Below are 224,345 nucleotides of genomic sequence, written 5' to 3'. Positions count from 1 at the left end.
CTGCGTGCCGGCTGGACGGTGCAGGGCCTGGCCCGGCTGCCGCTGGGCCAATACCGCCAGCCCGTGCTGTGCTTTGCGCCCGAGGGCTGGAGCGCCGAGCGTTATGCCGCCGCCGCGGTGGCGGCCCCGCGAGCCACCCAGGGGCCGGCCGCTGTCACCACCGCGGCCGAGCCTGTACGCGAAACCAGCGCCGCCCCCGAGGCTGTTGAGGCCTGAACCTGGTGCCCGGGCTGCGGCCCGGTGCACGCCCGCGCTGACCGGGCCATGAAGAAAGGGCGCGTTGCACGCGCCCTTTTGTCGTTGGGGAGGGGGGCACGCCGGTGGCGTGCCGGGCTTGCCCTCAGGGCCGCCAGAAGCCCAGGTCGTGGTGGTTGCGGTCCTGGCTGTCCAGGAAGGCCAGGATCTCGTCGGTGGCCAGCAGGCGGCGCGGATCGCGCAGGAAGATCTTGCGCGGGAACTGGTCCAGCACCGCGCGCAGGCGCTCGCGGCTGTGCTCGGGCTTGTCGATGCGCCACAGCTCCAGGATGCCGGCCTTCACCGAGGGCCAGAAGCTGTCGGGCAGGGCACAGGCGATCTTCTCGTCAAAGCCCTGCGTGTCCGATTTATAGAACAGCGGCAGGCCCGACTGATGCCAGGTCAGGCACTCGGTGGCCACCGCGCGGGTCTGCACGCGCGCTACCTTGAACTGCTGCTCGGGCGGCATGGCCGCGCTGTTGAGCGAGTAGTTGCCGCAGTTGTCCTGCTCTTCGTAGAAATCGGCCTGGCCCTCGCTGTCGGACAGCGCCACGCGGTGCGCCTGCACCTTGGGGCTGAATGCCAGGTTGTGCAGCAGCAGGGCGTGGTTGTCGGGGTTGGGCTCGTAGGCCCACACCTGCGCCAGGTTCGGAAACTGCACCAGGAACTGGCGACTGAACAGGCCCATGTTGGCGCCCACGTCCACCAGCGCAAAGGGGCTGTCGGCCGGCATCACGGCCTTGGCGAAGTTCAGTTCTTCCACCTGCCAGGCATGGTCGCGCAGCACCTGGCGTGCGATCACCTTGTCGCAATGCAGGCGCATGGCGGCCGGCGTGGCGCCGGCGGGCAGCGCCAGCGGCGTGCCGGCACGCGGCACCAGGTCGAACTGGCGCACGCCGCAGAAGTCGCGCAGCAGGCTCAGCGTGACGGGAAGGTTGGCATGGAAACCATGCACCAGTTCGGCCATTTCGATCATGTCGGTCCTTGTTGGGGGGCGGTGCCGTGGCTCAGCGGCCCAGCTGGCGTTGGAAGATCTGCAGGTGCTGCTCGGCGAAATAGGCCTCGCTGTAGCGCTCGACGGTGCGCCGCAGCTGCAGGCGGCGCGCCAGCAGGCGATCGAGCAGCTGGCGCAGCGCCGCCAGGTCGTTGTAGGGATACAGGTGCACGCCGGGTGCATCGCGGAAGTCGGAGACCATGCCCACGTCGGTGGAGATCACCTCCACGCCGCTGGCCAGGGCTTCCTGGAAGCACAGCGGCCCGCCCTCGTGTTTCGAGGCGATCAGGATGTAGTCCATGTCGCCGATGAAGGCCGGGATCTCGTCGTCGCGCAGCGTGCCATTGGTCAGCCGCAGGTCGACGAAGTCCAGCCCGCGCAGGAAGCCGAAGATCTCCGAGCCCTTGCGGCCGCTGGGGTACTCGCGGCCGACGAAGCCGATGCGCAGGCGCGGCCGGAAGGCCTGCAGGTCGATGCCGTGGTAGACCAGGTGCGTGGCGGCGTTGAAGGGCAGGCACTCGGCCACCGAGGCGCGCGACGGCGCCACGCAGAAACCGGCATGGCGCGCCGCCATGTCGAAGACGGCGTCCGGCGGCTCCTTGTGCGGCATGAAGCAGCCGCGCACCGGCGCATGGCTCTGGCCGAACAGGCCGTAGTGCATGAAGTACGCGATGTCGGTGTCGGCCTGCGCGCGCGAGGCATGGGGCGAGCCATAGGCGCCCGGAATGCGCTCGATCAGGATGCGCGCCAGGCGGTCCAGCACCCAGCCATCGCCGGGGTGAATGATCTCTACCTTCATCGTGCGGGGGCTGGCCGGGAGGCTGGGGCGTTCAGCCGTAGAACGCCGCAATCTCGCCGCAGATGCGGTCGATCTGCGCATCCGTGAGCTGGATCATCGAGGGCAGCCACAGGCCGTCGCGGCCGATGTGCTCGGCCACCGGGTGGTCGCCCGGCAGGTCGTAGGCCTTCTGGCGGTGGATGGGCGGGTACATGGTGCGCGTGCCAATGCCGCGCGCCTTCAGGTGCGCGGCCAGTTCGTCGCGGCGCTCGGCCACGCCGTCGATGAACCAGGGCGTGCACAGCGCCAGATCGTGATCGAACAGGCGGTAGCCGCTCACGCCGGCCAGGCGCTCGGCATAGCGGCGCCAGATGGCCTTCTTGCGCACCACGCGGTCGGGCAGCTGGCGCATCTGGGCCAGGCCCACGCAGGCCTGCAGCTCGGTGAACTTGAAGTTCCAGCCGATGCTGTCGTGCACGTCGTTGCCACCGCCCGAGCGGCCGAAATCCTTGAGCTTGCGCAGGCGCGCGGCCAGGGCGTCGTCGTCGGTGATCAGGGCGCCGCCCTGGCCGGTGGAGATGATCTTGGGTGCCGAGAACGAAAAGCTGCCGATGCGGCCGGCGCGGCCGACATGACGTCCATCGGCATACCAGGAGCCCAGCGACTGCGCGGCGTCCTCGATCAGCGCGATGCCGGTGCGCTGCGACAGCGCCTCGAAGGTGGCGATGCCGGCGCGCGGCGCGCGGCCGTTGGCCGACACCAGCATGATGGCCTTGGTGCGCGGCGTGATGGCGCGCTCGGCCAGTGCCACGTCCATCACCAGGGTGTCGGGCTCCACGTCCACGAACACCGGCTTGGCGCCCAGCATCTGCACCGAGTTGGGCGTGGCGATCATGGTGTAGTCGGGACAGATCACCTCGTCGCCCGGGCCGATGCCCAGCGCCGCGGCGGCCAGGGTGAGCGACACGGTGCCGTTGTTCACCACCACGCAGTGGCGCGCGCCGGTGTAGCGGGCGATCTCGGCCTCGAAGGCCTCGGTGCGCTTGAACTCGGTGAAGAAGCCGTCCTCGTCGAGGTAGCTCAGCAGCTCGGCACGCTCGTCGGCGCCGAACAGCGGGCGCATCTGGGGGATGAAATCGGTGTCGCTCATGGGGTGTCCGGCCAGGCCGGGGTCAGTCAGCGGGGCGGGTGAATTCCATGTTCAGCGAGACCAGCAGGCCGGTCTCCTTGCTCATGTGCGGAAAGTAGGCCTGCGAGTGGTCGTCGATGTGGGCGTGCTCGGTGGCGCGCCAGTCCCAGCGCCGCGGCGCCGTGAAGCCGGCCTCGGCCAGCAGGGCGCTGAGCGAGCGCTCGTCGTAGGTGGTGCGGTGGTACAGCCACTGCTCGCCCTGCGGCGTGGGGATGGCCATGCGGCCGTACAGCGGGCCCAGCACGCGGGCCAGGTCGCCGGTGCGCTGGTAGACCTGGATCAGCGCCTCGAAGTCGGGCACGGCCAGGCGCAGCGTGCCGCCGGGGGCCAGCACGCGGCGCCATTCGGCCAATACGCCCAGGGCCTGCTGGCGATCGAAGTACTCCAGCGCATGGCTGCAGTAGACCAGCTGCGCCGCGCCGTCGGCGATGAAGGGCAGCTGGTCGATGGACGAGCGGTGGTCGATGTGCGGCATGTCGCACAGGTCCACATGCACCCAGCCGGGGATGTGGCGGTGCCAGCAGCCCAGGTGCAGCTTCAGGCCGGTGGCCGCGGCAGGGGTGATCACAGCCGCCTCCGGTCGACATCGGCGCCCACATAGGGGCCGTTCTTGATCTCCAGCACCTGGGTGCCGTCCTCGAGAATGCGGTAGCCATGGCCGCCGCGCAGCAGCACCAGCAGGTCGCCGGCGCCGGCTTCCAGCTCGGCCACTTTCTGGTCGGCCGTGTCGTACACCTCGGCCAGCACGCGGCCGGCGCGGATGTAGAGCACCTCCTGCGTCCAGGCCACGCTGCGTGCCACCTCGTTGTGGCTGTGCGCCAGCAAGGTCTTGCCGGCGCCATAGCCCCAGGTGCCCACCTGCTGGTAGTCGCCATCGGGCGAGAAGAACTTCAGGCCCTTGCCCCAGGCGTCGGCGGCGGGGATGTGGCGCGCCAGCACCAGCGCGCCTTCCTTGATTTCGGTGATGGCCATGCGTGGCGCTCCGTCGTGTTCAGCTGGCCTGGGCCAGGGATTGCAGGTACCAGGCCACGGTTTCGCGCACGCCGGCCTCGAAGCTGCGCGTCGGGCGCCAGCCCAGCAGCGCGGCGCCGCGCGTGCCGTCCACGGTCTTGTGGGGCGCACCATCGGGCTTGCTGGGGTCGAGCACCAGGCGGCCGCGGTAGCCCACCACATCGCGGATCAGCTCGGCCATGGCCAGGATGCTGACGCCGTGGGCCACACCCACGTTCACCGGCTCGGCGGTGGCCGGGGCGTCGAGGCCGCGGATCAGCGCCTCGGCGCCGTCGTCCACATGCAGCCACTCGCGCACCGGCGTGCCGCTGCCCCACACCACCACCTCGGGCAGGCCTTGCTGGTGGGCGCGCACGACTTTCATCACCAGCGCGCCCAGCGCATGCGAGCGTTCTTCCTCGAAGTGATCGCCGGGGCCGTACATGTTCGAGAGGATCAGGTTCAGCGTGTCCAGCCCGTGTTGCTGGCGCCAGGCCCAGCTGGCCACCCACGAGGCCTTGCGCACGAAGCCGTACACCAGCACCGATTCATGCAGCGGGCCGTCCCAGAACGCGTCTTCCTGGAACAGCGTGGCCTGGGCCGGGTAGGCGCAGTTCGAGATCGGGTTGACGATGCGCTGCACGCCGCTGGCCTGTGCGGCCTCGCACAGCGACAGCGTCATCTGCAGGTTGTGCTGGAAGATCTCCACCGGCCGTTTGGCGCCCCACTGGATGCCGCCCACATGGGCCGCGCAGTGGATCACCTGGGTGGGCTTCAGCGCGCGGAAGAAGGCCGTGGTGGCTGCGGCATCGCGCAGGTCCAGCCCCAGCGAGCGGCTGGTGGGCGTGTGGGCCAGGCCGCGTGCGGCCAGCTGGCGGCACACGCGGCTGCCGACAAAGCCGGTGGCGCCGGTGACCAGGATCATTCTTCGTCGCTCCAGCCGTAGTCGTCGTGGCGCAGGTCGTACTCGACCATGATGCGCACCAGGTCCTTGATCGGCGTCTTGACCTGCCAGCCCAGCTTCTCGCGTGCCTTGGCCGGGTCGCCCCACAGCAGATCCACCTCGGCCGGCCGGAAGTAGCGCGGGTCCACCGTGACGCGGGTCTTGCCGGTGACGCGGCACACGCCGCGCTCGTTGACGCCTTCGCCCACCCAGTCGAGCGCCACGCCGGTGACGGCGAAGGCCATCTCGACGAACTGGCGCACGCTGTAGGTCTCGCCGGAGGCGATGACGTAGTCGTCGGGGCGCTCCTGCTGCAGCATCAGCCACATGGCTTCCACGTAGTCCTTGGCATAGCCCCAGTCGCGCTTGGCGTCCAGGTTGCCCAGGCTCAGCTGCTGCTGGCGGCCCTGGGCGATGCGTGCCACGGCCTTGGTGACCTTCTTGGTCACGAAGGTCTCGCCGCGGCGCGGCGACTCGTGGTTGAACAGGATGCCGTTGCTGCCGTGCAGGCCGTAGGCCTCGCGGTAGTTCACCGTGGCCCAGTAGGCATAGAGCTTGGCCGCGCCATAGGGCGAGCGCGGGTGGAAGGGCGTGCGCTCGCTTTGCGGCGCGGTCTCGGGCAGGCCGCCGAACATCTCGGAGGTGCTGGCCTGGTAGAAGCGCGGCTTCAGGCCCAGGTCCTTGATGGCGTTGAGCAGGCGGATGGTGCCCAGCGCATCCACCTCGGCGGTGTATTCGGGCACCTCGAACGAGACCGCCACATGCGACTGGGCGCCCAGGTTGTACACCTCGTCGGGCTGCACGCGCGACAGCAGGGTGTGCAGGTTGCTGGAATCGGTGAGGTCGCCGTGGTAGGTCTTGACCCGCTCGTGATCCAGCACATGGTCGATGCGGTTGGTGGTGAACACCGAACTGCGGCGCAGGATGGCGTGCACCTCATAACCCTTGGCGAGCAGGAACTCGGCGAGGTAGGAGCCGTCCTGGCCGGTGACGCCGGTGATGAACGCTTTTTTCATGGGGTGTCCCTGGCTCGAAGTTGGGTGGTGCACCGGCCCGCACCGCACCCGTGGGTGCAGCCGGCAAGCCGCCACTGCAGCACATTGGACACCGGCCAGCGCCGTACTTGAGCGGCAAAAGGCGGGCAAACACGGTGCTGTTCCGGGCCCCGGCGTGGCCCTGCGCGGCTGGGGGCGCCGGGGCGGCGGTGCCGCGCGCCCGGCGACAGGGCGGCAATGCGGGCGCTTTTCCGGCCCTGGCTGGCCTGCGGCGCTGCCGAGAATCGGCGTCCATGAGCGTTCTGCACACCCCTTCCCAGACGCCCGCGCCCGCGGGCCCCGGCACCCGGCTGGTGGTCTACACGGTGCTGATCGGCGCCAAGGAGGCGCTGAACAACCCCTTGTCGCAGTTGCCGCCCGGTGCGGCCAGCGATCTGCAGCTCGACTTCGTGTGCCTGACCGACAACCCCGATCTGCGCTCGCCCGCCTGGCGCTGCGTGCCGATCGACGAATCGCACCTGGCACCCGAGAAGGCCTCGCGCCGCGCCAAGGCCATGCCCGACGCCTACTTCGGCGATTGCGAGCACAGCCTCTACATCGACAACACCGTCACCTTCAAGCGCCTGCCGCAGGCGGCCGACCTGCACACGCGGCAGGTGGATGGCGAGGGCCGGGCCTTCGTGTTCCGCGCCTTCAAGCATTCGCGCCACACCCACCTGCACCAGGAGGCCGGCGCCATCGCGATGCTGGGCTACGACGACGTGGCCACCGTGTGCCGCCAGCTCGATGCCTATGCCCAGCAGAGCCCGCTGGCCGAGATCACGCCGCTGACCACCGGCACCGTGCTGCTGCGCAGCCACCATGCGCCGGTGCTGCGGCAGTTCGGCCGCCTGTGGTGGGAGAGCATCCTGGCCTACAGCAAGCGCGACCAGCTCTCGCTGGACATGGCACGCCAGCGCGCCGGCATCGTGATCGACTACTTTCCCGGCATCACCCGCGACAACGAGTTTCTGCACTGGCAGGGCTCGCTGTCGCCCGAGCGCCTGCGCGCCAGCTTTGACGCCCGGCGCTACGGCTGGCAGCACCGCGACGAGCCCCAGGCCGTGGCCGACCCGCGCCGCCATGCGCTGGCCCATGGCCGCGGCGGCAACCCCGAGTACCAGCGCCGCACCGAGCTGCTGGAATACCTGTGCTGGCAGCATCGCGCCAGCCTGGGCGCGCAGGTGTCGCCGCGGCGCGGCGTGGCCGATGCGCTGGAAGGCCTGTTGCGGCCCTGGCGCCGCGATGGCCTGCGCGCCCTGGTGGTGCGCGTGACCGATGCGTCCGGCGCGCTGGCGTTCGCTGCGCCCGAGCTGGAAGCGGCCTCGATGGCGTTGATGCAGTTTTTCGGCCCTGGCAGCCGCACCGATGTGCTGGACCTGAACATGGCTGACCTGGCCAACGCCGGCCGCGTGTACGCCATGCCGCAGGGCGGCGCCTACGCGGTGCTGGTGGTGCTGGGCTTGCCGCCGGCGCAGTTGCAGACCGCGGCACAGAAACTGGCCCGGCTGATGCCACGCGAGAACGGCCTGTTTGCCGCCGTGCTGGCCGGATCAGCCACGCTGAACGAGGCCCGCGCCAGCGAGGCGCTGCTGGCCGATGTGAGCGGCCAGCCGGTGCGCAGCGCGCTGTGCCCGGCCAGCCACGACAGCCTGGGCGATCCGCTGCCCAATGCGCTGCTGTGCCAGCAGTGGGGCAGCCCCGCGCCGGCCTGACCGGCCCCCCCAGACTTCGCCACACCCGCGCCAAGACAAACGGCGCACCAACCCGGGATCCGGGGTGGTGCGCCGTTTGGCTTTGGGCGCTTGAGGTGGGCGCTTGACGTGGGCGCCTGACGCGGGTGCCTGATCTGCGCGCCTGACGTGCGCCGCCAGGCTGGGGCTGCTGGCGTTGCGGGCGGCGCCGGGGCGCCGCCCGCCCGCTCAGATCAGCGGCGTTTGGTTGCGCATCAGTTCCTCGTCGATCGAGGTCAGCTGCGTGGTCGGCAGCGCGGCGCCGCTGGCCACCGTGGCCGCTGCCGTGCTGTTGGCCGCGACGCTGGCGCCGCCCACCAGATCGGCCGCCGGCTCGGACAGCAGCTCGCCGATCACCGGTGCGCTGCCGTCGGCCGCCTGCTGGGCAAACCACACGTCGGCCATCTGGTGCGTGGCACCGTCGGTCGTGGTGTAGCTGCCCTGCAGGGCCACCAGGTTGCCGTTGTCCACCTCGTCGGACTGGGTGTAGCCCAGATCCAGCGCGGCGATGCCCAGGTCCACCAGGCCCTTCAGCTCACCCAGGTCGGTGGTGCCGTCGGCGTCGGCGTCCACCCACACCTGCAGCTGGCCGAAGGCCTCGTCGGCGGCCGACAGCTGGCCATCGCCGTTGCTGTCGAGGGCGGCCATGGCCACGTAGCCATTGCCCGCGCTGCTGCCGTTGGCCAGCTTGGTGGCGGCGCCGAACAGCTCGCTGCCATCGTTGATGACCCCGTCGCCGTTGACATCGCGCACCAGCAGGCCGTCGCCGCTGCCCACCCAGCCGTACTGGCCCACGTTGCCGGTGGCGGTGAGGTCGAACTGCACCCCTTCGGCCGCCGACAGCGTGCGGATGCCGTTGCCGTCCAGGTCCAGGATCATCGGCGACAAGGCCGTCAGCGCCGCCTGCTGCGAGGCGTTCATCAGGTTGTAGTCGTCGGTCGAGAAGGCCGCGGCCTGGGCCATGGTCATCGCCGAGATGTCGGGCACCTCCAGCGCGCTGATCTGGCCATCGGTCAGGGCCACGATCTGCGCCGTGGTCAGGGACGCGGCCTGGGCCGTGGTCAGGGCCGAGATCTGCTCGTTGCTCAGTGCGCCGATGTCCACGCTGTCCATCTGGCGGATGTGCTGCGTGGTCAGCGCCGCAAACTGCGTGGCGCTCAGCTGCGACAGGTCGTCGCTGGACAGCGCGGCGAACTGCAGCGTGCTCAGCGCGCGGATCTGCGCGGTGGTGAACTCCTGCAGGTCACCGGCCGAGAGCGCGGCGATGTCCGCCGTCTCGATGGCCCGCACCTGCTGCGTGCTCAGGGCGGCCACTTGCTCGGCATTCAGCGCACCGATGCCGGCGGCAGTCATCGCCACGATGTCGGTGGTCTCGATGGCCCGCACCTGGGCCACGCTCAGCAGCGTGAAGTCGCTGGCGTTCAGGTTGTAGATCTGTGAGGTCGACAGGCTGGCGATCTGGGCCGTGGTCAGGGCCTGGAACTGCGCGTCGGTGAGTGAGGCCAGGTCGGTGTTGTCCAGCACCGCAATCTGCGCCGTGGTCATGCCGGCGATCTGCTGCTCCGACAGGCTTTGCAGCTGGTCGGTGCCCAGGCCGCTGATCTGGCCCGCGGTGAGCTGGCCCACCTGGGCGCCGGTCAGGGCGGCCAGCGCATCGTTGCTCAGGCCGATGACGTCGTTGCTGTCCAGCACCCGCATCTGGGCACTCGAAAGGCCGGCCAGCTGTTCGCCGGTGAGGGCACCCAGGTCGGTGCTGTCCAGTGCCGCCAGCTGGGCGGTGGTCATCGAGCGCACCTGGTGCGCCGACAGGGCGTGGATGTCCTCGCTCTGCAGGCTGGCGATCTGGCGCGTGGTCAGACCGGCCATCTGCGACGCCGACAGCGCCTGGAACTGCGTGGCGGTGAAGCTGTTGAGATCGTCGGTGGACAGGCCCACCAACTGCGCCGTAGTCAGGCCGGCCAGCTGGTCGGCGTTGAGCGCCTGCAACTGGTCGTTGCTCATCGCGCCGAGCTGGGCCGTGCTCAGGCCTGCCACCTGGTTGGCGGTGAGGCCGGACAGGGCGCTGACCGAGATGCCGGCGATGTCGGCGCTCTCGATGGCCCGCAGCTGCGTGGTGGTGAAGGCGCCCAGCTGCTCGGCGCTCAGTACGCCGAGGTCGGCCGAGTCCATGCCGGCGATCTGCGCGGTGCGCAGGGCCGCCATCTGGTCACCGCCCAGCGCTGCCAAGTCGGTGGATTCGAGCTTGGACACCTGCACCACGGTCAACCCGGCGATCTGGCCGCCCGACAGGGCCGCGAACTGCGACGCCGTCAGGGTGTTGAGGTCCTCGGTCGACAGCGACGCCAGTTGAGCGGTGGACAGGCCGGCCAGCTGGTCGTTGCTGAGTGCCTGCAGCTGGTCACTGCTGAGCGAGGCGAGCTGGGCGTTCGTCAACTGCGACATCTGCGTGGCGCTCAGGCTGCCCAGCGCGGTCAGGCCGATGGCGGCGATGTCCGTGCTCTCGATCGACCGCAGCTGTGCGCTGCCGAGTGCCGACAGCTGCTCGCCGGTCAGCGACGCGATGTTGTCGCTGGTCAGGCTGGCGATCTGGCTGGTGCGCAGGGCCGCCACCTGGGTTCCGGTCAGCGCCGACAGGTCGGTGCTTTCCAGCTTCTGCAGCTGGCCCGCGGTGAGCGCCGCCACCTGGGCGGTGCTGAGCTGCTGGAACTGGTTGGCGGTCAGCGAGTTCAGGTCATCGGTGCCCAGGTTGGCGATCTGGCTGGTGCCGAGGCCGCGCAGCTGGTCGTCGGTCAGGGCCTGCAGCTGGTCGCTGCTGAGCGAGGCCAGCTGGCCGTCGGTCAGCGCACCCACCAGGCTGCCCGACAGGCCGGCCAGCGCGGTGAGGCCGATGCCCGCGATGTCGGTGCTTTCGATGGCGCGGATCTGTGTGCTGCTCAGCGCACCGAGCTGCTCACCAGTGAGCAGGGCGAGGTCGTCGCTGCCCATCTTGGCCAGCTGGCTGGTGGTGAAGCCGGCCATCTGCGAGGCGCTGAAGGCCTGCAGATCCTCGCTGGTCAGGGCATTGATCTGCTCGGAGCTCAGGGCTGCGATCTGGCGTGTGGTGAAGGCCTGGAACTGCGTGGCCGTCAGCGTGCCCAGATCCTCGGTACCCAGCGAGGTGAGCTGGGCCGTCGACAGGCCGGCAACCTGGCCATCGCTCAGTGCGCGCAGCTGGTCGCTGCTCAGCGAGGCGAGCTGGGCGTTGGTGAGCCCAGACACTTGGACCGCCGTGAGGCCGCCCAGCGCCGACAGCGAGATGTTGTCGATGTCGTCGCTGGCGATGGCGCGCAGCAGCGTGGTGCTCATCGCACCCAGCTGGTCGGCGGTGAGCACGCGGAGGTCGGTACTGTCGAGCCAGCTCACCTGCTCGGTGGTCAGCGAGCTCACCGAGTCGGCGCTCATCGCCACCAGGGCGTCGGTGGCCATGGCATTGAACTGGGCCTGGCTGAGGGCGCGGATCTGGGCCACGCCCAGGTCGTTGATCGACGCACCCAGCGCATTGATGTCGTCGGACTGGATGGCCTGCACCTGGGCGATGCTGAGTGCCGCCATCTGCTCGCCGGTGAGGGTGATCAGGTCGGCACTGTCCATGGCCACTATGTCCTCTGTGCCGAGGGCGCGGATCTGCGCCGTGGTCAGCATGGTCAGGTCGTCGCTGGCGATGGCTCTGACCTGGTCGCTGCTCAGCGCGGCGATCTGCGCGGTCGACAGGCCGGCCCACTGCGAGCCCAGCAGGGTGCCCAGTTGGTCGGAGGTGAGCGCGCCGATCTGGGCGTTGCTCAGGCCGTGCAGCTGGCTGTCGGACAGGGCCTGCAGCTGATCGGACGACAGACCGGCCACCTGGTCGGTTGCCAGCACCGCGATCTGCGTGGAGGTGAGGCCGCGCACGGCACTCACCGCGAGACTGGCGATGTCGCTGCTTTCGATGGCCTTCAACTGGGTCGAGCTCAGGCCCGAGAGCTGCTCGGCCGACAGCACGCCGAGGTCAGTGCTGTCCATCGCGGTGAGGCTGGCGGCGCTCAATGCACGCATCTGGGCCGAGCTCAGCGCGGCCAGGTCGGCGGTTTCGAGCTTGGTCACCTGTTCGGTGCTCAGCGCGGCGATCTGGCGGGTGGTCAGGGCCTGGAACTGGCTGGCCGTGAGCGCGTTCAGGTCTTCGGTGGCCAGCTTGGCCACCTGCGCGGTGGTCAGGCCGGCGAGCTGGGCGTTGCTCAGATCCTGCAGCTGATCGCTGGTCAGCGCGCCCAGCTGGTCGGTGCCCAGCGCGGCGATGTGGCCCGAATGCAGGGCGGCGAAGCCCGAGGCCGACAGCGCGGCGAGGTCAGCGGTCTCCATCGCCCGCACCTGGGCAGTGGTCAGGCCGGCCACCTGGCCGGCACTGAGCAGGTTGGCATCGGCCGTATCGAGGGCGACGATGGCACGGGTGCTCAGGGCCGCCACCTGGGTGGCGCTGAGGGCGGCCAGGTCGGTGCTCTCCAGGTTGGCCACCTGCTCGGTGCCCAGCGCGGCGATCTGCGCCGTGCCCAGGTAGCCGATCTGCGTGGCCGTGAGGGTGTTCAGGTCTTCGGTGGACAGCGAAGCCACTTGCGCTGTGGTCAGGCCGCCGATCTGCTGCTGGCTCAGGTCCTGCAGCTGGTCGGAGCCCATGGCGCCGAGCTGCACGGTGGACAGTGCGGCCACCTGCAGCGAGCTGAGGCCGGACAGGGCCGATTCACCGATGCCGATGATGTCGCCGGACTCGATGGCGCGCACCTGGGCGGTGGTCAGGCTGCTGACGAAGTTGGCGTTCATGGCCGCCCAGTCGGCGCTGTCGAGGGCCACGAGGTCGCGGGTCTCGATGGCGGCCACCTGGGCCGGGCTCAGGGCCAGCAGGTCGGTCGATTCCAGCGTGCTCAGCTGCAGCGAGGTCAGGCCGGCGATCTGCAGCGTGCTCAGCAGCTGGAACTGGCTGGCGGTCAGCGCGTTCAGGTCGTCGCTGCCCAGGCTGCCCAGCTGCACCGTGCTCAGGCCGGCCAGCTGATCGGCGCTGAGGGCGCGGATCTGGTCGCTGCCCATGGCCTCGAGCTGGGCGGTGGACAGCGCGGCAATCTGCAGCGAGCCCAGGCTGGACAGCGCGCTGACACCGATGCCCGAGATGTCACCCGAATCGATGGCGCGCACCTGGGCCGTGCTCAGCGCGGCCAGCTGGGTGCCGGTCAGCGCGGTCACGTCCTCGGAGGCCAGCGCGGCGATGTCGCGGGTCTCGATGGCGCGCACCTGGGCGGTGGTCAGGGCCACCAGGTCGGTGCTGTCGATGGTGGAGAACTGCAGCGTCGTCAGGCCGGCGATCTGCGTCGTGCTCAGCCAGGTGAACTGGTCGGCGGTCAGCGTGTTCAGGTCGGCGCTGTCCAGGCCGGACAGCTGGGCCGTGCTCAGCGCCGAGAGCTGGGTGGCGGTGAGGGACTGCAGCTGGTCGCTGCCCATCGCGCCGAGCTGGCCGGTGGTCAGGGCGGCGATCTGGCTGGTGCCCAGGCCGGCCATGGCATTGACCGTGAGGCCGCCGATGTCGGACGACTCGATGGCCCGCATCTGCGCCGAGGTCAGCGCGCCGACCTGGTCGGCGCTCAGCACAGCCAGGTCGGCCGAGTCGAAGGCGGCGATGTCCTGGGTGGTGATGGCACGAATCTGGTTCGTGCTCAGCGTGGCCAGGTCGTTGGTTTCCAGGTTGGCGTACTGCTGGGTGCCGAGTGCCACCAGCTGCGCGGTGGTGAAGGCCGCGTACTGGTCAGCGGTGAGGCTGCGCAGATCGTCGGTGCTCAGGCTGGCCAGCTGGGCCGTGCTCAGGCCCTGCACCTGTTCGGTGGTGAGCGCGCGCAGTTGGTCGGTGCCGAGTGCTGCCAGCTGGGCGGTGCTGAGAGCGGTGAGCTGCACCGTGGTCAGGCCCGCCAGGGCCTGGGTGGCCAGCACCGTCAGATCCACCGTCTCGAAGGCGCGGATCTGGGCCGTGTTCAGCGCAGCCAGCTGCACCGAGTTCAGCGCCGAGGCGTCCGAGCTGTCGATGGCGGCGATGCCGCGGGTGCTCATGGCAGCCATCTGGCCGGCGGTCAGTGCGGCCAGGTCGGCGCTTTCCATCGCCTGCACCTGGGTCGTGGTCAGGCCGGCGATCTGGGCCGAGCTCAGCGCGGCGAACTGCGTGGTGCTCAGCGAATTCAGGTCATCGGTGCCCAGGCCGGCCACCTGGGCGGTGGTCAGGCCGACCAGCTGGTCGGAGGTGAGCGAGCGGAACTGGTCGCTGCCCAGCGCCGCCAGCTGGCGGGTGCTGAAGGCGGCCATGTTGGCGGCGTTGATGGACGACAGCGCGGCCGTGGTCATGCCCACGATGTCGGCCGACTCGATCGCCGCCAGCTGGGCGCTGCCCAGGGCCATGATGTGGTTGGACGTCATGGCCGCGAAGTCGGTGCTGTCCAGCGCGGCGATGTCGCGGGTTTCCATCGCCCGCACCTGGTCAGAGCCGAGCGCGGCGAGGTCAGCGCTTTCCATCGAGGCGAACTGCGTCGTCGACAGGCTGATGATCTGCTCGTCGTTGAGCACCGACAGCTGCTCGGTGGTGAGGGCGCGCAGGTCATCGGTGGCCAGCGAGGCGATCTGGGCCGTGGTCAGCCCGCGGATCTGGTCGGTGGTCAGCGCGCGCAGCTGGTCGCTGGCCATGCCGCCGAGCTGCTGGGTCGACAGCGAGGCCATCTTGTCGGCGCCGATGGCCACCAGCGATGCGGTGGTCAGCGCCGCCAGGTCGGCGGTCTCCAGCGCCCGCAGCTGGTCGCCGGTGAGGGCGGCCGCCTGGTTGGACGTGAGGGCCGCCAGGTCGGCGCTGTCCAGCGCGGCGATGTCGCGGGTTTCCATCGCGCGGATCTGGTCGGTGCCCAGGCCGGCGATGTCGGCACTGTCGAGCGAGGCCACCTGGGTGGTGCTCAGCGCGGTGATCTGGTCGGCGCTCAGGCCGGCCAGCTGGGCGGTGCTCAGCGCGGCCAGATCTTCGGTGGTGATGTTGGCCACCTGGGCGGTGGTCAGGCCGCGCAGCTGCTGCGTGGTCAGGGCCTTCCACTGGTCGCTGCTCAGCACTGCCAGCTGGGCGGTACTGAAGCCGCTGAGGGCCTCGGTGGGCAGGGTGATGATGGCGGCGGTGACCATCGCGGCCAGGTCGGCCGTCTCGATGGCGCGCAGCTGGTCGGACGACATTGCGGCCACCTGCACCGAGGTCAGCACGGCCAGGTCGGCGCTGTCGAGGGCCGCGACGGCGGCGGTGCTCAGCGCGCGCACCTGGTCAGTGCCAAGGGCGGCCAGGTCTTCGCTGCGCAGTGCATTGATCTGCAGCGTGCTCAGCGAGGCCAGCTGCTCGGTGTTCAGCGCGGCGATCTGCACGGTCTGCAACGCCACGATGTCGTCGGTGGCCAGGCCCACCAGCTGGTCGGTGCCCAGCGCGCGGATCTGCGCGGTGGTCAGGGCCTGCAGCTGGTCACTGCCGAGCGCGCTGATCTGGCGCGTCGAGAAGGCCGCCATGTTGGCCGTGGCCAGCGCGGCGATGCCGGCGGTGGTGATGGCCGCCAGGTCGGCGGTTTCCAGCGCACGCAGCTGGGTCAGCGTGAGTGCGGCCACCTGGGCGCTGTTGAGCGCGGCCAGGTCGGCGCTGTCGAGCGCCACCACCTCGGACGAGGTCAGCGAGCGCAGCTGGGCCGTCGTCAGCGAAGCGATGTCGCCGCTGTCGAGCGAGGCCACCTGGTTGGTGGTCAGCGCCACCAGCTGGTCACTGGTCAGCTTGCTCAGCTGGTCGGTGGTGAGGGCACCGAGATCGTCGGTGGTCAGGTTGGCGATCTGCGTGGCCGTGAGGCTGCGCACCTGCTGCGTGGACAGCGAGCGCCACTGGTCGGAGCTCAACGCGGCCAGCTGGGCCGTGGCAAAGGCCGCCAGGTTGGCGGTGCTCAGCGCGGCCAGCGCATTGGTGTTGAGGGCGCCCAGGTCGGCGGTTTCGAGCGCGCGCAGCTGGTCAGAGCTCAGGCCTGCAGCCTGCTGCGTGGTCAGGCCCGACAGGTCGGACGAGTCCAGCGCCGCGATCTGCTGGGTGCTGAAGCCGCGCAGCTGCGCCGAGCTCAGCGAGGCCACATCGGTGCTGTCGAGCGTGGCGATCTGGGAGGTCGTCAGGCCGCGCAGCTGGTCGGTGGTGAGGCCGCCGAGCTGCTCGGTGGTGAGTGCGGCAAGGTCTTCGGTGCTCAGGCCCGACAGCTGGGCGGTGCTCAAGCCGCGCAGCTGCAGGCTGGACAACGCCTGCCACTGGTCGGAGCCCATGGCGCCCAGCTGGGTGGTGGTGAGCGCGGCCAGGCCGGCGGTGGCGATGGCGGCGATGCCGGCGGTGCTCATCGCCGACAGGTCGGTGCTCTCGATGGCGCGCAGCTGCTCGGTGGTGAGCGCGGCCACCTGGCCGGTGGTGAGTGCGGTGAAGTCGGCGCTGTCCAGGCCGGCGATGTCACGCGTTTCAATGGCCCGCATCTGGGCCGTGGTGAGCGAGGCGATGTCCTCGGTGCCCAGCGTGGCCAGCTGCACCGAGCTCAGCGCCACGATCTGGGCGGTGGTCAGGGCCGACAGCTGGGTGGTCGTCAGCGCGTTCAGGTCTTCGGTGCCGAGGTTGGCGATCTGCTCGGTGCCCAGGCCGCGCAGCTGGGTGCTGGACAGCGAGCGCCACTGGTCGGTGCCCAGCGACAACAGCTGGGCGGTGCCGAAGGCGGCCATCTGGGCGGCGCTGAGGCCGCTCATCGCGTCGGTGGACAGGCCCACCAGGTCGGTGCTGTCCAGGCCGCGGATCTGGGCCGTGCTCAGGCCGGACAGCTGGCTGGAGTTCAGCACGGCCAGATCGGCGCTGTCGAAGGCCGCGAGATCACGGGTCTCGATGGCGCGCAGCTGGCCCGAGCCCAGGGCCGCCAGGTCGGTGCTTTCCAGTGCGGCCAGCTGGGTGCTGGTCAGGCCGCCGATCTGCTGCGTGGTGAGCTGCGAGAACTGGTCGCTGGTGAGCACGCGCAGGTCGTCGGAGCCCAGGCTGGCGAGCTGGCTGGTGGTCAGGCCGCGCAGCTGCACGCTCGACAGCGCCTGCAGGTGGTCGGACGACAGGCCGGCCAGCTGGGCGCTGGTCAGCGCGGTCAGCTGGGTGGTGGTCAGCTCCTGCAACTGGCTGGAGCTGAGTGCGTTGAGGTCTTCGCTGGTCAGATGGGCGATCTGGCGCGAGCTCAGGGCCTTGAGCTGGGCCGAATCGAGCGCCCGCCATTGGTCGCTGCCCAGCGCCGCCAGCTGGGCGGTGCCAAAGCCGCTGATCTGCGAGGCCGCGATGCCGGACAGGGCCGAGGTGCTGAGGCCAGCCAGGTCGGCGCTGTCGAGCGCGGCCAGCTGGGTGGAGCTCATGGCGCCGGTCTGGGCCGAGGTCAGGGCGGCCAGGTCGGCGCTGTCGAGCGCCGCGAGCACGCGGGTCTCGATGGCGCGGACCTGAGCGCTGGTCAGGGCGGCCAGGTCGGTGCTCTCCAGCTTGGACATCTGGGCGCTGCTGAGCGCCGCGATCTGCGTGGTGCTGAGCTGCGAGAACTGGGTCGAGGTGAGCACGTTCAGGTCGTCACTGGCCAGGCCGGCCAGGGCTTGCGTGCCCAGGCCGCGCAGCTGGGCGCTGGTGAGCGAGACCACCTGGTCGGAGCTCAGCGCACCGAACTGGGCGCTGGTCATGGCCGCGAACTGGGCGCTGCCCAGGCCCGACAAGGCCTGTGTGCTCAGGCCCACGACATCCTCGCTGCCGAGGGCGCGCAGCTGTTCGGCGCTCATGTTCACCGTCTGGCCCACGCTGAGGGCGGCCAGGTCGGCGCTGTCCAGGCCGGTCAGTGCCAGGGTGCTGATCGCACGCAGCTGGGCGCTGGTCAGGCCGGCCAGGTCGGCCGACTCCATGCGGCCCAACTGGGCGCTGGTCAAAGCCGCCAGCTGGTGGGTGCCCAGTTGCGACATCTGGGTGGTGGTCAGGGCATTCAGGTCATCCGAGCCCAGGCTGGCCATCTGGCTGGTGCTCAGGCCGCGCAGCTGCGTGCTGCTCAGGCTTTGCCACTGGTCGGTGCCGAGTGCGGCCAGCTGGGTGCTGCCCAGCGCTGCCACCTGGGCGCTGCCCAGGCCCTGCAGGGCGGTGGTGTTCAGCGCGGCCACATCGGCCGTCTCCAGCGCGCGCAGCTGCATCGTGTTCAAGGCGCCGAGCTGCGTGGAGGTGAGGGCGGCGATGTCGGCGGTGTCGAGTGCGGCAAGGCTGCGGGTGTCGATGGCACGCAGCTGGGCCGTGTTCAACAGCGACAGGCTCTCCGACGGCAAGGCCGCCAGCTGCGCACTGGTCAGCGCATTGATCTGCACGGTGGCCAGCGAGGTCAGCTGGGCCGAGGTGAACGCGCCCAGGTCGTCGGTGGCCAGGCTGGCCATCTGGGCGGTGGTCAGGCCGCGCAGCTGGCCGGTGTCCATGGCGCGCCACTGGTCGGTGCCCAGGGCGGCGAGCTGCTGGGTGGCCAGGGTGGCGATCTGCAGGCTGCTCAGGCCGGCCAGCGTGGCGGTGGTCAGGCCGGTCAGGTCGGCGCTGTCGATGGCGCGCAGCTGGCCGCTGGTCAGCGCGGCCAGCTGGCCGCTGCTCAGCGCGGCCAGGTCGGCGCTGTCGAGCGCACCGATGTCGCGGGTCTCGATGGCGCGGATCTGCACGCTGGTCAGGGCGGCCAGGTCTTCGCTCTGCAGCGCGCCGATCTGGCTGCTGCTCAGGAAGGCCATCTGCACCGAGGTCAGGGCCTGGAACTGGCTGCTGGTGAGGGTGTTGAGGTCGTCGGTGGACAGCGACGACAGCTGCAGCGAGCTCAGGCCGCGCAGCTGGGTGTCGGTGAGGCTGCGCAGCTGGTCAGAGCTCAGCGAGGCCAGTTGGGCGGTGGTGAGCGCCGCGATCTGTGCGGTGGCCAGGCCGGCCAGCGAGGTGGTGCTCAGGCCCACCAGGTCGCCGCTGTCGATGGCGGCCAGCTGCGCGGTGCGCATGGCGGCCAGCTGCATCGAGGTCAGGGCGGCCAGGTCGGCGCTGTCGAGTGCGGCCAGGTCGCGGCTGTCGATGGCCACGATCTGGGCGCTGGTCAGCGCGGCCAGGTCGTCGGTGGCCAGTGTGCCGATCTGGCTGCTGCTCAGGCCGGCGATCTGGGCCGTGGTCAGCTGGGCAAACTGGGTGGCGGTCAGCGTGTTGAGGTCGTCGCTGCCCAGGCTGGCGATCTGGCTGGTGCTCAGGCTGCGCACCTGGCCCGAGGTCAGGGCCTGGAGCTGGTCGCTGCTCAGTGCGGCGAGCTGGTTGTTGCTCAGCGCGGCGATGCGGCTGGTGCTCAGGGCCTGGATCTGCGTGGTCGTCAGGGCCAGCAGGTCGTCGGTGGCCAGGGCGGCCAGCTGCGCGGTGGACAGGCCGGCCACCTGCACGCTGCTGAGCGCGCGCATCTGGTCGGAGCCCAGCGCGCCCAGCTGGGCGGTGCTGAAGGCCGAGACCTGCACCGAGCTCAGCGCGGCCATGTCGTCGGTGCCCAGACCGGCCAGGTCGGCGGTTTCAATGGCCCGCACCTGGGCCGAGCCCAGCGCGGCCACCTGGATGGTGCCCAGCGCCTGGAGGTCGGCGCTGTCGAGCGCCGCGATGGCGGTGGTGCTCAGCGCGCGGATCTGCGCCGAGTTGAGGGCGGCCAGGTCGTCGCTCTGCAGCGCTGCGGCCTGGGCGCTGGTGAGCGCGGCGATCTGGCGCGTGCTCAGCGCCGCAAACTGCGCGGCGGTGAGCTCGTTGAGCGCGTCGGTGCCCAGGGCGGCCAGCTGCGCGGTGCCGATGGCGGCCACCTGCACCGAGCTGAGCGCGGCCACCTGGTCGGAGCCCAGCGCGGTGAGCTGGGCCGAGGTCAGCGCGGCGATCTGCGCCGAGCTCAGCGCCTGCAGCGCCTCGCTCGACAGGCCGGCCATGTCGGCGCTGTCGATGGCCTGCAGTTGTGCGGTGCTCAGGCCGGTCACCTGGTCGGCGCCCAGCACGGCGATGTCGGCGCTGTCCAGGGCCCGCAGCATGCTGGTGCCCAGGGCGCGGATCTGGGCGCTGGTGAGGTGCGACAGGTCGTCCGAGGCCAGTGCCGCCACCTGGGCGCTGGACAGGGCGGCGATCTGGCGGGTGCCCAGCAGCGCGTACTGGTCGCTGCTGAGGCTTTGCAGGTCGTCGGTGCCCAGCGTGGCGAGCTGCTGGGTGGTCAGGCCCGCCAGCTGGCTGCTGGTGAGGGCGCGCAGCTGGTCGGACGACAGCGCCGCGAGCTGGGCGCTGCTGAGCGCCGCCACCTGGGCGCCGCTGAGGTCGGTGACATCCAGACCGAGCAGGTCGTCGGTGGCCAGGGCGCGGATCTGCGCCGAGGACAGGGCCAGCACCTGGCCGCTGGTGAGCGCCGCGAGGTCGCTGCTGTCGAAGGCGGCGAGGTCACGGGTCTCGATGGCGCGGATCTGCGCCGAGTTCATCGCGCGCAGGTTGTCGGAGCTCAGCGCGCCCAGCTGGCTGCTGCTCAGCGCGGCGATCTGCACGCTGGCCAGGGCCTCGAACTGGGCGGTGGTCAGCGTGTTGAGGTCGGTGCTGTCCAGGCCGGCGATCTGCGCCGAGCCCAGGCCGCGGATCTGCGCCGTGGTGATGGCCTGCAGCTGCTCGCTGCCCAGTGCCGCCAGCTGCGCGGTGGTGAACTGGCCGAGCTGGGTGGAGCTCAGCAGCGCCAGGGTCTCGGTGTCGAGTCCGACGATGTCGTTGGTCTCGATGGCGCGCAGCTGGGCCGAGCTCAGCGCCCGCATCTGGGCCGAGTTGAGCAGGCCGATGTCGGCGCTGTCGAGCGCGGCGATGTCGGCGGCGCCCAGGCCGCGGATTTGCGAGGTGCTCAGCGACGACAGGTGATCGCTGGCCAGGTTGGCCACCTGGTCGGAGCTCAACGCGGCGATCTGCACGCTGGTCAGCGCGCCGAACTGGTCGGTGGTGAGGGTGTTGACCGTGTCGGTGGCCAGCGCTGCGATCTGGGCCGAGGTCAGGCCGCGGATCTGCAGCGTGCTCAGCGCACGCAGGTCGTCAGACGACAGCGCGTCGAGCTGGTTCGAGGTCAGCGAGGCCACGCGGGCGGTGGTCAGCGACTGCAGCTGCTCGGCCGTCAGCACGTTGAGGTCGTCGCTCGACAGCGAGGCCAGCTGCGAGGCGCTCAGCGCGCGCAGCTGGTGCGTGGTCAGGGCCTGCAGCTGCTCGGAGCTCAGCGCGCCGAGCTGGGCGCTGCTCAGCGCGGCGATCTGGGTGGTGTTCAGCGTGGCCAGCGTGGCGGTGGGCACGCCCACGATGTCGGCGGTCTCGATGGCCCCGATCTGCGCGGTGGTCAGCGCGGCCAGCTGGGCCGTCGACAGCACGGCCATGTCGGCGCTGTCGAGCGCGGCGATGCCGCGGGTGCCCAGCGCGCGCAGCTGCGCCGAGCTCAGCGCGGCCAGGTCGTCGCTGGCCAGCGCACCGATCTGCGCATTGCTCAGGCCGATGATCTGCTTGGTGCTCAGGGCGGCGAACTGGGCGCTGGTCAGCGTGTTCAGGTCGTCGCTGCCCAGCTGGCCCAGCTGGGCGGTGTTCAGGCCCAGGATCTGCGCCGTGGCCAGGGCCTGCAGCTGGTCGCTCGACAAGGCGGCCAGCTGGGCCGAGCTCAGCGCGCCGAGCTGGCCGCTGCTCAGGCCGGCCATGGCCGCCACCGTCAGGCCCGCCAGATCGGAGGAGTCGAGCTTGGCCAGCTGGGCCGAGCTCAGCGCGCCGAGCTGGCTCGAGCTGAAGACGGCAAAGTCGGCGCCGCTCAGCGCGGCCACGTCGTCGGCGTCGATGGCGCGAATCTGGTGCGTGCCCAGCGCGGCCAGCTGCTCGCTGGACAGGGCACCGATCTGCGTGCTGGTCATGCCGGCGATCTGCGCCGTGCCCAGCGCGGCGATCTGCGCCGGCGTGTAGAGGTTCAGGTCATCGGTCGACAGGCCGGCCATCTGCGACGAGCTCAGGCCGCGCAGCTGGGCCGTGCCCAGGGTCTGCAGCTGGTCGGAGCTGAGCGCCGACAGCTGGGCACTGGTGAGCTGGCCGATCTGGGCCGAGCCCAGGCCGGCCAGCGTGGCCGGGTCGATGGCCGAGATGTCGGCGGTCTCGATGGCACGCAGCTGCGCCGAATTGAGCGCGCGCAGCTGTTCGGAGGTGAGGGCGGCCACGTCGTCGCTGTCCAGCGCCGCGATGGCGGCGGCCGAGACGCCGCGCAGCTGGTTGCTGCCGAGCGCGGCCAGGTCTTCGGCTTCGAGCTGGCGCAGCTGGTTGGTCGTCAGCGCGGCCACCTGCAGGCTGGTGAGCGCCTGGAACTGGGTGCTGGTGAGCTGGTTCAGGTCATCGCTGGCCAGGCTGCTGAGCTGGGCGGTGCTCAGCGCGCGCAGCTGCTGGCTGGTCAGCGCCTGCATCTGATCGGACGACAGTGCGCTCAGCTGGGCCGAGCTCAGGCCCGACATCTGGGCCGAGCCCAGCGCGGCGATCGTGCTGGTGCCCAGGCTGGCCAGGTCGGCGCTGTCGAGCGCGCGCACCTGGGTGGTGGTCAGGCCCACGATCTGGTTGGCCGACAGCACCGACAGCTCGGCGCTGTTGAGCGCGGCAATGGCGGCGGTGCTCAGGCCGCGCAGCTGCAGCGCGCTGAGCGCGGCCACGTCTTCGGTCTCGAGCGCGGCCACCTGGGTGGCGCTCAGGCGGCCCATCTGCACGCTGGTGAGGGCCTGGAACTGGGTCGAGGTCAGCGCATTCAGGCCCGACACGCCCAGCGCCGCGAACTGCGCGCTGGTCAATGCCGCCACCTGCGCACCCGACAGCAGTTGCAGCTGGTCGGTGCCGAGTGCCGCCACCTGGTCGGCGCTCAGGGCCGCCACCTGGGTGGCGCTGAGGCGGCCGATGGTGTCGGCGTCCATGCCGGCCACGGTGCCGGTGCCCAGCGCGCGGATCTGCGCCGTGCCGAGGGCGGCCACCTGCGCGGCGCTGAACGAGGCCAGGTCGCTCGATTCGATGCCGGCGGCGGCGGCGGTGCTCAGGCCGCGCAGCTGCGTGGTGCTGAGCCCGGCCAGGTAGGTGGCCTCCAGGCTCGACACCTGGCTGCTGGTCAGCGCGCCGAGCTGGCGGCTGGTGAGGTTGGCAAACTGGTCGGCCGACAGCGAGCGCAGATCGTCACTGGCCAGCGAGACCAGCTGGGAGGTGGTCAGCGAAACCAGCTGCGCACTGCTCAGGCTCTGCATCTGGCCTTCGGTCAGCGCGGCGAGCTGGGCCGTCGACAGCGCGGTGACCTGCAGCGTGCTCAAGCCCGCCAGCGTGCTGCCGGAGATGGCCGCCACCTCGGTGGCGGCGATCGCCCGCACCTGGCCGGTGGTGAGCGACAGCACCTGACTGGGCGTCAGGGCGTCGAAGTCGGCCGCGGTCATCGCCGGCATGGCCGAGGTGGCGATGCCGCGCAGCTGCGCGGTGTTCATCGCCGCGAAGTCGGATGGGTCGAAGGCTCCGACCTGGGTGGCCGTGAGCACGGCGATGCGCTGAACCGGGATCACACCGATCTGCTCCGCCGTGAGCGCCGCGATCTGATCGATGCTGAAGGCAGCCCAGTCGGCCGCCGTCAGGGCAGCGATCTGAACCGTGGTCAGCGCAGCGATCTCCGCAGGCGTCATGTTCGGAATATTGGAGGCCATGGTCTTGGATCCTTCGGCACGTATTTCTGGAGCTGTGAGGCAACCGGGGGAGGGGAGCCGTCCACCGCATCAGCGGGGGGCGGCGGCCGCACCTTCGGCGCGTTCCTCGTCGCCTTATCGGGTAAGCGCTTGGTCAACTTGAGGTTTGGGGTCGTAACCGACGGTGCAGACCCACCAATTCACGCTACTGCCCACTGTCGGCGCTCGCGCCCACTTGCACTGGCTTGAAAACCGGCGCTTTACAGTGGCTTATCGCGCAGTGCGGGGTGGGGGTCGGCGGGCAACATGGCGTCGCCTGATCACTTGGGGGACGTGCGTGTGCGCCGTCCCGCCACCCCATGGCCGACGACCAGAACCGCCAATTACCCGCCTCAGAACGCAAGATCCGCAAGGCCCGTGAAGACGGCCAGGTGGCGCGTTCGCGCGACCTGGCTCATCTGCTCACGGTGGGTGGCGGTGGCGCGCTGCTGGTGGCGCTGATGCCGGCACTCGGTGAGCGCTTATCGGCCATCCTGCGGGTGGGCTTGAGTTTCGATGCGCGACTTCTGTCACGCGACGGCGCCCTGATCGAACGGCTGGCCGAGCTGTCGGTGACCTGGCTGCTGGTGCTGCTGCCGCTGGGGGCGGTGGCCACCGCACTGGCGCTGGGCGCCGGTGTGGCCTCGGGCGGCTGGAACTTCACCTTCAAGCCGCTGTCGCCCAATTTCGGCAAGCTCAACCCGATCAGCGGCCTGGGCCAGATCGTCTCGGGCCGGCGCCTGGGCGACCTGGGCAAGGCCTGCCTGCTGTCGCTGGTGCTGGGCTGCATCGGCGCGGCCTACCTGTGGCTGCGCATGCCGCATTTCCATGACGCGCTGGCCATGCCGCTGCCGCGCGCGCTGGCCCACACCGCCAGCACCCTGCTGTCGGGGCTGACCCTGCTGGTCATCGCGCTGGCGGTGTTTGCCGCCATCGACGTTCCGCTGCAGCGTTTCATGATGGCGCGCCAGCTGCGCATGAGCCACCAGGAAGCCAAGCAGGAGCACAAGGAAAACGAAGGCAACCCCGAGGTCAAGGGCCGCATCCGCCAGCGCATGCGCGAGATGAGCAAGAAGCGCATGCTGCAGGCCGTGCCCACCGCCGACCTGGTGGTGATGAACCCGACCCACTTTGCCGTGGCGCTGAAGTACCAGGACGGCCAGATGGCCGCACCGCGCGTGGTGGCCAAGGGCGCCGACCTGCTGGCCTTCAAGATCCGCGACATCGCCCGCGAGCACAAGGTGCCGGTGCTGCAGGCGCCGCCGCTGGCGCGCGCGCTGTACACCCACACCGAGGTCGACCAGGAGATTCCGGCGCGCCTGTTCACCGCCGTGGCCCAGGTGCTGGCCTATGTCTACCGCCTGCGCAATGCGCTGGCCGGCCGGGGCCCGATGCCGCCCGATCTGGGCGCCATCGAGGTGCCTGCCGATCTCGACCCGATGTCATGAGTCCCCCCGAAGCGCCTTCGGCGCCTCCCCCCAGGGGGCGCCCCCTGCGGCCCGGCGGAGCCGGATCCGCGGCGGCCGCTGGTTTGCGCATGACTCGTGCAACGAGGGTGTCGCTCAGCTTCATGCAGAAATGAGAACAAGCCGATGAATGAGCTGATCGCCCGACTGAACGCCCTGCTGGGCCCCGTGCGCGCCAGCCCGCTGGGGCAGAAGATGGGTCAGGGCATGGGCCGCGTGGCCGGGCTCGACCTGTCGCTGCTGCGCATGCTGGGCGCGCCGGTGTTCATCGTGCTGGTGCTGGCGATGATGGTGCTGCCGCTGCCGGCGCTGGCGCTCGACCTGCTGTTCACCGTCAACATCGCGATGGCCCTGGTGGTGATGCTGGTGGCCGCGCACATGGTGCGGCCGCTGGATTTCGCGGCCTTTCCCACCGTGCTGCTGATCACCACGCTGATGCGCCTGAGCCTGAACGTGGCCTCCACGCGCATGGTGCTGCTGGAAGGCCACACCAGCGCCGCGGCCGCCGGCCACGTGATCGAGAGCTTTGGCAAGGTGCTGGTGGGCGGCAACTTCGCGGTCGGCCTGATCGTCTTCGCGATCCTGGTGGTCATCAACTTCATCGTGGTCACCAAGGGTGCCGAGCGCATCGCCGAGGTTGGCGCGCGCTTCACCCTCGATGCCATGCCCGGCAAGCAGATGGCCATCGACGCCGACCTGTCGGCCGGCCTGATCGACGAGAAGGAGGCCAAGCGCCGCCGCGTCGAGGTGTCCACCGAGGCCGAGTTCTTCGGCTCCATGGACGGTGCCAGCAAGTTCGTGCGCGGCGATGCCGTGGCCGGCCTGCTGATCCTGGTGATCAACATCGTCGGCGGCTTCATCATCGGCGTGGCCAGCCACGGCATGGGCGCCAGCGAGGCGGCCGACCGCTACGTGCTGCTGGCGGTGGGCGATGCGCTGGTGGCGCAGATCCCGGCGCTGCTGATCTCGGTGGCCGCGGCCATGGTGGTCTCGCGCGTGGGCAAGGACGCCGACATCGGCAGCCAGATCGGCGCGCAGGTGTTCTCCAGCGCCAAGTCGCTGGGCATCGCCGGCGCCATCGTGGCCCTGCTGGGCGTCATTCCGGGCATGCCGCACCTGGTGTTCCTGCTGATCGGCGGTGCGCTCGGCGGGCTGGCCTGGTGGCTGGACAAGCAGGCCAAGGCGCGCCAGGACGCGCCGCCACCGGCCCCGCCCGAGGCCCAGGCGGCCAACGCCGAGGCCAGCTGGGACGACCTGCAGCCGGTGGACGCGCTGGGCCTGGAGGTGGGCTACCGCCTGATCGCGCTGGTGGACAAGGCACGCCAGGGCGATCTGCTCAGCCGCATCAAGGGCGTGCGCAAGAAGTTTGCGCAGGAGGTGGGTTTTCTGCCGCCGGCGGTGCACATCCGCGACAACCTCGAGCTCAAGCCCAGCATGTACCGCGTGCTGCTGCGCGGCGCCGTGGTGGGCGAGGGCGAGGCCTTCCCGGGCATGTTTCTGGCCATCAACCCGGGCGGTGCCGGCATCAAGCTGCCCGGCACGCCGACCATCGATCCGGCCTTCGGCCTGCCCGCCACCTGGATCGAGGAGCGCCATCGCGAGATGGCCCAAATGAATGGATTTACGGTGGTTGATTGCTCGACCGTCGTGGCGACCCATCTTTCACACTTGATGCAAGTCTCGGCAGCCCGGCTGCTTGGCCGGGTCGAGACCCAGCAGCTCGTCGAGCACGTGACCAAACTGGCCCCGAAACTGATCGAAGACGTGATTCCCAAGATGATCGGCATCGCATCCCTGCAGAAGGTGCTTCAGCTCTTGCTGGAAGAGGGCGTGCACATCCGCGACATGCGCTCGATCATCGAAGGCATCGCCGAACACGCCGGCGCCGTCACCGACCCCGCCGAGCTGGCCAAGCGCATCCGCGTGCACCTGGCGCCCCTGATCGTGCAACAGATCTACGGGCCGACCAAGGAACTCGACGTGATCGCGCTCGAACCCGAACTGGAACGTCTGGTCACCCAGGCCCTGACCTCGCCGCATGGCGCGGCGCTGGACCCGGGCGTGGCCGACACCCTGGCACGCGAGGCCGCCGAAAGTGCCCGCAAACAGGAAGACCTGGGGCAGCCTGCCTGCCTGCTGGTGCCCGACCCCATCCGCATGCCCATGGCCCGCCTGCTCAAACGCGCGGCGCCCCGGCTCAAGGTGCTGTCGCACAGCGAGATTCCTGAGACCCACACGATCCGCATCGGCTCGATCATCGGAGGAACGGCATGACCCCCCAGGCGCACCTGCGTTCGCTTGTCCCAGGGGCCTCAGGGTCCCCAAGGGCCCCAGGGGCACTCTGTGAAGCCCTTGGCAGGCTGGCCTGCCACGCGCCGGCCTGGCGGGAGGCCGCATGAACATCCGCCGTTTTGTCGCCAAGACCTCCCGTGAGGCCCTGGCCCAGGTGCGCGAGCAGCTCGGCGACGACGCCGTGGTGCTCTCCACCCGGCCGGCCGCCGGTGGCGTGGAGGTGCTGGCCATGGCCCCGGACGGCATGCAGCAGATCGAGTCGGCCGCCGGCCGCGCACCGCTGAGCCCGGCACGCAGTGCCGCGCCCGGCCACCCGCGCAGCGCCGCACCGGCCGATCCACGCACTGCCGCACCGGGCCAGGCCGAACGCCGGCCCAGCCTGGCCGAGCGCATTGCCGCCCGCGCCGACCGCCTGGAACCCAAGATCGAGATGCCGGCCGGTGCCGCCCCCTTCGACGCACCGGCTGCGACCGGTGTCGACGAAGACGTGCAGCGCCTGGGCATGAGCACGCTGTCCTTCCAGGACTATGTGCGCGAACGCATGCTGCGCCGCCGCCAGGGCGAGCTCGAGCGCGAGGCCGGCCACAGCGGCCAGACGCTGGCCGCCAGCCTGGCCGCCAGCCGCTCGGCCGCACACCCGGCGGCCGCGTCACGCGCGCCGGCCGAGCTGGCTGAACCGGCCCAGGGCAACGGCCTGCGCATGGTGGGCTCGACCACTCGCCGCGCCGCGCCCGAGTCCATGCCCGACCTGGCCCCGCCACGCGCGCGCCGCCCGGCACCGCTGCTGCACGACGACCTGCCCATGCACGACGAGCCGCCGGCGCCAATCCGCCCGGCGCGCGGCGTGCGGGCGGCCGCGCCGCTCAGCCTGGCCGGGCAGGACGAAACCCTGGCCGAGCTGCGCTCGGTGCGCAGCCTGATCGAAGAGCGCTTCGGCATGCTGGCCTTCATGGAAAAGCTGCAGCGCAACCCCAAGCAGGTGGCGCTGGCCCAGCGGCTGTTCGACACCGGCCTGTCGCCCGGCCTGGTGCGCAAGCTGGTGCAACAGCTGCCCGCCGGCACCGAGGACGACCTGGCCTGGGCCGCCGAGGTGCTGGAACGCAACCTGATCACCGACGAAGGCCTGCCGGCCATCGAAGACCACGAGGGCGTGCTGGCGCTGATCGGCCCCACCGGCGTGGGCAAGACCACCAGCACGGCCAAGATCGCGGCCGCCTTTGCCACCCGCTATGGCGCGCACAACCTGGGCCTGATCACGCTGGACGCCTACCGCGTGGCGGCGCACGAGCAGTTGCGCACCTACGGCCGCATCCTCGGCGTGCCGGTGCACACCGCGCACGACCGCGCCTCGCTGGAAGACCTGCTCGAGCTGCTGCAGAGCAAGCGCCTGGTGCTGATCGACACCGCCGGCATGGCCCAGCGCGACAGCCGCACCCGCGAGCTGCTGGACATGCTGTCGCATCCCGGCATCCGCAAGCTGCTGGTGCTCAACGCCGCCGCCCAGGGCGAGACGGTGGAAGACGTGATGGTGGGCTACGACGTGGCGCGCTGCCACGGCGTGGTGCTGTCCAAGCTCGACGAGGCCGTCAAGCTGGGCCCGGCGCTGGATGCGCTGATCCGGCACAAGGCCCGCGTGGTGGGCGTGGCCAATGGCCAGCGCGTGCCCGAGGACTGGCACCGCCTGAGCGCCCAGGCCCTGGTGCAGCGTGCGCTGCGCGTCAGCGGCGGCGCCACCTGGCGGCTCGACGCCGACGACGTGAGCCTGCTGTTCGCGGCCACGCCGGGCGGCCATGCCGCCGCCGGCGCCGGCCTGCACGCCTGAACGCCGTGAAACCGCGCACCGCCATCGCCAGACCCCGGCCAGATCCGCACCCGACCACACCCTGCCGCCGCCCGCTGCACAGCGCGCCGCGCCCACGCCCCACCGCCCCGTCACCGACTGCCGTTCGACCGATGACCTCAGCCGCCACCCCCGCCGCCCGCTTGCGCCAGCAGCCCGTCGACCAGGCCCATGGCCTGCGCCAGCTGTTCGCCGGCGCGCGCCAGCGCTTCGTGCCGCTGGTGCACAACCGGCACGTGGGCTTTGGCGGCGTGGTGATGGAGCGCCTGTGCACCGCCTTTGCCGGCGAAGGCCTGCGCACCCTGGTGGTGGACGCCGCCGACACCGCCAGCCCGCCGCACGAGCTGGCGGCGGTGGATCTGGCGGCCTGCATCGAGCGCCTGTCGCCCCAGGTGGGCTACCTGGCCGCCCGCGGCCTGCCGATGCGCTACCTCGACAGCCGTGCCAGCACCGGCGGATTTCTACAGGCGCTGGCCGCCGCCGCGCCGCAGGCCGACATGGTGCTGGTGCATGCCGGCGCGGCCGACCTGCGGCGCCTGTTCACCGGCCGCACGCCGCGCCCGGTGCTGATGGCCGGCCTGCGGCCCGACAGCCTCACCGAGGCCTATGCCGCGATGAAGCTGCTTGACCAGCGCCTGGGCACGCTGACCTACGACACCGTGGTGGTGGGCGACATGTCGCCGCGCCGCGCACGCCAGACCGCTGAACGACTGGCGCAGTGTGCCGACCATTTTCTCGGCGCCGCCATCGGCTGCTGGGCAGTGGTCGACCCCGTGGCCCCGGCACGCGCCGGCGTCTCGGACGACCTGCACCTCCTGGCGCAGGCGCAGTTGCCGCAGGACCGCCCGCTGGGCGATCACCTGCCGGCAGCCGCGCATGGCGCTGTCCTGCATGCCGCTGCGCCGCTTGCGTCGCAGCCTGGCCGATTGAACTGAAATGTCCGTACCGTTCCCCCGGAGCCAGACCATGTACACCGAAAAGGGCCGACTCGACGCGAACGCGCTGCTCAAGCAGTACAGCCCGCTGGTCCGACGGCTGGCGCACCAGATGATCGCCAAGCTGCCCGCCAACGTGGAGCTGGACGACCTCATCCAGGTGGGCATGATCGGCCTGTCGGATGCCTTGTCGCGCTTCGATGCCGGCATGGGGGTGCAGTTCGAGACCTTTGCCACCCAGCGCATCCGCGGCGCCATGCTCGACGAGCTGCGCGGCAACGACTGGATGAGCCGGGGCGAGCGGCGCCAGCAGCGCAGCATCGAGGCGGCGGTGCACAAGCTCGAGCAAAAGCTCGGTCGCGCGCCCAACGAGAGCGAAATCGCCAAGGAGATGGAGCTGTCGCTGACCGAGTACCAGGAGCTGCTGGGCAAGGTGCGCGGCACCCAGCTGGTGTACCTGGAAGACATGACCGGCGAGGACGGCGACAACGACTACCTCGACCGCCATGTGGCCGACGACGACGCCAACCCGCTGGCCATGCTGGAAGACCGCCGCATGCGCGAGGCGCTGGTCGAGGCCATCAAGAACCTGCCCGAGCGCGAGCAGTACGTGATGAGCATGTACTACGAGCACGACATGAATCTCAAGGAGATCGCCGCCGTGCTCAAGGTGACCGAAAGCCGTGTCTGCCAGCTGCACAGCCAGAGCATCGCGCGGCTGCGCAGCCGCCTGCGACCTGGTAGCTGGGGCACCCGGCGCCGCGTGCCGCGGCGCCACCCGCCGGGCGGGTGGGCGGGCCTGCTTGGGAGCGGCCCGGCGCTGGCCCGCTGGAGCACCCGGCACCGCGTGCCGCGGCGCCACCCGCCGGGCGGGTCGGCGGGCCTGCTTGGGAGCGGCCCGGCGCTGGCCCGCCGGGGCACCCGGCACCGCTTGCCGCGGCGCCACCCGCCGGGCGGTGCGTTGAGCTCGGCTCAGGCCGAGCCGGCCCGGGCCGCAGCGGCAGGCGCGGCGGCAGGCGCGGCGGCAGGCGCGGCGGCATCCGGTGCCGGGGCCTGATCACGGCCCGTGTCCAGATCCCGGTCCAGCGCCAATTCACGCACCGCACCCAGCGCCGACACCAGGCGCGCCGGGCCCTGGCCTTGCACCAGCTGCCAGGGCAGGCCGCCTTGGTGCAGCAGCGCGCGGATGCGGCTGTCCACCGGCGCACGCACCTGCGGACCGTCGCGCTGCAGGCCGTCGGCCACCCAGGCGATGTCCAGCGCCATCAGCAACGTGATGTGGCAGCGCGCATGCGCGGCCAGCGCCAGCGCATCCAGGCTGCGGTCCGCGAACACGATGTCGCTGTAGACGGCGGTCATCAGCGCGGTGGTGTCGGCCACCACGATGTCGTGGCGGGCGGCCGCAGCCTCGATGCGTGCCGTCTGCGCCGCGGCAATCGCCTGCTGCTCGTGCGGCTGCGGCGTGCGGCCATGCTGATGGCACCAGTCGCGCAGCCATTCGCCCACCGCCGTGCAGCGCAGGCCGGTCTGCGCGGCCAGGGCGGCGGCCAGTTCGCTGGCCAGGGTGGATTTGCCGGTGCTTTCGGCGCCGACGATGGCGATCACCCGCCCCCGGGGCGGCGCGGCCCGCGCCGGCCCAGGCAACAGATCAGCCGGCGGGTGCGCCGCCGTCATCGGCCGGCGTCCACTGCCGCCGGCCGTGGCACCAGCGCCGCCCAGGCCCGCCAGCCCCACAGCGCCATCAGCGCAAACAGCATGTACAGGCCCACGGTCAGCCACAGGCCCTTGACGGCAAACAGCGCCATGCTCACCAGGTTCACCGCCACCCAGGTGGGCCAGTTGTCCAGCCACTTGCGGGCCAGCAGCCAGGTGCCGGCCAGGCTGCCCACGGTGGGCAGGGCGTCGAGCCAGGGCACGTCGGAGTCGGTGGCGTGGTCCAGCAGCAGGGCCAGCAGCGGCCAGGCGGCCAGCGTGGCCAGTGCCAGTTTCAGGCGCTGGTGCCGGCCCATGCGGCGCACCACCAGCGCGGCGCCATCGCTGCCGGTGCCGCGTTGCCACTGCCACCAGCCCCACAGCGCCGCGGCGATGAACACGCCCTGCAGCGCGGCCTCGCCGTACAGCCGGCTGTGCATGAACAACCAGGCATAGAGCGCCGAGCTGGCCATGGCCAGCGGCCAGCCCAGCGGGTTGACGCGGGCATTGCACACCACCATCCACACCGAGATCACGCAGGCCAGCAGCTCGAGCCCGGTGACCGGGCTGCCGCCCAGCGTGGCCAGCGGCTGCAGCAGGCTCTCGCTCAGGGCGTGGGCGAGCGCCTGGCCTGGCGCGAGCGCAGCCCCGCTCAACGCCGGGCGCTGAGGTACTGCACAAACACCTCGTCAGGCTTGACCATGCCCAGCTCGGCGCGGGCACGTTCTTCCACCATCTCGAGGCCCTGGCGCAGGTCTTCCACCTCGGCCGCCAGGCGCTCGTTGGCCGCGCGCCGTTGCGCGTTGGCGGCGAGCGCCGCATCCAGCTCGCGCTGCTTGGCCGCCACATGGCGCAGGCCACCATCGCCCAGCCACAGGCTGTACTGCACCAGGCCCAGCAGGGCGGCCAGGGCCAGCGTGATCAGGCGCATTGCAGTGGCCTCGGCCGCGCCAGGTCAGCGCAGGTTGTAGAAGGCCGCGCGGCCCGGGTACACGGCCACCTCGCCGAGGTCTTCCTCGATGCGCAGCAGCTGGTTGTACTTGGCCATGCGATCCGAGCGGCTGAGCGAGCCGGTCTTGATCTGGCCGGCGTTCAGGCCCACGGCGATGTCGCTGATGGTGGAGTCTTCGGTCTCGCCCGAGCGGTGGCTGATCACGGCGGTGTAGCCGGCGCGCTTGGCCATCTCGATGGCGGCGAAGGTCTCGGTCAGCGTGCCGATCTGGTTGATCTTGATCAGGATCGAGTTGGCGATGCCCTTGTCGATGCCTTCCTTCAGGATCTTGGTGTTGGTGACGAACAGGTCGTCGCCCACCAGCTGCACCTTCTTGCCCAGGCGCTCGGTGAGCAGCTTCCAGCCCTCCCAGTCGCCCTCGTGCATGCCGTCTTCGATGCTGATGATCGGGTACTTGTCGACCCAGGTGGCCAGCATGTCGGTCCACTGCGCGGCCGTGAGCTGGATGCCGCCTTCGCCTTCCAGCACGTACAGGCCGTCCTTGTAGAACTCGCTGGCGGCGCAGTCCAGGCCGATGGCGATCTGCTCGCCGGCGGTGTAGCCGGCCTTGTCGATGGCCTGCAGGATCAGCTGGATCGCGGCCTCATGGCTCTCGACGCTGGGCGCGAAGCCGCCTTCGTCGCCCACGGCGGTGCTGATGCCCTTGTCGTGCAGGATCTTCTTGAGCGCATGGAACACCTCGGCGCCCCAGCGCAGGGCCTCGCGGAAGCTGGGCGCGCCCACCGGGATGATCATCAGCTCTTGCAGATCGAGGCTGTTGTTGGCGTGGGCGCCGCCGTTGATGACGTTCATCATCGGCACCGGCAGCTGCACGCCGCCCATGCCGCCGAAGTAACGGTACAGCGGCAGGCCCGATTCTTCGGCCGCAGCACGGGCCACGGCCATGCTCACCGCCAGCATCGCGTTGGCGCCCAGGCGGCTCTTGTTCTCGGTGCCGTCCAGGTCGATCAGGGTCTTGTCCAGAAAGGCCTGCTCGGCGGCATCGAGGCCCAGCACGGCCTCGCTGATCTCGGTGTTGATGTGGTTGACGGCCTTCAGCACGCCCTTGCCGAGGTAGCGGCCCTTGTCGCCGTCACGCAGCTCGATGGCTTCGCGGCTGCCGGTGCTGGCGCCCGAGGGCACGGCCGCACGGCCCATGGTGCCGCTTTCCAGCAGCACGTCGCACTCGACGGTGGGATTGCCGCGGCTGTCCAGGATTTCGCGGCCGACGATGTCAACAATGGCGCTCATGATGTGGCGGATCGGTAGTGGAGGAGTCTCGAAAACAAGCGAGAGTCTACGACGCCGGCGTTGTGTGGCGTGATGCAGTTGCCTCGGCGGGATGGCACATCGCCTGCATCCGTTCATCCACCCTGCGTGCTATGCAGCGCGGGAAACAGTTGTTTCTCGCGCTTGTTGTGTCGCAATGCCTCCCGTACCGTTCTTTCGGGAGCCGTGAATACCAGCGAAGCCACGTTCGGGCTCGCTCGCGCGCTCCCGCAACCGAGGGAGATTGAATGAACGTCAGGAAGTTTGCTGCCGCAGCAGGTGCAGCGGTGTCGATGTTGGTGACGCCGGTGGTGGCACATGCGGCAACGGCCACCGTGCAGTTGGGGTCGTTCCATATTCAATTGTTCGACCTGGACCCGCTGGACGGAATCGCGCCGACGCTGACCTGGGTGGGGACACCGTACGCCCGCAGCTTTGCGGTGATGGCTCAACCTGGCTCGATCGGGGCGTCCGAGCACAACGCGGGCCTGATCGGAGAGGCCTTGAGCGCCTCGGCAGTCACGCCCGGTTCTGCCGCCTCGAGCAGCATCACGCCAGGCCAGGTCTTGGCGTTGAATGGCGGCGTGTCGTCCAGCGTGAGCGCGAGTGCCACGGGAGGCGACAGCGGCTACGCTGGCGCGGAGATCGTGGTCGGTGTGTTTTCACTGAGCGCCAAGACCTTGATGGTGGTCAGTGCCACGCCCGGCCTGGTTCAGTCCAGCGCCGTGCTCGGCGAAACTGCCGACGCAATGGCCAGCCTGTCGATCCAGGGTCTGGTGTCCGGCGCGCAGAACAGTCACGCCTCGACCTACGACACCTACCGGACCAGTGGCGACACGCTTCATCACTCGCAATCGCTGCCCCCGGGGCTGACCATGTCGTGGGTCAACCTGTCGTCGGGCTCGGCGTCTGGGGAGATGTCCGCCACGCTGCGGGTCGAGGTGTCGAGCGTGACGGCCGTGCCTGAAGTGTCAGCCGCGGTGCTGATGCTGGTGGGCCTGCTGGGCGTTGGACCTCTGGCCATGCGCCGCCGTCGCTGACGACCGCCCGGGGGCGACATGGCCTCAGGGCGTCGGCCCGCTATGTTGCCCTTGCGCCGAACTGCCAGGCGCCTTGGGGCCGGCGGATGTCAGACGCCGTCGACGACCACCATGCGCATCACGCCGGCGCCTTCGCGCAGCGTGCGGGCATGGGTGTAGGTGTCGGAATGGTAGAAGCGCTTGGCGGCTTCGCGGTCGGCAAACTTCAGCATCACCAGGCGCTGCGGGGCCCAATCACCTTCCAGCGTCTCGCTGGTGCCGCCGCGCACCAGCACCTCGGCGCCATGCTCCTGCATGGCCCGGGTGGACCATTCGCGGTACTTGACCATCTGCTCGGCGTTGGTCACCGTGACGTCGGCAATGATGTAGGCCGCCATCCTGTCAGCCCCTCGTCCGGCGAGTACACCGGGCGATCCCCCGAGGGGATGCGGGCCGGCTTGGGGCGGCCCGGCGCTCGGCCCGCTCGCATTGAACGTGGTTGTGGCGCATGGGTCAGCTGTTGAAGTCGTTTTCCAGCAGCGGCCGGCTCTTGACCACGCGGTCCAGCGCCACCAGCTGCGCCAGCAGCGCGGCCATGTGCTTCAGCGGCACGGCGTTGGGGCCGTCCGACCAGGCCTTGGCCGGCTCGGGGTGGGTTTCCATGAACAGGCCCGCCACGCCGGCGCCCACACCGGCCCGCGCCAGCACCGGCACCATCTCGCGCGCACCCCCGCTGGTGCCGCCCAGGCCGCCGGGCTTTTGCACCGAGTGCGTGACGTCGAACACCACCGGCGCACCCGACTTGCGCATCTCGGCCAGGCTGCTCATGTCGGCCACCAGGTTGTTGTAGCCAAAGCTCACGCCACGTTCGCAGGCCAGGAAGCGGTCTTCGCTCAAGCCCGCCTCGCGCGCGGCGGCACGCGCCTTGTCGATGACGTTCGTCATGTCCCAGGGCGCCAGGAACTGACCCTTCTTGATGTTCACCGGCTTGCCCGACTGGGCCACGGCGCGGATGAAATCGGTCTGGCGGCACAGGAAGGCCGGGGTCTGCAGCACATCCACCACCGCGGCCACCGGCGCCACCTGGGCCTCGTCGTGCACGTCGGTGAGGATGGGCAGGCCGGTCTGGCGCCGCACCTCGTCGAGGATCTTGAGCCCGGCATCGATGCCCACACCGCGCTGGCTGCTGCCCGAGGAGCGGTTGGCCTTGTCGAACGAGCCCTTGTAGATCAAGGGGATGCCCAGCGCCGAGCAGGCATCTTTGAGCGTGCCGGCGACGTCGAGCGACATCTGCAGGCTCTCGATCGAGCAGGTGCCGGCGATCAGGAAGAAGGGCTTGTCCAGGCCGGCTTCAAAGCCGCAGAGTTGCATCGCGCTGCTCCGTCTCGGTCAGGCCGCCACGGCCGGGGTGGCCGCATGGGCCAGGGCCGCCCCGATGTAGCCGATGAACAGCGGGTGGCCGTCCCAGGGCGTGCTCTTGAACTCGGGGTGAAACTGCACGCCCACGAACCACGGGTGCGCGGCGCGCGGCAGCTCGACCATCTCGGTGAGCTTCTCGCGCTGGGTGATGGCGCTGATCACCAGGCCGGCCTGCCGCAGCTGCTCGAGGTACTTCTCGTTGGCCTCGTAGCGGTGGCGGTGGCGCTCGGTGACCACCGCGCCGTAGATCTCGAAGGCGATGGTGCCGGGCTTGACGTCGGAGCTTTGCGCGCCCAGGCGCATGGTGCCGCCCAGATCGCTGCTGGCATCGCGCTTCTGGATGCTGCCGTCGCGGTCTTGCCATTCGTCGATCAGCGCAATCACCGGGTGCGGCGTGGCGGGCTCGAACTCGGTGGAGTTGGCATCGGCCAGGCCGGCCACATGGCGCGCGAACTCGATGGTGGCCACCTGCATGCCCAGGCAGATGCCCAGGTAGGGCAGCTTGTGCTCGCGGGCGTATTGCGCGGCCAGGATCTTGCCCTCGATGCCGCGCTTGCCAAAGCCGCCGGGCACCAGGATGGCGTCAAACTGGGCCAGCGTGTGCACCGTGTCGGGCGTCAGCGATTCGGCGTCCACGTACTCGATCTTCACGCGGGCGTGGTGGTGGATGCCGGCGTGGCGCAGCGCCTCGTTGAGCGACTTGTAGCTGTCCGACAAGTCGGTGTACTTGCCGCACATGGCGATGGTGACCTGGTGCTTGGGGTGCTGCACCTCGTGCACCAGGCGGTCCCAGCGCTGCAGGTTGGCCGGGCGGGTGAGCAACTGCAGCTTCATGCAGATCTGTTCATCCAGGCCCTGCTCGTGCAGCACGCGCGGCACCTTGTAGATGGTGTCCACGTCCCACATGCTGATCACGCCGTGCGTGGGCACGTTGGTGAACAGGCTGATCTTGTCGCGCTCGTCGGCCGGCACTTCGCGGTCGGCGCGGCACAGCAGCACGTCGGGCTGGATGCCGATCTCGCGCAGCTTCTGCACCGTGTGCTGGGTGGGCTTGGTCTTCAGCTCGCCGGCCGCGGCGATGAAGGGCACATAGGTGAGGTGCACGAAGGCCGTGGCATTGGGGCCCGAGCGCAGGCTCATCTGGCGCACCGCTTCCAGGAAGGGCAGCGATTCGATGTCGCCCACGGTGCCGCCGATCTCGACGATGGCCACGTCCACACCCTCGGCGCCGCGCTTGACGAACTCCTGGATCTCGTTGGTGACGTGCGGGATCACCTGCACCGTCTTGCCGAGATAGTCACCGCGGCGCTCTTTTTCGAGCACGCTCTTGTAGACCTGGCCGGCGGTGAAGTTGTTGCTGCGCTTCATCCGCGTGGTGATGAAGCGCTCGTAGTGGCCGAGATCAAGGTCGGTTTCGGCACCGTCGTCGGTGACAAACACCTCGCCGTGCTGGAACGGGCTCATCGTGCCCGGATCGACGTTGAGGTAGGGGTCCAGCTTGATCAGGGTGACCTTCAAGCCGCGCGATTCGAGGATCGCAGCCAGCGAGGCCGACGCGATGCCCTTGCCGAGAGAGGACACCACACCGCCGGTGACGAAGACGTACTTGGTCATGTCGTGACGCATCGATGCGCTGCCGCTGGCTGGCTGCGCGCACGAATGCTCTGGTGGTAAAGCGCGATTATAGGGGGCCGGGCGCCGGGGGCCGGAGGCCGGGAGCCTGCAGTCCCGCGGCGGCCAGCGCCGTGGCCGGCAGCCCGGGCACCGGCAGTCGCACCGTGAACAGGTGGCCGGCCAGTGGCTGCCGGGCCAGTGCGGCTGCGTCCAGATCCTGCCGGGCGGTGGTGATGTAGGCGGTGCGCAGGTCGTCGCCGCCAAAGGCCAGCTTGGTGACATTGGCCACCGGCAGGCGGATCTGCTGCAGCAGCTCGCCCGCGGCCGAGTAGCGGCGCAGGCCCCAGCCGCCCCACACGCCCGTCCACACGGCGCCTTCGCTGTCGACCACCGGGCCGTCGGGCCAGCCTTCGCTCTCGGTGAGCTGCACCAACACGCGCGCGGTGCCCAGCGTGCCGTCGTCATGGATGGGCGCGGCCAGGATGCGGCGGCCGGCGGTGTCGGTGGCGTAGAGCGTGCGGCCGTCGGGCGACACCGCGGGCCCGTTGGTGATGGGCACCGGCGCCAGGCCGGTGTCGTGCAGCTGGCCGTTGCGCAGGCACCAGAAGCGGCCGCTGGCGGCCTGGTGCGCGTCGTCCATGCTGCCGAACCACAGGCGGCCCTGCGCGTCCACCGTGGCGTCGTTCAGGCGGTTGCCGGGCAGCGCGGGCTCGGGCGCGCACAGCAGCCGGAAGCTGCCACACACCGGGTCCACCCGGTGCAGCCCGGTCTGCAGGCCGGCCAGCAGGCTGCCATCGTCCACCGGCCACACCCAGCCGGCCTGGGCCGGCGCGGCAATGCGGCGCAGCCGGCCGCTGGCCGGGTGGTAGTTCAGCAGCTCGTGGCGCTTGATGTCGGTGAACCACAGGCTGGCGCTGGGGGCGTGCCACACCGGGCCTTCGCCCAGCTGGGCGCCCACGGGGCAGGCCACGGTGGCGCTGAAATGGTCGGTCATTGCGAAGGCAGGAAGGAAGGCGGCGGGGTCAGCCGCGGCGGCTGCGCGCGCGGCTTTGCGGCGCGGCGGGGGTCAGCGGCGCGATGCGGCCTTCGGCCACCACGCTGGCCAGGTCGTCGCGGGTTTCGTCCAGCTGCACCAGGGCGGCCTGGTGCGCGGCCAGCGGGTCGTGCGCCTGCAGCGCGGTGAGGATGGCCTTGTGCCGCGGCAGCGACAGCGCATGCGTGTCGGGGTGCAGGCTGCTGAGCTTGATGGATTCGCGCAGCGCCAGCGACAGCATGTTGCCGATGTAGGCCAGCAGGTCGTTGTTGGTGGCCTCGGCGATGCGGCGGTGAAAGGCCACGTCGGGCTCGAGCAGCTCTTCGGGCGTGCGCGCGGTGGCCATGCCCTCATAGGCCTCGGCCACGCTGCGCAGCTGGGCCTCGGTGGCCACCTGGGCGGCCAGGGCGGCGGCGGCGGGCTCGAAGATGCGCCGCACGGTGAGCAGGGTGCTCACGAACTCGGGCCGCGGCTTGCTCTGGATCATCCAGTACAGCACATCGGGGTCGAGCAGGTGCCACTCGTTGCGCGGCCGCACGATGGCGCCGGCGCGCTGCTTGCTCACCACCAGGCCCTTGGCCACCAGCACGCGCACGGCCTCGCGCAGCACCGGGCGGCTGACCTCGTAGGCGGCCATCAGCACCGGCTCGCCGGGCAGGCGTTCGCCGGCCGCGATCTCGCCGGAGACGATGCGCACGCCCAGCTCGCGCACGATGCGGCCGTGCATGCTCTTGCCATCAGGCTTGCGGCCGTAGGCCGAGTGCTCGGTGTGGATCTCGTGGTCCATCGAGAGAAAGCGTCCTGGCTCGTCCATCGGGTCGGGGTCAGCGGCGGAAGCCCGCAGTGTGCCGCATGCCCACCCCCGCCCGGCTGACGCGCGGCGGCCAGCGCCGCGGCCGGTTCATGGCGCTGCGGCCCGGGGGCGCTTGAACTCGGCCACGAAGCCGCCGCGCGGCGCCAGCGTGAGCTGCAGGCTGCGGCTGGCCCGCAGCGGCCGCTGCACCAGCGCGCGCGGCGTGTCGCCGTCGGTGGTGAGCTGGCCGCTGCGCCTGGCCAGAAAGCCCAGATCGAGCGTCAGCCGCGCAGGGGCCTCGTCGGCGTTCAGGCCGGCCAGCCACCACTGGCTGCCGGCTCGGCGGGCGATCACCACCTGGTGCCCGGGCGTGCCGGCGACGAAGCGGGTTTCGTCCCACTGGCGCGGCAGGCGGCGCAGCGTGGCCTGCACCGGCGCGGCCACCGTGGCCATGCCCTCGGGCACCTCGGCATAGTGCTGGATGCCCGAGGTGAACAGCACCGCCTGCGCCAGCTCGAAGCCGTTGCGCGTGACGCGGCGGATGTTGGGGATGTCGCCGAAGACCATCGGCGTGAAGTCCATCGGGTCGAACAGGTTGCGTGCGAAGGGCAGCATGGCCGCATGGGCCGGCACGGCGTCCTGGTCGGCCTGGGTGAAGGTGGTGAACTCGAAGCCCTTCACGCCTTCCATGGTCATCAGATTGGGCCAGGTGCGCTGCCAGCCGCGCGGCAGCGTGCTGCCGTGAAAGTTGACCAGGAGGCCGAACTCGGCCGCGTCGCGCAGGATGTCGAGGTAGTAGCGGATGACGCCGAGGCCGTCGCCGCCGAAGAAGTCGACCTTGACGCCCTTGACGCCGATCTCGCGCAGCCAGGCGAACTCCTGGCGGCGCGTGGTGGCGTCGTGCATCCGGTTGCGCGGGGTCAGCGGCGTGGTGTTCCAGGGGCCGGCCGAGTTGTACCAGAGCACAATGCCCACGCCCTGCGCGGCGGCATCGGCCACCAGCGTGCGCATGCGCTCGCGGCCGATCTTCACGTCCCAGCCGCTGTCGATCAGCAGGTAGTTCCAGCCCATGCGCGCGGCGTAGTCGATGAACTGGCGCTGCACCGGCTCGGTGGTGACGTCGTCCTTCAGCAGCGCCCAGCTCCAGGCGGCATGGCCGGGCTGGATGCGCGCGGCGTCAAAGGCCACCGCCGGCGGCGGCGCCAGGTCGGTGCCCAGCGTCGACTCCATCACCGTGCGCAGCGCACCGATGGCGGCAAAGCGCCAGGGCGTCGCCAGGCGTGGGCCGCCCTCGGCCAGCAGGGCCGTTGACAGGCCGGCCACGCCGGCGGCCTGGGCGCCGTAGGCCATCACCTCGCGGGCGTCGGGCGGGGCCAGGCGGTAGTGGGCGCCACCGGCCCGGTCAGCGGCCGCACCGGCCGCACCGGCCGCACCGGCCGCACCGGCCGCACCGGCCGAGCCGGCCGGGCCAGCGGCCGCATCGCCCGCATCGGCCGAATCCGCCGCCAGGCGCGAGGCGTGCCAGCTGCCATCGAGCCCGCTCTCCGACACCGCCACCCAGTCGGGCCCGCTGCGAAACAGCGCCGGAAACACCCAGCCCGCCGGCAGCGGCGAGGGCGTGCCCACCGGCACGTCGATGCGGTAATGCTCCTCGTAGGCCGGGTTGCTGGCCTCGAAGCCGGTCTTGGCCACCTGCATGGGCTGCAGCCAGGCGCGGGCGCCGCTCGCGAAGCGAAAACCGCCGGTCTCGGTGGCCAGCGCCAGCCGGGCCTGGCCCGGCACCTCGGCGGCCAGGCGCCAGGCCACGCCGTCGTTGGCGGCGCGCAGCGTGACCGTGAGGCGCTGCTGCTGCGCATTGGTGAACAGGGCGCTGGCCTCGCGGGCGCGGTGCAGGTGCTGGCGGCGCTTGGAGACGGCCAGCTCATAGCGCTCGGTGATGGCGCGCACCGGGCTGCGCTCGGCCAGCTGCAGGCCGCGGCTCAGATCGACCGCCTGATCACCGGCGCTGAGCGTGAGCCCCAGCGGGGCCGGCAGCAGCACGGCGCGGCCGTTGCGGCTGGCGCGGTAGAGCAGCGTGCCATCGTGGCCGGCCAGCAGCTCGATGGCCAGGCGCTGGTCGGGGCTGGCCACGCGCAGCAGCGGGGCGGCCGTGGCCGTGTGGCCGGGCGTGGCCGCCAGCGCCGCCTGGGGCGCCGCGCCGATGAGCAGGGCGCCGGCCAGCGCCGCCGCGGCCGTTTCATGGTGCCGATTCGTCATGCCGGGGCCCCGCTGCGAATGCCCCACAGCGACACCCCGGCCGCCGACTGCGCGCTGAAGCACACGCTGAACAGCTGGGTGTTGGGGTTCCACTGCCGCGACAGCACGCCGGCATGGGCCGTGCCGTTGCTGGCGGTGAGCGTGATGCGGTTGCTGCCGTCGTGTGTCCAGCGGCCGTTGAAGCCGCCGCTGGCGGTGCTGCTGGCCGTGCCGTCGGCCGCCAGCGTCAGCAGCGTGCTGGGCTTGATGCTGGCCGAGATGTCCTTGCCATGGTCCACCAGCTTGTAGCTGCCGGGCACCTCGGCCGCGGCCACCGTCTCGCTGAGCGGTGTGGCGCTGAGCGACAGCGGCACATGGCGCAGCGGCGCCATCACCGGCCAGCCCTCGGCATTGAGGTGCAGCGCATGCACGCGCACCTGGTGGCCGTCGCCCTGGCCCGGAAAGCGGCTGTGCATGAACAGCCAGTGCTGCTGCGTGGCGCTGTCGAAGAAGGCCGAATTGTGGCCGGGCGAGACATAGCCCGGTGCCGTGCCGGTCTCGCCCGTGGCCAGCGCGAACTGGTGGTTGCCCAGCAGCTTCTGGCCATAGGGGGCGATGCTGGCATCGTCAAACAATGGCTTGCTGGCGTCGGCCTTGCAGTCGGTCATCACGCGGCCCTGGCCGTCGACATAGGGCCCGTTGGCCTGGCGCGAGCGCGCCACGCGGATGTTGTAGGCGCCGTTGGCATCGAGCCCGCCGAAGGACATAAACAGGTAGTACCAGCCCGACACCGGGCTGTGCAGGATGTAGCCGCCCTCGATGCGCGCATGGTTGCCGCCCACCAGGTGCTGGCCATAGCCCTGGCCGGCCACCGGCTTGCCGCTGGCGGGGTCGAGCTTGAGGATGAACAGGCCGCCCGAGTACGAGCCGTACAGCAGCCACCACTGGCCGGCGGCATCGGCAAAGGTCTGGGGGTCGACGACGTTGGGATGCTTCGTTGCGTCGTAGACCGTGCCGTCTTCGCTGGCCAGGCCCCACATGCCGCTCTTCAGGAAGATGCCCTGGTCCTGGTACGGCCCTTCCACGCTGGCGGCCGTGGCCAGGCCCATGGCCGAGCGCGGTGAGTCGCCCTTGCAGGCGTTGTAGTAGTAGGCAAAGCGGCCATCGGGCAGGCGTGCCACGTCGGCGGCCCACAGCGTGCTGCTCTGGGCCCAGGCAAAGGTCTCGGCCAGCTGGGTGCTGATGTTGCTGAACAGCGGGTTGCTGTTGCTCACGCCGCTGGCCAGCAGCTGCCAGTTCAGCAGATCGGTGCTCTTGGCGGCGGCCAGGTGCGAGCCGAACACGTACCAAGTGCTGCCGACACGGAGCACCGAGGGGTCGTGCACGCTGACCTCGGCAAAGCTGACGGCCGTGGTGGCCGGCGTGCTGCCGCTGCCGGCGCCGCTGCCAGTGGTGCCGGACGCCGGCGTGGCGGCGGGTGTGGCGGCGGGTGTGGCCGCGGTGGCGTTGCCGCCGCCACCGCCGCCGCCGCAGCCGGCCAGCGTGGCGCCGGCGGCCAGCAGCAGGTGGCGGCGTTGCAGGGGAGAGGATCGGCGCATGGTTCAGGGCTCCAGCGTGAACACCTGCACCGAGGCCGGCGGCAGGTTCAGCGTGAGGGTGTTGCCGCGGCGCTGGGCCTGCACCGGGCGCGGGCGCACCACCTCGGGCTGGGCCAGGGTGTTTTCGGCGTCGAGCGCCGGGGCCACCAGCTGCTGGCCCAGGGCGCGGGCCGGCGCACCGGCCGGCAAGGCCACCTGCACGGCATGGGCCTGGCGCGGGTCGGTGTTGACCAGGCCCAGCACCAGGCGGCCGTCGGCCGTGCGCGCCGCCGTGGCGCTGACCGCCGGCACCTTGTGCGCGCCACGCGCCACCTCGGGCACGCCGGGCAGCTGCACCGGCAGCGTGGTGGCGCCCTGGAAGGGCACGTACAGCGCAAACGCATGGTAGGTGGGCGTGAGCACCAGGCGCTCGCCCTCGGTCTGGATCATCGACTGCAGCACATTGGCCATCTGCGCGATGTTGGTCATCTGCACCCGCTCGGCCCGTTCGTGGAACAGGTGAAAGTGCAGTGCCGCCACCAGCGCGTCGCGTTGGGTGTTGTGCTGGGCCAGCAGGCCGCGGTGCTTGAAGTCGGCGTCGTCGTCGTACCAGGTGCCCCATTCGTCGATGTAGAAGGCGATCTTCTTCTCGGGGTCGGCCTGGTTCAGCAGCTTGAGGTTGGCGTCGATGTGGCCGCCCAGCGCCAGCGCATGGGCCAGCGTCGAGACCCATTCGTCCTCGCCAAAGCCGCGCGAGGCGCCCTTGCCGTGGAACTTGCCGCTCGGAAAGGTGTAGTAGTGGTGCGCGATGGCGTCGATGTTGAAGCGGATCTCGCGCGCCAGCACGTCGGTCCACACGGTCTGCGCGTCGTTGCCGCCCGAGGCGATCAGCTTGGGCCGGTTGGGCGCGCGCAGAAAGGTGCTGTACTGGCGGTACTGGGCGGCGTAGGTTTCGGGGCTCATGTGGCCGCCGCAGCCCCAGGCCTCGTTGCCCACCGCGAAGTGGGTCACCGGAAAGGGCTTGTCGCGGCCGTTGCGGCGGCGCTCCTCGGCCAGGGCCGAGCGGCTGTCGCTGGTGAGGTACTCCAGCCAGTCGGCCATCTCCTGCACCGTGCCCGAGCCCAGGTTGCCGTTGACATAGGCCTGCGCGCCGATCAGCTCGACCAGGTCGAAGAACTCGTGCGTGCCCACGGCATTGGGCTCTTCCACGCCGCCCCACAGCTTGTTCAGGCGCACCGGGCGCTGGGCACGCGGGCCGATGCCGTCACGCCAGTGGTATTCGTCGGCAAAGCAGCCGCCGGGCCAGCGCACCAGCGGCACCTGCAGGGCCTTCAGCGCGGCCACCGCGTCGTTGCGCCAGCCGCGGGTGTTGGGGATCTTGGAGTCAGGCCCCACCCACAGGCCGCCGTAGATGCCGGTGCCCAGGTGCTCGGCGAACTGGCCATAGACGTTGCGGTGGATCACCGGGCCGGGGCTGGCGGTGGCAATGGTCAGAAGCAGCGGCGCGGCGGGCGCGGCCTGGCTGGAGTCGGCGGTGCTGAGGCTCATGGTGCAGGCGGCCAGTGCAAGGCTGGCCCATCGGGCGAGAAAGGGGCGGGGGGTCATGCGGGGGTGCGGGTGAGGGTGGAGCGTGCGGCCGGCCGCCGGCGTCGGCCCAGCGCGGCCACGCCCAGTGCGGCGGCCACCAGTGCGGCGCTGCCGGGCTCGGGCACGGCCAGGGTGATGGCCAGGTCGTCGACGGCCCAGTGGCCGTTGGGCGCGCCGGCCAGGCTGTTGGCGATCACCAGCTGGTCGATGCCCTGCCAGTCGAGCTGCAGCTGCAGCGCGGCGCCGGTGCCGATGGCCAGCGGTGCGCTGCTGTAGACCAGCGCGCCGGCCAGCCAGCCTTCCAGCAGCAGCTCCTGCTCCTGCCAGGCAGAGGTGAACCAGCCGCCGGCCACGTGGAACAGGCCGCCGTCGGCGCGGCTGATCTGCATCTCGCCGCCATCCAGGCTGAACGCGGCATTCGGGCCCGACACCGCGGCCACGGCATAGCCCGAGCCCGGCAGCGCCGCGGCGGCGATGCTGGCGGCATTGGCAAAGCGCAGGCCGGCATAGCCATCGGCAACGGGCGTCAGGCCGTCGCCGGACAGGTCATCAAAGCCCAGCGGCGCGGCCTGGGCCGGCAGGCTGGCCAGGGCGGCCGCCAGCAGGGCGGTGCACAGGGTGGACAGGCGCATGGGGGCGATCCTTGTCGGGTGATTGAGGTTGGGGTGGCGTGGCTGGGCTGGGCGGGCTGGGCTGGAATGGCCGTCGCTCAGCGCGTGGCCAGCGCCTGCACCTGCGCGGCGCTGAGTGCGCTGCCGTACAGGCGCAGCTCGTCCAGCGCGCCCTGGTAGGGCGTGTCCCACCAGCTCACGCCCAGCGCGATGGGGCCGTTGGTGCTGGTGAAGACATTCGGGAAGCCAGTGCCGGCAAAGCGCTGCGTGCCGTTGACATACACCCGCACCGCGCCCTGCTGCACCGTGAAGGCCAGGTGGCTCCACTGGCCGGCGGGGATGTTCAGGCCGGTGCCGGCGTCGTACCAGGCGCTGCCCGACCACAGCATGGTGGCGTTGCCCACCCAGCCATGGCCGCGCGGCAGCAGGCTGACCCAGGCATTGCCGTCACGCGCGGCAAAAAACGCCGGCGTGAACTCGGTCAGCCGCTCCGGCTTGACCCACAGCGCCACGCTGTAGCTGTGGCTGCGCAGCAGGCCGTCGGGCAGGCGCACGCCGGTGCTGCCATCCAGCCACAGGGCCTGGCCGGCCACGCCGGCCACGTAGGCGGGATTGCCGCCGGCGGCGTCGATGCGCGCACCCACCGGCCAGCCGCTGGCGCTGCGGCCCGCGGCCTCGGCCAGGCTGCGCTCGAACGGGTAGTGGGCGATCAGGCCATCGGCCGCGCGCGCCGGCACCACCACGGTGAAGTCGCGCGTGAGCACCTGGCTGCCCTTGCGCAGCGTGGCGGTGAGCGTGACGCTGGCCGCGGGCTGGCCGGCGGCCGGCGGGGTGACGGCACCGGCATCGCTGAGCACCGCCGGGTTGGACGAGCGCCAGGCGATCGTGGTGCCGCGCGCGCCGCTGGCCGGCAAGGCCAGCGCCTGGCTCACGGCGCTGGTGTCGCCCAGGCTCAGCTCGGCGGCCACGGCGGCCAGCACCTCGGCCTCGCTGCGCGTGGGCAGGCGGCGGGCGAACACCGGGCTGCCATCGGGCGCCAGGCCGCTGAGGGCCAGCGTGCTGGCCTGCACCGTGTCGTCCCACTGGTTCAGCGCCACGGCCTTGACTTCGCCGAGGCCGCTCAGATTGAGCGTCAGCCGGTGGCCGCCGGTCAGCGACCAGCGGCCGCTGTAGGCGCCCGCCACCGTGCCATCGGCCAGCAGGCTGATCGACTGCGCGGTGTTCACCGTGGCGCTGATGGCCTTGCCGTGCAGCACGATGCGCCAGTCGCCGGCCACGAAGGCGGCGCGCAGCGTGGTGGCGGTTTCGCCGGTGTAGCGGAATGGCGTGATCAGCGGCCAGCCGTCGGCGTTGATCAGCAGCTGGTGGGTGCGCACCTCGTGCTCCTCGCCGCGGCCCGGAAAGCGGGTGTGGAAGACCACGAAGTGCTTGCCGCTGGCGGCATCCACAAAGGCCGAGTTGTGGCCCGGCGAGACATAGCCCGGCTCAGCCGTGCCGGCGCCGCCCAGGCGGCGCTCGCCCAACGCGGCATCGAAGCGGAAGTTGCCGATCAGCTTGACCGCGTGCGGCGCGATCGTGGCGTCGTCAAACAGCGGCAGCGCCGGGTTGGCCTTGACCGTGGCCATGTCGCGGCCGGTGGCATCGAGGTAGGGGCCGTCGGGGTTGCGCGAGCGCGCCACGCGCAGGTGGTAGCCACCGGCGGCATCGAGGCCGCCGAAGCTGGTGAACAGGTAGTAAAACTGGGTTAGCGGGCTGTAGAGCACATAGGCGCCCTCGATGCGCGCATGGTTGCCGCCCATCAGGTGCTTGCCATAGCCCTGGCCCGGCAGCGGCCGGCCGGTGGCCGGATCGAGCCGCAGCACGAAGATGCCGCCGGAGTAGGAGCCGTACACCATCCACAGCCGGCCCGTGGCATCGAAGAACACGTTGGGATCGACCACATTGGGATGGCGGGTGGCGTCGTACACCGTGCCGTCCTCGCTGGGCAGGCCCCACATGCCCGACTTGAGCACGATGCCCTGGTTGACGTAGGGCCCCTCCACACGGCTGGCCACCGCGATGCCCAGCGCCGAGCGCGGCGAGTCGCCCTTGCAGGCGTTGTAGAACATGTAGTAGCGGCCATCGGCCAGGCGCAGCACATCGGGCGCCCACAGCGTGCTGGTCTGGGCCCAGGCAAAGGTCTCGGCCAGCTCGCGCGTGACATCGTTGAACAGCGGATTGCTGGCGGTGGCGCCATCGGCCACGCGGCTCCAGCGCATCAGGTCGGGGCTGCGCGCGGCCGACAGGTGCGAGCCGAACACATAGTGCTGGCCATCGGCGCGGATGATCGACGGATCATGCACGGCGATGTTGGTGAACGTGGGCGGCGTGTAGGCCGCCTGGGCCTGGGCGGCGGTGGCGGGCAGCAGGGTGGCCAGCGCGCAAAGCCAGGCGGCGCGCAACGTGCGCGTGGCCCGGTGCGGCAGGCGCGCGCAGCGGCTGCGGCGCGGGATCGAGACCAGGGCAGACATCGACAACTCCGGCAGACAGGCCAGCCAGCGGCCGCCGCGTGGGGCCGCGGCCGGTGGAGGCGAGGTTCGGGCGTGGCCGCCGCCGGCAGGGCGGCGGCCACCGGGCCGGTGGGCCGGCTTACAGCTTCCAGCGCAGCGACACGCCGATGGTGCGGTCGAAGTAGCGCAGGTCGCGCGGCTGGTTGGGCTGGCCGTGGTAGTCGTGGTACGCGAAGTTGAGCAGGTTGTTGGCGTCCACGCCGATGCTCAGCTTGTCGCTGAAGCGGTAGCCCACCGAGGCGTCCAGCCACTTCTGCGGATCGACGATCAGGTTCAGGCCCTGGTTGCCGCGGTAGTTGATCTCGGCGGTGAGCTTCGAGCGCCAGTTGTAGGCCAGGCGGGCGTACCAGCCGTTCTTCTCGTACAGGCCGACCAGGTTGTAGGCGTTCTTCGACATGCCCGGGAAATCAGGCGTGGTGCCCAGCAAGGGGTCGGTGAGGCCACCGGTCATGTAGGTGTAGTTGGCCTCCAGACCCAGGCCGCCGAACAGGCCCGGCAGCTTGTCGTAGAACTGCCGGTAGGCGATCTCGAAGCCCTTCAGGTGGCCGGTCTGCGCGTTGTACGGGCGGCTCACCATGTAGGTGGTGCCGTCGTAGGTTTCGGGCGCTTCCTTGACCAGCAGGAAGTTCTTGAAGTTGTGGCGGAACACCGTGCCGGTGAGCGAGCCGGTCTTGGCGAAGTACCACTCCAGCGTCACGTCGACGTTGGTCGATTCGATCGGCTTCAGGTCCGGGTTGCCGGCATTGCCCACCGAGCGCGTGGTGTTGCCGTTGGACGGGTACAGGCGCAGGCCGGGATTGAAGTCGGCGAAGTTCGGGCGCTGGATGGCCTTGCCCACCGCCAGGCGGCTGATCAGGTCAGGCCGCCACGAGGCCTTCAGGCTCAGGCTGGGCAGAACGTCGGTGTTGCTGGTCTCGGTGGTGAAGGGCGTGCTCGAGACCACGTTGCCCACCGTGCCGTAGCCGCTGAGGGTCTGGTCGGTGCGCACCATGCGCAGGCCGCCGTGGCCGTCGATCGGGATGCCGGCCACATCGAAGCCCAGGCTGGCCTTGAGGTAGGCCGCGGTGGTGCTCTCCTTGATCTTGTAGAACGACAGCGGATCTTCGGCCTTGGCCGTGCTGCTGCCGGTGGCCAGCGCGCGTGCCTGGCTGATGTTGTCGAGCAGGAAGTTGCGGCAGGGCGTGACGAACTGGCTGAAGCCGTAGCGGCCGCCGGTGTCGGCCGACAGGCAGGCCAGGCCTGGCACGGTGGACACCGGGATGCGCAGCGCATCGGGCGTGGAGGTGAAGCCGTCCTTGTTGTTGATGTGCTGGGCCAGGCGCTCGTTGAAGCGCACGCCGGCGGTCAGGTCTTTCAGCCAGCCCTTGTCGAGCGACCAGGTGAGGTCGCCGCGCAGGTCGTCGGCGTTGCTCTCGTCGTGCTGGTGGTTGTCGAAGAACGCGAAGATGCGGAAGTTGGCCGGGTTGGTGACCCCGCCACCCGGGTAGTTGAGGTAACCGCCGCCATTGCGCACACCGGCCTCGACCGCCTTGGGGGCGAACCAGGTCAGGTCCATGATCGGGTTGGACTGCTTCCAGTTCCAGTTGGTGTGCACGTATTCGCCGCTGGCGCGCAGGTGGGGCGCGATGTCCCAGCGCGCACCCAGCGCGTACTGCTCGCCGCGCGAGTAGTCGCGCCGGGCCTGCGTGGAGCTGAGCGTGAAGTTGTCGGCCGAGGGATGGCTCAGCGTGCCCAGGTTGTTGGTGCCGGGCAGGGTGGTGATGTTGGCGCCGCCGCTGAAGACCGGCAGCGCGCCGACGAAGAAGTCGGACTCGGCGTCGTGATTGATCTCGGTGCGGAAGCCCTCGAACAGGAACTCCATGTCCTTGCGCGGCTTCCACTGCAGCGCAAAGTTCAGCGCCTCGCGCTTGCGGTCACCGGCGGTGAGCACGCGGCCGGCGTCGCTGAAGCCGGTCATCGTGCCGGTGCCGCCCGTCACGCCGTTGACGGTGTGCAGGCTCTTGTCAACAGCGATCGGGGGCGAGACCCAGCCCACCTCGTCCTGGTACTTGCCGCGCTGGTACGACAGGCCCAGCAGGCCGCCAATCTCGCCAAAGGGCGTTTGCAGGCGGTCGGACAGCAAGGCGCTGACGTCCGGGTTCTTGCTCTTGGCCTTCTCGCGGTACTCGCCCTTGAAGGCCAGCGACACCTCGCGGCCCTTGAAGTCGAACGGGCGGTTGGTGCGCACGTCGATCACGCCGGCCGTGCCGCCTTCCACGAAGTCGGGGCCCTGGGTCTTGAAGACGTCGATCTGCTTGAGCATCGTGGCCGGCACGTCGGCCAGAAACAGGCCGCGGCCGACACCGGTGAAGATCTCGCGGCCGTTGAACAGCGTGGCCACGCCACCCAGGCCGCGCACGATCACCTGGCCGGCCTCGCCGGCGCCGCGCTGCACCTGCACGCCGGTGACGCGGCTGAGCAGCTCGGCCACGTTCTTGTCGGGGAACTTGCCGATGTCCTCGGCGACGATGGAGTCAACCACCTGCTCCGATTCACGCTTGATGGTCTGCGCCGTCTCGGCGGCGCGCCGGGCACCGGTGACCACGATGGTGGTCTCGGCGCTGCTGCTGCTGGTCTGGGCCTGGCTCAGCGGTGCCAGGGCGGCCAGGGCGGCGGCCAGGGCAATGCGGTGCGGCACGGCCTGGGGCCGGGCGCGCGACTTGTCGTGTCGGTTCATCTGGGTCTCCTCGTCGTGGTGGGGTTGGAACAGGGCTCGGGGATACGGGCTCAGGGCACAGGCGCCGCTTCAAGGCCGGCGGCGCGTCGGCAGGTGCTGGTTCAGCGTGTAGGGGCCGTCGGCCACCGGCTCGCCAAAGCGCGGCAGGCCGTCGGGGCCGGCCTCGAAGGCCTGCACACGGGTGTGGCGGTTGGGGTCGGACAGCGGGCTGCCCTGCAGCTCGCGGTAGTTGCGGGCGTGGTACACCAGCAGGTCGGTGATGCCGTCGGGCGTGGTGGTGAAGCTGTTGTGGCCGGGCCCGTACTGGCCGTTGGCCGAGGCAAACACCGGCTGCGGGCTCTTGTGCCAGGCGCTGGCGTCCAGCGGGTCGGCGCCGGCGTCGGCCCACAGCAGGCCCATGCAGTAGCGGTGGTCGGTGGCGCTGGCCGAATAGGCGATCACCAGGCGCTCGCCGCGCTGCCACACGGCCGGGCCTTCGTTGACCAGAAAGCCCTCGCATTCCCACGGCAGCTCGGGGCTGCTGAGCAGCACCGGCGCGCTGGCCAGCGTCCAGGCGTTGGCCAGGCGGGCGATGTAGAGGTTGGTGTTGCCGGCAATGGCCGGATCCTTCTGCGCCCACAGCAGGTAGCGCACGCCGCGGTGGGCAAAGCTGGTGGCATCGAGCGCAAAGCTGTCGATCGGCGTGGCGATGCGGCCGCGCTCGATCCATTCGCCCTGCAGCGGATCGGCATGGGCATTGGTCAGCACATGCATGCGCAGCTTCCAGATGTCGTCGCGCTCGCTGGCGGCGAAGTAGATCACCCACTGGCCGTCGATGTGGTGCAGCTCGGGCGCCCACACATGCCAGCTGGCCGGGCCGCTTTCGTGCTTGCGCCACACCACGCTCGGCGGCGCCGTGGCCAGGCCGCCGATGTGGGCGGCGCTGCGCAGCTCGATGGCGTCGTAGCTGGGCACCGAGGCCGTGAACCAGTAGCGGCTGCCGTGCAGGCCGATGTGCGGGTCGGCCCGCTGCGGCACCAGCGGGTGCTGCCAGTCGGCAGCGGCGGCGGCGGTGGCGGTTGCGGCGTCGGTGCTGGGTGCGGTGGTGCAGGCGGTCATCGTGGCGAGCGGCGGAGTCAACAGCGGTGTGAGCGGCAGGCAAAGCGCTGCCCTGACCACCCGGCGTCGTGCAAGGCGCGGGTGGTGGGTCTGGGGGGATTTGGCGGAAGCTGCCGTTCGGGCCCGGCCGGCCACGCTCAGGCGGTGATCGGCGGGGCGCTGCTGGCAGCGCGCCCGGCCGACCGGGTGACGATCACGTTCCACGAGGCCGGCGGCAGCGTGGCGCGCAGGGCCTCGCCGTCGAGCTGCACGCCGTCCAGCGACTGCGGGGCCACGTTGGCCGGGGCGCTGGCGGTGTTGATGGCCTCCAGGTTGGCGTGGTGCAGCGTCAGCGATTCGACCAGCAGCCGATCAGCCCCCAGGCCACGCAGGGCCACCTGCAGGTCCATCGGCTCGCTGAGGTGGCGGTTCAGCACGAACAGCGCCGTGGTGCCGGTCTCGGCATCGTCGACCACGCTGGCCACCAGGTAGGGCAGCTCGCCCAGCGTGGCGTGGGCATAGCCGGGCGAGCGCAGCACCGGCTTGAGCACCGTGCCGCGGCCCCATTTGGCGGCCTGGGCAAAGGGGTGGAAGATGGTCTGGCGCCAGGCGGCGCCGCCGGGCTCGGTCATGATCGGGCCGATCACGTTGACCAGCTGGGCCATGCAGGCGATCTTCACGCGGTCGGCATGGTTGATCAGCGTGGTGAGCACGCCGCCGACCAGCAGCGCGTCTTCCATCGTGTACACCTCTTCCAGCAGGCGCGGCGCCACCGGCCAGCCCGTGGGGCGCAGGTGCTCGCCGTGGCGGGCGCGGTACCACACGTTCCACTCGTCGAACGAGAGGTGGATGCGCTTGGCGCTGTGCTTGCGCGCGGCCACGGCATCGGCCACGGCCACGATCTCCTCGATGAACTGGCCGGTGGTTTCGACCTGGGCCAGGTACTCGCCGGTGCTGCGGTAGTCGGCCGCCTCGGTGGAGGCGCGGGCCATGGCCGCGTGGTTGTTGTACTTGCTGAAGTAGGTGTGCAGCGAGATGTAGTCGGCCACCTCGAAGCAGTGCTCCAGCACGGTTTCTTCCCAGTGGCCGTAGGTGGGCATGTCGTGGGCCGAGCTGCCGCAGGCGGCCAGCTCGATGGTCGGGTCGACCATCTTCATCAGCTTGCCGGTCTCGAGCGCGATGCGGCCGTACTCCTCGGCCGTCTTGCGGCAGATCTGCCAGGGGCCGTCCATCTCATTGCCCAGGCACCACAGCTTCACGTCGTGCGGCTGGGCATAGCCGTGCGCCTGGCGCTGCTGGCTCAGCGTGGTGCCGCCGGGGTGGTTGCAGTACTCGATGTAGTGGCGCGCCTCGTCGGGGCCGCGGGTGCCCAGGTTGACGCCGTACATCGGCGAGATGCCCACCTTGCGGCACCAGTCGACGAACTCGTTGGTGCCGACCTGGTTGGTCTCGGTGCTGAACCAGGCCAGGTCGAGCCGGGTGGGGCGCTGGTCCTTGGGGCCGACGCCGTCTTCCCAGTTGTAGCCCGACATGAAGTTGCCGCCGGGGTAGCGCACGATGGTGGCGCCCAGCTCGCGGGTGAGCTCGATCACGTCCTGCCGGAAGCCCTGCTCGTCGGCGCTGGGGTGGCCGGGCTCGTAGATGCCGGTGTAGACGCAGCGGCCCATGTGCTCGACGAACACGCCGAACACGCGGCGGTCGAGCGGGGCAATGGCGAAGTCGCGGTCGACGGTGAGGGAGGCTTGGAACATCGGTGGTGCTTGGTTGGGGAGCTAATGGGTTGGGTCAGCGTTCTGTCTGGGTCAGCGTCCGGTGCCGGGGCGGCGGGCCGCCGGCTCAGCGCCGCGCCTTGCGCAGCGCCACGTTGACGCGCTTCTCGATGCTGGTGATCACCTGCTCGAGCGGCTTGCCGGCGATGATCAGGTTGGTGATCTCCTCGCCGATCAGGTTTTCGACGGTGCGCTGCACCGGCACCTCGGGCGGCAGGCCCTGGCCGTTGCGGGTGATCGACAGCAGACCGTCGCGAAACGGCAGGCTGGTGAAGGCCGGGCTGGCGGCCTGGGCGCGGCTGGTGGGCAGGTGGCCGGTGCGGGCCCAGGCCACGTCGTTGTCATAGAGAAACTTGAGCAGCTTGAACGCCGCGCGGCGCTGGCGCTCGTCCTGGTTGCCGTGGCGCATCAGCACCCAGGCATGGCCGTCGGCAAACAGCGCCGGCTTGGCATACAGCTGCGGAAAGGGCAGCACGTGGTAGCCCTTGTGCAGCGGCGAGTCGGCCTTCTCGGCCTCGGCCATGAACTGGTCGATGGTCCAGGTGCCCACCACGATGGTGCCGGCCTCGCCATTGAGCCAGGCGCGGTTGGCGCCGCCGTAGTCGGCATTGCGCTTGATGTGGCCTTCGTCGTACAGGCGCTTCATCAGCGCGAAGGCGGTGCGCGCCTCGGGGCCGCTGACCGAGATGCTGCGCCCGTCGGCCCCGAACAGCTGGCCGCCCTGCTGGTAGACGAGGGTGAGAAAGGTGCGCGTGTGGGCCACCGTCTCGTTGGCCACCGCCCACGCGAAGTAGGGCTTGCCGGTGGCCTGTTTGAAGCGCTGGGCCTGGGCCAGCAGCTCGTCGGGGTTGCGCGGCAGCAGCGGCTTGCCGTCGGCCTGCACCAGGCCGGCCTTGCGCATCAGGTTCAGGTTGATGTGCCACAGCCACGACCAGGTGTCGAAGGGCAGCGCATAGGTCTGGCCGGCCACTGTGACGCCGCGGTGGGCGTGCTCGGTGAAGTCGGCCACGTCCACGCCTTCGGCGCGCAGGCCTTCGTCCAGCGGCAGCACCAGCTTGCGGCGCACGTAGTCGCCCAGCAGCGATTCGTGCATCACCGAGAGGGTGGGCGCGTCCTTGGCCACCAGGCGGGCGTTGAGCTGGTCGTAGTAGGGCCCCCATTCGGTGACCTGGGTCTTGACCACGATGCCATCGGGATTGGTGGCGTTGAAGCGGTTGACCAGCGCGGTGACGATGCCGCACTCGCCGCTGGCCTGGCGCGCATCGGTGGTGCGGCCGTACTTGGCCTCGCAGCTGCCGAAAAAGCGCATCAGCGTGATCTCGGTGCCCTTCAGCGAGGGCGCGGCCGGGGCCGGCGTGGCCAGTGCAGTAGGCAGCGAGGCGGCGGCCACCAGGGCGGCGGCGGCCAGCAGGTTGCGGCGGTGGAAGGGGCGCAGGATGTTCATCGTGACGGCCCGCTCAATGCCGGCCCGTGCCGGCCACGGCGGTGACCAGGTACTTCTGGAAGAAGGCGTAGACCAGCAGCACCGGCAGCGCGGCGAACACCGCCTGCGCCATCAGAAAGCCCAGGCCCTCGGATTGCGCGTAGTTCGACTGCATCGAGGCCAGGCCGCGGGTCAGCGTGTATATCTCGGGCTTGGTGGCGATGACCAGCGGCCACACATAGTCGTTCCACGAGCCCAGGAAGGTGAAGATGCCCAGCGTGGCCTGCGCCGGCAGCGTGAGCGGCAGCGTGACCCGCCAGAACACCTTGAAGCGGCTGGCGTTGTCGAGCAGCGCGGCCTCTTCCAGCTCGGTGGGGATGGCGCGGAAGTACTGCGTCATCAGGTACACGCCAAACGGCCCGGCCAGGCCCGGCAGGATCAGGCCGGCATGGGTGTTCTGCAGATCGAGCGCCGACATCAGCCGGTGCAGCGGGATGAAGATGGCCTGGCCGGGCACCGCCAGGCCGATCAGCACCAGCGCATACAGCCAGCGCCGGCCCGGGAACTCGGTGCGCGCAAAGCCGTAGCCGGCCAGGCTGCTGAGCACCAGCACGCCGGCGGTCTGCACCAGCGAGACGATGGCGCTGTTGGCCAGCCAGCGAAACACCAGCGAGGCCTGCAGGATGTCGCCAAAGTTCTCCAGCGTGTAGGGCGGGCCGAGAAACACGTCGGCGCGCGACATCAGCAGCTCGTTGGGCTTGAACGAGAGCGCCAGCACCCACACCATGGGCGCCAGCCACAGCAGGGCCAGGGCCATCACGCCCCACAGCACCAGGCGGTCGGCCAGCGGCCGTTGTTGCAGCGCGGCCATCTCAGCGGCCTCCCTTCGGCGCCCGTTCCAGCCACAGCTGCAGCGAGACGCCGGCCAGCATGGCCACCAGCAGCACCTGGGTGGCGGCCGAGGCATAGCCCAGCGTCAGCGCCACGAAGCCCTGCTCGTAGATGAACTGCACGATCGGCCGGGTGCTGTTGCTGGGCCCGCCGGCGGTGAGCAGCATGACCTGCGGAAACACCTGGATCTGGCGCAGGATCTCGATCACCACCACCAGCACCACGGTGCGGCGCAGGCTGGGCAGGGTGATGCGCCAGAAGGTGCGCCAGCGGCCGGCGTTGTCGAGCGCGGCGGCTTCGTACAGCTCGTGCGGGATCTGCTGCAGCGCCGAGAGAAACAGCATCATCGGCAGGCCGATGACCCACCAGGTGGTCACGAAGGCCAGGCTGGGCATGGCCGTGCCTTGCGTGGTGAGCAGCGCCAGATCGTGGATGCCGATGGCCGCGGCCATCTGCGAGATCAGGCCGCGGTCGGGCATCATCGCCAGCATCCACACCAGTGACACCACGCTCACCGACAGCACCGAGGCGCCGAAGAACAGCGCGCGCAGACCGGTGTAGAGCCGGCCCGGACGGTTGAGCGCCAGCGCCAGGCCCAGGCCCAGCAGCACGCAGGCCGGCACCGTGAAGCCCACGAAGCGCAGGGTGTTGACCAGTACCTGGTGGAAGATGTCGTCGTCGAGCAGGTTGCGGAAGTTCTCCAGCCCGATGAAGTGGCTGTCGTCGGCCAGCAGGTCGTGGTCGTGGAAGCTGATGTAGATGCCGTGCAGCAGCGGCCAGGTGACCAGCAGCACGTGCGCGGCCAGAAAGGGCAGGACAAACAGCGCATTGCTGGCCTGGCTGCGGCGCACGCCGGCCTGCGTGGCGCTGGCCGGGTGCGCGCTGTCGGCGGCAGTGGCGGAGAGGGTGGCGGAGGCGCTCATGGCGTGGCGGGCGGGTCGGGCGGCGCGGCGTCAGGCCAGGCGGGCGCGGGGCAGCGCGATCACCGCGGCGGCGTCGCCCTCGGCGCTGGCCAGCGGCGCGGCGTGGCCGCGGCCCCGGGCGTCAAAGAGCTGCAGCTCGCCCAGCTGCGCGGCCAGGCCCACGGCCTCGCCGCGCTGCGGCTGGGCGCCGGCGGCGGTGGCGATCACCAGGCTGCCATCGGCCAGCGCCACGTGCACCAGGGTGCGCTCGCCGAGAAACTCGACCAGCTCCACGCGGCCGCTGAGCGTGCCGCGCGCGCCGGGCTCGGCCAGCACCAGGTTCTCGGGGCGCACGCCCAGGCACAGGTCCTGCCCGGTTAGCTGGTGGCCGGGCACGCGGGTGGCCAGGCGCTGGCCACCGGCAGCGACCACCTGGCACAGGCCCTGGGCGTCGTCTTCGAGGCGCTGCACGTTCAGCAGGTTCATGCCCGGCGTGCCGATGAAGCTGGCCACGAAGCGCGTGGCCGGGCGGCGGTAGATCTCGGCCGGCGTGCCCACCTGCTCGATGGCGCCCTTGTTCATCACCACGATGCGGGTGGCCAGGGTCATGGCCTCGAGCTGGTCGTGCGTGACGAAGACCATCGTGGCGCCCAGGCGCTGGTGCAGGCGCGCCAGCTCCACCCGGGTGCGGCCGCGCAGCGCGGCGTCCAGGTTGGACAACGGCTCGTCGAACAGGAACAGCGCCGGCTCCTTGACCACCGCGCGGCCGATGGCCACGCGCTGGCGCTGGCCGCCCGAGAGCTGGTCGGGCTTGCGCTGCAGCAGGGCGTCGAGCTCGAGCATGCGCGCGGCCTCGGCCACGCGGCGCGTGATCTCGGCTTCGGCCAGGCCCACGTTGCGCAGGCCGAAGTCGAGGTTGTCGCGCACCGTCATGTGCGGGTACAGCGCGTAGTGCTGGAACACCATCGCCAGCTTGCGCTGGCCGGGGGCGAGGTGGGTCACGTCCTCGCCGCCGATCAGCACGCGGCCGCGGGTCACCGATTCGAGCCCGGCCACCATGCGCAGCAGGCTGGTCTTGCCGCAGCCCGAGGGGCCGAGAAAGACGATGAACTCTCCCTGGCGCACGTCCAGCGACAGGTCGGCGATGACCTCGACCGCGCCGTAGCGCTTGCCGATCTGGTCCAGTTGCAGCGAACTCATGGCGGTTTGACTTCTTGTTCTCGGTGCGGCGTGCCGCTCAAGCCTGGGTGTAGGCGGTCTTCACCGTGGTGTAGAACTCGGCGGCATGGCGGCCCTGCTCGCGCGGGCCGTGGCTGCTGGCCTTGCGGCCGCCGAAGGGCACGTGGTAATCCACCCCCGCGGTGGGCAGGTTCACCATCACCATGCCGGCCTGGGCCTGGCGCTTGAAGTGCGTGGCGTGTTTCAGGCTGGTGGTGGCAATGCCGCTGGCCAGGCCGAAGGGCGTGTCGTTGGCCAGGGCCAGGGCTTCGTCGTAGTTTCTGGCGCGCATCACGCTGACCACCGGGCCGAAGATCTCTTCGCGGTTGATGCGCATGGCCGCCGTGGTGTCGGCAAACAGCGCCGGGCGCAGGTAGTGGCCGGGCGCCCCCGCGCCGCTGCTGGGCAGGGCCTGGCCACCGGCCACCAGGCGCGCGCCTTCGGCCTGGCCGATGGCGATGTACTCGAGGTCTTGCGCCAGCTGGCGCTCGTCGACCACCGGGCCGATGTCGGTGCCGGCCAGGCGCGCGTCGTCGACCTTCAGCGTGGCCATGCGCTCGGCCATGGCGGCCACGAAGCGGTCGTGGATGCCCTCGGTGACGATCACCCGGCTGCTGGCCGTGCAGCGCTGGCCGGTGCTGAAGAAGCCGCTGTTGATGGCGCAGTTGACGGCCACGCCCAGGTCGGCGTCGTCCAGCACCACGAAGGGGTTCTTGCCGCCCATCTCCAGCTGGTAGCGGGCGCCGCGCGCCACGCAGGCCTGGGCCACGCGCGCACCGGTGGCGGTGCTGCCGGTGAAGCTGATGCCGGCGATGCGGGCGTCGTCGAGCAGCACCTGGCCCACCTCCGAGCCGCGGCCCATCACCAGGTTGAACACGCCGGCCGGCACGCCCGCGCGGTGCAGGATCTCGGCCAGTGCCCAGGCGCTGCCGGGCACCAGATCGGCCGGCTTGAAGACCACGCAGTTGCCATGGGCCAGCGCCGGCGCGATCTTCCAGGCGGGAATCGCGATCGGAAAGTTCCAGGGCGTGATCAGGCCGACCACGCCGATGGCCTCGCGCGTGACCTCCACGCCCACGCCGGGGCGCACCGAGGGCATGGTTTCACCGCCCGGGCGCAGCGCCTCGCCGGCAAAGAACTTGAAGATGTTGCCGGCCCGCACCACCTCGCCGATGGCCTCGGGCAGGGTCTTGCCCTCTTCGCGCGCCAGCAGGTCGCCCAGCTCGTTGCGGCGCGCCAGGATCTCGCTGCCGGCGGCGTCCAGGATGTCGAAGCGCTGCTGCGGCGTGGAGAGGCTCCAGGCCGGGAAGGCGGCGCTGGCCGCGGCGATGGCGGCCTCGGTCTGGCTGCGGCTGGCCTGGGCGTATTCACCCACCAGGTCGCGCGTGTCGCTGGGGTTGATGTTGCGGCTGGCGCGCTCGCCGTCCAGCCATTGGCCGCCGATCAGGTTGGGCTTCATCGTCATCTCGTCGTGAAATTGGGCAAGGGCGGCGTGCTCAACGGCTCCAGCGCAGCACCAAGGGGTTCAGCGGCCGGGCCAGCGCCAGCAGCAGCTCGCGGGTGCCCGGGTGCATGGCCGGGAAGGGGTGGCGCGGCGCATCGCAGGCGATCACGCCGCCGGCCAGCATCAGCGCCTTGGCGGTCAGGATGCCGCCCTGGCGGTTCTCGTGGTTGATCAGCGGCAGCCAGCGGCCGTACTGGGCGGCGGCCTCGTCGTGGCGGCCGGCCTGCCAGGCGTCCATGATCTGGCGGATGCCGTCCGGGAAGCCGCCGCCGGTCATCGCGCCGGTGCAGCCGGCGTGCAGGTCTGCCAGCAGGGTGATGGCCTCCTCGCCGTCCCACGGGCCTTCGATGGCCTCGCCGCCGAGGGCGATCAGCTCGCGCAGCTTGTTGGCGGCGCCGGGCACCTCGATCTTGAAGTAGCGCACGTTCTCGGTGTCTTGCGCCAGGCGGGCCAGGAAGGCGGCCGACATCGGCGTGCCGGCCATCGGCGCGTCCTGCACCATGATCGGGATGCGCAGCGCGTCAGACAGGCGGCGATAGAACTCGCCCACCGCGGCCTCGCCCACGCGCAGCGTGGCGCCGTGGTAGGGCGGCATGGCCATCACCATGGCCGCGCCGAGGGCCTGCGCGCGCTGGCTGCGGGCGATGCAGATGTCGGTGCTGAAGTGCGTGGTGGTCACGATCACCGGCACGCGGCCGGCCACGTGCTCCAGCATCACGCGGGCCAGCGTGTCGCGCTCGTCGTCGCTCAGCACGAACTGCTCGCTGAAGTTGGCCAGGATGCACAGGCCGGTGGAGCCGGCGTCGATCATGAAGTCGAGCACGCGCTTCTGGCTGTCCAGATCCAGCGTGCCGTCGGCATGAAAGCTGGTGGGCACCACCGGAAACACGCCGCGGTAGCGGGGGTTGCTGCGGGTTGCGGTCATCTCGGGGTCTTGCGGCAAGGGGTGGACAAGGGGGCTCAGTGCGAGTGGCGCGGCACCGGGGCGCCGCGGCAGCCGACCAGGAAGTCGAAGTCGCAGCCCTGGTCGGCCTGCAGCACATGGCCCACGTACAGGCTGCGGTAGCCGCTGGCATCGGCGGCGTCGGGCTGCTGCTGCGCGGCCCACTCGGCCAGGCGGCGGGCCATCTCCTCGTCAGAGATGTCCAGGTGCAGGCGGCCGGTGTCGGCGTCGAGCTCGATCCAGTCGCCGTCGCGCACCACGGCCAGCGGGCCGCCGGCGCGCGCCTCGGGCGCCACATGCAGCACCACCGTGCCGTAGGCGGTGCCGCTCATGCGGGCGTCGCTGATGCGCACCATGTCGGTCACGCCCTGGGCCAGGATCTTGGGCGGCAGGCCCATGTTGCCCACCTCGGCCATGCCGGGGTAGCCCTTGGGGCCGCAGTTCTTCATCACCAGCACGCTGTCGGGCGTGACCGGCAGCTCGGGGTCGTCGATGCGCTTCTTGTAGTGGTCGAAGTCCTCGAACACCACCGCCGGGCCGCGGTGCCTGAGCAGGTGGGCACTGGCCGCCGAGGGCTTGAGCACCGCGCCGCGTGGCGCCAGGTTGCCGCGCAGGATGCGCAGGCTGCCGTCGGCCACCAGCGGCTTGCTGAGCGGGCGGATCACCTCGTCGTCGTGGATCTCGGCGTCGTGCACGTTCTGCCACACGGTGCGGCCGTTGGCAGTGAGCGCCTGCGGATGCGGCAGCAGGCCGGCCTCGCCCAGGCGGCGCAGCACCGCCGGCAGGCCACCGGCGTAGTAGAACTCCTCCATCAGGAAGCGGCCCGAGGGCTGCAGGTCGACGATGGTGGGCGTGCCGCGGCCCACGCTGGTCCAGTCGTCCAGGCCCAGGTCGACGCCGATGCGTCCGGCAATCGCCTTCAGGTGGATCACCGCGTTGGTGCTGCCGCCGATGGCGGCGATGGCGCGGATGGCGTTCTCGAAGGCCTCGCGGGTGAGCAGCTTGGCCAGCGTGAGGTCTTCGGCCACCATCTCGACGATGCGCATGCCGCTCAGGTGGGCCAGCACCTTGCGGCGCGCGTCCACCGCCGGAATGGCCGCGTTGTGCGGCAGCGAGGTGCCCAGCGCCTCGGCCATGCAGGCCATGGTGCTGGCCGTGCCCATGGTGTTGCAGGTGCCGGCGCTGCGCGACATGCCGGCCTCGGCGGCCATGAACTCGTTCATGCTGATGGTGCCGGCCTTGACCTGCTCATGCAGCTGCCACACCACCGTGCCCGAGCCGATGTCCTTGCCCTTGTGCTTGCCGTTGAGCATGGGCCCGCCGGTCACCACGATGGCCGGCAGGTTGCAGCTGGCCGCGCCCATCAGCAGCGCCGGGGTGGTCTTGTCGCATCCCACCATCAGCACCACGGCGTCGATGGGGTTGCCGCGGATGGCTTCCTCCACGTCCATGCTGGCCAGGTTGCGGGTGAACATGGCGGTGGGCCGCAGATTGCTCTCGCCGTTGCTGAACACCGGAAACTCCACCGGGTAGCCACCGGCCTCGATCACGCCGCGCTTGACGCTCTCGGCCAGCTCGCGGAAGTGGGCGTTGCAGGGCGTCAGCTCGCTCCAGGTGTTGCAGATGCCGATGATGGGCTTGCCCTGGAACACATGGTCGGGGATGCCCTGGTTCTTCATCCAGCTGCGGTACATGAAGCCGTTCTTGTCGGCGGTGCCGAACCAGGCGGCGGAGCGGAGGGGTTTCTTGGGCGGCAGGCTCATGGGCAGGGGATCTCGTGTTGGACTGAATTAAAGTATGACTAATCGATGTTTTGCATGAGGGACTACCCGAATAGTATGACTTCATTGCCTTTAATAGTCAGACTACTTATCATCAGCGCTCGCGGCCAATGCAGCCCGAGAACAGCCCGTACGGAGACATGCGCATGAGTTCAACACCTGCCACGGCCCACGCCAGCGCGGCCGCCCCGCCTGCTGCGGCCTATGCCCGCCACCCCAGCCTGCAGGGCCGCTGCGTGTTCATCAGCGGCGGCGCCACCGGCATTGGCGAGTGCCTGGTCGAGCAGTTCATGGCCCAGGGCGCGCGCGTGGGCTTTTGCGACATCGCGCTCGACGCCGGCCAGGCCCTGGTGCAGCGCCTGGCCGGGCAGGCCGCCCAGCGCGGCGGGGCCGGCCTGAACGGGCCGCTCACCACGCCGCTGTTCGTGCCCTGCGACATCACCGACGTGACCGCGCTGCGCGCCGCCATCGCCCAGGTGCGCGAGGCCTTCGGCCCGGTGCTGGCGCTGCTGAACAACGCCGCCAACGACCGCCGCCACACCATCGACGAGGTCACGCCCGAGTTCTGGGACAGCGCGGTGGCGGTGAACATGCGGCACGCGTTTTTTGCCGCCCAGGCGGTGGCGCCCGACATGCGCGCGGCGCACGCCGGCAGCATCATCAACTTCGGCTCGGTGAGCTGGATGCTGCGCCAGGGCGATCTGGCGGCCTACGCCTCGTCCAAGGCCGCGATGCAGGGCCTGACGCGCACGCTGGCGCGCGACCTGGGCACGCACGGCATCCGCGTCAACACCCTGGTGCCGGGCTGGACCATGACCGACAAGCAGCGCCGCCTGTGGGTGACCGCCGAGACCGAGCACGAGATCCGCCGCAACCAGTGCATCGGCGAGCCGGTGCTGCCCGAGCACATCGCCCACATGGCGCTGTTTCTGGCCGCCGACGACAGCCGCATGTGCACCGCGCAGACCTTCGTCGTCGACGGTGGCTGGGTGTGATGGCTCGCCGCCGAAGCGGCTTCGCCGCCTCGCCCTCGAGGGGGCGCCGCCCACGGCCCGGCAGAGCCGGTTCCGCGGCGGCCGCTGGGTTGGCCGGCACCGAACCACTGAACACGCTGCGATGGTCGTCACCCGCCGCCAGATGATGTCCGCGCCGCTGCTGGGTGCCGGGCTGGGCCTGGCCGCGCCCGCTGCTGCTGCGGCTTCTGCTGCGGCGGCGCCAGGCGGCGGCGCGCGCCTGTTGCCGCTGCAGGCCGTGCGCCTGCAGGGCGGGGTGCTGGGCGAGGCGCAGCAGCGCAACATCGCCTACCTGCTGGCGCTTGATCCGCAGCGGCTGCTGGCGCCGTTTCGGCGCAGCGCCGGCCTGGCCACCGCGGCCGGCTACGGCAGCTGGGAGTCCACCGGCCTGGACGGCCACATGGCCGGCCATGTGCTCAGCGCGCTGGCCCTGTCGTGGGCCGCCACCAGCGACCCGCGCCTGCAGGCGCGGCTGCGCCAGATGCTCGACGGCCTGGCCGAATGCCAGCAGGCGGTGGCCGGCGATGCGCTGATGGCCGGCTACCTGGGCGGCATTCCGGACGGCCGTGCGGCCTGGGCGGCGCTGGCACGTGGCGAGGTGCAGGCCGACAGCTTTCAACTCAATGGCCGCTGGGTGCCCTGGTACAACCTGCACAAGACCCTGGCCGGCCTGCGCGACGCCTGGCTGCAGGCCGGTGAGTCACGCGCCCAGGCCCTGCTGATGCCGCTGGTGGCCTGGGTGGCGCGCATCACCGCGCAGCTCAGCCAGGCGCAGATGCAGGCCATGCTGCGCACCGAGCACGGCGGCATGGCCGAGGTGCTGGCCGACGTGGCCGCCGCCACCGGCGATGCCCGCATCCGCGCGCTGGCCATCGGCTTTGTCGACCGCAGCCTGCTGCTGCCGCTGGCCGCCGGTGAAGACCGGCTCACCGGCCTGCATGCCAACACCCAGCTGCCCAAGGTGCTGGCCTACCAGCGCCTGGGCGAGCTGGGCGCGCTGCCCGAGGGCGAGGCCGCGGCGCGCTTCTTTTGGCAGCGCGTGGTGCGCCACCGCAGCGTGGCCCTGGGCGGCCATGGCGTGCGCGAGCACTTTCACGACAGCGCCGACTTCTCGTCGCTGACCGAGGCGGTGGAAGGCCCCGAGAGCTGCAACAGCGTGAACATGCTGCTGCTCGACGCCATGCTGTGGCAGCGCGCGCCCTCGCGCGAGCCGATGGACCATGTCGAGCGCACGCTGTTCAACCATGTGCTGTCGGCCCAGCATCCGCGCACCGGCGGCCTGGTGTACTTCACGCCGCTGCGCCCGCACCACCACCGCGTGTACTCCACGGTGCACGAGGGCATGTGGTGCTGCGTGGGCACCGGCATCGAGGTGCACGGCCGCCACGGCGAGCTGATCTTCGGCCACGACGCCGACACGCTGTGGGTCAACCTGCAGGCCTCGGCCACGCTGCACGCGCCCGGGCTGGGCCTGCAGCTGCGCCAGCGCAGCGACTTTCCAGACCGCGCCCGCAGCAGCCTCGAGTGGCTGGCGCCCAGCCACCGCGCAGTGGCGCTGCGCTTGCCGGCCTGGGTGGCGCCGGGCGCCTGGTCGGTGCAGCGCAACGGCCGCGACCTGCCGGCCGCCCAGCGCCCGCTGGGGGCCGATGGCTATGTGCGTCTGGCCGGCCCCTGGCGCGCCGGCGACCGCATCACGCTGCAGCTGCGCATGCACACCTGGCTTGAAGGCCTGCCCGACGGCTCGGCCCAGCGCAGCGTGCTGCACGGCCCCATCCTGCTGGCCGCGCGCAGCGCGCCGGCGCTGGCCGGCTTTGCGGCGCTGGGCGGGCCGGCGCGCAGCCATGCGGCCGAGGCTGCGGCTGCGCACACCCCTGCGGCCGAGGCGTCAGCCGCAGGCGGCGACGCTCCCGGCACACCCGGCACACCCGGCACACCCGGCACACCCGGCGCTTCCAGCCCCTCCAGCGCCCCCGCCACGGCGGCCGCCACGGCCGAACCCCGGCACTTTGGCGACGACACCCGCATGGGCCACATCGCCCACGGCCCGCTGAGCCGGCCCGAGGCCACGCTGGTGCTGCGCGATCCGGCCCAGCTGCTGCGCGACATCTACCCGCTGCCCGGCCAGCCGCTGCACTTCACCACCCGTGCGCTGGCGCCGGCCGGGGCGCGGCGGGGCGCCCGGGCGGCGGTCACGCTGGAGCCGTTCTTCCGCCTGCACGAGGCCCGCTACCAGCTGCTGTGGCCGGTGCTCGACAGCGCCGAGCTCGAGCGCCGGCAGGCCGAGCGGCAGCGCCAGGCCGAGGCCCAGGCCGCGCTGGCCGCGCGCACCGTCGATGCCGTGGCCCCTGGCGAGCAGCAGCCCGAGGCCGACCATGCCTATGCCGCCGAGGGCGGCGACACCGGCCTGCACCTGGGCCGGCGCTGGCGCCATGCCAGCGCCTGGTTTGGCTACACGCTGCGCGATCCGCAGCGCCAGGCGCGCACGCTGCAGCTCACCCTGCACACCGGCGACGCCGGGCGCCAGTGGCGGCTTGAGCTCAACGGCCGGCCGCTGCCGCGTCCGCCGCTGCGCCCCGATGCGCCCGAGGCCTTCTACCTGCTGGATGTGCCGCTGCCGCCCGATGCCACCGACGCGCAGGGCCGCCTGGTGCTGCGCGTGATCGCCGAGCCCGGCTCGGTGGCCGGCGGCCTGTACGGCCTGCGCCTGCTGAAGTGAGCGCGCCGCCGCCGCCGCGGCCCGTGCCCCCGCCCACGCTGTGGCGCCTGGCCTGGCCGATCTTCACCGAGCACCTGCTGCATGTCAGCACCGGTGTGGTGGCCACGCTGATGGTGGGCCATCTGTCGGACGGCGCGGTGGGCGGCCTGGGCAGCGCCGGCCAGGTGCTGTGGCTGCTGATGATGGTGTTTGGCGCGCTGGCGGTGGGCGCCTCCACGGTCATCAGCCACCACCTGGGCCGCGGCGACACCGAGGGCGCACGGCGCCTGGCGCGGGGCGCGGTGGCCACCAGCCTGTGGCTGGGTGGCGCCATCGGCCTGGCGCTGCTGCCGGCCGCGCCCTGGCTGCTGCGCCTGGTGCAGCTGCCGCCGGGGCCGATGTCGCATGCCCTGCCGTATCTGCAGTGGATGGCGGCCACGCTGTTTCTCGAGTCGATGAACTTCGGCCTCTCGGCGGCGCTGCGTGCCCACGGCGCCACGCGCACCGTGATGGTGGTGATGGCGCTGCAGAACGCGGTCAATGCCGGCGGCATTGCGCTGGCCCTGCACGGCCCCTGGGCCGACTGGACGGCGCATGCCAGCGGCGTGGCCATCGCCGGTGCCGCCAGCCGCGCGGCGGCCTGCGCGGCGCTGTGGTGGGCGGCCTCGGGGCGCATCGGCCTGCGCCTGCGCTGGGCCGACCTGTGGGCCATCCGCGGCGACGACCTGCGCCGCCTGCTGGCCTTTGGCGTGCCGGCCACGCTGCAGAACGCCAGCTGGTTCGGTGCCTTCATGCTGGTCACCGCGCTCAGCGCGCGCATGGGCGAGGGCCCGCTGGCCACGCAGAACTACGTGATGCAGGTGGCCTCGCTGGTGATCCTGTTCTCGGCCGCGCTGTCACAGGCCAGCGAGCTGCGGGTGGGCCGGCTGGTGGGGGCCGGCCAGCGCCGCGCGGCGCGCGACGAGGTCTTGCGCAACCTGCGCCTGGCGCTGCCGCTGGCCACGCTGGCAGCGCTGGCCGGCGGTGTGCTGGGCCCGCGCGTTTTGGCGGCCTTCACCACCACGCCCGAGGTGCTGCACACCGGTGCGCTGCTGCTGTGGCTGGGCCTGCTGCTCGAGCCCGGCCGGGCCTTCAACCTGGTGCTGGGCGCCTCGCTGCGGGCCGCGGGCGATCTGCGTTATGCGCTGCGCCTGGGCCTGGTGTCGCACTGGCTGGTGATGGCCGGCGGCGGCTGGTTGCTGGGCACCCGCCTGGGCGGCGGGCTGCTGGGCCTGTGGTGCGCCTTCATCGTCGACGAATGGTTGCGCGGCCTGCTGCTGCTGCGCCGCTGGCACGGGCTGGGCTGGGTGCGTGCGGCCAGGCTCAGCGCGCGGCATTAGGCTTGGCACCCGCGCGGCGACCGCGCAGATGTTTCACGCAGGGCCATCACCGACCCTGCCACTTCCGGCGGGCTGCGGCCCGAGGTTTTTTTTGTCCAACTTGCCGATGACTGCCACCACCATCTCCTGCCGCGATGCCGGCACGCTGCCCGACGGCCGTGCCGTGGCGGCCTACACGCTGCAGCGCGGCGCGCTGTCGCTCACCGCCATCACGCTGGGCGGCATCGTCACCCGGCTCGAGGTGCCCGACCGCGCCGGCCGCGTGGCCAACGTGGTGCTGGGCTTTGATGCGCTGCAGGACTACGCCACGCGCAACCCGCACTTCGGCACCCTGACCGGGCGGCTGTGCAACCGCGTGGCCGGCGGCCGCTTCATGCTCGATGGCCAGGCGGTGCAGCTGAGCTGCAACGACGGCCCCAACAGCCTGCACGGCGGCCACCAGGGCTTTGGCCAGCGCCTGTGGCAGGCCGAGGTGGAGACCGGCGCGGCCGACGTGGGCGCCGTGCTGTGCCTGCGCTACCGCAGCCCGGCCGGCGAAGAAGGCTACCCCGGCGCGCTGCTGGCCGAGGTGCGCTACAGCCTGCCCGACGCCCACACCTGGGCGGTGGACTATGCCGCCACCACCGATGCGGCCACCGTGGTCAGCCTCACCCAGCATGCCTACTTCAACCTGGCCGGCGGCGGCAGCGCGCTGGGCCACCGGCTGCGCATCGCGGCCAGCCGCTACGACGCGGTGGACGCCACGCTGATTCCGCAGCAGGTGTGCGCGGTGGCGGGCACGCCCTTCGATCTGCGCCAGGGTGCCATCGTGGCCGATGGCCTGGCCGCCGGCGCCGCCGCGGGCGACGCGCAGATGGCGCTGGCCAGGGGCTACGACCACCACTGGCACCTGGACGCGCCGGCCGCGGCGGGCTCGCCCGAGCCGGTGGCGGCGGCCTGGCTGGCCGATCCGCTGAGCGGGCGCACGATGTGCCTGCTGACCACCGCACCGGGCCTGCAGTTCTACAGCGGCAACTTTCTCGATGGCAGCCTGCCGGCGCCGGGGGGCGGCCGCCATGCGCGCGGCAATGGCCTGTGCCTGGAGCCGCAGCACGCGCCCAATGCCATCAACCGGCCCGACATGCTGCAGCCGTTGCTGCGCCCGGGCCAGGTGTGGCGCAGCCGCACGCTCTACCGCTTTGGCACCGAGCCGGCGGCGGCACCCGGCGTGGCCGCGGCGACCGGCCCGCAGGCGGCCTGATGGCTTTCGCGCCGATCGAACGCCAGCGCCTGATGGTGGCGCGCGGCCTGGGCCCGCGCGTGCTCGAGCGGCTCGAGCAGGTGGGCCTGGATTCCCTCGACAAGCTGCGCGCCGTGGGGGCCGAGCAGGCGGTGGAGCGCATCTGCGCGCAGCAGGCCGGCACCGCCTGGCGCAACCGCCGCCGCGCGCTGGCGCAGGCATTGGCCGGCACGCTCGGGTAGCGGGGCAGCCGGCGCGCCGGCCGGCTGGATCGGCAAGCCGGCGTGCCGGCGCGGGATCAGCGCGTGGGCATGTGCGCGTCGGCGGCGTCCAGCACCGCTTCGGGCGCCTCGCCGTCCAGCGCGGTCTCGTGGCTCAGCTGGTGATCCAGGCGGTCGCTGTCCAGCTCGCCGCACCACTTGGCCACCACCAGCGTGGCCACGCCGTTGCCCACCAGATTGGTCAGCGCGCGGGCCTCGCTCATGAAGCGGTCGATGCCCAGGATCAGCGCCAGGCCGGCCACCGGCACATTGCCCACCGCGCTGAGCGTGGCCGCCAGCACGATGAAGCCCGAGCCGGTGACGCCGGCCGCGCCCTTGCTGGTGAGCAGCAGCACGGCCAGCAGCGTGAGCTGCTGGGTCAGCGTCATCGGCGTGTCGGTGGCCTGGGCGATGAACACCGCGGCCATGGTCAGGTAGATGCTGGTGCCGTCGAGGTTGAAGCTGTAGCCGGTGGGCACCACCAGGCCCACGGTGCTCTTGCCCGCGCCCAGGTTCTCCAGCTTGGCCATCATGCGCGGCAGCACGCTTTCGCTGCTGCTGGTGCCCAGCACGATCAACAGCTCTTCCTTGATGTACTTGATGAAGCGCCAGATCGAAAAGCCGTGCGCGCGGGCGATCAGGCCCAGCACGCCGAACACGAACACCAGGCAGGTGGCGTAGAAGGTGGCCATCAGCTGGCCCAGTTGGGCCAGCGAGCCCACGCCGTACTTGCCGATGGTGAAGGCCATCGCGCCAAAGGCACCGATCGGCGCCACCTTCATGATGAAGCCGACGATGCGAAACAGCACATGCGAGGTCTTCTCGATCAGGTCGAAGACCAGCGTGCCGCGGCCGCCAAAGGCATGCAGCGCAAAGCCGAACAGCACCGAGAACAGCAGCACCTGCAGGATGTCGCCCTTGGCGAAGGCATCGACCACGCTGCTGGGAATGACGTTGAGCAAAAACTCGGTGGTGCCGGTCATCTTGCCCGGCGCGGTGTAGGCGGCGATGGCCTTGGTGTCGAGCGTGGCGGCGTCGATGTGCATGCCGGCGCCCGGCTGCACCAGGTTGACGATCAGCAGGCCGATCACCAGTGCCAGCGTGCTGACGATCTCGAAGTACAGCAGCGCCAGACCGCCGGTCTTGCCCACCTTCTTCATGTCTTCCATGCCGGCGATGCCCACCACCACGGTGCAGAAGATGATCGGCGCGATGATCATCTTGATCAGCTTGATGAAGCCGTCGCCCAGCGGCTTCATCGCGGCGCCGGTGTCGGGCCAGAAGTGGCCCAGCAGCACGCCGGCGGCAATGGCCGCCAGCACCTGGGCATACAGCGAGCGGTAGAAGGGCGTGCGCGGGGCCGCGGCGGCAGGGGTGGGCAGGGGGACGGCGGTCATATAGGGTTTTCCACTACGGGCGCGCATGATGCGCGGCCGAAGAGGCCCTTGGCGTGCGTAGTTCCCACAGGCCGGCGCCGGCGCGGGCCGCTGCGCTCAGGGGCCGGCGCCGCTTTGTGCCGGGCGCTTGACCTGGATCAGACCGCGACCATGCCCGCCAGCAGCGCCAGCACCTGCGCAGCCGTCTCGTCGGGCCGCTCCATCGGGTACAGGTGCGTGCCCTCGATCCAGGCCAGGCGCTCGCCGGCCAGGCGGCGGGCGGTGTCCAGCCCGCCCTGGCGCACCTCGCGCGAGCGCGTGCCGGCCACGAAGCCCAGCGGGCAGCGCAGCGGGTGGCGGCGCAGCAGGGTGCCCAGGTGGTGCGGCAAGGTGTTGTAGATGCGCGTTTCGATCTCGCGCGTGAAGGCCAGGGTGACGCCGCCATCGGCAGCGTCCACCAGGCCCTCGCTCAGGTAGTCGGCCAGCACGCCCGGCGCCCAGCGCGCGAACTTGCGCTTGGCCGCGTAGTGCGCAAACGCCGCCTCGCGGCTGGCCCAGGCGATGCGGCGCGACTGCGAGACCTTGCCGGGCGACACCCGCGGCATCAGCCGGCTGGCCTTGAGCACCTGCACGCTGTGCGCGCGCCAGCCGGTGACCACCGGCGAATCCAGCAGCACCAGGCCACGCACCCGATCGGGGTACTTGCAGGCCACCATCAGGCTCAGCAGCCCGCCCAGCGAGTGGCCCACCAGCCAGGCGCCGGCCGGCGCCTCGTGCAGCATGAAATCGGCCAGCTGGTCGCGCAGCCGGCCCCAGTTGCTGGCCACCGGGTAGGCCGGGTCGTGGCCCAGCAGCGGCGGTGCCACCACGCGCCAGCCGGCAGCGCGCCAGGCCTCGAACAGCTGGCGGTAGCTGCAGGCCGGAAAGCCGTTGGCATGGGCAAACACCAGGGTGGGGGTGTCGTGGGGGGCGTTGGACAGCGGCACGGGCGGGGGCAGGGACATGGCCGCCCATTGTCGCGGCAGGCCGCCGCGGCACTTTGGAGTGCGGCGTCCAGGCGCCCGGCCGGCCGCGGCGCTGCATTGGCTGGCAGATGTGGGATGGGCGTGCGCCGGCCGGCGCGTCAGCATGCGCGCTTCGCACCGGATGGCGCCTTGTGCATGGCGATCAACAACCCGGCGCTGCGGCGACCCGGGCCACCGACCGGCCTGGCCGGGCCGCTGCGGCGCCGTATCGGCCGCCGCAGCGGTGTCCAGATTCTTTCGACCACGGAGACCCCGTCATGACGCTTCAACGCCTGAGCGCGCACCTGGCCCTGTCACTGACCTGCGGCCTGGCCGCCGGCCTGCCGCTGCCGGCGCAGGCCACCTACCAGCTGTATGGCATGGCGCGTGCCCATGCCACCACCACCGCGCCGGTGCCTGGCCTGGGCGGCACCGATGATTTGGACGTGAACCTGCTGAACAAGCCCGGCGCCGGCCAGCTGCAAGCGCTCGACACCCACGCCAGCAACGACCACGGCAGCGCCACGGCCAGGTTCCTGGGCCGCATCGGCCTGCTGAAGGCCTATGCCACGTCCGATTACGCCTATTGCTGCATCGGTGGCACCACGGTGCACGACGGCTATGCCGATGCCACGGTGCAGGGCCGCTTCTACGACGAAGTGCTGGTGCAGGGCGCCGGCCTGGCCGACGGCACGCCGGTGAGCTACCGGCTCGACCTGCGCTTGTCGGGCACGGTGACCCGCCCGAACTTCGAGAGCGGTGGACGCTACAGCGCCGATGCCCTGGCCGAGGCCGGCCTGCGCGACCTGAGCACCGGCGCCGCGGCCAATTTCAGCTGGGATGCGCGCCGGCAGGACACCGGCGTGTTTTCGCTCACGGTGCAAACCGCGGTGGGCCACAGGCTGGCCATCCTGGGCATGCTCTACGCGGGCACCTACGTGGCCGCCGGTGCGCTGGTGGCACGCAGCGCCGAGGTCGACTTCTACCACTCGGCGGGCTACACCTTGGCGCCCTCGGTGGCCGGCCTCAGCACGCTGGGCGAAAGTGGCTACGACTTCAGCGCCGCGGCCGTGCCCGAGCCGGGCACCTGGGCGCTGCTGCTGGCCGGCGGCCTGCTGCTGGCGCTGCGCGCACGGCAGGCCAGGCGCTGAGCGCGCGGCCGGGCAGGCGCCGGGCTTCAGCCCATCATCATGTCGGCGCCGGCGGTGGCCAGCGCGTGGCTGGGCAGGTGGGTCTCGACCCACGCCAGATCGAGCTGCAGGTGTTCCACCAGCGCGGGCTGGGCGGTTTGCAGGCCTTCGCTGGCGCTGAGGCCGCGGTCGCGCGACTCGGTCACCACGCAGGCCAGGCGCAGCACCGCGCCCATGCGGCAGAAGGGGCGTGCGGCCAGCGGATCGGCGGCGGCGTCGAAGGCCAGGGCCAGTGATTCGGGAAACTTCCAGTGCCGCGCCAGGGCCGCCGTGACGGCCGGATGCGCGCGGCCGATGATCGACTGCTCGAAGCCGATGCGGCTGTCCAGCTCGACGGTGTGGCGGGCCACCTCGGCCATCGGCCCGGGGCTCACCATGGCCATCAGCACCTGGCCGGTGCGCAGCATCAGGCCGCCGAGGTAGGCCACATCGGCATCCACCGACAGGGCATGGGCCAGGCCCTGGGCATAGGCGGCATTGGCCAGGTTGTCGCGCCAGAAGGCCAGGCGGTCAAAGCCCGGCAGGGCCGGGAAGGCGCCGGTCATCGAGGCCGACAGCGTCAGGTCGCGCAGCGTGCGCAGGCCCAGGCAGGCGGCCGCGTCGGGCAGGGCGGCGATGGTGCGCGTGGGCGCGTAGCGGGCCGAGTTGGCCAGGCGCAGCACCTTGGCCGAGAGGGTCTGGTCCTGGCCGATCAGGCGGGTGAGCTCACCGATGGCCAGATCGTCGCGGTCGAACGAGTTGAGCAGCTTGCGCGCCACCTCGGGCATTGCCGGCATCGCGGCAGCTTGCTGCAGATAGGGGTCTTGTCGGTCCATGGCGGTCCTTGGCGGGCATTGGGTGCAATGTGCGCCGACCCACTTCAACCAGCTTCAGGCCCGGGCGCTGGTGTTCCTTCGACACCGGAGCGCTGCAGCATGATGGGGGCAAACCCGAAAACTGCGACGCCTTACACGATCCGGTCGCCTGGCTGGGTGATCTTGCGCATCGGCTCGTAGCGGGCACTGCCGCCCATCAGCGGATGGGCGGTGTCGCCGCCGTCCCAGCGCGGGTCGTCGATGGCCTCGAACACCTCGTGCAGGCGCTGGCCCCAGGTGTTGCGGATCATGCGGAAGTAGGCGTTGTGTTCGTCGATGCACACATGCTGGGCGCTGCGGAAGCTGCCTTGCTCGTACACCAGCAGGTCCAGCGGCAGGCCCACGCCCAGGTTCGACTTGAGCGTGGAGTCCATCGACACCAGGGCGCACTTGGCGGCTTCGTCGAGCGGCGTGTCGGGCGTGAGGATGCGGTCGAGGATGGGCTTGCCGTACTTGCTTTCGCCCACCTGGAAGTAACAGGTCTCGCGCGTGGCCTCGATGAAGTTGCCGGCCGAATACACCAGGAACAGGCGCATGGCCTCGCCCTTGATCTGGCCGCCGAAGATGAAGCTGGCGTTGAAGTCGATGCCGGCATTGCGCAGCGAGGTCGCATCCTGCTCGTACACCCGGCGCACCGCGGCGCCCAGCACGCGCACGGCGTCGAACATGCTTTCGGCGTTCCAGATGGTCAGCGGCGGCAGGTCGGGGCCGCGGTCGAGCTTCTCGAGCTGCAGGATCTCGCGCACGCTCTGGCTGATCGACAGGTTGCCGGCCGACAGCAGCACCATGAAGCGGTCGTGGCTGGCGAGCGGCTCGGGCGCGGCCGGGTCTTGTGCCGGGCGCGGCGCGCTTTCATAGACCATCATCTTGCGGAAGGTGCTGATCTGGTCGATGCCGGCGTTGGTGCGGCTGTCGCTGAGGAACACCAGGCCGGCGTTCAGGCGGATGCCGATGCAGTAGGTCATGGCGGGTCAGTCCGGGTGAATGCAGGCTCAGGGCTGCAGGTGCTTGAGACGGTACAGCGCGTCCAGCGCTTCGCGCGGGGTCAGGCTGTCGGGATCGATGGCGGCCAGGGCGGCCTCCACGCGGCTGGGTTCGGGGGCCGCCGCCTCGGGCGGCGCGGCAAACAGGTCGACCTGCGCATCGCCGGCACGGGCCTGGGCTTCCAGCAGCTCGAGCGCATGGCGTGCCTGGCGCAGCAGCGTGGCCGGCATGCCGGCCAGGCGCGCCACCTGCACGCCGTAGCTGCGGCTGGCCGGGCCGGGCTCGATGGCATGCAGAAACACGATGTCGTGCCCGCTTTCCACCGCCGAGACATGCATGTTCTGGGCCTGCGTGTGCCTGGCCGGAAACTCGGTCAGCTCGAAGTAGTGCGTGGCAAACAGCGTGAAGGCGCGGTTGCGGTCGTGCAGGTGGCTGGCGATGGCGCCGGCCAGCGCCAGGCCGTCAAAGGTGCTGGTGCCGCGGCCGATCTCGTCCATCAGCACCAGGCTGTGCTCGGTGGCGGCATGCAGGATGGCGGCGGCCTCGGTCATCTCCAGCATGAAGGTGGATTGCGCGTTGGCCAGGTCGTCGGCGGCGCCGATGCGGGTGTGGATGGCGTCCACCGGGCCCAGCCGGCAGGCCTGCGCTGGCACGTAGCTGCCCATCGCCGCCAGCAGCGCGATCAGCGCCACCTGGCGCATGAAGGTGCTCTTGCCGCCCATGTTGGGGCCGGTGATCACCAGCATGCGGGTGCGCGCGTCCATGCGGCAGTCGTTGGCGATGAAGTCGGGCCCGCCGGTCTCGGCCAGGCGCGCCTGCACCACCGGGTGGCGGCCCCGCGTGATCTCGATGCACGGCTGCGGCACGAACTGCGGGCGGCACCAATCGAGCGTGGCCGCGCGCTCGGCCAGCGCGGCCAGCGCATCCAGCGTGGCCAGCGCGCGGGCCAGCGTGCCCAGCACCGGCAGGTAGGCCTGCAGGCCGTCCAGCAGCTGCTCGAACAGCCACTTCTCACGGGCCAGCGCGCGGTCTTGCGCGCTCAGCGCCTTGTCTTCAAAGGCCTTCAGCTCGGGCGTGATGAAACGCTCGGCGTTTTTCATCGTCTGGCGGCGCTGGTAATCGGCCGGCACCTTGTCGAGCCCGCTGCTGGTGACCTCGATGTAGAAGCCGTGCACGCGGTTGAACTGCACGCGCAGGTTGGTGATGCCGGTGCGCGCGCGCTCGCGCTGCTCGAGGTCGATCAGGAAGGCGTCGCAGTTCTGGCCGATGGCGCGCAGCTCGTCGAGCTCGGCATCGAAGCCGGTGGCGATCACGCCACCATCGCGCAGCAGCACCGCCGGTTCTTCGGCAATCGATGTGGCCAGCAGCGCGGCCAGCGCGGCTTCAGGCGCCAGGCCGGCGTGCACGCTGTCGAGCAGCGGCGCCCCGCGCGGGGCCAGATCGCGCAGCGCCGGCAGCGCCAGCAGCGTGGCGCGCAGGCCCGACAGCTCGCGCGGGCGCACCTGGCGCAGCGCCAGCCGGGCGGTGATGCGCTCCACATCGCTGATCTGGCGCAGCGCCTGGCGCAGCGGGCCGTCGCGGGCCTCGCCGGCGGCGATCAGCACCGCAATCGCCTCGTGCCGCGCGGTGGCCGTCTGGCGCTCGCGCAACGGATGGGTGAGCCAGTGGCGCAGCGCGCGGCTGCCCATGCCGGTGCGGCAGCTGTCCAGCAGCGACAGCAGCGTGGGCGCCTCTTCGCCGCGCAGGGTCTGGGTGAGTTCGAGGTTGCGGTGGGTGGCGGGCGGCAGATCCAGCAGCTCGGTGGCGCGCTCCACGGTCAGCGCGGTCACATGGGCCAGTGCCTGGCCCTGCGTGTGCTCGGCATAGGCCAGCAGCGCGGCGCCGGCGGCCTGGGCCACCGGCAGATCCTGGGCATTGAAGCCCTGCAACGAGGCCACCTTGAGCAGCGCGGTGAGCTTGCGCAGGCCCAGCGCGGTGTCGAACTGCCAGTCGGGCCGCACGGTGCGCGCGGCGCGGTGCTGGGTGATGGCGGCCGGCAGCGTGCCGGGGTTGGCCGCCAGCTCCTGCGGCAGCAGCAGCTCGGCGGGGTCGAGCCGTGCCAGCCAGCCGGCCAGTTCACGCTCGCCGCACTCTGTTGAGCCCAGGTGGCCGCTGGCCAGGCCCAGCCAGGCCAGGCCCCAGGTGGCGCGCTGCCTGGTGATGGCCAGCAGCAAGGTGTCCACCCGGTCGGCCAGCAGCTCGCTGTCGGTCACGGTGCCGGGCGTCACCACGCGCACCACCTTGCGCTCGACCGGGCCCTTGGCGGTGGCCACATCGCCCACCTGCTCGGCAATGGCCACGGCCTCGCCCAGCTTGATCAGGCGCGCCAGGTAGTTCTCGACCGAGTGCACCGGCACGCCGGCCATCACCACCGGCTCGCCGGCGCTCTGGCCGCGGGTGGTGATGGTGATGTCGAGCAGGCGGTTGGCCTTGCGCGCGTCGTCGAAGAACAGCTCGTAGAAATCGCCCATCCGGTAGAAGACGAGCGTGTCGGGAAACTCGGCCTTGATGCGCAGGTACTGCTGCATCATGGGAGTATGTTCCCCCGAGGCCTGGCACGATTTGGCCTGTTTCCCTCGTAGGGCGCTCTGCGAGTCCCTTTCCTCGCCTAGCCCCTGCCCGTCTTCGCCTACACTTTCGGCGTAACTTTTCGGGTCGGCTGGCGCAAAACCTACGCTGCCGGCCGGCGTAGGTTTTTGGGGGTGGGGTGCAATTCGATCCACGTGCGGCGCGGCTGCTCAAAGCTGGCGATCATATGACGGTGGCAGATGCGCCCGGGCTGCGCCTGGTGCGATCGGCTGCGGGCTGGGCCTGGACGTACCGGTTCAAGAGCCCGACGGACGGCAGGATGCGGCAGCTGAAGATCGGCGCCTGGCCGGCGGTGTCGGCGGCGGCGGCCGGCGGTGAGTGGGAGCGCCTGCGGGCGCTGCGCGATGCGGGCCATGATCCGGCGCAGGAGCGGCGCCAGGCTCGGCATGAGCAGCAGGCCCAGGTAGCCGCTGAGCGCGACGAGGCCCGCCACGGCCGCTACACGGTCGGCCGGCTGCTGGCTGAGTTCCACGCCGCCCAGCAGCGCGCGCCCAAGGGCATGGCCGAGCTCAAGCGCACGCTGGACAAGGGCGCGGCCAGCATCGCCGACAGGCTGCCGACCGAGGTGACGCGCTCGGTGGCTTATGACCTGATCGACGCGCAGAGGGCCGCGCCGGTGCAGGCCCGGAGCCTGCGCCGCGAACTGGGTGCCGCCTGGGACTGGGCGCACGACAGCGGTCGGCTGAGCGAGGACGTGCCGAACTGGTGGCGGCTGATCTTGCGCGGCAAGCTGCCCAGCGCGGGCAAGATCGTCGGCGGCCAGCACCAGGGCGTGGTCAAGCGCGCACTGTCGCTGGAGGAGGTGGGGACAGTGGTCCGCTTCCTGCCGCACACCTCGCGCCTGGTGGCGGATCTGCTGACGCTCTACCTGTGGACCGGCTGCCGCGGTGGCGAGCTGGTGCAGATCGAGGCCGGCGAGGTCGCCGAGGAGGCGGATGGCTGGTGGTGGACGCTGCCGAAGGCGAAACAGAAGATGCGGCGCCACGAGCTCGTCACCGATCTGCGGGTGCCGTTGGTGGGCCGTGCGATGGAGGTGGTGCGCACGCGCATGGATGTGCACACCGGCCACCTGTTCCCGTCGGTGTCGGGAGAGGCGGCGCACGTCGATCAGAAGGTGGTGGGTGTGGGCGTCTACTGGCACATGCCGCGTTGCACGATCCGCAAGCAGCAGGTGCGCGCGCGCTGGCCGGTGGTGGACTGGGCGCCGCACGATCTGCGGCGCACGGTGCGCACGCACCTGGCCGCGATGGGCTGCCCTGATGCGGTGGCTGAGGCGGTGCTGGGCCACATTCCGCCCGGCGTGGCCGGGGTCTACAACCGGCACAGCTATGACGCCGAGCGGCGCGAGTGGATCACGCGGCTTGCCGCGCGCTGGGAGTCTGCTGCAGCGCGGTGATCAGGCCGACAAGCGGTCCAGCGGGCTGAGTGCGGCGTGGCTGCCTCGATTGAGAACGTGCGTGTAGACCATTGTGGTGCTCACATCGCTGTGCCCGAGTAGTTCCTGCACGGTGCGGATGTCATAGCCTGCCTCCAGCAGGTGGGTGGCAAAGCTGTGGCGCAGCGTGTGCACGGTGGCGCGCTTCTGGATGCCGGCCAGCTGCACGGCTCGCCGCATGGCGCGCTGCACGTTGACCTCGTGCAGATGATGCCGGCGGATCGCGCCGGTGCGTGGGCATGTGGCGTAGTCGGGCGAGCAGAACACAAACTGCCACGGCCACTGCTGGCCGGCGCGCGGGCTTTTGGCCTCCATGGCATGCGGCAGTTCCACATCGGCCATGCCGCGCGCTCTGTCAATGTCATGCAGCCGGCGCCGATGCTGCAGCACGTCATGCAGGGGCTGAACCAGGGATTCCGGCACCATCGTCGTGCGGTCCTTCCCTCCTTTGCCCTCGCGGACAGTAATGGTGCGGCGCTCCAGATCAAGATCCTTCACGCGCAGGCGCAGTGCCTCCATCATGCGCATGCCGCTGCCGTACAGCAGGGCCAGGATCAGCCGCGGCGTGCCGCTGGTGTGTGCCAGCACGGCCTGCACTTCGCGCACGCTCAGCACCACCGGCAGCCGCGGCTGGCCGCGCGGGCGGGCCAGGTCATTCAGCCAGGGCAGATCGGACCCCAGCACGTGACGATAGAGAAACTGCAGCGCGCATAGAGCCTGCTTGCAGGTACTCGGCGCGCAGCGCTTTTCGACAGCCAAATGGTTCAGGAAGGCCTGCACGTCGTCGGCCCCCAGTTTGGCCGGGTGCACACGGCCATGCCACGCGGCGAGCCGCTTTGCCCAATGCACATAGCTGCGCTCGGTGCTCAGGCTGAAGTGCCGTGCTCGGCAGGCAATGGCGATGCGGTCCCACAAGTTCGGGGCGGACGTAGAGACCGGCCGCGCCGTGTCGTGTATCTGCGCCAGACCTGTCGTGATAACCGGCACGCTGTCGGCTGGTGCTGGGGTGTCCATCGCATTCGATCCTGGATACATGACTTGGTGGGTCATGTGGGTGTCGTAGAAATTGCGTTAGCCGGCCTGCTGCGGGCGAAGATCGGGGTTGTAGTGCGCCGGGATGTCGGCGCGCTTCGCGTCCCACCGATCCATCAGGCTCTTCAGCAGCTCGCGCCCGTCATGGCGGCTGGCGTTGCTCACGTACTGCGCGGCCTGGTCGGCCTGCAGTACCAGCACAAACGCTATGGGCTCGCCGGCCACCTCGTCCAGCACTTCGGCCAGCGACTGTGCAATGTCCTGCAGTCGCACGCTCAGGCGGGCGCTGGCGCTCATCGCTGGCTGGCCTTCGCCAGTTCAGCACGCAATGCGCTGTCGCTCGCCTTCATCCTGCGTTCCAGCTTCTCGGCCCTGGCGCGATCCACTTCAGCATTCCAGGCGGCCACCTCGGGGTCAGCCGGCGCAGCAGGAACGGCGCCGGCCTCAACCTTCTGCATCATGTCCTTGAACAGTGCGGCGCCATCAATAGCGCGGTTCATCATTTCCATGTCATTCCTCGGTTGTGCCGGTTTTCACGGGGCCGGCTAACCCGTCGCTGCACCGGACCCTGCGGGCCGGTGAGCTTTTGCGTTAGGCCACTAAAGCCCATCCAGATTGATCGTCCTCGTCGCAGCCGCAGTTCATCTCGATCTTGGGCGCGCGGTACTTCTCAATCAGGCCGTCGGCGCCCACCTTGAGAATGATGTAGTCGCCGTAGCCGTTGTCACCGTGGCACAGGAAGTCGCCCGGCACATAGAAGCCGGCCCACTTGGCAACGCGCTTGCGCTCGTCGTCCAGCAGCCAATACTCGCCAGCGTCGCACACCTTGTAGTGAATGTCAGCCGTTGTCCCCTGCGGCCAGTCCATCACCAGCCCATCGGCCAGCCGGATCACCGGGCGCCAGCTTTCATTCACGCGCGCAGGTATCAGCGTTCCCTCTGTGTCTTCGGCGCCGTTCACTGTGGCGTCTTCCCAGTAGCGCACCTGGGCGCACACTTCCAAATACGTGGCTTGCATATTTCCTCTCAGTTTTCAACCAGTGGCCTAACACTGCGCTCCAGGCGAGCCCCTACAGCTACGCCTTCGGCTCCGCTTACGGGGGCGCCTGAGCTTGGGCGTTGGGCGTCATTCCTTGACCCGGTCCAGCCAGTCGCGCAGCCGCTGCGGCCCGATTCGTTGCAGCTTGGCTTTTTGCGCATCGGTCAGCCGCACAGGGACAGGCTTCAGCTTTTCTTCGGGGGCCTTTTCAGGCCGCCCGGTCTTCTTGGCGGCCTGCTCGCTCACTTGACTTCGACCGCGACCAACTCGGAGTCGCGGCCCATCGCCGCTTCTGCGGCGGCCTTGCTGTCATAGCCAGCGTCTTTACATGCGGCTTCGATGGCGGCTTCGGCGCTCTCGGCTTCGTACACGCCGAAAGAGTGGGCCGACTTGCTGTTGCTGACTTCGTACTTGCTCATGGTGCTCTCCTTGGGTTGCTGCGGCGTCTTGCTGCAGTGGTGTTACTGTAATACCGAAAGCAGCAGCACACAAGCACTTGTGGTAATACCTAAACGCGGCGTGTGGTCTTTCGCGCTCCGGCTACAGCCGCCCAACAGGCCGCTCAACCGGATCGCCCCTGGCGTGGCTCCCGGTTAGCGCCAGTGTTAGGCCCCAATGCGGCTGTCCAGCACTTCGCGCGCCCGTAGGATGGCCGTTCGTAGTGATGCGCTCGCTGCAATTTCCTCGCCCGTGCGCCGGAGCTGAATCACCCACTGGTCATTGACGTTCTTTGCCCAAAATGTCCCGGCCGGAATGTCTCTCACCGTCGGGTGCTCTGCAAGCTTCGGCCACGTCATCGCAGCCCCACCACATCGCGCAGTCTGCCAATGGCCGCATCAGCCTCCGGGCTCCAGCCGAAGCGGTCTCTGGCGGCCACAGCCTGGCGCGCCACGTCAACGACGCCCCGCAGCCTGGAGACCTCGGAGGCCGCAACATCGAGCGCGGCATCTGCGGCCTCCACCTCGGCTCGGGAATCTTCACGCGCATCCCTTGTGGCCGCTCGTCTTGCCGCGTCAAGGTCTGCTTGCGTGTAAATCATTGCTTCAGCTTGGTTGCTCATCGTCTGTCCTTTCGTCTTCGGTGTTCAGTTCAGCCATCTTGTAAGTCCTTCTTACAGGTTCGCGCCCCGGAAACATGGGGCCTAACTGGTCGCTCAAGGCGACCTCCTACGGGCCTGCGGCCCTACGTCGGCGCCTTAGCTCCAACGTTAGGCCCCGCAATCACCACTAGGGCGTGCGAGCCTAGAAATTCAGAGTACGCGGGCGGTATCGCGTTGTTCGTGTCGCCTGTCTCGCCCCGCTTCCGCGAAGCGCCGCCGCTGCTCGGCATCCAGGGCGTGCCCTGCGCCGCGCGCATCTTGTCTGCCGTGCGGCCTTTGCCGTGCCACGGGTCGTACAGGTCGCGGTGGTCGCAGGGCGGCATCAGCAGCGGAAGTTCAAAGCTAGCCTCAAAGAATCGGTGCTTCGCAATCCGCAGCCCGAACATCGAGCCGCAGAGCATCAGGCTTTCGCGCAGCGGGCTACCGGCCACGTTCTCCATGATCCACAAGCCTCCCCACGCTTGCAGCTTCGCCCGCATCGGCGCCACCAAGTCCTTGTGTGCGGCGCTGTTCTTGTGCATGCGCTGCATCTCGGTGTACGCCTGGCACGGCGGCGAAGCCCACACCAGATCAAACCCCTCTAGGTCTGCGTCCAGCGCGTCACCCTGGCGGAACGTGAAAGGGTAGTAAGGCTGCGGGTGAATGTCCACGCCCACCACTTCAAAGCCGGCGCGGTGCAGGCCCATGCCAGCACCGCCAGCGCCACAAAACAAGTCCAGGCAACGTGGCGCGCGGCGGGGCATAACACGTCGGTCAAGCAGAGCGCCAACGGCGGCACCGCTGGTGGCTTCGTCTTGCATTTGTAGCGCCGTTGTCACCTGCTTACCTCAGCGTTAGATGCTCGCCTCTTTGCTGCGGCGGTTCTCCTAGCCGCGACAGCAAGCGGATGTTGTTCCGCCAAGTGGCAGGCTCGGCAGATCAGCCGAGCCGACTTGGAGTCAACGACGGGGATGCCGTATTCATCCAAGGTTGCAACGAGTCCACGCACGAACAGTGGGGCATCAACCAGCCCGCACCCACTGCAATGGTGTTGGCGGGCGCGCAACTCGTCAGCGGCAGCAAGGTAGGCGGCAGACCCACGCAGTGATGGGTTGGGTCCGCGCTTGTTCGCGGCAGAGCAGATGCGGCAGCAGGTGACCTTCTTGCCCAGTTGGCTGGGCGTCAACATCATCGGCGTCGAGCAAATCAAGCAAGTCACCTCAGTGTTGTACATGTGGCGTATTGCCGCAGCGCACGCTCGACTGCAGGTCGCCGGGTAGGTGAGGTTTCTCCCCTTCACATGGCATGCGTATCGCTCAAACCCAATCCCGCACTCTGCGCAGTCAAGATGCACTTTCCCAGTGGAGGCCGTCAGGGGCCTCGTGGTGCTGGCGTGTCCAGTCATCCCACCAGCTGGTGGGGCTGTGCCGGCGCGGCGTCTGTTGATCCTCTCGGTCGAATTTCTCATTGCTTCCTCTCAAACGCGTCTAACTCTGCGTTGCAGCGCGACCCGCTACGCGGGCCGCTGAACTTCGGTGTTAGGCCCCACGGAACGGCACCACGTTGTCCAGCTCGCGCTGCACCCCGCCGCTGTCCCGGTAGGCTTTCCACATGCCCAGGTGCGCTGCGCAGTAGTGCAGGTCTGGGCCAATATCGTTTGCGTGCGTCTCACACAGCGGGCGGTCGCAGGTCTTGCCTTCGCCAACTGGGTAGTCGCACAGGTACTCACCAACCCAGCCGCATTCGGCGCAGTGGTCGCCCAGGTCGCCGCAAATGAACATGCGGCCATCTGGCTGGTCTTTCATGTAGCAGGGCATCAATGCTTTCTCATTCTTGTGGTCATCACAACCAGCAGCACATCAGGGCGCGCAGTTTTGCAAACGTGCGGGTGCGCCGCGATGCTTTCGCAATATCGCCGCGCAAGCCACCGCACCGCAAACAGCGGCATTAGTTCAGCCCACCATGCAAGCATTTGTTGTCCTCTCAGAAAATACGGCCTAACAGTGCCAATGCAGCGGAGCCGCCCTGGCGGGCGTCCCGCTAATTGCCGGCGTTCGGCTTCAGGTGGTGGCGGGCCATGCCTTGACCTCTGCGCCGTCCAGCTCGCAGCCGCCGGCCGTCGCGTTGATGCCTCCCCACTGCTTGAAGAAGAACGCAACGCCGCAGCGAGCGCACTGCTCGCGCAGTAGGTCAACCCACTCGCGCCGGATCGGCCTGGCCTTCGGGCCGCTCTCGCCGCCGGCAATCACCCAGTCCAGGCCCTCGATCAACTGGTGCGGGCCGTCCTTGGTCATCACCATGTCGAACAGGTCAAGTTCGCCCAGCGCGGGTTCGTAGCTCACCCAGCGCACCGTGGCGTCCAGCCGCGCCAGCTTCGGCAGGTCGCGGCGGGCCTCGTCCTGATTCACGGCGCTAATTCCCTGCCACACGTTCACCGGCAGGCGCTCGCGGCCAATCTCCAGCAGCATCGGCAGCACGTTGCCCACGCGCTTCGTCAGCAGCAGCCAGTCCAGGTGCGGCGTGCGGTCAATCAACGCGAACAGGTCCGCGCGCCACTGGTTCGGCACCTCGTTGTCGAACACGTCCGCCAAGCTGGCACAGAACACACGGCGGCGCCGTCCGTGCGCGGCCTTGAACGCCTCGTGCTGGCTGTTCCAGAATTCGGGCGTCTTCCAGTTCTGCGCGCTGGTGCGGTGGCGCGGCTGGCCAGCGCCCCATACGATGCGCATGCTGCGCGCCGGTGTGCTCACCGATGCATAGCAGTTGTCGCAGCCCGGGCTTACCTTCGTGCACCCGATCCACGGATTGAACGTGCTGTCAGTCCATGCAATGCCTGTCGTCTCTGCCATCGCTGGCCTCCTTCTGTTGCGTCTTCCGCCAGCCGAACTGGCGGTTCAAGCCGAGCCCGCACGGCGGGCCGGCTTAACCTGGTCGTTAGGCTGCCTGCGCACTCGGCGGCGGTAGCAGGTCGCTCACCGGCAGCGCATGAGCGGCCTGGCGCAGCTCGTCCACCAACCACAGTGCGCGGCCGCCCAGCTGCCGCGGCCGCGGCAGCGTGCCTCGGGTCACGTGAGCCTCAAACGTGGAGAGGCCGATGCCCAGCAGCAAGGCGGCATCGTCGCGGCCCACGCCGATGGGCTCGATGCGGACGATGGTGGCGGCAGTCGTGGGGGTCTTGGTGGCCATGGTCAATCCTCATCCGCCGGGCTAAATTCCCACTGCGCCAGCAGCGCCAGCGCCTGCGGCGGCAGAGGGTTCGCCACCAGCTCAGCGCGCACCCGCACCCAGCCGGCGCACAGCTGGCCATTGCGTGGCGCGTGGCACTGAAACGGCTTGCCCTCGGCCGCAGCCTTGAGCAGGTCCATCTGCGTCTGCAGGCATCCGTTCGGCACGGCGCCCAGGCGGCATGCGCAGCTCTTGCACATCTCGTCGCGCAGGCCGGGGCCCTTCACGCCATCCAGGCCCAGCTCGGCCAAGCGCGCGAGGCCCAGATCCGCGAGGCGCGCCGCGCTCTTGCCCATCGCGCGGCCTTGCGGGCTCACGCGGCTGTGGTCGTTGGTGGGGTCGGTCATCAGAACATCTCTTGCTGCACCGGCGCCGGCAGCTTGTTGATCGCGCCGCCGCGGCGCGCCAGCCAGTCGGCCTGCCTCTCGAACACCTGGTGGCCGTTGGCATCACGCACGGCGCGGCCGTCGTCGTGGTAGCGGGCCAAGCGCCAGCGGCTGAACGGCTGGCCCAGTGCGTCCAGGTGGCCGGCGGCGGCGTGGGCGACGAACTCGGCGTGCTGGTGGTCGGGGTCGGGGGCGGGGGCGGGGGCGGGGGCGGGGCTCAGCATGCCCGGCTCCCCGCCGGCATGTCTGCCCACGCGATCACCTGCGTGCCGTCGCGCTCCATGCGGTCGCCGGTGGCCACGCTGTCTTTGCCCGCACCGGCGTGGCCGGTCAGGCCAATCAGGTCGGCGCTCATGCGGCGGCCATCCAGCCCTGCGCCGGCTCATAGCGGGCGCGGCGCCGGTCGGCTGCCAGCGCAACGCTGCCAAAGTGGTAGGTGTGCGGCTCGCCGACGCGCTTCAGCGTGGCGCTGCCGTGGTAGCGCTGGCCGATCTGCAGCGCGCTGAAGGCCTGCTCGCTGCGCCGCGCGGCATCTGCGCCGCGGCCGTGCACCATGTAGGCGATGTGGCTGGTGCCGTCGTCGTCGATCAGGCGCACGCTGAGCTGGTGGATGCCATCCAGGGGAGTGCAATCGGCCTCGACCAGCTGGCCGACGAAGTGGTGCGTGGTAGGCATCAGGCGGCCTCCTGCTGGTGGGTGGCGCTGAGCGTGGCGCCCAGCGGGATGGAGCTGAACGACGGCCAGCGCGGGTCGGCCGGCAGCTGCAAATACTGGTGCCGCGCCGTGTACGGGATGGGTGCGGCGCGGGTGATGTGGGCGCGGCTGGTGTCGGCCTCGCCTTGCAGCCGGGCCGGGCTGATGCTCATGGGCGCGGGCTGAGTGCGGCGCAGCGGATCTTCGGGGTTGAGGCCCCAGCGCACGCAGGCGCTAGCGCGTCCGTTGGCCAGCACAGCGGCATCTACCTGGCGCTGCAGAGCGGACACGGCGGCATCGCTGGGCACGACCTTGCCTGGCCAGCACAAGCGGCGCATCTTGTACACCTGGCACAGCACCAGCCCGTCCTGCTGCAGCGTGGTGAGCGCGGTGTAGACCTGCGTGCTGGTCAGCCTCAGCGCATGCCGCAGCTGAGTGGAAACTGTCCCGACCGCGCCGGCGGCCGCCACGGCCTGGCCCACGCGGTGAATGATGGTGGGCGCAGCCTCGCGGGCCGCACGGGCGGTAGCGCGCTCGGCGGTTCGCTGCGCGCGTGAACGCACCGGTCGGTGCGCCAACGCCGGATTGGCCGCAGCCCATGAGTCGGCCTGCGCCTGCGTGGCAAAGTAGCGCGCATACCGCGGACAGCTGCCCACCACGATGCAGAGCTGCAACGTCACCATCTTGCCAAGGCGCTTGGATGCGGCACCGGCCTTGATCTGCAGCGCCGCTGCCAGATCCTTGCAGATGTAACCTTCGGGCCGGCTGGCCAGCACCGCACGGGCTTCGATCAGCGCTCTCATGCCAGCCAGTCCCGCGCTATGCCCAGAACATCCCCTGCGGCGCGCGCGCCGGTGCACAGGCCCAGCAGAACCGCCAGCGGCGCCAAACGCCACAGCCACGGGTCGCTGTCAGCCTCAGCCAGTGCGGCCTGCTGCGTGGGCGTGAGGCCCGCGCCGGCCGCGACGGCCGGCTGGGCGCCCTCAGGCGCGCAGAACTGGTCGCACAGCGCGGTGGTGAGGGGGGCGTCAAGGGCCATGGCGCCGTGCGCCATGTGTGCGGACACGGCCGCGTCCAGTGTGCTCAGGTTCATCGTGTGCTCCAGGCAGGCAGTTGGGGGAGGTCAGATGCCGGCGGCCTGCAGCGCGCCGACGATCAGGTGGGCCGCCGCCGCGGCCAGCCAGGGCAGGGCGGTGCGCATCAGGCGCACAGCTCGGGCCGTGCCTTGCAGTCGGGCGGGCCGATCTGCTTCTCGGGTTCGGGGTCGCCGCCGCCGCAGGCGGTGAGCGCCATGCAGGTGGCCAGGGTCAGCCGCCGCAATGTCTTGTGCGCAAAATGAGCCACGCCGCCGCGGTGGCGGCGAAAGGAGAGGTCATGAACGACTGGAGATTGCGCGCGGCCCTGGCCGGCTTTGCGCTCGTTGCGCACGCTGGGTGCTCGACCGCGCCACACCAGCTCGCGGAAAAAGGCGAGACAAGGATGGTGGTGGTGGCGGATCAGCCCGAAATCGCGTATCGCAAAGTGGTGCAAGGCATGCGCACCTGCTACTCGCCCTGGGAGATCGTGGCCGACTTCTTCCCGGCCGAGCGGGTGGGGCGCGTCTCCTTCTCCAGCAAAACGTCGCTGAGCATTCAAGCGCTGCTGGTCGTCGACGTCAGTCCAGGCCCCGAGGGGGGGGCGCAGTTGCAGATCGCCCACCTGCGCGGTGTGCCCGCCTTGGCGGATGCAGTTCAGTCCTGGACGCGCGGCGAGGCAGCATGCCCGTTGACCTGATTGCCCAGTGACGGCGCTCATTGGCCCGCCCTCAGCACTGCTGGGCACGCTGGCCATCAGGGCGCGGATGCCGCAGCCGAAGGTGCGGTGCACCTCGCTGCGGCCATGGAATCGCACGCGGTCGATGACGCAGGTGATGCGGCCGCGGTCCATCGGCGACAGCAGCGGCGGGCGCGGCAGGCGATAGCCGCCTGCGCCGTGGCGGTGCGTGCAGCCCTGATCGATGGCGCCGTTGGACATGGCCGCCCAGCGCGTGCCGCCGGTGCCCAGGTTGTGCCGGCGCGCCATCAGGGCCAGGTGCAGGTGGTCGACGCTGATCGTGCGGCCGGCATCCACAGCCGAGGGGATGCCCGGCGCGGGGCTGGATGCCTCTACAGCACAGATCTGAGGGGGTGGCTCGGTTTCTGAGCCAGCGGCGGAAATAGCCTGTAGCGGTTGAAACACCTTGTGCTCCCACGCCGAGCCGTGCGTCGGCGGTGAAGCTATTCAATCATGCTTCAATGAAAAATACAAGCATGGTTGAAGCGAGGTAAGATTTCAGCACACTTGGGGTGGTCGCGTTGCGTTTCTGACACGGGTTGGCGAGTACCGCCCGGCGATACCAGCGGCCGTCGTATCCCACAGCCGAGAGGAACGGATGTCGTCGATTCAGGTGGCCATGGCCACGGCGCGCTACCAGCGCCTGCACTCAGGGGTCTTGCTCGTAAGGGCTGGAGGCGTGGTGACCATGTCAAGCATGTCGAGCATCCACGCGGCAATCATTCAGCGCGAGGGTGCGTGCACCACGGCCGCTGTCGTGGACTACACGGGCGCAGCCGTGTTTGTGACCGGTGGCCAGTTGGCTGTGTGGGCGCGGCAGCTGCCAGAGCCCGCGCAAAGGTTGCCGGTGGCCTTGGTGGCAACGGAATTGCAGGAAGAAGTCTTCCTGCGCTATGCCGGAGAAGTAGCTACGGCCGCAATCAATCGCCAGGTGTTTCGACACCTGGAAGATGGGCTGCGCTGGGCTGCGCGGCACGCTGAGCGTAGGAAATCGACACAGTTGCGCGGTCGCCTGATGGGCCTGTGAAGGCGTCGACGACCACGATGAGCATGTCCAGCTGGTAGCGGTTGAGCGTGCGCATCTTCTCGACGACATATGCCTGGTCTGGATCCAGTGACTGTGGATCCTGGCGCTTGGCGTGGCCAACACCCGTGGCCAACCAATACCCATCCACCCCAAGGAAGCGCGCAGCGCGTGCGCAGTTCTCCGCGGTGAAGGACTTGGTCGTGCCCTTCAGGGCGGCGTAAACGGCCTGTTCAGACGCGCCAAGTTGGCCATCCCCGTTGATGAGCACTCGCGCCAGATCAGCGACCGGCGGTGACCCGGCCAGCGCAATGGCGTCCTTCAAGCGATCGGCGAACTTACTCACACCGATGACGTTAAGTGCGTCGAAGTCAAGCATGGTTGCGATGTGAGTTAAAGCATGGTTCAATAGAAGGGTGCAAAAGCAGACCGCCCTTCGCTTACTTGGTGGCTCGCCCGCCCTTGTGGCGCGTGAAGTCGGTGTTTCGGTTCAGGCCGTAAACCAGTGGCCTGACCCGTTGCCCGCTCGGATCGCAGACCGGGTGTTGGCGGCGCTGGCGCGCAAACACCTGCCCACCAACATTCTGGCCGAACTCGAAAGCATGGTTGATCAGCAATCGACCGGAGGCGGCGCAGCAGGCGCCAGCACTCCCCACGCTATCGGCACCCCGGGTGCCCAACTTGAGGTGGTGCGCGATGCGGCGTGAACATGTCTCCCGCCGCATCGCGTTGGTGGCGCTTGGCGCTATTGCGCTGCGCCAGGCGGCCGACGCAGATGGTCGAGCCCGCCTTGCTGCGACAGGGCTTCCAGCAAGTTCAGCAGGTACAGCGCATCCAGCAGCGGCATCGTGGTCGAGTACCACGTGCCGGCGTCTGGTCCTGGGCCGGTGTATTGCAGCTCGACCTTCAGGCGGCTGGGATCTGATCCCTGGCCGAGCAGTGACACGCCCTCGATTCGTCCAACTTGGGGAAGTGTCTTGACAGTCATGGTCGCCCTCCTGTGGCGTTGGGTGGGTGTGAGAGCCCCCAGCGTACTGCAGGCAGGGCGGCCACCCATCTGCCAGCAGGGCAGCGCCCTCCACGCACTGGTGCCGGCCGATCCGGTGAGCGGCGTCTCCTCGTGCTCGCGTGGTTTCGTGGCCCGGCTGGCCGTGGCTGGCCGGGCCCGCTTCTTCCCGCGAGATCGGACTGGTGTGCGTCATGCCGCCAGTCTCTTTTTTTTGCCTTTCGCAGCACATGCGAACGGCTGCGAAAAATTCGCAAGGGTTCGCAATGCCTGAAATGCAGACACTGACCGAGGTGCTGGTGGAGTGTGTGGCGGCCGCCGGCGGCGCCAAGGTGGTGGGCGCGAAGCTGTTTCCCGATCTGCTGATCGACCAGGCTCAGCGCAAGCTGCTCGACTGCCTGAACGACGACCGTCCGCACAACCTCACGCCCGACAAGGTGCTGCAGGTGGCCTTGTTGGCCCGCCAGGCTGGATGCCATGCCTACATGGAGCACTGCGCCCGCCGGCTGCACTACGCCACGCCGGTGCCGCGTGAGCCGCAGCAAGAGTTGGCAGAGCTGCAGCGCGCGTTCCACGCATCCCTGAGCGAGCAGGCCGCCATGCTGCAGCGCATTGAGGCCTTGATGGGCTCGCTGCCGCCGGGCAGTACCGGCCTGAAGGCGGTGGCCTGACCATGCGCCCACAGTCCGAGATCCGCGTCACCCTGGCCGCCGCGCTGCTGGACGGCCCAGGCACCACCCGGCAGCTGGCGCAGCGCACGGGCTGGAGCATCGGGCTCACGCGCATGGCGCTCGACAACATGTGCAAGGCGGGCGATGCCCGCAAGGGTGCGCCAGTGCGTGTGGCTGGCGTGCGCCGGCCCGTGCCGGTGTACCACCGCGCCATCCGCCGGGCCGATGCGGCCGCGGCCAACGATGCCGCGCCGCTGATCAGCCTGATCGCCGCCTGGGTGCGCCCGGCGGCCATCGCTGCTTGACCGCCATGGAGCAGACGATGGAGGCCGCCATGTAGCCCGCCTGAACTGCGCTGCCTGGGCCGACCGAGGGGCAGCGCGACCGTCACAAGCCAGCGAACTCGGGCACGCAAAGCTGGCAGGGTGGGCTCAGAGCCCAGAGCCCGCGGGACACCGCGGCGGGATGGCTTTTGCCATTCGCGCTGCGGTGCAAGTCTGGGCGACGCGATGCGACGGCACGGCTCCGATGGGCATGCACCTCGCAAAAGCGGTGGCGAACCTGTGGCGCGTGGCCACGGGAAAGGCCCCGCTTTGCTCAAGCACTCACCAATGGGCACAGATCAAGGCAAGGGACAGCAGGATGGCACTACACCAGCTCAGAATTGTGGATTCACAGGCACCAGGCTTCAATCTCGGCACCACCGACCCCGCGCGGCGCGTGTTCGAGCACTGGCTGTTCGTCAACAGCCGCAACCCGCGCCGCTGCAAGATGGGCCCGACGCGGCGCATGGCCATCCAGGCCGCGCTGGCGATGGGGTACGACACCGAAATGCTGATGGCCGCCGTGGAGGGCATGGCGGCCGACCCGCTGGACGCTGTGGGCGGCGAGTCGCAGGCCGCGCGTGACCGCATGCGCGACGCCATGCGCGAGATCGAGTGGCTGATGGCACGCGAGGCGCGCATTGAGCGCTGGGCCGAAAAGGGCGACGCGCTGCGCGCCCTGGTGGCCCTGCCGCCCCCGGCCGCCGAGCCGCTGGCGCCGGCTGTGGATCCGGCGGCGGAAGCCGCGGCGCGCGCCCGGCTGCTGGCGCGCATCCAGGCGCAACGGCAAGGCGGGCGCCATGGCTGAGCTGCGCGTCCCCCCCCACAGCCTCGAGGCCGAGCAGAGCGTGCTGGGCGCGCTGCTGCTGGATGACATGGCTTTCGACAAGGCGGCGGCCGTGCTCAACGCGGCGGCGTTCTACCGGTACGAGCATCAGCTGATCTGGGACGCCATAACGTCGCTGGTGATGGCCAGCAAGCCGGCCGACGTGATCACGGTCTTCGAGGCGCTGCAGCGCACGGGTCGGGCCGATGATGCGGGTGGCCTGGCCTACCTGAACGATCTGGCGCAGAGCGTCGCCAGCGCAACGAACGTGCGCGGCTACGCTGACATCGTGGCTGAGCGTGCGCGTGCGCGGCGCGTGATCGCGCTGGCCGATGAGATGGCGGGCGCGGTGTGGCGTGGCGATGATGCGCTGGTGGCCATCGACTCAGCCATGGTGGCGCTGCTGGCGCTCAGCCAGGGGCGCGGCGAGAACGACCCGCGACCGCTGGATGACCTGCTGCCGGTGTGGGTAGAGGAGTTGCAAGCGCGCGAGGCTGGCGAGCTCGATGCCATCCCGACTGGCCTGGGCGATGTAGACGAACTGCTGGCCGGCGGGCTGCGCCGCGGTGAGCTGATGGTGATCGGCAGCCGGCCCAGCATGGGCAAGACGGCGCTGTGTCACATGCTGGCGCGCAACATGGCGCGCACCGCGCCGGTGCTGGTGCTGAGCATGGAGGACAGCTTGCAGATGCTGGTGAGCCGGCAGGTGGCAGCCGCCGGTCTGGTGAACCTGGCCGATCTGCGCAACCCGGCGCGCGCGCGCGGCCCGCTGTGGGATGGCGTGACGCGTGGCCTGGACGCGCTGCGCGGCCTGCCGATCCACGTGGATGACCAGCCAGCGCTGAGCTTGGAGACGGTGCGGCGCAAGGCCCAGGGGGTGGCTGCACGCCAGGGCGACCTGGGCGTGATGATCGTGGACTACCTGCAGCTGATGGAAGGCAAGGGCAACGACGAAAGCAGGGCCTACGAGCTGAACCGCATCGCACGCGGCCTGAAGCGCCTGGCCAAAGAACTTCGGTGCGCGGTGGTGCTGCTGAGCCAGCTGAGCCGCAAGGCCGACGAAGGCGGAGGCCCGCCACGCATCGACCATCTGGCCGAGAGCGGCGGCATTGAGCAGGCGGCTGACATCATCGGCCTGCTGTGGCGCGCGGGCCGGGCCAGGCCCACACCCGAGAACAAGCACCACGCTCAGCTCGAGCTCGCCAAGAACAAGAATGGCCCGTGCGACACGGTACAGCTGTGGTTCGATGGTGCCACCCAGCGCATGGAGGGCGCGGGCCATGCGTGACGCGACCACGGTGGATGTGATGGAGCAGCGGCTACTGGCCTGGGCTGCGTGGGTGAAGGGTGGGCACACCAGCGCGGGCTACCCGACCAAGAGCGTGCTGCACGAGAGCTGGATGCCACCGACACCAGGGCAGACGCCCACAATGCGCAGCGCTCCCAGCTGCGGCGATGTCCAGCAGCAGCAGACGCATCGCGACATCCTGGCGCTGAGCGTGCGCCTGCAAAACACGCTGGTGGTGGTGTACCTCGACCGGGCCAGGCCCGACGAGCAGGTCTACCGACTCGACTGCCAAGCCAGCACGGTGCGCGCGCGGGTGGTGGAGGCGAAGCGGCTGCTGGCGCGGATGGCTGAGGGCCTCACCTGAGCGACGGGGGTTTTACGAGTTATCGCGAACCCCTACAGTTCAGGCACGCTGGTTTTTCCTGCGCGATTCTGACTCCCTCTTGATCCTGTCCACGCCCACGAAGCCCGCCACCGCAAGGTGCGCGGGCTTTCGTTCGTATGGCCCGCTCCGACTACCACCACCTCTACAAGACAGCCCGCTGGCAGAAACTGCGCAAGCAGCAGCTGCAGCTGCACCCGCTGTGCTGCTTCCACCTGAAGCTTGGGCGCACGGTGGCCGGTGGGGTCGTTGACCACGTGCGGCCGCATCGTGGTGACCTCGAGCTCTTCTTCAGCGACGGCAATCTGCAGACCCTGTGCAAGCCCTGCCACGATGCGCACAAGCAGGCGCAGGAGCACAACGCCGACGGAGTGCTGCGCGGCGCTGGCCTCGACGGCAAGCCGCTGGACGGCGCTCACCCCTGGCACCGCCCCATCACCCAAGGGGGGGCGGGTCAGAAGTCTGGAGGCGATGCCTGCCGGACCGCTCCCCTCCCTCCGTTTGCAGAACCGCGAAATGGATAGGGGGGAGGCGTTCGAGGGTATGGAGGTGCAGGCAGTCGACGACGCCGACCTCTTCGCGGATCTGTCGGAGTTCGACGATCCCGAGCTGAGCGCCAAGCGCGCCGCCCGCCGGGTGATCGCCCGGGCCCAACGCACCCGTACCCGCATCAGCGTGCGCCGCGCCAAGTCGGAAGCCCTGCTGGCCGACCTGCTGCCGCCCTTCGTCGAGGCTGGCGACAGCTGGCACGTGATCAGCGGCGGCGACATCGACAGCCTGTCGTTCGCCAAGCACCTGATGGAGCATGAGACCTTCGACCGCATGCTGGTGTCGACCTGGTGCATGGCCATGGACGATGTGCGCCAGCTGGCCGAGTGGCTTGACACCGGCAGCCTGAAGCACCTGGACGTCTACACCGGCGAGATTTTCCCCAGCCAGTACGCCGATGCCTTCGCCCTGATGTGCCAGGCCGTGCGCCGCCACAGCGGCCGCGTGGCCACGTTCCGCAACCACAGCAAGGTGATGCTGCTGCAGAACCGCGCCTTCCATCGCCATCTGGTGATCGAGAGCAGCGCAAACGTGAACACGAACCCGCGCACCGAACAGACCACCGTGACGGCCGACGCGGGCCTGTTCTGGCACTACGCCGACTTCTTCGACGCCGTGCACTCGTTCAACGACAACTTCACCGGCTGGGCACCCTATGGCCGGTAGACCGCCGCTGCCGTCGAACGTGCACCAGCTGCGGGGCAACCCCGGCAAGCGTGCACGCAACGACAAGGAACCCGAGCCCGACGTGCTGCAGGATCTGGCCGCGCCGGCTCACCTGCCTGCAGCCACAGCCGCCGTGTGGAACCAGCTCGCGCCGCAGCTGAAGAAGGCCGGCGTACTGACCACCATCGACACGCCCGCGCTCGAGATGGCCTGCGATGCCATCGCCACCTTCCGCCTGTGCATGGAGAAGACGGCCGAGGGCCGCCTGCTGCAGAAGAACGCCGAGACCGGCAGCATCAGCCTCAGCCCCTGGGCCATGGTGAAGTCCATGGCCTACAAGCAGGCCCTGGCCGTGCTGCGCGAGTTCGGTGCCACGCCTTCCGCCCGTTCCCGCGTCACCATCGACCCGCAGGGCGAGCTATTCGGAAAAGAGCCGGCCGGCACCGGCACCGACGGCGGGCACTACGACGCATGAACGAAGACCGCGTCACCACCTACGCCCAGCGCGTGCTGGCCGGCGAGATCATCGCCGGGCCGCATGTGCGCGACGCCTGCGCCCGCCACATGCGCGACCTGGTGGAAGGCGAGGCCCGCGACCTCGCCTTCGACGCCGGCACCGCGGCCAAGGCCATCGCCTTCTTCGAGCAAGAGCTCTGCCTGAACGGCGGCGAGTTCGAGGGCAAGCCTTTCATCCTCGATGGCTGGCAGGCCTTCATCGTCGGCAGCATCTACGGGTGGATGCGCTTCGACGAAGAGCACCAGGCGTGGCTGCGCCGCTTCCGCGTGGTGTACGTTGAGACCGGCAAGGGTTCCGGCAAGAGCCCGCTGGCCGCCGGCGTGGGCATGAAGGGCCTAGTGGCCGACCGCGAAAACCGCGCCGAGATCTACGCCGCGGCGACCAAAAAGGACCAGGCCATGGTCCTCTTCCGCGACGCGGTGGCGATGTACCAGCACAGCCCAGGCCTGCAACGCCGGCTCACCACCAGCGGCCGCGGCGAGGCGGTGTGGAACCTGGCGTTTCGCGCGCAAGGCAGCTTCTTCCGCCCCATCAGCGCCGACGAAGGCCAATCTGGCCCGCGGCCCCACGTGGCGCTACTGGACGAAGTGCACGAACACAAGACCGCCCAGATCGTCGAGCTGATGCGCGCCGGTACGAAAAGCCGTCGCCAGGCGCTGATCTTCATGATCACAAACAGCGGCGCCGGCAAGAACACGCCCTGCGGCATTTACCACGACTACGCCGCCGACGTGGCCGCCGGCAGCCGCGTGGATGACGCCTTCTTCGGCTTCGTGTGTGGCCTGGACAAAGGCGACGACCCGATGGTCGACGAATCGTGCTGGGCCAAGGCAAACCCGTCGCTGCAGTTCAACAGCCTGCCGGGCCTGCAATACCTGCGCGAGCAGGTGACCGAGGCGCGCGGCATGCCGGCCAAAGAAGCCATCGTGCGCCGGCTGAACTTCTGCCAGTGGACCGCCGCCATCAATCCGTGGTTGTCGGCCGCCGTGTGGGACCCGTGCCAACGCGCCTTCACCGCCGCCCAGTTCCGCGGCCGCCGCGCCTACGCCGGCCTGGACCTGTCGAGCACCACCGACCTGACTGCCTTCGTGCTGCTGATCGAGCCAGTCGAAGCCGGCGAGCCCTGGGCGATCTTGCCCTGGTGCTGGCTGCCAGAGGGTGGGCCCGACATGGACCTGCGCAAGCGGTCAGAACGCGACCGCGTCGACTACGCCGCGTGGAAGCAGGCTGGCCACCTGGAGACCACGCCCGGCGCCGCCATCAGCAAACGCGCCGTTCTGCAGCGCGTGGCGCTGATCTGCGCCGAGTTCGATGTGCAGAGCATCGCCGCAGACCGCTGGCGCCTCGAAGACTTCCGCCAGATCGCCGACGACGAAGGCATCACGCTGCCGCCGCTGCTGGACTTTGGCCAGGGCTTCAAGGACATGTCGCCGGCCATCGACGAGTTCGAGACCGCCATCCTGAACCAGACCGTGGCCCACAACGGTCACCCGGTGCTGACCTGGTGCGCCGCCAACGCGGTGACCGACTCTGACCCGGCCGGCAATCGCAAGCTGAACAAGGCGAAGGCCACCGGTCGCATCGACTTGATGGTGGCCACCGTGATGGCCTACGCCAGCGCGGCGAAGACACCCGAAACACCGCCGCTCGATGACTTCCTCTCAGCCCCGCTGATCGCCTGATGTCCTTCCTCACACGACTGATCAGCAGCTGGTTCGGCACCGGCCTGGCCGAACACCGCGGCCCGCAGCGCGGCACGCCCGGCCTGCAGCTGGTCGACGATGCCCGCAGCCTGACCGACGACCAGGTGCTGCAGCTGTCCACCGTGTGGGCTTGCGCCGAGCGCCGCGGCCGCATCGTGGCCACGCTGCCGCTGTTCGCCTATCAGCGCCAGACCAACGGCGACAAGACGCTAGCCCGTGACAGCCGCCTCTACCAGCTGCTGCACGACTCGCCCAACAGCCGCATGACCCCCAGCGAATTCTGGATGGCCATGATGCTGAACCACGATCTGCGCAACGCCGCGTATGCGCGCATCGACCGCGATGTCCGCACCGGCGAGGCGGTGGCCCTTTGGCCGATGCCCACCTCGCAGGTGACGCCGGTGCTGCTCGACGACGGCGCCATGGTCTACGAGTACCGCATCGGCGCCGACGTGGCCGTGCTGGCCGAAGAGAACGTGCTGGCCATCAAGGGCCTGGGCAACGGCACCACGCCGCTGGACAAGCTCGCCTTCATGCGTGCCACCGCGGCCGAGTCGGCGAACGCCATGGAAGCGGCCAGCAAGCTGTTCGGCGCGGCCGGCAAGCCCACAGGCGTGCTGATGGTTGACTCGGTGCTCAAGGCCGACCAGCGCGCCGCCGTGAAGGAACGCTTCGGCGAGATGGCGACCGGCAGCACCGCGCGCCTGTACGTGCTCGAAGCCAACATGAAGTACCAGCAGCTAAGCCTCAGCCCCGAGGACCAGCAGCTTCTGGAGACCCGCCGCTTCGGCGTGGAAGAGATCTGCCGCTGGTTCGATGTGCCGCCGGTGCTGGTGCACCACGCCAACGTCACCAGCTGGGGCAGCGGCATCGAGCAGCTGACCCGCGGCTTCTACACCTTCACCATCCTGCCCATGCTGGTCAGCATCGAGCAGGCCGTCACCAAGCGTGTGCTGACCCCTGCCCAGCGCGCCCGCCTGGCCGTCGAGTTCAACGCCGACGCCCTGCTGCGGGGCGACACCGCCGCGCGCTCAGCCTACTACTCCCAGGCCGTGCAGAACGGCTGGATGGATCGCGACGAGGTTCGCCAGCTGGAGAACCTACCGCAGCGCCGCAGCCGCGGCAGCCAGATGCTGACGGCGCAATCGAACCTTCTGCCCGTGGATTCCCTGGGCCTGCAAACCGGAGGCAGCAATGCTCCTGCACAAGCACCTACCGCTCAGTGACGTGAAACTGAAGGCCGAAGGGCCGGCCGGCACGTTCAGCGGCTATTCCAGCGTCTTCGGCGGCGTCGACTCAGTCGGCGACACCATCGTGCGTGGCGCGTTCGCCAGCACCCTGCGCCAGAACGGCATGCCGAAGATGTTCTTCAACCACGACTGGCGCAGCATCCCCGTGGGCAAGTGGACCAAGGCCGTCGAAGACGAGCATGGCCTCTACGTCGAGGGTGAGTTCACGCCCGGCCTGGTCGCCGCCGATGCCGTGTACGCCGCGATGAAACACGGCACGCTGGGCGGGCTGAGCGTCGGCGGCTTCGTGAAGCAGGGCGACTACGACGCCACCGAGCAGGGCCGCGTGATCCGCAAGTGGTCGCGCCTGGTCGAGATCTCGCCCGTGGTCTTCCCGGCCGACGGCGCCGCCCGTGTGCAAGAAGTGAAGGGCGCCGACATGCTCGACGCTCTGGCCGAAGTGGCCACCATCCGTGAACTGGAGCAACTGCTGCGGGATGCAGCCGGGCTCAGCAAAGGGGCCGCCTCCGCGCTGGTGGCCCGCGTCAAGGCGCTGGCGCTGCAGGGGGAGCCTGCCGCAGTCAAGGCCGACGACGAGGCGGCGCAGGTCCAGCAGCTGGCCGCACGGCTGCAGCGCCTGGCCCTCGCCTGAACGCGCAAACCCCCACCCCGCAGCAATCCTGGAAGGAAACACCATGTCGTTTGAACAAGTCACCAAGGCGCTGGACGCCCTGGAGGCCCGTCTGCAGAAGATGGACGAGAAGGCCACCGGCGAAGCCGCCACCCTCGGCAAGGTCACGACCGACACCAAGTCGGCCATCGACAACCTGGGCGTGCAGCAGCGCGAGCTGGCCGACCGCCTGCTGTCGCTGGAGCAGAAGGGCCTGACCCCGCCCGCCAACGATGGCGCGGGCGAATCGATCGGCCAGCAGTTCGTGAAGAACGCCGCCTTCGAGAACTTCAACCGCGGCGCCAAGTCGGTCTCGGTCGAGCTGAAGAACACCGTCACCAACACCGTGGGCAACACCCAGCCCGAGTTGCGTCCGATGGTCGGCGGCGCTTTCCGCCAGTTCACGCTGGAACGCCTGCTCGCCAGCGTGCCCACGAGCTCGAACGCCATCGAGTACGTGCGCGAGAACGTGTTCACGAACAGCGCGGCGGAAGCGACCGAAGGCAACGCGCTGCCCGAGTCGGCCGTCACCACCACGCTGGTGACCGAGTCGGTGGCCACCGTCGGCCACTTCATCAAGATCAGCCGGCAGTTGGCCGCCGACCAAGCCGCGCTGGCCCGGTACATCGACCTGCGCATGCGCTACGGCGTCGACCTGCGCGTCGAAAACCAGATCTTCGCCGGCAATGGCACCGCGCCGAACATGAGCGGCCTGACCAAGTCGGGCAACTTCACCGCCCACGGCTACACCGCGGCCAGCCTGACCGGTGCCGGCCTGCTGAACAACCGCTTCGACCTGATCGGCAAGATGCTGGGCGACAGCCAGGCCGGCGACTACCCGGCGGACGTGATCTGTCTGAACCCCACGGACTGGTGGACGATGCGCCTGGCCAAGGACAGCCAGAACCGCTACCTGCTGGGCGACCCTGGCCAGACGATCGCGCCCGCGCTGTTCGGCGTGCCGGTGATCCTGTCGAACGCCATCACGGCCGACAACGTGCTGACGATGAACACCACCCAAGCCGGCACGTTCTACAACCGCGAGGCGATGGAAGTCGGCATGTCCGAACAGGACAACGACAACTTCCAGAAGCTGCTGGTCACGCTGCGCGCCTTCCGCCGCTGCATGCTGGCCGTGGAGCGCCCGGCGGCGGTGCGCTACGGCGACCTGACCCCGGCCTGATCGTCAACCCCTGAAGCGAGACGGGCGGCGCTGGCAACGGCGCCGCCCTGCAGCCCATGCGCAAGATCGAGTTCACCACCTACGGCAGTTCGCCCATCGTGGGCGGCTTCGCCCCTGGCGACACGGCCCGCATCGACGACGAGATGGCCCGCCACTTCGTCGAGGACGTGGGCTGCGCCCGCTTCGTTGACACCGTGCAGGCGTCTGCACCTGTCGAGACCCAGGAAACCGCGGCCAAGCCCGCCGCCAAGCGCAGCAAGCGCACCGGAGAACAAGCATGACCATCCAGATGCGGGCCCAGTGGAACGGCTTCGAAGCCGGCCAGGTGGTGTCGACCCTCAGTGGCAGCGAAGAGACCCGCCTGATCGGCCTGGGGCTCGCGCGCAGCTACACCGCCGGGATGGACGGCTACACACCGACGTTCAGCGCCGCAGAGAAGATCGCCGGCAAAGGCTTGGTGTCAGCACATGGGATTGCGGGGGGCGCCGGCAAGCGCGGCGTGGCCCAGGTCGGGCAGAGCAATGAGCGCAGCGGCGCCCGCAACTGGGCCGGCCCCGGCAGCGTGGCCACCGACGTGACCTTCGACGGGCTTGGCCTCGCGGACCCTATTGCCCCGTCCGTCAGCGCCCTGGGCAGTGTGATCCCGCACCTACACGCCCGGCTGCGCAACCGCGGCTGGTCACTACAGTGGCGCAACTGTGCCGTCGGCGGATCGTCGTTCATCAAGCAGTGGGCGGGCCAGGCTACGCAATGGGCGGCCAATGCCGCATTCTTCGGCCAGCGGGCCAGCCTGGGGACTGGTGACGCGGGCGATTACGGCGATGTGATCGTGGACAGTGGGCGCGTCTTTCGCTGCAAGGTCGGTCGGCCACGCTACGCCACGAACGCCAGTGGCGTGGCCATCCCTTCTGGCAGCGGCGCGACCAATATCGACTACATCATCACCCCGACTGCCACCCAGGTGACGGGCGCCACAAAGCCGGCCGCATTTGCCACCGCTGCGGTCAATGACGACATCGTGGACAACACGATCACCTGGACGTGCGTCGCTACCTCTGTGGGGTCGATGGCGGCATTCAAGGTGCTGCGGTCGGGGGATTTCGGCTTTGATCCACTGGGCCTGCTGGCTCGCACCAAGACCAATCTGGACGCCATCAGCGGCGTGAGCGAACGCTGGGTCTTCATGGCCAACGGCCAGTCAGACGCCCAGGCGTCCCTGGCCAACCAGCCGACCATTCGCAGTTGGTACAAGCAGGCCGTCGAGTCGATGGTGGACTACTTCGTGGCCCAGGGCTACAGGGTGGCGCTGGGCTTCACCTGCTTCAGCCCGAACTACACCGTGTTCGCTGACCCGACCTACCCTGACCAGTTCGCCACGTTGCAGCTCGCCATCAATGACGCGCTCACCGTCACCTATGCGGGCAATGCGTCAGTCATCGCGGGCGGCGACCTGTACGACTATTGGGGGCGCACACCTCCCACCTACCCGGAACCGCCTGCGACCTCCATCGTGGGCGCCAATGCGCCCCACCTGCTGGCATCCGCGTACCCCGAGTACGCCCAGGTGTGGGCCGACGCGCTGGCCGCGTCTGGCAAGTGGTGATGTGCCGCTGATTCCCATACCTTGCCGGTGAGCCCGACATGACCCCCCCGACGATTGATGCGGCCCGCGCGATGGGCGCCACCGGCGGCCAGGTGTGCGACGCAGAGCGCCTGGCGTTTGAGGCATGGATGGAGGGCCACTGCTGGAAGCCCGGCCAGTGGATCGCCGGTCACTACAACGATGTCACCACGCGCATGCTGTGGGCGGCATGGCGTGATCGCGCGGCGCTGGCCGCGCTCGCAAGCACCCAGAGGTGAACCGACGATGAGCAAATCGCACACCCCCGGGCCGTGGCGCCTGTCGCTGGTGGAGGATGGCGGCATCCGCCACCTGGTGCCCATCGACGCCACCGGCACGTCGCTGCTGACGGTGGTCCACGAGGGCGGATACGACGGCGGTGAGGCCACGCCATTCGGCGCGGTCTACACCGACGAGGACGCTCGCCTGATCGCCGCCGCGCCCGAGCTGCTGGACGCGTTGCGGCTGCTTCTCTCCGAGGTGGTGTTCACCGGCACGGCCGGCACCGATGCCGCGCAAGCCGCCATCGCCAAGGCCACCGGCCAGGCGCACTGACCAGCACCCAGAGGTGAACATGGAAAGTTCCGCAGTCATCAGCCCGTGCAGCCTGTACCGCTATCGGCTGTCGCGCGACATCGACCCCGCCGTGCTGGAAGCGCTTGGCCGAGGCGGCTCGCTGCAGGGCAAGACCGTCGCATTCTTCGGCGTCAACCCATCCACCGCCGATGCCACGCTCAACGATGCGACCGTCCGAAAGTGGATGGGCTTCTGTGCCCGGTGGGGCGCGCCGCGATTCATCGTCGGCAACGTGTTCGCCTTCCGTGCCACCGATGTGCAGGTGCTGGCTGCGGTCGATGACCCATTCGGCCCCGACATCGGCGACCACACGACCGACATCATCAACGCGGCCGACATCCTGGTGCCCTGCTGGGGCAACACCGACAAGGTGCCGCCGAGCCTGCGCTTCGCGTTCGATGTGCTGATGGACGCACTGGTGTCGTCAGGCAAGCCGGTCATGACGTTCGGCTTGACCGCTTCGGATGATCCGAAGCACCCGTTGATGCTGGGCTACAGCACGCCGCTGGTGCCGTGGGCCGAGGCCGCCGCGGCCTGAATCCCACCCTTCAGACCGGCACATTGCCATGTACCTCCTGAACCCACCCACCGCCGAGCCCGTCACCACGGCCGAGGCCGCGCTCGCCGCGCGCATCAGCTCGGGCGACGCTCTGGAGCCGATGCTGCCCGGCCTGATCGCCGCCGCCCGCCAGGTGGCCGAGCAGGAGACCGGCCGGCAGCTGATGGAGCAGACCTGGCGCATCGAGCTGCCCGACTGGCCGGCCGCCGATGACCTGCTACACGCGCACCGCGCCACGGCCTGCGCCATCACGTACTGGACTGGCAGCACCTGGTCGCAGGCGATGTCCGCCAGCGCGTTTACCTTCTACCCGCTCAGTACCGGCACCGGTGTCGCGCCTGCTGTCGGCGCCAGCTGGCCCACGCTGGGCGCCGTGGCGGGAGGCCCGCGCGTCCGCATCGACTTGACGGCCGGGGCTGACGACGCAGCCGACGTACCCGAGTGCGTCAAGCTGTTCATCAAGACGCTGGTTGCTCACTGGGCCTACAACCCGGCCGCCGCCGCACACAACAGCCTGGCCGAGGCACCGTTCCTGCGCGCGCTGCTCGACCCGGTGCGGCTCTGGAGCTGATCATGGGCAAGCTCGTATCCGCCGCAGACCTCACCGAGCAGATCACGCTGCAGGCACCAGCCGCCGGCATCGACAGCCACGGTCAGGGCTCCACCAGCTGGCAAGTCATCGCCACGCTGTGGGCCAAGTGCGAACCACTGCGCGGGCGTGACTTCTTCGCGGCTGCTGCGGCCGGCGCGTCGGTGTCGGTGCGCTTCGCAATCCGATACCGGCCGGATGTGCTCAGCGCCACTCGTGTGCTGTGGCGCGGCGTGGCATATGACGTGGCTGGCGCGCCGATCGATGTGGATGGCCGCCGGCACACGCTGGAGCTGATGTGCGAATCGGGCGTGAGGGACGCGAGATGATCTCCGCCAAGGTGCAGGGCATTCCGGCGCTGAAGGCTGCACTGGCTGGCCTGGTGCCAAAGCTGCGCCGCCAGGTGCTGCGCAACGCACTGGCGGCCGGTGCGCGCATCGTGCGTGACGACGCTCGCCGACGTGCCCCGGTGCTGCAGCCCACGCTCAAGACACCGGTGCGCAAGCCGGGCACGGTACGCGCTGCCATCGTGGTGCGCACCAGCAAAGCGGCGCGTCGCGCAGGCGATGTCGGCGTTTTCGTCAACGTCAGGCCTGCCAAGCGCGGCCAACGCGGCGCCAAGAGCCCGCACGATCCGTACTACTGGCGCTGGCTCGAGTTTGGCACCAAGAAGATGGCGGCCATTCCGTTCCTGCAGCCAGCCAGTCAGCGGCTGAGCGACGCCCTGGAGAAGTTCAAGCAGGTGGTCGGTCCACAGATCGACAAGATGAACCGCAAGGGCGGCACGCAATGAGCATCGAGACCGACTTTCGTGCGTTGCTGGCCGCTGATGCCGGCGTGATCGCCCTGGCCGGTACGGCCATCGCGCACAACGCCATTGGGCAGGGCGTGGCACCGCCTTACGTGGTGTTCACGGCACAGCACGACCGACTGCTGGGCCTGGACAACACCGTGCTGGCCGATCAGTGCGTGCTCACAGTGCAGTGCTGGGCCCGCAAAGTTGCCGAGGCTGAAGCGCTGGCCGATGCCGTGGTGGCCGCGGTAGCCACGGCACCTGCTCGCCACGGCGCCTGCGTGACCGCCCGCGCCAGCGCGTACGACGAAGAAACCGGCCTCGATGCCACGGTTCTCACCGTCGAGTGGTGGGCCTAGGCCGTACAGACGTCTGCTTTTCTCCCACGAGGCCCGCCAAGCGCGGGCCTCGTCGTTTCTGAAACCGCGGCCCGCGCCGCACACATGACAGGAGCCAACAATGGCACAAGGCGATCTCATCATCGGGCGCGGTGTCCGCGTCGAAGTCGGCAAGACCGAAGGCACGGCCAAGACCGTGACCGGCATGACCCTGGCCGACCCGTGCGTGGCCACGTCCGTGGCCCACGCGCTCACGGCCAAAAGCGTGGGCTACTTCAACAACGTGGGGGGCATGGTCAACATCGAGGGCCAGGCTGTGCGCCTGGCGGCCGTCACCACCGACACGTTCACGCTGGGTGACCTTGACACCACCGACTACCCCGCATTCACCAGCGGCAGCTTCGTACCCATCACCGCCTGGGCTACGCTGGCCAAGAGCACCAGCATTGCCGAAGGTGGCGGCGAGGCCGACAAGCTGAATACCACCACCCTGCTCGACAACATCCGGCAGGAGCGAAACGGACTGCTGGCCGCCGAAACGCTCAACATCGGCCTGCTGGCTGAGAGCCTGGCCAGCGAGGCCCTGCAGATCATCCGGCGCGCAGCCCGCAGGAGCCAGCTGCTGGTGTTTCGCGTCACCTGGAACAACGGCGACGTGATGGTGTTCCGCGGCGAGCCCAGCAAGCCCGGCCGGGATGTGCAGCAGGGCCAGGTGGGTACCGGCAGCATCAGCGTCACCGTGAAGGGCTTTGTCACCGAGGGTGCCGCCTGATGGAACAGCAGGCCCTCATCGCCGCGCTGCGCAGCGCGCGCCAGAGCTGGGTGGCGCTGCCTCTGCCGGGCAATCCCGAGGTGCGCATCCTACGCCCGGCCGAGGCCGAGTTTGGCCGCTTTGCCCAGGGCATCACGGTCGATCATGTGGCGGCGGCTGTCGACGGATGGCGTGGCTTCACCGAGGCCACGCTGCTGGGTGCCGGCATCGGCGCCGAGGACGAAGTGGCGTTCTCGACCAGCGTGTGGGCCGAGTGGGTGCGCGACCAGGCCGAGTGCATCCAGGTGGTGGCCCGGGCCATCGGCCAGGCCATCGAGAGCCACCTGCAGGCGCGCCAGGCCGCAGCGGGAAACTGACTGCGGTACTGGATGCCCAGGCCGGCGTCCAGTACCGCAGCGAAGCACCAGCACAAGCCAGCACCGATGACCAGATCGCCATCCGCGCCTGGAACCTGCTCACCAACGGCATGGGCGGCATCGACTGGGCCGGCCTGCCCATGGTGGTGGCCTGGCTCGGCGTGGTTGATGTCGATGGCCTGATCCACCGCCTGCTGGTCATCAAACAACACAGCCCGCCCGACGCGCCCGACAAGGCAGTCGCGCCCAACTGAAGCACCCATGGCACTTGCCACTCTCTCAATCGACCTCGTCGCGCAGCTGGCCAGCCTGCAAGCCGGCATGGACAGGGCCGGCCGCCTGGCCGAAAAGCAAGCGGCCGACATCGAGGCCCGCTACGCGCGGCTCAGCGCCGCGGCCAGCGGCGTGGGCACTGCGCTGGCCGGCGCGGTGTCGGTGGCCGGCCTGGCGGCGTTCTTGCGCACCACCATCGATGGGGTCGATGCGCTGAATGACCTGAAGGACTCCACCGGCGCCAGCATCGAGAACCTGAGCGCGCTGGAAGACATCGCCGCCCGCACCGGTACCAGCATGGAGACCGTGGGCGCGGCACTGCTGCGCTTCAACAAGGTGCTGGCCGAGGCCAAGCCCGGCAGCGACTACGCGCAGATGCTCAAGGCCATCGGCCTGAACGCCGAAGAGCTGCGCCAGATGGACCTGGCCGAGGCGCTGCACCGCACGGCAAAGGCGCTGGCCGGCTTCGAGGACGGCGGCAACAAGGCGCGCTTCATGCAGGAGCTGTTGGGCAAGAGCGTGAAGGAAACCGGCGCCTTCATGGTCGACCTGGCCGACGCCTCGGAGCTGAACGCCAAGCTGACTGCCCAACAGGCCGAAGAAGCCGAACGCTTCAACAAACATCTGGCTGCCTTCGGCGCCAACATGGCTGCCGCCGCGCGCGCCATCACCGGCACCATGCTGCCAGCGCTCAATGAGTTCTTCGCCAAGTTGCAGGCACTGAACAAGGCCGGCGGCTTCTGGGCCAGCATCGGCAAAGAGCTGCGTGCCAACCTGATCAGCGATCGCCTGCGCGTGGTGACGGCCGAGATCGAATCCCTGCAGGCCACGATGGACCGCCGCGGCGGTGACGCCTACATGACAAGGAAGATGCGCGGCCTGCGCGCTGAGTTCAGTGAGCTGCAGCGCGAAGGCGCAGAGGTGAACCAGTGGCTGAAGCAATGGGCCTCTGGCGCCAGCCTGCCAGACCAGGCTGATAGCCCCGCAAAGCGCCCGCAGATCCCGACGTTGCCTGAAACGCCCAAGGGCAAAGCCGGCCGCGCTGGCCCACGTACCGCGGCCACCGACATCGGCCCTGTGATCCCGGCCGAGCGCCTGGCCGCGCTCAAGGCGCTGGAGCAAACCGACACCTACAAACTGACTGTCCTGCGCACTGAGCTCGAAGAGCTGCTGCTGCTCAGCAAGGTGCCCGACGCAAACCAGCCAGCCATCGCCCAGGCCATCAAGGCCACCATCGATCAGATCAACGCGCTCGATCCGGCCGCCAAGGCCATGACCGAGCGCATGGCGCGCATGAACGCCGCCCTGGCGGCAACGCCCAGCACGCGCAACCTCGAGGGCCGGCAGCTGGTGGATGACCTGAACGCCGAGCTGGCCCGCACGGAAGACCCAGCCCGCCTGCGCCAGATCCAGGAAGCGATCGACGAGGTCTACCGCGGGTTGGGCGCCATCCCTGAGACCGCTGAACCCGTGTTCGCGCAGCTCGACCAGTTCACGGCCGAGTTTGCCAAGAACACCCAGAACGCCTTGGGCGACACGCTGCGGCTCACGCTCAAGGGTGACTTTGACGGCATCGCCGCCCTGTGGGCCAACATGGTGCTGCGCATGGCCACCGATGCCGCCGCGGCAGATCTCACGCGCATGCTGTTCCCTGATGCGGGCAAAGGCGGTGCGTCCGCACTGGGCAGCCTGGCATCAGCGTTCACCGGTGGGCTCAGCAGCATCTTCGGCGGCGGGCGCGCCACCGGGGGCGGCACACAGCCCGGCGGCATGTACGGCATCGTCGAACAAGGGCCTGAGCTGCTGCGCGTAGGCAGTCGGCACATCCTGGTCATGGGCAAGCAGGGCGGCCAGGTCACGCCAGCCACCGCAGCTTCATCGGCGGGGGCCGGCGGCCTGCACATTGACATGAGCGGCGCAACCTACAACACCGGCCAGGGCGTCAGCCGTGCCGAGATGTACTCGGCCACAACTCAGGCATCGCAGGCTGCAGTGGCCGAGGTGTTCAAGCGTCTGCACAAGCTGGGAGTCGTCACGCGATGAGCATCTACGCCTGGTTGGGCGAGACGCCCAGCGCCTTCGAGTTGCGGTTGCGGGCCAACACGGTGATGTTCGCCTCGCCGTACAGCACCGACACCCAGACGCTGGATCTGCAGGGCGAGCGGTGGGTAGGCATGTTCAGTCTGCCGCCGGCCATCACGCAGCGCCAGGTTCGGCAGCGCGAGGCCTTCTTTGATCGCTTCAAGGGCACATCGCACCAGGTCGAGATCTGGCACTTCGCCGCGCCACAGCCGCTGGGAACCATCGGCGCCACCGCGCCCGTGTCATGGACCGGCGCGCCCGGGACCGTGGCCTGGACGGATGGCAGCGGCGGGCCCGTGGCCTGGACCGATGGCACGCCCGTGGTTGTCGCCGCGGTGGCGCAGTTCGCCAACACCGCGCTGTTGCAGGTGCTGCCCGGCGCCACCGTGCTGGCCGGCGACATGCTGGGCCTGGCCGGGCAAACAGTGCGGGTGATGGCAGACGCCACGGCCGACAGCGCCGGCCGCGTGACGGTGGAATTCCAGCCGCGTGCGCGGCGCTCCTGGGCGGCGTACAGCCCTGTCGTCACCGATCGCCCGCGCATCACCGTGATGCTGAAGGACGGCGGTGTTCCCACCACCTGGCAGCCCGGCCGCGTCGCCGACGGCTGCAGCGTTGAATTTGTCGAGGTGCCCTGATGCCAAGAACAACACTGGCCGGCCGCGCCAGCGTGCCGATTTCCGAGGTCGACACCATGACTGCCGAGCTGTACGGCTTCGCGGCCAACTTGATCAGCCATGTCGGCGGCGAGGTGTCAATCGGCACATCGGATGTGTCCACCACGCCCCAGGGCTTTGCCTGGGTGCTCAACGCCGGGGGCAGCTACTCGCGCACCGGGCACGCCTCTGGCACCGGCGCCGGCACGGCTTACGCCGTGTGGCAGTACGCCGGTGGTGTGATTGGTTCGATCACGCAGAGCGGCACCACCGGGGTGCTGTACAACACCACGTCCGACGAACGGCTCAAGACCAGCATCACCGCCGCAGGCGAGGCTGGCGCCACGCTCGATGCCGTGCAGGTGCGGCGCTTCCACTGGCGGGCCGATGGCGCGCTGACGCGCTGGGGCTTTGTGGCCCAGGAGTTGGTGCAGGTGCTGCCCGAGGCTGTGCACCAGCCGATCAACCCGGATGAAATGATGGGCGTGGACTACAGCAAGCTGGTGCCGTTGCTGGTGGCAGAGGTGCAGGCGCTGCGCCGTCGCGTGGCCGCGCTGGAGGCGGGTGGCGCCTGATGCGCATCCTCTCCGCCGACGAGCTGGCCGCGCTTCAGGCCCCGGTGGTGCGCATGGCCGTGCTGGTGCAGATGGAACTGACCAGCACCGTGCGGCTCAACACCAGCGGCCTGGATCTCGAGGTGGGCGGCGCCGTGTGGTACGGCACACGCGGCCTGGGCCGCATCGACGCGGTGACTGAAGCAGTGGCCGACATCAAGCCGCTTGGCTTCGAGCTGAGCGGCGTGTCCAGCGCTGCCGTGTCCATGGCGCTGAACGAGCCGGTGCGCAACCGCGCCATTTCCGTGTACAGCCTGCTGTTTCACCCGGTCAGCAATGCGCCGCTCACCCCGCGCCTGCGCTGGCAGGGCCGGGGCGACGCGATGGTGCTGCGTGAAGAGGGCGGTGCCGCAGTCATCCAGGTGTCGGCCGAGCACTGCGCCATGGATCTGCTGCGCGGGGTGCCCAGCTATTGGAGCGACACCGAGCAACGCCGCCTCTACGGCAATGACCCCAGTCTGCAGTACATGAGTGACCAGGTGGACCAGCAGATCCAGTGGCCCGCCGCCAGCTTCTTCCGCAAATGAGCGCCGACCCCGCGCACGCTCTGGCTGATGCTGGCCTGGCGCGCTTCTTTGCGCTGATCGAGGCACGCCGCGCCGCGCCGTTCGTCTGGGGTGGGCACGACTGCTGCCTCTTCGCGGCCGATGCCGCGCTGGCGCTCACCGGCAAAGATCACGCTGCCGCCTGGCGGGGGCGCTACCACTGTGCTGCCGGCGCTGCGCGCCTGTTGGCCCGGTTGGGGGGGCTGAGTGCGCTGGCCAGCAATGCGGGGCCGCAGATCATGCCGCTTGCTGCCGGGGTGGGAGATGTGGGCTTGCTGCATCACGGCGGGCGGGAGCTGCTGGGCGTGTGCGTGGGTGATGTCTGGCTCAGCCCGGCCGCAGGGGCCGGCTTGGCTGCACAGCCGCTTGGTGCGGCGCTGGCTGCGTGGAGGGTGGGCAATGCCTGATGGTGGAGCGGCAATCATCTCGTGGATCGGCGCTGAGATCGGCGGCACGATGGGCGCGGCCATGATGATGTATTCCGTCGAAATCGCGGCCACCGTCGCCGTGGTGTCGTCGGTGGCCGTCACCGCAGACCAGCAGCGCAAGCAAAAGAACCAGTCCCGCGACGCCTACAACGCCAGCCTGCGCGACCGCTACGTGATGGTGCGCGGCGCCACCGAGCCCAGGCAGTTTGTGCTCGGCCGGCAGCGCGTTTCGGGGCCCATCGCGTTTCTTGGCAGCACCGGGGCCCATCGCGAAAAGCTGTGCATGGTCGTGCTGATGGCCGCGCACCAGATCGATGGGTTCGAGCGCTACTACATCGGCGACGAGGTGGCCACCGTCGATGGTGCGGGCAATGTCATCGCCCTGCAGCGCACCGACGAATTCGCCATCAGCACCGCTGCTGCCACCGTCACCATCACCGCAGAGCCGGCCTCGGGCACCGTCAGCGCAGAGGCGGTTTACGGCAGCACAGCCGTGCCGCTCACCGTCACGGCTGTCAGCGGCACCAGCATCAGTGTGGCCGGTGCCACTGCAGGCACCGTGGGCACCCTGGTCATCACGTACCAGCCGGCCAGCAACCCGTGGATGCAGCAGGCGACCGGCATGGATCTGCAGGCCAGTGGTGTGCTGGACAGTTCGGGCAACTGCACCATCGCGCTGGCCGGCGAGCCCGTGGTGGACAGCGTGCGCGCCGTGCTCAGCAACAACCAGACCGGGCAGGACTACCAGGCCACCGACGTGCTTGCGAATGTGTCCATCACCGGCGCAACAGCGTTTGTCAGCGGCCTGTCGGGTGCCATGGCCGGGTATCCGGTGCACATCACCTATCGCACCGAGGCCAGCAGTGCCAGCGTCCCGCGCATGCGCATTCGTGCCTACACCGGCGCCCCCGGGCAGGCTGCCGATGCCGCGTTGATGGCGGCCTTTCCCGGCATCTGGACGGGCTTGCACACGCTCACCGACACCGCGGCGCTGGTGGTCGAGTGCGACTATGACCCTGATGCGTTCCCCGGCGGCTTGCCCAACATCAGCGCCGTGCTGCGCGGCGCACTGCTGTTCGACCCGCGCGACGGTGCCACCCGCTGGAGCGAGAACCCCGCGCTGATGTGCCGCTACGTCGCCACGCACCCGCTGCTGGGCATGCAGCCCGGCAGCGCGGTGGCTGATGCCAACATCGCTGCCCAGGCGACCGTATGCGATGAGGTCAGTGCATACGTGCTGAGCGGCCGCGTGCACACCCGCCCGCGCTACACAGCCGGCCTGGTGGTGAAGGCCGGCGCCAGGCCGGCCGACTACCTGAATGACCTGTGCGACGCCATGGCAGGCGAATGGGTGGTGGTGGATGGCCAGCTGCGGCTGCGCGCTGGCGCGCCAGTGACCCCGCTGCAAACGCTCGATGCATCGTGGTTGGCAGACGGTGAGATCACCGTGCAGGGCCATGCCGCACTGGCTGCCTCGTTCAACGCTGTCACAGGCAAGTTCATCGACGAGGATCGGCACTACCGAGAGCTCGACTATCCCGCAGTGCGCAGTGCCACGTACATCGACGACGACCGTGCCGAGCTACCGCGCGAGATGAGCCTGCCCGCCGTGCCCTTCTCGGGCCAGGCGCAGCAGGTGGCGGCAGTGCGCATGCGGCGCCAGCGCTGGGGCCGCCGCCTCAGCCTGCCTTGCAACATGCGCGCCTTTGCTGTCGAGCCCTTCGACGTGTTGCAGGTGCAACTCGACCGGTTTGGCCTCGCAGGTCAGCAGTTCGAGGTGCTGGATGCGCAGTGGACGCCCGGCGGCATCATCCGCCTCGAGCTGCAGGAGACCGATGCCAGCATCTGGGCCCTCGGATCCAGCTTTGCCGCGGCCGATCCGCAACCCCGGCCCACGCTGCCGTCGCCGTGGTATGTGCCCAGCGTGCAGGGCCTGGCCGCCTACAGCGGCACTGCCGAGCTGCAAACCCAGGCTGATGGCACCGTGGTGAGCACGCTGCGCATCACCTGGACGCCGATCGCTGATCGCTACGTGGTGGAGAGCGGCGGCGGCGTGGAGGTGCGCTACGGCCTGGCCACTGAGCCCGAAAGCACCTGGCGCACCGTGCGCGCGCCCGAGGCGACAGGCACCGTGCGCGTGGCCGATGTGTACGACGGCCGCATGTACCTGATCAAGGCCCGCGCGTACAGCGCCATGGCCAAAGGCCCGTGGTCGGCCACGCTGTTGCATGCCGTGGTGGGCAAGCAGGCCCCGCCCAGCAACGTGGCCAGCTTCGCGGCCAGTGTGTCCAAGGGCCGGGCGGTGTGGAGCTGGGCAGTGCCCGTGGATGCCGACTGGGACGTGATCGAGATCCGTGCCACCAATGCCGACTGGGGCGGCGCCAGCGCGCCGCTGTTCCGCGGCCGCGCCAGCCAGTGGGCCGAGGTGGTGACCGTGGCCGGCACGCTGACGCGCTATGCCCGGCATGTCGACACCACCGGCAATGTGTCGGGCGCCACCGCCACAGCTGTGGCCACTGTGCTGGCCGGCGATCTGGTGCAGGACGGTGCCACCACCTACACCTGGATCGCCTACGCCAACAGCTCGGACGGATCCAGCGGGTTCACCACAGGCGCCTGGAGCGGCCAGACATACCTGGGCGTCGCGACCAACAAGACCAGCGCCACAGAGGGCACGAACCCGGCGGATTACACCTGGAGCCTGATCAAGGGCGAGCAGGGTGATCCCGGCACGCCAGGCGGCACGCTGGTCTACAAAAACACCGTGGCGGGCCCCGTCACGTACAGCACGATCGGCTGACCATGGCAGCAAGTGGCAGACCCAACACCGTGATTTTCACGCCGCCGAGCGCGGGGGTGGTCAAAGTCACCGCCAGTTTCAGCGCGGGCGCCAGTGGTAGCGACTGGGGCGCGGCAGCCCAGGCCATGGTGTTCCTCGAGCAAGGCGGCACGACCACCTACGACGGCGCCACGCCACTGGGCGCTGGGCGCCTGCCGTACAGCCTGGTCGGCACCTTTGCCGTAAGCGCCGGCAGCCCGGTGATCTGTGGGCTCTACGGTGCAGTGACCGGCGCCAGCACCGCCACGTGCTACGACATCACCGTGGTGGCCGAGTTCAACCCGACCTGACAGGACCACACCATGCTAACCACCCTGACCATCGCCGCCACCGCCGCCGCCTACCGCGGCGCCCTGGCCTGGCTCAACAACGCGCCTGCCGGCACGCGGCGCGCCCGCGCTGCCCAGCTGCTGGGCGGTGGCGGCCCCGGCCCGAAATGACCGCCCGGCGCGAGCTGCTGGCCCTGCTGGCCGTGGTGGCCACCTTCTGGGGCTACTACGCACTGAGCGACGATCTGGCCCGCCGCTGGGCCTACTACGCCGCCCAGGGTGCGCTGCTGGCTGGCGCCGGCTGGCTGCTGCGCTGCCGCGCCCGTACCTTTTTTGGCCTGCTCGCCTGCTGCGTTATGCAGTTCGAGGGGGCACAGCAGGCCGCATGCGGCGCGGCGCACATGGCCATGCCGCCGGCCGGTGACGCCTGCGTCAATCTCATCGGGGCTCAGCCGTACCAGGCCCTGCTATCCCTGGCCGCGGCGGCCCTGATCGCCCGGCGCCTCTGGAGACGGCCCCATGACGCCCCAACCGCCGCCGAGTGACGAATCCATCCTGGCCGCGCTGCTGACTGCGGCACTGGGCAGCCTGGCCGCCGTGTACCAGGACGCGGCCATTGTGCTGGTCGGCGCCGTGTTCGGTGGCCTGCTGAGCCTGCAGCGCGCGCCCACGCGGCAGTGGTGGCTGGGCGTGTGGCACCTGGCGCAGTGCCTGGCACTGGCGCTGCTGGTCAGCAACATCGGCGCCACCATCGTGCTGGCCGAGATGCCGGCGCGTTGGCCCGTCGGGCGGCACGATGTGATGGCGCTGGTGGCGCTGGCCATCGCCTGGGCCTGGCCCGACCGGCTGGGCGTGGCCGGTGAGTGGGCCGTGGGGCAGATCAGGCAATGGCTCGAGCGTCGCAATGGGGGCAGTACATGATCCACCTGATCCTGGCGGCGCTGGGCGTCATTGGCCTGGCCCGCGCGCTGTACTGCGCCTGGCAGATGGATGGCCCAGCCGCCGGTGTGCTGCGGCGCGCCAGCAATGCGGCCATGGGTGCGGGATCTGTGGCGTTGCTCTGGGCTGCCTGGGCCGGCCGCCAGTGAGCCAGCATGCCGGGCCCCCGGCATCGGGGTGCATCAGGCGGTGGCCAGGCGGTAGCATTGCCGCGGGCCCCAACGCCCCGAGCGCACCTCCCTGAGCTCGTCGGCAGCGCCGCACCCGCTGCCGTTCCAGCCCCGGCGCCTCATGGCCCGGGGCTGTCTTCTTTGCGGCGGCGCCAGACGCTGGTGGCGCCGTCGTACAGCGGATCGTCGGGCACCTGGCGCTCCTCGCGCGACCACTCCACTGGCTCCGCGTCGGGGTAGGCGGCGCGGGCATCGGCCTCGGTCACGCGGTGGCGCGTCACGCGCCAGTCGCCGGTGGCGGGGTCGCGGATGCGCCAGCGGTACAGGACTAGGGTGCTCATGGCCGGCAATGTGCGCCGGCGGGTGGCTCAGATTCTGCGCCACCTGTTCAGGTGATTGGCGTAGGTTTTGGCGTGAGTTTCAAGAAAACCGCGCCAACTCCCTGGCATATACCCTGCTGCATCATGGGCGTGTGGGCCGACAGGTCGGGCAGGGCGCGGTCAGGCGTGGCGGGCGTGCCAGTCATCTAGGACAGCAAAGCTTGAGGAAGAGGCGGCGTTGGAGAAAACGCGCGGGTTCAGCGCAGTGTCAGCGCAGGTTCGGCACGGCGCAGGGCCAGGGCGTCAGTAGCCGCCCGAGCCGCCACGGCTGCCGCCGCCACCACCCTGGCCGCCGCGGCCGCCCGGGGTCTTGAAGCCGGGCTTGCCGCCCGGGCGCGGGCCGGCGCCAGTTTTGGCCGGCGGACGCCGGTCACCCTGCGGTGCGCCGCGGGCCGGGCCGCGCGGGCCGCCGGGGCCACCGCGATCGCCACGGTCGCCACGGTCACCAAAACCGCCGGTGCGCGGGCCGCGCGGGTCGGCCGGCTTGTGCGTCACCGTGGGCACCGGGCGCGGCGCGCGGGGCGGGCGCTCGGCGCCGGGCTGGGCGTCGCCGTCGGCCTGGCCTTCGGCCGCCGCGGCCTCGGCCTCGACATCGGCCTTGCGGATGCGCACCGGCTTGCGCTCGCGCACGGCCGGCGCGGCGGCGTCGGCCGGCTCGGCGGTGGCCTCGCCGCCCACGCCCAGGGCCGCGGCCAGCGCGGCGGCGGGCTGGTCGGCCGTGCCGTGCTCGCCGGCCTCGGCCGAGGTTTCGTCGTCACGGCTGATGGCGCGCGAGTACGGTGCCAGCAGCGTCACCAGCTGGGCATAGACCTTCGGGTTGCCGGCCACCAGCTCGCGCTGGTACAGGAAATCGGCCTCGCCGGTGAAGTTGCCCACCAGGCCACCGGCCTCGGTGATCATCAGCGAGCCGGCGGCCAGGTCCCAGGGCGACAGGCCGGTCTCGAAGAAGCCGTCGTACCAGCCGGCGGCCACGTAGCACAGGTCGAGCGCGGCCGAGCCCGGGCGGCGCAGGCCGGCGCAGGCCTGCATCACGCTCTCGAACATCTTCAGGTAGCGCTGGAAGTTGTCGCCGCGGCGGAACGGAAAGCCCGTGCCCACCAGCGAATCGGCCAGGCGCACGCGCTTGGACACGCGCAGGCGCCGGTCATTGAGGAACGCGCCACGGCCCTTGGAGGCGTAGAACAGGTCGTTGCGGTTGGGGTCGTACACCACCGCCTGCTCGACCTTGCCGCGGTAGGCGAGGGCGATGGACACCGCGTAGATCGGCAGGCCGTGCAGGAAGTTGGTGGTGCCGTCCAGCGGATCGATGATCCACACATAGTCGCTGTGCTTGGCGCCGTGCTCGCGGCCCGACTCTTCGGCCAGGATGCCGTGGCCGGGGTAGGCCTCGAGCAGGGTTTCGATGATCACGGCCTCGGCCGCGCGGTCGACCTCGCTGACGAAGTCGTTGGGCCCCTTGGAGGTGACCTTCAGCAAGTCCAGATCCTGCGAACCCCGGTTGATGATCGCGCCAGCCGCACGGGCGGCCTTGATCGCGATGTTGAGCATGGGGTGCAGGGATTGCGACATGGGAGATCCTGGAATGCCTGGCGCGCCGTGGATCGCACGGGCGGGCCGGAAAGGAGAGGGGGCCGACGGAAGGAAAGAGCGTTCGCCCGGGTGAAGGCCGACAATCATCGGCCTTGCCCACCCACGAAAACCCGCATTTTAGCTGCCCGTGACCGCCAACACCGATACCCCGCCGCTGCCGCCGCCCGTGAATGGCACACGCTTCGTGCTGGTGCGCACCAGCCACCCCGGCAATGTGGGTGCCGCCGCCCGGGCCATGAAGGTGATGGGCTTTGCCGATCTGGTGCTGGTGCAGCCGCGTTTTGCCGATGTGCTGAGCCAGGAAGAGACGGTGGCCATGGCCAGCGGCGCGGCCGACATCCTGGCCCGCGCACGCATCGTCGACTCGCTCGACCAGGCCCTGGCCGGCGTGACCCATGCCTGCGCCACGGCCATGACGCCGCGCGACTTCGGCCCGCCCACGGTGGCGCCGCGCGCGCACTTCGCGGCGCTGGCCGCGCCGCAGGCACCCGCGCAGGCCGTGGCCTTTGTCTTTGGCAGCGAGCGTTTCGGCATGGCCAACGAGGACGTGTGGCGCTGCCATGCCTGCCTGAGCATTCCCACCCACCCCGATTACGGCAGCCTGAACCTGGCCCAGGCGGTGCAGCTGATCGCCTACGACTGGCGCATGGCGCTGGGCGGCTACCCGGTGCAGCCACGCACCGCCGACGCCGCGCTGGCCGGCGCCGACGAGGTGGCCGGGGCGCTGGCGCACTGGCAGCACACGCTGGCGGCCATCGGCTTTCTCGACCCCGCCGCACCCAAGAAGCTGATGCCGCGCCTGAACCAGCTGCTCAACCGCGCCCAGCTCACGCGCGAGGAGCTGCACATCCTGCGCGGCATCGCGCGCGCGGCCGCCGCAGCGGCCAATGCCGCCGCCAGCAAGGATTGAGCCCCGCCGCTACACTGGCCGCGACTCCTGCTGGAAACGCATCATGTTCAGCCGCCTTCGTGAAGACATCGCCTGCATCCGTGAGCGCGACCCCGCCGCGCGCTCGAATTGGGAGGTGCTCACCTGTTACCCAGGCCTGCATGCGCTGATCTGGCACCGCCTGGCCCACCGCTTCTGGCTGCGCGGCATGCGCTGGCCGGCGCGGTTTCTCTCGCACATCGGCCGCTTTCTCACCGGCATCGAGATCCACCCTGGCGCCACCATCGGCCAGCGCGTGTTCATCGATCACGGCATGGGCGTGGTGATTGGCGAGACCGCCGAGGTCGGCGACGAGTGCACCATCTACCAGGGTGTGACGCTGGGCGGCACCTCGCTCGAGAAAGGCGCCAAGCGCCACCCGACGCTGGGCAGGGGCGTGATCGTCTCGGCCGGCGCCAAGGTGCTGGGCGGTTTCACGGTGGGCGATGGCGCACGCGTGGGCAGCAATGCCGTGCTGCTGCAGCCGGTGCCGGCGGGCGCCACGGCGGTGGGCATTCCGGCGCGCATCGTGCAAAAGAGCGCCGAGGCCACGCGTGAGCAGGTGGCGGCCAAGATGGGCTTCTCGGCCTATGGCGTGACCCAGGGCGACGACCCGGTGGCCCAGGCCATGAAGGGCCTGATCGACAACGCCGCCGGCCACGAGCACCAGATCGCGCTGCTGTGGCGCGCCATCGAGACGCTGTCTTCCGGAGCACGTGAACTGCCAGCCGGTGACTGCGTGCCGCAGGACGCCCACACCACCGAGCGTTTTGACGCTGACGGCCTGAACCGCCTGGTCAAGTAGGGCGCCGATGGCGCGAGGCCAAGGCCGTCGGGTACCGGGCTGACTCCATGCCAGAGCGCAAGCGCTCTGGCGCTCACCAGGCGCAAACAGTCCACTGGACTGTTTGCGTCCGGGTTCGCTCCCCCGGGCCTGCGGCCCTCCTCCTTTACTTACGTCAGCCCGGCACCCGACGCCCTTGTCCCGAGACGGCAGTGACCTGCCTCAGGTGCGTTGGGGCCTCACCGCCGTCTTCGGCCGCCAGGCCTTGGTGAACTCGTCGTCGCACTCGAGGTACGGCCCGCCGATCAGGTCGATGCAGTAGGGCACGGCGGCAAAGATGCCGTGCACCGGACGTTCGGCATGCGGCAAGCCCTGCAGCGTCTCGGCAATGCTCTTGGGCTGGCCGGGCAGGTTGATGATCAGCGCCTTGCCGCGGATCACCGCCACCTGGCGGCTCAGGATGGCCGTGGGCACGAAGTTCAGGCTGATCTGGCGCATCTGCTCGCCAAAACCGGGCATGGGCTTGTCGGCCACGTCCAGGGTGGCTTCGGGCGTCACGTCGCGCGGCGCCGGGCCGGTGCCGCCGGTGGTCAGCACCAGGTCGCACTTCACCTCATCCACCAGTTCGCGCAGCGTGGCGGCAATCGTCTCGCGATCGTCGGGAATCAGCCGCGGCTGCCAGGTGATCGGGTTCTTCAGCGCCTTGCCCAGCCAGTCCTGCAGCGCCGGGATGCCCTTGTCCTCGTAGATGCCGGTGGAGGCGCGGTCGCTGATCGAGACCACGCCGACGGTCACCGCATCGTGCTGTTCAGTCGTCGTGCTCATCGTCGTCTTCGCTCGATTCTTCGGGGTTGGCGGCGCCATCGGCGGCGGCCAGGTACGGCTTGATGAACTGGAACAGCGCGCGGTAGCCGCGGCCGTTGCGTTTTTCAGGCGCGGCGGCGGCGTCGGTGCGCGCGGCGCGCACCAGGCTGCGCAGCTGCTGCAGGTCGCTGCCCGGGAACTCTTGCGCCCAGCGGGTCACGGCCTCGTCGTTGGCCACCATCTCGTCGCGCCAGCGTTCGGTGTTGTGCAGGCGCAGCGTGTCCTTGGCCGAGCCGAGCTTGTAGGCCGCCACCGCCTCGCGCAGCGGTGCCTCGTCGGCAAAGCGCATCTGCTTGCCCACGTACTGCAGCTGGCGGCGCCGGCCCTCGTGGCTGCGCGTGCGGCGCAGTTCGTCGAGGGCGTTGCGCAGGCCCTCGGGCATGTCGAGCGCGGCCAGGCGGCTGGCCGGCAGCTCGGACAGCTCGACGCCCAGCTTCTGCAGATCGTGGGCCTGCTGCTTCAGCCGGGTCTTGCTGGGGCGGCCGGTTTCGATGGCGATGCCTTCGAGGCCGGCGGTTTCTTCGGGGAGGGCGTCGGTGGGACGTTGCCGCATGGGGCTCTGGCAGGGTGGGTGGGGTGGCTATGATTGTCTCTTACCTCCGCCGCCCCCCCAACCGCCGCGCCGCGCGTCAACAAGAGTCACCAAGAACACCCCATGTCCGGATCCACCACCTCCCAGGGCTTCGCCTTCGACCGCGAGCAGTTCCAGCAGATCATCGAGGACACGCTGGACATCGCGAAGGGCCTGGGGGCCAGCGACGCCGGCGCCGAGGTCAGCGAGGGCGCGGGCCTGTCGGTCTCAGTGCGCAAGGGCGAGCTCGAGAACGTGGAGCGCAACCGCGACAAGAGCCTGGGCGTCACCGTCTACCTGGGCCAGCGCCGCGGCAATGCCAGCACCAGCGATTTCTCGCGCGCCGCCATCGAGCAGACGGTGCGCGCCGCCTACGACATCGCCCGCTTCACCGCCGAAGACCCCGCCGCCGGCCTGCCCGAGGCCGAAGACCTGGCCACGCCCGATGTGGCGGGCATGGACCTCGACCTGTTCTACCCCTGGGCGCTGAACGCCGACACCGCGGCCGAGCTGGCGCGGCGCAGCGAGGACGCGGCCTTTGCCACCCATCCGCGCATCAGCAACAGCGAAGGGGCGGGCGTGTCGGCGCAGCAATCGCACTTCTGGGCCGGCAACTCGCGCGGCTTTCGCGGCGGTTATGCCAGCTCGCGGCATTCGATCTCGGTGGCGCCGATCGCCACCCACCGCCGCGACATGCAGCGCGACGCCTGGTACACCTCGGTGCGCGACCCGCTCGAGCTGGCCGCGCCCGAGGCCGTGGGCCGCTATGCCGCCGAGCGCGCGCTGTCGCGCCTGAACGCCCGCAAGATCGCCACCTGCGAGGTGCCGGTGCTGTTCGAGAACACGCTGGCCGCCGGCATGATCAGCGCGCTGGTGCAGGCCACCAGCGGCGGTGCGCTGTACCGCCGCGCCACCTACCTGCTCGACAGCCTGGGCCAGGCGGTGATGGCCGATCACCTGGATCTCGACGAGCAGCCGCACATCCGCAAGGGCAAGGGCAGCGCGCCTTTCGACGACGAGGGCGTCACCACCCGGCAGCGCCGCGTGGTGCAGGCCGGCGTGCTGCAGGGCTACTTCCTGTCGAGCTACTCGGCGCGCAAGCTGGGGCTCAAGACCACCGGCCACGCCGGCGGCTCGCAGAACCTGCGCCTGTCGAGCCGGCTCACCCAGCCGGGCGACCACCTCGAGCAGATGCTGCGCAAGCTGGGCCGCGGCCTGTTTGTCACCGAGCTGATGGGCCAGGGGGTCAACGGCGTCACCGGCGACTACTCGCGCGGCGCGGCCGGCTTCTGGGTCGAGGGCGGCCGCATCGTGCACCCGGTGCACGAGGTCACCATTGCCGGCAACCTGAAGGACATGCTGCGCGGCATCGTGGCGCTGGGCGCCGACGAGTACGTGTCGGGTGGCAAGCGCGTCGGCTCGCTGCTGCTCGAGCGCATGAAGGTCGCCGGCAGCTGAACGGCCAACGCATCCAGCCGGCGCTGGATCAGGGCTTACCCTTGATTCCGCGCTGCGGCACGGCCATCTTCAGGTAACTGCAAGCTGGCCTGGCCGAGACTCCCGCCCGACTCGGCGCCACCTTTGCGGCGCTGCCATTCAGACGAGGAGATCCCGCATGGAACGCCGTTCATTCGTACGCAGCGCTGGCCTGGCCGGCATCCTGGCCGCTGGCGCCGCACCGGCCGTGGTGCAGGCCCAGGCCCAGATCCGCTGGCGCCTGGCGTCGAGCTTCCCGAAGTCGCTCGACACGATCTACGGCGGTGCCGACGAGTTTGCCAAGAAGGTCGGCGAGCTGACCGGCGGCAAGTTCCAGATCTCGGTGCACTCGGCCGGTGAGCTGATGCCCGCCTTCGGCGTGGTCGATGGCGTGCAGAACGGCACCGTCGAAGCCTGCCACACCGTGCCGTACTACTTCTTCGGCAAGGACGAGGCCTTTGCGCTGGGCGCGGCCATTCCGTTCGGCATGAACAGCCGCCAGATGACGGCCTGGATGCTGGAAGGCAACGGCCTGAAGCTGATGCGCGAGTTCTACGCGCAGTACAACATCATCAGCTTCCCGTGCGGCAACACCGGCGCCCAGATGGCCGGCTGGTACCGCAAGGAGGTCAAGAGCGCGGCCGATGTGAAGGGCCTGAAGTTCCGCATCGGCGGCTTTGCCGGCAAGGTGCTTGAGCGCATGGGCGGCGTGCCGCAGAACATCCCCGGCGGCGAGATCTACCAGTCGCTCGAAAAGGGCACCATCGACGCCGCCGAGTGGATCGGCCCGTACGACGACCAGAAGCTGGGCTTCAACAAGGTGGCGCCGTACTACGCCTACCCGGCCTGGTGGGAAGGCGGCCCGCAGATCGACCTGTTCGTCAACCAGAAGGCCTATGCCGCGCTGTCGGCCGAGTACAAGGCCGTGGTCGAGTGCGCGGCCACCTACGCGCACGTGGACATGCAGGCCAAGTACGACGGCAAGAACCCCGGCGCGCTCAAGCAGCTGGTGGCCAACGGCACCAAGCTGTACCGCCTGCCCAAGGACGTGATGGAACTGGCGTTCAAGGAATCGATGGCCCTGTACAGCGAGCTCAGCGGCAAGAACCCGAACTGGAAGAAGATCTACGCCGACTTCTCGAACTTCCGGCGCGATCAGAACCTGTGGTTCCGCTTTGCCGAGTCGGGTTTCGACGACTTCATGCAATCGCAAAAGCTCTGAGGCAGCGCGCGGCTGGGCGCCCCTGACGGGTGCCTGCACCAGCCTGATCGTTGGCCCCTTCGCAAGCCCCGCCGGCCGGCAACGGCCCCGGGGCTTTTGGCGTTTTCGCGCCTGGGGCCGGGGCGCCAGCCAGCGCCCGTCCGGCGTGGCCGAACCAAGGGCTTTCACCCCGTCGGACGCCCGGAACGGCTCCCTAGAATGTGGCGACCGTGCAGAACCGTTCTGCATTTCTACCCATGTCCTCGAGAGGAGACCGATCAATGGAACGTCGTTCGTTTGTTCGTGGTGCCGGCCTGGCCGGTGTGCTGGCTGCCGGCGTGGCGCCGGCCGTGGTGCACGCCCAGGCTCAGGTGCGCTGGCGCCTGGCCTCGAGCTTTCCGAAGTCGCTCGACACGATCTTCGGCGCGGCCGATGTGTTTGCCGCCAAGGTGAAGGATTTGTCGGGTGGCAAGTTCACCATCTCCACCCATGCCGCCGGCGAGCTGATGCCGGCCTTCGGCGTGGTGGATGGCGTGCAGAACGGCACCGTCGAGGCCTGCCACACCGCGCCGTACTACTTCTTCGGCAAGGACGAGACCTTTGCGCTGGGCTGCGCCGTGCCCTTCGGCCTGAACAGCCGCCAGATGACCGCCTGGATGTACGAAGGCAACGGCCTGAAGCTGATGCGCGAGTTCTACAAGCAGTACAACATCGTCAACTTCCCGGCCGGCAACACCGGTGCCCAGATGGGCGGCTGGTACCGCAAGGAAGTCAAGAGCGCGGCCGACATGAAGGGCCTGAAGATGCGCATCGGCGGCTTTGCCGGCAAGGTGGCCGAGCGCATGGGCGCGGTGCCGCAGAACATTCCGGGCGGCGAGATCTACGCGGCGCTGGAGAAGGGCACCATCGACTCGGCCGAGTGGATCGGCCCGTATGACGACCAGAAGCTCGGCTTCAACAAGGTGGCCCCGTTCTACGCCTACCCCGGCTGGTGGGAGGGCGGCCCGCAGCTCGACGTGTTCGTCAACCAGAAGGCCTACGACGCGCTCTCGTCCGAGTACAAGGCCATCGTCGAGTGTGCGGCCACCTTCGCCCACGTCGAGATGCAGGCCAAGTACGACGCCAAGAACCCGGCGGCGCTCAAGCAGCTGGTGGCCGGCGGCACCAAGCTGTTCCGCTTCCCGAAGGACGTGATGGACCTGGCCTTCAAGGAGGCGCTGGCCCTGTACAGCGACCTGAGCGCCAAGAACCCGAACTGGAAGAAGGTGTACGAGGACTACGCCAACTTCCGCCGCGACCAGAACCTGTGGTTCCGCTTCGCCGAAGCCAGCTTCGACGACTTCATGCAGGCCCAGAAGCTCTGAGCGGCGGCCATGAAAAAGGGCCCTGCCTCGCGGCAGGGCCCTTTTGCTTTTACTTTCGCCTGTGCGTTGGCGGTTGCTTCGGCGGCGGCGCCCCGGGGCAGGGCGCCGCGGCACCGGTCAGGGCTTCTTGTCCTGCTGCAGGCTGCGCTTGACGGCCTCCATCGGGTCTTCCTCGGCGGCGGCGGGCGCGGCCGCCGATGCGGCGCCTGCCGGAGCCGACGCCGCGGCCTTGCCGGCCGGGTCCAGGCCGAACAGCTCGCGCACGTTCTCCTCGGCCTTGGCGCCGGGCGCCTGGTCCTGGCTCATCTGCTCGAGCTGGCTGTTGGCCTTGTCGATGTCGACGACCTGCGGCTTGTCGAGGAAGGCGGTCACCGTCTCGGGCACGAAGATCACCACCACCACCAGCACCAGCTGCATCACCACCCACGGAATGGCGCCGAGGTAGATGTCCTTGGACTCGACCTTGCGCGGCAGGGCCTTGTTCTTGAACAGCGTGTCGGAGATGCCGCGCAGGTAGAACAGCGCAAAGCCGAAGGGCGGGTGCATGAACGAGGTCTGCATGTTCACGCACAGCAGCACGCCGAACCAGATCAGGTCGATGCCCAGCTTGTCGGCCACCGGTGCCAGCAGCGGCAGGATGATGAAGGCGATCTCGAAGAAGTCGAGGAAGAAGGCCAGGAAGAAGATGAAGATGTTGACCGCGATGAGGAAGCCGGTCTGGCCGCCGGGCAGGCCCGAGAGCATGTGCTCGATCCAGATCGCGCCATCCACGCCCTGGAAGACCAGCGAGAACACCCGCGAGCCGATCAGGATGAACACCACCATGGCGGTGATGCGCATGGTGCCGAGCATGGTGTCCTTGAGCAGCGACCAGCTCAGGCGGCGGTGGATGCCGGCCAGCACCAGGGCCCCCACGGCGCCCATCGCGCCGGCCTCGGTGGGCGTGCAGATGGCGGTGTTGATGCCGGGCAGGCCGCCCATGCTGCCCAGCACGGCAAAGATCAGGAAGGCCGACGGCACGATGCCGCGCAGGCACTTCTTCCACAGATCCCAGCCCTGCAGCGTGCGCGCTTCCTTGGGCACGCCGGGCAGGTAGTCAGGCCGCACGCGGGTGAGGATGAAGGTGTAGAGCGCGAAGATCAGCACCTGCAGGATGCTGGGGCCCCAGGCACCCTTGTACATGTCGCCCACGCTCTTGCCGAGCTGGTCGGCCAGCACCACCAGCACCAGGCTGGGCGGCACCAGCTGGGTGATGGTGCCGCTGGCGGCCAATACGCCGGTGGCGTAGCGCATGTTGTAGCCGTAGCGCATCATCACCGGCAGGCTGATCATGGCCATGGCGATCACCTGGCCGGCCACCGTGCCGGTGATGGCGCCGAGGATGAAGCCGACGATGATCACCGAGTAGCCCAGGCCACCGCGCACCGGGCCGAAGAGCTGGCCCATCGAATCGAGCATGTCCTCGGCCAGGCCGCACTTCTCGAGGATGGAGCCCATCAGCGTGAAGAACGGAATGGCCAGCAGCAGCTCGTTGCTGAGGATGCCGAACACATTGAGTGGCAGCGCACTCAGGAACTCGGGCTGGAACCAGCCCATGTGCACCGCAAAGAAGCCGCAGCCCAGGCCCAGCGCGGCCAGCGAGAACGCGACCGGAAAGCCAATCAGCAGCGTGACGATGAGCCCGCCGAACATGATCGGCGCGAAGTTCTCCATGGCGATCATTGCAGGGGCCTCTCGTAGTGGAACTCGCCGTTGTATTTATGGGCCAGCCAGGCCACCCGCTTGATGATCTCGGACACACCCTGCAGCAGCACCAGCGAGAAGCCCAGCGGCAGCAGCAGCATGGCCGGCCAGCGGATCAGGCCGCCGGCGTTGCTGGACATCTCCTTGCTGATGAACATCTTCATGAACAGCGGCCAGGAGTAATGGATCATCACCAGCATCACCGGCACCAGGAACAGGCAGAAGCCGGCCAGGTCGATCAGCGCCTGGCCCTTGCCGCTGAAGCGGCCGTAGACCACATCGACGCGCACATGCTCGTTGACGCGCAGCACCTGCGCGGCGCCCAGCATCACGCAGGCCGCGAACAGGTACCACTGGATCTCCAGCAGGCCGTTGGAGCTGTTGTCGAAGGCGTAGCGGAAGGCGGCGTTGCCGGCACTGATCAGGCACGACAGCAGCACCGCCCACTTGGCCAGCACGCCGAAACGATCGGTCAGCCAATCGATCGCTTCGGAAAGTCTCAGAAGTGGGGACATGTCACCTCCAGAAAATGTTGTTGGTTGGACGTCTTGCGACGCGGCACGGGTGGGCGTGGCCAGGCCCCTGCGTCGCTGCAGTCGGCAAATGTAAGGATGCAAGCCTGAACGACAGTTGAAAGTTCACGGCCGCTAGGGAAAGCACCAGGGGCCGGGGCGCTGCCGGGCCCAAGGGCCGACACCGCGCTGTGGCGGGCGATGCGAGGTCAATCGCAGCGGTCGCCGGCCATGGCCAGCATGCGGCCGTCGGCGGCCTCGATCCAGCCGCGCGCGCGCAGGCGCTCGGGCTGCGCGCCCGCGGGCCAGCGCAGGGCCTGCAGGTGGCTCAGCGGCTGGCCGGCGCGCAGGGCCTGCAGCGGCAGCGGGCCGGCCACGCTGCGCACCAGCTGGCGCGGCAGGGCCGAGCCCTCCTGGCCGGCCGGCAGGTGCTCCACCAGCGCCAGCCAGGCCGTGCTGCCGGCCGGCAGCCGCGTGGCCTGGGTCACCGCCACGCGCAGCTGCAGGCCGAAGTAGCCCTGCCAGGCCGGGCCCGAGCTCACGCGCAGCGCCAGGCCCGGCCACGGCCGCTGCGCGCGGCGCTCGGCTTGCCGCTGGTTCGGGCCCGGCGCAGCGGCCTCGGCCGGCAGGCCGGCGCGCTGGCTGCGCTCGCTGGCCTCGGGCAGGGCGGCGGCGGCCATCGCCGCGTCGGCGCCGCGCGGCAGCAGCCAGTCCAGCGTCCAGCGGCGGGCAGGGGCGGGGGCGGCGGCAAGGCTGTCGGGGCCGGCCCCGTCGCCCCCGCCCAGCGCCGCGGCCCAGCAATCCGCACAGTCGGCGGTGATGAAGCGTTCGATGCCGCCCGCCGTGGCGGCCGGGCAGGCCCGGCGGGCCAGGGCCGGGGCGGGCGTCCGGGCGGCCAGGGCCGGCTGTGCAAGCGCGGCGGCCAGCAGCCACCCCCCTCCTAGAATCCACCGATGCATGCGCCGCCCTTTCACGATGATGTTCCCCCGACCTCCGGTGCGTCCGGCACCGGCTCGCTGCTCAAGGGCCTGAACCCCGAGCAGCTGGCGGCGGTGACCCTGCCCGCCGAGCCGGGGCTGATTCTGGCCGGTGCCGGCTCGGGCAAGACCCGCGTGCTCACCACCCGCATCGCCTGGCTGATGGCCACCGGCCAGGTGGGCCCGGGCGGGCTGATGGCCGTGACCTTCACCAACAAGGCCGCCAAGGAGATGCTCACCCGGCTGAGCGCCATGCTGCCGGTGCCCGTGCGCGGCATGTGGATCGGCACCTTCCACGGCCTGTGCAACCGCTTCCTGCGCGCGCACTGGAAGCTGGCCGGCCTGCCGCAGGGCTTCCAGATCCTGGACACCGGCGATCAGCTCTCGGCCGTCAAACGCATCATCAAGGCCATGAACCTGGATGACCAGCGCTTCGTGCCCAAGCAGGTGAGCTGGTTCATCGCCGCGCGCAAGGAGGAGGGCGAGCGCCCCGGCGACGTGGATGCGCACGACCCCAACACCCGCACCATGGTCGAGGTGTACCGCGCCTACGAAGACCAGTGCCACCGCGAGGGCGTGGTCGACTTTGCCGAGCTGATGCTGCGCACCTACGAGCTGCTGCGCGACAACCCCTCGCTGCGCGAGCACTACCAGCACCGCTTCGCGCATGTGCTGGTGGATGAGTTTCAAGACACCAACCGCCTGCAGTACCGCTGGCTGAAGATGTTTGCGCCGCCCGAGAACAGCGGCGACCGCGCCCGCGGCAGCCTGCGCCAGAGCGTGTTTGCGGTGGGCGACGACGACCAGAGCATCTACGCCTTCCGCGGCGCGCAGGTGGGCAACATGGCCGACTTCGAGCGCGAGTACCGCGTGCGCCACATGATCAAGCTGGAGCGCAACTACCGCAGCTTCGGCAACATCCTCGACAGCGCCAATGCGCTGATCGCCCACAACGCCAAGCGCCTGGGCAAGAACCTCAGCACCGAGGCCGGCCCCGGCGAGCCGGTGCGCGTGCACGAGGCCACCAGCGACTACGCCGAGGCCCAGTGGCTGCTGGAAGAAGCGCAGGGCCTGCACCGCGGCGGCCTGGCGCGCATCGAGATCGCCATCCTGTACCGCAGCAATGCGCAGAGCCGGGTGCTGGAAAGCGCGCTGTTCAATGCCGGCGTGCCCTACCGCGTGTACGGCGGCCTGCGCTTTTTCGAGCGTGCCGAGGTCAAGCATGCGCTGGCCTACCTGCGCCTGATCGAGAACCCCAACGACGACACCAGCTACCTGCGGGTGGTGAACTTTCCCACCCGCGGCATCGGCACGCGCACCATGGAGCTGCTGCAGGACGCCGCGCGCCAGAGCGGCCGCAGCCTGTACCAGAGCGTGGCCGCGGTGGCGGGCAAGGGCGGTGCCAACCTGCTGGGCTTCAACGGCCTGATCGACGGCCTGCGCGAGCGCACCCGCGGCCTCACGCTGCGCGAGATCATCGAGCAGATGCTGGCCAGCTCGGGCCTGGTCGACTTCTACCGCACCGAGAAGGAAGGCCAGGACCGCATCGAGAACCTCGATGAACTGGTCAACGCGGCCGAGGCCTTCGTCACCCAGGAGGGCTTTGGCAAGGATGCCGTGGCCCTGCCGGTGGACGAGATCGGCCCCGGCACGCTGGCCGCCGGCAGCGATGGCGCGGCGCCGGCCCCGGCCGCCCCGCTGGCGCCCGATGCCGAGACCGGCGAGATCATGTCGCCGCTGGCGGCCTTTCTGACCCATGCGGCGCTGGAGGCCGGCGACAACCAGGCCCAGGCCGGGCAGGACGCCATCCAGCTGATGACCGTGCACTCGGCCAAGGGCCTGGAGTTCGACGCGGTGTTCATCACCGGGCTGGAAGAAAGCCTGTTCCCGCACGAAAACGCGATGAGCGACACCGACGGCCTGGAAGAAGAGCGCCGGCTGATGTACGTGGCCATCACCCGGGCACGCAAGCGCCTGTACCTCAGCTACAGCCAGACCCGGCTGCTGCATGGCCAGACGCGCTACAACGTCAAGAGCCGCTTCCTGGACGAGCTGCCCGAGGGCGCGCTGAAGTGGCTGACCCCGCGCCACCAGGGCTTTGGCTCGGGCTATGCCAAGGAGTACCAGCAGGCCTGGCAGCGCGGCAGCGGCCCGGGCGGCATCGTCGGCGCCGGCCGGCAGGACGCGCGCTCGAACGCCCGCGACGGCGACCGCCCCGCCTGGGGTGGCCGCGACGGCTACGGCGCCGGCCGCGACGCGCCGATGATGGGCGGCGGCCCGGTGCCCACCGCCATGGCCAACGCCCAGGCCGCCAAGTCGGGCCACGGCCTGCGCGTGGGCCAGTCGGTGTTCCACACCAAGTTCGGCGAAGGCGTGGTGATCACGCTGGAAGGCTCTGGCGCCGACGCGCGTGCCCAGGTCAACTTCGGCCGCCACGGGCCGAAGTGGCTGGCGTTGGCGGTGGCGAAGCTGACGCCGGTGGATTGACCGGCGGCGAGTCGATCAGGCCACGCCGGCCGCCCGCGCGCGCTCTTCTTCCTGCAGCCGCAGCACCCGCCGCTGCACCTTGCCGGTGGTGGTCATCGGCAGCGCGTCGATGAACTCGATCTCCTTGGGGTACTCGTAGGGCGCCAGCCGGCCTTTCACATGCTGCTGCAGGGCGGCCACCAGGGCGGCATCGCCGGTGCAGCCGGGGGCCAGCACCACATAGGCCTTGACCACCGCGCCGCGCGCGGCGTCGGGCTTGGGCACCACGGCGGCATTGGCCACCGCGGGGTGCTTGACCAGGCAGTTCTCGACCTCGCTGGGGCCGATGCGGTAGCCGGCGGCCTTGAACACGTCGTCGCTGCGGCCCTGGTACCAGAGGTAGCCGTCGGCATCCATCACCGCGGTGTCGCCGGTGCGGCACCATGAATCGGCCGGATCGCCGGTGAACTTGGCGGCCGTGGCCTCGGGCTTGTTCCAGTAGCCGAGAAAGAACACCGGGTCGGGCTGGCCATGCACATCGCGCCGGTGCACGGCCACGTCGCCGGGCGTGCCGCGCGGGCATTCGTGGCCGCTGTCATCGATCACCGCCACGCGGTGGCCGGGGTAGGCGCGGCCCATGCTGCCGGGCCTGGCCGGCCAGCCGGGGGCCGGGCGGCCCTGGGCATCGAGGCTGCGGGTGCAGTTGCCGACGATGTAGTTGATCTCGGTCTGGCCGAACATCTCGTTGACCGTCACGCCCAGCGCCTGCTGGCACCAGGCAAACACCGCATCGCCCACGGCCTCGCCGGCGCTCATCACGGCCCGCAGGTGCAGCCTGTAGCGCTGCTTCGGTTCGGGCACGGCCTTCATCATGGCCTTCAGCGCGGTGGGGAACAGGAAGCTGTGCGTCACCCGGTACTCGGCCATCAGCGCCAGCGCCCGCTCGGGGTCGAAGCGGCCCTGGTAGGCCACGATGGGCTGGCCGAAGTACAGCGTGGGCAGCAGCGCGTCCATTAGCCCGCCGGTCCAGGCCCAGTCGGCTGGTGACCAGAAGACGCAAGGCGTCTCCTGATCCCCAGCCGCTGGGCTTTGCCCTGAACTGTGGCCCCCCACCCCCGCTCCCCCCGCCCCGGAGCGGGGGCTTTGCACCGAGCACGGCGGGGAACCAGTTCTGGCTGCAGACAAAGCCGCTGAGGTTGCCGATCAGCGCGCGGTGCGGCATCAGCGCGCCCTTGGGCGGGCCGGTGGTGCCGCTGGTGTAGATCAGCATCGCGGGTTCGTCGGCGCCGGTGGCCACCGGGTCGTGGCGGTCGGGCTCGGCGGCCAGGGCGGCCGCCCAGTCCACATCGCCCTGGCCGGCCGCCTGGCCAACCGCGACCACGCAGGCCAGGTCGGGGCAGGCCGGGCGCGCGGCGCACAGGTGGGCGATGGCGCTCTCGTCGGCGATGGCCACGCGCGCGCCGCTGTCGCGCAGCCGGTATTCCAGCGCCTCGGGGCCGAACAGCATCGACAGCGGCATGGCCACCGCGCCCAGCTGGTACACGGCCATGTGGGCCACCGCGGTTTCCACCCGCTGCGGCATCACGATGGCCACGCGGTCGCCACGCTGCACGCCGCGGCGTGCCAGCGCGTGGGCCAGGCGGTTGGCCAGGGCCTGCAGCTGGCCGTAGCTGAGCGTGCCGCGTTCGCCGTTTTCGCGCTGCCAGCGAATGGCCACTGCGCGCGGCCGACTGCGCGCCCAGCGGCCGCAGCAGGCCTCGGCGATGTTGAATTGCGCCGGCACCTGCCAGCGAAAGCTGCCGTGCAGGGCGGCGTGGCGGTCGACGACATGCTTCATGCGCCGGCATTGTGGGCAGGCACCCGGGCCCCGGCGCTGAGGGAATTCACCTGCAACCGATTGAGATCGCCCCTCAAGTCTTGCAGTGGCCACCCGATAACGCCCCAAGACAGGTCGCGCCGATCAGTTCTGACAGCCCTCTCAGCGAGCCGTTACATGCCGTCCAACCTGCAGTTTTCTCCTTTGTCGCAGTTCAAGCACCGGGTGGCCATTGCCGCCTCGCTGCCCTTCAACGTCTACGACGCCGACCGCACGCTGCTGCTGGCGCGCGGCCAGCTGGTGGAGAACTACGAGCAGATGTGCCTGCTGTTCGAGCGTGGCGCGCTGGTGGACATTGCCGAGCTGGCCGATCCGGCCGCCGAGGCCCGCCGCGCCAAGCCGCACGAGCTGCCGGGCCTGTGGAACCGCAACCTGCACCAGCTGGGCGAGACCCTGCGCCATGCCGCCGGCGACGAGGGTTTCGTCAACGCGCTGGATGCCGCCACGCCCACCGTGTTGACGCTGATCGAGCGTGACCGCGACCTGGCCATCTTCCAGGTGTTGCGCCAGGAGGGCAACGCGATGGCGCAGTACGGCATCACGCGCTCGATGCATGCCGCCATCACCGCCTTGCTGGTGGCCCAGCGCCTGGGCTGGGCGGCCGACGACGCGCAGCGCGCCTTCAAGGCCGCGCTGACCATGAACATCTCCATGCTCGAGCTGCAGGGCGAGCTGGCCCGGCAGAGCACGCCGCTCAGCGACGAGCAGCGCGACGCGGTGCGGGCCCATCCCGACTTCAGCCGCCTGATGCTCGAACTGAGCGGCGTCACCGACCCCGAGTGGCTGCGCGCCGTGGCCGAGCACCACGAGGCGCCCGACGGCAGCGGCTACCCCGGTGGCCTGCGCCAGATCAGCGACACCGCCGATCTGGTGCGGCGCGCCGACATCTACACCGCCAAGCTCAGCCCGCGCGGCTCGCGCCAGGCCATGGCCGCCGATGTGGCGGGGCGCCAGATGTTCATGCAGGACCCCGGCCACCCGATGACCGCGGCCCTGGTCAAGGAGTTTGGCGTCTACCCGCCCGGCTGCTATGTGCGGCTCGAGTCGGGCGAATGCGGCCTGGTGGTGCGCCGCGGCCCCACCGTCACCACGCCGGTGGTGGCGGTGATGAGCTCGCCGGCCGGCAACAAGCTGAGCCAGCCGATCCGCCGCGACACCTCGGTCAAGGGCCACGCCATCCAGTCGGTGATCAGCGGGCAGATGATGCAGTCGGGCATCTCGCCCGAGATGCTGGTGATGCTGGCTGCGGGATAGGCCCCAGCTCCCGAAGCGGCTTCGCCGCCGCCGCGGCGGCTGCCGGCTTGGGGCGGTGTGCGTCAGCCTTTCGGGCCGAAGGCGGCGAGCGCCGGCCCGGCCACGCGGCAGATGCGCCAGTCGGGCATCACCGTGGCGCCCATCTTCTCGTAGAAGGCGATGGCGTTGGCGTTCCAGTCGAGCACGCTCCATTCGAAGCGGCCATGGCCACGCGCCACCGCCAGCGCGCCCAGGTGCTGCAGCAGCGCGCGGCCCAGCCCCATGCCGCGGTGCGCGGGCTGCACGTACAGGTCTTCCAGGTACAGCCCCGGCTTGGCCAGGAAGGTCGAGAAGTTGGTGAAGAACAGCGCAAAGGCCACCACCCGCGGCGCGGCGCCCGGCGCGCTGCCCGCCACCTCGGCCACCACGCTCTCGGCCACCGGCTTGTCGCCGAACAGGTGTGGCGCCAGCGTCTCGGGCGTCACCGCCAGCAGGTGGGTGAGGGCTTCGAACTCGGCCAGCTCGGTGATCAGGCCCACGATGGCGGGCAGGTCACGCGGCTCGGCGGGGCGCAGGTTGAAGGCGGCGGCAGGGCTCATGCCGGGCATTCTGGCATCGGGGCTTGTCGCAGCCGCGCCAGCAGCGCCGGCCCGCGCCGCCTACAGTGCGCGCCGATGAACGCGCCCGCCACCGCCACGCCCTACCTCGCCTTGCGCCAGGCCCGCAGCCGCTTTGTGCCGGTGCGCGGCCTGCAGGTTCACCTGCTGCAGTGGGGCGAGCCGCAGCACGGCGTGCCACTGCGCGTGATGGCCCATGGCTACATGGACGTGGGCGCCTCGTTCCAGTTCGTGGTGGATGCGCTGCACGCGCTGGGCGACGAGGCCTGCGTCATCGCGCCCGACTGGCGCGGCTTTGGCCGCACGCTGGCGCCACCGGGCACCGACGCCTACTGGTTTGCCGACTACCTGGGCGATCTCGATGGCCTGCTCGATGCGCTGTCGCCCGATGCGCCGGTGGACCTGATCGGCCACAGCATGGGCGGCAATGTGGCCATGGCCTATGCCGGCGTGCGGCCGCAGCGCATCCGCCGCCTGGTCAACCTGGAAGGCTTCGGCCTGCCCGACTTGCCCGCCGAGCAGGCCCCCGGCCGCCTGGCGCAATGGCTGGACGAGCTGAAGACCCCGCAGCACCTGAAGCCCTACGCCAGCCTGGCCGAGGTGGCGCAGCGCCTGCGCCACAACAACCCGCGCCTGCCGGCCGGGCGCGCCGAGTGGCTGGCCGCGCACTGGGCCGAGGCGCAGGCCGATGGCCAGTGGGTGCTGCGGGCCGATGCCGCGCACCGTCGCGTCAACCCGGTGCCCTACCGTGCGGCCGATGCCATCGCCACCTGGCGCGCCATCACCGCGCCCACGCTGTGGGTGCAGGGCGCCGAATCGGCTCCCGACAGGTACTGGAACGGCCGCTACACGCTGGCCGAGTTTCAACAGCGCCTGGCCCAGGTGCGCGATGTGCGCCAGCAGCAGCTGCCCGATGCCGGCCACATGCTGCACCACGACCAGCCGCAGGCCCTGGCCGCGGTGATGGCCGACTTCCTGCGCTGACGCAGGCCGACGGCGTGCGGGGCTGGGCGATGATGCAGGGCATCGCCGCGGCCGGCCTGGCCGCTCGACCGTTCGCCGGTCTCGCCCGCCACGCCGCCCTCGGCGTCCTCGGCGTCCTATCTTTTTGCCCGCAAGGCCTGCTGACATGCCCACTTCGCCCCTGATCACCGCGGCCGGACTGCAGGCCCTGCTGGCCGCCGGCACGCCGCCGCAGATCGTCGACTGCAGCTTCGACCTGGCCGACCCCGGCGCCGGCGAGCGCCTGCACACCCAGGCGCGCCTGCCCGGCGCGCTGTACCTGCACCTCGATCACCACCTGTCGGGCGCCAAGAACGCCCCGGGCCTGAGCGGCGGGCGCCATCCGCTGCCCACGCGCGAGGCCTTTGCCGCCACGCTGGGCGCGCAAGGCCTGCGCAACGACCAGGCCATCGTGGTGTACGACCAGGCCGGCGGCATGTACGCCGCGCGCGCCTGGTGGATGCTGCGCTGGCTGGGCCATGCCGCGGTGCAGGTGCTCGATGGCGGCATCGGTGCCTGGCAGGCCGCCGGCGGCGCGCTGCACAGCGGCCCGCCCGCCACGGGCCCGGCACGGCCGGCGTTTGCGCTGCAGGCGCCGCTGGAGGCCACGCTGGACTACGCCACGCTGCGCGCCGAGCTGGGCACGCCGGGCCGGCTGATCGTGGATGCCCGCGCGCCCGACCGCTTTCGCGGCGAGAACGAAACGCTGGATCCGGTGGGCGGCCACATCCCCGGGGCGCTCAACCGCGTGTTCCGGCTGAACCTGGGCGCCGAGGGCGCTTTCAAGCCGGCCGCGCAGCTGCGCGCCGAATGGCTGGCCTTGATGGCCGGGCGCCCGGCCCACGCGCTGGTGATGCAGTGCGGCTCGGGCGTCACCGCCTGCCACAACCTGCTGGCCCTGCAGGCCGCCGGCCTGGACGGGGCGCGCCTGTATCCCGGCTCGTGGAGCGAATGGTGCCGGCAGCCTGATGCGGTGGTGGCCACCGGCTGACCCGGGGGCCGATCACCGGCTGATCAGCAGCGTCCCGCGAGCGACGGGCGCGGCGCGCTGCTGTCGGCCGGCAGGATCTGGCCGGCGCGGCTGGGCTGCACCTGCACGCAGCCGGTGCCGCGGCGCAGCTCGAAACCATCGCCGCGGCGCACCGTGCGCAGCGTGAGGTCGGTGCCCAGCGTGCGCGCCATGCGCTCATCGCCGTCCAGCGGCGCCGCCTGCACACGCCCATCCTGCCGCGCCCAACTGGCCGGTGGCGGGGCCGAGGCGGGCCGCGCGGGCAGGGCCAGGTTCAGCGCGGCCGGTGCGGCGGCCGCGGCGGGGCCTGCGGGCGGGCTTGGCGCCGCCGGCGTGGCACCAGGCAGGGCCTGCGCAGCACCAGGCAGGGCCTGCGCAGCACCAGGCAGGGCCTGCGCGGCAGGCGCGGCCGGGGCGGTGATGGCCAGCGGCTCGGCTGGCCGTGGCGCTGCCGGCAGCGTGGCCACGGCGGCGGGTGCGCGGGCCGCATGCGGCCCGGTGCGCCCGGCGTCGCGTGGCGGGGGTGTGGGTGCCGGTGCAGGTGCGGGTGCGGGTGCGGGTGCGGGGGCGGGTGCGGGTGCCGCGCGAGGGCTGGCCGGGGCCAGCCACACCTGCAGCCACGACACGGCCGCGGCGGCCGACGGCGCGCGCCGATGCGGCTGCTTCAGCGCCAGATGCAGGCTCAGGCCCAGGCCCAGGTGGCCGGCCAGTACCAGCAGCACCCAGGGCAGGCGCGGGCCGTGCCGGGGTGTCATGCCGGGTCGGGCCCGGGGTCCGGGGGCGGTGCGCCGTGGTCTTGGGCCGCGGGCTGCCAGGCCAGCAGGTCGCCGGGCTGACATTGCAGCACCGCGCAGATGCGCGCCAGCGTGTCGAAGCGCACGCCGCGCACCTTGCCGCTCTTGAGCAGCGACAGGTTCTGCTCGGTGATGCCGATGCGTTCGGCCAATTCGCGCGAGCGCATCTTGCGCCGCGCCAGCATCACGTCGAGCTGCACAACGATGGGCATCCTGGGCCTGTTCACACGACGGGAAGGGTCGCGAAGGTCCGTTTCGGTGGGCTCTGCCGAAGGGGTGCGACCCCCAAAAAGGCCGCACGCGGCCTTGCCAATCCTCGCCGGGCGTCCAACCCGGCGAGGATTGGCGCCTTGCTCGCGGCATTTCTGGTGATCAACGCGATCCCTTCCCTTGGTGTGGACAGACTCTAGACGAAGCCCTCGTTTTCTTCGGCCAGCGCGGCGGCGCGCTCCATCACCTGGGCCATGGTCAGCAGCACCGCGCCGATCAGCATCTGGGTGTAGTCGGTGAAATGATCAGCGGCACGGCCACCGCCCCCAGCAGCACCAGGGCCCGCACGGCCAGCACCTGCAGGCGCAGCGGGTGGGCGGGCGTGGCCACCGGTGAGGGTTGCATTGAGTTCGCGTTTGGCATGAGATAGTTACTGTAAAACAATAAATAATCATCGTCTAGCAGGTTTCATCAGCGGCCAGTGGATGCGTCTGCGCTTGGCTGGGCCCGGGCTGGCGGGCGGGCCGACATGCGGCACACTGCCTGCCCACAGGTCGCGGCCCGCCCGGGCGTGCCGCGGCTGCACGAACCCCACCCACCAGGTGCCCCGCATGGAACTCACCCCACTCGGCCGCAGCGATCTGCGCGTCACCCGCATCTGTCTCGGCACCATGACCTTCGGCGAGCAGGTGGACGAGGCCGGTGCCTTCGCCATCCTCGACCGCGCAGTCGAGCGCGGCATCAACTTTCTGGACACCGCCGAGATGTACGCGGTGCCGGCCCGGCCCGAGACCTTTGGCGCCACCGAGACCATCCTCGGCCGCTGGCTCGATGCCCGGCCCGGTGTGCGCCGCCAGCTGGTGCTGGCCACCAAGGTGGCGGGGCCGTCGCGCGGCATGCCGTGGATTCACGACGGCGCGGCCAACCTGCTGCCCGAGCACATCGTGGCCGCCTGTGACGACAGCCTGAAGCGCCTGCGCACCGAGGTGATCGACCTGTACCAGATCCACTGGCCCAACCGCAACGCGCCGATGTTCGGCGGCCTGTACTTCGACCCCGCCAAGGACCGCGAATTCAGCAGCATCCAGACCCAGCTCGAGGCCCTGGCCGGCCTGGTGAAGGCGGGCAAGGTGCGGCACATCGGCCTGTCCAACGAAACGCCCTGGGGCTTGATGGAGTTCTTGCGCGTGGCCGAGCAGCATGGCCTGCCGCGCGTGGCCACCGTGCAGAACCCCTATGCGCTGGTGAACCGGGCGCTCGACAACGGCCTGGACGAGGTGATGCACCGCAGCGGCGTGGGCCTGCTGGCCTACTCGCCGCTGGGCTTTGGCACGCTGACCGGCAAGTATGACGGCCCCGGCTTCGACGCCGCGATGCCGCAGCTGGGCCGGCTGGCGCGCTTTGAGAGCATGCGCGCGCAGCGCTGGGCGCGGCCCGACACGCTGGCCGCCGCGCGCCGCTACAACGCGCTGGCACGCGATCACGGCCTCACACCCACGCAGCTGGCGCTGGCCTTTTGCTACCGCAACTGGCGCGTGGCCAGCACCATCATCGGCGTCACCAGCCTGGCCCAGCTCGACGAATGCCTGGACGCATGGGCCGTGCAGTTGTCGCCCGAGCTGCTGGCGGCGGTCGACAAGATCCGCTGGGAGCTGCGCGACCCGGCGCAGTGAATGTGAAACGCCCGGTCCCGCGGTGACGCGGGGCCACCCATCCGGCTGAGCCCGGACAACTTCAAGCGGCCGGGCGCGCGTCCGGCCCGTCCGACAGGGAGCGCCACCGTGGCGAAGAAGGACAAACACGTCAGCGAAACCCCGGCCACCGCGCTGCTGCGCCAGGCCGGCGTGGGCTTCAGCGAGCATGTGTACGACTATGTCGAGCATGGCGGCACCGCCGAATCGGCCCGGCAGCTGGGCTGGCCCGAGCATGCGGTGGTGAAGACGCTGGTGATGAAAAACGAGCGCGACCAGCCGCTGATCATCCTGATGCACGGCGACAAGCAGGTCAGCACCAAGAACCTGGCCCGCGCCATCGGGGCCAAGAGCGTCGAGCCCTGCAAGCCCGACGAGGCGCAGCGCCACAGCGGCTACCTGGTGGGCGGCACCTCGCCCTTCGGCTTCAAGCGCGCCGGCGTGCCGGTGTATGTGGAGGCCAGCGTGCTGGGCCTCGAGCGCCTGCTGATCAACGGCGGCCGTCGCGGCTACCTGCTGGCGTTGGCGCCGCAGGTGCTGGTGGATCTGCTGGGTGCGCAGGCGGTGAGCTGCGCGCTGTGAGCCGCGGTGGCGCGGCCATGGCCCCAAGGCCGCGCCTGGCGCCAGAAACGACCAGGGGCGCCGCAGCGCCCCTGTGGGTAGCCGGCCGCCTGGCGGCCGGGTGAGCCCAGGCTCAGTTCGACTGGGGCTTGAAGCCCACGGTCTTGACGGCGCCCTGGGGCAGCGCGCCAGCGCCCGACAGCGAGGCCTGCGCCAGCGTGGCGCCGGACAGGTCGGCCTTGACGCGCAGCGGCGCGGGCTCGGCCTGCGGCTGCTGGGTGCTGCCGGCGGGCCGCACGCTGGCCGGCGTGCCGTCCATGGCGGATTCGAGCTGCGCGGCCACCGGTGCCGGGCGCTGGGCGCCCGACCACAGGGTGGCCACCACCACCACGGCCAGCGTGGCCATGTTGGTCATCCAGGGCAGGCCGGAACGTTGGGTTGTCGAAAAACTTTCCATGTGGAGCAGTATCGATGCGTTACATGGCAGGCTCAAGGCATGCGCAGCCCATGAGCAGGGGGTAACCCCACCCATTCGCGGGGGCCAAAAACATCAATGCAGGTGTTGGCGCAATTTCTGCACAAACCACGCGACGGCCAGCACCACCGGCAGGGCGGCCACGCCCACCACCAGGTCGGGCTGCAGGTGCAGCGGTTCAAGCACCGGCAGCACCTTGGCGGCCTTGGCCAGATAGCCCACCAGGCCCAGCGCGTAGTAGCTGATGGCCACCACCGACAGGCCTTCCACCGTCTGCTGCAGCTGCAGCTGCTGCTTCTGGCGCGTGGCGAGTGCGCGCAGCAGCTCCTGGTTGCCTTCTTCGCGCCGCACCTCGATGCGCACCCGCGCCAGGCTGGTGGCGCGGTTGATGCGCTCGGCGATGTCGGTCAGGCGGCCGTCGGTGCTGTCGCACAGCGCCATCGCCGGCGTGAAACGGCGCGACAGAAAGCCCGACAGCGTCTGCACGCCCGGGATGCGCTGCTCGCGCAGATCGGCCAGCCGGCGCTCGACGATGCGGTGGTAGGCGCGTGTGGCCGAGAAGCGGTAGCGGGTGCGGGCGGTGCTGTGCTCGACCTCGGCCGCCAGGCGGGTGAGGGTTTCGAAGGCCCGGGTGTCGTCGGCCGACTGGTCGTTGGCCATGGCGTCCACCGTGCCCTGCAGCGTGCGCTCGAGTTCGGCCAGCAGCGCGGCCTCTTGCTGCGCCACCGGAAAACCCATCATCGCCAGCATGCGGTAGGCCTCGATCTCGCACAGGCGCTGGGCCTCGCGCGCGGCCTGGTCGGGCGGCAGGCCGAAATCGAGCAGCACGAAGCGGGTGAAGCCGTCGGTGCCCAGGCGCAGGTGGGTGAGCAGGGCGCCGCGCTGGCCGTCGCCGATCCAGGCACCGGCCAGCGTGGCGGCGTCGTCGTGGCCGCCGCCGGCCTGGGCCTTCAGCAGGGCCTGGCAGCGGCCCAGCATGGCCTCGTGCTCGCGGGCGTCGATCAGCAGCACATGGGCGGCGGCCACCAGGCGGCCGGCGCCGTCGCCCGACAGCAGCGACACGAAGGCATCGGGCAGCACCGGCAGCGCGCTGGCGCTTTGCAGCAGGGCCTGCAGCGTGGCGTCGTCGGGCTCGCTGCCGCTGGCGATGTCGGGCAGCGGGCGGTTGAGCTGGAAGCTCACGAACTCGCCATGCCGCTCGAGCTTGAGCGCAAAGCCCGGTGCCTGCAGCACATGGTGGCGGGCGCCGGCGGCCGGCGGCGTGCTGCCGCAGGCCAGGCACAGCGTGGCCAGCGCGGCTTCGGCGCGCTCGGCGCTCATGCCGGCATGCACCCACGACGACACCACGCAGGTCGGCCGGGTGGGCAGGGCGGGGCGGGCGTGCAGCTCCTGGTGCAGGGCCAGCAGGTCGCGCGCCGGAAAGGGCACGCCGTGCGAGGTGGTGCGAGGTGCGAGGGTCATGGTCTGGGCGGGGGAGATGGAAATCGGGTTGCGCTGCGCGGTCACAGCGGCTGCGGCACGTCGTCGCCGAACATCGCAGCCAGGCGGGCTTCGCCGTGTTCGAGCACGAAATAACGCAGCGCCTCGGCGGCCGGCGACAGCAGCTTGGCGGCGGTGTTCACCACATGCCAGCGGCGCATCAGCGGCAGGCCCTCGACCGCCGGCGCGGCCAGCAGGCCGTTGCGCCATTCCAGGCCGATGGTGTGCAGCGAGACCAGGGCCACGCCCAGGCCGGCCATCACCGCCTGCTTGATGGCCTCGGTGGAATCGATCTCCATCACCACCATGGGCTTCAGGTGGTGGCTGTCGAGAAACTCCTCCAGCGCCGCGCGGGTGCCCGAGCCGGCCTCGCGCACGATGAAGGGCTCGCGCGCCAGCGCGGCGGCGGGCACGGTCTCGAGCGCGGTGAAGGGGTGCTCGGGCGCGGTGATCAGCACATGCGGGTGCATCGCAAAGGGCTCGGCGCGGTTCGGAAACTCCTTGGGCGGGCGGCCCATGATGGCCAGATCGACCTCGTTGGCGGCCATCATCGCGGCCAGCTGCTCGCGGTTGCCCAGCTTGAGCCGCACCTCCACCGCCGGATGCTCGCGGTGGAACTCGGCCAGCAGCGCCGGCAGAAAGTACTTGGCCGAGCTGACCATGCCCACGGTGAGCAGACCGGTCTCGATGCGCGTGAAGCGCGCCATCGCGTCCTCGGCCTCCTTCAGCGTGGCCAGCAGGCGGCGGGCGTACACCAGGAAGTACTCGCCGGCGGTGGACAGCACCAGCTTGCGGCTGCCGCGGTCGAACAGCGGCAGGCCGACCTGGCCCTCGACCTCCTTGACCGCCATCGACACCGCCGGCGGCGTGAGGTGCAGCGCCTCGGCTGCGCGCTGCACGCTACCGCTGCGGGCCACCTCGGCAAACACGCGCAATTGGCGGAAGGTGATGTTCATGGGCTGGGGCCTAGGGTTCGCCCTGATTTAAGCAAAAGCTGAATTCAAACGCAAGCAACATTGACTGGCGCTTATCTGTCCGGCTTTTTAGAGTGCGTTCCAGCACGAACCCACAGCCGCACAGGAGACCCCGATGAACGCACCGCACACCGCCAGCACGCTGGCTCCTGCCGCCGACGGCGGCGCCATCACCGACAAGAAGCAGCGCTACTCGGCCGGCGTGCTGAAGTACCGCCAGATGGGCTACTGGGACGCCGACTACCAGCCCAAGGACACCGACCTGCTGTGCCTGTTCCGCATCACGCCGCAGGAGGGTGTGGACCCGGTGGAGGCCGCCGCTGCGGTGGCCGGCGAGAGCAGCACCGCCACCTGGACGGTGGTGTGGACCGACCGCCTGACCGCCTGCGACAGCTACCGCGCCAAGGCCTACAAGGTGGAGCCGGTGCCGGGCCGGCCGGGCGAGTTTTTCGCCTGGGTGGCCTACGACATCATCCTGTTCGAAGAGGGCTCGATCGCCAACATCACGGCCAGCCTGATCGGCAACGTGTTCAGCTTCAAGCCCTTGAAGGCGGCGCGGCTGGAGGACATCCGCATGCCGGTGGCCCTGGTCAAGACCTTCAAGGGCCCGCCCACCGGCCTGGTGGTCGAGCGCGAGCGGCTCGACAAGTTCGGCCGTCCGCTGCTGGGTGCCACCACCAAGCCCAAGCTGGGCCTGAGCGGGCGCAACTACGGCCGCGTGATCTACGAGGGCCTGAAGGGCGGGCTCGACTTCATGAAGGACGACGAGAACATCAACTCGCAGCCCTTCATGCACTGGCGTGACCGCTTCCTGTACGTGATGGAAGGCGTCAACAAGGCCAGCGCTGCCACCGGCGAGGTCAAGGGCAGCTACCTGAACATCACCGCCGCCACCATGGAAGACATGTACGAACGCGCCGAGTTCGCCAAGGAACTCGGCAGCGTGGTGGTGATGGTCGATCTGGTGATCGGCTGGACGGCGATCCAGAGCATGGCCCACTGGTGCCGCAAGAACGACATGGTGATGCACATGCACCGTGCCGGCCACGGCACCTACACGCGGCAGAAGAACCACGGCGTGAGCTTTCGCGTGATGGCCAAGTGGCTGCGCCTGGCCGGCTGCGACCACCTGCACACCGGCACCGCCGTGGGCAAGCTCGAAGGCGACCCGATGACTGTGCAGGGCTACTACAACGTCTGCCGCGACAGCTACACCCGGCAGGATCTGCCGCGCGGCCTGTTCTTCGACCAGGACTGGTGCGACATGCGCAAGGTGATGCCGGTGGCCTCGGGCGGCATCCATGCCGGCCAGATGCACCAGCTGATCGACCTGTTCGGCGACGACGTGATCCTGCAGTTCGGCGGCGGCACCATCGGCCACCCGGCGGGCATCCAGGCCGGTGCAGTGGCCAACCGCGTGGCCCTGGAGTGCATGGTCAAGGCCCGCAACGAAGGCCGCGACATCGCCAACGAAGGGCCCGAGATCCTGCAGGCCGCGGCACGCTTCTGCACGCCCCTGAAGCAGGCGCTCGATACCTGGAAGGACGTGTCCTTCAACTATGCGAGCACGGATACGAGTGACTTTGCTGTCACTCCTTCGGTTGCCGCTTGAGTTGCTTGCATTGAGATGGGCTGTCTGCTTGCACTGACCTGCGCTTGAGCGGGCCGCCAGGGGGCTCCCTTCCGCTCATGTCCCCCGCCGCCGGCCTCCGGCCAACGGCTCCTCCTTGACTTCGCTGCAGGAAGCCCCCTGCCGTCCCGCTCCGGCACCACCGTGGCATGCCCTCGGCATGCGCAGATGGTGCGGGCTCAGGTGGTTGGGGTGGCTTGCAGAGCGAAGTCAAGGGGGAGCCGCCGGCCGAGAGGCCGGCGGCGGAGGACATGAGCGGCGCAAGCCACCCCAGCCGCCTGAGCCTTGAACTGACCTCAGCACGCAAGCAGCGCAACGCAGCGCAAAGCAACGTTAACGAACACCCCACAAGGAGAACCCGACCATGATGACCAACCCCACCGGCCGCATCACCCAGGGCCAGTTCAGCTTTCTGCCCGAGCTCACCGATGCCGAGATCGCGGCCCAGGTGCAGTACGGGCTGAACAAGGGCTACGCCTGGAGCGTGGAATACACCGACGACCCGCATCCCCGCAACACGTACTGGGAGATGTACGGCATGCCCATGTTCGACCTGGCCGACGCCGCCGGCGTGCTGCAGGAGACCAATGCCTGCCGGGCCGCGTTTCCTCGCCACTACATCCGCCTGATGGCCTTCGACTCGACCCGCGGCGTCGAGTCGATCACGATGAGCTTCATCGTCAACCGCCCGCCGGTGGAGCCCGGCTTCGGCCTGGCGCGGCAGGAGGTGGCCGGCCGGATGATGCGCACCACGGTGCACTCGTACGCCACCGACCGGCCCGAGGCCGAGCGCTATACCGGCGCCTGAGCGGCCCGCCGGCACATCTCCCGACCCATCCGACCACCCGACCCATCCGACGACGAGGCCGACCCATGGGCGCACCGCTGTATTCGATTCCGGGCAGCACCGCGGCGGCCGCGCCTGCAACTGCCGGTCCGGCAGACACCGCGGCGTCAGCCGGCCCCGCCGCGCAGGCCCCGCGCACCGTGGCCGAGGTGCTGGCCGGCAGCCAGGTGCAGACCGTGCTGGACGAGCTGGACCAGGCGCTGGTCGGCCTGGCGCCGGTGAAGGCCCGCATCCGCGACATCGCCGCGCTGCTGGTGATCGACCGCTTGCGCCTGGGCCAGGGGCTGACCACCACCAGTCCCACGCTGCACATGGCCTTCACCGGCCGGCCCGGCACCGGCAAGACCACCGTGGCGCTGCGCATGGCCACGCTGCTGCACCGCCTGGGCTATGTGCGGCGCGACCACCTGGTGGCCGTGACCCGCGACGACCTGGTGGGCAGCTACATCGGCCACACCGGGCCCAAGACCCGCGAGGTGCTCAAGAAGGCCATGGGCGGCGTGCTGTTCATCGACGAGGCCTACACCCTGTACCGGCCCGAGAACGAGCGCGACTACGGCCAGGAGGCCATCGAGATCCTGTTGCAGACCATGGAGAACCAGCGCGACGACCTGGTGGTGATCCTGGCCGGCTATGGCGACCGCATGGACAGCTTCTTCCACAGCAATCCGGGCCTGCGCTCGCGCATTGCGCACCACCTCGACTTTCCCGACTACAGCCCGCCCGAGCTGCTGCAGATTGCGCTGCGCCTGCTGCAGGCGCAGAACTACCGTTTTGACGACGCCGCGGCCACGGCCTTTGCCGAGTACATCGCGCGCCGCATCACGCAGCCGCACTTTGCCAATGCCCGCAGCGTGCGCAATGCGCTCGACCGGGCGCGCCTGCGCCAGGCCTCGCGCCTGTTTGCCGACACCGAACGCGTGCTCGACCGCGACGCGCTGAGCACGCTCAGCGCGGCCGACATCCGCGCCAGCCGCGTGTTCGACGGCGCCGCGCCATCCCCTTCCGCCTGATCACCCGCGCCTGCCGTTCCAAGGAGAACCCATGCACCTCGGCCGCACCACCTTGTCGAAGTTTCTGATCCAGCAGCTGGCCGGCATGCCCGACGCCAGCGATCTTGGCGCGCTGCTGGTTGATGTGGCCGCCGCCGTGAAGGCCATCGCCGCGATGACCGCCAAGGGCGCGCTGGGCGCCTACCTGGGCGCGCTGGACAACGAGAACGTGCAGGGCGAGCAGCAGAAGAAGCTCGACGTGCTGGCCGACGAGGCCATCGTGCGCAGCTGCGAGTGGGGCGGCCTGCTGGCCGGCCTGGCCAGCGAGGAGCACGAGGCGCCGCTGGCCATTCCGGGCGAGTTCACGCGGGGCCGCTTTCTGCTGGTGTACGACCCGCTCGACGGCTCGTCGAACACCGATGTCAATGCCTCGGTGGGCAGCATCTTCTCGGTGCTGCGCCACCAGCGCCCCGAGGCGCCGCAGGTGGCCGACTACCTGCAGCCCGGCCGCCAGCAGGTGGCCGCGGGCTATGCCATCTACGGCCCGGCCACGATGCTGGTGCTGACCGTGGGCCGCGGCACGCACGGCTTCACGCTCGACCGCGAGATCGGCAACTTCATCCTCACCCACCCCGATCTGCAGATCCCGGCCGAGACCAGCGAGTTCGCCATCAATGCCAGCAATGCCCGCTTCTGGGAGCCGCCGGTGGTGCGCTACATCGGCGAATGCCAGGCCGGCCGCGCCGGCCCGCGCGGGCGCGACTTCAACACCCGCTGGATCGCCTGCGTGGTGGCCGAAACCCACCGCATCCTGATGCGTGGCGGCGTGTTTCTCTACCCCAGGGACACCAAGGACGCGGCCAAGCCCGGCCGCCTGCGCCTGATGTACGAGGCCAACCCGATGGCCTGGCTGATCGAGCAGGCCGGCGGCCTGGCCAGCACCGGGCGGGCGCGCATCCTCGACCTGGCGCCCGAGGCCCTGCACCAGCGCGTGCCGTTGATCCTGGGCACGCGCGGCGAGGTCGAGCGCCTGGAGCGCTACCACCTCGAGCACGACAGCGGCGGCGATCAGCCCTTCGAGTCGCCGCTGTTCAACGAGCGCTCGCTGTACCGCGCGCAGCAGCCGGCATGAGCGCGCCGGGCCGCTCCCAAGCGCGAATCCCGCAGCGCACCGCGCGCAGGGGAGTCCAGTGAGCGCGAAGCTGTGGATCGAAGGCGGGCCGGCCGAGTGCCGGGCCGCTCCCATGCCGGCCGGCGTCCCCTCGGGGGACCGGCGTTTGTACCCAATCGACCAGGGGCAGAAATGAGTCAACGACACCCCATCATCGCCATCACCGGCAGCAGCGGCGCCGGCACCACCACGGTGATGAAGAGCTTTGCCCACATCTTCCGCCGCGAGGGCATCCAGGCCCAGGTGGTGGAGGGCGACAGCTTTCACCGCTTTGACCGCCACGAGATGCGGGCCCGGGTGCGCGCCGCCGACGCGGGCGAAGGCCCGCGCATCAGCCACTTCGGGCCCGAGAGCAATCTGCTGGCCGAGCTGGACGCCACGTTTGCGCGTTACGCCGAGACCGGCGGCGGCCAGGTGCGCAAGTACATCCACGACGCCGACGAGGCCAAGACGCTGGGCGGCGAGCCGGGCAGCTTCACGCCCTGGCTCGACATGGCGCCCGGCAGCGATCTGCTGTTCTACGAGGGCCTGCATGGCGGCTACGTGGGGCAGGGCGAGCATGCCGGCGTGGACGTGGCCCGCCATGTCGACCTGCTGGTGGGCGTGGTGCCGATCATCAACCTCGAGTGGATCCAGAAGCTGCACCGCGACCAGACCCTGCGCGGCTACAGCCAGGAGGCGGTGGTCGACACCATCCTGCGCCGCATGCCCGACTACGTGAACCACCTGTGCCCGCAGTTCAGCCGCACGCATGTCAACTTCCAGCGCGTGCCCACGGTGGATACCAGCAACCCGTTCATCGCCAAGGACATCCCCACCGCCGACGAGAGCATGGTGGTGATCCGCTTTGCCCGGCCCAAGGGCATCGATTTTTCGTACCTGATGGCCATGCTGCATGGCTCGTGGATGACGCGGCCCAACTCCATCGTCGTGCCGGGCGGAAAGATGGGCCTGGCGATGCAGCTGATCTTCACGCCCATGATCCTGCGCCTGATGGATCAGAAAAAACGTTCGATGTGAGCGGCAAGCCGCCGAGGAGACGCACCCCATGAATGCCCCCGAACCCCTGGCCGCCCCGGCTGCCGCCGACGCCGCGCAGCTGCGGCGCATGGCCAACGCGCTGCGCATGCTGGCCGCCGATGCGGTGCAGCAGGCCAACAGCGGCCACCCCGGCGCGCCGCTGGGCATGGCCGACTTTGCCACCGTGCTTTGGCACCGCCACCTGCGGCACCACCCGGCCGAACCGCAGTGGCCCGACCGCGACCGCTTCGTGCTCAGCAACGGCCATGCCTCGATGCTGCTGTACGGCCTGCTGCACCTGAGCGGCTACGCGCTGCCGATGGACGAGCTCAAGCGCTTTCGCCAGCTCGACAGCAAGACGCCCGGCCACCCCGAGGTGGGCCACACGCCGGGCGTCGAAACCACCACCGGCCCGCTGGGCCAGGGCCTGGCCAACGCCGTGGGCATGGCGCTGGCCGAATCGCTGCTGGCGGCCGAGTTCAACCGCGAGGGCTTTGCCATCGTCGACCACCTCACCTGGGTGGCGCTGGGCGATGGCTGCCTGATGGAGGGCATCAGCCAGGAGGCCATCTCGCTGGCCGGCACGCTGGGCTTAGGCAAGCTGATCGCGCTGTACGACGACAACGGCATCAGCATCGACGGCGCCGTGGGCGAGTGGTTTGCCGACGACACGCCGGCGCGCTTTCGGGCCTGCGGCTGGCAGGTCATCGGCCCGCTCGATGGCCACGACCCGGCCGCGCTGGACGCGGCCTTGGCCCAGGCCCGGGCCCAGGCGCGCCAGCCCGGCGCACGGCCCACGTTGATCGTCTGTCGCACCACCATCGGCAAGGGGGCCATCGGCCACGAGGGCACGGCCGAGGTGCATGGTGCGCCGCTGGGCGCGGCCGGCGTGGCCGCGCTGCGCGCTGCGCTCGACTGGTCTGCACCGCCCTTTGAGGTGCCGCCCGCGCTGGCCCAGGCCTGGGATGCGCGCCCCGCCGGCGCGCAGCGCCATGCGCAGTGGCAAGGCCTGTTCGCGGCCTACGCCCAGGCCCACCCGGCCCTGGCGGCCGACTTCCGCCGCCGCCAGCAGCGCGCGCTGCCGCTCGATTTCGAGCACCATGCCGCTGCCGCCGTGCAGGCGCTGGCCGAGGCCAATGCCAAGCCCATGGCCACGCGCCGCGCCTCGCAGCTGGCGCTGGATGCCCTGGCGCCCGGCCTGCCCGAACTGCTGGGCGGCTCGGCCGATCTCACCGGCTCGAACCTCACCGACTTCAAGGGCCACCGCAAGGCCGGCCCCGGCCGTGCCGGCAACTACCTGAGCTGGGGCGTGCGCGAGTTCGGCATGGCCGCCGCGCTCAACGGCGTGGCGCTGCACGGCGGCTTCGTGCCCTACGGCGGCACGTTTCTCACCTTCAGCGACTACAGCCGCAACGCCATCCGCATGGCCGCGCTGATGCGCCAGCGCGTGGTGCAGGTGTTCACGCACGACTCCATCGGCGTGGGCGAGGACGGGCCCACCCACCAGCCCATCGAGCACATCGCCTCGCTGCGCCTGATTCCGGGCCTGGATGTGTGGCGGCCGGCCGATGGCGTGGAAACCGCCGTGGCCTGGACCGAGGCGCTGGCGCGTGCCGACGGGCCCAGCGCGCTGGTGCTGTCGCGCCAGGCCCTGCCGGGCGTGGCCACGCCGGCGCAGCGCGCCGACATCGTGCGCGGCGGCTATGTGCTGCGCGAGGCGCCGGCCGACCCGCGGCAGGGCGCCATGGGCGGGCTGCGGCCGCGCGCCGTGATCCTGGCCACCGGCAGCGAGGTGGCGCTGGCGCTCGAGGCCCAGGCCCGGCTGATGGCCGAAGAAGGCCTGGCCGTGCGCGTGGTGTCCATGCCCTGCACCCAGCGCTTTGATGCGCAGGGCGATGGCTGGTGCGACACCGTGCTGCCGCCCACGCTGCCGGTGGTGGCGGTGGAGGCCGGCCACCCCGACGGCTGGCGCCGCTACACCGGCCGCGCCGGCGCGGTGATCGGCATCGAGCGTTTCGGCGCCTCGGCCCCGGGGCCGCAGCTGATGGCGCATTTCGGCTTCACCGTCGAGCGCGTGATGGCCGCGGTGCGCCAGCGTGTGGCCGTGGCCGCGCGGGTGGCGGCATGAGGCCGCCTTGCCGCTGGCTGGTGGCGCCGGCCTGGCGCGGTGTTGGCGGAGGCCAGCCGACATGAAGGTCATCCTGTTCGATCTGGACGGCACGCTGATCGACACCGCGCCCGAGCTGGCCGATGCCCTGAACCGCACCCTGCGCCGCGCCGGCCTGCCGGCGGTGGATGAGGCCGCCGTGCGCGGCTGGATCGGCGATGGCGCGCGGGCGCTGCTGGCCAAGGCGCTCAGCCAGGCCGGCGCGCCGCCAGCGGTGGCGCTGAACGCCTGGCACGAATTTGCCTGGGACTATGCCGATTGCTGCGGCTCGCGCAGCACGGTGTTCGAGGGCGTGCGGCCGCTGCTGGCCCGGCTGCGTGCGCAGGGCCTGCGCCTGGCCGTGCTGACCAACAAGGAGGCCAACTTCGCCCACCGCCTGCTGGCCCGCCACGACCTGGCCGACGCCTTCGAGCTGCTGGTGGCCGGCGACACCTTGTCGGTCAAGAAGCCGCATCCCGGCATGGTGCAGCACGCGCTGGCCGCGCTGCAGGCCGAGCCGCACGAGTGCCTGCTGGTCGGCGACTCGCTCACCGATCTGCAGACCGCGCGCGCCGCCGGCATCGGCATCTGGCTGGTGCGCCACGGCTACCCGCAAGGCGTGTTCAACCACCCGCCGGGCGGGCCCGATGCGCCCGATGGCGTGATCGAGCACTTCGACGATTTTCAACCCCTGCCCGCCCAGCGCGTGGCCATCGTCTGAGCAGGCGATTTACCGGCACGGCCAGCAGGCCGGCCGCCCCAGAAACCCAAGGCAGTTCAATGACTCTTCGCATCGGCATCAACGGTTTCGGCCGCATCGGGCGCATGGTGTTCCGTGCCGCCATCGCCAACTTCTCCGACATCCAGGTGGTCGGCATCAACGACCTGCTGGAGCCCGACTACCTGGCCTACATGCTCAAGTACGACAGCGTGCACGGCCGCTTCAAGGGCGAGGTGTCGGTGGAGGGCAACCACCTGATCGTCAACGGCAACAAGATCCGCCTGACGGCCGTGAAGGACCCCGCCGAGCTGAAGTGGGGCGAGATCGGCGCCGACATCGTGGTCGAGGCCACCGGCCTGTTCCTGACCAAGGACGCTGGCGAGAAGCACCTGGCCGCCGGTGCCAAGAAGGTGGTCTTCTCGGCGCCCAGCAAGGACGACACGCCGATGTTCGTCTACGGCGTCAATCACCAGAGCTATGCCGGCCAGGCCATCATCAGCAACGCCAGCTGCACCACCAACTGCCTGGCACCGGTGGCCAAGGTGCTGAACGACACCTGGGGCATCAAGCGCGGCCTGATGACCACGGTGCACGCCGCCACCGCCACGCAAAAGACCGTGGACGGCCCCAGCAACAAGGACTGGCGCGGCGGCCGCGGCATCCTCGAGAACATCATCCCCAGCAGCACCGGCGCGGCCAAGGCGGTGGGCGTGGTGATCCCCGAGCTGAACAAGAAGCTCACCGGCATGGCCTTCCGCGTGCCGACCAGCGACGTGAGCGTGGTCGACCTGACCGTCGAGCTGGAGAAGGAAGCCAGCTACGCCGAGATCTGCGCCGCGATGAAGGCGGCCAGTGAAGGTGCCATGAAGGGCGTGCTCGGCTACACCGAGGACAAGGTGGTGGCCACCGACTTCCGCGGTGAAAGCTGCACCAGCGTGTTCGACGCCGAGGCCGGCATTGCGCTGGACAAGACCTTCGTCAAGGTGGTGAACTGGTACGACAACGAGTGGGGCTACTCGAACAAGGTGCTCGAGATGGTGCGCGTGATCGGCGCCGACCGGCCGGGTGCGGCGCGATGAGGATGCTGCACTTCAGCAAGGTGATCGATTCGGGCTTTGCGGCCGGCAAGCGGGTGTTCATCCGTGCCGACCTGAACGTGCCGCAGGACGCCGAGAGCCGCATCACCGAAGACACCCGCATCCGCGCCGCGCTGCCCTGCATCCAGATGGCGCTGAAGGCCGGCGCCGCGGTGATGGTCACCAGTCACCTGGGCCGGCCCCAGGAGGGCCAGCTGCGCGCCGAGGACTCGCTGGCGCCGGTGGCCCGGCGCCTGGCCGAGCTGCTGGGCCGCGAGGTGCCGCTGCGCAGCCACTGGCTGGACGGCGTGACCGTGGCGCCGGGCCAGGTGGTGATGCTGGAGAACTGCCGCGTCAACCCGGGCGAAAAGGCCGACGACCCCGCGCTGGCCCGCCGCATGGCCGCGCTGTGCGATGTGTATGTGAACGATGCCTTCGGCACCGCCCACCGGGCCGAGGCCAGCACCCATGGCCTGGCGCGCCAGGCACCGATTGCCTGCGCCGGCCCGCTGCTGGCGGCCGAGGTCGAGGCCATCACCCGGGCGCTGAGCCGGCCCCGGCGGCCGCTGGTGGCCATCGTGGCCGGCAGCAAGGTCAGCACCAAGCTCAGCATCCTGCGCCGCCTGGCCGAGCAGGTGGACGGGCTGATCGTCGGCGGCGGCATTGCCAACACCTTCATGCTGGCGGCCGGCCTGCCCATCGGCAAGAGCCTGGCCGAGCCCGAGCTGGTGGGCGAGGCCCGCGCGGTGATGGCGGCCATGGCCGCCCGAGGCGCGGCGGTGCCGATCCCGCTGGACGTGGTCTGCGCCCGGCGCTTTGCCGCCGATGCGCCGGCCACCGTCAAGGCCGCCGCCGAGGTGGCCAGCGACGACCTGATCCTCGACATCGGCCCGCGCAGCGCCGCCATGCTGGCCGAGCAGCTGCAGGCGGCCGGCACCATCGTCTGGAACGGCCCGGTGGGCGTGTTCGAGTTCGAGGCCTTCTCGCACGGCACCGCGGCCATCGCCCAGGCCATTGCGCGCAGCCCGGCCTACAGCCTGGCCGGTGGCGGCGACACGCTGGCGGCCATTGCCCGCTTCGGCATTGCCGGCCAGGTGGACTACATCTCCACCGGCGGCGGCGCCTTTCTCGAAATGCTCGAAGGCCGGCCCCTGCCGGCGCTGGCGGTGCTGGCCGAGCGCGCGGCGCACTAGCCGGGCCGGGCCGGCCAGGGCGCGCGGCGCACTAGCCAGGCCAGGCCCAGGCCATGGCAGGGCCGCCGATTCGCTTCATTGATCCACCCGCCTGAAACAAGGAGACCCACATGCCCCTGATCTCGCTGCGCCAACTGCTCGACGATGCCGCCGAGCACGACTACGGCGTGCCCGCCTTCAACGTCAACAACATGGAGCAGATCCAGGCCATCCTGCAGGCCGCCGAGGCCTGCGACGCGCCGGTGATCCTGCAGGCCAGTGCCGGTGCGCGCAAATACGCCGGTGAGCCCTTTCTGCGCAAGATGGTCGAGGCCGCCATCGAGCAGTACCCGCAGCTGCCGGTGTGCCTGCATCAAGACCATGGCGCCTCGCCGGCGGTGTGCCAGCAGGCCATCCGCTCGGGCTTTGCCAGCGTGATGATGGACGGCTCGCTGCTGGAAGACCAGAAGACCCCCGCCAGCTACGAATACAACCTGGCCGTCACCGCCCGCGTGGTCGAGATGAGCCATGCGGTGGGCGTGAGCGTCGAAGGCGAGCTGGGCTGCCTGGGCAGTCTCGAGACTGGCCAGGCCGGCGAGGAAGACGGCGTGGGCGCCGAAGGCACGCTCGACCACAGCCAGCTGCTGACCGATCCGGCCCAGGCGGCCGACTTCGTGGCCGCCACCGGCGTGGATGCGCTGGCCATCGCCATCGGCACCAGCCACGGCGCCTACAAGTTCAGCCGCGCGCCCACCGGCGACATCCTGGCCATCGACCGCATCGCCGCCATCCACGCCGCCATTCCCGACACCCACCTGGTGATGCACGGCAGCTCCAGCGTGCCGCAGGAATGGCTGGCCACGATCCGGCGCTTTGGCGGCGACATCCGCGAGACCTACGGCGTGCCGGTGGCCGAGATCGTGCGCGGCATCCGCTCGGGCGTGCGCAAGGTCAACATCGACACCGACATCCGCCTGGCCATGACCGGTGCCATGCGCCAGTTGATGGCCGAGCAGCCGTCCGAGTTCGACCCGCGGGCGTTTTTCAAGGTGGCCACCGCCGCGGCGCGCGGCATCTGCCGCGAGCGCTTCGAGGCCTTTGGCTGCGCCGGCCGGGCCAGCCGCATCCGCGTGCTGCCGCTGGCCGCCATGGCCCAGCGTTATGCCGAGCAGCGCGCCGGCCAGCTCAGGCGGGCCGCCTGATGCCGGGCCCGCAGCCCGGGCGCCTGCCCAGCGTCATCGCGCCCAGCATCCTGTCGGCCGATTTCGCCCGCCTGGGCGAGGCCGTGCGCGGCGTCGTGACCGCCGGGGCCGACTGGATCCATGTGGACGTGATGGACAACCACTACGTGCCCAACCTCACCATCGGCCCGATGGTCTGCGAGGCCATCGCGCCCTACGCCCAGGGCCCCCGGGGCCCGGCCCTGCTGGACGTGCACCTGATGGTCGAGCCGGTGGATGCGCTGATCCCGATGTTTGCCAAGGCCGGTGCCGGGCTGATCAGCGTGCATCCCGAGTCCACGCGCCACCTGCACCGCACGCTGGCGCTGATCCGCGACAGCGGCTGCCAGGTCGGCCTGGTGTTCAACCCGGCCACGCCGCTGGCCTGGCTGGACGGCGTGCTCGACCAGCTCGACCTGGTGATGCTGATGAGCGTGAACCCCGGCTTCGGCGGCCAGTCCTTCATCGCCGGCACGCTGCCGCGGCTGCGCCAGGTGCGCCAGCGGCTGGACGCCCATGTCCGCGGCGGCGGCCGCGCCATCCGGCTCGAGGTGGATGGTGGCGTCAAGGCCGACAACATCGGCGCCATTGCCGCGGCCGGCGCCGACACCTTCGTGGCCGGCTCGGCGGTGTTTGGCAGCAGCGACTGGGCGGCCACCATCGCCGCGCTGCGCCAGGGTGCCGAGCAGGCCGGGCTCGCCGCAGCATGAGCCTGCGTGCGCTGATCTGGGATGTCGACGGCACCCTGGCCGAGACCGAGCGCGACGGCCACTTGCCGGCCTTCAACGCCGCCTTCGCCGAAGCCGGCCTGCCCTGGCGCTGGAGCGCCGAGCAATACCGCCAGCTGCTGGCCGTGCCCGGGGGCAAGGAGCGGCTGCTGGCCTGGTGGCAGCAGGTCGACCCGGCCGCGGCCGCCCAGCCCGGGCTGGCCGAGCGCCTGCGCGCGCTGCACGCCGCCAAGACCCGGCACTACACCCGCCGCGTGGCCAGCGGCGGCGTGGCGCTGCGCCCGGGCGTGGCGCGGCTGCTGGGCCAGGCGCGGGCGCAGGGCGTGGCGCTGGCCATTGCCACCACCACCACCCGCGACAACGTCAGCGCGCTGCTGCAGGCCACGCTGGGCGAGGGCGCCGAAGCCTGGTTTGCCGTGATCGTGGCCGGCGACGAGGTGCCGCGCAAAAAACCGGCGCCCGATGTCTACCTGGCCGCGCTGCAGCAGCTGGGCCTGCCGGCCGGCGCCGCGCTGGCCATCGAAGACTCAGCGCCCGGCGTGGCCGCGGCCCGCGCCGCCGGCCTGCCGGTGCTGCTGACCCGCAGCGACTACGGCCCGCCCGATCTTGCGCCGCTGCCGCCCGCCGCGCTGCTGGCCGATCTGGATGGCCTGGGCGGCGTGGCGGCGCCGGCACGCGGCCGCCTGCTGCCCGCCGGCGCCGCCGCGCAGCCCTGGCAGGGCCGGGTGCAGTGGCCCGATCTGCAGGCCTGGCATGCGGCCTGGCATGCTGCCTGGCAAGGCGCCCCGGCACCGGCCGCGACCGGCAGCGCCTGATTCGGGGCCGGGGCGGCAGCGGCGCCAGGATCGGCCGAGCAAAACGGCCGCCGCGGTGTTGATCGGGCTCAAGTTCCGGCGCGGCGTGCCGATGAGGCAGCGAACCACCCGAAAAGAACAGCCGCATGCACACGCCCATCGAGCCGCCATCCGACCCGCACGACGTGGCCGCCGGCATGGCGCCGCCCGACAACCGGCGCAACCTGTACCGGGTTCTGCATGTGCAGCCCGAGGCGCCGCAGGCGGTGATCCAGGCCAGCTACCGCACCCTGATGCAGCGCCTGCGCATGCACCCCGATCTGGGCGGCAGCCATGGCGAGGCGGCCCTGGTCAACGCCGCCTGGGCGGTGCTGGGTGATCCCGACCGGCGTGCCGAGTACGACCGCAGCCTCGGCCGGCAGATGGCGGCCGCACGCGGCCAGACCACGCTGGCCGCCGAAGCCGCCGTGGGCGGCCGGCCATGCCCGCTGTGCAGCCTGGCCGGCTCGGTGCAGCCGCGCCCCGACAGCCGCTGCAGCCGCTGCCATGCGCCGCTGGCGGCGCTGCCGGTGCCGGGCAGCCAGGCGCACGAACTGCTGGGCCGCCGCGGCGCGGTGCGGCGCGACCGCCACCACGTGGCCAGCCTGCAGGTCGGCTGGCCCGGCCAGCCGGTGGCCGTGCGCTGGCGCGACCTCTCGCTCACCGGCCTGAGCCTGTACACCCCGGCGGCCCTGGCGGTGGGCCAGCGCGTGCACCTGATCGACGGCGCGCTCGAGGCCGTGGCCGAGGTGGTGGAAAGCCACCGCGCCCAGGGCCCCTGGCACCTGATGCACGGCCGCCTGATCAGCGCCATGCTGCTGCAGGCCACCGGCGTGTTCGTTTCTGCCCAGGCCTGAGCCGGGCGCCTGGCGCCATCGCCACGCGGCGCCGGGCCGGCAGGCTGCCAACCGGCTTCCCCGCTGTGGCATGATGCCGCCCCTTTGCCGCATTGCCGCCCGCGCACCATGGACCTGAAGCTGCCGATCACCATCCACGACGAACTTGCCGACGAGGTGATCGAGTCCAAGGGCATGCTGGACCTCGCCAGCGGCGAGATCACCCAGGTCAAGTACATCGACTACGACCTCGAGGACGATGGTTTTCCGGCCGAGGACGAAGACTACGACTTCACCTGCGGCACGCTGTCCAACGGCAGCAAGGAAGTCGAGTTCCGCATCGAGGTCGACGTGGTCGGCCGCACCTACTCGATCACGCCCACCGAGCTGCTCGAGCTGAAGGGCCGCGCCGCCAAGCTGTTCTCGGCACCGCCCGGTGGCCATCCGGTGGACGAGCCGGCACGCAAGCCGGCCGCCAAGAAGCGCGCTGCGCGCTGAGCGGGCGCCGCCGTCCGGCGGCACAGTCCGCGAGCCTTACACTCTTCTGTTGACATTGTGTTCGCCGGGCGCCTTGTCGCGCCCCTGCCCGAAGCCATGGAAGAGCTGCGCCCCCACCTCGATTTGATCTACAGCTACGCGCTGTTCTTTGCCGCGTACCTGATCGGCTCGCTGTCGTTCGCGGTCATCGTGAGCCGGCTGATGCGCCTGCCCGATCCGCGCAGCTACGGCTCGAACAACCCCGGCGCCACCAATGTGCTGCGCTCGGGCAGCAAGAAGGCGGCGGTGCTGACCCTGCTGCTCGACGCGCTGAAGGGCTATGTGCCCACGGCCGTGGTGTCGGCCTATGCGGCCGACATCGGCGTGGTGGATGCCACCGTGGCCTTCGTCGGCGTGGCGGCGTTCCTGGGCCATCTGTACCCGGTGTTCTTCCGCTTCAAGGGCGGCAAGGGCGTGGCCACCGCGCTGGGCGTGCTGCTGGCCTACGAGCCGCTGCTGGGCCTGGGCACGCTGATCGTGTGGGTGGTGGTGGCGGCGATGTTCCGCTACTCGTCGCTGGCCTCGCTGATGGCCTCGGTGTTCGCGCCCTTCTTCACGATGATCTTCTTTGACCGGCCGGTGGTGGCGCTGGCCGTCACGATCATGAGCCTGATGCTGATCTGGCGCCACTGGCGCAACATCGGCAACCTGATGAGCGGCAAGGAGTCCAAGCTCGGCGCCAAGGCCGACGCGGCCCAGCCCAAGCGCCGCCGCCAGCGGCGCCGCAGCCGCCTGCATGTCGAGACGCCGCCCGCGCCCGGCAGCGCGCGTGGCGCGTCGGCCGCGACCGGCCAATCCCATTCCACGTCACCTTCCACTTCATCCTCCAAAGGAAACTGAGCCATGGTCCAGCGATTCGATGTCGGTGCCCGCATGTCCGAGATGGCCGTGCACAACGGGGTCTGCTACCTGGCTGGCCAGGTGGCCGTGGGCGCCGCGCCCAGCATCGAGGCGCAGACGCGCGAGGTGCTCGACGCCGTGGACGCGCTGCTGGCCAAGGCCGGCACCGACAAGACCAAGGTGCTGCGCGCGCAGATCTTCCTGGCCGACCTGGCCGACTTTCCCGGCATGAACAGCGTGTGGGACAGCTGGGTGGTGCCCGGCCACACGCCGCCGCGCGCCACCGTGCAGGCGGCCCTGGCCAAGCCCGAGTGGAAGGTCGAGATCGTCGTCACCGCGGCGCTCTGACCGGCCCGGCCCGGCGCCGCAGGCCGATTCGGCCCGTCAACGCGCCCCCAGGCTGGCCCAGGCCACACGATGCCCACCGCCACCGATGCCCCCGCCGAGCGGCCGCTCGACAAGCGCTCGCTGTGGGTGGCGCTGGCGCTGATCCTGGCCACCACGGCCGGCGTGTCGTGGTGGCAGCAGCAGCGCGAGGCCCGGCTGGGCCGTGAACTGGCGGCGCAGGCCCGCCCGGGCGACATCCACATGCTGTCGTCCACCCAGTGCGGCTACTGCACCCAGGCACGGCGCTGGCTGCAGGCGCAGCAGGTGCCGTTCACCGAGTGTTTTGTCGAACGCGATGCCGCCTGCGCGGCGCAGTTTCGCGCGCTGATGCAGCCGGGCACGCCGGTGCTGCTGGTGCGCGGCCAGGTGCAGCTGGGCTTCAGCCCGCAGCAGCTGCGCCAGCGCCTGGCCGAGCCGCCGGGCTGAGCAGGCGCTGGCCGGGCGGGTCCACCCGCCGGCCCAGCCGTCGGGCGATCAAACCGCCGATCAACCCGCTCATCGGGGCGCCCATCAGGGTGCCCATCAATCTGCCGATCAGTCGACCGATCAGTCGGCCGACAGGCCCAGGCGCGCCAGCTCGCCACGGCCGGCGCGCACCACCACGGGCGCCTCGCCGGTGAGATCGATCACCGTGGTGGGCGCGCGCTGGCAGGCGCCGGCGTCCACCACCGCCTGGATGCGCTTCTCGAACTGGGCGCGGATGTCTTCGGGGTCGTTCAGCGGATCGGCCTCGCCCGGCGGGATCAGCGTGGTGGCCAGCAGCGGCTGGCCCAGCTCGGCCAGCAGGGCCTGGGTCACCGCATGGTCGGGCACGCGCAGGCCGATGGTGCGCCGCGAGGGGTGCGACAGGCGCCGCGGCACCTCCTTGGTGGCCTCGAGGATGAAGGTGTAGGGCCCCGGCGTGGCCAGCTTCAGCAGCCGGTACTGGCGGTTGTCCACCCGCGCATAGCTGGCCAGCTCGGACAGGTCGCGGCACAGCAGCGTGAGGTGGTGCTTTTCATCGACGCCGCGGATGCGCCGCAGCGCCTCGGCCGCGGCCTTGTCGTCGAGGTGGCACACCAGCGCGTAGCTGGAGTCGGTGGGCACCGCGCACACACCGCCGCCATGCAGGATCTGCGCGGCCTGGCGCAGCAGGCGGGGCTGCGGGTTCTCGGGGTGGACTTCGAAGTACTGCGACATGCGCGAAAACCAGAGTGGGCAGCAAATTTCGGCGGGCGGGCGGGCTGAGTGGCCGGCCGGGTGGCGGGCCGCACGCCGCGCCGAACCCGGCACTGTACGCCCGCCACGGCGCGCAAGACCCCAGCACAACCCGCGGCGCGGGCCGGCGGGCACCACTCATCCCAGGGGCGGGGCTTCAGCGGCGCGGTGGCTGCACGCGGTGGGCCAGGCCCAGCCACACCGGGGTCAGCGTGCCGGGCAGATCGGGCAGGGCGCCCAGGTCGGTGCGGCTTTCTTCGGGTGAATGAAAGTCGCTGCCGCGCGAGGCCTGCAGGCCGAACTCGGCGGCCATGGCGGTGTACTTCAGCGTGTCGGCCTGACCGTGGCTGCCGGTCAGCACCTCGACGCCGCGCCCGCCATGGGTGTGGAACTCGGAGAACAGCGCGTACTCGGCGCTGGGGCTGAACGGGTAGCGGCCGGGGTGGGCGATCACCGCCACGCCGCCGGCCTGGGTGATCCAGCGCACCGCGTCGCCCAGCGCGGCCCAGCGGTGCGGCACGAAGCCGGGCTTGCCGGTGCTGAGGTAGCGCCTGAACACGGCCGAAAAATCGGCGCACACGCCGGTGTCGATCAGCCAGCGCGCAAAGTGGGTGCGCGAGATCAGGTCGGGGTTGCCCACATAGCGCAGCGCCCCTTCAAAGGCGCCGGGCAGGCCCACCGCGGCCAGGCCGTCGGCCATGGCGCGTGCGCGCTCGAGCCGGCCGCCGCGGGTGTGGGCCACGCCGGCCCGCAGGTCGGCGTTGTCGGCATCGAAGCCCAGGCCCACGATGTGCACGGTTTCGCCGGCAAAGCTCACCGACAGCTCCACGCCGGTCAGGAAGCCCATGCCCAGGTCGTGTGCCGCGGCGGCGGCCTCGGGCAGGCCGCCCAGCTCGTCGTGGTCGGTCAAGGCCCACAGCGTCACGCCATTGGCCTGGGCGCGGGCGGCCAGCGCAGCCGGGCGCAGCGTGCCATCGGAGTGCGTGGAATGGCTGTGCAGGTCGGCATTGCTCAGCGCGTGCACACCCGGCGGGTGGATTGCAGGCTTGGCAGCCGGGGCGAGAGCGGCGGCAGGGCACTCACCACCGCATTGTCGGTGGCGCGCGAGGGCGGCGCCGTGGCCGGGGCATTCCTACAATGCCGCGCTCGATGCAGTAAATCCCATGGCCGATGCAATGACCGAACCCGCCGTGCCCGGCCCCGAGGTGCGCTGGCCGCTGGCCACCGTGCTGGTGGTCGACGACGAGCCGGGCATGCGCAATTTTCTTGAAAAGACCCTGGCCAGCCGCGTGGGCCAGGTGCTGTCGGCCGAGTCGGCCGAGGCTGGCGAGCAGCTGCTGCAGCGCCACCGCATCGACCTGCTGGTGCTCGACATCGCCCTGCCCGGGCGCCACGGCATCGACTGGCTCAAGCAGCTGCGCGAGCGCGGCGTGGCCGCCGAGGTGGTGCTGATCACCGCCTACGCCGACCTCGACACCGCCATCGAGGCCCTGCGCGCCGGCGCCAGCGACTTCATCCTCAAGCCGTTTCGGGTGACGCAGATCGTCAGCGCGCTCGAACGCGGGCTCGAGCGCGCCTCGCTGCGGCGCGAGAACTTCGTGCTGCGGCGCAGCCTGTCGCAGCAGCAGCAGCCGGCGGCCGATGCGCTGGTGGGCGACTCGCTGGCGATGCGTGGCCTGCAGGCCGCGCTGCACCGGGTGGCGGGGGTCGACAGCACGGTGCTGCTGAGCGGCGAATCGGGCACCGGCAAGGAGCTGGCCGCGCTGGCGCTGCACCGCCTGAGCCGCCGCGCCGACGGGCCCTTCGTGCCGGTGAACTGCGCCACGCTGTCGCCCGAGCTGATCGAGCTCGAGCTGTTCGGCCAGGCCTGGCACCGCCGCGCCGACGGCCAGGCCGGTGCCGGCCCGGGCAACGCGGCGCGCAGCCGCGACGGCCTGTTCGTCTACGCCCAGGGCGGCACGCTGTTTCTCGACGAGGTGGGCGAGCTGGCGCCGCGCCTGCAGGCCACGCTGCTGCGGGTGCTGGAAGAGCGCCGCATCCGCCCGGTGGGCGGCGAGCAGGAGGTGCCGGTGGATGTGCGCATCGTGGCCGCCACGCACCGGCGCCTGGCCGACGAGGTGGCGGCCGGGCGCTTTCGGGCCGACCTGTACTACCGGCTGCAGGTGGTCGAGATCAATCTGCCGCCGCTGCGCGCGCACAAGGACGACATTGCCGCGCTGGTGGCGCATTTCGTCGCCTCGCTGGCGCCGCGCCTGGGCGTGCCGCCGATCGCGGTCAGCGACGACGAGCTGCAGTACCTGCAGCAGTACGACTGGCCGGGCAATGTGCGCGAGCTGCGCAACCTGGTCGAGCGCTCGCTGATCCTGGGGGCGCTGAACGTCTCGGCGCTGTACCAGGGCCTGTCGCGCCAGGAGCGCCAGGCCGCGCCGGCCGGGCCCTACGCCGCACCCGGCGGCCCGGCGGCCGGGCGCGGCCGCCCCACCGATCTGCAGACGCTGGAAAAGCAGCACATCCTGGCCGTGCTGGCCAGCGTGGCGCAGGACAAGACCCGCGCCGCGCAGCTGCTGGGCATCTCGCGCCGCACGCTCGAACGCCGGGTGGCCGAGTGGGCGGCCGGCTGAACGCTGCGGCCGAGCCGGGCCCGCCGGAACCACCCGTGCCGCCGGTGCTGACTGTGCTGCCCGGCGCTGCTGCGGCCCCGCCGCCAGGCGCCGGCCGCGGCTTCGGCGCCTGGCCCATCCGGCGCAAGCTGCAGCTGATGGTGCTGCTGCCGCTGGTGGGCGTGCTGCCGCTGCTGGGCCTGGTGCTGCTGATTTGGGGCGACGCCGCGGTCGACCGCCTGCTGGTCACCAAGGCGCGTGCCGACCTGGCCATTGCCCAGGGCTATTTCGAACGTGTGCGCGGCGAGGTGGCGGCCAGCACCCAGGCGGTGGCCGAGTCGCAGCTGCTGTTTGAAAGCCTGCAGCGCACGCCACCCGCGGCCACGGCGGCCTCGGTGCCAGCCGGCGAGGCCGCCAGCCGGCTGCGGCCGCTGCTGCTGCGCATCAAGGCACGCGAGGGCCTGGACTTCATCAACCTGCGCCATCCCGATGGCCGCCTGTGGGTGGCCGACACGCCGGCCGCTGCCGCCGCGCAGCCGGTGGCGCCGCCCAGCGAGGCGCTGCGCGTGCAGGCCGCGCTGGCGGTGCTGGCACCGGCCGAGCAGGACCTGCTGTCGCCCGAGCTGCGCCTGCGCGTGCCGGTGAACCTGCTGGCCACCCGCAACGCCCAGCCCAGCCAACGCCAGGTGGAAGACCGCGCCCTGGTGTTGCGCGCGCTGGCGCCGGTGCGCGATGCGCAGGGCCGCACGCTGGCGCTGGTGCAGGCCGGCCTGCTGCTCAACCGCAACCTGCCCTTCATCGACCACATCAACTAGATCGTCTACCCGGCCGGTGCGCTGCCCTTCGGCAGCCAGGGCACGGCCACGCTGTTTCTCGACGATGTGCGCATCTCCACCAATGTGCGCCTGTTCGGCGACGGCCACGGCGGCAGCGGCGAGGCGCGCGCCATCGGCACGCGGGTGTCGCAAGCGGTGCGCGCGGCGGTGCTCGAGCAGGGCCGCCCCTGGCTGGGCCGGGCCTTCGTGGTCAATGACTGGTATGTCTCGGGCTACCAGCCGCTGCTGGACGCCGGCGGCCAGCGCGTGGGCATGCTTTACGTGGGCTTTCTCGAGCAGCCCTACCGCTGGCTCAAATGGGGCGTGCTGGCCGGCATCGGCGTGCTGTTCTTCGGCGTGATGATCGTGGCGGCGATCGGCTCGTCGCGGCTGGCGCGGCGCATCTTCCGGCCCATCGAACAGATGGACCACACCATGCAGCAGGTGGAGGCCGGCGCGCTGCAGGCGCGTGTGGGCGCGGTGGCCAGCGGCGACGAGCTGGGCGCGCTGGCCGGCCACCTCGACCGCCTGCTCGAGGCGCTGGCCGAGCGCAACCAGCGCCTGCAGCAGTGGAACACCGAGCTCGATGCCAAGGTGGCCCAGCGCGGCGCGGCACTGGCGGCGGCGCAGCAGCAGCTGCTGCGCAGCGAGAAGATGGCCACCGTGGGCCAGCTCACCGCCAGCATCGCGCACGAGGTCAACAACCCGATCGCGGTGATCCAGGGCAACCTCGACCTGGTGCGCGAGCTGCTGGGTGCCGATGCCCAGCGCGTGGCGGGCGAGCTGCGCCTGGTGGACGAGCAGATCGAGCGCATGCGCCTGATCGTGACCCAGCTGCTGCAGTTTGCGCGGCCCAACGAGTACGCCGGCTACGTGGAGCCGGTGGACACCGCCCGCGCGCTCGACGACAGCCTGGTGCTGGTCAAGCACCTGCTGGTCAGCACCCGCATCGAGGTGCGGCGGGCGCTGCAGGCCAGCCGCCCGGTGGGCATCAACCGCCAGGAGCTGCAGCAGGTGCTGGTGAACCTGATCGTCAACGCCATCCACGCCATGCCCGAGGGCGGCACGCTGCGCCTGGCCACCAGCGACTGGGCCGATGCCCAGGGCCGCGCCGGTGTGCGCATCGAGGTCAGCGACAGCGGCCCCGGCCTGGATGAAGGCCTGCTGGGCGAGCTGTTCCAGCCCTTCGTCACGCGCAAGAAGGACGGCACCGGCCTGGGCCTGTGGATCAGCCGCGGCATCGTCGAGCGCTACGGCGGCGACATCGTGGCCAGCAACCGGCCCGGCGGCGGGGCGGCGATGTGCGTGCTGCTGCTGTGCGAGCCGGGGTTGACGACGTCGCAGGTGGCTCAGGCGAGCGCCGGGCCGCCCCAGGCCGCCTGAGCACCCGCTTGGCGGATGGGCGCCGTCACCGGCGACCGGGTGCCCCAGTGCATCAGCCGTAGAACGCGTAGCCGATCAGGATGGCGCCCACCAGGCCCACCGCATCGGCAAACAGCCCGCAGCCCAGCGCGTAGCGCGTGCGGCGGATGTTGACGCTGCCGAAGTACACCGCCAGCACATAGAAGGTGGTCTCGGTGGAGCCCTGGATGATCGAGGCCAGCCGGCCCTCGAACGAGTCAACGCCGTAGGTCTTCAGCACATCCACCATCAGGCCGCGCGCGCCGCTGCCCGACAGCGTCTTCATCAGCCCCACCGGCAGCGCCGGCACGAAGCGGTCGTCCAGGCCCAGCGTGCGCACCACGCTGCCGATGCCCTCGACCAGGTAGCCCATGCAGCCGCTGTGGCGAAACACCGCGATTGCCACCAGCATCGCGATCAGGTACGCAATGATCTGCACCGCCACGCCGAAGCCCTCTTTGGCGCCCTCGACGAAGGCCTCGTAGACGTTGACCCGGCGCAGCGCGCCGGCGGCCACGAACAAGCCCACGATGGCCAGGATGGTGGCGCTGCCCAGCAGCCCGATGCGCTGGGCCATCGCGGCCGCCGGCAGTGGCGCCAGCCAGGCGTACAGCGCGGCCAGCAGCAGGCCGAACCCGCCAAAAAAGGCCAGCACCGGCAGGCACAGCAGGCGGATGCGCTGCACCCAGGCCACCGCCACCAGCCCGGCGATGAAGGACACCAGCGTGCCCAGCAGCGTGGGCAGAAAGATGTCGGCGCCGTTGAAGCCGACGAGGCCCTGCTCCACCGCCATGGTCTGGCGGATGGCGATCACCGAGGTGGGGATCAGCGTGATGCCCGCGGTGTTGAGCACCAGGAACATGATCATCGGATCGCTGGCCGTGCCCTTGTCGGGGTTGATCTCCTGCAGCTCGCGCATGGCCTTCAGGCCCAGCGGTGTGGCGGCGTTGTCCAGCCCCAGCATGTTGGCGCTGGCGTTCATCACGATGCTGCCGCCGGCCGGGTGCCCCGGCGGAATGCCGGGAAAGATGCGGCGGAAAAACGGCGCCATGCCGCGCGCCAGCAGCTGGATCACGCCGGCCTGCTCGCCCACCTTCATCAGGCCCAGCCACAGGCTCATCACGCCCACCAGGCCCAGCGAGATGTCGAAGCCGGTCTTGGCCGCATCGAACAACCCGCCCAGCACCCGCGTGGCGGCGTCGGCCTGGCCCTGCGCCACCTGCACCGCGGTGACCAGCAGGCCGATCAGCACGAAGCCGACCCAGACGAGGTTCAGCACCATGGCGGGCGGGCCTGGGCAGTGCCGCGAAGGGCGCCAGCGCGGCGGCGTGGCGGCACGTTCAATCCACCGTGGCGCCCGAGGCCTTGACCACCGGGCCGTACTTGGCCAGCTCGGCCTTCACGAAGGCGCCAAACTGCTCGGGCGTGGTGGGCGAGGGCTCGGCCATCAGCTGCGCGAAGCGGGCCTTGAGCTCGGCCGATTCGAGCGCCGCGGCAAAGCCCTTGTGCAGCCGCGCCAGCTCGGCCGGCGGCAGGCCGGCGGGTGCGAACAGGCCGAACCAGGTGCCCACGTCAAACTGTGCCAGGCCCAGCCGCGCGCCGGCCTCGGCCACGGTGGGCAGATCGGGCAGGGCCGGGGCCCGCCGCGTGCCGGTGACGGCCAGCGCCTTGAGCTTGCCGCTCTTGATGTTGGCGCTGGCGGTGGCCAGGTTGTCGAAGTTCAGGTCCACCTGGCCGGCCAGCAGTGCCAGCTGCGCTGGATTGCCGCCGGCATAGGGGATGTGCACCATGAACAGACCGGCCTGCGACTTGAACATCTCGCCGGCCAGATGGCCCGCGCTGCCATTGCCGCCCGAGCCGTAGTTGAGCTTGCCCGGGTTCTTGCGGGCATAGGCCACCAGGTCGGCCAGCGAGCCGATCTGCAGGCGCTGGGCGGCCTCGGCGTTCATCACCAGCACATTGGGCACCTGGGCCACGCGGGTGATCGGCGTGAAGTCACGCAGCGGGTCGTAGGGCAGCTTCTTGAACAGCCAGGGGTTGATGGCATGCGTGGCCACCGCGCCCATCACCAGGGTGTGGCCGTCGGGCGCCGCCTTGGCGGCCAGATCGGCGCCCAGGTTGCCGCCGGCGCCGGGCTTGTTGTCCACCACCATGGCGCCCAGCGTGTCCTTCACGCCGGCGGCCAGCGCACGGGCGGCAATGTCCAGCGGGCCGCCAGGCGGGTAGGGCACGATCAGGCGGATCGGCCTGGCCACGCCCTGGGCCAGTGCGGCGCAGGGCAGCAGCGTGGCCACGGCCAGCGTGGTCAAGCTGGCCAGCAGCGTGCGGCGGGCTCGGGGGGCAAGGCCGGTGCCCGGCGCGCGCCGCGGGGGCGATGGTTGCGGCGGGGTCACGGCGGTCGGTGGGCGGGTCATCGGTTCAGGCCCCGGTCTGCTTGTCGAGCTCCGACGTGAACGCGTCGGCAAAAAAGGCCTCGGCCGGCAGGCCGCACTGCGCCGTGAAGTCGCGCTGCGCGGCATCCACCATCAAGGGCGCACCGCAGGCGTACACCTCGTGGCCGGCCAGATCGGGCAGGTCGGCCATCACCGCCTGGTGCACCAGGCCGCTGCGGCCGCTCCAGGCATCGTCGGCCGCGGGCTCCGACAGCACCGGCACATAGCGCAGGCCGGGCATCTCGGCGGCGGCCTGCAGGGCCCAGTCGTGCATGTACAGGTCGGCCTTGCGGCGTGCGCCCCAGTACAGCACCGCCGGGCGCTGGCTGCCGCTGGCCTTGAGCTGCTCGATCAGCGCCTTGATCGGCGCGAAGCCGGTGCCCGAGGCCAGCAGCACCATGGGCTTGTCGCCCTCGCGCAGGAAGAAGCTGCCGAACGGCCCTTCCATGCGCAGGATGTCCTTCTCCTTCAGCGTGGAGAACACCACGTCGGTGAACTTGCCGCCGGGCATGTGGCGGATGTGCAGCTCGATGGCCGGCGGCTCGCCCACGTTGCCCGGCGCATTGGCCATCGAGTAGCTGCGGCGCGCACCGTCGCGCAGCAGGAACTCCACGTACTGGCCGGCGCGGTACTGGAAGCTCTGGTTGGCCGGCAACTGCATGCGCAGCACCGCTACATCGGCCGCGGGCCGGCTGATCGCCAGCACACGGGTGGGCATCTTGAGGATCGGAAACTCGCCCAGGCCGGGCACGCTGCGTGCCTCCACCGAGCAATCCGTCTGCGGCGTGGCGCAGCAGGTGAGGATCAGGCCGGCGGCCTCTTCGGCCTCGCTCAGGGCCTTGCTCTGGTGTGCGCCGTGGATCACGCGGCCGCCGAGCAGCTTGCTCTTGCACGAACCGCAGGCGCCGTCGCGGCACCCATAGGGCAGGCCGATGCCCTGGCGGATGGCGGCGGCCAGCACGGTCTCGTCGCGGGCCACATCGAAGCTGCGGCCGGAAGGCTGGATCGTGACGTTGAAGCTCATGTTGCGAAGGCTGAAGCGGTCTGCGACCGGGTCTTACACTGAACCCGGCATTGTGCCTGCCCGAACCTGAAGCCCCTGTTGCCAATGAACCCGACACCGCGCCACCACCGCCCCACGCTGCTGGTGGTGGGCTGTGGCGATGTGGGCATGCGCGTGCTGCGCCTGCTGGCCGGCCGCTGGCGGGTGCTGGCCCTCACCAGCAGCTCGGCGCGTGTGCCCGAGCTGCGCGCCGCCGGCGCGGTGCCGCTGCTGGGCAACCTGGACGACGCCGCCACGTTGCGCCGCCTGGCCGGCCTGGCCGACACGGTGCTGCACCTGGCCCCGCCACCCGGCCACGGCGCCACCGACCCGCGCACCGCGCAGCTGCTGCAGGCGCTGTGGCGCGCCCGGCCGGGCGGCGCCGCGCGGCCGCCACGGCGGCTGGTGTACGCCAGCACCACCGGGGTGTATGGCGATTGCGGCGGCGCCCTGCTGGACGAAACCCGCGCCGTGGCACCGGCCACCGACCGCGCCCGCCGGCGGGTGCATGCCGAGCGCCAGGTGCGGGCCCACGGCCGCCGGGGCAGCCGGGCCAGCATCCTGCGCATTCCGGGCATCTATGCCACCAACCGGCCCGGCGGCCACCCGCGTGAGCGCCTGCTGCGCGGCACGCCGGTGCTGGCGCCCGAGGACGATGTGTATACCAACCACATCCACGCCGACGACCTGGCGCGCGCCTGCATCGCAGCGCTGCTGCGCGGCAAGCCGCAGCGCGTGGTGCATGTCAGCGACGACACGGCCCTGCGCATGGGCGAGTACTTCGACCTGGCCGCCGCGCTGTGCGGCCTGCCACCCCCGCCGCGGCTGCGCCGCACCGAGGCGGCGGCCGTGCTGTCGGCCATGCAGCTGAGCTTCATGGCCGAGTCGCGGCGCCTGCTCAACCGGCGCCTGAAGCTAGAGCTGCGGCTGCAGCTGCGCCACCCCACGGTGGCCGAGGGCTTGCGGGCCTGAGCCCCGCCGGCCCGGGCGGGCCCAAGCCCTCAAGCCCTTAAGCGCCCAAGCGCCCAAGCGCCCAAGCGCCCAAGCGCCCAAGCGCCCAAGCGCCCAAGCGCCGAGGGTCCAGCCCCGGCCCTTGGCTCACGCCATCAGATGCCCTGCGGGCGCTTCAGCGTCTTTTGCCGGTCCACGCTGTACACGCGCACCGCCTGGGCCTCGCCATGGCGCTGGATGTCGAGCCGCACCTCGCGCTCGGCCGCGCCGCCCGACCACAGCGCCTGCCACAGCGCGGCCAGCGAGCTGACCTCGGTGCCGTCGATGCGCAGGATGCGGTCGCCCACCTCGAGGCCGGCCACGTCGGCCGGGCTGTCCTGGGCCACCCGCACCACGCGCAGCGCGCCGGCCAGTTCCACGCAGTTCAGGCCCAGCCAGGCGCGCTGGCTGCTGCGCGTGCTGCCGCGCTGGCGCAGCTCGTCGAGCACCGGCGGCAACAGGTCTACCGGCACGAACAGGTTGGCCGGGCCGGCGGCGCCGGGCGCACTGGCGGTATCGTCGTCCTGGCGTGCATCGGCACCGGCGCGGCCGTCGGCCAGAAACAGCGAGCCGATGCCCACCAGCTCGCCACGGCCGTTGAACAGGCCGGCACCGCTGTGGTCGCGCCGCGCCGGGGCCGTCAGCAGGGCCTGCTCGAGGTGGTATTCCCAGGTGCCGGCAAAGGCCCGGCGCGCCAGCAGGGCGGCCGTGCTCACCGTGGCGTCGCCACCGCCGCTGGCCACCATCAAGGGCTCTTGCAGGGCCAGCAGGGTGGGGCGGCCCAGCGGTGCCGGCGCGATGTTCAGCGGTGCCAGCGCCTGCACCAGGCCAAGGCCCGAGGCACTGTCGTAGCCCAGCGCGCGCGCCGGCACGGTGCGCCCGTCATCGAGCTGCAGCGCCACCGATTCGACCTCGATCAGCAGGTAGCCCACGGTCAGCACCAGGCCGTCGCTGCCGATCACCACGCCCGAACCTGCGCGTTCGCGGCCCAGCGTGCGGATCGAGCGCGCGTCGTCCAGCGCGGTGGCCTGCACGCCCACCACGGCCTGGCGGGCACGCTCGAGGGCGCGGGATCGCTCGGCCAGGCTGGTGGCACTGTCGCCATTGCCATCGGCCAGCCCTCGTGCCGGACTCATGCCCGGCCAGGCCAGCAGCACAGCGGCCAGGATCGCGAGCATCGCGGTCCAGGCGGTCAAACTCCAGGGGGACAGGCCTCGGTGCATGGCAGCGCTCCCGGCGGAACTGGCATGCAGCGCAGCATGAACCATTCCCGCATGTCCCCGCTGGGTGCGGGGCTTCCGGTGCAGCTTAGCGGGGCCCGCCGCAGCGGGTCATCCCACACTCAGTGCACGCGGCGCACCTTGCTGCGGGCGCGCCCGCTGCCACCGCCGCTGCGCCAGTGGCGGATCAGCAGCCAGGCACCCAGCATGCCGCCCAGGTGGGCGAAGTGGGCGATGCCGGAGTTGCGGTAGTACATCAGGCCCATGAACAGCTCGATGCCGCCGAAGATGGCCACCATGGTCATGGCCGGGATCATGATCGGCGGGATCGGCACCATCTGCCGGTTGGCCAGCAGCAGCACGAACAGCATCATGCCCAGGGTCTGGAAGATCTGGCCGGGCAGCATCATCAGCAGCATCGGCAGCAGGCCCACCAGGTCGAACATGCGGCTGCGAAACACCAGCGCGTAGGCCAGCAGCAGGCCGTACAGCGCGCCCGACGCGCCCACCGTGGGCGCCCGGCTGCCCAGCAGCAGCGTGACCACCAGCTGCGCCAGCGCCGCCGTCACCACACCGGCCAGCAGCAGGTGCACATAGCGCTTGGGGCCCCACAGCTGCTCGAGCTCGCGGCCAAACATCCACAGCCCCAGCATGTTGAACAGCAGGTGCGTGAAATCGCCGTGCAGGAAGCCGTAGCTCACCAGTTGCCAGGGCCAGAACTGCCCGCTGCCCAGCGGCCACAGCGCCAGAAACGATTCGAGCGGCAGGATCGGCAGCAGCGACTGCACGCAGAACACGGCGATGCAGGCCAGCAGCAGCGCCTTGGTGACCGGGGGCAGTTGCAGCATCGACAGGTGCAGGGGATGAAGTAGCGATGGTGCCCGCGGCCAGACTCGAACTGGCACGCCTTGCGGCGGCGGATTTTGAATCCGCTACGTCTACCGATTTCGTCACGCGGGCAGGAGGCGCCCCGGGGAAGGGGCGGCGTGGCGGTGGATTATGTCATGGGGGTGTGGCGCCCCTGGCCGGCCCGGCGCCGTGCGCCAGGCTGGTGCGGGCTGTCGCGCTGCGCACAGCGGGCGCGGGCTGGCGCTGACACAATCGCCGCCCGGAGGTTCATCACGTGTCCATGCCCCGCTACCCCACGATCGAGGAAGTCATCGGCCACACGCCGCTGGTGCGCCTGCAGCGTCTGCCGGCCGAGGCCGGCCAGGCGCGCGGCAATGTCGTCCTTGGCAAGCTCGAAGGCAACAACCCGGCCGGCTCGGTGAAAGACCGGCCGGCGATCGCCATGATCCGCCGCGCCGAAGAGCGCGGCGAGATCCGCCCCGGCGACACGCTGATCGAGGCCACCAGCGGCAACACCGGCATCGCGCTGGCGATGGCGGCGGCCATCCGCGGTTACCGCATGGTGCTGATCATGCCGGAGGACCTGTCGATCGAACGCGCCCAGACCATGAAGGCCTTCGGCGCCGAGCTGATCCTCACGCCGCGCTCGGGCGGCATGGAGTACGCGCGCGACCTGGCCGAGCAGATGCAGAAGGACGGCAAGGGCCGCGTGCTCGACCAGTTCGGCAATGCCGACAACCCGCGCGTTCATTACGAGACCACCGGCCCCGAGCTGTGGCGGCAGACCGACGGGCAGATCACGCACTTCGTCAGCGCCATGGGCACCACCGGCACCATCACCGGCGTCAGCCGCTACCTGAAGGAGATGAATCCGGCGGTGCGCATCGTCGGCGCGCAGCCGGCCGAAGGCTCGCGCATCCCCGGCATCCGCAAGTGGCCCGAGGCCTACCTGCCCCGGATCTACGACCCCAGCACCGTGGACGAACTGGTGCTGGTGAGCCAGGCCGACGCCGAGGACATGGCCCGCCGCATGGCGCGCGACGAAGGCCTGTTTGCCGGCATCTCGGCCGCCGGCGCCTGCTGGGTGGCGCTGCAGATCGCGCAGCAGGTGCGCAACGCCACCATCGCCTTCGTGGTGTGTGACCGCGGCGACCGATACCTGTCCACCGGCGTGTTTCCGGCATGACGGGCGGCTATCGCTTCTGCCCGCCCTGCGGCGGCCCGCTGGAGGCGATCGAGCAGTGGGAGGACGGCGGCCCCAAGACCCGGCTGCGCTGCGCCGCCTGTGGCTGGACGCACTGGAACAACCCCACGCCGGTGCTGGCCGCCATCGTCGAATGTGCCGACCAGGGCGGCCGCGTGCTGCTGGCGCGCAACGCCGCCTGGAGCGGGCGCATGTTCGCGCTGATCACCGGCTTCATGGAGGCCGGTGAATCGCCCGAGGAGGGCATTCGCCGCGAGGTGGCCGAAGAAACGGCGCTCGAGGTGCTGGCCCTGAAGCTGGTGGGCGTCTATGACTTCCAGCGCATGAACCAGGTGATCATTGCCTACCACGCGCTGGCGCGCGGCGAGGTGCGGCTGTCGCCCGAGCTGGCCGAATACAAGCTGTTCGAGCTGGCCGATCTGCGCTGCTGGCGTGCCGGCACCGGCCAGGCGCTGGCCGACTGGCTGCGCAGCCGCGGCCACGAGCCGCAATTCATCGACTTTCCGCCGCGCGGCTGAACCGCGGGCAGCGCCGCGGCGCACCGGCCGGGGCCAGGCCCGCGCTCCTAGAATCGCGGCCACCCCTCACACGTCACGCCACAGCCGCGTCTGCCACCATGCAAGTCCCGAAGGAACTCGACACCCGCGGCCTGAACTGCCCCCTGCCCATCCTGAAGGCCAAGAAGGCGCTGGCTGAGCTGCAGAGCGGCGACCTGCTCAAGGTGCTGGCCACCGATCCGGGATCGGTGCGCGACTTCCAGGCCTTCTGCCGCCAGACCGGCAACGAGCTGGTCGAGCAAAGCAGCGCCGGCGCCGAGTTCGTGCACCTGCTGCGCCGCCGCTGAGCACACCGGCGCCATGGCTGCGATGCCACGGCGCCGGGCGCGCCGGTTGTCAGAGATCCAGGGTCTTGAGGTAGTCGCGGAAGCCCGGGCCGAGCTGCGGGTGGGCCAGCGCGAGTTCGACATTGGCCTCGAGGAAGCCTTCCTTGCTGCCGCAGTCGTAGCGCCGGCCTTCGTAGCGGTAGGCGAACACCTTCTCGCGGCGCAGCAGCGCGGCAATCCCGTCGGTGAGCTGGATCTCGCCGCCCACGCCGCGCGGCTGGCTCTCGATCTCGCGGAACACGCCGGGCGTGAGGATGTAGCGGCCGGCCACGCCCAGGTTCGACGGGGCCGCCTCGGGCGCCGGCTTCTCGACCATGCGGGTGATGTCGACCAGGCGCTCATTGACCTGCGTGCCGGCCACGATGCCGTAGCGCCGGGTGTGCTCGGGCGGCACTTCCTGCACGGCCAGGATCGAGGCCTGCCACTCGGCGAACTGCTCGACCATCTGCTTCAGGATGGGCTTGGTGCCAACCATCAGGTCGTCGGCCAGCAGCACCGCGAAGGGCTCGTTGCCGACCAGGCGGCGGCCGCACAGCACGGCATGGCCGAGGCCCAGCGCCTGGGCCTGGCGCACGTAGATGCACTCCATGTCGTGGGGCTTGACGCTGCGGACCACATCGAGCAATTCGGCTTTACCCGCTTGTTCAAGGGCTACCTCGAGCTCGAAGGTCATGTCAAAGTGGTCTTCGATAGGGCGCTTGTGACGACCGGTGACGAAGATCATCTCGCGCACGCCCGCCGCGTAGGCCTCTTCAACGGCGTACTGGATCAGCGGCTTGTCAACCACCGGCAGCATCTCTTTGGGTTGTGCCTTGGTGGCCGGCAGGAAGCGAGTGCCAAGACCTGCCACCGGGAAGATTGCCTTTTTGACCAGCATAAGAACAGCAGTGTTGTCGTGTGGGATTCCAATGATTCTGGCATGCCGTCCATGACGGTTGCCTCCCAAGTTGTCACAGCCGTGGTGGCGTCGTGATCCTGATCGTCGAGCCGATCGATCCGGGCGTCATGCAGTGGCTGGTGGCACGCCATCCAGTGCGTTATGCACCCGACCTCGCGCGTGATCCGCGCGCCTTGCGGCAGGCCTTGCCGCAGGTGCGCGCGCTGATCATTCCGTCCACCGTGGCGGTGGACGCCGAGGCACTGGAGCAGGCGCCGCTGCTCAAGGCCGTGGGGCGGCTGTCGGCCGGGGTGGAGAACCTCGATGCCGAGGCCTGCGCCCGGGCCGGCGTGGAGGTGATCCGCCCCACCGATGCCACCGCCCAGGCCGAGGCCGAGTTCGTGATCGGCGCGCTGCTGCAGATGCTGCGGCGGGTGCCGGTGGTCAACGCCGAAGGCCTGCTGGTGGGGCGCGAGCTGGGCGGCGCCACGGTGGGCCTGATCGGGCTCACGCCGGCCAGTGAACCGCTGGCCCGCCTGCTCGAAGCCTTTGGTGCCCACGTGATCGGCTACGAGCCCACGCTGCATGCCAACGATGGCGCGTGGAGCACGCTGCGTGTCGAGCCGGTGAGCCTGCGCGGGCTGATGGAAGAGAGCGACTGCGTGGCGGTGATGCTGAACTACTTCCAGCGCTACCACCGGCTGCTGGGCGAGCGCTACCTGGCCTTCTGCAAGCCCAACCAGGTGATGGTGAGCCTGGGGGCCTCGAGCCTGTTCGACGAGGCCACGCTGGCCGATGTGCTGGGCACCGGCCGCATGGCCGCGGCCTGGTTTGACAGCATGGAGCCGCAGATGCTCGAGGCCGGCCGGCCGCTGCACCAGATCGACACCCTGCAGGTCACGCCGCGTGTGGCCAGCACCACGCGTGAATCACGCGTGCGTGCGGCCTGGGACGTGGCCAAGCGCATCGACACCGCGCTGTCGCTGCCGCCGGTGCCCATCGGGTATTGAGGGCACCCGGTCTCGCGGGTACGCGAGCCCACCCGCCGGGCGGGTGCGGGCCGGCTTGGGGCGGCCCTGCGCTCAGCCCGCTGAAGGCCCCCGGTCTCGCCAACTCTCAGCCCAGCCGCGACAACTGCTCGCGCAGGCGCGCCAGCGTGCTGTGGAAGTCGGCCAGGCGGGCGCGTTCCTGGTCCACCACGGCGGCCGGGGCGCGGGCCACGAAGCTGTCGTTGCCCAGCTTGGCCTCGGCCTTGGTGATCTCGCCTTCGATGCGCGTGATCTCCTTGCCCAGGCGGGCCTGCTCGGCGGCCACGTCGATCTCCACCTTCAGGGCCAGGCGCAGGCCGCCCTGCACGGCCACCGGGGCCATGGCGCTGGCGGTGGCAAAGGCAGCCTCGTCGGTGAACACCTGCACCTCGGCCAGCTTGGCCAGGGCCTTGAGCAGCGGTGCCGCGGCATGGGCAAAGTCGGCATCGGCCGGCGCGCAGGCCAGCAGCAGCGGCACGCGTTCGGCAGGTGACAGGCCCATCTCGCCGCGCAGGCTGCGGCAGCTGTCCACCAGGGCCTTCAGGCGCTGCATCCAGGCGTCGCTGGCGGCATCGATCTTGTCCAGCTGGGCCAGCGGGTAGGCGGCGCCGGCGATGCTGTCATGCGTCTTGCGGCCGGCCACCGGGGCCACGGCCTCCCACAGCTCGGCGGTGATGAAGGGCGCGATCGGGTGCAGCAGGCGCAGCACTGTCTCCAGCGTGCGGATCAGCGTCCGGCGCGTGGCCCGCTGCTCGGCCTCGCCGCCGGTCTGGATCTGCACCTTGGCGATCTCGAGGTACCAGTCGCAGTACTCGTCCCACACGAACTGGTAGATCGCGTTGGCCACGTTGTCGAGCCGGTAGTCGGCAAAGCCCTGGGCCACGGCCGCTTCCACGCGCTGCAGCTCGCTGCTGATCCACTTGTCGGCCGCGCTGAAGCGCATGTAGCCATGGGCCTTGCCACCTTCGACGCAGTCGGCCTTGGTGTGCTCCATCAGGCCGCAATCCTGGCCCTCGCAGTTCATCAGCACGAAGCGCGTGGCGTTCCAGAGCTTGTTGCAGAAGTTGCGGTACCCCTCGCAGCGCTTGGTGTCGAAGTTGACCGTGCGGCCCAGCGTGGCCATGGCCGCGAAGGTGAAGCGCAGCGCATCGGCGCCATAGGCCGGAATGCCCTCGGGAAACTCCTTCTCGGTGGCCTTGCGCACCTTGGGCGCGGTCTCGGGCTTGCGCAGGCCGGTGGTGCGCTTGTCCAGTAGCGGCGCGAGCGCGATGCCGTCGATCAGGTCGACCGGGTCGAGCACATTGCCCTCGCTCTTGCTCATCTTCTTGCCCTGCGCATCGAGCACCAGGCCGTGGATGTAGACGTGCTTGAACGGCACCTGGCCGGTGAAGTGCTTGGTCATCATGATCATCCGGGCGACCCAGAAGAAGATGATGTCGTGGCCGGTGACCAGCACGCTGCTGGGCAGGAACAGATCGAGTTCCTTCGTCCGCTCGGGCCAGCCCAGGGTGCTGAAGGGCACCAGCGCGCTGCTGTACCAGGTGTCCAGCACATCGGGGTCGCGCTGCAGCGCACCGCTGTAGCCGGCGGCCGTGGCCTTGGCGCGGGCCTCGGCCTCGCTGCGGGCCACGAACAGCTCGCCATGTGTGCCGTACCAGGCCGGGATCTGGTGGCCCCACCACAGCTGGCGGCTGATGCACCAGTCCTGGATGTTCTTCATCCACTGGTTGTAGGTGTTGACCCACTGCTCGGGCACGAAGCGCACGTCGCCGCTGCTGACCGCCTCGATGGCTTCTTCGGCAATGCTCTTGCCCTGGTGGCCGGGCTGGGTCATGGCCACGAACCACTGGTCGGTCAGCATGGGCTCGATGACCTGGCCGGTGCGTGCGCAGCGCGGCACCTGCAGCTTGTGCTTCTTGGTCTCGACCAGCAGGCCCTCGGCGTCGAGCTGGGCCACGATGGCCTTGCGTGCGGCAAAGCGGTCTTGCCCGCGGTAGGCCTCGGGGATGTCGGCCATGTCCGACACCACCTTGGCTTCGAGCGTGAAGATGGTCAGCATGGGCAGGCCATGGCGCTGGCCCACCTGGTAGTCGTTGGGGTCGTGCGCCGGCGTGACCTTGACCACGCCGGTGCCGAAGGCCTTGTCCACATAGTCGTCGGCGATCACCGGCACCAGGCGGCCGGTGATCGGCAGCTTCACCTGTTTGCCGATCAGCGCGGCGTAGCGCTCGTCTTCGGGGTGCACCATCACCGCGGTGTCGCCCAGCATGGTCTCGGGCCGGGTGGTGGCCACCACCAGTTCACCCGAACCGTCAGCCAGGGGATAGCGGATGTGCCACAGGAAGCCGTCTTCCTCTTCGCTCTCGACCTCCAGGTCGGAGACGGCGCTCTTCAGGATCGGGTCCCAGCTCACCAGGCGCTTGCCGCGGTAGATCAGGCCCTCGTCGAACAGCTTGACGAAGGTGTCGGTGACCACGCCCGACAGCTTGTCGTCCATCGTGAAGTACTCGTGGCCCCAGCTCACGCTGTCGCCCATGCGGCGCATCTGCTGGGTGATGGTGGCGCCGCTCTTGGCCTTCCACTCCCACACCTTGGCCACGAAGGCCTCGCGGCCCAGGTCGTGGCGGCTCAGGCCCTGCTCCTGCAGCTGGCGCTCCACCACGATCTGCGTGGCGATGCCGGCGTGGTCGGTGCCCGGCACCCACAGCGTGTTGTGGCCCAGCATGCGGTGGTAGCGCGTCAACGAGTCCATGATGGTCTGGTTGAACGCATGGCCCATGTGCAGCGTGCCGGTCACGTTGGGCGGCGGCAGCTGGATGCAGAAGCTGGGCCTGGCGGCATCCAGCGTCGGTGCATAAAGCCCCGATTGCTCCCACAGCGGGCCGAAGCGGGCCTCGATGGCGGCGGGTTCGAAGGACTTGGCGAGCTCGGTCATGGCAGCGGCAGGCGAAAGCAGGCGGGCCGAACGGGCCGCACCCGCTGCACTGGAAGGGAAGGGGATGGCCGATTGTAGGAGGCGCCCCCTGTGCGGCCGGCGCGCGTGGCCGGCGCCCGGCTCACTGGCAGCGGTTGGCCACCGTGTAGTCGATCACCTTCAGCTGGCCGGCGATGATGGCCGCCTTGGCGGCGTCCACCTTCTGGCGCATGGCGGGCGTGACCAGCCGGTCGTTGTGCTGGTCGAGCGCGTAGTCGAGCCCGCCTTCCTTGAGCCCCAGCGCGGTGATGCCGGGCTTCACACCCTGGAAGGCCTGGTAGACCGCCAGATCCACGCGCTTGACCATGCTGGTGAGCATGGTGCCGGGGTGCAGGTGGTTCTGGTTGCTGTCGACCCCGATGGCCAGGATGCCGCCGTCCTTGGCCGCCTGCATGATGCCCAGGCCGGTGGTGCCGGCCGCGGCGAACACCACATCCACACCTTGCGCGATCTGGCCGCGGGTGAGTTCAGCGCCGCGCACCGGGTCGGTCCAGGCGGCCGGCGTGGCACCGGTCATGCTGGTGAGCACCTGCGCCTTGGGGTTGGCGTGGCGCGCGCCCTGCTCGTAGCCGCACAGGAACTTGCGCACCAGCGGAATGTCCATGCCGCCGACAAAGCCCACCTTGCCGCTCTTGCTGGCCAGCGCGGCCAGCATGCCCACCAGGAACGAGCCCTCGTGCTCGCGGTAGACGAAGCTCTGCACATTGGGCGCGTCGACCACCGCGTCGATGATCGCGAATTGCGTCTTCGGGAAGTCGCGCGCCACCTTGCCAATGGCTTCGGCATGCGGAAAGCCGATGGCCACCACCGGGTTGGCGCCGCGCTCGGCAAAGCGCCGCGCCACCTGCTCGCGCTGGGCATGCGCGGCGACCTCGAACTCGGCAAAGGGCTTGCCGGTCTGTTTCTTCCAGCGCTCGGCGCCATCAGACGCGGCCTGGTTGAACGACCGGTCGTGCTTGCCGCCGATCTCGTAGATCACGGCCGGCTCGGCGCGCGCAACGGTGGTCGCTTGCGCCATGGCCAGCAACACGACCCACGCGGCAGCGGGCCGAGCGCCGGGCCGCCCCAAGCCGGCCCGCCGTCCCCTTGGGGGGCCGTGCGCCGTACCCGGCGCACGAGGGGCGGCAAGCCCCATCAGAACATCGCCTTGAACTGCACGCCCCAGGTGCGCGGCTCGTTGATGAAGCCGGTGAGGTTGTTGAAGTCGATGCCGCCCACGATGCGGGTCTGGTTGGTGATGTTGCGACCGAACACCGCCGCGTCGTACATGCCGTTGGCCCAGGTGTAGCCCACGCGCACGCCGCCTTCGGTGAGCGCCTTGCCGGTGAACTCGGTGCTCTCGTACAGGAAGAAGTTGATCTTGCTGCGGTGCACCCAGTCGGTGTAGACGTACAGGTCGCCACCGGCCAGCGGCTGGGTGTACTTCAGCGAGAAGTTCAGCGTGGTCTTGGGCGCCTGGGGCAGGGGGTTGCCGTTGATCAGGGCGTAGGTGGTGGTGCCGATCAGCTTGGTGGGGTCGGTCACCGTGCAGGCCGCGCACACCGCCACGGCCAGATCCTGGTCCTTGATCTTGGTGTCGTTGTAGCCGATGCCGATCGAGGCCAGCAGCTGGTCGCTGATGAAGGCCTGCGCATCCAGTTCGAAGCCCTGGCCGGCGGCCTTCTTGGCGTTGACCAGGATGTTGGCGTTGTTCGAGCCACCCACGGCCGTGAGCTGCAGATCCTTGACCTCGTAGTGGAAGACGCCGAAGTTGATGCGCGCGCGCTTGCCGAACAGGTCGGCCTTGATGCCGGCCTCGACCGAGGTGTTGTCCTCGGGCTTGGCAACCGACTGGCCATTGAACGCGCTGGCGCCCTGCACGCTGGAGCCGCGGAAGCCGGTGGCCGCGCGGGCGTACAGGTTGGTGTCCTTGTCGAGCGCGTAGGTGGCGCTCAGGTCCCAGTTGAACTTGTTGTCCTTGGGCGAGGCCGTGATCGGGCCCTGGCCGGCCAGCTGCGCCAGGGTGCACTTGGCCGACAGCACACAGGGCGCGAAGCCGTTGTTCCAGTAGTCCTCGACGCTGAGGGTCTTCTTGTCCTGGGTGTAGCGCAGGCCGCCGCGCAGGGTCAGTGCCGGGCTCAGCTGGTAGGTGGCCGCACCAAACAGGGCCACGGCGTCGTTCTTCTGGCGCACCCGCTGATAGCCGTCTTGCGGGCTCACGCTGGTGGTGCTGGTGGAGTCGTAGCTGAAGCTCTCGATCTTGTAGTCTTCATTGAAGTAGAAGACGCCGCCCTGCCAGTTCAGCGGGCCACCGGTGTTCGACTCCAGTCGCAGCTCTTGCGTGAACTGGCGATGCTTGGGCATGCCGTCGGCGGTTTCCGAGGCAAAGGGCAGGGCGGCCGTGAAGTACGGGCCGGCGCTGCCATCGATGTCGCCACGACTGAGGGTCTCGACCGACTCGTAGCCGGTGATCGAGTTCAGCGACAGGCCACCGCCCAGCGCCCACTTCAGGCGCAGGTTGGCGCCGATGTTCTGCACTTCCGATTCGTTCTTGCCGTCGAAGGCGACCTTGGTCTTGTCGAAGCCATCGACCAGATCGTTGGTGCCCTTCTTGATGATGTTGGCGCGGAACAGCCGGGCCGAGCCCGTGTAGTCGCGCGCATGCACATTGGCCAGCGCCGAGAAGTCCTTGCCGGCCTCGAACAGGTACTGCACGCGCAGCGCGCTGTCGCGGTAGCCTTCCATCTCGGCGGTCTGCGGGTTGCTGACGGTGTTCTTGACCCAGTCGTTGCGGGTCTGGTTGAGCACCGACACGCGCAGCGCCGAGCTGGCCGAGGTGGGCACGTTGACCATGCCTTCGGCATTGATGGTCTGGTAGCTGCCGTAGCTCAGGCTGCCATAGCCCTCGAACTTCTTGGCCGACGGGCGCGCCGATTCGAACTTCACCACGCCGGCCGGCGTGTTGCGGCCGAACAGCGAGCCCTGCGGGCCGCGCAGCACCTCGATGCGGTCGAGGTCGAAGGCCGGGAAGCCCTTCAGGATCGGGTTCTCCTGCACCACGTCGTCATAGACCAGCGAGACCGGCTGCGAGGCGTTGAGGCGGAAGTCGGTGTTGCCGTAGCCGCGCAGGTAGAAGCGCGGGAACGCGCGGCCGAACGACGACTCGATGTTCAGGCTGGGCACGCGGCCGGCCAGCATGCGCAGATCCTGACCGCTGGTGTTCAGCGACTCCAGCAGATCGCCACCGACCACGCTGATCGAGCTGGGCACGGTCTGCGCGTTCTCGGCGCGGCGCTCGGCGGTCACGGTCACGGTCTGCAGCTGGCCGCCGCTTTGCGCAAAGGCCGGGACGGCAAAGGCCAGCGCCAGCGCAGCGGCCAGCGGGGTGTGGCGGGGGAGTCGGGTCAGGGCAGCATTGGGCACGTCAGGAGCCTCCATGGCGTAGTCGGATGGGCCGAGGCACGCAAGCAGCGTGCCGGGCTGGGAAAGGCCAAACGATTGTGCATGTCACCCTGCTGAAAAGCAGTGACACCGGCCCGACATGGGGCCGGGCCTGTTGCGCCGATCAAACGCCGCGTGCGGGCGGCAGGCATGGCCGCCGGGCGGCGCGAAGGCGGGCGCTGCGGGTGGTCGCTGCGGGTGGCCGCGCGGCGCTGGCGGCCGCGCGGGGCCGGAGGTTCAGTCGCTGCCGGGCGTGACCGCGTCGATGGTCTTCTCGACCACCTTGCCGGTCACCTTGACGCCGGTGGACACCACCGCGCCGGTGACGCTGATGGCCGCACCGGCTGCGGCGCCGGCCACGGTCACCACGGCGCAACCGGGCAGCAGCAGCGCCACCAGGGTGGCGGCCAGCAGCCGGCGCGTGGTGGCCAGGGACGGGCGGGCGTGGGGGGCGGTGCGGCGGTTCATGCGCCGATTGTCGGCCCATCCGGCGCGCGCTGAGCGTCGAAACTGTCGGCAAAAGCGAACCACAGCGAGACGTAGAACACCGCCGTGAACGACAGGCCCAGCGGCATGGCCAACACGCTCAGCCACTGCGCCGAGCCCAGCGCCGCGGTGGCCAGCATGGCCACCACCGCCACCGCCAGCAGCAGGGCCAGCCAGGCCAGTGCGTACACCAGGAACGCGGCGCGCGCCTGCCACACCGCCAGGGTGCTGGAGAACAGGGCCTGCAGTGCACCCTGGCCGCCCCAGTGCACCAGCGCCGGCGCATGCCAGTAGGGCACCGACAGCAGCGCGGTGAGGCCCAGGCGCACCAGCATGCCCCACAGCAGCTGCGGGTTGGCCAGGATGGCGTCGATCTCGGTCGACGGCTTGCCCGGCTGGCCCTCGGCCAGCGCGCGCTGCAGGGCCACGAACAGGCCGTCGTCGGCCCAGTCCGACAGCGTGATCACCAGCATGGCGCCGGCCATGTAGCCGGCACACAGCAGCCACTGCGCGCGCCGCTGGGCCGGCGGGCCCACGCGCAGCCCCTCGATCATCTGCAGCGCATGCACCGGGCCACCGTCGAGCACGCTGCGGCTGGCGATCATGAAGCCCAGGGTCAGCAGCGGCAGCAGGCCCAGGCCGACTGCGCCGCCCACCACCGGCACCACCAGCGCCAGCAGCAGCAGGCCGACCAGGAAGATCACGAACAGGCCCATGAAGGCCAGTGGCCGCTGCCGCCACAGGGCAAAGCCCTGCACGATCCACTGCCAGCCCTGACGCGGGGGCACCGCTTGAAGTCGAAGTCCCATGCTCAGTCGCGCGTTGGATGCCAGGGGGCAGCGATGCGCTCACGCAGCACATGCTCGAAATGTTGCGGGTCCTTGGGCGCCAGCAGCGAGGCCGGGCGCGGCAGGTACCAGTCGGCCAGGCGCGACAGCCAGAAACGCAGCGCCGCGGCGCGCAGCAGCGCCGGCAGCAGGCGCAGCTCGGCCGGCTGCAGCGGGCGCACACGCTGGTAGGCGGCCACCAGGGCCTCGGCGCGGGCCTCGTCGAGCAGGCCGTCGCGGCCGCCCAGGCACCAGTCGTTCAGGCACACCGCCAGGTCGTAGGCCAGGCTGTCGGTGCCGGCAAAGTAGAAGTCGATGCAGCCGGTGAGCTTTTCGTGGCCGGGCAGGCCGTCGAACATGACGTTGTCGCGAAACAGGTCGGCATGCACGGCGCCGTGCGGCAGGGCGGCCAGCGCGGCCGAATCGGCCAGCCGCTGCTGAAAGGCCAGCTCATCGCGCAGCAGCGCCTGGCGCCCGGCATCCAGGTGCGGCAGCACCAGCGGCGCCGTGGCCTGCCACCAGGCCGGCCCACGCAGGTTGGGCTGCTGCGGCGCAAAGTCGGCCACCGCCAGGTGCATGCGCGCCAGCACGGCGCCCAGCTGGGCGCAGTGGTGCAGATCGGGCGCCAGCTGGTGCACGCCGGGCAGGCGGTTGACCAGCGCCGCCGGCTTGCCAGCCACCTGGTGCACCAGGTTGCCGGTGCCATCGGCGCGCGGCTCGGGCACCGGCAGGCCGCGCCGGGCCAGGTGCTGCATCAGCTGCAGGTAGAAGGGCAGCTGCTCGGCGCCCAGGCGCTCGAACAGCGTCAGCACCCATTGCTGCTCGTGGCCCTGCGCATCGCGCGTGCCGACGAAGTAGTTGGTGTTCTCGATGCCGGCGCCAATGCCCTGCAGCGACGCCAGCGTGCCCAGACCCAGGGCGCCAACCAGCGCGCCGGCCTGGGCCGGCGAGACCTCGGTGAAGACGGCCATGCGCTCGCGCGCCGTCAGAAACTCAGCACCGGCCACACCCGCCGGCCGGCCGAGTCGCGGCTTTGCGAGGGGTCTTGCCCGCCCGGGGCCGGCAGCACCTCGTAGGCCGGGGCCGACGCGCCGCCGGCGGCGGCCTTGGGCTGCACGCTGATGCGCTGGGTCTGGCCGCGCACGCGCTGCTCGGCGATGCGCACATGCTCGTCTTCCGAGATGCGGGTGGCGGTGTTGGGCTCGGTGGCGGCCGGCAGCAGGGCCGCACAGCCGGCCAGCGCCAGCACGGGCAGCGCCAGGGCCAGGGTGCGCGGCAGCAGGATCAGGTTCATGCGCCGATTCTACGAAGCGCCCGCCGGCCGTGCGCCGCCTTGCGCGCCGCGGCCACAATGGCGTCATGACCGACCCCGCCCTGCCCATCCTGCTGCTGGTTGACGGCTCCAGCTACCTTTACCGCGCCTACCACGCGATGCCCGACCTGCGCGGCACGGACGGTTTTCCCACCGGCGCGATCCACGGCTTCATCGCCATGATGAAGCGGCTGCGCGAGCAGGTCATCGGCGCCGGCCCGGGCGGCCATGCGGCCTGCGTGTTCGATGCCTCGGGCCCGACCTTCCGCGATGCCTGGTACCCCGAGTACAAGGCCCAGCGCGCGCCCATGCCCGACGACCTGCGCACGCAGATCGCACCCATCCACGAGGTGGTGCGCCTGCTCGGCTGGCCGGTGCTGGAGGTGCCCGGCATCGAGGCCGACGACGCCATCGGCACGCTGGCCCGTGTGGGTGCGGCGGCCGGCCACCGCGTGATCGTGTCCACCGGCGACAAGGACCTGGCGCAGCTGGTCAACGAGCGCGTCACGCTGATCAACACCATGAGCAACGAGACGCTCGATGTGCCCGGCGTGGCGGCCAAGTTCGGCGTGCCGCCCGAGCGCATCGTCGACTACCTCACCCTGGTGGGCGACACGGTGGACAACGTGCCCGGCGTCGAGAAGGTCGGCCCCAAGACGGCGGTGAAGTGGCTGGCCGAGCATGGCTCGCTGGATGGCGTGATGGCCGCGGCCGGCGGCATCAAGGGCGTGGCCGGCGAGAACCTGCGCAAGGCGCTCGACTGGCTGCCGCAGGGCCGGCGCCTGGTCACCGTGGTGACCGATTGCGACCTGGCCGACCATGTGCCCGGCTGGCCGGCGGTGGACGCGCTGGCCCTCAAGCCGGTGGATCAGCCGGCCTTGCTGGGCTTTTTCCAGCGCTTCGGCTTTCGCCAGTGGCGGCGCGAGCTGGAAGGCGAGCTGGGCGTGCCCGGCAGCGAGCCGGCGGCCGAGGCCGCGGGAGCGGCCCCCGGCGCTGCCGGCGCGACCGGTGCGACCGGCGCGACCAGTGGCAACGGCGCGGTCGGGCCCACGCCGCCGGGCGACGCCGGCCTGGCCCGCCAGTACGACACCATCACCAGCCGCGAGCAGCTGGGCGCCTGGATCGCCCGCCTGGCCGCCGCCGAGCTGAGCGCGCTGGACACCGAGACCGATTCGCTCGACCCGATGCGCGCGCGCATCGTCGGCATCTCGTTCGCGGTGCAGCCCGGCGAGGCGGCCTATGTGCCGCTGGCCCACGACGGCCCCGATGCACCCGAGCAGCTGCCGATCGACGAGGTGCTGGCCGCGCTGCGCCCCTGGCTGGAGGACGCGGCCGCCGCCAAGGTGGGCCAGAACATCAAGTACGACACCCATGTGCTGGCCAACCACGGCATCACGGTGCGCGGCTGGCGCCACGACACGCTGCTGCAAAGCTATGTGTTCGAGGCCCACCTGGCGCACAGCCTCGAGAAGCTGGCCGAGCGCCACCTGGGCCGCCGCGGCCTGAGCTACGAAGACCTGTGCGGCAAGGGCGCCAACCAGATCCCGTTCAGCCAGGTGGACGTGGCACGCGCCACCACCTACAGCGGCGAAGACAGCGAGATGACGCTGCAGGTGCACCAGCAGCTCTACCCGCAGCTGGCTGCCGAGCCCGGCCTGAAGCATGTGTACGAGACCATCGAGATGCCGGTGTCGGCCATCCTGGCGCGCATCGAGCGCCATGGCGTGCTGGTGGATGCCGGCGTGTTGGCGCGCCAGAGCCAGCAGCTGGCCCAGCGCATGATGGACCTGGAGCGCGAGGCCTACGAGATCGCCGGACAGCCCTTCAACATGGGCAGCCCCAAGCAGATCGGCGAGATCCTGTTCGTCAAGCTGGGCCTGCCGGTGAAGAAGAAGACCGCCACCGGCGCGCCCAGCACCGACGAAGAGGTGCTGCAGGAGCTGGCCGCCGACTACCCGCTGCCGGCGCGCATCCTCGAGCACCGCAGCCTGGCCAAGCTCAAGGGCACCTACACCGACAAGCTGCCGCAGATGGTGAACCCGGCCACCGGCCGCGTGCACACCAACTATGCGCAGGCGGTGGCGGTGACCGGGCGCCTGTCCAGCAACGACCCCAACCTGCAGAACATCCCGATCCGCACCGCCGAGGGCCGGCGCGTGCGCGAGGCCTTCATCGCGCCGCCGGGGCATGTGATCGTGTCGGCCGACTACAGCCAGATCGAGCTGCGCATCATGGCCCACATGAGCGGCGACCCCGGCCTCACGCGCGCCTTTGCCGAGGGCCTGGACGTGCACAAGGCCACCGCGGCCGAGGTGTTCAACACGGCACTGGAGGCGGTGACCAGCGAGCAGCGGCGCTATGCCAAGACCATCAACTTCGGCCTGATCTACGGCATGGGTGCCTTCGGCCTGGCGCAAAGCCTGGGCATCGAGCAAAAGGCCGCCAAGGACTACATCGACCGCTACTTTGCGCGCTTTGCCGGCGTCAAGCGCTACATGGACGAGATCCGCGCCAGTGCGGCCGACAAGGGCTATGTCGAAACCCTGTTCGGCCGCCGCATCACGCTGCCCGACATCCGTGGCGGCAACGGCCCGCGCCGCGCCGGGGCCGAGCGCCAGGCCATCAACGCCCCGATGCAGGGCACGGCGGCCGACCTGATCAAGCTGGCGATGATCGCCGTGCAGGCCGCGCTGGATGAGCCGGGCCGGCGCTCGGTGATGGTGATGCAGGTGCATGACGAACTGGTGCTCGAGGTGCCCGAGGCCGAGATCGACTGGGCGCGCAGCGAGGTGCCGCGGCTGATGGCCGGCGTGGCGTCCTTGAGCGTGCCGCTGCTGGCCGAGGTGGGCGTGGGACCCAATTGGGAACAGGCGCACTGAGGCGCAATGAGGCGCGATGGGGCGCACTGAGGCGCCTGGCTGCGCTGGCGCCGCGCCGCCGCGTCATGCCGTTTGCGGGCTGGTGATGCGGGCCTTGGCGGCCCTGCTGCACGAGGCCTGGCTGCGCGCACCGGCCCTGGCGGCGTGCCCGACGCCGCGTCGATTGTGGGTAAGCGCAGGTCGTCGTCACGGAATTGTCGTGATACGTTCATAGACTTATGACCATGACTGTTGCCCCCGAGGCGTCCCCAGAGATGCCGGCGCTGCTCAACCGTGAGCGCGCGATCCTTGAGTTCAACCGGCGCGTGCTTGCGCAGGCCCGACGCCCCGACGTACCGCTGCTCGAGCGCCTGCGCTACGTCACCATCATGTCGTCCAACATGGACGAGTTTTTCGAGGTGCGTTTTGCCGACGCGCTGGAGGCCATGCGCCGCGCCGGCCAGGCCGCCGGCAGTGAGCAGTTGCAGCGCGATGCACTCGACGAAGTCACGGCCGAGGCCCATGAGCTGATCGCCGAGCAGTACCGCGTGTTCAACGACGAGGTCATGCCGGCGCTGGCGCGCGAGCGCATCGTCATCCTCAACCATGCCGAGCGCAACGCCGCGCAGCGCGCCTGGGTCTCGCGCTTCTTCGAAACCCAGGTGCAGCCGCTGCTGATGCCGGTGGGGCTCGATCCGGCGCACCCGTTTCCGCTGGTGGCCAACAAGTCGCTCAATTTCATCGTCAGGCTGGGTGGCCACGATGCCTTCGGCCGCCACAACGCGATCGCCATCGTCAAGGTGCCGCGCGCGCTGCCGCGCGTGATCCGCCTGCCCGATGCGCTGATGTCGCCGGGCACCCAGGGCTTCGTGCTGCTCACCAGCGTGATCCGCGCCCACCTCGACGAGCTGTTTGGCGGCCGGCCGGTGGAGTCGTTCTCGCAGTTCCGGGTCACGCGCGATTCCGACATCGACATCGACGAGCTCGATGTGGCCAACCTGCGCCAGGCCATGCGCACCGGCCTGACCACCCGCCACTTCGGCCAGGCCATCCGGCTGGAGGTGGTGGCCAGCTGCCCGGAAGAGCTGTGGCGCATGCTGCTCGAGCAGTTCGAGCTGCCCGAGGCGGCGCTGTACCGCGTCAACGGCCCGGTGAACCTGGTGCGCCTGAACCAGCTGATCGACCAGGCCGACGGCGCCGCGCTGCGCTTCAAGCCGCTCGAGCCCTCCTGGCCCAGCGGGCGGCTGCCGCGCAACGAGTCGATCCTGGCCCGCGTGGCCCAGGGTGACATCCTGCTGCACCACCCCTTCGAGAGCTTCGAGCCGGTGGAGGCCTTCCTGCGCGAGGCGGTGGCCGATCCGGCGGTGCTGGCGATCAAGCAGACCATCTACCGCACCGGCAGCGAGAGCGTGCTGATGGAGCTGCTGATCGAGGCCGCCCGCCGCGGCAAGGAAGTGACCGTGGTGGTCGAGCTCAAGGCGCGCTTCGACGAGGAGGCCAACATCAACTGGGCCGAGCGCCTGGAGGCGGTGGGGGCGCAGGTGGTGTACGGCATCGTCGGCTTCAAGACCCACGCCAAGCTGATGCTGGTGACCCGCCGCGAGACCACGCGCCGCGGCCAGCCGCTGCTGCGCCGCTATGCCCACCTGTCCACCGGCAACTACAACCCCAAGACCGCACGCCTGTACACCGACGTGGGCATGCTCACCGCCGACCCGCTGCTCACCGCCGATGCCGATGCGGTGTTCCACCAGCTGGCCAGCCTGACCAAGGTGCGCACGCCGCGCCACCTGCTGACCGCGCCGTTTGCGCTGCACCGCCGGCTGCTGTCGTGCATGTCGCTGGTGGCCGACGCGGCGCGGGCCGGCCAGCCGGCGCGCATCGTCGTCAAGGTCAATGCGCTCACCGACCCGGGCCTGATCCATGGGCTGATCGCGGCCAGCCAGGCCGGCGCCGAGATCGACCTGATCGTGCGCGGCGCCTGCATGCTGCCGCCGGGCATCGCCGGCATCACCGACCGCATCCGCGTGCGCTCGGTGGTGGGCCGCTTTCTCGAGCACACCCGGGTGCTGTACTTCCGCTGGGGCCGGCGCGACGAGGACGAGATGCTCTACCTCTCCAGCGCCGACTGGATGGGCCGCAACATGTTCCGTCGCATCGAGGTGGCCTGGCCGGTGCGCGACGCCGCGCTGCGCCAGCGCGTCATCGACGAATGCCTGGTGCCCTACCTGCACGACCGCTGCGACGCCTGGCAGCAAGACAGCCAGGGCAGCTACCAGCGCCTGGGCGAGCACGGCCCCAGCGCCCAGGGCGCGCTGGCGCGCCGCTTCATGACCGCCGGCTGAAGGAGCGCGTGGCGATGGACCTGATCCTGTGGCGCCACGCCGAGGCACGCGATGCCCGCGAGGGCGAGGACGACCTGGCGCGGCCGCTCACGCCGCGCGGTGAAAAGCAGGCCCAGCGCATGGCCGATTGGCTGAACCGCTTTCTGCCCGAGACCACCCGCGTGATCGTGAGCCCGGCGCTGCGCACGCGGCAGACCGCCGAGGCGCTGGGCCGCAAGTGCCGGGTGATCGAGTCGCTGGGCCCCGGCGGCAGCGCCGATCAGCTGCTGGCCGCGGCGCGCTGGCCCGACAGCCGCGAGCCGGTGCTGGTGATCGGCCACCAGCCCACACTGGGCCAGACCGCCGCCTGGTTGATGGCCGGCGCGGCGGCGCTGGAGGCGCCGGTGTGGTCGGTGCGCAAGGGCGGCGTGTGGTGGCTGCGCCACCGCGAGCGCGATGAGGGCGCCGAGGTGGTGCTGGTGGCCGTGCGCACGCCCGACAAGCTGTAGCGCGGCGCCCGGCCACGCCGGGCCCGGCGGCCGCTGACGCGGCTGAGAGGGCGAGAGACCCTCAGCCTCTCAGGCGAGGGCCAGCACAAGCCGCGGGGTCTGCCGCACCCAGGCTTCGGCCTCTTCGCGCAGCAGGTGCAGCGTGCGCGGATGGGCCTCGGCCCACAGCCGCGTCCAGCCCAGGCGGGCCTGGCGGCCGTCGCGCTTCAGGTGCAGGGCGTGGCCGTCGACCGCGTCGCGGGCGTGGCACTTGATGACCGCCAGGCGCAGCGCCAGCACCTGCCAGGCAAACAGCTCGCTGGCCAGCTGGGCCTCGCTCTTGCGCAGGCCGCCGCGCTGGGCCAGCACCAGGTCGGCGATGCGGCGCTGCTGGCTTTGCGAGAAACCCGGCGCATCCACATGGCTCAGCAGGTAGGCGCTGTGGCGGTGGTGGTCGTGGTGCGAGACCATCAGGCCCAGCTCGTGCAGATCACAGGCCCAGCCCAGCTCGCGCAGCGATTCGGCGTCGATGTCGGGCAGGGCCTGCAGCAGCAGGCTGGTGGCCACCTCGCGCACGCGCTGCGCCTGGGCCACGTCCACCTGGAAGCGGCGCTGCAGCTCGGCGCTGCTGATGTCGCGCATGTCGTGTGCACCGTCGGCCTGGCGCAGCGCGTTGTGGCGCTCGGCCAGATCAACGATCACGCCCTGGCGCAACGCGCCCTTGGCCGGCTTGAGCTCGGTGATGCCGAAGTGCGTGGCCAGCGTGTACAGCAACGCCAGGCCGCCGCCCAGGATGGCCTTGCGGTCCTCGCGCAGCGAGGGCAGGTTCAGCTTGCTCACGCTGCCGGCCGCCAGGCACTGGCCGATGCACCAGCGCAGGCCGTCGGGGGTGATGGTGCCGTCGCTGCGGCCGGCGGCGGCCAGGATCTGCGACACCGCGCCGGCCGTGCCCGACGAACCCAGCGCCTCGCGCCAGTGCTCGGGCGCAAAGGGGGCGAGTGCCTCCTCCAGCTCGGCGCCGGCGGCCACCTGGGCATCGCGAAAGCGCTGCTCGGTGTAGCGGCCGTCGGGAAACCAGCGCATCGACAGGCTCACGCTGCCCACGCGGAACGACTCGGTGACCTTGGGCACGCGGCCCTGGCCGACGATCATCTCGGTGCTGCGCCCGCCGATGTCGATCACCAGCCGCGGCGCGTCGGACGGCTGCAGGTGCGACACGCCAGCGTAGATCAGGCGCGCTTCCTCGCGGCCCGAGATCACCTCGATCGGGTGGCCCAGCGCCGCCTCGCCGCGCAGCAGGAAGGCATTGCGGTTGCGCGCCTCGCGCAGCGTCTGCGTGGCCACGGCGCGCACCTGCCCGGGCTCGAAGCCGGCCAGGCGCTGGGCAAAACGCGCCAGGCAGTCCAGCCCGCGCTGGGCGCTGTCTTCGGTCAGGTAGCCGTTGCTGTCCAGGCCGCCGCCCAGGCGCACGGTTTCCTTCAGGTAGGCAATGCGGCGGTAGCGCCCGTGCTGCAACTGGCCGATCTCGAGGCGAAAGCTGTTCGATCCGATGTCGATCGCTGCCAGCGGAGCGCCGGGAGGTGGGGGGCGTGGGCTCATGTTGGGCGCGATGCTAGCGGCAAATCCGGGCTGGACGGCCGCGCAGCGCCGGGCTTTCTAGAATGGCGGGTTGCCGTCAACCGCAGGAGCCCCCTTGGCCCCCTTGGCCCACCCGATCCCGCCAGCCCCCGACCGCCTGCTGCGCCGCCATGGCCCGGCCTGACGCCGCCGTGCGGCAGGGCCGCGATCGCACCCGTCCGGCGCTGCCCGTGCCGATGCCAGCCTTGACGGGGGAACGCGCTTGTCGATGACCCTGGGCTACATCGTGCTGGCCACGCTGGCCGGCGGCGTGCTGTCGGTGCTGCTGGCGGCCTCGCTCACCCAGGCCTTGCTGGCCGTGCTGGTGCGCCACCTGGTCAGCCTGTCGGTCGGCGTGTTGCTGGGCACGGCCTTGCTGCACGTGCTGCCCGAGGCCTTCGAGCAAGGCCATCAGCTGGGCATCGAGCCGCATCCGCTGTTTCTGACGCTGCTGGGCGGCCTGCTGTTCTTCTTTCTGCTGGAGAAGGCCGAGCTGTACCGCCATGCCCATCACCATGAGGGCGACGGCCACCACCACCATCACCACTTCGACGCCGAGCAGGCCGGGCGTGGCGGCTTCAGCGTGCTGGTGGGCGACAGCATCCACAACTTCTGCGACGGGCTGATCATCGCCGCGGCCTTTCTGGCCGACACGCAGCTGGGCGTGGTCACCGCACTGGCCATCATCGCCCACGAGATCCCGCAGGAGGTGGGCGACACCATCGTGCTGATCAACGCCGGCTTCACGCGGCGCAAGGCCCTGGCCTACAACGCGCTGTCGGGCCTGGCGGCAGTGGCCGGCGGGGTGCTGGGCTACTACATCGCCGGGCCCTGGCAGGCGCTGTTTCCGTACCTGCTGGTGGTGGCCTCGAGCAGCTTCGTCTACGTGGCCGTGGCCGATCTGCTGCCCCAGCTGCAGCGCCGGCTGTCATGGCGCGACAACGTGGCCCAGCTGGGCTGGATCGCCGTGGGCCTGGGCCTGATCGTGCTGGTCAAGAGCCTGCAGCACGGCAGCCACTGAACCCTACTTGATCACCAGCACCGGCAGCGGGCTGTGGGTCAAGACACGGCTGGTCTCGCTGCCGATCAGCAGCGCGGCCATGCCGCGGCGGCCGTGCGAGGCCATCACGATCAGGTCGCAGGCCTTGTCCTTGGCCAGGTCGAGGATCGCCTCCCACGGATGCAGGGCCTCCACGGTGCTGCCCTCGCAGGCCACGCCGGCGGCGGTGGCGGCCTCGAGCACCGCGCTCACCCGATCCTTGGCGATGCGCTCCTGCGCGTCGTAAAACTCCTGCGGCGGCACCGGCTGCATCTCGGAGATGGCGCTGTAGGGGAAGGGCTCCTTGACGCTGATCACCACCAGCGCCGCGCCGCTGAGCTTGGCCAGCGCGATGGCCGACGACACCGCCTTGGCCGTGATCTCGGAGCCATCGGTCGGAACCAGGATGCGTTGGTACATGCGAACTCCTTGCAGGGAAAGCCGGCGAACCGGCGACTCGGCTTCAGTGTGCGCGCATGGTCGGAGACGGGCTTGATCGGTGTCAATCCGGGCGGGCGCGCAGGCGCGCCGCCGCCATGCCGGCACATACGATCAGTCCCATGCCGGCCAGCGCCGCGGCATGCACCGGGTCGTCAAACAGCATCACGCCCCAGCCGAACGAGAACACGATGCCCAGGTACTGCAGCGTGGCATTGGTGAGCGGCCGGCCGATGGCGTAGGCGCGGGTCATCAGCAGCTGCGCCGTGGTGGCCAGCAGGCCGGTGGCCAGCAGCAGGCCCAGCCCGCGCGCGCTGTGGGCATGCCAGCCCTGGCCCAGCATCACCAGCGCCGCGCCTGCCACGGCGCCGCAGATCGAGAAGTAAAACACCACGCGCGACTCCGGCTCGCCCGCCCGCCCCAGCGCCGTGACCTGAAAGTAGGCCATGGCCGACAACATGCCCGAGGCCAGTCCGGCCACACCGCCCCACACCGGGTAGCCGTTCAGCGTGGGCTGCAGGATCAGCACCACCCCCGCGAAGCCGGCGGCCACGGCGGCCAGCAGGCGCGCATCCAGTCGTGCACTGTGCCGCCAGGCCGCGCTGGCGATCACGAACACCGCCATCCACACCGACGACATGTAGTTCAGCGTCACCGCGGTGGCCAGTGGCAGCACGGCAATGGCCGAGAACCACAGCAGCAGGGCGCTCACGCCCGAGGCGCTGCGCCAGACATGCAGCCCCGGCACCTGGGTGCGCATGCCGACCCCGTGCCAGCGCCCCCAGGCCCACATGGTGCAGGCCCCGACCAGGCCGCGGTAGAAAACGATCTCGGGCGCCGAGTACGAGGCCGACGCCAGCTTCACGGCCACGCCCATCATCGAGAACAACAGGGCGGCCAGCACCATGAACAACACTGCTTGCATGCAGCGATTGTCAGCGTTTTCTCAAAAAGCTTGCGCAGGCCAAAATAGCTGTGCTATAGTCCTAGCTTCACCAGCGAGGAGTGGTAGTTCAGTTGGTTAGAATACCGGCCTGTCACGCCGGGGGTCGCGGGTTCGAGCCCCGTCCACTCCGCCAATATCAAAGCGAAGCCGTTGTAAGTCATTGACTTGCAACGGCTTTTTGCTTTTTTGCCCCTGGTTTTGCTACCCCGTTTGCGGTCGACGGTGCTACCCCGAATTGGCTTCGGTGTAGCAGTCCGGTGTAGCAGTGCGGTGTAGCAGCCGCCCCGACACATCGAAGTGCTCGCCGAGGTCGACCCCCCGACCAGGAGCACCGATGATTCAATCCAACAGCAACGTTCGCACCCTTGAGCTGGTGGGCGGCAGGGCAGTAGCCAAGCTGCCGCAGTACATGTTCAAGCGCGGCGAGACCTACTACTTCAAGCGCAAGATTCCAGCAGGGGCGGCTGAAGCCTTTCCTGACTACAAGGAACAGGTCTGGAAGTCGCTGGAGACCAACCTCTTGACCAAGGCCAAGGTCCGCCTCGCGGTCGAAGTCACCGAGTTCAACCTGACGCTGGCGGCCTTTCGTCGAAAGCAGGCAGCTCGCGACTCCGAGCAGGAGGGTGAGCCACCTCAGCGTCGACCTGTTCTGGCTGCCGTCCAGGGACGACTGCCCACACAGGGAGCTCTGACGCCAAGTGTCCAGACCCGTGTCGACGCTTCGCCTCCCAGTCGGGCGCAGGCTCAGCCTGAAAAGGAGCGCATCGAGCTGATTCGAACCCTCGAGGCAGGGCTTCATCGACTGCAACAGCTCGCACCTGGCGCCGCGTTGCCATCGGCCAGGTCGGACACCCATGGGGCCCCGACTGCCCCGACTGCCCCGAAGGCAAATCCGCGAAGCACCCCGATGGCGACCTCCTCCGCTCAGGTGGAGCTCAAGGGACCCAAGCAGACGATGCTGCACCTCTTCGAAGACTGGAAGCGCACGCAGACCCGGCACCGGACCATCAGCTCGGTGGAAACCGCGGTGCTGGAGTTCCGAGAGCTCCACGGACCCATCGCAGTGGACAGCATCACCAGACCCATGGTTCGGGCGTATCGCGACCAGCTCCTTGAACGGAACCTGTCCCGCGGCACCATCGAGAACCGCCTTGGCTTCTTGTCGACCCTGGTTCGGCATGGCATGACCGAGCTCGTTGAGCACATGACGGGCAACCCGTTCGAGCGCATCGAAATTGTCGGGGCGGTCGGCCTGAAGCCTGGAAAGAAGAGGAGGGCGTACGAAACCTGGGAGCTGAACCAACTCTTCGCCAGTCCGCTCTACACCCAGGGGTACCGGCCCAAAGGTCAGGCCAGCGACGCTGCCTACTGGCTCCCACTCTTGGGGCCATTCGTCGGCGCCCGCATCGAAGAGCTGTGCCAGCTGACCGTGGTGGACGTCCAGAGCATCAACGGCGTCTGGTGTCTGCGCATCTGCAACCTCGACGACGACCAGAACATCAAGAACGACGGGTCATTTCGCCGTGTGCCGCTGCACGAGGAGGTCATCTGCTGTGGTTTCTTGCGCTACGTGGCCACGATGGCCGCCGCAGGCCACCGCCGAGTTTTCCCCACGCTCAGCAACGTCAACGCTAACCAGATTTACTCTAACGCTCCGGGAAAGTGGTTTGGACGTTACCTGGACTCGATTGGCATGAGCGACCGCCGGCTGGACTACCACTCCTTCCGCTACCTGTTCAAGCAGCGGTGCAGCCTCAGCGGCATCGACAACGAGGTGCGGGATGCGCTGACGGGGCACTGGGCCAGCGACAGCAACGCCAGCCGGGTCTACATGCGGGCCGAGGAGCGACAGTACCCGTTCCCGAAGCTTGTGGAGGCCATCAAGACGTTGCGGTACGACGAGTTGAAGATTGAGCACCTGCACGTCGCGGACCCCTACGAGGGCGTCGCCGAAAACCTGGTTCGTTGAGGACATCGCCAAACCTGTGCGTGCGCGCACAGGTTGGCCATCTGACCCTCTTCCGCTCGACCAGTGCTGGCCAGAAAATCCAGGCTGTTCACCGGAAAGCCATCAAGATTGGCCTCAAGGCGTCGATATCCGACGTGGTGAGAGTTCGCCATGTTCATTGAAAACCCCCAGCTTCTTCTGCCGCCGGAACCTGCCAAGCAAGGTGCCGACGCCCTGCCGCTCTACCTCTTCTTGCGCGACGGGACCTACTACTTCAAGCGCAAGTACCCAGCTGCAATTGGTCGCAACGCCAGCGGGCGTCTCGCCGAGGCCAAGCAGGTCTGGAAGTCCTTGAGCACGGACGACCTGTCCGTTGCGCTCAAGAGGCTCGGACAGGAGAACCAGCGCTTCGAACAGCGAGTGGCCCGGGCACTGTCCAAAGTAGCTGACAACCCGAAGGTGCCGAAGGCGGCTCGTGACGAGGGAACGACGAAGTACCTGATGCCGGAGCACATCCCGTACATCATCAGCCGCTATGAGTACGGAATCCTTCAGACCGACGACGAGCATCGCAAGGAGCTGACGAAAGAGGAGCGCGCCGAGCACATCGAATACCTCGAGGACTGGATAGAGACTTACCGGGAGTGCTGCGCGTTCGAGGACTTCTCGCCCGTCGAGGACCTGGCTGGCGACTTGCTCAGCTTCGAGCGGCTCATCGCTCCGCCTGAGTCGGAGGTCAAGCGGCAGTTTCTATGGGAGCTGATGAACAAGGACATCGAGCTTGCGGAAGCTCAGCTCGCCCGCGCCAGGGGAAAGATGCACAAGACGCCGGCGCGACTGCCACCGGCGCCGAGGGACATGCCCACGCTGATGGACCTGTATGAGGCCTGGGCGAAAGGGCAATCGGAGGTCCGCACACGCGATACGTACCTTGGCTTCGTCGACGAGTTCGAGTCGCTTTACCGAGCAATTCCGGTGGTGGCAATTGACCATGACGAGCATGGCCTCGGCTATCGCGACTACCTGGCCAGCTGTGAGCTCATGAGAGAGACGGTGCGAAATCGCATCGGCGGGCTCGCCACGCTCTTACGGTATGGGATGAGCGAAGGCCTGGTTTCACTTGACAGGAATCCGTTCGACAACATCAAGTTCGACATGATTCCGGAGACGCCCGCGCACGAGCAGCGACGTTCGTACGACTATGCCGAGCTGCGCACCATCTTCGAGTCGCCTATGTACACCCGAGGGGAACGCGCAGAAGGGCAGAGCTCTGAGGTGGCCTACTGGGGCCCTCTCCTGGGCATGTTTGCTGGTCCACGCATTGAAGAGCTGTGCCAGCTCAGGGTCGAGGACATTCAGCGTATCAATGGTGAGTGGGCAATTCGGATTGCAGACCTTGACCCCCAGCAGCACTTGAAGGCCTCGGGCAGCTATCGATTGGTGCCTATTCACCAGGAGCTCGTTGCATGTGGGTTCTTGGACTTCGTGGAGAACCAGAAGCGGGCAGGGCACCAGCGGGTCTTTCATTCCCTCAAGAACGACAACAAGTACAAGCGCTTCTCGAACGCATACGGAAAGTGGCACTCTGCTTTTCTTGACCGACTTGGTCTCGACGACGAGCGACTATGCTTTCACAGTTATCGGTTTTCGTTTAAGCAGCAATTGGGCATCTGCGGTGCGACAGATGAGGTGAAGGATGCTCTAACCGGGCACTGGCTGGAGAAGGGTGTCTCGGGCAAGGGCTACATGAGAGTCCGCGATAAGCAGTACCCGTTCCCGATTCTGGTTGAGGCTATCGGAAAGCTGCGATACGACGAGGTGGACCTTCAGCATCTTCATTTTTCGCAACCACCGGTCGGCCAGGCAGAGCGCTAGCGTAGAGGCATTCCGGGGGCAGAGTAGGAATAAGAAGGCGAAGATGAAGACGTGTTCGCCGAGTTGCCCCCATTTTTTGTAGAAGCCAATCGCCTGCATTACGTGCGACGCATTTTCAACTTTGGAACGGAATAAAATCGAACTCGCTATAGGTGGGTATCACTTCTCCAAATCTGGTTCCCACCGATGAAAATTCATTCACTTCGAGCAGCTGTGGCCCTTACCGCAGTACTCACAACAGCACTGTCGCCACTGGCCGTTTTGGCTCAAACCAAGTACGAGTTCAAGAAGCTCAAGCCCGGCCTAGTTGTTGGCGCTACGACCGCTGCGCAGCCACCAGCAGAACCGGCGAATCCTGCCTTCTCGTTATCTGCAACATCCCTGGACTTTGGTGATGTCACGCTCGGCTCCACTGGCGAAAGGTCCGTGTTGGTAAGCAATAGTGGCAACGTTGCGCTGACGACACTTGAAATTACCGCACCTGCGAGCGCCTTTACGGCGGCGACCAACTGCCCGACAACACTACCTACGGGTGCTGACTGTGCCGTGACCGTCGCCTTCACACCAACATCTGGGATAGCCTACTCTGGCGCCAGTCTTGAAGTGAAGTATGGAAGTTTGGCCTTGCAAAGGGTCGCATTGGCAGGACGCGGTGTACTTTCCGTGGACCCTAATTTTTCCCAAACATCGCTGCTACTACGCGGAGAGGGCACCGCGGATAGTACGGCAGTGGTCGACAGCAGCATGCCTCAGAAGAAGGTAACGGTTTCTTCGGCTGGTGCATCCATCAACACATCCGTTGTCAAGATGGGCTCTGGCTCTATCTATTTCGACGGTGCCAGCGGAGTACTTAGTGTTCCCGCAGATGTATCGCTAAACCTTGGCGGAAGTGACTGGACGGCAGAATTTTGGATGTATCCGCAAGGCAACTTCTCAAAATACCGGACTATCCTTTCTCGCAGGCCTTGGGGAGCCACTCCAGAAGCTTCATACGAAGTTGGGCTGGAAAAAGGAACAGGTAAGCTGTACTTTTGGACCGGAGGCACAGTCTGGACTTCTCCCTCGGCCGTCTCTCTAAATAGTTGGACACACGTGGCCGTTGCTCAGTCCGGCAGCAACGTCTTGTTATTCTTGAACGGTACATTGGTGCGAACCGTCGCAGCCACCGCTCATAATAGACAGGATTCGCACCCCCTTCATATTGGTGCGTTCTATAGTTCCGAGTCGCAGCACTATCAAGGATACTTGGATGATTTGCGTATTACCAAGGGGCTTGCTCGGTACACGTCGAACTTTACTGTTCCAACGACGCCGTATTCGGAAGGTGGCGGGGGTATTGTTCAGTACTCAGGTTACAAAGCTTGGGCTGACGGTTCGCTGGCCAGTAGCTGCAACGACTACCGCTATCCCTCCACCGGGTCTTATCAATATACAGGGGCGACTGGTGATGGAGTGTATCGAATCAGACCCCTCGGGCAGTCAGCCACGGATGTTACCTGTGACATGACCGCCGACGGAGGGGGCTGGACGATGGTTGTTGGCGTGTCCGTCAGCAATAGAAACCACGCGAATCCCGCAGCGGTTGCTTGGACTGGTTCGGGGCTCACAGCAACGGGAAAGGTCAGCGACGCGTTTATCAATGCTGCAAAGAGTGGCCATCCCACAGGCTTCCGCCTGACAAGTGGCTCGGTTAAAAGTTACTTCTCAACAAGTTGCGTATTTGCCGCAAATGCAACCGCAACTGGAAATTGCCTGAAATACACAACTACGTACTCGCCCAGCCCTGTTTGGGACACCGCAACTCAAAACAGTGACGGATGCAGCTCGCCAACATATTACTTGGGGCTGAGCTCCATGAAGCATGCCGCCTGTTCAGGAGGAACTCAACAAGCGGGCAACGGAGGTCTGGTCTTCAGCCGTGCCGGGAATAGCACCACTAACGGCCTGACAGTTGCTGTGCAGGGCACCTACCTGTTCAATCAAACGGGTATCCTGTGGGTACGTTGAAGGAGAAAGGCTGACTGGGCTGCTGGTGGCACCGTAGTCACGAACTAGGCGGCTTGACAACTGGTAAATACTTCCGCCAGTTGCCTTTCTGCCGGGGTTGTTCGTGCACCAGCACACTCGGCACTGTGTCCGTCGCCAACACCTTCCACTTCAAGATGTATCCAGTGGCGAGGCTTCTGCCTCGCCTGAGAACTCTGAATTTCAGAACCGAGCGGCCCCTTTTGGGGCCGCTTCTTCGTTTGTAATACAGGCGCCATCGTTTCTGGAAGTTGGCGAATCACAAGAAAAAGCCCACTCCAACGAATGGAGTGGGCTTGAATCAAACGGCTTAGCCGCGCTCAGCAACTAAAGGTCTGCGCGACAGGGTCCGCCAGGCACACATAGCCAAACCTGTCGAACAGGATGTTCCCTGCCTGCTCCAGGTCCAGGACTGCGTGCGTTTCCTCGATGACATCAGCCGTCAGTTCGAACGCTGCGCTCAGGCCCATGAAGTTGTATCGGGCCAACTGCCGGGCAACTTTGCTGTCAATCACCCACTGGCTGCGCCAGGCATGCTTTGCACCGATGTCCTTCTGAATGCGCTGCACTTCCGCGATGAGGCTTTGGACTTGTTGGCGCTCTTGCGGTGAACGGGCCTCCCGAAGGCGGTCGAGTTGAAAACCAAAGAAAAAGAAGCTGTTTGCATCTTGGGCACAACTGCCGAAGTGCTCCCGGACTGTGGGTAGTCCAGAAACCCGTCGGTTACTGGTTCGCACGGTACCGATTTGCTCGTAGAGCGAGAGCGTTGGTACGCAGCATGTCACCTTGAACACTGCTTCCGGTACCTCAACGTCGTTCGTGGTGATGGCGTGAACTCGTGAATTCATTCCGTCGCGGTAGCTTCCCAGCCTGCCGGTATTTAGGTGCCAGTCGTAGACAGAGCCCGGTATCGGCTGCAGGGTTGTGTGCAGCGTGCTGCAGGTATCGAACTTGTTGTCCATCGGGTGTCCTTGTAAAAGTAGCTGAACCGTGTAGCGATGGCGACAAAGCGGGGGTCACTGGATGGATTGAATGCTTGGACGAAAAGCTCATCCACCCATGCACCGAAATGGCCATGTTTCGAGCGGTGCAGCAAATAAAACGGCTCGCTATAGGACAGGCGATGCGATAACTGCCTGTGCCGCAACGCTTTTTTCGCTCTGCGAACTACCTGCATGTATGCCACCTACCAACTTCCTTTCAAAAGTGGCTGGCTACGAGGTTCGGTAATGAAATCAACAACTTACCAAGCTAGCAGGTTTTTCGTCCCGTCGTCTCTACCTGCTTCGCAGACGGCGTCCAAGCGTGCGGCACGGGCTCGAAAGACTGCAATGAAGCCGACGCCGCTGACCTATCAGGACCTCTTGGAGAAGCTCAACTACTTCGTCACCACCAAGCAACTCAACCCGAACACCGCTGCCAACAGGGCTACCGCTCTTCGGGGGGTCCTTCGCGCGAACCACATCTCTGAAGACGACGTAGTCGGAGAAGAGATGCGTTCCGAGTTTCCAGATAGCCTGGAACAGTTCCTTGAAGTGCTGCGCGAGTCCGGACGAAAGCAGCGCAACCTGACCAACACCCGTGCGGCGTTGACTCCACTTCGGCAGATGGTTCAGGAGGACGACACCACTCGAGCGCTGGACGCCGAGAAGCCGACGCCTTTCGTTCAGCAACTGAAGACGCTGCTCTCTGGCCACAGCATCAAACGTGTAGCCAACATGAGTCAGGTGCCATACGACATGATGCTGGGTTGGATGCACGGTAAGGTCCCGCGGCCATCGAGCTCGCGTTACGTGCACCGCGTCGAGAACTACTTCGGCATGGAGCGCGGGGAGTTGTGGAAGCTTTCGGGCGTTGCGCACCCCTCGAGGCTGCAGCCGGACCTAGGCGAGGCGCCAGCGATTGAATACCGAAACCGGTTGGGGAAGCTCACCAAGTACGAGTATTGGTTCGTGCCAGGGCCGGACTCACCGCTGCGGCAGCAGTGGCACGACCTGATGGTCTACAAGACCGCGCTGGTACCGGACCTCGAGCGGAGCGCGAAGGGCCAGTGGCGCATGTCGCCGTTGCCTATGGGCCGCAAGACAGACCGTACTTGGTACCGATACCTGGGCGGCAAAGAAGTTGCGTCCGCCCAGGCCGTTTGGGCAAAGGTCGCGAGCTACCTCGGCTGGCTCCAGCTGTCTGTTGAGGACGGCGGCGCAGGTCTGCCCGAGAGCGAACTGCACACGCTGGCCTGGATTGTTGTTCCTGACTACCTCGTCCAGTACCTGGAATGGCGGAAGAAGCGGGCAGGGGGTTCGCACACGACGTATGTGCCCGAGTTCCTAGGCTGGTTGATGTCCTTGGTGCGCCCGGTGGAGGGGTACTTCCCGCAGTCGCCTTGGCTCAAGGCGACTCTGCCGGAGCGGTTCCAGAAGGGTGACTGGGTCGACATGTGCGAGCGGCAGATGAAGTACTGCCGTCGGCTGACGCAATCTTTGCGCGGACAAATTCAGGTGCACCGGGACCCATTCGAGCCCTTGAATGGTGTTCTCAACTTGCCGGAGCCGATGGAGGCTCTGGTAGATATGGTCCAAAGGATGCGGGCGAATCGTCCCATCGGCAATCCCCGGCGCGAAGCGGTCTGGTCGCGCGACCTGGTTATGGTCAAGCTGATTGCCTCCAATCCGTTGCGCCACCGAAATATTGCGCACATGACCTGGCGTCCGGACAACACGGGCAACCTGTACCAGAAGAACGATGGTTCTTGGCACATCCGATGGCGGACCCCATTCTTCAAGAACGCAAAAGGCGCTGCAGGCGACCTCGACTACGACGCCGAGGTTCATGCGTCTGTTTGGGCGGACCTTGAGCGATACCTTTTCAAGCACCGGCCGTTGCTTCTGCGCAGCCCGTGCGACTTGTTGTTCCTGGTCAAGGCCAAAGGACTGGCTGAAAAATGGAATGCGCATGTTCCATGGAACGACCTGAGCAAGCGAATCTTCTGGCTGACCAAGAAATACCTGTGGAATTGCCCCGGGGTCGGCACGCAGGCGTTCAGGCATCTGATTGGCTCGTCAATCATCAAGGCCGCCCCTGGGGAAATCCAGACAGTGGCGCGTGTGCTGAACGACCGACCGGCGACCGTGGAGAAGCACTACGCGCGCTTCACCTCGTCCGATGGCAACAAGCGCATGGGTGAACTCTTGGGCAAGTCATTCAAGCGGCTCTGAAAGTTCGCTGCCTCAAGCCATTTCGGCAACTTGCTGAAGACATCGACCTGCCAGCTCTGGTCGCAGCTTCAGCGCCGCATACCGCTTTGCTCGGCAAGTCCTTTCGGCGCGTGTGACTTGCCTTGTCGGGCAGGAAGACAAACCGACCTGCCCGCCATAAACACGAGCGCCAATCTATCCATTGGAGAGATGTTTTGAAACCGAACGATGACGAAATTTCCGGCAGTGCTGCTGCGCCGCATTCTGAGCACAGACAAGCAGGCGCTTATCGCCGTGGACTTGCGACAATCATGAAGGGCGAGGATAGCGGTCCCGCGAGTTCCAGGGATGTGGAAGGTGATGCCAGATTTGCGGGGGACGCAGAAGCTGCTTCTCCTGGCGGTCCGCCTGTCGCCCGATTCACCTTGGTTTACGAGGTGCCTGCGGGTACCAAGGTGGACGATGCCAGAAAGCGCCTGGATGCGAGCGAGCTTCGCTCCTCGCTGGAAGGGCAGGTGGTCATGGGCCACCTGTCCCTGCAGTTCGCGTACCACTTCGACGCTGTCTCAGCGATTGGCGATGCCGTGGCACGCGTTTCCACTGTCGCGCCAGAGTTGTTGTTGCGCAGCGTGCGTTGAACAACTTCAGACCTGTGGCAGTTAGCCGCCTTTAGGCTTCCTACGAGACCAATTAAATATTGGTCAACATAGAAGAAGCTGCCCAAATGGAGAGCCGGCCATGGCCGGCTCTCCTCTTTTGCGCATCTGGATGCTGAGTTCAACGTACTTCCAGAACCCGCAGACAAACGGGCTAGCTGCTGCAATGATGGATGTCATGACCACTGATGAATTGATACGCGAGCTGGTGCTGAAGGGGTGCTGGCCCGCAGATGCGGAATCAACCGAGGGGGCGGGTCAGAGGCTCGCCCACCCCGAGGCTTACGGAACTTTGAACCTGGAGTGGAACACCGATGCGGCCGTTGCCGCCGCGAGCCCCGGCACCTTGCTGACGACCATCCGAAATGTGCGCGCTGGAAAAGAGACTGAAGTGTTGGTGCGCTCCCGGGAGCTCACCCGCGTCTTGCTACGCACCGCGCTGGTGAGGCGGCTGTGTTCCTCAGGCGATGTCGTGACTCGTGCGATGGCCGAGCGTGGCGTCATCAAGGCACCGAGGCGGAGGTCACCCGTCGGCGGGACCACCGCAAGAAGGCATTGAAGCAGGCGGGGGCGACCGACGGAACGGCCTACGAGCGGCGGACAATTGAGCTCTTCGCTGCGGACATGCCTGCCTGGTACGCCGAGGGGGGACTTTGGTATGTTGTCCGCTCTCTCTTGGAGGCCTGCAAAGTCGTTGACGAGGTCTTCGCCGATGTGGCGGCGGACAGCAAAGTGCCCGACCACGAGAAGCTCTTCGTGTCGGCATTTGAGGTGCGCCGCCGGTACGGCAAGGTCTCCGACGCTGAGCTCCAGGCCCTTGAGCTCATCGGCAAAGAAGCCGAGGCGTCTGCAGCCTGATTCCGATGCGGAGTCGCCTGGCCAAGCTGGGTGCCTCCCTGAGTCCCGGAGAGGGCTCTGCGCCTACACGGCCAAGGCGCAGCCGAAGTTAGCTCTCGGACTTAGCTGTCGGCGCGCCAGCCTGACTTGGTAGTGCAGGACGAGGCGTCGGCTCCAACTTCATGTCGATAGCGAGCGCAGTCGCAAGGCGTTCCTCGGGAGACTCGCCAGCTTCCCAAAGCTGAGCCGCAGCGTCGAGGCGCGCATTGTGCTCGTCAACAGTCATTGGCACGTTCTTCCGATAGCTGGCCACGGTATCGAGTAAGGTCCATTCGACGAGCTCGCAGAAGGCATTGCCGCGCTGGAGGAGCCGCGGCAAGCGCCCCGGGTACCTGGCCTAGCCGCCAACACCGCCGTCGTATCGCAGAGGTTGAAGGCCTCGCCCTTGCCCGAGGCGCCAACTGAACCGCTTCAGCGGTGCACCAAGCTCACGGAGCGTTTCCCTTCCCGGGGACGGCTGTAAGACTAGGTTGGGTAAGAGCTCCTGCCATGGCCAGCGCGATTGCTCAATTCAGGTAGGGCAGCCGCCTCTGAAAGGGCTGGCGTCTGAAGGCGCTCAGCCACCGTGAGAAGCCCACCTGCCTCGGCAAGGACGCGATTCCTCGGTCCAATAAGGATTAAGGAGAGAAGCCGAAAACCTCAACTGCGACAGTTACTTACGGCGATTCCGTTCGGTCATTTCACTGTCTGGGTAAGTCATTTCACTGTTGCAACTCGGCAAGTAGGGGAACAAGCCTACCAGCCAGTCAGCCATTTCACATGGGCAAGTCGGCAACGGGACGCAACGCAGCGGACCTTGCAAGGTTCGAGACCCCTCCATAAGGTCGAATACCTAGCGCGGTACGGAAAAACGGTCTCCCTGAAATGAGGCAATCGCAGCACCAGTCGGCGCTCGACTCGTTCGTCAGTCTTCTGTCGGCGGCGATGAGAAATGACTCGGCGCGTCAGCCCGAGGCATTCAGTCATTTCATGGCAGAAGGTCGGCAACAGCAGGAAAGACATGGGCCCGCCCTATGCCCCCTGAGCGCGTGGTGTCCTCCTCCAATGGAGGACACCGTCCTGGACCCGAGCTCCGGGCTCGAGAACTCCGCGCTCTGTGAGCTCGCGCAGCGCCGGATACAAGGACCTTTGGAACGCCGCAACGGACTTGGCGTCGCTGCCCGAGGCCTCATGGAGCAGTTCGAGCCTGGTGGGATTCAAGTAACTTTGCCCACGGATGTATCCGTAGAGCCACGTCGCCAGACCTTCGGTCAGTTCCCTGCGGAGTTGAAGGTCGAGCCAGATGTAGTTCGACGCCCCAAAGAGCCGAACAATCTGAGGGTCGAGCGCAACTGACCACATCCCACGGGCGGGGTGAAGGAACTTCTGCGCCAGTTGTACGCTGAAGTCGGGGAAGGTAATCACAGCTTGCATCAGCCGCTTGATGGACTCCTTCAACTGCAGGCGGGAGCGAGTGTCGTAATAACCGACGAGTGCGTTGCAAAGGACTGATGGCTCAAAAGCGACGGCGGTCCCTACGCGGAAGTCGCGCGTCATGTTCACCAGCGCCATGAATGTGAAGCCGTCGGGCTGGCGAAGCTCCGGCCCGCTGTACGACACCACGTCGGAGCCGCTCCGCATCAGGTCAAACTTCACCAGCGCCTCCCGCTGGACCGTCTTGTTCCGAACGTTGAACAGCCGACTGACAGTGAGCGACCCGCCGTCCCCCGTGACGACAAGCCGCTGAGCTGACAGCGTTCTCGCCGACCAGCGATCATGTGTTTGGTTTTCGCCACCGGTGCGGCAGCAACTCTTCGATGCGGCTGTTCTGATGCCTGGGAAGCCGCTCCAGCACGGCGCGCAGGTAGGCCCATGGGTCATGCCCATTGAGCTTGGCGGACTGCACCAGGCTCATGACGATCGCTGCGCGTTGGCCGGCCAATTCGCTGCCGCAAAACAGCCATGCCTTGCGGCCCATGGCCCAGGGTTTGATCTGCCGTTCGATGAAGTTGTTGTCTATCGGCACCGCACCGTCTTCGAGGTGCCGCGTCAGCGCATCCCAGGCGTTCAGGCTGTAGTCGATCGCCGCGGCGATGGAGCCGCCGTCGGGCACGCGGCCGCGCTCCAGCCTGAGCCAGACGTGCAGTTCCTTCCACAGCGGCCGGGTCAGTTGTTCCCGCGCTGCCTGGCGCTGCTGCGCGTCCATCCCCTCGAACTGGCCTTCGACGTGGTAGATCCAGCCGATGCGCTTGATCGCCTCCTTGGACCTCGCTGGTGCCGATCAGCTCGTCGAACTTGCGCCTGGCATGCGCCGCGCAATGAGCAGCCATGCGCTGCGGGTACACGCGCCTGTCGAGCACGGCGTCGTACCCGCCGTACTGGTCGCACACCAGCGTGCCTTGCCACGCCGGCTGGTCCTCCTTCATCGAGCCCGGCGACCTTGCTGTCGTGTCGATGGGCCCAGGAAGGCCACCGGGTACTGCGACCCTCGACCCAGGCAGAACTCGTAGACCACACCTTGCTGGGCATCGAATTCGCCGCGCGCGTAGGCCCAGATGTAGGCCCGCTTGGTCTTGCCCGCGCCGGGGTCCAGCATCGCCACCGGCGTCTCGTCGGCATGCAGCACGGGGCAGCTCAACACGAAGCGCTTGAGGGCTTCGAACAGCGGGAACAGCGCGGCACCGGCATTGCCGGCGGTGCGCGCCAGCGTCGAGCGCGGCGTGTGCACGCCGGACCGGGCGTTGATGGTCTCCTGGCGGTAGTACGGCAGGTGGTCGACGAAGCGGCTGATGAGGATGTGAGCCGCGAACCCGCTGGCAGCGATGCCGCCGTCGATGATCTGCGGCTCGGCCGGCTCCTGCACCAGGTGCTCGATGCCTTGACGCTGGCAGCAGCGGCAGGTCCACTTGCCGTAGATGTGCCGGTGCACGAAGAACTCCGCCGGCACGATGTCCAGGCGTTCACTCACGTCCTCGCCCACGCGCGTCATTGGCCGGCCGCAGTCCGGTGTCGTGCAGGTCGTGTCCTCGGGCTCGTGGTGGTGCTCGACACGCCGCAGATGCTCGGGCAGCGCCTGACGCCGCGGACGACGGGGCGCGTCCTTGGGCTTGGGCTGCGTCTTGGGCAGCGCGGCCTGCAGGGCGGCGAGTTGCGCCTCCAGGTCGGCTTCGTCCTCCAGCAGCGTGTCCTGGAACATCTGACGCTGCTCGGCGGTCATCGCCTCGCTCTTGGCGCCGAACTTCCAGCGCTTCAGCCGTGCCAGCTCGAACGTGATCTTCTCGATCTTCGCGTCGCGCCAGGCGATGTCGCGGTCCTTGCGCTGGATCAGCGTTTGCTGGGCCTGGAGGTCTTGTGCCTGCTGCTGGATGTGCCCCAGCATCTGCACGGCCAGTGTCGTGAGGGCCTCTGGGGACAGGTCCCGCAGGTCCTGAGGCTTGAGGTCACGCATGCCGAGCATGCGAGGCATCTTGCCAAGACGCGCGAGCCCGCGCCACTGGCGGATGTCCTGTCAACGCCGGGCCCCGAGCCTCACATCCGCGTGATCACGCTCATCTCTGGCAGACGCTGCCAGGGCAGGCCCACGATCAAGGCGTCGAACTGGCTCTGCGTCAACGACAGCGGCGCCGCCGTCGCCTCGCGCGGCCAGGCGAAGTGACCTGCGTTCAGTCGCCGCGCTGCGCACCACACGCCGAAGCCGTCATGCACCAGCAGCTTGATGCGCGTGGCGCGCGCGTTCGCGAAGAGGTAGCCGTGATGGGCGCGGGCCGCGCCGGTGGTCTGCACGACGCAGCTCATCAGCCGCTCGGCGCCAGCGCGCATGTCCATCGGGGCCGTGCACAGCCAGAGCTGATCGATGCGGATCACTTGAGCAGGCTCGAGCTCAGCTCGCGCAACCAGGACCGACAGTCCTCGGCCGCAGCGGTCGGCCAGCGCACGTTCAGGTGCAGCGGACCGCGGCGAAGCTCGACCAGGATCAACGGCTCGGCGATCGGCGCCGGCTCCCTGGGTGCGACCGCGGTACGCGACACGGCCTTGGACGGTGCGGGCATCTCGACGGCAACGAATTCGGCGGCCGCGCCTGACGGTGCCGGGGTCACTGCGCCGCTCGTCGCCGATGTAGCGGGCATGCTGTCACGCTTGGTGCCGCGACCCGAGCGCCACTTGCGAACGAGATTGGCGTTCAGCCCATGCGCCAGCGCGACCCCGGATATCGACGCACCCGGTTCGGCACAGGCGGCCAGAACCTTGGCCTTGAGCTCGGTACTGTGGCGCCGCCGAGACTTTGAATTGGGATGCATAGGTGTCCACCAATGAATAGGTGGACACCACCTTGCGGCGCGGGGGCATCAATCAATGTGCTGCCTGCCATCGAAGCAGCCATGGCTGCTCCGAGGGACTCGGTGCTCTTCAGTCTGTCAGGCCGCCTTCCGAGACTGCGTCGGTTGCGCTTGCCTCGTAGTGCGGTCGAGCGGTGGGTACCGGTGCTGACGTCGACTGGCAGATTTCGCGGAGCTTGGCGGACTGGGCCGTCTGGGCTTGCGCCCATGCCGCCTCCTCTGCCGCCTCCCTTGCCGCCGCCCCTGCCGCCCATGCCGCCTCCTCTGCCGCCGCCCATGCCGCCGCCGCTGCAGCCCATCCCGCCGCCCGTACCGCCCCTGCCGCCGCCCCTGCAACGGCAAGTTGTTCGGGGCTGGCGAGTCCGTTCGCGAATCGTTCGGCAACGTCCAGCGCGTTGATGCTGCGAGCGTCGGTCATCAAGTGCTGCGCCTGACGGGCGCACCAGACGGCGTACAGCCGAATCTCACGGTCGTGGCCCTCTACTGCGCTAAGGCACCAGAGCGCGTCAGCGAGTCCGTTGCTGTCGAGTACGGTTGCAATGTTGAGCGGCTCATCGTCAGCTTGAGTCTTCCCCAAATGACGGAGCAGCTTTTCCCAGCCGTAGCTGCAGGGTCGCTTTGCGCGAATCTTGTTGAGTGTCGTGTACATGTTCTTCCTCCAAGTTTTGTTGCTCCTGGAAGGTGTAGGCACCACGGGACAGGCACCACGGGAGGGGCACCACGGGAGGGGCACTTCGGGTCGGGAGCGTGGTGCGCCCGTCAGGCCTCAAAGGACGGCCCTCTTTGACAGTGGGCAGGGCATCGTGCTCAGTGCGTGCTCCAGTACGTCGAGCCAGTGATGCCGCCCAGGGGGTTTGCAAACCATGTGCTTCGCTCTAGAAGTTGACATGAACTAACATTTGTGGAGATAAGGTCTATACTTAGATACTTCTATGAAAAGCAGAGACCCCGCCTCGGAACCGTACGAAATCACCCAGTTCGTGGCTGAGGTGGGAATGCGCGTGCGCGTGATGCGTCTTGCGCGAGGCCTTACCCAAGCTGAACTGGCGGAGCGGGCGGACATCAGTCGACAAACCTTGATGGCTATCGAAGCTGGCACGCTGGCTTCGCGGTTTGTTGATGTCGCCCGCTTGCTCTGGGCACTGGATGACACGAGCCTGCAGTCCGCCCTTGCAACGGCGGCACAAGACTCGGCGTTTCAGGAGGCCGCCCGCAGCGGCTTGTCCCGCATTGGCTCGCGGCGCAAGAAGGCCGTGCCATGACTCGTCGCGCCCCCGTCTATCGGTGGACCCTGAATCCGCAAACGCAAGAGCGTTGGCCGGTACGCATAGGGGAGCTCACCCAGGAGGAAGCTCGCTGGGAGTTCCTTTTCGACCCGGACTACCTGGCGCTGGGCAAGGACGCCTGGGAGCTGGACCCCACGGGCATTCGCAACAAACAACGTGCGGCATTCACGCGCGTCGGCTCTGTGCCATTCCCGGTTTTCTGCGATGTGGCGCTATCGGGGTGGTCGCTGGACGCACTGAAGAAGCGAGCAGCCTCGTTCCTTGGAGCCGATGCTGCAAAGAGCGATGAGCCCTGGGGGTGGTGGGAGCGGTTGCTGTATGCGCCGGCAGACGGGTTCGGGGCTTTGTTCGTGGGCAATCTCAACGACAAGCCCGATGCTTTCGACGCCCTCAACGATGCTGTGAAGTCGGTCACCAAGGCCTCGCTCGCGGAATCTTCGAGAGACTCGTCGTCCGGAGCAATGGGCGGGGAGCGCCCGAAGGTGTCGCTCTACGTCGACCCAGGCGACGGCGATAGGCCTAAGCCGGTGTTGCTCAAGTTTGCGCAGTCCTCGGAACGCGCCGACACTGTGGTGGCCGAGGCTACCGCGCTGACTTTGGCATCGGAGCTGGGCATACGGGTCCCGGCGCACAAGGTCGAGTGGTTCAACGACGCACCCGCTTTGAGCATCGACCGCTTCGACCGCGGCGCGGGGCTGAAGGGGCCAGTCTTTCACTGCGTGAGCGCGGCAACGGCGCTGGACCTGGTTCCAGGCTCCGACGTTGAAGATGCCAAGCGCAGCTATGTGAAGCTGCGGTCCAAGCTCAAGCGTCCTGGTGACGCTGTCGAGCTCTATGCCCGCGTGGTGCTGAACGCGGTGGTCGGCAATACCGACGACCACCCGTGGAACACCAGCCTGCGTCAGCTCGGCCTCGGTGACTGGGAACTGTCCCCGCTCTACGACGTACTCCCCTTCTTCGAACGGAAGGGCGTTCCGGCGTTCAGGATGGACATCACTGGGCAGAGGCCCTCACGGGCGGCGACCCGTGCGAACCTTGTGGCAGCCGGGAAGCAACTTGCCAAGTTGGATGAGGCCCAGGCATGGGCGGTCGTCGAGCACACCAGGGCGTACGTGCGTGCCAACTGGCGGCGGGTGTTCCTTCAGCACAGTGAGCCCCACGGAGACGCTCGCCCAGATGACTGGGCCAAGGTTTTCGAGCACGACTGGCTTACCTAGCCCGCTAATGACTCTGAGCAGACAGGCACTGCGAAAGGAGCACGCGTTGGGGGTGGGAGACGGTGGCTGCTCAAGCCAGAGCCTTTAGCGAAGTACAGACAGGTGCAGAAGAGGGTGTCGGTGATGGGCATTGCAGTGTGTGTGACTGTGCTCCCGGGCAGGCCGACGGGCTGAGCGCCGGCATGCCGAAGCTGTTTACTCACCTGCGTAGAACGTCCTACTGGAATGGGTCGGCGCAGTACCCTCCGGAGTCTTGATAGACTACCGTTTGGCCGGGAATTGTCTTGCGACAAACCTGCGACGGTAGCGCTTGATTTGCTACCCCGTCTACGGTAGGCTTAAGCTACACCGTCGTTCCAAAAACGGCAGTCGAATCAACGGCTTAGCGGCGTAGAGAGGGTATCCCGTCCACTCCGCCAACGTTTTGAGAAGCCGCTGCAGGCCAAAAGCCTGCAGCGGCTTTTTCTCTTTCAGCGCCAGGTACTGCCGCCTGCCATCGGAATCGACCCGATGGGCGCACCGGAGGCCACCATCGGTGGCAGCCTGGGCTGGGCTGGCCGGGGCGCTGTGTGTTCAGTCGGGCGCAGCCCGTCGTGCACTTGCCCAGCGCAGGCATCGGAATTTGTCCGACACGCCGTCGCGCCAAGCGCCGACATGCGGCGCCGGCCGCCGTCCAAGGCGCAATCGCCGATCGGCGCCTAGTCTTGCAGCATCCGCCGACGCTTCGGCGATGACTGGAAGATCGTGATGAGCCAAGCAGAAGAATGTGCGCAGGCGGTGAGTGGTTTCGAACTGCGTTTCGAGTCGCTGTTTGTCGAAGGGCGGGGCCTGGCCTTCCCCTGCGACAGCCGGGGGCAGGTGAACCTGGACGCCTTGAGCGACCGCGCACGCTCGAACTACCTTTATGCCCGCGCCGTGGTGGGCCGCGAGTACCGCCAGCCGGCGGTCTGCCGCAACCACGCCGGCTGAGGCGCTGACGCCCGTGCGGGGCGACGTGGCAAGCCAGGGTTTGCCGTCCGTGAGGGGCGGTGGCCTGGCCTGGAGCGCTGCACTCAGCGCAAGAAGTCGTCGCGGCCCTCGCGGCGCAAGCGCACACGCAGATCGTCTTGCACCAGGCTCGATTCAATGAAGCGCCAGGGCCGGGCCTGAGCCAGCTGCGCCAGCACTGGCATGGCCGCCAGATCGCGGCCCGGCCCCAGCAGCTTGGGGGCCAGGTACAGCAGCAACTCGTCCACCAGGTCGGCCGCAAGCCAGGCGCCGTTGAGCGTGGCGCCGGCTTCGATGTGCAGCTCGTTCACACCTTCTTCCGCCAGGCGCTGCAGCAGCGCGGGCAGATCCACACGGCCGTCGGGCGCGGGCAGCCGCAGGGTGCGGGCGCCCACGGCATGCAAGGCCTGTCGGGCGCTGTCGTTCTCGGCCGCGCCAACCACCAGCACGTCACCAGGCGGGGTCAGGATGCGTGCCGTGGCGGGTGTGGCAAAGCCCGAATCAAGTATCACGCGGCGCGGTTGCCGCGCGATGGGCCATTCGCGCACATCAAGGCGAGGGTCGTCATCGCGCACGGTGCCGATGCCGGTGAGCACGGCACTTGCGCGGCGGCGCCAGGCCTGGCCGTCGGCGCGCGCTGCCGGCCCGGTGATCCACTGGCTGCTGCCGTCGGGCAGGGCCGTGCGGCCGTCGAGCGACGCCGCCAGCTTCATGCGCACCCACGGGCGTCCGCGCTGCACTCGCGACAGAAAACCGATGTTCAGGGCCTGTGCGGCCTGTGTGACCGGGCCGGGCTCGGCCAGATCGACCTGCACGCCGGCCGCACGCAGCAAGGCGATGCCGCGACCTGCGACCTGCGGATACGGATCCTGCAGAGCCACCACCACGCGCGCAATGCCGGCGGCCACCAGCGCTTCGGCGCAAGGGGGGGTGCGCCCATGGTGGGCACAGGGTTCCAGGCTGACCCAGGCCGTACCGCCGCGCAGATCGGCCCCAGCCGATTGGGCCGCGCGCAGGGCCATCACCTCGGCGTGCGGGCCGCCTGCGTGCTGGGTGTGGCCGTCGCCCACCAGGCGCCCATGGGCGTCATGCAGCACACACCCGACCCGTGGATTGGGCTCCGACAGCCCGATGGCGGCTTCAGCCAACTCGATCGACCGCAACAACTGGCAGTGATCAGCGGCTGACAACAGGGAGGTCACGAGGGCTGGTGGCTGAGGGTGTTGGCGTTGATGAACGAGTCCTGCCCGGTCGCTGTGCTGTCGTCGCTATCGGTCGGGCAGATGCCGTTGGCAGCGAGCACCAGGAAGTTCTGGTTGGGAAGATTGTGCGTCACCCGGCTGATGGTGGTGCAGGCATCAGCTTCGGTCTTGCAATAGGTCTTGGGGTGGTCGCGGTTGGCGGTGTAGGCGGTGGTGGCACGCGTGTAGCGGCAGACCCGGTAGCGCCGCGCCGTTTCATCCGCTGCCGGGTTGGTGGTGACGGACCAGCCTGAGACCGACACCGCAACGTCCAGCTTGCCGCCCCAGCCCGAGGTGGATTCACTGAACACCAGGCAGTCGTAGGCGATCGCGTTCGGTCGCGGGCTGGTGGTGGCTGTCGAGATGTAGGCCGCCGAAGAAAAGCACTCGGTGAACGGCGAGGCGAGACCCACTCGGGTGAGGAAATCGATGCCCAGCGGCGTCGTCGCCAAGGCCGGTGTCTCGCCGGTGGGGATGCCTTGCGGGTTTTCGGCCTGCGCCGCCGTGAATCCACCCAAAGGCGGGTTGGCGAGGTGAAACAGGACATGCCCAGACACCAGGCTGCCGTTGCCGATGGCGGGGCATTCGGCCACCAGATCGGCCGTGATGTCGGCCTGGGCGGCCGAGACTGCCGTGCAGCGCTGGCTGATCTGGCCGGTGAGGTTGTTGAACACCCAAACCACCATGCTGCTGGCGGAGGGCTTGTAGGCACTCCTGCCATTGCCCAGGTCGCGGGCGTTGACCGGGATCGACACGTGGCGATTGTTGCGGCGCGCCGTCTCGCCCGAGAACGGCGGCAGCATGAGCAGGCCGGACAAGGCCGGCGCCGCCGCAGCCACCACACCTTGCAGGCGCACGGTACGGGTCTCGTCGGTGCGATCCTTCCAGGTGACGGTGGTTTGAGCGATGTTGGCCTGGGCCGCCAACATGTTGCGAGCCACCATATCGGCGGGCCGCGTTGGAAAGGCCGTGAGCTGCCGGTTGAGTGTGAACGTCACGTTGCCGGTGTTGCTCGGCAGGGTCACGACTCCGGCTGCGCCGGTCAGTTCGGCCCACGACGGCGTGAACTGGCCCGGTACCGTCCGAACATCGTTGAACAGGCGCAGCGACTCCAGGTCTTCCGATGCAATGCGCGCGGCCTCGGTGGTCTGGCGCGACAAGTCGGTGTTGATGCGCATCGTGCTCTGCACGCCGATGAGAGCCAGCATGCCGAAGGACATCACGGCCAGGGCCACCAGCGCCTCGACCAGCGAGACACCGGCTGAGCGGCCTTGAAGTTTGAAAGGTGTGCCGCGCATGGGATTAGAACGACGGGCGGTTCCAGCTGCCGGGCGTGCGTACGAAATTGCCGTAAGCCGTCACCAGGGTGTTGATCACGGTGGGGTCGTAGGTGATGGTGGTATTGGCTGTGGCGTTGAAGTTGCTGGCCGAGATCACCGCGCCGCGAACCGTGGCGCCGGCAGCGTTCCAGTTGATGGCACTGGCATAGAACAGCCCGAACATCGGATTGGCGGCCTGCACGGTCAGTGTGCCCGTGGTGATCACCAGGGCCGGCTTGCCGACCGTGCCGATGGTTCCGGATGGGTGGCCGGTGGCGGCATTGATGTTCAGGTCACCGTCGAACCAGAAGGTGCGTCCCGGAAACATCGCCAGCATGAAGTCCAGATCGGTCATGTCGCAGGGGGTGTCGCAGGTCTTGCGCACCACGGCTTGCTGACGGCTGTAGCTGGGCCCATCCATGCCAAAGGTGGCAATGAACATGGTGTCGGCTGTGGTGCCGACCTGGGCCAGGTTGGTCAAGACGCGTTCGCGCAGATTGGGGTCGTTGTCGATCACGCCTGTACCGGCCGAGCCGGCCGGTACCGCATACCGGGTGGTGGCCGCATTGATGCCGTTGCCGGTGTGCACCGTGAAACCGGTGAGGGCATCGGGATTGCCGATGCGCAACTCCTGCCCTGCCGCGTTCACCGAATCGGCAGCAGTGAGCGCCGCCGCCGGTGCCGACGGCAAAGCGCGCACCATGCCCAAGGTAACGATCACACGGGCCAGGCCATCCACCTGCGGCACCGCCGACGACACACAGGCGCCGCCATCCAGGCCGGGCGTACCGCAGCCCTGGACGTTGAGCCCGATGGCACCTGCACGCGACTGCGCGCCGGGCTGGAAAAAGTTGACCCGGAAAGCGCTACCGGGTGGGTCTACTGCACTGGCCACCGTGACTGCGGGTTGCGCTGTGGTGGGGCAGCCGCAAGTCAAGATCCCATCCACATTGATACATCCCGAGTACAGGATGAGGTTGGCTGGTCCCATTCGCGGGGTCAGCCGACCGTCTCCATCGACTGCCAGCAACGTGTCTCGATAGCTGCTGGCGGCGTTGGAATCCAGCTCACAGTCAGTGCCGACCTGTCCGCCGTTGAGCATGGACAACGCCCAGTCGACTGCAGAATCTGCAGCGGACAACGCACGCTCACTGCGGTAGCTGTTGGCCGCGGTACGCTGCTCGAAAACCAGGTTGCGGTTGGTGTACGCGGCCACCATGGCCATGATCAGGAACAGCACCATCACCATGGTGAGCGCCGCCATGCCGCGGGTTTGGTGGGGAACAAGACGTCGCATCAACAAGCGCTCCGTTCAACCAGCAGGTCGTTGCGCAGCCGGACATCACTGCGCGCGCTGCGCTTGACAGAGCTGTCGTGCCGCGCTTCGGCACTGATCACGACGGAGGCATCGCGAACCATCAGATCCATCGGACAGTTGCGAACCGGGCCGCGCTGGCACTGGGTGCCGCACGGCAAGGGCACGGCGCGCGAGGTGTAGACGATGTCGAACTGGGTGACCTTCATCACTGTGGCGTCAGTCAAGGTCTGCCAGTTGTCCTCGCCAATGCGCATTTCCACGGTGCCGGCAGTCGGGTTGTGTCGAAAACCAACCCGTTCGTTGCTGTCGACCGTGTTGTTGTCAGTGCCGCGTTGGGCAGCAACGTCTTCGTCAGTCGACCGGTCATACTCAATGGAGTCTCCTGCGCTTTCGCTGCGGCTCGCAGACACCGTCGAATACGGGTTGCCCAAGGCTTCGGCCACCGAATCAGACCAGACGCTGCCCCAGGCTCGACCCCAATATCCTGCGCGACGAATATCACGCATCGCGATGTCGACTGTGGCGCGCATGTCCTGCTGCAGTTGTGCATCGAGCAGCATGCGGCGGTTGTCGCCCAACTGGCTGGTGACCACCAAGGTCGCGGCGGCGAGGATGAACAAGCCGATGGTCACACCGACCATCAACTCGACAAGCGACACGCCGCGTTGGCGCTTGGCGGGGCGAGACAGGTTTGCGTTCATGACGGAGACGGCGTGGGGGTCTGGCAGGCCGGGTATGCACCTTGGTGTCCGCTCACCGAGCAAATTTGCGGGCGGCCAGTCACCGAGGTGGTGATGCGAACCGTGCCACCTGACGCCGCCAACACTTCGACGTTGATGGCAACGTTGTCTTTCGCAAGACCCGTGACAAGATCCCAGACCAGTTTGGTGTCAGAGCCATTGGCCGGCAAGATCTTGACCCCGGCGCTGATCGGCAAGCGCACGGTCTTCAGCTCGATCGCACTGGCCGGTCCCCGTGACTCACAGACCGGCGTTGCCGTGCAGTCGCAGTCCAGGCGCGATGTGGGTTGGTACACCACATAACAGGTCTCGCTCCCTGTTCGCCCAAACTTCACCGCGATGTCGCGGTTGTCTCGCACCTGGGCCGAGCGCGCAAATCGCAGATCGCCGATCAGTTCGTCGGCAGCACCCTGCACCCGCTTGCGCATGACGAACTCGTACATCGATGGCACGGCCATCGCCAGCAGAATGACCGACACCGCCATCGTGATCAGCAGTTCGGTCATGGTCAGTCCACGGCTTGGCTGTGTGCCGGGCTGGCGATTCATCACTTGATCCAGCATGGGTCGGGTGCGGCGTTGGCCACGTTGCTGGCATTGAGCGAGCCATAGGTGATGCTGCCTCCGGCCACCACCACCCGCATGGTGGCGCACACGCTGTCAGAGGCTTGAGGCGAACCGCTCTGGACCGTGGCCAGAACCGTGTAGCCGGTGGCAGTGACCGATCCGTCTGCCAGCGATATGGCGTAATGGCCGTCGGCCGAGACGGTGCGGTTGTTGGGCAACAAGCCGGACATGTCGGTCTTGTAGCTGGTGCGCTCGCTGCGCCAGCGTTCTTGGGCCTGCATCACCTGGGCGATGGCGGCCATCGCATCGGCGCGCCGGCCCTTGCGCACCGCATTCTGGTAGGTCGGCCAGGCCACCGTGGCCAGGATGGCGACGACCGCCAGCGTGATCAGCATCTCGATCAGCGTGAAGCCGCGGCGGCGCGGTGGACAGAGCAGCATTCCTGACATGGCTGAAATTATCGGGCGATGCACGCGGACAAAGGGCCAGGGCCGGCGCCGCCCGTCGCCGGCCAGGCGCCGCTGGTCGGATTTCCCCATGACCGCGGGGTGTGCGTAGTTCACGCCTGGCGGTGGTGGTGTGCCGCGACGCGTCCCGTGCATCAGCTGCAGCGGCGGTAGCCACTCAGGCCGCTGGGTGAGCAGGATCGGATCCGTCCCAGCACGTTGACTACCTGGTGCACGGCCCGGCCCTGGCTGTCGGCCAGCACGAAGGTGGCCGTGGGGGTCACGGTGCCTTTGCCGGCATCGAACACGATGCTGCGGCTGCCCGCGTTGATGCGCACGCCGGCCGATGCCAGCAGCGGTTGCACGCGCAGCGCTTCGGCTTCGCCCGTGCAGCGTGCGACGCCTTGCGCATCGCAGGTGCAGGCACCGGCCGGGCCGCTGTGGATCACATAGCAGGCGCCGCCGTCTTCCGGGGTCTGCAGTGCCAGGCGCACGCTGCGGTCCTGGGTGCGTGCCAGCGAGCGGGCGTACTGCAGGTCGGTTTCCAGCACCGCAGCCACCGACCTGAGTGTCTCGCCCTGGTGAAACTCCCGCAGGCCTGGCACCGTGCCGGCCACCAGCCCACCGCTGATGCACAGGCTGCACAGCAGTTCCACCATGGTCAGCCCACGGCCAGCCTGACGGTGGCAGGCAGATTGACCGAAGCCTTGCAGGGATGCCGTGAATCGGGACATGTGTGCTCCTGGTGGGGATGGGATGCACACACTTTAGGAATCGCGCGCCAGCGCCGCGTCGCCCGCGCGGGGGTAGGCCGTGGGGGCTTCGGGAGGGAGTCGGTCAGGCCCCCATCCGGGGGAGGCGGGGCGCGGGGGAGGGGCGGGGGACCAGGTGGGGATACAGCGGATCCGATGCCGGGGCATCAGATGTCGCGAATCAGCTGCCGGAACTCGTCCACATCCTCGAAGCTGCGGTAGACCGAGGCGAAGCGCACATAGCCCACCTTGTCCATGCGCTTGAGCTCGCGCATCACCAGTTCACCCACACGGGCCGTGGGCACCTCGCGGGCGCCGCTGGCCAGCAGTTTTTCCTGGATGCGATCGATCGCGGCATCCACCTGCTCCATGCTGACCGGCCGCTTGCGCAAGGCCAGCATCATCGAGCCACGCAGCTTCGCGGGATCGAACTCGACCCGTGCACCGTCTTTTTTTACCACCGCGGGCAGCGCGATCTCGGCGCGTTCGTAGGTGGTGAACCGCTTGTCGCAGGTCAGGCAGCGGCGCCGGCGACGGATGACATCGCCTTCGTCGGATTCCCGGGTTTCAACCACCTGGGTTTCATGGTGCGCGCAGAACGGGCAGCGCATCGCGGCTCAGCCTGCCTGGCCGGCGCATAGCGCCTGGCGGTCGGATGGCCAAACGTCAGCAGCCTGCACAAGCGCGCACCGGCGGCTCATCGGTAGACCGGGAAGGCACGTGCCAGCGCCGACACCTGGTCGCGCACGGCCGCCAGACTGGCCTGGTCGTTCGGCCGGTCCAGCACATCGGCGATCAGGTGCGCCACCTTCACCGCCTCGGCTTCCTTGAAGCCGCGCGTGGTCATCGCCGGGCTGCCCAGGCGGATGCCGCTGGTGACCATGGGCTTTTGCGGATCGTTGGGGATCGCGTTCTTGTTGCAGGTCATGTGGGCGCTGCCCAGCAGGGCCTCGGCTTCCTTGCCGGTCAGGCCCTTGGGGCGCAGGTCAACCAGCATCACATGGCTCTCGGTGCGGCCGGAGACGATGCGCAGGCCGCGCTCGACCAGGGTGCTGGCCAGTGCCGCAGCGTTGCGCACTACCTGCGCCTGATAGGTCTTGAACTCGGGCGTCAGCGCTTCCTGGAAGGCCACGGCCTTGCCGGCGATCACGTGCATCAGCGGGCCGCCTTGGATGCCGGGGAAGATGGCCGAGTTGATCTTCTTGGCGATGTCTTCGCCGCGCATCAGGATCAGGCCGCCGCGCGGGCCGCGCAGGGTCTTGTGGGTGGTGGTGGTCACCACGTCGGCATGCGGCACCGGGTTGGGGTATACGCCGGCGGCGATCAGGCCGGCGTAATGCGCCATGTCGACCATGAAATACGCACCCACCGCCTTGGCCACCTGCGCGAAGCGGGCGAAATCGATGCGCAGCGCATAGGCCGAGGCGCCGGCGATGATCAGCTTGGGCTTGGTTTCGTGCGCCAGACGCTCCATCGCGTCGTAGTCGATGGCCTCGTCGGCGTTCAGGCCGTAGCTCACCACCTTGAACCACTTGCCGCTCATGTTCAGCGGCATGCCGTGGGTCAGGTGGCCGCCTTCGGCCAGACTCAGGCCCATGATGGTGTCGCCGGGCTGCAGCAGGCCGAAAAACACCGCCTGGTTGGCCTGCGAGCCGCTGTTGGGCTGCACGTTGGCGAACTCGGCGCCAAACAGCTGCTTGGCGCGCTCGATGGCCAGTTGCTCGACCACGTCCACGTGCTCGCAGCCACCGTAGTAGCGCTTGCCCGGGTAGCCCTCGGCGTATTTGTTGGTGAGCTGCGAGCCCTGGGCCTGCATCACGGCGGGCGAGGTGTAGTTCTCGCTGGCGATCAGCTCGATGTGATCTTCCTGGCGCTGGTTCTCGGCCTGGATGGCGGCCCACAGCGCCGGATCAACGTTGGCCACGGTGGATTGGGAACGGTCGAACATGAAGGGCATCCTCTTCAACGGTGCGGTGAAGACCCGGCGCGGCCACCGTGCATCGGTGGTGCGCTGACGGGTTGCCCAGGCGAACGGCTGACATCGCCAGGCGCCACGGGTGTTGTGGCATCTGGCGGCTCGCGCTTCCCGGTGGTCAATCCACCTCGGGCCGCAGGGGCCCTGATCGCCAGTTGCGCGAGGCTTCGAATTCTAGCGGCTTCGTATCGGCTCAGCGCAGCAGGGCCACGCGCTCGTCGGCCGTTTCGGCAGCGGGCGCCGGGGTCTTGACGGTGGCGTCGGTTTCCAGTGCGCTGGCGGCAGGCGCCACCGGAACCGGCACCGCGGCAGGCAGCGGCGCATTGAAGGCCACCGTCTTGCCCTCGGCCACCTTGCGCAGGTGGCTTTGCTCGGCCAGTACCTTGGCCGAGTAGCCACCGTCGTCGGCCAGGTTGGCGGCGCCGACGTAGTAACGCAGGCCGGCTTCCAGGCCGCCGGCGCGGGCGATGCATTCCTTGAGCACCAGCACGCCCACACGCAGGTTGCTGACCGGATCGAACGCCGCACGCACGCCGCCGAAGGCCTCGTACTTGTCGTCGTGCACGCGGGTCATCACCTGCATCAGGCCCTGGGCGCCGACGGCACTTTGCGCGAAGGGGTTGAAATTCGACTCGATGGCCATGATGGCCAGGATCAGCGTCGGGTCCAGGCCCATGCGCTGGCCCACACTCCAGGCTTCCTGCACCAGGCGGCTCACCGGCTCGGGGGCCACGCGGTAGCGGCGCGACAGCCATCCAGCCACGGCCGCCTGCTGGCGCGGCAAGGCCTTGGGGTCGGCGGCGGTGGCGCGCGCCACGGCGTCGGGCTCCATCAGCTCGGGCGCCACGGCGGCCGGCTCGCGCGCTTCCTGGCGGGCGAGCAGCCAATCGAGGGTGTGGCGCTCCACGGCATCGCGCACATCGTCGCGACCGCCCGCAAACAGCGCGATGCCCAGCACCACCAGGCCCAGCAAGGCCAGCGAGTTGTGGCTGACTTCCAGCAGGCCGGCGCCGATGTCGCGCACAAACACCTGGGCCGAGGCCAGGCAGGTGGAACCGGTGGCGCGCAGCTTCGCAATCGCTGTCATGGGCATCCTTTCTTCCGGCCGTCGGCGACGCCCAGACCCCGGGTTGCGGAGAAGGGTGTCGGGGGGAGGCCGATAATCGTCCGAGGCATCTGCCAACGCCACCGGAGTGGCGGCAGACCTGGACTTGGCAGCGTTGCGCCCTGCTCGGGCCATTGGCACAACGGGGCGCGGGTTTACCCTAGATATCGGGTCTAGAGAGATTCTAGGAAGCGTCGAAATAACCAGTCAAGCATAAGACTTTCGTCTCTTATTCATTTCGAATTATGAAATACCGGGATTTGCGCGATTTCGCGTCCCAGCTGGAGGCCCAGGGCGAGTTGCGCCGCGTGAGCGCGCCGGTCTCGCCCGCGCTGGAGATGACCGCGCTGGCCGACCGCGTGCTGCGCGCTGGCGGGCCAGCGCTGTGGTTCAGCCAGCCCACCGGGCACACGGTGCCGGTGCTGGCCAATCTGTTCGGCACGCCGCGGCGGGTGGCGCTGGGCATGGGCGCGGCCGATGTGCACGAACTTCGCGACATCGGCATCCTGCTGTCGCAACTGAAGGAGCCTGAGCCGCCGCAAGGGCTGAAAGACGCGGGCCGCTTCGTGCAACTGGCCAAAGCCGTGTGGGACATGAAGCCCACCCGGCGCCGCGACGGGCCCTGCCGCGAGGTCGAGCAATGGCACGACGAGATCGATCTGGCCCGCTGGCCGATCCAGACCTGCTGGCCCGGTGACGCGGCGCCCTTGATCACCTGGGGCCTGGTGGTCACGCGCGGCCCGCAGTCGGTGGCACGCCCCCGGCTGCGCCAGAACATCGGCATCTACCGCCAGCAGGTGATCGGCCCGCGCGAAGTGATCATGCGCTGGCTGGCCCACCGCGGTGGGGCGCTGGATTTTCGCGACTTCGCGCGCGCCAACCCCGGGCGGCCGTTCCCGATGGCGGTGGCGCTGGGCGCCGATCCGGCCACCACCCTGGGCGCGGTGACGCCGGTGCCGGATTCGCTGAGCGAGTACCAGTTTGCCGGCCTGCTGCGCGGCAGCGCCACTGAACTGGTGGACTGTTCGGTGGGCGAGGGCGATCGCCTGCTGCAGGTGCCGGCCACGGCCGAGATCGTGCTCGAGGGCCACATCCCGGTGGCCGAGCCCGGCTACGCCGGCCGCAGCGCGCACGGCGTGCCGGTCAAGGAGATCGGCGGCTACCTGCATGCGCTGGAAGGGCCTTATGGCGACCACACCGGCTATTACAACGAGCAGGACTGGTTTCCGGTGTTCCGCATCGACCGCCTGACGCACCGGCGCGATCCGGTCTACCACAGCACCTACACCGGCAAGCCGCCCGACGAGCCCGCGGTGCTGGGCGTGGCCTTGAACGAAGTGTTCGTGCCGATCCTGCGCAAGCAGTTTCCAGAAATCGTCGACTTCTATCTGCCGCCCGAGGGCTGCAGCTACCGCATGGCGATCATCTCGATCAAGAAGGCCTATCCGGGGCACGCCAAGCGGCTGATGTTCGGGCTGTGGAGCTACCTGCGGCAGTTCATGTACACCAAGTTCATCGTGGTCACCGACGACGACGTCGACATCCGCAACTGGCAAGACGTGATGTGGGCCATCACCACGCGCATGGACCCGGTGCGCGACACCACGCTGGTGGATTCAACGCCGATCGACTACCTGGACTTTGCCTCGCCGGTCAGTGGTCTGGGCGGCAAGATGGGGCTCGATGCCACCAACAAGTGGCCCGGCGAAACCAACCGCGAATGGGGCCGCACCATCACCATGCCGGCCGAGGTCACCGGCCGCATCGAGCAGGTGTTTGCCGCGGTGATGGCCGGGCGAACGGCCTGAATCCGGGCCCCGGCCTGGCGCCGTGCCGGGCCGCTTGGCGCCAGGCCCGGGCATGCCGGCAGACCGTGCGCGCCGGCCTTGCAGGCAAGCATTGCGCGCCAGCTGCAATCTCCGCTTGAACTCGGGCGCGGCTGGGAGTAAGGTTGCCTTGCCTTCGATGAAGGTACCTCCCTTCACGCAGTCGCTGCGTGAAACGGGGCCCCGGACGAGCTTTCTCCGGATCCCCACATGGTGGCCATCGGCCACCCGCCCCTCCGGCGCCGCAAGGTCCGGAGGGGTTTCGCTTTCTGGCTCGGCGTGGCCCGTGCAGGCGCCACACAATCGCGCGGCACTTTGCATGGAGATTGCGCGATGAGCCTCGAGACCATCACCCTGGGTGGCGGCTGTTTCTGGTGCCTGGAAGCTGTTTACGAGCAGGTTGACGGCGTGGCTGCGGTCGAGTCGGGCTATTGCAACGGCCATGTGGCGATGCCGAGCTACGAGCAGGTGTGCCAGGGCGACACCGGCCATGCCGAGGTGGTGCAGCTGCGCTTCGATCCGGCGGTGATCGGCCTGCGCGAGCTGCTGGAGATCTTCTTCACCATCCACGACCCGACCACGCTCAACCGGCAGGGCAACGATGTCGGTCCGCAGTACCGCTCGGGCATCTACTGGCAGCAGCCGGCCCATGAGGCCATCGCGCGCCAGGTGCTGGACGAATGCCAGGCGGCGCTCGGCGGCCGGGTAGTGACCGAACTGCAGCCGCTGGCCAACTACCACCGTGCCGAGGACTACCACCAGCACTACTTTGCCAATCACCCGCACCAGGGCTATTGCAGCTTTGTGGTGGCGCCCAAGGTGGAGAAGTTCCGGCGCAGCTTTGCTGCACGGGTGAAAGCGTAGGCAGCGCGGTCAGGTCACGGCGCCAGCCGTTGCTTGTGCCACTGGCCGCCGTCCAGGCGGTAGCAGATGCGGTCGTGCAGGCGGCTCTTGCGGCCCTGCCAGAACTCCCAGTGGTCGGGCACCAGGCGGTAGCCGCCCCAGTGCGGCGGCCGCGGCGGGTTCAGCAGGAACTGCGCGCCGTAACGGGCGGCATTGGCCACCAGCACCGCGCGCGAGGCGATCACCTGGCTTTGCGGCGAAGCCCAGGCGCCAATGCGCGAGTCGAGCGGGCGCGAGGCGTAGTAGGCGTCGGATTCTTCGTCCGACACCTTCTCGACCGCGCCCTCGATGCGCACCACGCGCTCGAGCTCGACCCAATGGAACTGCAGCGCGGCAAAGCGCTGGCCGGCCAGCTCCTGTCCCTTGCGGCTGTCGTAGTTGGTGTACCAGACGATGCCGCGCTGATCCACGCCCTTGATGAGCACGATGCGGGTGGACGGCCGGCCATCGCTGCCCACCGTGGCCAGGGTCATGGCATTGGGTTCGGGCAGCTGGGCGGCCAGGGCTTCGTCGAGCCAGCTGCGAAACTGCGCCAAAGGCAGGTCGGCGGCGGCCTGCTCATCGAGTTCTGCGCGTTCGTAGCTTTTGCGGAGATCGGCAATGCGGGGATCCATCGGCACAGTATGCCGCGCTGGCACACGCTGCCCGGCGGCGGTACAGGCCTGTGCCAGGTTTCCGCTCATCCACGGTGCAAGGTGGGTGCAAGCTCGGTGATCCACCCTAAGTGCAAGGCCTTAAGTGATCGTCCGACTGTCTGATGTGGGCGGTGGCCCCCATGCTTGACCACAACAAAAACGCATCCGCGACGGCTGGGGAGGTCGGGGCCGGTGCCACTCAGCTGCCAAAAACAGTGAAACCGCAAACCGTCATCGTGGTGCTGGCTGCCGGCCGAGGCAGCCGATTCGGCGGGCCCCGCCACAAGCTGGT

At 69.4% G+C, this 224,345-nt stretch carries 207 protein-coding genes, 2 tRNA genes, 4 pseudogenes and 1 riboswitch (2 of these 214 running past the window's edge); of the genes and pseudogenes, 105 read left to right on the top strand and 108 right to left on the bottom strand.

What is annotated here, in order from left to right; translation table 11 throughout:
• Positions 1–216, top strand: the final stretch of a protein-coding gene (locus tag N4G63_RS15275) for a DUF268 domain-containing protein (protein WP_314599897.1). 1,773 nt of this gene lie to the left of the window's left edge; 216 of the gene's 1,989 nt are visible here — the last part of the coding sequence; its start codon lies off the left edge, out of view; the stop codon is at positions 214–216.
• Between the two features lie 124 nt (positions 217–340).
• Here the strand turns inward: N4G63_RS15275 and N4G63_RS15270 are convergent, their stop codons facing one another.
• Genes N4G63_RS15270 through gmd form a run of 7 tightly spaced genes read right to left on the bottom strand, consistent with a single transcriptional unit; the run spans position 341 to position 6,144 of the window.
• Entirely contained in the window at positions 341–1,210 is an 870-nt protein-coding gene (locus N4G63_RS15270; RefSeq protein ID WP_260786312.1) for an FkbM family methyltransferase, read from the bottom strand.
• 31 nt (positions 1,211–1,241) lie between these two features.
• Positions 1,242–2,027: a glycosyltransferase gene (locus N4G63_RS15265; protein ID WP_260786311.1), complete on the bottom strand. Its 786-nt coding sequence runs from the start codon at positions 2,025–2,027 to the stop codon at positions 1,242–1,244.
• A 31-nt stretch (positions 2,028–2,058) separates the two neighbouring features.
• On the bottom strand, positions 2,059–3,156 hold the full coding sequence (locus N4G63_RS15260; protein ID WP_260786310.1) for a DegT/DnrJ/EryC1/StrS family aminotransferase: 1,098 nt from the start codon (positions 3,154–3,156) through the stop codon (positions 2,059–2,061).
• Positions 3,157–3,178: 22 nt separating this feature from the next.
• Positions 3,179–3,763: a class I SAM-dependent methyltransferase gene (locus tag N4G63_RS15255; protein ID WP_260786309.1), complete on the bottom strand. Its 585-nt coding sequence runs from the start codon at positions 3,761–3,763 to the stop codon at positions 3,179–3,181.
• Positions 3,760–4,167, bottom strand: a complete 408-nt coding sequence (locus N4G63_RS15250; RefSeq protein WP_260786308.1) for a cupin domain-containing protein — start codon at positions 4,165–4,167, stop codon at positions 3,760–3,762. The genes N4G63_RS15255 and N4G63_RS15250 overlap by 4 nt, the downstream gene beginning before the upstream one ends.
• A gap of 19 nt (positions 4,168–4,186) precedes the next feature.
• Positions 4,187–5,110 carry an NAD-dependent epimerase/dehydratase family protein gene (locus N4G63_RS15245; RefSeq protein ID WP_260786307.1) on the bottom strand — a complete coding sequence of 308 codons (924 nt, stop codon included), beginning with the start codon at positions 5,108–5,110 and terminating at the stop codon, positions 4,187–4,189.
• Entirely contained in the window at positions 5,107–6,144 is a 1,038-nt protein-coding gene (gene gmd / locus N4G63_RS15240; protein ID WP_314599896.1) for a GDP-mannose 4,6-dehydratase, read from the bottom strand. Before gmd ends, N4G63_RS15245 begins: the two co-directional genes overlap by 4 nt.
• Positions 6,145–6,416: 272 nt before the next feature.
• Here gmd and N4G63_RS15235 point away from each other — a divergent pair, with 272 nt between their 5' ends.
• On the top strand, positions 6,417–7,877 hold the full coding sequence (locus tag N4G63_RS15235; RefSeq protein ID WP_260786305.1) for a glycosyltransferase domain-containing protein: 1,461 nt from the start codon (positions 6,417–6,419) through the stop codon (positions 7,875–7,877).
• A 207-nt stretch (positions 7,878–8,084) separates the two neighbouring features.
• On the opposite strand, the gene N4G63_RS15230 is transcribed toward N4G63_RS15235, so the two are convergent.
• On the bottom strand, positions 8,085–23,705 hold the full coding sequence (locus N4G63_RS15230; protein WP_314599895.1) for a beta strand repeat-containing protein: 15,621 nt from the start codon (positions 23,703–23,705) through the stop codon (positions 8,085–8,087).
• A gap of 338 nt (positions 23,706–24,043) precedes the next feature.
• Between N4G63_RS15230 and flhB the strand changes: the two genes are divergently transcribed.
• The 5 genes and pseudogenes from flhB to N4G63_RS15205 all read left to right on the top strand — a co-directional run.
• On the top strand, positions 24,044–25,171 hold the full coding sequence (flhB, locus tag N4G63_RS15225; protein WP_260786302.1) for a flagellar biosynthesis protein FlhB: 1,128 nt from the start codon (positions 24,044–24,046) through the stop codon (positions 25,169–25,171).
• A gap of 213 nt (positions 25,172–25,384) precedes the next feature.
• Entirely contained in the window at positions 25,385–27,463 is a 2,079-nt protein-coding gene (gene flhA, locus N4G63_RS15220; protein ID WP_443112082.1) for a flagellar biosynthesis protein FlhA, read from the top strand.
• Positions 27,464–27,584: 121 nt separating this feature from the next.
• Positions 27,585–29,303, top strand: coding sequence for a flagellar biosynthesis GTPase FlhF (flhF, locus tag N4G63_RS15215; protein WP_260786300.1), 1,719 nt, complete (start codon positions 27,585–27,587; stop codon positions 29,301–29,303).
• 131 nt (positions 29,304–29,434) lie between these two features.
• Positions 29,435–30,256: a MinD/ParA family ATP-binding protein gene (locus tag N4G63_RS15210; protein ID WP_260786299.1), complete on the top strand. Its 822-nt coding sequence runs from the start codon at positions 29,435–29,437 to the stop codon at positions 30,254–30,256.
• A gap of 31 nt (positions 30,257–30,287) precedes the next feature.
• A pseudogene (locus tag N4G63_RS15205) lies at positions 30,288–30,992 on the top strand (RNA polymerase sigma factor FliA); the annotation flags it as partial.
• A gap of 236 nt (positions 30,993–31,228) precedes the next feature.
• On the opposite strand, the gene N4G63_RS15200 reads toward N4G63_RS15205, so the two are convergent.
• The 4 genes from N4G63_RS15200 to eno all read right to left on the bottom strand — a co-directional run bounded on the left by N4G63_RS15200 (position 31,229) and on the right by eno (position 34,190).
• Positions 31,229–31,861, bottom strand: a complete 633-nt coding sequence (locus tag N4G63_RS15200) for an AAA family ATPase (protein WP_260786298.1) — start codon at positions 31,859–31,861, stop codon at positions 31,229–31,231.
• A gap of 65 nt (positions 31,862–31,926) precedes the next feature.
• Complete coding sequence (gene pnuC / locus N4G63_RS15195) at positions 31,927–32,604, bottom strand: nicotinamide riboside transporter PnuC (protein ID WP_314599894.1); 678 nt, start codon at positions 32,602–32,604, stop codon at positions 31,927–31,929.
• Positions 32,601–32,879 carry a cell division protein FtsB gene (gene ftsB / locus N4G63_RS15190; RefSeq protein WP_260786296.1) on the bottom strand — a complete coding sequence of 93 codons (279 nt, stop codon included), beginning with the start codon at positions 32,877–32,879 and terminating at the stop codon, positions 32,601–32,603. Before ftsB ends, pnuC begins: the two co-directional genes overlap by 4 nt.
• Positions 32,880–32,903: 24 nt before the next feature.
• Positions 32,904–34,190: a phosphopyruvate hydratase gene (eno, locus tag N4G63_RS15185; RefSeq protein WP_260786295.1), complete on the bottom strand. Its 1,287-nt coding sequence runs from the start codon at positions 34,188–34,190 to the stop codon at positions 32,904–32,906.
• Positions 34,191–34,456: 266 nt separating this feature from the next.
• Between eno and N4G63_RS15180 the strand changes: the two genes are divergently transcribed.
• The gene (locus N4G63_RS15180) at positions 34,457–35,248 is read left to right on the top strand and encodes a hypothetical protein (RefSeq protein WP_260786294.1); all 792 of its coding nucleotides are present in this window, start codon (positions 34,457–34,459) and stop codon (positions 35,246–35,248) included.
• A gap of 89 nt (positions 35,249–35,337) precedes the next feature.
• On the opposite strand, the gene N4G63_RS15175 is transcribed toward N4G63_RS15180, so the two are convergent.
• The 20 genes from N4G63_RS15175 to N4G63_RS15080 form a co-directional block, all read right to left on the bottom strand.
• Entirely contained in the window at positions 35,338–35,625 is a 288-nt protein-coding gene (locus N4G63_RS15175) for a DUF1330 domain-containing protein (RefSeq protein WP_314599893.1), read from the bottom strand.
• 115 nt (positions 35,626–35,740) lie between these two features.
• Entirely contained in the window at positions 35,741–36,598 is an 858-nt protein-coding gene (gene kdsA, locus N4G63_RS15170; protein WP_314599892.1) for a 3-deoxy-8-phosphooctulonate synthase, read from the bottom strand.
• An 18-nt stretch (positions 36,599–36,616) separates the two neighbouring features.
• Positions 36,617–38,260 (bottom strand): CTP synthase, encoded by a 1,644-nt coding sequence (pyrG, locus tag N4G63_RS15165; protein WP_260786293.1) that lies wholly within the window; start codon positions 38,258–38,260, stop codon positions 36,617–36,619.
• Positions 38,261–38,327: 67 nt separating this feature from the next.
• Positions 38,328–39,254 (bottom strand): SMP-30/gluconolactonase/LRE family protein, encoded by a 927-nt coding sequence (locus N4G63_RS15160; protein WP_260786292.1) that lies wholly within the window; start codon positions 39,252–39,254, stop codon positions 38,328–38,330.
• A gap of 28 nt (positions 39,255–39,282) precedes the next feature.
• Complete coding sequence (locus N4G63_RS15155; protein ID WP_443112059.1) at positions 39,283–40,107, bottom strand: FadR/GntR family transcriptional regulator; 825 nt, start codon at positions 40,105–40,107, stop codon at positions 39,283–39,285.
• Between the two features lie 87 nt (positions 40,108–40,194).
• Positions 40,195–42,342: a glycoside hydrolase family 97 protein gene (locus N4G63_RS15150; RefSeq protein ID WP_260786291.1), complete on the bottom strand. Its 2,148-nt coding sequence runs from the start codon at positions 42,340–42,342 to the stop codon at positions 40,195–40,197.
• Positions 42,339–43,919 carry a glycoside hydrolase family 43 protein gene (locus tag N4G63_RS15145; RefSeq protein WP_314599891.1) on the bottom strand — a complete coding sequence of 527 codons (1,581 nt, stop codon included), beginning with the start codon at positions 43,917–43,919 and terminating at the stop codon, positions 42,339–42,341. Before N4G63_RS15145 ends, N4G63_RS15150 begins: the two co-directional genes overlap by 4 nt.
• A gap of 3 nt (positions 43,920–43,922) precedes the next feature.
• Complete coding sequence (locus N4G63_RS15140) at positions 43,923–45,503, bottom strand: alpha-N-arabinofuranosidase (protein ID WP_314599890.1); 1,581 nt, start codon at positions 45,501–45,503, stop codon at positions 43,923–43,925.
• A complete protein-coding gene (locus N4G63_RS15135) occupies positions 45,500–46,117 on the bottom strand; it encodes a PEP-CTERM sorting domain-containing protein (RefSeq protein ID WP_260786288.1) in 618 nt (205 codons plus the stop codon). The genes N4G63_RS15140 and N4G63_RS15135 overlap by 4 nt, the downstream gene beginning before the upstream one ends.
• A 77-nt stretch (positions 46,118–46,194) precedes the next feature.
• A complete protein-coding gene (locus N4G63_RS15130; protein WP_260786287.1) occupies positions 46,195–48,606 on the bottom strand; it encodes a LamG-like jellyroll fold domain-containing protein in 2,412 nt (803 codons plus the stop codon).
• A gap of 118 nt (positions 48,607–48,724) precedes the next feature.
• Complete coding sequence (locus tag N4G63_RS15125; protein ID WP_260786286.1) at positions 48,725–51,361, bottom strand: TonB-dependent receptor; 2,637 nt, start codon at positions 51,359–51,361, stop codon at positions 48,725–48,727.
• A gap of 69 nt (positions 51,362–51,430) precedes the next feature.
• Positions 51,431–52,459, bottom strand: coding sequence for a glycoside hydrolase family 43 protein (locus tag N4G63_RS15120; protein ID WP_260786285.1), 1,029 nt, complete (start codon positions 52,457–52,459; stop codon positions 51,431–51,433).
• Positions 52,460–52,596: 137 nt separating this feature from the next.
• Positions 52,597–54,189, bottom strand: a complete 1,593-nt coding sequence (gene arfA, locus N4G63_RS15115; protein WP_314599889.1) for an arabinosylfuranosidase ArfA — start codon at positions 54,187–54,189, stop codon at positions 52,597–52,599.
• Positions 54,190–54,274: 85 nt separating this feature from the next.
• On the bottom strand, positions 54,275–55,651 hold the full coding sequence (locus N4G63_RS15110; RefSeq protein WP_260786282.1) for an extracellular solute-binding protein: 1,377 nt from the start codon (positions 55,649–55,651) through the stop codon (positions 54,275–54,277).
• Between the two features lie 13 nt (positions 55,652–55,664).
• Positions 55,665–56,501, bottom strand: a complete 837-nt coding sequence (locus tag N4G63_RS15105) for a carbohydrate ABC transporter permease (protein ID WP_314599888.1) — start codon at positions 56,499–56,501, stop codon at positions 55,665–55,667.
• A gap of 1 nt (position 56,502) precedes the next feature.
• Complete coding sequence (locus tag N4G63_RS15100; protein ID WP_314599887.1) at positions 56,503–57,444, bottom strand: carbohydrate ABC transporter permease; 942 nt, start codon at positions 57,442–57,444, stop codon at positions 56,503–56,505.
• 30 nt (positions 57,445–57,474) lie between these two features.
• Complete coding sequence (locus N4G63_RS15095; RefSeq protein WP_260786280.1) at positions 57,475–58,623, bottom strand: ABC transporter ATP-binding protein; 1,149 nt, start codon at positions 58,621–58,623, stop codon at positions 57,475–57,477.
• 37 nt (positions 58,624–58,660) lie between these two features.
• On the bottom strand, positions 58,661–60,106 hold the full coding sequence (locus N4G63_RS15090; protein WP_314599886.1) for an aldehyde dehydrogenase family protein: 1,446 nt from the start codon (positions 60,104–60,106) through the stop codon (positions 58,661–58,663).
• A gap of 31 nt (positions 60,107–60,137) precedes the next feature.
• Entirely contained in the window at positions 60,138–61,070 is a 933-nt protein-coding gene (locus tag N4G63_RS15085) for a dihydrodipicolinate synthase family protein (RefSeq protein ID WP_314599885.1), read from the bottom strand.
• Between the two features lie 35 nt (positions 61,071–61,105).
• The gene (locus N4G63_RS15080) at positions 61,106–62,851 is read right to left on the bottom strand and encodes an IlvD/Edd family dehydratase (RefSeq protein WP_260786279.1); all 1,746 of its coding nucleotides are present in this window, start codon (positions 62,849–62,851) and stop codon (positions 61,106–61,108) included.
• 164 nt (positions 62,852–63,015) lie between these two features.
• On the opposite strand from N4G63_RS15080, the gene N4G63_RS15075 reads away from it, so the two are divergent.
• From N4G63_RS15075 to N4G63_RS15055, 5 genes are all read left to right on the top strand, one after another.
• Positions 63,016–63,864 carry an SDR family NAD(P)-dependent oxidoreductase gene (locus tag N4G63_RS15075; protein ID WP_260786278.1) on the top strand — a complete coding sequence of 283 codons (849 nt, stop codon included), beginning with the start codon at positions 63,016–63,018 and terminating at the stop codon, positions 63,862–63,864.
• 121 nt (positions 63,865–63,985) lie between these two features.
• Positions 63,986–66,598 (top strand): beta-L-arabinofuranosidase domain-containing protein, encoded by a 2,613-nt coding sequence (locus N4G63_RS15070; protein ID WP_314599884.1) that lies wholly within the window; start codon positions 63,986–63,988, stop codon positions 66,596–66,598.
• A gap of 23 nt (positions 66,599–66,621) precedes the next feature.
• Entirely contained in the window at positions 66,622–67,956 is a 1,335-nt protein-coding gene (locus N4G63_RS15065; RefSeq protein WP_260786276.1) for an MATE family efflux transporter, read from the top strand.
• Between the two features lie 106 nt (positions 67,957–68,062).
• A complete protein-coding gene (locus N4G63_RS15060; protein ID WP_314599883.1) occupies positions 68,063–69,196 on the top strand; it encodes an aldose epimerase family protein in 1,134 nt (377 codons plus the stop codon).
• Complete coding sequence (locus N4G63_RS15055) at positions 69,196–69,417, top strand: hypothetical protein (protein ID WP_314599882.1); 222 nt, start codon at positions 69,196–69,198, stop codon at positions 69,415–69,417. Before N4G63_RS15060 ends, N4G63_RS15055 begins: the two co-directional genes overlap by 1 nt.
• A gap of 56 nt (positions 69,418–69,473) precedes the next feature.
• On the opposite strand, the gene N4G63_RS15050 is transcribed toward N4G63_RS15055, so the two are convergent.
• Together N4G63_RS15050 and N4G63_RS15045 are read right to left on the bottom strand one after the other, a co-directional pair.
• Positions 69,474–70,832: a dicarboxylate/amino acid:cation symporter gene (locus tag N4G63_RS15050; RefSeq protein WP_260786275.1), complete on the bottom strand. Its 1,359-nt coding sequence runs from the start codon at positions 70,830–70,832 to the stop codon at positions 69,474–69,476.
• Positions 70,833–70,969: 137 nt separating this feature from the next.
• The gene (locus N4G63_RS15045) at positions 70,970–71,815 is read right to left on the bottom strand and encodes an alpha/beta fold hydrolase (protein ID WP_260786274.1); all 846 of its coding nucleotides are present in this window, start codon (positions 71,813–71,815) and stop codon (positions 70,970–70,972) included.
• 278 nt (positions 71,816–72,093) lie between these two features.
• On the opposite strand from N4G63_RS15045, the gene N4G63_RS15040 reads away from it, so the two are divergent.
• Positions 72,094–72,966, top strand: coding sequence for a PEP-CTERM sorting domain-containing protein (locus tag N4G63_RS15040; protein ID WP_260786273.1), 873 nt, complete (start codon positions 72,094–72,096; stop codon positions 72,964–72,966).
• Positions 72,967–72,992: 26 nt separating this feature from the next.
• Here the strand turns inward: N4G63_RS15040 and N4G63_RS15035 are convergent, their stop codons facing one another.
• From N4G63_RS15035 to mutS, 3 genes are all read right to left on the bottom strand, one after another.
• Entirely contained in the window at positions 72,993–73,820 is an 828-nt protein-coding gene (locus tag N4G63_RS15035) for an HDOD domain-containing protein (RefSeq protein ID WP_314599881.1), read from the bottom strand.
• 131 nt (positions 73,821–73,951) lie between these two features.
• Positions 73,952–74,824, bottom strand: a complete 873-nt coding sequence (locus tag N4G63_RS15030) for a proteasome-type protease (RefSeq protein WP_314599880.1) — start codon at positions 74,822–74,824, stop codon at positions 73,952–73,954.
• Between the two features lie 27 nt (positions 74,825–74,851).
• On the bottom strand, positions 74,852–77,413 hold the full coding sequence (gene mutS / locus N4G63_RS15025; RefSeq protein WP_314599879.1) for a DNA mismatch repair protein MutS: 2,562 nt from the start codon (positions 77,411–77,413) through the stop codon (positions 74,852–74,854).
• Positions 77,414–77,589: 176 nt separating this feature from the next.
• Here mutS and N4G63_RS15020 point away from each other — a divergent pair, with 176 nt between their 5' ends.
• A complete protein-coding gene (locus tag N4G63_RS15020) occupies positions 77,590–78,867 on the top strand; it encodes a tyrosine-type recombinase/integrase (RefSeq protein WP_260786270.1) in 1,278 nt (425 codons plus the stop codon).
• Here N4G63_RS15020 and N4G63_RS15015 read toward each other — a convergent pair whose 3' ends face one another.
• The 19 genes from N4G63_RS15015 to N4G63_RS14925 all read right to left on the bottom strand — a co-directional run bounded on the left by N4G63_RS15015 (position 78,868) and on the right by N4G63_RS14925 (position 89,573).
• Positions 78,868–79,956, bottom strand: coding sequence for an integron integrase (locus tag N4G63_RS15015; protein ID WP_314599878.1), 1,089 nt, complete (start codon positions 79,954–79,956; stop codon positions 78,868–78,870).
• A gap of 21 nt (positions 79,957–79,977) precedes the next feature.
• Complete coding sequence (locus tag N4G63_RS15010) at positions 79,978–80,235, bottom strand: hypothetical protein (RefSeq protein WP_260786268.1); 258 nt, start codon at positions 80,233–80,235, stop codon at positions 79,978–79,980.
• Complete coding sequence (locus N4G63_RS15005; RefSeq protein WP_260786267.1) at positions 80,232–80,447, bottom strand: hypothetical protein; 216 nt, start codon at positions 80,445–80,447, stop codon at positions 80,232–80,234. The genes N4G63_RS15010 and N4G63_RS15005 overlap by 4 nt, the downstream gene beginning before the upstream one ends.
• 82 nt (positions 80,448–80,529) lie before the next feature.
• On the bottom strand, positions 80,530–80,955 hold the full coding sequence (locus tag N4G63_RS15000; RefSeq protein ID WP_260786266.1) for a hypothetical protein: 426 nt from the start codon (positions 80,953–80,955) through the stop codon (positions 80,530–80,532).
• Positions 80,956–81,063: 108 nt separating this feature from the next.
• Positions 81,064–81,222: a hypothetical protein gene (locus N4G63_RS14995; protein ID WP_260786265.1), complete on the bottom strand. Its 159-nt coding sequence runs from the start codon at positions 81,220–81,222 to the stop codon at positions 81,064–81,066.
• Positions 81,219–81,395, bottom strand: a complete 177-nt coding sequence (locus N4G63_RS14990; protein ID WP_260786264.1) for a hypothetical protein — start codon at positions 81,393–81,395, stop codon at positions 81,219–81,221. Before N4G63_RS14990 ends, N4G63_RS14995 begins: the two co-directional genes overlap by 4 nt.
• A 374-nt stretch (positions 81,396–81,769) precedes the next feature.
• Positions 81,770–82,036, bottom strand: a complete 267-nt coding sequence (locus N4G63_RS14985; RefSeq protein ID WP_260786263.1) for a hypothetical protein — start codon at positions 82,034–82,036, stop codon at positions 81,770–81,772.
• 122 nt (positions 82,037–82,158) lie between these two features.
• Entirely contained in the window at positions 82,159–82,818 is a 660-nt protein-coding gene (locus tag N4G63_RS14980) for a DNA cytosine methyltransferase (RefSeq protein ID WP_260786712.1), read from the bottom strand.
• Between the two features lie 774 nt (positions 82,819–83,592).
• On the bottom strand, positions 83,593–83,871 hold the full coding sequence (locus tag N4G63_RS14975; RefSeq protein WP_260786262.1) for a hypothetical protein: 279 nt from the start codon (positions 83,869–83,871) through the stop codon (positions 83,593–83,595).
• Between the two features lie 243 nt (positions 83,872–84,114).
• Positions 84,115–84,903, bottom strand: a complete 789-nt coding sequence (locus tag N4G63_RS14970; protein ID WP_260786261.1) for a phage Gp37/Gp68 family protein — start codon at positions 84,901–84,903, stop codon at positions 84,115–84,117.
• 85 nt (positions 84,904–84,988) lie between these two features.
• Entirely contained in the window at positions 84,989–85,240 is a 252-nt protein-coding gene (locus N4G63_RS14965; RefSeq protein WP_260786260.1) for a helix-turn-helix transcriptional regulator, read from the bottom strand.
• Between the two features lie 2 nt (positions 85,241–85,242).
• Positions 85,243–85,626, bottom strand: coding sequence for a hypothetical protein (locus N4G63_RS14960; RefSeq protein ID WP_260786259.1), 384 nt, complete (start codon positions 85,624–85,626; stop codon positions 85,243–85,245).
• Entirely contained in the window at positions 85,626–85,889 is a 264-nt protein-coding gene (locus tag N4G63_RS14955; RefSeq protein WP_260786258.1) for a hypothetical protein, read from the bottom strand. The genes N4G63_RS14960 and N4G63_RS14955 overlap by 1 nt, the downstream gene beginning before the upstream one ends.
• Complete coding sequence (locus tag N4G63_RS14950) at positions 85,883–86,020, bottom strand: hypothetical protein (protein ID WP_260786257.1); 138 nt, start codon at positions 86,018–86,020, stop codon at positions 85,883–85,885. Before N4G63_RS14950 ends, N4G63_RS14955 begins: the two co-directional genes overlap by 7 nt.
• Positions 86,017–86,340, bottom strand: coding sequence for a hypothetical protein (locus N4G63_RS14945; RefSeq protein ID WP_260786256.1), 324 nt, complete (start codon positions 86,338–86,340; stop codon positions 86,017–86,019). The genes N4G63_RS14950 and N4G63_RS14945 overlap by 4 nt, the downstream gene beginning before the upstream one ends.
• Positions 86,340–87,161 carry a hypothetical protein gene (locus tag N4G63_RS14940; RefSeq protein ID WP_260786255.1) on the bottom strand — a complete coding sequence of 274 codons (822 nt, stop codon included), beginning with the start codon at positions 87,159–87,161 and terminating at the stop codon, positions 86,340–86,342. The genes N4G63_RS14945 and N4G63_RS14940 overlap by 1 nt, the downstream gene beginning before the upstream one ends.
• Positions 87,158–87,451: a hypothetical protein gene (locus tag N4G63_RS14935; protein WP_260786254.1), complete on the bottom strand. Its 294-nt coding sequence runs from the start codon at positions 87,449–87,451 to the stop codon at positions 87,158–87,160. The genes N4G63_RS14940 and N4G63_RS14935 overlap by 4 nt, the downstream gene beginning before the upstream one ends.
• Positions 87,452–87,558: 107 nt before the next feature.
• On the bottom strand, positions 87,559–88,467 hold the full coding sequence (locus tag N4G63_RS14930) for a hypothetical protein (RefSeq protein ID WP_314599877.1): 909 nt from the start codon (positions 88,465–88,467) through the stop codon (positions 87,559–87,561).
• A 623-nt stretch (positions 88,468–89,090) separates the two neighbouring features.
• A complete protein-coding gene (locus tag N4G63_RS14925; RefSeq protein ID WP_260786252.1) occupies positions 89,091–89,573 on the bottom strand; it encodes a hypothetical protein in 483 nt (160 codons plus the stop codon).
• A 37-nt stretch (positions 89,574–89,610) separates the two neighbouring features.
• Here N4G63_RS14925 and N4G63_RS14920 point away from each other — a divergent pair, with 37 nt between their 5' ends.
• Positions 89,611–89,901, top strand: coding sequence for a helix-turn-helix domain-containing protein (locus N4G63_RS14920; RefSeq protein ID WP_262968564.1), 291 nt, complete (start codon positions 89,611–89,613; stop codon positions 89,899–89,901).
• Between the two features lie 38 nt (positions 89,902–89,939).
• Here the strand turns inward: N4G63_RS14920 and N4G63_RS14915 are convergent, their stop codons facing one another.
• On the bottom strand, positions 89,940–90,182 hold the full coding sequence (locus N4G63_RS14915; RefSeq protein WP_314599876.1) for a hypothetical protein: 243 nt from the start codon (positions 90,180–90,182) through the stop codon (positions 89,940–89,942).
• Positions 90,183–90,475: 293 nt separating this feature from the next.
• On the opposite strand from N4G63_RS14915, the gene N4G63_RS14910 reads away from it, so the two are divergent.
• The 35 genes from N4G63_RS14910 to N4G63_RS14740 all read left to right on the top strand — a co-directional run bounded on the left by N4G63_RS14910 (position 90,476) and on the right by N4G63_RS14740 (position 114,605).
• Positions 90,476–90,871 carry a hypothetical protein gene (locus N4G63_RS14910; RefSeq protein ID WP_260786250.1) on the top strand — a complete coding sequence of 132 codons (396 nt, stop codon included), beginning with the start codon at positions 90,476–90,478 and terminating at the stop codon, positions 90,869–90,871.
• Positions 90,872–90,873: 2 nt separating this feature from the next.
• Positions 90,874–91,176: a hypothetical protein gene (locus N4G63_RS14905; protein WP_260786249.1), complete on the top strand. Its 303-nt coding sequence runs from the start codon at positions 90,874–90,876 to the stop codon at positions 91,174–91,176.
• 223 nt (positions 91,177–91,399) lie between these two features.
• Positions 91,400–92,002: a hypothetical protein gene (locus tag N4G63_RS14900; RefSeq protein WP_314599875.1), complete on the top strand. Its 603-nt coding sequence runs from the start codon at positions 91,400–91,402 to the stop codon at positions 92,000–92,002.
• Positions 91,995–93,308 carry a replicative DNA helicase gene (locus N4G63_RS14895; protein ID WP_314599874.1) on the top strand — a complete coding sequence of 438 codons (1,314 nt, stop codon included), beginning with the start codon at positions 91,995–91,997 and terminating at the stop codon, positions 93,306–93,308. The genes N4G63_RS14900 and N4G63_RS14895 overlap by 8 nt, the downstream gene beginning before the upstream one ends.
• The gene (locus tag N4G63_RS14890; protein WP_314599873.1) at positions 93,301–93,672 is read left to right on the top strand and encodes a hypothetical protein; all 372 of its coding nucleotides are present in this window, start codon (positions 93,301–93,303) and stop codon (positions 93,670–93,672) included. Before N4G63_RS14895 ends, N4G63_RS14890 begins: the two co-directional genes overlap by 8 nt.
• Before the next feature lie 137 nt (positions 93,673–93,809).
• Positions 93,810–94,214 (top strand): HNH endonuclease, encoded by a 405-nt coding sequence (locus N4G63_RS14885; protein WP_314599872.1) that lies wholly within the window; start codon positions 93,810–93,812, stop codon positions 94,212–94,214.
• A 19-nt stretch (positions 94,215–94,233) separates the two neighbouring features.
• Positions 94,234–94,905 carry a hypothetical protein gene (locus N4G63_RS14880; RefSeq protein WP_260786247.1) on the top strand — a complete coding sequence of 224 codons (672 nt, stop codon included), beginning with the start codon at positions 94,234–94,236 and terminating at the stop codon, positions 94,903–94,905.
• A 19-nt stretch (positions 94,906–94,924) separates the two neighbouring features.
• Positions 94,925–95,380 carry a phage terminase small subunit P27 family gene (locus N4G63_RS14875; protein ID WP_260786246.1) on the top strand — a complete coding sequence of 152 codons (456 nt, stop codon included), beginning with the start codon at positions 94,925–94,927 and terminating at the stop codon, positions 95,378–95,380.
• On the top strand, positions 95,377–97,104 hold the full coding sequence (locus tag N4G63_RS14870; RefSeq protein ID WP_260786245.1) for a terminase large subunit: 1,728 nt from the start codon (positions 95,377–95,379) through the stop codon (positions 97,102–97,104). Before N4G63_RS14875 ends, N4G63_RS14870 begins: the two co-directional genes overlap by 4 nt.
• On the top strand, positions 97,104–98,351 hold the full coding sequence (locus N4G63_RS14865; RefSeq protein WP_260786244.1) for a phage portal protein: 1,248 nt from the start codon (positions 97,104–97,106) through the stop codon (positions 98,349–98,351). Before N4G63_RS14870 ends, N4G63_RS14865 begins: the two co-directional genes overlap by 1 nt.
• Complete coding sequence (locus N4G63_RS14860; protein WP_314599871.1) at positions 98,320–99,006, top strand: HK97 family phage prohead protease; 687 nt, start codon at positions 98,320–98,322, stop codon at positions 99,004–99,006. The genes N4G63_RS14865 and N4G63_RS14860 overlap by 32 nt, the downstream gene beginning before the upstream one ends.
• Before the next feature lie 43 nt (positions 99,007–99,049).
• Positions 99,050–100,207, top strand: coding sequence for a phage major capsid protein (locus N4G63_RS14855; protein ID WP_260786242.1), 1,158 nt, complete (start codon positions 99,050–99,052; stop codon positions 100,205–100,207).
• A gap of 56 nt (positions 100,208–100,263) precedes the next feature.
• Positions 100,264–100,488 (top strand): hypothetical protein, encoded by a 225-nt coding sequence (locus N4G63_RS14850; RefSeq protein ID WP_260786241.1) that lies wholly within the window; start codon positions 100,264–100,266, stop codon positions 100,486–100,488.
• Positions 100,485–101,810, top strand: coding sequence for a hypothetical protein (locus N4G63_RS14845; RefSeq protein ID WP_314599870.1), 1,326 nt, complete (start codon positions 100,485–100,487; stop codon positions 101,808–101,810). The genes N4G63_RS14850 and N4G63_RS14845 overlap by 4 nt, the downstream gene beginning before the upstream one ends.
• A 38-nt stretch (positions 101,811–101,848) precedes the next feature.
• Complete coding sequence (locus N4G63_RS14840) at positions 101,849–102,067, top strand: hypothetical protein (protein ID WP_260786239.1); 219 nt, start codon at positions 101,849–101,851, stop codon at positions 102,065–102,067.
• 7 nt (positions 102,068–102,074) lie between these two features.
• Positions 102,075–102,383 carry an XkdD/Y8K6 family phage-associated protein gene (locus N4G63_RS14835; RefSeq protein ID WP_260786238.1) on the top strand — a complete coding sequence of 103 codons (309 nt, stop codon included), beginning with the start codon at positions 102,075–102,077 and terminating at the stop codon, positions 102,381–102,383.
• Between the two features lie 19 nt (positions 102,384–102,402).
• Positions 102,403–102,942 carry a DUF1643 domain-containing protein gene (locus tag N4G63_RS14830; RefSeq protein WP_260786710.1) on the top strand — a complete coding sequence of 180 codons (540 nt, stop codon included), beginning with the start codon at positions 102,403–102,405 and terminating at the stop codon, positions 102,940–102,942.
• 28 nt (positions 102,943–102,970) lie between these two features.
• Positions 102,971–103,534 carry a head-tail connector protein gene (locus tag N4G63_RS14825; protein WP_260786237.1) on the top strand — a complete coding sequence of 188 codons (564 nt, stop codon included), beginning with the start codon at positions 102,971–102,973 and terminating at the stop codon, positions 103,532–103,534.
• Positions 103,535–103,536: 2 nt separating this feature from the next.
• Positions 103,537–103,881, top strand: coding sequence for a phage head closure protein (locus N4G63_RS14820; protein ID WP_260786236.1), 345 nt, complete (start codon positions 103,537–103,539; stop codon positions 103,879–103,881).
• Positions 103,878–104,345 (top strand): HK97-gp10 family putative phage morphogenesis protein, encoded by a 468-nt coding sequence (locus tag N4G63_RS14815; protein WP_260786235.1) that lies wholly within the window; start codon positions 103,878–103,880, stop codon positions 104,343–104,345. Before N4G63_RS14820 ends, N4G63_RS14815 begins: the two co-directional genes overlap by 4 nt.
• The gene (gene gp17 / locus N4G63_RS14810) at positions 104,342–104,704 is read left to right on the top strand and encodes a tail completion protein gp17 (protein WP_260786234.1); all 363 of its coding nucleotides are present in this window, start codon (positions 104,342–104,344) and stop codon (positions 104,702–104,704) included. The genes N4G63_RS14815 and gp17 overlap by 4 nt, the downstream gene beginning before the upstream one ends.
• Before the next feature lie 100 nt (positions 104,705–104,804).
• Entirely contained in the window at positions 104,805–105,455 is a 651-nt protein-coding gene (locus N4G63_RS14805; protein ID WP_260786233.1) for a phage tail tube protein, read from the top strand.
• Positions 105,455–105,811: a hypothetical protein gene (locus N4G63_RS14800; protein WP_260786232.1), complete on the top strand. Its 357-nt coding sequence runs from the start codon at positions 105,455–105,457 to the stop codon at positions 105,809–105,811. The genes N4G63_RS14805 and N4G63_RS14800 overlap by 1 nt, the downstream gene beginning before the upstream one ends.
• A gap of 110 nt (positions 105,812–105,921) precedes the next feature.
• Positions 105,922–106,065: a hypothetical protein gene (locus N4G63_RS14795; protein ID WP_260786231.1), complete on the top strand. Its 144-nt coding sequence runs from the start codon at positions 105,922–105,924 to the stop codon at positions 106,063–106,065.
• 7 nt (positions 106,066–106,072) lie between these two features.
• Complete coding sequence (locus N4G63_RS14790) at positions 106,073–108,127, top strand: hypothetical protein (protein ID WP_314599869.1); 2,055 nt, start codon at positions 106,073–106,075, stop codon at positions 108,125–108,127.
• A complete protein-coding gene (locus N4G63_RS14785; RefSeq protein WP_260786228.1) occupies positions 108,124–108,804 on the top strand; it encodes a hypothetical protein in 681 nt (226 codons plus the stop codon). Before N4G63_RS14790 ends, N4G63_RS14785 begins: the two co-directional genes overlap by 4 nt.
• 56 nt (positions 108,805–108,860) lie before the next feature.
• Positions 108,861–109,397: a tail fiber domain-containing protein gene (locus tag N4G63_RS14780; protein WP_260786227.1), complete on the top strand. Its 537-nt coding sequence runs from the start codon at positions 108,861–108,863 to the stop codon at positions 109,395–109,397.
• Positions 109,397–109,963 carry a hypothetical protein gene (locus N4G63_RS14775; RefSeq protein WP_260786226.1) on the top strand — a complete coding sequence of 189 codons (567 nt, stop codon included), beginning with the start codon at positions 109,397–109,399 and terminating at the stop codon, positions 109,961–109,963. The genes N4G63_RS14780 and N4G63_RS14775 overlap by 1 nt, the downstream gene beginning before the upstream one ends.
• Positions 109,960–110,388 (top strand): DUF6950 family protein, encoded by a 429-nt coding sequence (locus tag N4G63_RS14770; RefSeq protein ID WP_260786225.1) that lies wholly within the window; start codon positions 109,960–109,962, stop codon positions 110,386–110,388. The genes N4G63_RS14775 and N4G63_RS14770 overlap by 4 nt, the downstream gene beginning before the upstream one ends.
• Before the next feature lie 61 nt (positions 110,389–110,449).
• Positions 110,450–113,209 (top strand): phage tail protein, encoded by a 2,760-nt coding sequence (locus tag N4G63_RS14765; RefSeq protein ID WP_314599868.1) that lies wholly within the window; start codon positions 110,450–110,452, stop codon positions 113,207–113,209.
• A 56-nt stretch (positions 113,210–113,265) separates the two neighbouring features.
• Positions 113,266–113,538, top strand: a complete 273-nt coding sequence (locus tag N4G63_RS14760; protein WP_260786223.1) for a hypothetical protein — start codon at positions 113,266–113,268, stop codon at positions 113,536–113,538.
• Positions 113,539–113,550: 12 nt separating this feature from the next.
• Positions 113,551–113,688 carry a hypothetical protein gene (locus N4G63_RS14755; protein WP_260786222.1) on the top strand — a complete coding sequence of 46 codons (138 nt, stop codon included), beginning with the start codon at positions 113,551–113,553 and terminating at the stop codon, positions 113,686–113,688.
• Positions 113,685–114,062 carry a hypothetical protein gene (locus N4G63_RS14750; protein ID WP_314599867.1) on the top strand — a complete coding sequence of 126 codons (378 nt, stop codon included), beginning with the start codon at positions 113,685–113,687 and terminating at the stop codon, positions 114,060–114,062. The genes N4G63_RS14755 and N4G63_RS14750 overlap by 4 nt, the downstream gene beginning before the upstream one ends.
• Positions 114,037–114,438, top strand: a complete 402-nt coding sequence (locus N4G63_RS14745; protein ID WP_260786220.1) for a hypothetical protein — start codon at positions 114,037–114,039, stop codon at positions 114,436–114,438. The genes N4G63_RS14750 and N4G63_RS14745 overlap by 26 nt, the downstream gene beginning before the upstream one ends.
• Positions 114,435–114,605: a hypothetical protein gene (locus tag N4G63_RS14740; protein WP_260786219.1), complete on the top strand. Its 171-nt coding sequence runs from the start codon at positions 114,435–114,437 to the stop codon at positions 114,603–114,605. The genes N4G63_RS14745 and N4G63_RS14740 overlap by 4 nt, the downstream gene beginning before the upstream one ends.
• A gap of 140 nt (positions 114,606–114,745) precedes the next feature.
• Here the strand turns inward: N4G63_RS14740 and N4G63_RS14735 are convergent, their stop codons facing one another.
• Together N4G63_RS14735 and N4G63_RS14730 are read right to left on the bottom strand one after the other, a co-directional pair.
• Positions 114,746–114,967 carry a hypothetical protein gene (locus N4G63_RS14735; protein WP_260786218.1) on the bottom strand — a complete coding sequence of 74 codons (222 nt, stop codon included), beginning with the start codon at positions 114,965–114,967 and terminating at the stop codon, positions 114,746–114,748.
• Positions 114,968–115,594: 627 nt separating this feature from the next.
• A pseudogene (locus N4G63_RS14730) lies at positions 115,595–116,575 on the bottom strand (inositol monophosphatase family protein); the annotation flags it as partial.
• A gap of 148 nt (positions 116,576–116,723) precedes the next feature.
• On the opposite strand from N4G63_RS14730, the gene N4G63_RS14725 reads away from it, so the two are divergent.
• Together N4G63_RS14725 and cysE are read left to right on the top strand one after the other, a co-directional pair.
• Positions 116,724–117,506 carry an RNA methyltransferase gene (locus tag N4G63_RS14725; protein WP_314599866.1) on the top strand — a complete coding sequence of 261 codons (783 nt, stop codon included), beginning with the start codon at positions 116,724–116,726 and terminating at the stop codon, positions 117,504–117,506.
• 43 nt (positions 117,507–117,549) lie between these two features.
• A complete protein-coding gene (cysE, locus tag N4G63_RS14720) occupies positions 117,550–118,329 on the top strand; it encodes a serine O-acetyltransferase (RefSeq protein WP_260786216.1) in 780 nt (259 codons plus the stop codon).
• Between the two features lie 201 nt (positions 118,330–118,530).
• On the opposite strand, the gene mog is transcribed toward cysE, so the two are convergent.
• Both mog and yjgA read right to left on the bottom strand, forming a co-directional pair.
• A complete protein-coding gene (mog, locus tag N4G63_RS14715) occupies positions 118,531–119,133 on the bottom strand; it encodes a molybdopterin adenylyltransferase (protein ID WP_260786215.1) in 603 nt (200 codons plus the stop codon).
• On the bottom strand, positions 119,117–119,725 hold the full coding sequence (yjgA, locus tag N4G63_RS14710; protein WP_260786214.1) for a ribosome biogenesis factor YjgA: 609 nt from the start codon (positions 119,723–119,725) through the stop codon (positions 119,117–119,119). The genes mog and yjgA overlap by 17 nt, the downstream gene beginning before the upstream one ends.
• A gap of 102 nt (positions 119,726–119,827) precedes the next feature.
• On the opposite strand from yjgA, the gene pmbA reads away from it, so the two are divergent.
• From pmbA to N4G63_RS14695, 3 genes are all read left to right on the top strand, one after another.
• Positions 119,828–121,201: a metalloprotease PmbA gene (gene pmbA, locus N4G63_RS14705; protein ID WP_314599865.1), complete on the top strand. Its 1,374-nt coding sequence runs from the start codon at positions 119,828–119,830 to the stop codon at positions 121,199–121,201.
• A gap of 157 nt (positions 121,202–121,358) precedes the next feature.
• On the top strand, positions 121,359–122,441 hold the full coding sequence (locus N4G63_RS14700) for a TRAP transporter substrate-binding protein (protein WP_260786212.1): 1,083 nt from the start codon (positions 121,359–121,361) through the stop codon (positions 122,439–122,441).
• A gap of 260 nt (positions 122,442–122,701) precedes the next feature.
• On the top strand, positions 122,702–123,784 hold the full coding sequence (locus tag N4G63_RS14695; protein ID WP_260786211.1) for a TRAP transporter substrate-binding protein: 1,083 nt from the start codon (positions 122,702–122,704) through the stop codon (positions 123,782–123,784).
• Positions 123,785–123,901: 117 nt separating this feature from the next.
• Here N4G63_RS14695 and N4G63_RS14690 read toward each other — a convergent pair whose 3' ends face one another.
• The 3 genes from N4G63_RS14690 to N4G63_RS14680 form a co-directional block, all read right to left on the bottom strand.
• A complete protein-coding gene (locus N4G63_RS14690) occupies positions 123,902–125,503 on the bottom strand; it encodes a TRAP transporter large permease (protein ID WP_260786709.1) in 1,602 nt (533 codons plus the stop codon).
• On the bottom strand, positions 125,503–126,042 hold the full coding sequence (locus tag N4G63_RS14685) for a TRAP transporter small permease subunit (RefSeq protein ID WP_260786210.1): 540 nt from the start codon (positions 126,040–126,042) through the stop codon (positions 125,503–125,505). Before N4G63_RS14685 ends, N4G63_RS14690 begins: the two co-directional genes overlap by 1 nt.
• 206 nt (positions 126,043–126,248) lie before the next feature.
• Entirely contained in the window at positions 126,249–126,998 is a 750-nt protein-coding gene (locus tag N4G63_RS14680; protein ID WP_314599864.1) for a hypothetical protein, read from the bottom strand.
• On the opposite strand from N4G63_RS14680, the gene N4G63_RS14675 reads away from it, so the two are divergent.
• On the top strand, positions 126,993–129,503 hold the full coding sequence (locus N4G63_RS14675; RefSeq protein WP_314599863.1) for a UvrD-helicase domain-containing protein: 2,511 nt from the start codon (positions 126,993–126,995) through the stop codon (positions 129,501–129,503). The two genes, N4G63_RS14680 and N4G63_RS14675, sit on opposite strands and share 6 nt — an antisense overlap.
• 15 nt (positions 129,504–129,518) lie before the next feature.
• Here the strand turns inward: N4G63_RS14675 and N4G63_RS14670 are convergent.
• Positions 129,519–131,319 (bottom strand): annotated as a pseudogene (locus N4G63_RS14670) (acetate--CoA ligase).
• A gap of 156 nt (positions 131,320–131,475) precedes the next feature.
• Between N4G63_RS14670 and N4G63_RS14665 the strand changes: the two are divergent.
• Positions 131,476–132,612, top strand: coding sequence for an HD-GYP domain-containing protein (locus tag N4G63_RS14665; RefSeq protein WP_314599862.1), 1,137 nt, complete (start codon positions 131,476–131,478; stop codon positions 132,610–132,612).
• A 62-nt stretch (positions 132,613–132,674) separates the two neighbouring features.
• Here the strand turns inward: N4G63_RS14665 and N4G63_RS14660 are convergent, their stop codons facing one another.
• Positions 132,675–133,199, bottom strand: coding sequence for a GNAT family N-acetyltransferase (locus N4G63_RS14660; RefSeq protein WP_260786205.1), 525 nt, complete (start codon positions 133,197–133,199; stop codon positions 132,675–132,677).
• A gap of 66 nt (positions 133,200–133,265) precedes the next feature.
• Here N4G63_RS14660 and N4G63_RS14655 point away from each other — a divergent pair, with 66 nt between their 5' ends.
• Complete coding sequence (locus N4G63_RS14655) at positions 133,266–134,192, top strand: alpha/beta fold hydrolase (RefSeq protein WP_260786204.1); 927 nt, start codon at positions 133,266–133,268, stop codon at positions 134,190–134,192.
• Between the two features lie 145 nt (positions 134,193–134,337).
• Positions 134,338–135,201 carry a sulfurtransferase gene (locus N4G63_RS14650; protein WP_260786203.1) on the top strand — a complete coding sequence of 288 codons (864 nt, stop codon included), beginning with the start codon at positions 134,338–134,340 and terminating at the stop codon, positions 135,199–135,201.
• Between the two features lie 23 nt (positions 135,202–135,224).
• On the opposite strand, the gene N4G63_RS14645 is transcribed toward N4G63_RS14650, so the two are convergent.
• From N4G63_RS14645 to N4G63_RS14635, 3 genes are all read right to left on the bottom strand, one after another.
• A complete protein-coding gene (locus tag N4G63_RS14645; RefSeq protein ID WP_260786747.1) occupies positions 135,225–135,974 on the bottom strand; it encodes a hypothetical protein in 750 nt (249 codons plus the stop codon).
• Positions 135,971–136,225, bottom strand: a complete 255-nt coding sequence (locus N4G63_RS14640; RefSeq protein ID WP_314599861.1) for a helix-turn-helix domain-containing protein — start codon at positions 136,223–136,225, stop codon at positions 135,971–135,973. Before N4G63_RS14640 ends, N4G63_RS14645 begins: the two co-directional genes overlap by 4 nt.
• Before the next feature lie 274 nt (positions 136,226–136,499).
• On the bottom strand, positions 136,500–136,628 hold the full coding sequence (locus N4G63_RS14635; protein WP_260786202.1) for a hypothetical protein: 129 nt from the start codon (positions 136,626–136,628) through the stop codon (positions 136,500–136,502).
• 206 nt (positions 136,629–136,834) lie between these two features.
• On the opposite strand from N4G63_RS14635, the gene N4G63_RS14630 reads away from it, so the two are divergent.
• Complete coding sequence (locus N4G63_RS14630) at positions 136,835–137,896, top strand: aldo/keto reductase (RefSeq protein WP_260786201.1); 1,062 nt, start codon at positions 136,835–136,837, stop codon at positions 137,894–137,896.
• Between the two features lie 108 nt (positions 137,897–138,004).
• Complete coding sequence (locus tag N4G63_RS14625) at positions 138,005–138,496, top strand: aminoacyl-tRNA deacylase (RefSeq protein ID WP_260786200.1); 492 nt, start codon at positions 138,005–138,007, stop codon at positions 138,494–138,496.
• 112 nt (positions 138,497–138,608) lie between these two features.
• Here N4G63_RS14625 and N4G63_RS14620 read toward each other — a convergent pair whose 3' ends face one another.
• From N4G63_RS14620 to N4G63_RS14610, 3 genes are all read right to left on the bottom strand, one after another.
• Positions 138,609–138,932, bottom strand: coding sequence for a hypothetical protein (locus N4G63_RS14620; RefSeq protein ID WP_314599860.1), 324 nt, complete (start codon positions 138,930–138,932; stop codon positions 138,609–138,611).
• Between the two features lie 93 nt (positions 138,933–139,025).
• A complete protein-coding gene (locus tag N4G63_RS14615) occupies positions 139,026–140,411 on the bottom strand; it encodes a DUF3422 domain-containing protein (RefSeq protein ID WP_260786198.1) in 1,386 nt (461 codons plus the stop codon).
• Positions 140,412–140,452: 41 nt separating this feature from the next.
• On the bottom strand, positions 140,453–141,385 hold the full coding sequence (locus N4G63_RS14610; protein WP_260786197.1) for a LysR family transcriptional regulator: 933 nt from the start codon (positions 141,383–141,385) through the stop codon (positions 140,453–140,455).
• 133 nt (positions 141,386–141,518) lie between these two features.
• Between N4G63_RS14610 and N4G63_RS14605 the strand changes: the two genes are divergently transcribed.
• From N4G63_RS14605 to N4G63_RS14525, 17 genes are all read left to right on the top strand, one after another.
• Complete coding sequence (locus N4G63_RS14605; protein WP_314599859.1) at positions 141,519–143,015, top strand: form I ribulose bisphosphate carboxylase large subunit; 1,497 nt, start codon at positions 141,519–141,521, stop codon at positions 143,013–143,015.
• A 382-nt stretch (positions 143,016–143,397) separates the two neighbouring features.
• Complete coding sequence (locus tag N4G63_RS14600) at positions 143,398–143,841, top strand: ribulose bisphosphate carboxylase small subunit (protein ID WP_260786195.1); 444 nt, start codon at positions 143,398–143,400, stop codon at positions 143,839–143,841.
• Between the two features lie 65 nt (positions 143,842–143,906).
• Positions 143,907–144,893, top strand: a complete 987-nt coding sequence (gene cbbX / locus N4G63_RS14595) for a CbbX protein (protein ID WP_314599858.1) — start codon at positions 143,907–143,909, stop codon at positions 144,891–144,893.
• A gap of 31 nt (positions 144,894–144,924) precedes the next feature.
• Complete coding sequence (locus tag N4G63_RS14590; protein WP_260786193.1) at positions 144,925–146,004, top strand: class 1 fructose-bisphosphatase; 1,080 nt, start codon at positions 144,925–144,927, stop codon at positions 146,002–146,004.
• Between the two features lie 171 nt (positions 146,005–146,175).
• Positions 146,176–147,063, top strand: coding sequence for a phosphoribulokinase (locus tag N4G63_RS14585; protein WP_260786192.1), 888 nt, complete (start codon positions 146,176–146,178; stop codon positions 147,061–147,063).
• 28 nt (positions 147,064–147,091) lie between these two features.
• Complete coding sequence (gene tkt / locus N4G63_RS14580) at positions 147,092–149,191, top strand: transketolase (protein WP_260786191.1); 2,100 nt, start codon at positions 147,092–147,094, stop codon at positions 149,189–149,191.
• Between the two features lie 61 nt (positions 149,192–149,252).
• Positions 149,253–149,930, top strand: a complete 678-nt coding sequence (locus tag N4G63_RS14575) for an HAD-IIIA family hydrolase (protein WP_260786190.1) — start codon at positions 149,253–149,255, stop codon at positions 149,928–149,930.
• A gap of 59 nt (positions 149,931–149,989) precedes the next feature.
• On the top strand, positions 149,990–151,009 hold the full coding sequence (gene gap / locus N4G63_RS14570) for a type I glyceraldehyde-3-phosphate dehydrogenase (protein WP_314599857.1): 1,020 nt from the start codon (positions 149,990–149,992) through the stop codon (positions 151,007–151,009).
• Positions 151,006–152,199, top strand: coding sequence for a phosphoglycerate kinase (locus N4G63_RS14565; protein ID WP_260786188.1), 1,194 nt, complete (start codon positions 151,006–151,008; stop codon positions 152,197–152,199). Before gap ends, N4G63_RS14565 begins: the two co-directional genes overlap by 4 nt.
• Positions 152,200–152,309: 110 nt before the next feature.
• The gene (gene fba / locus N4G63_RS14560; RefSeq protein WP_260786187.1) at positions 152,310–153,380 is read left to right on the top strand and encodes a class II fructose-bisphosphate aldolase; all 1,071 of its coding nucleotides are present in this window, start codon (positions 152,310–152,312) and stop codon (positions 153,378–153,380) included.
• Positions 153,380–154,108: a ribulose-phosphate 3-epimerase gene (gene rpe / locus N4G63_RS14555; RefSeq protein WP_260786186.1), complete on the top strand. Its 729-nt coding sequence runs from the start codon at positions 153,380–153,382 to the stop codon at positions 154,106–154,108. Before fba ends, rpe begins: the two co-directional genes overlap by 1 nt.
• The gene (locus tag N4G63_RS14550; protein ID WP_260786185.1) at positions 154,105–154,941 is read left to right on the top strand and encodes an HAD-IA family hydrolase; all 837 of its coding nucleotides are present in this window, start codon (positions 154,105–154,107) and stop codon (positions 154,939–154,941) included. The genes rpe and N4G63_RS14550 overlap by 4 nt, the downstream gene beginning before the upstream one ends.
• 125 nt (positions 154,942–155,066) lie before the next feature.
• Positions 155,067–155,816, top strand: a complete 750-nt coding sequence (locus tag N4G63_RS14545; RefSeq protein ID WP_260786184.1) for a DnaJ domain-containing protein — start codon at positions 155,067–155,069, stop codon at positions 155,814–155,816.
• 108 nt (positions 155,817–155,924) lie between these two features.
• Complete coding sequence (locus tag N4G63_RS14540; RefSeq protein WP_260786183.1) at positions 155,925–156,293, top strand: hypothetical protein; 369 nt, start codon at positions 155,925–155,927, stop codon at positions 156,291–156,293.
• A 96-nt stretch (positions 156,294–156,389) separates the two neighbouring features.
• On the top strand, positions 156,390–157,172 hold the full coding sequence (gene plsY, locus N4G63_RS14535) for a glycerol-3-phosphate 1-O-acyltransferase PlsY (RefSeq protein ID WP_443112058.1): 783 nt from the start codon (positions 156,390–156,392) through the stop codon (positions 157,170–157,172).
• Between the two features lie 3 nt (positions 157,173–157,175).
• The gene (locus N4G63_RS14530; protein WP_260786182.1) at positions 157,176–157,520 is read left to right on the top strand and encodes a RidA family protein; all 345 of its coding nucleotides are present in this window, start codon (positions 157,176–157,178) and stop codon (positions 157,518–157,520) included.
• 69 nt (positions 157,521–157,589) lie between these two features.
• Positions 157,590–157,985 (top strand): glutaredoxin family protein, encoded by a 396-nt coding sequence (locus N4G63_RS14525; protein WP_260786181.1) that lies wholly within the window; start codon positions 157,590–157,592, stop codon positions 157,983–157,985.
• Positions 157,986–158,105: 120 nt separating this feature from the next.
• Here N4G63_RS14525 and N4G63_RS14520 read toward each other — a convergent pair whose 3' ends face one another.
• Together N4G63_RS14520 and N4G63_RS14515 are read right to left on the bottom strand one after the other, a co-directional pair.
• Positions 158,106–158,738: an L-threonylcarbamoyladenylate synthase gene (locus tag N4G63_RS14520; RefSeq protein ID WP_260786180.1), complete on the bottom strand. Its 633-nt coding sequence runs from the start codon at positions 158,736–158,738 to the stop codon at positions 158,106–158,108.
• Between the two features lie 175 nt (positions 158,739–158,913).
• The gene (locus N4G63_RS14515; protein ID WP_260786179.1) at positions 158,914–159,780 is read right to left on the bottom strand and encodes a 3',5'-nucleoside bisphosphate phosphatase; all 867 of its coding nucleotides are present in this window, start codon (positions 159,778–159,780) and stop codon (positions 158,914–158,916) included.
• A 151-nt stretch (positions 159,781–159,931) separates the two neighbouring features.
• Here N4G63_RS14515 and N4G63_RS14510 point away from each other — a divergent pair, with 151 nt between their 5' ends.
• From N4G63_RS14510 to N4G63_RS14500, 3 genes are read left to right on the top strand one after another with little or no spacing between them, the layout of a single operon-like run.
• The gene (locus N4G63_RS14510; RefSeq protein ID WP_260786178.1) at positions 159,932–161,377 is read left to right on the top strand and encodes a sigma-54-dependent transcriptional regulator; all 1,446 of its coding nucleotides are present in this window, start codon (positions 159,932–159,934) and stop codon (positions 161,375–161,377) included.
• Between the two features lie 44 nt (positions 161,378–161,421).
• Positions 161,422–162,171 carry a hypothetical protein gene (locus N4G63_RS14505; RefSeq protein WP_260786177.1) on the top strand — a complete coding sequence of 250 codons (750 nt, stop codon included), beginning with the start codon at positions 161,422–161,424 and terminating at the stop codon, positions 162,169–162,171.
• A complete protein-coding gene (locus tag N4G63_RS14500) occupies positions 162,172–163,554 on the top strand; it encodes a sensor histidine kinase (protein WP_314600213.1) in 1,383 nt (460 codons plus the stop codon).
• 52 nt (positions 163,555–163,606) lie between these two features.
• Here N4G63_RS14500 and N4G63_RS14495 read toward each other — a convergent pair whose 3' ends face one another.
• From N4G63_RS14495 to N4G63_RS14485, 3 genes are all read right to left on the bottom strand, one after another.
• Positions 163,607–164,854: a spore maturation protein gene (locus N4G63_RS14495; RefSeq protein WP_260786176.1), complete on the bottom strand. Its 1,248-nt coding sequence runs from the start codon at positions 164,852–164,854 to the stop codon at positions 163,607–163,609.
• Between the two features lie 58 nt (positions 164,855–164,912).
• Positions 164,913–165,890: a Bug family tripartite tricarboxylate transporter substrate binding protein gene (locus tag N4G63_RS14490; RefSeq protein WP_443112081.1), complete on the bottom strand. Its 978-nt coding sequence runs from the start codon at positions 165,888–165,890 to the stop codon at positions 164,913–164,915.
• 100 nt (positions 165,891–165,990) lie between these two features.
• A complete protein-coding gene (locus tag N4G63_RS14485; RefSeq protein WP_260786174.1) occupies positions 165,991–167,028 on the bottom strand; it encodes a CDP-6-deoxy-delta-3,4-glucoseen reductase in 1,038 nt (345 codons plus the stop codon).
• An 84-nt stretch (positions 167,029–167,112) separates the two neighbouring features.
• On the opposite strand from N4G63_RS14485, the gene N4G63_RS14480 reads away from it, so the two are divergent.
• A complete protein-coding gene (locus N4G63_RS14480; RefSeq protein WP_260786173.1) occupies positions 167,113–168,018 on the top strand; it encodes an NAD-dependent epimerase/dehydratase family protein in 906 nt (301 codons plus the stop codon).
• Positions 168,019–168,152: 134 nt separating this feature from the next.
• Here N4G63_RS14480 and N4G63_RS14475 read toward each other — a convergent pair whose 3' ends face one another.
• From N4G63_RS14475 to N4G63_RS14465, 3 genes are all read right to left on the bottom strand, one after another.
• Positions 168,153–169,214, bottom strand: coding sequence for a S1C family serine protease (locus N4G63_RS14475; RefSeq protein ID WP_260786172.1), 1,062 nt, complete (start codon positions 169,212–169,214; stop codon positions 168,153–168,155).
• A 164-nt stretch (positions 169,215–169,378) separates the two neighbouring features.
• A complete protein-coding gene (locus N4G63_RS14470; protein WP_260786171.1) occupies positions 169,379–170,104 on the bottom strand; it encodes a rhomboid family intramembrane serine protease in 726 nt (241 codons plus the stop codon).
• Positions 170,105–170,131: 27 nt separating this feature from the next.
• Positions 170,132–170,216, bottom strand: a tRNA-Leu gene (locus N4G63_RS14465).
• A gap of 169 nt (positions 170,217–170,385) precedes the next feature.
• Here N4G63_RS14465 and cysM point away from each other — a divergent pair.
• The 3 genes from cysM to N4G63_RS14450 all read left to right on the top strand — a co-directional run bounded on the left by cysM (position 170,386) and on the right by N4G63_RS14450 (position 172,153).
• The gene (gene cysM / locus N4G63_RS14460) at positions 170,386–171,291 is read left to right on the top strand and encodes a cysteine synthase CysM (protein ID WP_260786707.1); all 906 of its coding nucleotides are present in this window, start codon (positions 170,386–170,388) and stop codon (positions 171,289–171,291) included.
• Entirely contained in the window at positions 171,288–171,827 is a 540-nt protein-coding gene (locus N4G63_RS14455) for an NUDIX domain-containing protein (protein WP_260786170.1), read from the top strand. The genes cysM and N4G63_RS14455 overlap by 4 nt, the downstream gene beginning before the upstream one ends.
• Before the next feature lie 98 nt (positions 171,828–171,925).
• Positions 171,926–172,153 carry a sulfurtransferase TusA family protein gene (locus N4G63_RS14450; protein WP_260786169.1) on the top strand — a complete coding sequence of 76 codons (228 nt, stop codon included), beginning with the start codon at positions 171,926–171,928 and terminating at the stop codon, positions 172,151–172,153.
• Between the two features lie 49 nt (positions 172,154–172,202).
• On the opposite strand, the gene galU is transcribed toward N4G63_RS14450, so the two are convergent.
• Complete coding sequence (gene galU, locus N4G63_RS14445; protein ID WP_260786168.1) at positions 172,203–173,069, bottom strand: UTP--glucose-1-phosphate uridylyltransferase GalU; 867 nt, start codon at positions 173,067–173,069, stop codon at positions 172,203–172,205.
• Between the two features lie 92 nt (positions 173,070–173,161).
• On the opposite strand from galU, the gene N4G63_RS14440 reads away from it, so the two are divergent.
• The gene (locus tag N4G63_RS14440; RefSeq protein ID WP_260786167.1) at positions 173,162–174,079 is read left to right on the top strand and encodes an NAD(P)-dependent oxidoreductase; all 918 of its coding nucleotides are present in this window, start codon (positions 173,162–173,164) and stop codon (positions 174,077–174,079) included.
• Between the two features lie 106 nt (positions 174,080–174,185).
• On the opposite strand, the gene N4G63_RS14435 is transcribed toward N4G63_RS14440, so the two are convergent.
• The 7 genes from N4G63_RS14435 to N4G63_RS14405 all read right to left on the bottom strand — a co-directional run bounded on the left by N4G63_RS14435 (position 174,186) and on the right by N4G63_RS14405 (position 183,098).
• Complete coding sequence (locus N4G63_RS14435) at positions 174,186–177,032, bottom strand: valine--tRNA ligase (RefSeq protein ID WP_314599856.1); 2,847 nt, start codon at positions 177,030–177,032, stop codon at positions 174,186–174,188.
• A gap of 121 nt (positions 177,033–177,153) precedes the next feature.
• A complete protein-coding gene (locus tag N4G63_RS14430; RefSeq protein ID WP_314599855.1) occupies positions 177,154–178,089 on the bottom strand; it encodes a BMP family lipoprotein in 936 nt (311 codons plus the stop codon).
• Between the two features lie 116 nt (positions 178,090–178,205).
• Positions 178,206–180,473 carry a TonB-dependent receptor gene (locus N4G63_RS14425; RefSeq protein WP_260786165.1) on the bottom strand — a complete coding sequence of 756 codons (2,268 nt, stop codon included), beginning with the start codon at positions 180,471–180,473 and terminating at the stop codon, positions 178,206–178,208.
• 255 nt (positions 180,474–180,728) lie between these two features.
• A complete protein-coding gene (locus tag N4G63_RS14420; RefSeq protein ID WP_260786164.1) occupies positions 180,729–180,959 on the bottom strand; it encodes a hypothetical protein in 231 nt (76 codons plus the stop codon).
• Entirely contained in the window at positions 180,956–181,786 is an 831-nt protein-coding gene (locus N4G63_RS14415; protein ID WP_314599854.1) for a BPSS1780 family membrane protein, read from the bottom strand. Before N4G63_RS14415 ends, N4G63_RS14420 begins: the two co-directional genes overlap by 4 nt.
• 2 nt (positions 181,787–181,788) lie before the next feature.
• Entirely contained in the window at positions 181,789–182,775 is a 987-nt protein-coding gene (locus N4G63_RS14410; protein ID WP_260786162.1) for a homoserine kinase, read from the bottom strand.
• A 14-nt stretch (positions 182,776–182,789) separates the two neighbouring features.
• Complete coding sequence (locus N4G63_RS14405) at positions 182,790–183,098, bottom strand: hypothetical protein (RefSeq protein ID WP_260786161.1); 309 nt, start codon at positions 183,096–183,098, stop codon at positions 182,790–182,792.
• Positions 183,099–183,163: 65 nt separating this feature from the next.
• On the opposite strand from N4G63_RS14405, the gene polA reads away from it, so the two are divergent.
• The 3 genes from polA (at position 183,164) to sixA (ending at position 188,807) form a co-directional block, all read left to right on the top strand.
• On the top strand, positions 183,164–185,995 hold the full coding sequence (polA, locus tag N4G63_RS14400; protein WP_314599853.1) for a DNA polymerase I: 2,832 nt from the start codon (positions 183,164–183,166) through the stop codon (positions 185,993–185,995).
• Positions 185,996–186,213: 218 nt separating this feature from the next.
• On the top strand, positions 186,214–188,319 hold the full coding sequence (gene ppk1 / locus N4G63_RS14395) for a polyphosphate kinase 1 (protein ID WP_260786160.1): 2,106 nt from the start codon (positions 186,214–186,216) through the stop codon (positions 188,317–188,319).
• Positions 188,320–188,333: 14 nt separating this feature from the next.
• On the top strand, positions 188,334–188,807 hold the full coding sequence (sixA, locus tag N4G63_RS14390; protein ID WP_260786159.1) for a phosphohistidine phosphatase SixA: 474 nt from the start codon (positions 188,334–188,336) through the stop codon (positions 188,805–188,807).
• A 69-nt stretch (positions 188,808–188,876) separates the two neighbouring features.
• Here the strand turns inward: sixA and N4G63_RS14385 are convergent, their stop codons facing one another.
• Positions 188,877–190,385 carry a Ppx/GppA phosphatase family protein gene (locus N4G63_RS14385; RefSeq protein WP_260786158.1) on the bottom strand — a complete coding sequence of 503 codons (1,509 nt, stop codon included), beginning with the start codon at positions 190,383–190,385 and terminating at the stop codon, positions 188,877–188,879.
• A 247-nt stretch (positions 190,386–190,632) separates the two neighbouring features.
• On the opposite strand from N4G63_RS14385, the gene N4G63_RS14380 reads away from it, so the two are divergent.
• Positions 190,633–191,424, top strand: a complete 792-nt coding sequence (locus N4G63_RS14380; protein WP_260786706.1) for a ZIP family metal transporter — start codon at positions 190,633–190,635, stop codon at positions 191,422–191,424.
• Between the two features lie 3 nt (positions 191,425–191,427).
• Here N4G63_RS14380 and N4G63_RS14375 read toward each other — a convergent pair whose 3' ends face one another.
• Together N4G63_RS14375 and N4G63_RS14370 are read right to left on the bottom strand one after the other, a co-directional pair.
• A complete protein-coding gene (locus N4G63_RS14375; protein ID WP_260786157.1) occupies positions 191,428–191,862 on the bottom strand; it encodes a universal stress protein in 435 nt (144 codons plus the stop codon).
• 82 nt (positions 191,863–191,944) lie between these two features.
• Positions 191,945–192,805 (bottom strand): DMT family transporter, encoded by an 861-nt coding sequence (locus N4G63_RS14370; RefSeq protein ID WP_260786156.1) that lies wholly within the window; start codon positions 192,803–192,805, stop codon positions 191,945–191,947.
• 77 nt (positions 192,806–192,882) lie between these two features.
• Between N4G63_RS14370 and N4G63_RS14365 the strand changes: the two genes are divergently transcribed.
• From N4G63_RS14365 to N4G63_RS14350, 4 genes are all read left to right on the top strand, one after another.
• Positions 192,883–192,959: transfer RNA gene (locus N4G63_RS14365), tRNA-Asp, on the top strand.
• A 201-nt stretch (positions 192,960–193,160) separates the two neighbouring features.
• Positions 193,161–194,795 carry a DUF6538 domain-containing protein gene (locus tag N4G63_RS14360; protein WP_314599851.1) on the top strand — a complete coding sequence of 545 codons (1,635 nt, stop codon included), beginning with the start codon at positions 193,161–193,163 and terminating at the stop codon, positions 194,793–194,795.
• A 150-nt stretch (positions 194,796–194,945) separates the two neighbouring features.
• Positions 194,946–196,649 (top strand): DUF6538 domain-containing protein, encoded by a 1,704-nt coding sequence (locus N4G63_RS14355; protein WP_314599850.1) that lies wholly within the window; start codon positions 194,946–194,948, stop codon positions 196,647–196,649.
• Between the two features lie 186 nt (positions 196,650–196,835).
• Positions 196,836–198,656: a LamG-like jellyroll fold domain-containing protein gene (locus tag N4G63_RS14350; protein ID WP_314599849.1), complete on the top strand. Its 1,821-nt coding sequence runs from the start codon at positions 196,836–196,838 to the stop codon at positions 198,654–198,656.
• Between the two features lie 338 nt (positions 198,657–198,994).
• On the opposite strand, the gene N4G63_RS14345 is transcribed toward N4G63_RS14350, so the two are convergent.
• Positions 198,995–199,636, bottom strand: a complete 642-nt coding sequence (locus tag N4G63_RS14345) for a hypothetical protein (RefSeq protein WP_260786152.1) — start codon at positions 199,634–199,636, stop codon at positions 198,995–198,997.
• Positions 199,637–200,005: 369 nt separating this feature from the next.
• Here N4G63_RS14345 and N4G63_RS14340 point away from each other — a divergent pair, with 369 nt between their 5' ends.
• The 4 genes from N4G63_RS14340 (at position 200,006) to N4G63_RS14325 (ending at position 203,382) form a co-directional block, all read left to right on the top strand.
• Complete coding sequence (locus N4G63_RS14340) at positions 200,006–201,889, top strand: hypothetical protein (RefSeq protein ID WP_314599848.1); 1,884 nt, start codon at positions 200,006–200,008, stop codon at positions 201,887–201,889.
• A gap of 194 nt (positions 201,890–202,083) precedes the next feature.
• Complete coding sequence (locus N4G63_RS14335) at positions 202,084–202,506, top strand: hypothetical protein (protein ID WP_314599847.1); 423 nt, start codon at positions 202,084–202,086, stop codon at positions 202,504–202,506.
• A gap of 100 nt (positions 202,507–202,606) precedes the next feature.
• Positions 202,607–203,083, top strand: a complete 477-nt coding sequence (locus tag N4G63_RS14330) for a hypothetical protein (RefSeq protein ID WP_260786149.1) — start codon at positions 202,607–202,609, stop codon at positions 203,081–203,083.
• 65 nt (positions 203,084–203,148) lie between these two features.
• Positions 203,149–203,382 (top strand): hypothetical protein, encoded by a 234-nt coding sequence (locus N4G63_RS14325; protein WP_260786148.1) that lies wholly within the window; start codon positions 203,149–203,151, stop codon positions 203,380–203,382.
• 1,050 nt (positions 203,383–204,432) lie between these two features.
• On the opposite strand, the gene trfA is transcribed toward N4G63_RS14325, so the two are convergent.
• The 5 genes and pseudogenes from trfA to N4G63_RS14290 all read right to left on the bottom strand — a co-directional run bounded on the left by trfA (position 204,433) and on the right by N4G63_RS14290 (position 208,386).
• On the bottom strand, positions 204,433–205,281 hold the full coding sequence (gene trfA / locus N4G63_RS14320) for a plasmid replication initiator TrfA (RefSeq protein ID WP_314600212.1): 849 nt from the start codon (positions 205,279–205,281) through the stop codon (positions 204,433–204,435).
• Positions 205,175–206,857: pseudogene (gene tnpC / locus N4G63_RS28325) on the bottom strand (IS66 family transposase). The gene trfA and the pseudogene tnpC overlap by 107 nt, the downstream one beginning before the upstream one ends.
• Positions 206,858–206,928: 71 nt before the next feature.
• Positions 206,929–207,264, bottom strand: coding sequence for an IS66 family insertion sequence element accessory protein TnpB (tnpB, locus tag N4G63_RS14300; RefSeq protein ID WP_260786059.1), 336 nt, complete (start codon positions 207,262–207,264; stop codon positions 206,929–206,931).
• Positions 207,261–207,698: an IS66-like element accessory protein TnpA gene (gene tnpA / locus N4G63_RS14295; RefSeq protein ID WP_314599393.1), complete on the bottom strand. Its 438-nt coding sequence runs from the start codon at positions 207,696–207,698 to the stop codon at positions 207,261–207,263. The genes tnpB and tnpA overlap by 4 nt, the downstream gene beginning before the upstream one ends.
• A gap of 109 nt (positions 207,699–207,807) precedes the next feature.
• Positions 207,808–208,386, bottom strand: coding sequence for a hypothetical protein (locus N4G63_RS14290; protein WP_260786145.1), 579 nt, complete (start codon positions 208,384–208,386; stop codon positions 207,808–207,810).
• A gap of 283 nt (positions 208,387–208,669) precedes the next feature.
• Here N4G63_RS14290 and N4G63_RS14285 point away from each other — a divergent pair, with 283 nt between their 5' ends.
• The 3 genes from N4G63_RS14285 to N4G63_RS14275 all read left to right on the top strand — a co-directional run bounded on the left by N4G63_RS14285 (position 208,670) and on the right by N4G63_RS14275 (position 211,209).
• Entirely contained in the window at positions 208,670–208,999 is a 330-nt protein-coding gene (locus N4G63_RS14285; protein WP_260786144.1) for a helix-turn-helix transcriptional regulator, read from the top strand.
• Entirely contained in the window at positions 208,996–210,240 is a 1,245-nt protein-coding gene (locus N4G63_RS14280; RefSeq protein WP_314599845.1) for a type II toxin-antitoxin system HipA family toxin, read from the top strand. Before N4G63_RS14285 ends, N4G63_RS14280 begins: the two co-directional genes overlap by 4 nt.
• Positions 210,241–210,987: 747 nt before the next feature.
• Positions 210,988–211,209 (top strand): hypothetical protein, encoded by a 222-nt coding sequence (locus tag N4G63_RS14275; protein WP_260786141.1) that lies wholly within the window; start codon positions 210,988–210,990, stop codon positions 211,207–211,209.
• 83 nt (positions 211,210–211,292) lie between these two features.
• Here N4G63_RS14275 and ribD read toward each other — a convergent pair whose 3' ends face one another.
• The 10 genes from ribD to N4G63_RS14225 form a co-directional block, all read right to left on the bottom strand.
• Positions 211,293–212,429 (bottom strand): bifunctional diaminohydroxyphosphoribosylaminopyrimidine deaminase/5-amino-6-(5-phosphoribosylamino)uracil reductase RibD, encoded by a 1,137-nt coding sequence (gene ribD / locus N4G63_RS14270; RefSeq protein ID WP_314599844.1) that lies wholly within the window; start codon positions 212,427–212,429, stop codon positions 211,293–211,295.
• A complete protein-coding gene (locus N4G63_RS14265; protein ID WP_260786140.1) occupies positions 212,426–213,766 on the bottom strand; it encodes a hypothetical protein in 1,341 nt (446 codons plus the stop codon). The genes ribD and N4G63_RS14265 overlap by 4 nt, the downstream gene beginning before the upstream one ends.
• Positions 213,767–213,770: 4 nt before the next feature.
• Positions 213,771–215,051 carry a pilus assembly PilX N-terminal domain-containing protein gene (locus N4G63_RS14260; RefSeq protein ID WP_260786139.1) on the bottom strand — a complete coding sequence of 427 codons (1,281 nt, stop codon included), beginning with the start codon at positions 215,049–215,051 and terminating at the stop codon, positions 213,771–213,773.
• 32 nt (positions 215,052–215,083) lie between these two features.
• Positions 215,084–215,806, bottom strand: a complete 723-nt coding sequence (locus N4G63_RS14255) for a PilW family protein (protein ID WP_260786138.1) — start codon at positions 215,804–215,806, stop codon at positions 215,084–215,086.
• Entirely contained in the window at positions 215,803–216,393 is a 591-nt protein-coding gene (locus N4G63_RS14250; RefSeq protein ID WP_260786704.1) for a pilus assembly FimT family protein, read from the bottom strand. Before N4G63_RS14250 ends, N4G63_RS14255 begins: the two co-directional genes overlap by 4 nt.
• Entirely contained in the window at positions 216,393–216,974 is a 582-nt protein-coding gene (locus N4G63_RS14245; RefSeq protein WP_260786137.1) for a type IV pilin protein, read from the bottom strand. Before N4G63_RS14245 ends, N4G63_RS14250 begins: the two co-directional genes overlap by 1 nt.
• 38 nt (positions 216,975–217,012) lie before the next feature.
• A complete protein-coding gene (locus N4G63_RS14240) occupies positions 217,013–217,516 on the bottom strand; it encodes a GspH/FimT family pseudopilin (protein ID WP_260786136.1) in 504 nt (167 codons plus the stop codon).
• Between the two features lie 260 nt (positions 217,517–217,776).
• A complete protein-coding gene (gene nrdR / locus N4G63_RS14235; RefSeq protein ID WP_314599843.1) occupies positions 217,777–218,220 on the bottom strand; it encodes a transcriptional regulator NrdR in 444 nt (147 codons plus the stop codon).
• Between the two features lie 86 nt (positions 218,221–218,306).
• Positions 218,307–219,557 (bottom strand): serine hydroxymethyltransferase, encoded by a 1,251-nt coding sequence (gene glyA, locus N4G63_RS14230; RefSeq protein WP_260786134.1) that lies wholly within the window; start codon positions 219,555–219,557, stop codon positions 218,307–218,309.
• Positions 219,558–219,623: 66 nt separating this feature from the next.
• Positions 219,624–219,753: riboswitch (ZMP/ZTP riboswitch) on the bottom strand.
• Between the two features lie 24 nt (positions 219,754–219,777).
• Positions 219,778–220,671, bottom strand: coding sequence for a lytic transglycosylase domain-containing protein (locus tag N4G63_RS14225; RefSeq protein WP_260786133.1), 894 nt, complete (start codon positions 220,669–220,671; stop codon positions 219,778–219,780).
• 263 nt (positions 220,672–220,934) lie between these two features.
• Here N4G63_RS14225 and N4G63_RS14220 point away from each other — a divergent pair, with 263 nt between their 5' ends.
• Complete coding sequence (locus tag N4G63_RS14220) at positions 220,935–222,497, top strand: UbiD family decarboxylase domain-containing protein (protein ID WP_260786132.1); 1,563 nt, start codon at positions 220,935–220,937, stop codon at positions 222,495–222,497.
• A gap of 351 nt (positions 222,498–222,848) precedes the next feature.
• The gene (msrA, locus tag N4G63_RS14215) at positions 222,849–223,379 is read left to right on the top strand and encodes a peptide-methionine (S)-S-oxide reductase MsrA (RefSeq protein WP_314599842.1); all 531 of its coding nucleotides are present in this window, start codon (positions 222,849–222,851) and stop codon (positions 223,377–223,379) included.
• Between the two features lie 14 nt (positions 223,380–223,393).
• On the opposite strand, the gene pdxH is transcribed toward msrA, so the two are convergent.
• Entirely contained in the window at positions 223,394–224,032 is a 639-nt protein-coding gene (pdxH, locus tag N4G63_RS14210; protein ID WP_260786130.1) for a pyridoxamine 5'-phosphate oxidase, read from the bottom strand.
• A 236-nt stretch (positions 224,033–224,268) separates the two neighbouring features.
• On the opposite strand from pdxH, the gene N4G63_RS14205 reads away from it, so the two are divergent.
• Positions 224,269–224,345, top strand: partial view of a nucleotidyltransferase family protein gene (locus N4G63_RS14205; RefSeq protein ID WP_260786129.1) — the start only. Its footprint extends 562 nt past the window's final position; the window shows 77 of its 639 coding nt (coding positions 1–77); its start codon is at positions 224,269–224,271; the stop codon falls past the right edge of the window.

The sequence above is a fragment of the Aquabacterium sp. OR-4 genome (assembly GCF_025290835.2).
Lineage (GTDB): Bacteria > Pseudomonadota > Gammaproteobacteria > Burkholderiales > Burkholderiaceae_C > Pseudaquabacterium.
The sequence above is the reverse complement of the archived record's forward strand: the minus strand, read 5'-3'. Positions and strand labels throughout refer to the sequence as shown.

Excerpts from the sequence above, each read along its gene's own strand:
- N4G63_RS15270 (WP_260786312.1), bottom strand. The coding sequence starts at position 1,210 with ATGATCGAAATGGCCGAACTGGTGCATGGTTTCCATGCCAACCTTCCC.
- N4G63_RS15265 (WP_260786311.1), bottom strand. The coding sequence starts at position 2,027 with ATGAAGGTAGAGATCATTCACCCCGGCGATGGCTGGGTGCTGGACCGC.
- N4G63_RS15260 (WP_260786310.1), bottom strand. The coding sequence starts at position 3,156 with ATGAGCGACACCGATTTCATCCCCCAGATGCGCCCGCTGTTCGGCGCC.
- N4G63_RS15250 (WP_260786308.1), bottom strand. The coding sequence starts at position 4,167 with ATGGCCATCACCGAAATCAAGGAAGGCGCGCTGGTGCTGGCGCGCCAC.
- N4G63_RS15245 (WP_260786307.1), bottom strand. The coding sequence starts at position 5,110 with ATGATCCTGGTCACCGGCGCCACCGGCTTTGTCGGCAGCCGCGTGTGC.
- gmd (WP_314599896.1), bottom strand. The coding sequence starts at position 6,144 with ATGAAAAAAGCGTTCATCACCGGCGTCACCGGCCAGGACGGCTCCTAC.
- N4G63_RS15235 (WP_260786305.1), top strand. The coding sequence starts at position 6,417 with ATGAGCGTTCTGCACACCCCTTCCCAGACGCCCGCGCCCGCGGGCCCC.
- N4G63_RS15230 (WP_314599895.1), bottom strand. The coding sequence starts at position 23,705 with ATGGCCTCCAATATTCCGAACATGACGCCTGCGGAGATCGCTGCGCTG.
- flhB (WP_260786302.1), top strand. The coding sequence starts at position 24,044 with ATGGCCGACGACCAGAACCGCCAATTACCCGCCTCAGAACGCAAGATC.
- flhA (WP_443112082.1), top strand. The coding sequence starts at position 25,385 with ATGGGTCAGGGCATGGGCCGCGTGGCCGGGCTCGACCTGTCGCTGCTG.
- flhF (WP_260786300.1), top strand. The coding sequence starts at position 27,585 with ATGAACATCCGCCGTTTTGTCGCCAAGACCTCCCGTGAGGCCCTGGCC.
- N4G63_RS15210 (WP_260786299.1), top strand. The coding sequence starts at position 29,435 with ATGACCTCAGCCGCCACCCCCGCCGCCCGCTTGCGCCAGCAGCCCGTC.
- ftsB (WP_260786296.1), bottom strand. The coding sequence starts at position 32,879 with ATGCGCCTGATCACGCTGGCCCTGGCCGCCCTGCTGGGCCTGGTGCAG.
- eno (WP_260786295.1), bottom strand. The coding sequence starts at position 34,190 with ATGAGCGCCATTGTTGACATCGTCGGCCGCGAAATCCTGGACAGCCGC.
- N4G63_RS15180 (WP_260786294.1), top strand. The coding sequence starts at position 34,457 with ATGAACGTCAGGAAGTTTGCTGCCGCAGCAGGTGCAGCGGTGTCGATG.
- N4G63_RS15175 (WP_314599893.1), bottom strand. The coding sequence starts at position 35,625 with ATGGCGGCCTACATCATTGCCGACGTCACGGTGACCAACGCCGAGCAG.
- kdsA (WP_314599892.1), bottom strand. The coding sequence starts at position 36,598 with ATGCAACTCTGCGGCTTTGAAGCCGGCCTGGACAAGCCCTTCTTCCTG.
- pyrG (WP_260786293.1), bottom strand. The coding sequence starts at position 38,260 with ATGACCAAGTACGTCTTCGTCACCGGCGGTGTGGTGTCCTCTCTCGGC.
- N4G63_RS15160 (WP_260786292.1), bottom strand. The coding sequence starts at position 39,254 with ATGACCGACCATTTCAGCGCCACCGTGGCCTGCCCCGTGGGCGCCCAG.
- N4G63_RS15155 (WP_443112059.1), bottom strand. The coding sequence starts at position 40,107 with ATGGACGAGCCAGGACGCTTTCTCTCGATGGACCACGAGATCCACACC.
- N4G63_RS15150 (WP_260786291.1), bottom strand. The coding sequence starts at position 42,342 with ATGACGAATCGGCACCATGAAACGGCCGCGGCGGCGCTGGCCGGCGCC.
- N4G63_RS15145 (WP_314599891.1), bottom strand. The coding sequence starts at position 43,919 with ATGCGCCGATCCTCTCCCCTGCAACGCCGCCACCTGCTGCTGGCCGCC.
- N4G63_RS15140 (WP_314599890.1), bottom strand. The coding sequence starts at position 45,503 with ATGACCCCCCGCCCCTTTCTCGCCCGATGGGCCAGCCTTGCACTGGCC.
- N4G63_RS15135 (WP_260786288.1), bottom strand. The coding sequence starts at position 46,117 with ATGCGCCTGTCCACCCTGTGCACCGCCCTGCTGGCGGCCGCCCTGGCC.
- N4G63_RS15130 (WP_260786287.1), bottom strand. The coding sequence starts at position 48,606 with ATGTCTGCCCTGGTCTCGATCCCGCGCCGCAGCCGCTGCGCGCGCCTG.
- N4G63_RS15125 (WP_260786286.1), bottom strand. The coding sequence starts at position 51,361 with ATGAACCGACACGACAAGTCGCGCGCCCGGCCCCAGGCCGTGCCGCAC.
- N4G63_RS15120 (WP_260786285.1), bottom strand. The coding sequence starts at position 52,459 with ATGACCGCCTGCACCACCGCACCCAGCACCGACGCCGCAACCGCCACC.
- arfA (WP_314599889.1), bottom strand. The coding sequence starts at position 54,189 with ATGTTCCAAGCCTCCCTCACCGTCGACCGCGACTTCGCCATTGCCCCG.
- N4G63_RS15110 (WP_260786282.1), bottom strand. The coding sequence starts at position 55,651 with ATGAACATCCTGCGCCCCTTCCACCGCCGCAACCTGCTGGCCGCCGCC.
- N4G63_RS15105 (WP_314599888.1), bottom strand. The coding sequence starts at position 56,501 with ATGGCCGCGCTGCAACAACGGCCGCTGGCCGACCGCCTGGTGCTGTGG.
- N4G63_RS15100 (WP_314599887.1), bottom strand. The coding sequence starts at position 57,444 with ATGAGCGCCTCCGCCACCCTCTCCGCCACTGCCGCCGACAGCGCGCAC.
- N4G63_RS15095 (WP_260786280.1), bottom strand. The coding sequence starts at position 58,623 with ATGAGTTCGCTGCAACTGGACCAGATCGGCAAGCGCTACGGCGCGGTC.
- N4G63_RS15090 (WP_314599886.1), bottom strand. The coding sequence starts at position 60,106 with ATGACGATGAAGCCCAACCTGATCGGCGGCCAATGGCTGGACGGCGAG.
- N4G63_RS15085 (WP_314599885.1), bottom strand. The coding sequence starts at position 61,070 with ATGACCGCAACCCGCAGCAACCCCCGCTACCGCGGCGTGTTTCCGGTG.
- N4G63_RS15080 (WP_260786279.1), bottom strand. The coding sequence starts at position 62,851 with ATGAGCCTGCCGCCCAAGAAACCCCTCCGCTCCGCCGCCTGGTTCGGC.
- N4G63_RS15075 (WP_260786278.1), top strand. The coding sequence starts at position 63,016 with ATGAGTTCAACACCTGCCACGGCCCACGCCAGCGCGGCCGCCCCGCCT.
- N4G63_RS15070 (WP_314599884.1), top strand. The coding sequence starts at position 63,986 with ATGGTCGTCACCCGCCGCCAGATGATGTCCGCGCCGCTGCTGGGTGCC.
- N4G63_RS15060 (WP_314599883.1), top strand. The coding sequence starts at position 68,063 with ATGACTGCCACCACCATCTCCTGCCGCGATGCCGGCACGCTGCCCGAC.
- N4G63_RS15055 (WP_314599882.1), top strand. The coding sequence starts at position 69,196 with ATGGCTTTCGCGCCGATCGAACGCCAGCGCCTGATGGTGGCGCGCGGC.
- N4G63_RS15050 (WP_260786275.1), bottom strand. The coding sequence starts at position 70,832 with ATGACCGCCGTCCCCCTGCCCACCCCTGCCGCCGCGGCCCCGCGCACG.
- N4G63_RS15045 (WP_260786274.1), bottom strand. The coding sequence starts at position 71,815 with ATGTCCCTGCCCCCGCCCGTGCCGCTGTCCAACGCCCCCCACGACACC.
- N4G63_RS15040 (WP_260786273.1), top strand. The coding sequence starts at position 72,094 with ATGACGCTTCAACGCCTGAGCGCGCACCTGGCCCTGTCACTGACCTGC.
- N4G63_RS15035 (WP_314599881.1), bottom strand. The coding sequence starts at position 73,820 with ATGGACCGACAAGACCCCTATCTGCAGCAAGCTGCCGCGATGCCGGCA.
- N4G63_RS15030 (WP_314599880.1), bottom strand. The coding sequence starts at position 74,824 with ATGACCTACTGCATCGGCATCCGCCTGAACGCCGGCCTGGTGTTCCTC.
- mutS (WP_314599879.1), bottom strand. The coding sequence starts at position 77,413 with ATGATGCAGCAGTACCTGCGCATCAAGGCCGAGTTTCCCGACACGCTC.
- N4G63_RS15015 (WP_314599878.1), bottom strand. The coding sequence starts at position 79,956 with ATGACCCACCAAGTCATGTATCCAGGATCGAATGCGATGGACACCCCA.
- N4G63_RS15010 (WP_260786268.1), bottom strand. The coding sequence starts at position 80,235 with ATGAGCGCCAGCGCCCGCCTGAGCGTGCGACTGCAGGACATTGCACAG.
- N4G63_RS15005 (WP_260786267.1), bottom strand. The coding sequence starts at position 80,447 with ATGGAAATGATGAACCGCGCTATTGATGGCGCCGCACTGTTCAAGGAC.
- N4G63_RS15000 (WP_260786266.1), bottom strand. The coding sequence starts at position 80,955 with ATGCAAGCCACGTATTTGGAAGTGTGCGCCCAGGTGCGCTACTGGGAA.
- N4G63_RS14990 (WP_260786264.1), bottom strand. The coding sequence starts at position 81,395 with ATGAGCAAGTACGAAGTCAGCAACAGCAAGTCGGCCCACTCTTTCGGC.
- N4G63_RS14985 (WP_260786263.1), bottom strand. The coding sequence starts at position 82,036 with ATGAGCAACCAAGCTGAAGCAATGATTTACACGCAAGCAGACCTTGAC.
- N4G63_RS14980 (WP_260786712.1), bottom strand. The coding sequence starts at position 82,818 with ATGCCCCGCCGCGCGCCACGTTGCCTGGACTTGTTTTGTGGCGCTGGC.
- N4G63_RS14975 (WP_260786262.1), bottom strand. The coding sequence starts at position 83,871 with ATGCCCTGCTACATGAAAGACCAGCCAGATGGCCGCATGTTCATTTGC.
- N4G63_RS14970 (WP_260786261.1), bottom strand. The coding sequence starts at position 84,903 with ATGGCAGAGACGACAGGCATTGCATGGACTGACAGCACGTTCAATCCG.
- N4G63_RS14965 (WP_260786260.1), bottom strand. The coding sequence starts at position 85,240 with ATGGCCACCAAGACCCCCACGACTGCCGCCACCATCGTCCGCATCGAG.
- N4G63_RS14960 (WP_260786259.1), bottom strand. The coding sequence starts at position 85,626 with ATGACCGACCCCACCAACGACCACAGCCGCGTGAGCCCGCAAGGCCGC.
- N4G63_RS14955 (WP_260786258.1), bottom strand. The coding sequence starts at position 85,889 with ATGCTGAGCCCCGCCCCCGCCCCCGCCCCCGCCCCCGACCCCGACCAC.
- N4G63_RS14950 (WP_260786257.1), bottom strand. The coding sequence starts at position 86,020 with ATGAGCGCCGACCTGATTGGCCTGACCGGCCACGCCGGTGCGGGCAAA.
- N4G63_RS14945 (WP_260786256.1), bottom strand. The coding sequence starts at position 86,340 with ATGCCTACCACGCACCACTTCGTCGGCCAGCTGGTCGAGGCCGATTGC.
- N4G63_RS14940 (WP_260786255.1), bottom strand. The coding sequence starts at position 87,161 with ATGAGAGCGCTGATCGAAGCCCGTGCGGTGCTGGCCAGCCGGCCCGAA.
- N4G63_RS14935 (WP_260786254.1), bottom strand. The coding sequence starts at position 87,451 with ATGAACCTGAGCACACTGGACGCGGCCGTGTCCGCACACATGGCGCAC.
- N4G63_RS14925 (WP_260786252.1), bottom strand. The coding sequence starts at position 89,573 with ATGCTTGACTTCGACGCACTTAACGTCATCGGTGTGAGTAAGTTCGCC.
- N4G63_RS14915 (WP_314599876.1), bottom strand. The coding sequence starts at position 90,182 with ATGACTGTCAAGACACTTCCCCAAGTTGGACGAATCGAGGGCGTGTCA.
- N4G63_RS14910 (WP_260786250.1), top strand. The coding sequence starts at position 90,476 with ATGCAGACACTGACCGAGGTGCTGGTGGAGTGTGTGGCGGCCGCCGGC.
- N4G63_RS14905 (WP_260786249.1), top strand. The coding sequence starts at position 90,874 with ATGCGCCCACAGTCCGAGATCCGCGTCACCCTGGCCGCCGCGCTGCTG.
- N4G63_RS14900 (WP_314599875.1), top strand. The coding sequence starts at position 91,400 with ATGGGCATGCACCTCGCAAAAGCGGTGGCGAACCTGTGGCGCGTGGCC.
- N4G63_RS14895 (WP_314599874.1), top strand. The coding sequence starts at position 91,995 with ATGGCTGAGCTGCGCGTCCCCCCCCACAGCCTCGAGGCCGAGCAGAGC.
- N4G63_RS14890 (WP_314599873.1), top strand. The coding sequence starts at position 93,301 with ATGCGTGACGCGACCACGGTGGATGTGATGGAGCAGCGGCTACTGGCC.
- N4G63_RS14885 (WP_314599872.1), top strand. The coding sequence starts at position 93,810 with ATGGCCCGCTCCGACTACCACCACCTCTACAAGACAGCCCGCTGGCAG.
- N4G63_RS14880 (WP_260786247.1), top strand. The coding sequence starts at position 94,234 with ATGGAGGTGCAGGCAGTCGACGACGCCGACCTCTTCGCGGATCTGTCG.
- N4G63_RS14870 (WP_260786245.1), top strand. The coding sequence starts at position 95,377 with ATGAACGAAGACCGCGTCACCACCTACGCCCAGCGCGTGCTGGCCGGC.
- N4G63_RS14865 (WP_260786244.1), top strand. The coding sequence starts at position 97,104 with ATGTCCTTCCTCACACGACTGATCAGCAGCTGGTTCGGCACCGGCCTG.
- N4G63_RS14860 (WP_314599871.1), top strand. The coding sequence starts at position 98,320 with ATGCTCCTGCACAAGCACCTACCGCTCAGTGACGTGAAACTGAAGGCC.
- N4G63_RS14855 (WP_260786242.1), top strand. The coding sequence starts at position 99,050 with ATGTCGTTTGAACAAGTCACCAAGGCGCTGGACGCCCTGGAGGCCCGT.
- N4G63_RS14850 (WP_260786241.1), top strand. The coding sequence starts at position 100,264 with ATGCGCAAGATCGAGTTCACCACCTACGGCAGTTCGCCCATCGTGGGC.
- N4G63_RS14845 (WP_314599870.1), top strand. The coding sequence starts at position 100,485 with ATGACCATCCAGATGCGGGCCCAGTGGAACGGCTTCGAAGCCGGCCAG.
- N4G63_RS14840 (WP_260786239.1), top strand. The coding sequence starts at position 101,849 with ATGACCCCCCCGACGATTGATGCGGCCCGCGCGATGGGCGCCACCGGC.
- N4G63_RS14835 (WP_260786238.1), top strand. The coding sequence starts at position 102,075 with ATGAGCAAATCGCACACCCCCGGGCCGTGGCGCCTGTCGCTGGTGGAG.
- N4G63_RS14830 (WP_260786710.1), top strand. The coding sequence starts at position 102,403 with ATGGAAAGTTCCGCAGTCATCAGCCCGTGCAGCCTGTACCGCTATCGG.
- N4G63_RS14825 (WP_260786237.1), top strand. The coding sequence starts at position 102,971 with ATGTACCTCCTGAACCCACCCACCGCCGAGCCCGTCACCACGGCCGAG.
- N4G63_RS14820 (WP_260786236.1), top strand. The coding sequence starts at position 103,537 with ATGGGCAAGCTCGTATCCGCCGCAGACCTCACCGAGCAGATCACGCTG.
- N4G63_RS14815 (WP_260786235.1), top strand. The coding sequence starts at position 103,878 with ATGATCTCCGCCAAGGTGCAGGGCATTCCGGCGCTGAAGGCTGCACTG.
- gp17 (WP_260786234.1), top strand. The coding sequence starts at position 104,342 with ATGAGCATCGAGACCGACTTTCGTGCGTTGCTGGCCGCTGATGCCGGC.
- N4G63_RS14805 (WP_260786233.1), top strand. The coding sequence starts at position 104,805 with ATGGCACAAGGCGATCTCATCATCGGGCGCGGTGTCCGCGTCGAAGTC.
- N4G63_RS14800 (WP_260786232.1), top strand. The coding sequence starts at position 105,455 with ATGGAACAGCAGGCCCTCATCGCCGCGCTGCGCAGCGCGCGCCAGAGC.
- N4G63_RS14795 (WP_260786231.1), top strand. The coding sequence starts at position 105,922 with ATGGGCGGCATCGACTGGGCCGGCCTGCCCATGGTGGTGGCCTGGCTC.
- N4G63_RS14790 (WP_314599869.1), top strand. The coding sequence starts at position 106,073 with ATGGCACTTGCCACTCTCTCAATCGACCTCGTCGCGCAGCTGGCCAGC.
- N4G63_RS14785 (WP_260786228.1), top strand. The coding sequence starts at position 108,124 with ATGAGCATCTACGCCTGGTTGGGCGAGACGCCCAGCGCCTTCGAGTTG.
- N4G63_RS14780 (WP_260786227.1), top strand. The coding sequence starts at position 108,861 with ATGACTGCCGAGCTGTACGGCTTCGCGGCCAACTTGATCAGCCATGTC.
- N4G63_RS14775 (WP_260786226.1), top strand. The coding sequence starts at position 109,397 with ATGCGCATCCTCTCCGCCGACGAGCTGGCCGCGCTTCAGGCCCCGGTG.
- N4G63_RS14770 (WP_260786225.1), top strand. The coding sequence starts at position 109,960 with ATGAGCGCCGACCCCGCGCACGCTCTGGCTGATGCTGGCCTGGCGCGC.
- N4G63_RS14765 (WP_314599868.1), top strand. The coding sequence starts at position 110,450 with ATGATGATGTATTCCGTCGAAATCGCGGCCACCGTCGCCGTGGTGTCG.
- N4G63_RS14755 (WP_260786222.1), top strand. The coding sequence starts at position 113,551 with ATGCTAACCACCCTGACCATCGCCGCCACCGCCGCCGCCTACCGCGGC.
- N4G63_RS14750 (WP_314599867.1), top strand. The coding sequence starts at position 113,685 with ATGACCGCCCGGCGCGAGCTGCTGGCCCTGCTGGCCGTGGTGGCCACC.
- N4G63_RS14745 (WP_260786220.1), top strand. The coding sequence starts at position 114,037 with ATGACGCCCCAACCGCCGCCGAGTGACGAATCCATCCTGGCCGCGCTG.
- N4G63_RS14740 (WP_260786219.1), top strand. The coding sequence starts at position 114,435 with ATGATCCACCTGATCCTGGCGGCGCTGGGCGTCATTGGCCTGGCCCGC.
- N4G63_RS14735 (WP_260786218.1), bottom strand. The coding sequence starts at position 114,967 with ATGAGCACCCTAGTCCTGTACCGCTGGCGCATCCGCGACCCCGCCACC.
- cysE (WP_260786216.1), top strand. The coding sequence starts at position 117,550 with ATGTTCAGCCGCCTTCGTGAAGACATCGCCTGCATCCGTGAGCGCGAC.
- mog (WP_260786215.1), bottom strand. The coding sequence starts at position 119,133 with ATGAGCACGACGACTGAACAGCACGATGCGGTGACCGTCGGCGTGGTC.
- yjgA (WP_260786214.1), bottom strand. The coding sequence starts at position 119,725 with ATGCGGCAACGTCCCACCGACGCCCTCCCCGAAGAAACCGCCGGCCTC.
- pmbA (WP_314599865.1), top strand. The coding sequence starts at position 119,828 with ATGTCCGGATCCACCACCTCCCAGGGCTTCGCCTTCGACCGCGAGCAG.
- N4G63_RS14700 (WP_260786212.1), top strand. The coding sequence starts at position 121,359 with ATGGAACGCCGTTCATTCGTACGCAGCGCTGGCCTGGCCGGCATCCTG.
- N4G63_RS14695 (WP_260786211.1), top strand. The coding sequence starts at position 122,702 with ATGGAACGTCGTTCGTTTGTTCGTGGTGCCGGCCTGGCCGGTGTGCTG.
- N4G63_RS14685 (WP_260786210.1), bottom strand. The coding sequence starts at position 126,042 with ATGTCCCCACTTCTGAGACTTTCCGAAGCGATCGATTGGCTGACCGAT.
- N4G63_RS14675 (WP_314599863.1), top strand. The coding sequence starts at position 126,993 with ATGCATGCGCCGCCCTTTCACGATGATGTTCCCCCGACCTCCGGTGCG.
- N4G63_RS14680 (WP_314599864.1), bottom strand. The coding sequence starts at position 126,998 with ATGCATCGGTGGATTCTAGGAGGGGGGTGGCTGCTGGCCGCCGCGCTT.
- N4G63_RS14665 (WP_314599862.1), top strand. The coding sequence starts at position 131,476 with ATGCCGTCCAACCTGCAGTTTTCTCCTTTGTCGCAGTTCAAGCACCGG.
- N4G63_RS14660 (WP_260786205.1), bottom strand. The coding sequence starts at position 133,199 with ATGCCCGGCATGAGCCCTGCCGCCGCCTTCAACCTGCGCCCCGCCGAG.
- N4G63_RS14655 (WP_260786204.1), top strand. The coding sequence starts at position 133,266 with ATGAACGCGCCCGCCACCGCCACGCCCTACCTCGCCTTGCGCCAGGCC.
- N4G63_RS14650 (WP_260786203.1), top strand. The coding sequence starts at position 134,338 with ATGCCCACTTCGCCCCTGATCACCGCGGCCGGACTGCAGGCCCTGCTG.
- N4G63_RS14645 (WP_260786747.1), bottom strand. The coding sequence starts at position 135,974 with ATGACACCCCGGCACGGCCCGCGCCTGCCCTGGGTGCTGCTGGTACTG.
- N4G63_RS14640 (WP_314599861.1), bottom strand. The coding sequence starts at position 136,225 with ATGCCCATCGTTGTGCAGCTCGACGTGATGCTGGCGCGGCGCAAGATG.
- N4G63_RS14635 (WP_260786202.1), bottom strand. The coding sequence starts at position 136,628 with ATGCAACCCTCACCGGTGGCCACGCCCGCCCACCCGCTGCGCCTGCAG.
- N4G63_RS14630 (WP_260786201.1), top strand. The coding sequence starts at position 136,835 with ATGGAACTCACCCCACTCGGCCGCAGCGATCTGCGCGTCACCCGCATC.
- N4G63_RS14620 (WP_314599860.1), bottom strand. The coding sequence starts at position 138,932 with ATGGAAAGTTTTTCGACAACCCAACGTTCCGGCCTGCCCTGGATGACC.
- N4G63_RS14615 (WP_260786198.1), bottom strand. The coding sequence starts at position 140,411 with ATGACCCTCGCACCTCGCACCACCTCGCACGGCGTGCCCTTTCCGGCG.
- N4G63_RS14610 (WP_260786197.1), bottom strand. The coding sequence starts at position 141,385 with ATGAACATCACCTTCCGCCAATTGCGCGTGTTTGCCGAGGTGGCCCGC.
- N4G63_RS14605 (WP_314599859.1), top strand. The coding sequence starts at position 141,519 with ATGAACGCACCGCACACCGCCAGCACGCTGGCTCCTGCCGCCGACGGC.
- N4G63_RS14600 (WP_260786195.1), top strand. The coding sequence starts at position 143,398 with ATGATGACCAACCCCACCGGCCGCATCACCCAGGGCCAGTTCAGCTTT.
- cbbX (WP_314599858.1), top strand. The coding sequence starts at position 143,907 with ATGGGCGCACCGCTGTATTCGATTCCGGGCAGCACCGCGGCGGCCGCG.
- N4G63_RS14590 (WP_260786193.1), top strand. The coding sequence starts at position 144,925 with ATGCACCTCGGCCGCACCACCTTGTCGAAGTTTCTGATCCAGCAGCTG.
- N4G63_RS14585 (WP_260786192.1), top strand. The coding sequence starts at position 146,176 with ATGAGTCAACGACACCCCATCATCGCCATCACCGGCAGCAGCGGCGCC.
- tkt (WP_260786191.1), top strand. The coding sequence starts at position 147,092 with ATGAATGCCCCCGAACCCCTGGCCGCCCCGGCTGCCGCCGACGCCGCG.
- N4G63_RS14575 (WP_260786190.1), top strand. The coding sequence starts at position 149,253 with ATGAAGGTCATCCTGTTCGATCTGGACGGCACGCTGATCGACACCGCG.
- gap (WP_314599857.1), top strand. The coding sequence starts at position 149,990 with ATGACTCTTCGCATCGGCATCAACGGTTTCGGCCGCATCGGGCGCATG.
- N4G63_RS14565 (WP_260786188.1), top strand. The coding sequence starts at position 151,006 with ATGAGGATGCTGCACTTCAGCAAGGTGATCGATTCGGGCTTTGCGGCC.
- fba (WP_260786187.1), top strand. The coding sequence starts at position 152,310 with ATGCCCCTGATCTCGCTGCGCCAACTGCTCGACGATGCCGCCGAGCAC.
- rpe (WP_260786186.1), top strand. The coding sequence starts at position 153,380 with ATGCCGGGCCCGCAGCCCGGGCGCCTGCCCAGCGTCATCGCGCCCAGC.
- N4G63_RS14550 (WP_260786185.1), top strand. The coding sequence starts at position 154,105 with ATGAGCCTGCGTGCGCTGATCTGGGATGTCGACGGCACCCTGGCCGAG.
- N4G63_RS14545 (WP_260786184.1), top strand. The coding sequence starts at position 155,067 with ATGCACACGCCCATCGAGCCGCCATCCGACCCGCACGACGTGGCCGCC.
- N4G63_RS14540 (WP_260786183.1), top strand. The coding sequence starts at position 155,925 with ATGGACCTGAAGCTGCCGATCACCATCCACGACGAACTTGCCGACGAG.
- plsY (WP_443112058.1), top strand. The coding sequence starts at position 156,390 with ATGGAAGAGCTGCGCCCCCACCTCGATTTGATCTACAGCTACGCGCTG.
- N4G63_RS14530 (WP_260786182.1), top strand. The coding sequence starts at position 157,176 with ATGGTCCAGCGATTCGATGTCGGTGCCCGCATGTCCGAGATGGCCGTG.
- N4G63_RS14525 (WP_260786181.1), top strand. The coding sequence starts at position 157,590 with ATGCCCACCGCCACCGATGCCCCCGCCGAGCGGCCGCTCGACAAGCGC.
- N4G63_RS14520 (WP_260786180.1), bottom strand. The coding sequence starts at position 158,738 with ATGTCGCAGTACTTCGAAGTCCACCCCGAGAACCCGCAGCCCCGCCTG.
- N4G63_RS14510 (WP_260786178.1), top strand. The coding sequence starts at position 159,932 with ATGACCGAACCCGCCGTGCCCGGCCCCGAGGTGCGCTGGCCGCTGGCC.
- N4G63_RS14495 (WP_260786176.1), bottom strand. The coding sequence starts at position 164,854 with ATGGTGCTGAACCTCGTCTGGGTCGGCTTCGTGCTGATCGGCCTGCTG.
- N4G63_RS14485 (WP_260786174.1), bottom strand. The coding sequence starts at position 167,028 with ATGAGCTTCAACGTCACGATCCAGCCTTCCGGCCGCAGCTTCGATGTG.
- N4G63_RS14480 (WP_260786173.1), top strand. The coding sequence starts at position 167,113 with ATGAACCCGACACCGCGCCACCACCGCCCCACGCTGCTGGTGGTGGGC.
- N4G63_RS14475 (WP_260786172.1), bottom strand. The coding sequence starts at position 169,214 with ATGCTCGCGATCCTGGCCGCTGTGCTGCTGGCCTGGCCGGGCATGAGT.
- N4G63_RS14470 (WP_260786171.1), bottom strand. The coding sequence starts at position 170,104 with ATGCTGCAACTGCCCCCGGTCACCAAGGCGCTGCTGCTGGCCTGCATC.
- cysM (WP_260786707.1), top strand. The coding sequence starts at position 170,386 with ATGCCCCGCTACCCCACGATCGAGGAAGTCATCGGCCACACGCCGCTG.
- N4G63_RS14455 (WP_260786170.1), top strand. The coding sequence starts at position 171,288 with ATGACGGGCGGCTATCGCTTCTGCCCGCCCTGCGGCGGCCCGCTGGAG.
- N4G63_RS14450 (WP_260786169.1), top strand. The coding sequence starts at position 171,926 with ATGCAAGTCCCGAAGGAACTCGACACCCGCGGCCTGAACTGCCCCCTG.
- galU (WP_260786168.1), bottom strand. The coding sequence starts at position 173,069 with ATGCTGGTCAAAAAGGCAATCTTCCCGGTGGCAGGTCTTGGCACTCGC.
- N4G63_RS14435 (WP_314599856.1), bottom strand. The coding sequence starts at position 177,032 with ATGACCGAGCTCGCCAAGTCCTTCGAACCCGCCGCCATCGAGGCCCGC.
- N4G63_RS14430 (WP_314599855.1), bottom strand. The coding sequence starts at position 178,089 with ATGGCGCAAGCGACCACCGTTGCGCGCGCCGAGCCGGCCGTGATCTAC.
- N4G63_RS14420 (WP_260786164.1), bottom strand. The coding sequence starts at position 180,959 with ATGAACCGCCGCACCGCCCCCCACGCCCGCCCGTCCCTGGCCACCACG.
- N4G63_RS14415 (WP_314599854.1), bottom strand. The coding sequence starts at position 181,786 with ATGGGACTTCGACTTCAAGCGGTGCCCCCGCGTCAGGGCTGGCAGTGG.
- N4G63_RS14410 (WP_260786162.1), bottom strand. The coding sequence starts at position 182,775 with ATGGCCGTCTTCACCGAGGTCTCGCCGGCCCAGGCCGGCGCGCTGGTT.
- N4G63_RS14405 (WP_260786161.1), bottom strand. The coding sequence starts at position 183,098 with ATGAACCTGATCCTGCTGCCGCGCACCCTGGCCCTGGCGCTGCCCGTG.
- polA (WP_314599853.1), top strand. The coding sequence starts at position 183,164 with ATGACCGACCCCGCCCTGCCCATCCTGCTGCTGGTTGACGGCTCCAGC.
- ppk1 (WP_260786160.1), top strand. The coding sequence starts at position 186,214 with ATGACCATGACTGTTGCCCCCGAGGCGTCCCCAGAGATGCCGGCGCTG.
- sixA (WP_260786159.1), top strand. The coding sequence starts at position 188,334 with ATGGACCTGATCCTGTGGCGCCACGCCGAGGCACGCGATGCCCGCGAG.
- N4G63_RS14385 (WP_260786158.1), bottom strand. The coding sequence starts at position 190,385 with ATGAGCCCACGCCCCCCACCTCCCGGCGCTCCGCTGGCAGCGATCGAC.
- N4G63_RS14380 (WP_260786706.1), top strand. The coding sequence starts at position 190,633 with ATGACCCTGGGCTACATCGTGCTGGCCACGCTGGCCGGCGGCGTGCTG.
- N4G63_RS14375 (WP_260786157.1), bottom strand. The coding sequence starts at position 191,862 with ATGTACCAACGCATCCTGGTTCCGACCGATGGCTCCGAGATCACGGCC.
- N4G63_RS14370 (WP_260786156.1), bottom strand. The coding sequence starts at position 192,805 with ATGCAAGCAGTGTTGTTCATGGTGCTGGCCGCCCTGTTGTTCTCGATG.
- N4G63_RS14360 (WP_314599851.1), top strand. The coding sequence starts at position 193,161 with ATGATTCAATCCAACAGCAACGTTCGCACCCTTGAGCTGGTGGGCGGC.
- N4G63_RS14355 (WP_314599850.1), top strand. The coding sequence starts at position 194,946 with ATGTTCATTGAAAACCCCCAGCTTCTTCTGCCGCCGGAACCTGCCAAG.
- N4G63_RS14350 (WP_314599849.1), top strand. The coding sequence starts at position 196,836 with ATGAAAATTCATTCACTTCGAGCAGCTGTGGCCCTTACCGCAGTACTC.
- N4G63_RS14345 (WP_260786152.1), bottom strand. The coding sequence starts at position 199,636 with ATGGACAACAAGTTCGATACCTGCAGCACGCTGCACACAACCCTGCAG.
- N4G63_RS14340 (WP_314599848.1), top strand. The coding sequence starts at position 200,006 with ATGAAGCCGACGCCGCTGACCTATCAGGACCTCTTGGAGAAGCTCAAC.
- N4G63_RS14330 (WP_260786149.1), top strand. The coding sequence starts at position 202,607 with ATGGCCGGCTCTCCTCTTTTGCGCATCTGGATGCTGAGTTCAACGTAC.
- N4G63_RS14325 (WP_260786148.1), top strand. The coding sequence starts at position 203,149 with ATGCCTGCCTGGTACGCCGAGGGGGGACTTTGGTATGTTGTCCGCTCT.
- trfA (WP_314600212.1), bottom strand. The coding sequence starts at position 205,281 with ATGACCCATGGGCCTACCTGCGCGCCGTGCTGGAGCGGCTTCCCAGGC.
- tnpA (WP_314599393.1), bottom strand. The coding sequence starts at position 207,698 with ATGCATCCCAATTCAAAGTCTCGGCGGCGCCACAGTACCGAGCTCAAG.
- N4G63_RS14290 (WP_260786145.1), bottom strand. The coding sequence starts at position 208,386 with ATGTACACGACACTCAACAAGATTCGCGCAAAGCGACCCTGCAGCTAC.
- N4G63_RS14285 (WP_260786144.1), top strand. The coding sequence starts at position 208,670 with ATGAAAAGCAGAGACCCCGCCTCGGAACCGTACGAAATCACCCAGTTC.
- N4G63_RS14280 (WP_314599845.1), top strand. The coding sequence starts at position 208,996 with ATGACTCGTCGCGCCCCCGTCTATCGGTGGACCCTGAATCCGCAAACG.
- N4G63_RS14275 (WP_260786141.1), top strand. The coding sequence starts at position 210,988 with ATGAGCCAAGCAGAAGAATGTGCGCAGGCGGTGAGTGGTTTCGAACTG.
- N4G63_RS14265 (WP_260786140.1), bottom strand. The coding sequence starts at position 213,766 with ATGCGCGGCACACCTTTCAAACTTCAAGGCCGCTCAGCCGGTGTCTCG.
- N4G63_RS14260 (WP_260786139.1), bottom strand. The coding sequence starts at position 215,051 with ATGGCGGCGCTCACCATGGTGATGGTGCTGTTCCTGATCATGGCCATG.
- N4G63_RS14255 (WP_260786138.1), bottom strand. The coding sequence starts at position 215,806 with ATGAACGCAAACCTGTCTCGCCCCGCCAAGCGCCAACGCGGCGTGTCG.
- N4G63_RS14250 (WP_260786704.1), bottom strand. The coding sequence starts at position 216,393 with ATGAATCGCCAGCCCGGCACACAGCCAAGCCGTGGACTGACCATGACC.
- N4G63_RS14240 (WP_260786136.1), bottom strand. The coding sequence starts at position 217,516 with ATGGTGGAACTGCTGTGCAGCCTGTGCATCAGCGGTGGGCTGGTGGCC.
- nrdR (WP_314599843.1), bottom strand. The coding sequence starts at position 218,220 with ATGCGCTGCCCGTTCTGCGCGCACCATGAAACCCAGGTGGTTGAAACC.
- glyA (WP_260786134.1), bottom strand. The coding sequence starts at position 219,557 with ATGTTCGACCGTTCCCAATCCACCGTGGCCAACGTTGATCCGGCGCTG.
- N4G63_RS14225 (WP_260786133.1), bottom strand. The coding sequence starts at position 220,671 with ATGACAGCGATTGCGAAGCTGCGCGCCACCGGTTCCACCTGCCTGGCC.
- N4G63_RS14220 (WP_260786132.1), top strand. The coding sequence starts at position 220,935 with ATGAAATACCGGGATTTGCGCGATTTCGCGTCCCAGCTGGAGGCCCAG.
- msrA (WP_314599842.1), top strand. The coding sequence starts at position 222,849 with ATGAGCCTCGAGACCATCACCCTGGGTGGCGGCTGTTTCTGGTGCCTG.
- pdxH (WP_260786130.1), bottom strand. The coding sequence starts at position 224,032 with ATGGATCCCCGCATTGCCGATCTCCGCAAAAGCTACGAACGCGCAGAA.